201 protein-coding genes, 1 tRNA gene and 6 pseudogenes (2 of these 208 cut by a window edge) are annotated in these 230,686 nt (G+C 71.9%); 79 read left to right on the top strand and 129 right to left on the bottom strand.

What is annotated here, in order from left to right:
• On the top strand, window positions 1-637 hold the 3' portion of the coding sequence (gene sigB / locus CLT71_RS32655; RefSeq protein WP_101371985.1) for an RNA polymerase sigma factor SigB. Its footprint begins 314 nt before the window's first position; the window shows 637 of its 951 coding nt (coding positions 315-951); the start codon falls outside the window, past its left edge; the stop codon is at window positions 635-637.
• 74 nt (window positions 638-711) lie between these two features.
• On the opposite strand, the gene CLT71_RS32650 is transcribed toward sigB, so the two are convergent.
• On the bottom strand, window positions 712-2,340 hold the full coding sequence (locus CLT71_RS32650; protein ID WP_101370489.1) for an ABC-2 transporter permease: 1,629 nt from the start codon (window positions 2,338-2,340) through the stop codon (window positions 712-714).
• Entirely contained in the window at window positions 2,337-3,263 is a 927-nt protein-coding gene (locus tag CLT71_RS32645) for an ABC transporter ATP-binding protein (protein WP_101370488.1), read from the bottom strand. The genes CLT71_RS32650 and CLT71_RS32645 overlap by 4 nt, the downstream gene beginning before the upstream one ends.
• Before the next feature lie 179 nt (window positions 3,264-3,442).
• On the opposite strand from CLT71_RS32645, the gene CLT71_RS32640 reads away from it, so the two are divergent.
• Window positions 3,443-4,231, top strand: coding sequence for a TetR family transcriptional regulator (locus tag CLT71_RS32640; protein ID WP_101370487.1), 789 nt, complete (start codon window positions 3,443-3,445; stop codon window positions 4,229-4,231).
• Between the two features lie 104 nt (window positions 4,232-4,335).
• Here the strand turns inward: CLT71_RS32640 and CLT71_RS32635 are convergent, their stop codons facing one another.
• Window positions 4,336-5,517, bottom strand: a complete 1,182-nt coding sequence (locus tag CLT71_RS32635) for an acetoin utilization protein AcuC (protein WP_101371984.1) — start codon at window positions 5,515-5,517, stop codon at window positions 4,336-4,338.
• Between the two features lie 100 nt (window positions 5,518-5,617).
• Window positions 5,618-6,493: a sulfurtransferase gene (locus CLT71_RS32630; protein ID WP_486483578.1), complete on the bottom strand. Its 876-nt coding sequence runs from the start codon at window positions 6,491-6,493 to the stop codon at window positions 5,618-5,620.
• A gap of 97 nt (window positions 6,494-6,590) precedes the next feature.
• Between CLT71_RS32630 and CLT71_RS32625 the strand changes: the two genes are divergently transcribed.
• Window positions 6,591-7,277: an iron-dependent transcriptional repressor DtxR gene (locus CLT71_RS32625; protein ID WP_101370485.1), complete on the top strand. Its 687-nt coding sequence runs from the start codon at window positions 6,591-6,593 to the stop codon at window positions 7,275-7,277.
• Window positions 7,278-7,373: 96 nt separating this feature from the next.
• Here the strand turns inward: CLT71_RS32625 and CLT71_RS32620 are convergent, their stop codons facing one another.
• The 4 genes from CLT71_RS32620 to CLT71_RS32605 form a co-directional block, all read right to left on the bottom strand.
• Window positions 7,374-7,934, bottom strand: coding sequence for a hypothetical protein (locus CLT71_RS32620; protein WP_101370484.1), 561 nt, complete (start codon window positions 7,932-7,934; stop codon window positions 7,374-7,376).
• Between the two features lie 122 nt (window positions 7,935-8,056).
• The gene (locus CLT71_RS32615) at window positions 8,057-8,356 is read right to left on the bottom strand and encodes a DUF5522 domain-containing protein (protein WP_158242350.1); all 300 of its coding nucleotides are present in this window, start codon (window positions 8,354-8,356) and stop codon (window positions 8,057-8,059) included.
• A 98-nt stretch (window positions 8,357-8,454) separates the two neighbouring features.
• On the bottom strand, window positions 8,455-9,390 hold the full coding sequence (locus CLT71_RS32610; RefSeq protein WP_101370483.1) for a DUF2332 domain-containing protein: 936 nt from the start codon (window positions 9,388-9,390) through the stop codon (window positions 8,455-8,457).
• Window positions 9,391-9,533: 143 nt separating this feature from the next.
• Window positions 9,534-10,514, bottom strand: coding sequence for an HTH domain-containing protein (locus CLT71_RS32605; protein WP_101370482.1), 981 nt, complete (start codon window positions 10,512-10,514; stop codon window positions 9,534-9,536).
• A gap of 111 nt (window positions 10,515-10,625) precedes the next feature.
• Here CLT71_RS32605 and CLT71_RS32600 point away from each other — a divergent pair, with 111 nt between their 5' ends.
• Window positions 10,626-11,021 (top strand): RidA family protein, encoded by a 396-nt coding sequence (locus CLT71_RS32600; RefSeq protein WP_101370481.1) that lies wholly within the window; start codon window positions 10,626-10,628, stop codon window positions 11,019-11,021.
• A gap of 141 nt (window positions 11,022-11,162) precedes the next feature.
• Here CLT71_RS32600 and CLT71_RS32595 read toward each other — a convergent pair whose 3' ends face one another.
• The 3 genes from CLT71_RS32595 to CLT71_RS32585 form a co-directional block, all read right to left on the bottom strand.
• On the bottom strand, window positions 11,163-14,033 hold the full coding sequence (locus CLT71_RS32595; protein WP_101370480.1) for a vitamin B12-dependent ribonucleotide reductase: 2,871 nt from the start codon (window positions 14,031-14,033) through the stop codon (window positions 11,163-11,165).
• A 70-nt stretch (window positions 14,034-14,103) separates the two neighbouring features.
• The gene (gene nrdR / locus CLT71_RS32590; RefSeq protein WP_101370479.1) at window positions 14,104-14,616 is read right to left on the bottom strand and encodes a transcriptional regulator NrdR; all 513 of its coding nucleotides are present in this window, start codon (window positions 14,614-14,616) and stop codon (window positions 14,104-14,106) included.
• A gap of 283 nt (window positions 14,617-14,899) precedes the next feature.
• Window positions 14,900-15,226, bottom strand: coding sequence for a LysM peptidoglycan-binding domain-containing protein (locus tag CLT71_RS32585; protein WP_101370478.1), 327 nt, complete (start codon window positions 15,224-15,226; stop codon window positions 14,900-14,902).
• Window positions 15,227-15,470: 244 nt separating this feature from the next.
• Between CLT71_RS32585 and lexA the strand changes: the two genes are divergently transcribed.
• On the top strand, window positions 15,471-16,256 hold the full coding sequence (gene lexA / locus CLT71_RS32580) for a transcriptional repressor LexA (RefSeq protein WP_101370477.1): 786 nt from the start codon (window positions 15,471-15,473) through the stop codon (window positions 16,254-16,256).
• A gap of 134 nt (window positions 16,257-16,390) precedes the next feature.
• Here the strand turns inward: lexA and CLT71_RS32575 are convergent, their stop codons facing one another.
• Window positions 16,391-18,202: a hypothetical protein gene (locus tag CLT71_RS32575; protein ID WP_199187792.1), complete on the bottom strand. Its 1,812-nt coding sequence runs from the start codon at window positions 18,200-18,202 to the stop codon at window positions 16,391-16,393.
• Between the two features lie 81 nt (window positions 18,203-18,283).
• Window positions 18,284-19,735, bottom strand: a complete 1,452-nt coding sequence (hflX, locus tag CLT71_RS32570; RefSeq protein WP_101370476.1) for a GTPase HflX — start codon at window positions 19,733-19,735, stop codon at window positions 18,284-18,286.
• 837 nt (window positions 19,736-20,572) lie between these two features.
• On the opposite strand from hflX, the gene CLT71_RS32560 reads away from it, so the two are divergent.
• Complete coding sequence (locus CLT71_RS32560; protein WP_101370474.1) at window positions 20,573-22,054, top strand: NAD-dependent malic enzyme; 1,482 nt, start codon at window positions 20,573-20,575, stop codon at window positions 22,052-22,054.
• Window positions 22,055-22,129: 75 nt separating this feature from the next.
• On the opposite strand, the gene dapF is transcribed toward CLT71_RS32560, so the two are convergent.
• The 3 genes from dapF to CLT71_RS32545 form a co-directional block, all read right to left on the bottom strand.
• Window positions 22,130-22,975 carry a diaminopimelate epimerase gene (gene dapF, locus CLT71_RS32555; RefSeq protein WP_101371982.1) on the bottom strand — a complete coding sequence of 282 codons (846 nt, stop codon included), beginning with the start codon at window positions 22,973-22,975 and terminating at the stop codon, window positions 22,130-22,132.
• 157 nt (window positions 22,976-23,132) lie between these two features.
• Complete coding sequence (gene miaA, locus CLT71_RS32550) at window positions 23,133-24,080, bottom strand: tRNA (adenosine(37)-N6)-dimethylallyltransferase MiaA (protein ID WP_486483577.1); 948 nt, start codon at window positions 24,078-24,080, stop codon at window positions 23,133-23,135.
• Entirely contained in the window at window positions 24,077-24,781 is a 705-nt protein-coding gene (locus CLT71_RS32545; protein WP_101371980.1) for a class III extradiol dioxygenase subunit B-like domain-containing protein, read from the bottom strand. The genes miaA and CLT71_RS32545 overlap by 4 nt, the downstream gene beginning before the upstream one ends.
• 248 nt (window positions 24,782-25,029) lie before the next feature.
• Here CLT71_RS32545 and CLT71_RS32540 point away from each other — a divergent pair, with 248 nt between their 5' ends.
• A complete protein-coding gene (locus CLT71_RS32540; protein WP_101370473.1) occupies window positions 25,030-26,238 on the top strand; it encodes a DUF349 domain-containing protein in 1,209 nt (402 codons plus the stop codon).
• 128 nt (window positions 26,239-26,366) lie between these two features.
• Here the strand turns inward: CLT71_RS32540 and miaB are convergent, their stop codons facing one another.
• On the bottom strand, window positions 26,367-27,860 hold the full coding sequence (miaB, locus tag CLT71_RS32535) for a tRNA (N6-isopentenyl adenosine(37)-C2)-methylthiotransferase MiaB (protein WP_101370472.1): 1,494 nt from the start codon (window positions 27,858-27,860) through the stop codon (window positions 26,367-26,369).
• An 81-nt stretch (window positions 27,861-27,941) separates the two neighbouring features.
• On the opposite strand from miaB, the gene CLT71_RS32530 reads away from it, so the two are divergent.
• Window positions 27,942-28,199, top strand: a complete 258-nt coding sequence (locus CLT71_RS32530) for a DUF2277 family protein (RefSeq protein WP_101370471.1) — start codon at window positions 27,942-27,944, stop codon at window positions 28,197-28,199.
• A gap of 88 nt (window positions 28,200-28,287) precedes the next feature.
• On the opposite strand, the gene CLT71_RS32525 is transcribed toward CLT71_RS32530, so the two are convergent.
• The gene (locus CLT71_RS32525; RefSeq protein WP_101370470.1) at window positions 28,288-28,770 is read right to left on the bottom strand and encodes a hypothetical protein; all 483 of its coding nucleotides are present in this window, start codon (window positions 28,768-28,770) and stop codon (window positions 28,288-28,290) included.
• 311 nt (window positions 28,771-29,081) lie between these two features.
• Here CLT71_RS32525 and CLT71_RS32520 point away from each other — a divergent pair.
• The 5 genes from CLT71_RS32520 to CLT71_RS32500 all read left to right on the top strand — a co-directional run bounded on the left by CLT71_RS32520 (window position 29,082) and on the right by CLT71_RS32500 (window position 33,096).
• Window positions 29,082-29,177 (top strand) — tRNA-Sec (locus CLT71_RS32520).
• A gap of 282 nt (window positions 29,178-29,459) precedes the next feature.
• On the top strand, window positions 29,460-30,242 hold the full coding sequence (locus tag CLT71_RS32515; protein ID WP_199187791.1) for an amino acid ABC transporter ATP-binding protein: 783 nt from the start codon (window positions 29,460-29,462) through the stop codon (window positions 30,240-30,242).
• Window positions 30,243-30,303: 61 nt separating this feature from the next.
• The gene (locus tag CLT71_RS32510) at window positions 30,304-31,194 is read left to right on the top strand and encodes a glutamate ABC transporter substrate-binding protein (protein WP_101370469.1); all 891 of its coding nucleotides are present in this window, start codon (window positions 30,304-30,306) and stop codon (window positions 31,192-31,194) included.
• A 65-nt stretch (window positions 31,195-31,259) separates the two neighbouring features.
• A complete protein-coding gene (locus CLT71_RS32505) occupies window positions 31,260-31,970 on the top strand; it encodes an amino acid ABC transporter permease (RefSeq protein ID WP_101370468.1) in 711 nt (236 codons plus the stop codon).
• Between the two features lie 109 nt (window positions 31,971-32,079).
• Window positions 32,080-33,096, top strand: a complete 1,017-nt coding sequence (locus CLT71_RS32500; RefSeq protein WP_101370467.1) for an amino acid ABC transporter permease — start codon at window positions 32,080-32,082, stop codon at window positions 33,094-33,096.
• A gap of 204 nt (window positions 33,097-33,300) precedes the next feature.
• Here CLT71_RS32500 and rny read toward each other — a convergent pair whose 3' ends face one another.
• From rny to CLT71_RS32460, 10 genes and pseudogenes are all read right to left on the bottom strand, one after another.
• Window positions 33,301-35,076: a ribonuclease Y gene (gene rny, locus CLT71_RS32495; RefSeq protein WP_101370466.1), complete on the bottom strand. Its 1,776-nt coding sequence runs from the start codon at window positions 35,074-35,076 to the stop codon at window positions 33,301-33,303.
• An 815-nt stretch (window positions 35,077-35,891) separates the two neighbouring features.
• Complete coding sequence (locus CLT71_RS32490; RefSeq protein ID WP_101370465.1) at window positions 35,892-36,596, bottom strand: 3-keto-5-aminohexanoate cleavage protein; 705 nt, start codon at window positions 36,594-36,596, stop codon at window positions 35,892-35,894.
• Between the two features lie 9 nt (window positions 36,597-36,605).
• Window positions 36,606-37,346 (bottom strand): regulatory protein RecX, encoded by a 741-nt coding sequence (locus tag CLT71_RS32485; RefSeq protein WP_101370464.1) that lies wholly within the window; start codon window positions 37,344-37,346, stop codon window positions 36,606-36,608.
• 23 nt (window positions 37,347-37,369) lie between these two features.
• Window positions 37,370-37,873 carry a hypothetical protein gene (locus CLT71_RS38370; protein WP_369931429.1) on the bottom strand — a complete coding sequence of 168 codons (504 nt, stop codon included), beginning with the start codon at window positions 37,871-37,873 and terminating at the stop codon, window positions 37,370-37,372.
• A 171-nt stretch (window positions 37,874-38,044) separates the two neighbouring features.
• Window positions 38,045-38,617 (bottom strand): annotated as a pseudogene (locus CLT71_RS38365) (LAGLIDADG endonuclease); the annotation flags it as partial.
• 42 nt (window positions 38,618-38,659) lie between these two features.
• Window positions 38,660-39,511: pseudogene (recA, locus tag CLT71_RS38360) on the bottom strand (recombinase RecA); the annotation flags it as partial.
• 216 nt (window positions 39,512-39,727) lie between these two features.
• Complete coding sequence (locus tag CLT71_RS32475) at window positions 39,728-39,928, bottom strand: DUF3046 domain-containing protein (protein WP_101370463.1); 201 nt, start codon at window positions 39,926-39,928, stop codon at window positions 39,728-39,730.
• A 39-nt stretch (window positions 39,929-39,967) separates the two neighbouring features.
• A complete protein-coding gene (locus tag CLT71_RS32470) occupies window positions 39,968-41,281 on the bottom strand; it encodes an MFS transporter (protein ID WP_101370462.1) in 1,314 nt (437 codons plus the stop codon).
• 164 nt (window positions 41,282-41,445) lie between these two features.
• Entirely contained in the window at window positions 41,446-43,329 is a 1,884-nt protein-coding gene (locus CLT71_RS32465; RefSeq protein ID WP_101370461.1) for a sugar phosphate isomerase/epimerase and 4-hydroxyphenylpyruvate domain-containing protein, read from the bottom strand.
• Between the two features lie 52 nt (window positions 43,330-43,381).
• A complete protein-coding gene (locus tag CLT71_RS32460; protein ID WP_486483576.1) occupies window positions 43,382-44,119 on the bottom strand; it encodes a TetR/AcrR family transcriptional regulator in 738 nt (245 codons plus the stop codon).
• Window positions 44,120-44,261: 142 nt separating this feature from the next.
• On the opposite strand from CLT71_RS32460, the gene CLT71_RS32455 reads away from it, so the two are divergent.
• On the top strand, window positions 44,262-45,131 hold the full coding sequence (locus tag CLT71_RS32455; RefSeq protein WP_101370460.1) for a shikimate dehydrogenase: 870 nt from the start codon (window positions 44,262-44,264) through the stop codon (window positions 45,129-45,131).
• 98 nt (window positions 45,132-45,229) lie between these two features.
• Window positions 45,230-46,651, top strand: coding sequence for an Nramp family divalent metal transporter (locus CLT71_RS32450; RefSeq protein WP_101370459.1), 1,422 nt, complete (start codon window positions 45,230-45,232; stop codon window positions 46,649-46,651).
• A gap of 84 nt (window positions 46,652-46,735) precedes the next feature.
• On the opposite strand, the gene CLT71_RS32445 is transcribed toward CLT71_RS32450, so the two are convergent.
• Entirely contained in the window at window positions 46,736-47,434 is a 699-nt protein-coding gene (locus CLT71_RS32445; RefSeq protein WP_101370458.1) for a UdgX family uracil-DNA binding protein, read from the bottom strand.
• A 29-nt stretch (window positions 47,435-47,463) separates the two neighbouring features.
• Window positions 47,464-48,804, bottom strand: a complete 1,341-nt coding sequence (locus CLT71_RS32440; protein ID WP_101370457.1) for an aminotransferase class I/II-fold pyridoxal phosphate-dependent enzyme — start codon at window positions 48,802-48,804, stop codon at window positions 47,464-47,466.
• A gap of 39 nt (window positions 48,805-48,843) precedes the next feature.
• On the opposite strand from CLT71_RS32440, the gene CLT71_RS32435 reads away from it, so the two are divergent.
• Window positions 48,844-50,127, top strand: coding sequence for a bifunctional pyridoxamine 5'-phosphate oxidase family protein/GNAT family N-acetyltransferase (locus CLT71_RS32435; RefSeq protein WP_101370456.1), 1,284 nt, complete (start codon window positions 48,844-48,846; stop codon window positions 50,125-50,127).
• A complete protein-coding gene (gene leuE, locus CLT71_RS32430; RefSeq protein WP_101370455.1) occupies window positions 50,124-50,792 on the top strand; it encodes a leucine efflux protein LeuE in 669 nt (222 codons plus the stop codon). Before CLT71_RS32435 ends, leuE begins: the two co-directional genes overlap by 4 nt.
• A 55-nt stretch (window positions 50,793-50,847) precedes the next feature.
• Here the strand turns inward: leuE and CLT71_RS32425 are convergent, their stop codons facing one another.
• The 3 genes from CLT71_RS32425 to CLT71_RS32415 all read right to left on the bottom strand — a co-directional run bounded on the left by CLT71_RS32425 (window position 50,848) and on the right by CLT71_RS32415 (window position 54,511).
• Entirely contained in the window at window positions 50,848-51,873 is a 1,026-nt protein-coding gene (locus CLT71_RS32425) for a sporulation protein (protein ID WP_158242349.1), read from the bottom strand.
• 212 nt (window positions 51,874-52,085) lie between these two features.
• On the bottom strand, window positions 52,086-53,150 hold the full coding sequence (locus tag CLT71_RS32420; RefSeq protein ID WP_101370453.1) for a hemolysin family protein: 1,065 nt from the start codon (window positions 53,148-53,150) through the stop codon (window positions 52,086-52,088).
• Window positions 53,147-54,511 (bottom strand): hemolysin family protein, encoded by a 1,365-nt coding sequence (locus CLT71_RS32415; RefSeq protein WP_101370452.1) that lies wholly within the window; start codon window positions 54,509-54,511, stop codon window positions 53,147-53,149. The genes CLT71_RS32420 and CLT71_RS32415 overlap by 4 nt, the downstream gene beginning before the upstream one ends.
• 261 nt (window positions 54,512-54,772) lie before the next feature.
• On the opposite strand from CLT71_RS32415, the gene CLT71_RS32410 reads away from it, so the two are divergent.
• From CLT71_RS32410 to CLT71_RS32400, 3 genes are all read left to right on the top strand, one after another.
• Window positions 54,773-55,963 (top strand): D-arabinono-1,4-lactone oxidase, encoded by a 1,191-nt coding sequence (locus CLT71_RS32410; RefSeq protein WP_101370451.1) that lies wholly within the window; start codon window positions 54,773-54,775, stop codon window positions 55,961-55,963.
• Complete coding sequence (locus CLT71_RS32405) at window positions 55,963-56,343, top strand: sensory rhodopsin transducer (RefSeq protein WP_199187790.1); 381 nt, start codon at window positions 55,963-55,965, stop codon at window positions 56,341-56,343. Before CLT71_RS32410 ends, CLT71_RS32405 begins: the two co-directional genes overlap by 1 nt.
• A gap of 164 nt (window positions 56,344-56,507) precedes the next feature.
• Window positions 56,508-56,948, top strand: coding sequence for a VOC family protein (locus CLT71_RS32400; RefSeq protein ID WP_101370450.1), 441 nt, complete (start codon window positions 56,508-56,510; stop codon window positions 56,946-56,948).
• Window positions 56,949-56,965: 17 nt separating this feature from the next.
• On the opposite strand, the gene mnhG is transcribed toward CLT71_RS32400, so the two are convergent.
• The 7 genes and pseudogenes from mnhG to CLT71_RS32365 form a co-directional block, all read right to left on the bottom strand.
• On the bottom strand, window positions 56,966-57,319 hold the full coding sequence (gene mnhG, locus CLT71_RS32395) for a monovalent cation/H(+) antiporter subunit G (RefSeq protein WP_101370449.1): 354 nt from the start codon (window positions 57,317-57,319) through the stop codon (window positions 56,966-56,968).
• Window positions 57,316-57,576, bottom strand: a complete 261-nt coding sequence (locus CLT71_RS32390; RefSeq protein WP_101370448.1) for a monovalent cation/H+ antiporter complex subunit F — start codon at window positions 57,574-57,576, stop codon at window positions 57,316-57,318. The genes mnhG and CLT71_RS32390 overlap by 4 nt, the downstream gene beginning before the upstream one ends.
• Window positions 57,573-58,250: a Na+/H+ antiporter subunit E gene (locus CLT71_RS32385; RefSeq protein WP_486483575.1), complete on the bottom strand. Its 678-nt coding sequence runs from the start codon at window positions 58,248-58,250 to the stop codon at window positions 57,573-57,575. Before CLT71_RS32385 ends, CLT71_RS32390 begins: the two co-directional genes overlap by 4 nt.
• Window positions 58,247-59,755: a Na+/H+ antiporter subunit D gene (locus CLT71_RS32380; protein ID WP_101370447.1), complete on the bottom strand. Its 1,509-nt coding sequence runs from the start codon at window positions 59,753-59,755 to the stop codon at window positions 58,247-58,249. The genes CLT71_RS32385 and CLT71_RS32380 overlap by 4 nt, the downstream gene beginning before the upstream one ends.
• On the bottom strand, window positions 59,752-60,243 hold the full coding sequence (locus CLT71_RS32375; RefSeq protein WP_101370446.1) for a Na(+)/H(+) antiporter subunit C: 492 nt from the start codon (window positions 60,241-60,243) through the stop codon (window positions 59,752-59,754). The genes CLT71_RS32380 and CLT71_RS32375 overlap by 4 nt, the downstream gene beginning before the upstream one ends.
• Window positions 60,240-63,086 (bottom strand): Na+/H+ antiporter subunit A, encoded by a 2,847-nt coding sequence (locus CLT71_RS32370; protein WP_101370445.1) that lies wholly within the window; start codon window positions 63,084-63,086, stop codon window positions 60,240-60,242. Before CLT71_RS32370 ends, CLT71_RS32375 begins: the two co-directional genes overlap by 4 nt.
• Window positions 63,087-63,367: 281 nt before the next feature.
• Window positions 63,368-63,725 (bottom strand): annotated as a pseudogene (locus CLT71_RS32365) (hypothetical protein); the annotation flags it as partial.
• A 181-nt stretch (window positions 63,726-63,906) separates the two neighbouring features.
• Here CLT71_RS32365 and CLT71_RS32360 point away from each other — a divergent pair.
• Window positions 63,907-68,652 carry an ATP-dependent helicase gene (locus tag CLT71_RS32360; protein WP_486483742.1) on the top strand — a complete coding sequence of 1,582 codons (4,746 nt, stop codon included), beginning with the start codon at window positions 63,907-63,909 and terminating at the stop codon, window positions 68,650-68,652.
• Between the two features lie 123 nt (window positions 68,653-68,775).
• Window positions 68,776-69,711: a siderophore-interacting protein gene (locus tag CLT71_RS32355; RefSeq protein ID WP_101370443.1), complete on the top strand. Its 936-nt coding sequence runs from the start codon at window positions 68,776-68,778 to the stop codon at window positions 69,709-69,711.
• Between the two features lie 83 nt (window positions 69,712-69,794).
• Here the strand turns inward: CLT71_RS32355 and CLT71_RS32350 are convergent, their stop codons facing one another.
• Entirely contained in the window at window positions 69,795-70,733 is a 939-nt protein-coding gene (locus CLT71_RS32350) for an LLM class F420-dependent oxidoreductase (protein ID WP_101370442.1), read from the bottom strand.
• A 40-nt stretch (window positions 70,734-70,773) separates the two neighbouring features.
• Between CLT71_RS32350 and CLT71_RS32345 the strand changes: the two genes are divergently transcribed.
• On the top strand, window positions 70,774-71,286 hold the full coding sequence (locus tag CLT71_RS32345; protein WP_158242348.1) for a GNAT family N-acetyltransferase: 513 nt from the start codon (window positions 70,774-70,776) through the stop codon (window positions 71,284-71,286).
• Window positions 71,287-71,412: 126 nt separating this feature from the next.
• Here CLT71_RS32345 and CLT71_RS32340 read toward each other — a convergent pair whose 3' ends face one another.
• Both CLT71_RS32340 and CLT71_RS32335 read right to left on the bottom strand, forming a co-directional pair.
• The gene (locus CLT71_RS32340; protein WP_143743695.1) at window positions 71,413-73,653 is read right to left on the bottom strand and encodes an outer membrane protein assembly factor BamB family protein; all 2,241 of its coding nucleotides are present in this window, start codon (window positions 73,651-73,653) and stop codon (window positions 71,413-71,415) included.
• 281 nt (window positions 73,654-73,934) lie between these two features.
• Window positions 73,935-74,936: an Lrp/AsnC family transcriptional regulator gene (locus tag CLT71_RS32335; RefSeq protein ID WP_158242347.1), complete on the bottom strand. Its 1,002-nt coding sequence runs from the start codon at window positions 74,934-74,936 to the stop codon at window positions 73,935-73,937.
• Window positions 74,937-75,065: 129 nt separating this feature from the next.
• Here CLT71_RS32335 and CLT71_RS32330 point away from each other — a divergent pair, with 129 nt between their 5' ends.
• From CLT71_RS32330 to CLT71_RS32280, 11 genes are all read left to right on the top strand, one after another.
• The gene (locus CLT71_RS32330; RefSeq protein ID WP_101370438.1) at window positions 75,066-76,409 is read left to right on the top strand and encodes an alkaline phosphatase family protein; all 1,344 of its coding nucleotides are present in this window, start codon (window positions 75,066-75,068) and stop codon (window positions 76,407-76,409) included.
• A 61-nt stretch (window positions 76,410-76,470) separates the two neighbouring features.
• Window positions 76,471-77,841 carry an extracellular solute-binding protein gene (locus CLT71_RS32325; protein ID WP_101370437.1) on the top strand — a complete coding sequence of 457 codons (1,371 nt, stop codon included), beginning with the start codon at window positions 76,471-76,473 and terminating at the stop codon, window positions 77,839-77,841.
• Entirely contained in the window at window positions 77,838-78,794 is a 957-nt protein-coding gene (locus CLT71_RS32320; RefSeq protein ID WP_101370436.1) for a carbohydrate ABC transporter permease, read from the top strand. The genes CLT71_RS32325 and CLT71_RS32320 overlap by 4 nt, the downstream gene beginning before the upstream one ends.
• Window positions 78,795-78,849: 55 nt before the next feature.
• Window positions 78,850-79,710, top strand: a complete 861-nt coding sequence (locus tag CLT71_RS32315; protein ID WP_199187789.1) for a carbohydrate ABC transporter permease — start codon at window positions 78,850-78,852, stop codon at window positions 79,708-79,710.
• A 62-nt stretch (window positions 79,711-79,772) separates the two neighbouring features.
• Window positions 79,773-81,104, top strand: coding sequence for a Gfo/Idh/MocA family protein (locus tag CLT71_RS32310; RefSeq protein WP_199187788.1), 1,332 nt, complete (start codon window positions 79,773-79,775; stop codon window positions 81,102-81,104).
• Window positions 81,105-81,107: 3 nt separating this feature from the next.
• Entirely contained in the window at window positions 81,108-83,336 is a 2,229-nt protein-coding gene (locus CLT71_RS32305; RefSeq protein ID WP_101370433.1) for an alpha-N-acetylglucosaminidase, read from the top strand.
• Between the two features lie 46 nt (window positions 83,337-83,382).
• Window positions 83,383-84,159 carry an SAM-dependent chlorinase/fluorinase gene (locus tag CLT71_RS32300; RefSeq protein WP_101370432.1) on the top strand — a complete coding sequence of 259 codons (777 nt, stop codon included), beginning with the start codon at window positions 83,383-83,385 and terminating at the stop codon, window positions 84,157-84,159.
• 66 nt (window positions 84,160-84,225) lie between these two features.
• Window positions 84,226-84,471 carry a CPCC family cysteine-rich protein gene (locus tag CLT71_RS32295; protein ID WP_486483574.1) on the top strand — a complete coding sequence of 82 codons (246 nt, stop codon included), beginning with the start codon at window positions 84,226-84,228 and terminating at the stop codon, window positions 84,469-84,471.
• 78 nt (window positions 84,472-84,549) lie between these two features.
• Complete coding sequence (locus CLT71_RS32290) at window positions 84,550-85,161, top strand: Rossmann-fold NAD(P)-binding domain-containing protein (RefSeq protein ID WP_101370430.1); 612 nt, start codon at window positions 84,550-84,552, stop codon at window positions 85,159-85,161.
• A 68-nt stretch (window positions 85,162-85,229) separates the two neighbouring features.
• Window positions 85,230-86,057, top strand: a complete 828-nt coding sequence (locus tag CLT71_RS32285; protein WP_101370429.1) for a DNA-formamidopyrimidine glycosylase family protein — start codon at window positions 85,230-85,232, stop codon at window positions 86,055-86,057.
• A 258-nt stretch (window positions 86,058-86,315) separates the two neighbouring features.
• Window positions 86,316-89,966 carry a hypothetical protein gene (locus tag CLT71_RS32280; RefSeq protein WP_101370428.1) on the top strand — a complete coding sequence of 1,217 codons (3,651 nt, stop codon included), beginning with the start codon at window positions 86,316-86,318 and terminating at the stop codon, window positions 89,964-89,966.
• A 16-nt stretch (window positions 89,967-89,982) separates the two neighbouring features.
• Here CLT71_RS32280 and pspM read toward each other — a convergent pair whose 3' ends face one another.
• From pspM to CLT71_RS32230, 8 genes are all read right to left on the bottom strand, one after another.
• Window positions 89,983-90,762, bottom strand: a complete 780-nt coding sequence (gene pspM, locus CLT71_RS32275; RefSeq protein ID WP_101370427.1) for a phage shock envelope stress response protein PspM — start codon at window positions 90,760-90,762, stop codon at window positions 89,983-89,985.
• An 89-nt stretch (window positions 90,763-90,851) separates the two neighbouring features.
• Window positions 90,852-91,715 carry a PspA/IM30 family protein gene (locus CLT71_RS32270; RefSeq protein ID WP_101371975.1) on the bottom strand — a complete coding sequence of 288 codons (864 nt, stop codon included), beginning with the start codon at window positions 91,713-91,715 and terminating at the stop codon, window positions 90,852-90,854.
• A gap of 318 nt (window positions 91,716-92,033) precedes the next feature.
• A complete protein-coding gene (locus tag CLT71_RS38355) occupies window positions 92,034-92,759 on the bottom strand; it encodes a helix-turn-helix domain-containing protein (RefSeq protein ID WP_486483573.1) in 726 nt (241 codons plus the stop codon).
• A gap of 386 nt (window positions 92,760-93,145) precedes the next feature.
• Window positions 93,146-93,739, bottom strand: a complete 594-nt coding sequence (locus tag CLT71_RS32250) for a CinA family protein (protein ID WP_101370425.1) — start codon at window positions 93,737-93,739, stop codon at window positions 93,146-93,148.
• Window positions 93,740-93,823: 84 nt separating this feature from the next.
• Window positions 93,824-94,405, bottom strand: a complete 582-nt coding sequence (gene pgsA, locus CLT71_RS32245) for a CDP-diacylglycerol--glycerol-3-phosphate 3-phosphatidyltransferase (RefSeq protein WP_486483741.1) — start codon at window positions 94,403-94,405, stop codon at window positions 93,824-93,826.
• 178 nt (window positions 94,406-94,583) lie between these two features.
• Window positions 94,584-96,098 (bottom strand): 30S ribosomal protein S12 methylthiotransferase RimO, encoded by a 1,515-nt coding sequence (rimO, locus tag CLT71_RS32240; protein ID WP_101370424.1) that lies wholly within the window; start codon window positions 96,096-96,098, stop codon window positions 94,584-94,586.
• A gap of 86 nt (window positions 96,099-96,184) precedes the next feature.
• On the bottom strand, window positions 96,185-97,144 hold the full coding sequence (locus tag CLT71_RS32235) for a Rossmann-fold NAD(P)-binding domain-containing protein (RefSeq protein WP_101370423.1): 960 nt from the start codon (window positions 97,142-97,144) through the stop codon (window positions 96,185-96,187).
• Window positions 97,145-97,234: 90 nt separating this feature from the next.
• Window positions 97,235-99,706: an FtsK/SpoIIIE family DNA translocase gene (locus CLT71_RS32230; protein ID WP_101370422.1), complete on the bottom strand. Its 2,472-nt coding sequence runs from the start codon at window positions 99,704-99,706 to the stop codon at window positions 97,235-97,237.
• A gap of 239 nt (window positions 99,707-99,945) precedes the next feature.
• On the opposite strand from CLT71_RS32230, the gene CLT71_RS32225 reads away from it, so the two are divergent.
• Window positions 99,946-101,163 carry a hypothetical protein gene (locus CLT71_RS32225; protein ID WP_101370421.1) on the top strand — a complete coding sequence of 406 codons (1,218 nt, stop codon included), beginning with the start codon at window positions 99,946-99,948 and terminating at the stop codon, window positions 101,161-101,163.
• Here the strand turns inward: CLT71_RS32225 and CLT71_RS32220 are convergent.
• The 5 genes from CLT71_RS32220 to thyX all read right to left on the bottom strand — a co-directional run bounded on the left by CLT71_RS32220 (window position 101,134) and on the right by thyX (window position 107,012).
• Complete coding sequence (locus CLT71_RS32220) at window positions 101,134-101,559, bottom strand: DUF2784 domain-containing protein (RefSeq protein WP_101370420.1); 426 nt, start codon at window positions 101,557-101,559, stop codon at window positions 101,134-101,136. The two genes, CLT71_RS32225 and CLT71_RS32220, sit on opposite strands and share 30 nt — an antisense overlap.
• Window positions 101,560-101,690: 131 nt before the next feature.
• Entirely contained in the window at window positions 101,691-103,352 is a 1,662-nt protein-coding gene (locus tag CLT71_RS32215; RefSeq protein WP_101370419.1) for an alpha-lytic protease prodomain-containing protein, read from the bottom strand.
• Between the two features lie 196 nt (window positions 103,353-103,548).
• Window positions 103,549-105,237, bottom strand: coding sequence for a ribonuclease J (locus CLT71_RS32210; RefSeq protein ID WP_101370418.1), 1,689 nt, complete (start codon window positions 105,235-105,237; stop codon window positions 103,549-103,551).
• Window positions 105,238-105,301: 64 nt separating this feature from the next.
• Window positions 105,302-106,222, bottom strand: coding sequence for a 4-hydroxy-tetrahydrodipicolinate synthase (gene dapA, locus CLT71_RS32205; RefSeq protein WP_101370417.1), 921 nt, complete (start codon window positions 106,220-106,222; stop codon window positions 105,302-105,304).
• A 46-nt stretch (window positions 106,223-106,268) separates the two neighbouring features.
• Window positions 106,269-107,012, bottom strand: a complete 744-nt coding sequence (thyX, locus tag CLT71_RS32200; RefSeq protein WP_101371973.1) for an FAD-dependent thymidylate synthase — start codon at window positions 107,010-107,012, stop codon at window positions 106,269-106,271.
• A gap of 161 nt (window positions 107,013-107,173) precedes the next feature.
• Between thyX and CLT71_RS32195 the strand changes: the two genes are divergently transcribed.
• From CLT71_RS32195 to CLT71_RS32185, 3 genes are all read left to right on the top strand, one after another.
• The gene (locus CLT71_RS32195; protein ID WP_101370416.1) at window positions 107,174-107,674 is read left to right on the top strand and encodes a hypothetical protein; all 501 of its coding nucleotides are present in this window, start codon (window positions 107,174-107,176) and stop codon (window positions 107,672-107,674) included.
• Window positions 107,675-107,745: 71 nt separating this feature from the next.
• Window positions 107,746-108,543 carry a DUF4097 family beta strand repeat-containing protein gene (locus CLT71_RS32190; protein WP_101370415.1) on the top strand — a complete coding sequence of 266 codons (798 nt, stop codon included), beginning with the start codon at window positions 107,746-107,748 and terminating at the stop codon, window positions 108,541-108,543.
• 564 nt (window positions 108,544-109,107) lie between these two features.
• Window positions 109,108-110,160: a hypothetical protein gene (locus CLT71_RS32185; RefSeq protein ID WP_101370414.1), complete on the top strand. Its 1,053-nt coding sequence runs from the start codon at window positions 109,108-109,110 to the stop codon at window positions 110,158-110,160.
• 87 nt (window positions 110,161-110,247) lie between these two features.
• Here the strand turns inward: CLT71_RS32185 and CLT71_RS32180 are convergent, their stop codons facing one another.
• Entirely contained in the window at window positions 110,248-110,994 is a 747-nt protein-coding gene (locus tag CLT71_RS32180) for a glucose 1-dehydrogenase (RefSeq protein ID WP_101370413.1), read from the bottom strand.
• Between the two features lie 70 nt (window positions 110,995-111,064).
• Between CLT71_RS32180 and CLT71_RS32175 the strand changes: the two genes are divergently transcribed.
• The 3 genes from CLT71_RS32175 (at window position 111,065) to CLT71_RS32165 (ending at window position 116,041) form a co-directional block, all read left to right on the top strand.
• Window positions 111,065-111,964 (top strand): LysR family transcriptional regulator, encoded by a 900-nt coding sequence (locus CLT71_RS32175; protein WP_101370412.1) that lies wholly within the window; start codon window positions 111,065-111,067, stop codon window positions 111,962-111,964.
• A 189-nt stretch (window positions 111,965-112,153) separates the two neighbouring features.
• Window positions 112,154-115,528, top strand: coding sequence for a S8 family serine peptidase (locus CLT71_RS32170; protein ID WP_101370411.1), 3,375 nt, complete (start codon window positions 112,154-112,156; stop codon window positions 115,526-115,528).
• Between the two features lie 114 nt (window positions 115,529-115,642).
• Entirely contained in the window at window positions 115,643-116,041 is a 399-nt protein-coding gene (locus tag CLT71_RS32165; RefSeq protein WP_101371972.1) for a bleomycin resistance protein, read from the top strand.
• A 39-nt stretch (window positions 116,042-116,080) separates the two neighbouring features.
• Here the strand turns inward: CLT71_RS32165 and CLT71_RS32160 are convergent, their stop codons facing one another.
• Both CLT71_RS32160 and CLT71_RS32155 read right to left on the bottom strand, forming a co-directional pair.
• Entirely contained in the window at window positions 116,081-116,776 is a 696-nt protein-coding gene (locus CLT71_RS32160) for a DUF2752 domain-containing protein (protein WP_101370410.1), read from the bottom strand.
• Between the two features lie 84 nt (window positions 116,777-116,860).
• Window positions 116,861-118,090, bottom strand: a complete 1,230-nt coding sequence (locus CLT71_RS32155) for a DNA glycosylase AlkZ-like family protein (protein WP_101370409.1) — start codon at window positions 118,088-118,090, stop codon at window positions 116,861-116,863.
• 80 nt (window positions 118,091-118,170) lie between these two features.
• Between CLT71_RS32155 and CLT71_RS32150 the strand changes: the two genes are divergently transcribed.
• Entirely contained in the window at window positions 118,171-118,746 is a 576-nt protein-coding gene (locus CLT71_RS32150) for a GNAT family N-acetyltransferase (RefSeq protein ID WP_101370408.1), read from the top strand.
• Here CLT71_RS32150 and CLT71_RS32145 read toward each other — a convergent pair.
• A complete protein-coding gene (locus CLT71_RS32145) occupies window positions 118,654-119,925 on the bottom strand; it encodes a glycosyltransferase 87 family protein (protein ID WP_101370407.1) in 1,272 nt (423 codons plus the stop codon). The genes CLT71_RS32150 and CLT71_RS32145 overlap by 93 nt on opposite strands.
• Window positions 119,926-119,960: 35 nt before the next feature.
• Between CLT71_RS32145 and CLT71_RS32140 the strand changes: the two genes are divergently transcribed.
• Window positions 119,961-120,536, top strand: a complete 576-nt coding sequence (locus CLT71_RS32140) for a GNAT family N-acetyltransferase (protein WP_101370406.1) — start codon at window positions 119,961-119,963, stop codon at window positions 120,534-120,536.
• 172 nt (window positions 120,537-120,708) lie between these two features.
• Here CLT71_RS32140 and CLT71_RS32135 read toward each other — a convergent pair whose 3' ends face one another.
• The 11 genes from CLT71_RS32135 to truB form a co-directional block, all read right to left on the bottom strand.
• On the bottom strand, window positions 120,709-121,191 hold the full coding sequence (locus CLT71_RS32135) for an SRPBCC family protein (RefSeq protein WP_101370405.1): 483 nt from the start codon (window positions 121,189-121,191) through the stop codon (window positions 120,709-120,711).
• Window positions 121,188-121,511, bottom strand: coding sequence for a metalloregulator ArsR/SmtB family transcription factor (locus CLT71_RS32130; protein ID WP_199187787.1), 324 nt, complete (start codon window positions 121,509-121,511; stop codon window positions 121,188-121,190). The genes CLT71_RS32135 and CLT71_RS32130 overlap by 4 nt, the downstream gene beginning before the upstream one ends.
• Window positions 121,512-121,580: 69 nt before the next feature.
• Entirely contained in the window at window positions 121,581-122,372 is a 792-nt protein-coding gene (gene dapB / locus CLT71_RS32125; RefSeq protein ID WP_486483572.1) for a 4-hydroxy-tetrahydrodipicolinate reductase, read from the bottom strand.
• Between the two features lie 101 nt (window positions 122,373-122,473).
• Window positions 122,474-122,632, bottom strand: a complete 159-nt coding sequence (locus tag CLT71_RS37200) for a hypothetical protein (RefSeq protein WP_158242346.1) — start codon at window positions 122,630-122,632, stop codon at window positions 122,474-122,476.
• An 8-nt stretch (window positions 122,633-122,640) separates the two neighbouring features.
• Entirely contained in the window at window positions 122,641-123,219 is a 579-nt protein-coding gene (locus tag CLT71_RS32115) for a hypothetical protein (protein WP_143743694.1), read from the bottom strand.
• A gap of 91 nt (window positions 123,220-123,310) precedes the next feature.
• Window positions 123,311-124,894 (bottom strand): serine/threonine-protein kinase, encoded by a 1,584-nt coding sequence (locus CLT71_RS32110; RefSeq protein WP_199187786.1) that lies wholly within the window; start codon window positions 124,892-124,894, stop codon window positions 123,311-123,313.
• Window positions 124,895-125,034: 140 nt separating this feature from the next.
• The gene (locus CLT71_RS32105; RefSeq protein ID WP_101371970.1) at window positions 125,035-126,330 is read right to left on the bottom strand and encodes a M16 family metallopeptidase; all 1,296 of its coding nucleotides are present in this window, start codon (window positions 126,328-126,330) and stop codon (window positions 125,035-125,037) included.
• A 235-nt stretch (window positions 126,331-126,565) separates the two neighbouring features.
• Window positions 126,566-128,953, bottom strand: coding sequence for a polyribonucleotide nucleotidyltransferase (locus tag CLT71_RS32100; protein WP_101370400.1), 2,388 nt, complete (start codon window positions 128,951-128,953; stop codon window positions 126,566-126,568).
• A gap of 312 nt (window positions 128,954-129,265) precedes the next feature.
• Complete coding sequence (gene rpsO / locus CLT71_RS32095; protein WP_101370399.1) at window positions 129,266-129,535, bottom strand: 30S ribosomal protein S15; 270 nt, start codon at window positions 129,533-129,535, stop codon at window positions 129,266-129,268.
• A 260-nt stretch (window positions 129,536-129,795) separates the two neighbouring features.
• Window positions 129,796-130,740, bottom strand: coding sequence for a bifunctional riboflavin kinase/FAD synthetase (locus CLT71_RS32090; RefSeq protein WP_101370398.1), 945 nt, complete (start codon window positions 130,738-130,740; stop codon window positions 129,796-129,798).
• Window positions 130,741-130,776: 36 nt separating this feature from the next.
• Window positions 130,777-131,721, bottom strand: a complete 945-nt coding sequence (truB, locus tag CLT71_RS32085) for a tRNA pseudouridine(55) synthase TruB (RefSeq protein WP_486483571.1) — start codon at window positions 131,719-131,721, stop codon at window positions 130,777-130,779.
• A 152-nt stretch (window positions 131,722-131,873) separates the two neighbouring features.
• Between truB and CLT71_RS32080 the strand changes: the two genes are divergently transcribed.
• The 7 genes from CLT71_RS32080 (at window position 131,874) to CLT71_RS32050 (ending at window position 137,059) form a co-directional block, all read left to right on the top strand.
• Entirely contained in the window at window positions 131,874-132,455 is a 582-nt protein-coding gene (locus CLT71_RS32080) for a Uma2 family endonuclease (protein WP_101370396.1), read from the top strand.
• Window positions 132,456-132,648: 193 nt separating this feature from the next.
• Window positions 132,649-133,404 (top strand): SUMF1/EgtB/PvdO family nonheme iron enzyme, encoded by a 756-nt coding sequence (locus tag CLT71_RS32075; RefSeq protein WP_101370395.1) that lies wholly within the window; start codon window positions 132,649-132,651, stop codon window positions 133,402-133,404.
• Window positions 133,405-133,538: 134 nt separating this feature from the next.
• A complete protein-coding gene (locus CLT71_RS32070) occupies window positions 133,539-134,552 on the top strand; it encodes a DUF5954 family protein (RefSeq protein WP_101370394.1) in 1,014 nt (337 codons plus the stop codon).
• Between the two features lie 93 nt (window positions 134,553-134,645).
• Window positions 134,646-134,945 carry a YbaB/EbfC family nucleoid-associated protein gene (locus CLT71_RS38350; protein ID WP_486483570.1) on the top strand — a complete coding sequence of 100 codons (300 nt, stop codon included), beginning with the start codon at window positions 134,646-134,648 and terminating at the stop codon, window positions 134,943-134,945.
• Window positions 134,942-135,526 (top strand): hypothetical protein, encoded by a 585-nt coding sequence (locus CLT71_RS32060; protein ID WP_101370392.1) that lies wholly within the window; start codon window positions 134,942-134,944, stop codon window positions 135,524-135,526. The genes CLT71_RS38350 and CLT71_RS32060 overlap by 4 nt, the downstream gene beginning before the upstream one ends.
• A gap of 10 nt (window positions 135,527-135,536) precedes the next feature.
• Entirely contained in the window at window positions 135,537-135,788 is a 252-nt protein-coding gene (locus tag CLT71_RS32055; protein WP_101370391.1) for a hypothetical protein, read from the top strand.
• Window positions 135,785-137,059 (top strand): hypothetical protein, encoded by a 1,275-nt coding sequence (locus CLT71_RS32050; protein ID WP_101370390.1) that lies wholly within the window; start codon window positions 135,785-135,787, stop codon window positions 137,057-137,059. Before CLT71_RS32055 ends, CLT71_RS32050 begins: the two co-directional genes overlap by 4 nt.
• 20 nt (window positions 137,060-137,079) lie before the next feature.
• Here CLT71_RS32050 and CLT71_RS37195 read toward each other — a convergent pair whose 3' ends face one another.
• Window positions 137,080-137,235, bottom strand: a complete 156-nt coding sequence (locus CLT71_RS37195) for a hypothetical protein (protein ID WP_158242345.1) — start codon at window positions 137,233-137,235, stop codon at window positions 137,080-137,082.
• Window positions 137,236-137,567: 332 nt separating this feature from the next.
• A complete protein-coding gene (locus CLT71_RS32040; protein ID WP_101370389.1) occupies window positions 137,568-138,944 on the bottom strand; it encodes an MATE family efflux transporter in 1,377 nt (458 codons plus the stop codon).
• 272 nt (window positions 138,945-139,216) lie between these two features.
• On the opposite strand from CLT71_RS32040, the gene CLT71_RS32035 reads away from it, so the two are divergent.
• Complete coding sequence (locus tag CLT71_RS32035) at window positions 139,217-139,480, top strand: hypothetical protein (protein ID WP_101371969.1); 264 nt, start codon at window positions 139,217-139,219, stop codon at window positions 139,478-139,480.
• Window positions 139,481-139,486: 6 nt separating this feature from the next.
• Here the strand turns inward: CLT71_RS32035 and CLT71_RS32030 are convergent, their stop codons facing one another.
• The 5 genes from CLT71_RS32030 to CLT71_RS32010 form a co-directional block, all read right to left on the bottom strand.
• The gene (locus CLT71_RS32030) at window positions 139,487-140,950 is read right to left on the bottom strand and encodes an ABC transporter substrate-binding protein (RefSeq protein WP_101370388.1); all 1,464 of its coding nucleotides are present in this window, start codon (window positions 140,948-140,950) and stop codon (window positions 139,487-139,489) included.
• 8 nt (window positions 140,951-140,958) lie between these two features.
• A complete protein-coding gene (locus tag CLT71_RS32025; RefSeq protein WP_101370387.1) occupies window positions 140,959-142,110 on the bottom strand; it encodes a hypothetical protein in 1,152 nt (383 codons plus the stop codon).
• On the bottom strand, window positions 142,110-143,639 hold the full coding sequence (locus CLT71_RS32020; RefSeq protein WP_158242344.1) for a VWA domain-containing protein: 1,530 nt from the start codon (window positions 143,637-143,639) through the stop codon (window positions 142,110-142,112). The genes CLT71_RS32025 and CLT71_RS32020 overlap by 1 nt, the downstream gene beginning before the upstream one ends.
• A gap of 126 nt (window positions 143,640-143,765) precedes the next feature.
• Window positions 143,766-146,018: a tetratricopeptide repeat protein gene (locus tag CLT71_RS32015; protein ID WP_199187785.1), complete on the bottom strand. Its 2,253-nt coding sequence runs from the start codon at window positions 146,016-146,018 to the stop codon at window positions 143,766-143,768.
• 38 nt (window positions 146,019-146,056) lie between these two features.
• Window positions 146,057-147,877 carry a S1 family peptidase gene (locus CLT71_RS32010; RefSeq protein WP_101370384.1) on the bottom strand — a complete coding sequence of 607 codons (1,821 nt, stop codon included), beginning with the start codon at window positions 147,875-147,877 and terminating at the stop codon, window positions 146,057-146,059.
• A 257-nt stretch (window positions 147,878-148,134) separates the two neighbouring features.
• Here CLT71_RS32010 and CLT71_RS32005 point away from each other — a divergent pair, with 257 nt between their 5' ends.
• The gene (locus tag CLT71_RS32005) at window positions 148,135-149,160 is read left to right on the top strand and encodes a SecDF P1 head subdomain-containing protein (RefSeq protein ID WP_143743692.1); all 1,026 of its coding nucleotides are present in this window, start codon (window positions 148,135-148,137) and stop codon (window positions 149,158-149,160) included.
• Window positions 149,161-149,225: 65 nt separating this feature from the next.
• Here the strand turns inward: CLT71_RS32005 and CLT71_RS32000 are convergent, their stop codons facing one another.
• Window positions 149,226-149,480 (bottom strand): hypothetical protein, encoded by a 255-nt coding sequence (locus CLT71_RS32000; protein WP_101370382.1) that lies wholly within the window; start codon window positions 149,478-149,480, stop codon window positions 149,226-149,228.
• On the bottom strand, window positions 149,480-149,797 hold the full coding sequence (locus tag CLT71_RS31995; RefSeq protein ID WP_486483569.1) for a DivIVA domain-containing protein: 318 nt from the start codon (window positions 149,795-149,797) through the stop codon (window positions 149,480-149,482). The genes CLT71_RS32000 and CLT71_RS31995 overlap by 1 nt, the downstream gene beginning before the upstream one ends.
• 336 nt (window positions 149,798-150,133) lie before the next feature.
• Between CLT71_RS31995 and CLT71_RS31990 the strand changes: the two genes are divergently transcribed.
• Window positions 150,134-150,400 carry a winged helix-turn-helix domain-containing protein gene (locus tag CLT71_RS31990; protein WP_101370381.1) on the top strand — a complete coding sequence of 89 codons (267 nt, stop codon included), beginning with the start codon at window positions 150,134-150,136 and terminating at the stop codon, window positions 150,398-150,400.
• Window positions 150,401-150,576: 176 nt separating this feature from the next.
• On the opposite strand, the gene CLT71_RS31985 is transcribed toward CLT71_RS31990, so the two are convergent.
• The 14 genes from CLT71_RS31985 to rimP form a co-directional block, all read right to left on the bottom strand.
• Window positions 150,577-151,530, bottom strand: coding sequence for an MOSC N-terminal beta barrel domain-containing protein (locus CLT71_RS31985; RefSeq protein WP_101370380.1), 954 nt, complete (start codon window positions 151,528-151,530; stop codon window positions 150,577-150,579).
• Window positions 151,531-151,702: 172 nt separating this feature from the next.
• Window positions 151,703-153,118: an N-acetylmuramoyl-L-alanine amidase gene (locus tag CLT71_RS38345; protein ID WP_486483568.1), complete on the bottom strand. Its 1,416-nt coding sequence runs from the start codon at window positions 153,116-153,118 to the stop codon at window positions 151,703-151,705.
• A 175-nt stretch (window positions 153,119-153,293) separates the two neighbouring features.
• On the bottom strand, window positions 153,294-153,818 hold the full coding sequence (locus CLT71_RS31975; protein ID WP_101370379.1) for a hypothetical protein: 525 nt from the start codon (window positions 153,816-153,818) through the stop codon (window positions 153,294-153,296).
• Window positions 153,815-155,443, bottom strand: coding sequence for an alpha/beta hydrolase (locus CLT71_RS31970; protein WP_101370378.1), 1,629 nt, complete (start codon window positions 155,441-155,443; stop codon window positions 153,815-153,817). The genes CLT71_RS31975 and CLT71_RS31970 overlap by 4 nt, the downstream gene beginning before the upstream one ends.
• Before the next feature lie 85 nt (window positions 155,444-155,528).
• On the bottom strand, window positions 155,529-155,840 hold the full coding sequence (locus tag CLT71_RS31965) for a hypothetical protein (protein ID WP_143743691.1): 312 nt from the start codon (window positions 155,838-155,840) through the stop codon (window positions 155,529-155,531).
• A 986-nt stretch (window positions 155,841-156,826) separates the two neighbouring features.
• Entirely contained in the window at window positions 156,827-157,036 is a 210-nt protein-coding gene (locus CLT71_RS31960) for a DUF6186 family protein (RefSeq protein WP_101370376.1), read from the bottom strand.
• On the bottom strand, window positions 157,033-157,440 hold the full coding sequence (locus CLT71_RS31955) for a hypothetical protein (RefSeq protein WP_101370375.1): 408 nt from the start codon (window positions 157,438-157,440) through the stop codon (window positions 157,033-157,035). The genes CLT71_RS31960 and CLT71_RS31955 overlap by 4 nt, the downstream gene beginning before the upstream one ends.
• A gap of 71 nt (window positions 157,441-157,511) precedes the next feature.
• The gene (locus CLT71_RS31950; RefSeq protein ID WP_101371967.1) at window positions 157,512-158,573 is read right to left on the bottom strand and encodes a DHH family phosphoesterase; all 1,062 of its coding nucleotides are present in this window, start codon (window positions 158,571-158,573) and stop codon (window positions 157,512-157,514) included.
• Window positions 158,574-158,593: 20 nt separating this feature from the next.
• Window positions 158,594-159,094, bottom strand: coding sequence for a 30S ribosome-binding factor RbfA (rbfA, locus tag CLT71_RS31945; protein ID WP_101370374.1), 501 nt, complete (start codon window positions 159,092-159,094; stop codon window positions 158,594-158,596).
• A gap of 165 nt (window positions 159,095-159,259) precedes the next feature.
• Window positions 159,260-159,553, bottom strand: coding sequence for a DUF503 domain-containing protein (locus CLT71_RS31940; RefSeq protein ID WP_101370373.1), 294 nt, complete (start codon window positions 159,551-159,553; stop codon window positions 159,260-159,262).
• Between the two features lie 112 nt (window positions 159,554-159,665).
• Complete coding sequence (infB, locus tag CLT71_RS31935) at window positions 159,666-162,656, bottom strand: translation initiation factor IF-2 (RefSeq protein WP_101370372.1); 2,991 nt, start codon at window positions 162,654-162,656, stop codon at window positions 159,666-159,668.
• A 93-nt stretch (window positions 162,657-162,749) separates the two neighbouring features.
• Window positions 162,750-163,094, bottom strand: coding sequence for a YlxR family protein (locus CLT71_RS31930; RefSeq protein WP_101370371.1), 345 nt, complete (start codon window positions 163,092-163,094; stop codon window positions 162,750-162,752).
• 15 nt (window positions 163,095-163,109) lie between these two features.
• A complete protein-coding gene (gene nusA / locus CLT71_RS31925; RefSeq protein WP_101370370.1) occupies window positions 163,110-164,165 on the bottom strand; it encodes a transcription termination factor NusA in 1,056 nt (351 codons plus the stop codon).
• Window positions 164,162-164,854, bottom strand: coding sequence for a ribosome maturation factor RimP (rimP, locus tag CLT71_RS31920; RefSeq protein WP_101370369.1), 693 nt, complete (start codon window positions 164,852-164,854; stop codon window positions 164,162-164,164). The genes nusA and rimP overlap by 4 nt, the downstream gene beginning before the upstream one ends.
• A gap of 186 nt (window positions 164,855-165,040) precedes the next feature.
• Here rimP and CLT71_RS31915 point away from each other — a divergent pair, with 186 nt between their 5' ends.
• The 3 genes from CLT71_RS31915 to CLT71_RS31905 all read left to right on the top strand — a co-directional run bounded on the left by CLT71_RS31915 (window position 165,041) and on the right by CLT71_RS31905 (window position 166,638).
• On the top strand, window positions 165,041-165,553 hold the full coding sequence (locus CLT71_RS31915; RefSeq protein ID WP_486483567.1) for a hypothetical protein: 513 nt from the start codon (window positions 165,041-165,043) through the stop codon (window positions 165,551-165,553).
• A gap of 34 nt (window positions 165,554-165,587) precedes the next feature.
• The gene (locus CLT71_RS31910) at window positions 165,588-166,010 is read left to right on the top strand and encodes a ferritin-like domain-containing protein (protein WP_101370368.1); all 423 of its coding nucleotides are present in this window, start codon (window positions 165,588-165,590) and stop codon (window positions 166,008-166,010) included.
• 127 nt (window positions 166,011-166,137) lie between these two features.
• Window positions 166,138-166,638 carry a nitroreductase/quinone reductase family protein gene (locus CLT71_RS31905; protein WP_101370367.1) on the top strand — a complete coding sequence of 167 codons (501 nt, stop codon included), beginning with the start codon at window positions 166,138-166,140 and terminating at the stop codon, window positions 166,636-166,638.
• 20 nt (window positions 166,639-166,658) lie between these two features.
• Here CLT71_RS31905 and CLT71_RS31900 read toward each other — a convergent pair whose 3' ends face one another.
• The 7 genes from CLT71_RS31900 to CLT71_RS31870 form a co-directional block, all read right to left on the bottom strand.
• On the bottom strand, window positions 166,659-167,369 hold the full coding sequence (locus tag CLT71_RS31900) for a VIT1/CCC1 transporter family protein (RefSeq protein ID WP_101370366.1): 711 nt from the start codon (window positions 167,367-167,369) through the stop codon (window positions 166,659-166,661).
• Between the two features lie 13 nt (window positions 167,370-167,382).
• On the bottom strand, window positions 167,383-168,240 hold the full coding sequence (gene map / locus CLT71_RS31895) for a type I methionyl aminopeptidase (RefSeq protein WP_101370365.1): 858 nt from the start codon (window positions 168,238-168,240) through the stop codon (window positions 167,383-167,385).
• Between the two features lie 77 nt (window positions 168,241-168,317).
• The gene (locus CLT71_RS31890; protein WP_101370364.1) at window positions 168,318-169,091 is read right to left on the bottom strand and encodes a 3-oxoacyl-ACP reductase; all 774 of its coding nucleotides are present in this window, start codon (window positions 169,089-169,091) and stop codon (window positions 168,318-168,320) included.
• Window positions 169,092-169,194: 103 nt separating this feature from the next.
• Window positions 169,195-171,501 (bottom strand): excinuclease ABC subunit UvrA, encoded by a 2,307-nt coding sequence (locus CLT71_RS31885; RefSeq protein WP_101370363.1) that lies wholly within the window; start codon window positions 171,499-171,501, stop codon window positions 169,195-169,197.
• Window positions 171,502-171,600: 99 nt separating this feature from the next.
• A complete protein-coding gene (locus CLT71_RS31880) occupies window positions 171,601-173,007 on the bottom strand; it encodes an aldehyde dehydrogenase family protein (protein ID WP_486483566.1) in 1,407 nt (468 codons plus the stop codon).
• Window positions 172,988-174,358 (bottom strand): glutamine synthetase family protein, encoded by a 1,371-nt coding sequence (locus tag CLT71_RS31875; protein ID WP_199187784.1) that lies wholly within the window; start codon window positions 174,356-174,358, stop codon window positions 172,988-172,990. Before CLT71_RS31875 ends, CLT71_RS31880 begins: the two co-directional genes overlap by 20 nt.
• Window positions 174,355-175,974, bottom strand: a complete 1,620-nt coding sequence (locus tag CLT71_RS31870) for an amino acid permease (protein WP_101370362.1) — start codon at window positions 175,972-175,974, stop codon at window positions 174,355-174,357. The genes CLT71_RS31875 and CLT71_RS31870 overlap by 4 nt, the downstream gene beginning before the upstream one ends.
• Window positions 175,975-176,152: 178 nt before the next feature.
• Here CLT71_RS31870 and CLT71_RS31865 point away from each other — a divergent pair, with 178 nt between their 5' ends.
• From CLT71_RS31865 to CLT71_RS31850, 4 genes are all read left to right on the top strand, one after another.
• A complete protein-coding gene (locus CLT71_RS31865; RefSeq protein ID WP_101370361.1) occupies window positions 176,153-176,485 on the top strand; it encodes a metalloregulator ArsR/SmtB family transcription factor in 333 nt (110 codons plus the stop codon).
• Window positions 176,482-178,116, top strand: coding sequence for a SulP family inorganic anion transporter (locus CLT71_RS31860; protein WP_101370360.1), 1,635 nt, complete (start codon window positions 176,482-176,484; stop codon window positions 178,114-178,116). Before CLT71_RS31865 ends, CLT71_RS31860 begins: the two co-directional genes overlap by 4 nt.
• Window positions 178,117-178,303: 187 nt before the next feature.
• The gene (locus CLT71_RS31855) at window positions 178,304-179,062 is read left to right on the top strand and encodes a hypothetical protein (RefSeq protein ID WP_101370359.1); all 759 of its coding nucleotides are present in this window, start codon (window positions 178,304-178,306) and stop codon (window positions 179,060-179,062) included.
• Window positions 179,059-180,171: an XRE family transcriptional regulator gene (locus tag CLT71_RS31850; RefSeq protein WP_199187783.1), complete on the top strand. Its 1,113-nt coding sequence runs from the start codon at window positions 179,059-179,061 to the stop codon at window positions 180,169-180,171. Before CLT71_RS31855 ends, CLT71_RS31850 begins: the two co-directional genes overlap by 4 nt.
• A gap of 428 nt (window positions 180,172-180,599) precedes the next feature.
• On the opposite strand, the gene CLT71_RS31845 is transcribed toward CLT71_RS31850, so the two are convergent.
• From CLT71_RS31845 to CLT71_RS31835, 3 genes are all read right to left on the bottom strand, one after another.
• Entirely contained in the window at window positions 180,600-181,103 is a 504-nt protein-coding gene (locus tag CLT71_RS31845) for a DUF456 domain-containing protein (protein WP_101370358.1), read from the bottom strand.
• A gap of 156 nt (window positions 181,104-181,259) precedes the next feature.
• Complete coding sequence (locus CLT71_RS31840; RefSeq protein WP_101371962.1) at window positions 181,260-183,425, bottom strand: GGDEF domain-containing phosphodiesterase; 2,166 nt, start codon at window positions 183,423-183,425, stop codon at window positions 181,260-181,262.
• 2 nt (window positions 183,426-183,427) lie between these two features.
• Window positions 183,428-184,246, bottom strand: a complete 819-nt coding sequence (locus tag CLT71_RS31835) for an SAM-dependent methyltransferase (protein ID WP_101370357.1) — start codon at window positions 184,244-184,246, stop codon at window positions 183,428-183,430.
• Window positions 184,247-184,480: 234 nt separating this feature from the next.
• On the opposite strand from CLT71_RS31835, the gene CLT71_RS31830 reads away from it, so the two are divergent.
• The 3 genes from CLT71_RS31830 (at window position 184,481) to CLT71_RS31820 (ending at window position 187,839) form a co-directional block, all read left to right on the top strand.
• Window positions 184,481-185,221 (top strand): DUF998 domain-containing protein, encoded by a 741-nt coding sequence (locus tag CLT71_RS31830; RefSeq protein WP_101370356.1) that lies wholly within the window; start codon window positions 184,481-184,483, stop codon window positions 185,219-185,221.
• A gap of 222 nt (window positions 185,222-185,443) precedes the next feature.
• The gene (locus tag CLT71_RS31825; protein WP_101370355.1) at window positions 185,444-186,757 is read left to right on the top strand and encodes a dicarboxylate/amino acid:cation symporter; all 1,314 of its coding nucleotides are present in this window, start codon (window positions 185,444-185,446) and stop codon (window positions 186,755-186,757) included.
• Window positions 186,758-186,771: 14 nt separating this feature from the next.
• Window positions 186,772-187,839 (top strand): NADH:flavin oxidoreductase/NADH oxidase, encoded by a 1,068-nt coding sequence (locus tag CLT71_RS31820; RefSeq protein ID WP_101370354.1) that lies wholly within the window; start codon window positions 186,772-186,774, stop codon window positions 187,837-187,839.
• 48 nt (window positions 187,840-187,887) lie between these two features.
• Here the strand turns inward: CLT71_RS31820 and CLT71_RS31815 are convergent, their stop codons facing one another.
• The 5 genes and pseudogenes from CLT71_RS31815 to CLT71_RS31795 all read right to left on the bottom strand — a co-directional run bounded on the left by CLT71_RS31815 (window position 187,888) and on the right by CLT71_RS31795 (window position 193,132).
• A complete protein-coding gene (locus CLT71_RS31815; protein WP_101370353.1) occupies window positions 187,888-188,727 on the bottom strand; it encodes a GNAT family N-acetyltransferase in 840 nt (279 codons plus the stop codon).
• A gap of 84 nt (window positions 188,728-188,811) precedes the next feature.
• Window positions 188,812-189,788: pseudogene (locus CLT71_RS31810) on the bottom strand (LacI family DNA-binding transcriptional regulator).
• Between the two features lie 117 nt (window positions 189,789-189,905).
• Window positions 189,906-190,811 (bottom strand): carbohydrate ABC transporter permease, encoded by a 906-nt coding sequence (locus CLT71_RS31805; RefSeq protein WP_101370352.1) that lies wholly within the window; start codon window positions 190,809-190,811, stop codon window positions 189,906-189,908.
• A 1-nt stretch (window position 190,812) separates the two neighbouring features.
• Entirely contained in the window at window positions 190,813-191,742 is a 930-nt protein-coding gene (locus CLT71_RS31800; protein WP_101370351.1) for a carbohydrate ABC transporter permease, read from the bottom strand.
• A 91-nt stretch (window positions 191,743-191,833) separates the two neighbouring features.
• Window positions 191,834-193,132, bottom strand: a complete 1,299-nt coding sequence (locus CLT71_RS31795; RefSeq protein ID WP_101370350.1) for an extracellular solute-binding protein — start codon at window positions 193,130-193,132, stop codon at window positions 191,834-191,836.
• Window positions 193,133-193,314: 182 nt separating this feature from the next.
• Between CLT71_RS31795 and CLT71_RS31790 the strand changes: the two genes are divergently transcribed.
• From CLT71_RS31790 to CLT71_RS31755, 8 genes are all read left to right on the top strand, one after another.
• Window positions 193,315-195,387: a beta-galactosidase gene (locus CLT71_RS31790; RefSeq protein WP_101370349.1), complete on the top strand. Its 2,073-nt coding sequence runs from the start codon at window positions 193,315-193,317 to the stop codon at window positions 195,385-195,387.
• A gap of 139 nt (window positions 195,388-195,526) precedes the next feature.
• A complete protein-coding gene (locus tag CLT71_RS31785; protein WP_101370348.1) occupies window positions 195,527-196,117 on the top strand; it encodes a dihydrofolate reductase family protein in 591 nt (196 codons plus the stop codon).
• Window positions 196,118-196,325: 208 nt separating this feature from the next.
• Window positions 196,326-197,906, top strand: coding sequence for an arabinogalactan endo-1,4-beta-galactosidase (locus CLT71_RS31780; protein WP_101370347.1), 1,581 nt, complete (start codon window positions 196,326-196,328; stop codon window positions 197,904-197,906).
• Window positions 197,907-198,016: 110 nt separating this feature from the next.
• A complete protein-coding gene (locus tag CLT71_RS31775; protein ID WP_101370346.1) occupies window positions 198,017-199,603 on the top strand; it encodes an arabinogalactan endo-1,4-beta-galactosidase in 1,587 nt (528 codons plus the stop codon).
• 269 nt (window positions 199,604-199,872) lie between these two features.
• The gene (locus CLT71_RS31770; RefSeq protein WP_101370345.1) at window positions 199,873-200,475 is read left to right on the top strand and encodes a DUF4956 domain-containing protein; all 603 of its coding nucleotides are present in this window, start codon (window positions 199,873-199,875) and stop codon (window positions 200,473-200,475) included.
• Window positions 200,472-201,338: a polyphosphate polymerase domain-containing protein gene (locus CLT71_RS31765; protein WP_101370344.1), complete on the top strand. Its 867-nt coding sequence runs from the start codon at window positions 200,472-200,474 to the stop codon at window positions 201,336-201,338. The genes CLT71_RS31770 and CLT71_RS31765 overlap by 4 nt, the downstream gene beginning before the upstream one ends.
• Before the next feature lie 5 nt (window positions 201,339-201,343).
• Window positions 201,344-203,395, top strand: a complete 2,052-nt coding sequence (locus tag CLT71_RS31760) for a CotH kinase family protein (RefSeq protein ID WP_101370343.1) — start codon at window positions 201,344-201,346, stop codon at window positions 203,393-203,395.
• Between the two features lie 174 nt (window positions 203,396-203,569).
• Window positions 203,570-204,136, top strand: a complete 567-nt coding sequence (locus tag CLT71_RS31755) for a PadR family transcriptional regulator (protein WP_101370342.1) — start codon at window positions 203,570-203,572, stop codon at window positions 204,134-204,136.
• 79 nt (window positions 204,137-204,215) lie between these two features.
• On the opposite strand, the gene ispG is transcribed toward CLT71_RS31755, so the two are convergent.
• The 6 genes from ispG to CLT71_RS31725 are packed head-to-tail and all read right to left on the bottom strand — an operon-like array spanning window position 204,216 to window position 209,445.
• Window positions 204,216-205,388 (bottom strand): flavodoxin-dependent (E)-4-hydroxy-3-methylbut-2-enyl-diphosphate synthase, encoded by a 1,173-nt coding sequence (gene ispG, locus CLT71_RS31750; protein WP_101370341.1) that lies wholly within the window; start codon window positions 205,386-205,388, stop codon window positions 204,216-204,218.
• 7 nt (window positions 205,389-205,395) lie between these two features.
• Window positions 205,396-206,637, bottom strand: coding sequence for a site-2 protease family protein (locus CLT71_RS31745; protein ID WP_101370340.1), 1,242 nt, complete (start codon window positions 206,635-206,637; stop codon window positions 205,396-205,398).
• A complete protein-coding gene (gene dxr, locus CLT71_RS31740) occupies window positions 206,637-207,848 on the bottom strand; it encodes a 1-deoxy-D-xylulose-5-phosphate reductoisomerase (RefSeq protein WP_101370339.1) in 1,212 nt (403 codons plus the stop codon). Before dxr ends, CLT71_RS31745 begins: the two co-directional genes overlap by 1 nt.
• On the bottom strand, window positions 207,845-208,384 hold the full coding sequence (locus CLT71_RS31735) for a hypothetical protein (protein WP_101370338.1): 540 nt from the start codon (window positions 208,382-208,384) through the stop codon (window positions 207,845-207,847). Before CLT71_RS31735 ends, dxr begins: the two co-directional genes overlap by 4 nt.
• Window positions 208,385-208,435: 51 nt before the next feature.
• Entirely contained in the window at window positions 208,436-208,642 is a 207-nt protein-coding gene (locus tag CLT71_RS31730) for a DUF397 domain-containing protein (RefSeq protein WP_101370337.1), read from the bottom strand.
• On the bottom strand, window positions 208,633-209,445 hold the full coding sequence (locus CLT71_RS31725) for a helix-turn-helix domain-containing protein (protein WP_486483565.1): 813 nt from the start codon (window positions 209,443-209,445) through the stop codon (window positions 208,633-208,635). Before CLT71_RS31725 ends, CLT71_RS31730 begins: the two co-directional genes overlap by 10 nt.
• A gap of 225 nt (window positions 209,446-209,670) precedes the next feature.
• Here CLT71_RS31725 and CLT71_RS31720 point away from each other — a divergent pair, with 225 nt between their 5' ends.
• Window positions 209,671-210,186, top strand: coding sequence for a hypothetical protein (locus tag CLT71_RS31720; RefSeq protein WP_486483564.1), 516 nt, complete (start codon window positions 209,671-209,673; stop codon window positions 210,184-210,186).
• Window positions 210,187-210,263: 77 nt separating this feature from the next.
• Here the strand turns inward: CLT71_RS31720 and CLT71_RS31715 are convergent, their stop codons facing one another.
• Entirely contained in the window at window positions 210,264-210,806 is a 543-nt protein-coding gene (locus CLT71_RS31715; protein WP_101370335.1) for a GNAT family N-acetyltransferase, read from the bottom strand.
• 156 nt (window positions 210,807-210,962) lie between these two features.
• Here CLT71_RS31715 and CLT71_RS31710 point away from each other — a divergent pair, with 156 nt between their 5' ends.
• Entirely contained in the window at window positions 210,963-211,211 is a 249-nt protein-coding gene (locus CLT71_RS31710; RefSeq protein ID WP_101370334.1) for a zinc ribbon domain-containing protein, read from the top strand.
• A gap of 381 nt (window positions 211,212-211,592) precedes the next feature.
• Here the strand turns inward: CLT71_RS31710 and CLT71_RS31705 are convergent, their stop codons facing one another.
• The gene (locus CLT71_RS31705) at window positions 211,593-212,081 is read right to left on the bottom strand and encodes a hypothetical protein (RefSeq protein WP_143743690.1); all 489 of its coding nucleotides are present in this window, start codon (window positions 212,079-212,081) and stop codon (window positions 211,593-211,595) included.
• Between the two features lie 61 nt (window positions 212,082-212,142).
• Here CLT71_RS31705 and CLT71_RS31700 point away from each other — a divergent pair, with 61 nt between their 5' ends.
• On the top strand, window positions 212,143-212,481 hold the full coding sequence (locus CLT71_RS31700; protein WP_101370332.1) for an Imm51 family immunity protein: 339 nt from the start codon (window positions 212,143-212,145) through the stop codon (window positions 212,479-212,481).
• Window positions 212,482-212,658: 177 nt separating this feature from the next.
• Window positions 212,659-213,219, top strand: a complete 561-nt coding sequence (locus tag CLT71_RS31695; protein WP_158242342.1) for an alpha/beta fold hydrolase — start codon at window positions 212,659-212,661, stop codon at window positions 213,217-213,219.
• 47 nt (window positions 213,220-213,266) lie between these two features.
• Here the strand turns inward: CLT71_RS31695 and CLT71_RS31690 are convergent, their stop codons facing one another.
• Together CLT71_RS31690 and CLT71_RS31685 are read right to left on the bottom strand one after the other, a co-directional pair.
• Entirely contained in the window at window positions 213,267-213,860 is a 594-nt protein-coding gene (locus CLT71_RS31690; RefSeq protein WP_199187782.1) for a barstar family protein, read from the bottom strand.
• Window positions 213,861-213,949: 89 nt separating this feature from the next.
• Window positions 213,950-214,537, bottom strand: a complete 588-nt coding sequence (locus CLT71_RS31685; protein ID WP_486483563.1) for a GIY-YIG nuclease family protein — start codon at window positions 214,535-214,537, stop codon at window positions 213,950-213,952.
• A gap of 131 nt (window positions 214,538-214,668) precedes the next feature.
• Between CLT71_RS31685 and CLT71_RS31680 the strand changes: the two genes are divergently transcribed.
• Entirely contained in the window at window positions 214,669-215,250 is a 582-nt protein-coding gene (locus tag CLT71_RS31680) for a GNAT family N-acetyltransferase (RefSeq protein WP_486483562.1), read from the top strand.
• On the opposite strand, the gene CLT71_RS31675 is transcribed toward CLT71_RS31680, so the two are convergent.
• A complete protein-coding gene (locus CLT71_RS31675) occupies window positions 215,167-217,386 on the bottom strand; it encodes an MMPL family transporter (RefSeq protein WP_101370329.1) in 2,220 nt (739 codons plus the stop codon). The genes CLT71_RS31680 and CLT71_RS31675 overlap by 84 nt on opposite strands.
• A gap of 222 nt (window positions 217,387-217,608) precedes the next feature.
• On the opposite strand from CLT71_RS31675, the pseudogene CLT71_RS38340 reads away from it, so the two are divergent.
• Window positions 217,609-218,694, top strand: a pseudogene (locus tag CLT71_RS38340) (phytoene desaturase family protein); the annotation flags it as partial.
• Window positions 218,695-218,775: 81 nt separating this feature from the next.
• Window positions 218,776-219,282 (top strand): annotated as a pseudogene (locus CLT71_RS38335) (phytoene desaturase family protein); the annotation flags it as partial.
• A 55-nt stretch (window positions 219,283-219,337) separates the two neighbouring features.
• On the opposite strand, the gene CLT71_RS31665 reads toward CLT71_RS38335, so the two are convergent.
• Window positions 219,338-220,888 (bottom strand): Rieske 2Fe-2S domain-containing protein, encoded by a 1,551-nt coding sequence (locus CLT71_RS31665; RefSeq protein ID WP_101370327.1) that lies wholly within the window; start codon window positions 220,886-220,888, stop codon window positions 219,338-219,340.
• A 382-nt stretch (window positions 220,889-221,270) separates the two neighbouring features.
• Here CLT71_RS31665 and CLT71_RS31660 point away from each other — a divergent pair, with 382 nt between their 5' ends.
• Entirely contained in the window at window positions 221,271-221,495 is a 225-nt protein-coding gene (locus CLT71_RS31660) for a hypothetical protein (RefSeq protein ID WP_101370326.1), read from the top strand.
• 183 nt (window positions 221,496-221,678) lie between these two features.
• Here CLT71_RS31660 and CLT71_RS31655 read toward each other — a convergent pair whose 3' ends face one another.
• From CLT71_RS31655 to CLT71_RS38330, 8 genes are all read right to left on the bottom strand, one after another.
• Window positions 221,679-223,115, bottom strand: a complete 1,437-nt coding sequence (locus CLT71_RS31655) for a DivIVA domain-containing protein (RefSeq protein ID WP_101370325.1) — start codon at window positions 223,113-223,115, stop codon at window positions 221,679-221,681.
• A 103-nt stretch (window positions 223,116-223,218) separates the two neighbouring features.
• A complete protein-coding gene (rlmN, locus tag CLT71_RS31650) occupies window positions 223,219-224,352 on the bottom strand; it encodes a dual-specificity RNA methyltransferase RlmN (protein ID WP_101370324.1) in 1,134 nt (377 codons plus the stop codon).
• A 103-nt stretch (window positions 224,353-224,455) separates the two neighbouring features.
• Window positions 224,456-226,039, bottom strand: coding sequence for a phosphatidate cytidylyltransferase (locus CLT71_RS31645; protein WP_101370323.1), 1,584 nt, complete (start codon window positions 226,037-226,039; stop codon window positions 224,456-224,458).
• Entirely contained in the window at window positions 226,039-226,596 is a 558-nt protein-coding gene (gene frr / locus CLT71_RS31640; RefSeq protein ID WP_101370322.1) for a ribosome recycling factor, read from the bottom strand. The genes CLT71_RS31645 and frr overlap by 1 nt, the downstream gene beginning before the upstream one ends.
• A gap of 109 nt (window positions 226,597-226,705) precedes the next feature.
• Window positions 226,706-227,473: a UMP kinase gene (gene pyrH, locus CLT71_RS31635; RefSeq protein WP_101370321.1), complete on the bottom strand. Its 768-nt coding sequence runs from the start codon at window positions 227,471-227,473 to the stop codon at window positions 226,706-226,708.
• Window positions 227,474-227,644: 171 nt separating this feature from the next.
• Window positions 227,645-228,475, bottom strand: coding sequence for a translation elongation factor Ts (gene tsf / locus CLT71_RS31630; protein WP_101370320.1), 831 nt, complete (start codon window positions 228,473-228,475; stop codon window positions 227,645-227,647).
• Between the two features lie 131 nt (window positions 228,476-228,606).
• Window positions 228,607-229,458, bottom strand: a complete 852-nt coding sequence (gene rpsB / locus CLT71_RS31625; protein WP_101370319.1) for a 30S ribosomal protein S2 — start codon at window positions 229,456-229,458, stop codon at window positions 228,607-228,609.
• A gap of 497 nt (window positions 229,459-229,955) precedes the next feature.
• On the bottom strand, window positions 229,956-230,686 hold the 3' portion of the coding sequence (locus tag CLT71_RS38330; protein ID WP_486483561.1) for a hypothetical protein. Its footprint extends 640 nt past the window's final position; the window shows 731 of its 1,371 coding nt (coding positions 641-1,371); its start codon lies beyond the right edge, outside the window — the gene reads right to left on this strand; the stop codon is at window positions 229,956-229,958.

Here is a 230,686-nt window from a genome sequence, read left to right as displayed (position 1 = left end):
GGACCTGATCCAGGAGGGCAACCTCGGCCTGATCCGCGCCGTCGAGAAGTTCGACTACACAAAGGGCTACAAGTTCTCCACCTACGCCACCTGGTGGATCCGGCAGGCCATCACCCGGGCCATGGCCGACCAGGCCCGCACCATCCGCATCCCGGTGCACATGGTCGAGCAGGTCAACCGGATGGTCCGGACCCGCCGGGATCTGGCCACCCAGCTCGGCCGGGAGCCCACCGTCGCCGAGGTGGCCGCCGCGCTGGGCGTACCGGAGTTCCAGGTCATCGAACTCATCTCGTACGACCGGGAGCCGGTCAGCCTCGACCAGGCCGTCGGCGAGGATGGGGAGAGCGCCCTCGGTGACTTCGTCGCCGCCGTCGACCCGCGTGAGGAGCCCGGTGACGCCGTCTCGGCGGGACAGCTCCGCAACGAGGTCGAGATCGTCCTCGCCACCCTCTCGCACCGCGAGCAGGCCGTGATCCGGCTGCGCTTCGGCCTGGACGACGGGCGGCAGCGCACCCTCGACGAGGTGGGCCGGGAGTTCGGCCTCTCCCGGGAGCGGATCCGCCAGATCGAGAAGGTGACCCTGCTCAAGTTGCGCCACCCGTCCCGGGCCGACCGGCTGGAGGCGTACGCGAGCTGACGTCGTACCCGCGGAAGCCCCCACCACCGGTTCGGTGGCGGGGGCTTCGCGTCGTACTCAGTCGCCGGTCCGGCTCAGCCGATCGCCAGGTCCCGGCGGCGGAACGTGACCAGCCCGAGCCCGGCCAGCGCGACCGCGACCGCGAGCAGCACCACCAGAGGCGTGGCGCTCGGGTCGGCGGCCGGCACCGCCGGCAGGTGGGTGAAGGGCGACAGGTTCAACACCGGTTGCGGCAACTCCAGCAGCGCGCCGAGCTGCCCGAGCAGGACGCAGAGCAGGAAGGCCGTCCAGGACAACGCAACCGCGAGCCGGGGCAGCAGCCCGAAGAGCACCACCACCAGGCCGGCCAGGACCAGTGCCGCCGGCACCTGGACCAGTCCGGCGACGGTGAGCCGACCCACCTCGCCGGGCACGTCGCCGCTGACCAGTCCGTAGCCCAGCCCGGTGCTCGCACCGGCCAGCGCCAGCAGGACGACCGCGCCGAGGGCGGCCCAGAGCAGATGGCTGAGCAGCCAGCGGGGCCGGCTGACGGCGGTGGCGAGTACCCCCTCCAGGGTGCCGGCGGCCTCCTCGGCCCGCAGCCGCAGCACGGCCTGGACCACGAAGCCGGCCACCGCGAGTGCGAACATCGCCATCATGGTGCCGAGGAACGCGTCGACCAGCCGCTCGGTGCCGCCGAGTTGGGCGATCATCTCACTGGCCGCCTCGTTCTCGCCGACAAAACTGTCGACCTCCTCGCCGACCGAACCCATCGACAGCCCCATCACCACGATGCCGACGGCCCAGCCCAGCACCACACCGCGCTGCAACCGCCAGGCCAGGCCGCCGGGACTGAGCAGGCTCCGGGCCGCCACCGCCGGGCCCCGACGGACCGCCAGCAGCCCGGCGCCGAGGTCGCGGTGGGCGGTCAGCAGGAACGCCGTACCGACGGCGAGCAGCGCGAAGCCGACCATCAGGGCCAACACCGGCCAGCGGTTGCCGTCGAACGCCTGCACCTGGTTGGCCCAGCCGAGCGGGGAGAGCCAGGATGGCCAGGCACTCACCACCCGCATCCCGTCGGCGGAGACGGTCCCCCAGGCGTCTCCGGCGGCCCGGAGCAGGAAGGCGAACCCGACGACGGCCGCGGCCATACCGTTCGCGCCGCGCGCCGTACCGGAGATCTGGGCGGTCACCGCGGCGATCGCCGCGAACGAGACCCCGATCCCGGCGATCGCCGCGCCGAGCGCGAACGAGCCGGCCACCGGCAGGTCACCGGCCACCAGGACCAGGGCGAGCAGTACGCCGCTGAGCACGTTGGCCACCAGCGTGGTGAGCAGGGCCGCGGTGAGTGGGGCGTGCCGGCCGACCACCGCCGAGCCGAGCAGCTCCGCCCGGCCGGTCTCCTCGTTCTGCCGGGTGTGCCGGACCACCGCGAAGGTGCTGAGCAACGCGGCGAGCAGGGCGAGCATCGTGTACGACTCGGCGGTGACCACCGACCCGAGACTCGGTCCGGAGACCGGGCCGTTGAACGCCCGCGCGACCACACTGGCGGCGCTTGTGGTGGCGTAGCCGATCCGGTCGGCCTCGGTGCCGTAGATGCCGGCGACGCTCTGTGCGACCGCGGCGGCGACCCCGGGCAGGGCCACTACCCAGACCAGGAGTTTCACCCGGTCCCTCCGCACCGCGAGCCGGGTCAGCCGGGCGGTGCCGGTGAGCCCGGTCACCGGGCACCCGCCGGGACCCGACGCTTGGTGGCGGTGGTCTCGGACCCGTCGCCGTAGTGCCGCATGAACAGTTCCTCAAGGGTCGGTGGCGTACTGGTCAGGGCCCGTACGCCGAACCGGGCGAGGTGGGTGAGCACCGGGTCGAGGGTGCCGGCCTCGACCTCGAACCGGGTGGTCGAGCCGGAGGCGGTCACCGCGTGCACCCCGGCCAGCTCGGCGAGCCCTTCCACCGGGCGTTCCGTCTCGACCGTCATCGGGGTCCGGGTCAGGTGGCGCAGCTCGGCCAGGGTGCCGGACTCGACGGTACGGCCGGCCCGGATGATGCTGACCCGGTCGCAGAGCGCCTCCACCTCGGACATCACGTGGCTGGAGAGCAGCACGGTCCTGCCCGCGTCGCGCAGCTCGGTGACGTACTCCCGGAAGACCGCCTCCATCAGCGGGTCCAGCCCGGAGGTCGGCTCGTCGAGCACCAGCAGTTCCACGTCGGAGGCGAACGCGGCGACGATCGCCACCTTCTGCCGGTTGCCCTTGGAGTAGGTGCGGCACTTCTTTGTCGGGTCGAGGTCGAAGCGCTGCAAGAGCTCGTCCCGGCGTGCCCGGTCCAGCCCGCCGCGCAACGAGCCGAAGAGGTCGATCGCCTCCCCGCCGGAGAGATTCGGCCAGAGGTTGACGTCGCCTGGCACGTACGCCAGCCGGCGGTGCAGCGACACGGCATCCCGCCAGGGATCGCCGTCGAGCACGCGCACCTCGCCCGCGTCCTTGCGGAGCAGGCCGAGCAGGATCCGGATGGTGGTGGACTTGCCCGCCCCGTTCGGTCCGAGGAACCCGTGCACCTCGCCGGACCGGACCGTCAGGTCCAGTTCGTCCAGCGCGCGGGTGGCCCCGAAGGTCTTCACCAGGCCGGCCACCGAGATCGCGGTCATGACGCTCCCTTTTGCTAGTTGCCGATTCCACTCGCCAGTTGTCGATTCCGTGTCGTCCGAGAACCAGGACGACGGGTCGAGCCGGATCGTGACAGTGTCTCGACGCCAGTGTACTGACCGATGGTAGGACGACGGCCACAAATTCCTGATCATCGGTCAGGGGCCGGTACGCTGGGCGGATGGCTGAGCCACCCGCTCTCGACACCCGGAGCCGGATCCTGCGTACCGCCCTGGACCTGTTCGGCGCGCAGGGCTACCAGCGCACCTCGCTGCGACAGATCGCCGACCGGTCGGGGCTGACCAAGGCGGGCATCCTCTACCACTTCCCCAGCAAGGAGCACCTGCTGGTGGCGCTGGCCGAGCCGCTCGTCTCGGACCTGGAGGCGGCGCTGGACCGGGCCGCCCGGCTGCCCTGGCCGGCGGCCCGCTGGGCGGCGCTGGAGGGCTGGGTGGACACCCTGCTGCGGCACCGGCGTCCACTGGGGACGCTCTATCACGACATGACGCTGCTGGCCCGGGGCAGCACGTACGCCAGGATCATGCGGCTCGCCACCAAGGCGTACGGCCTGGTCGCCGGCCCGGACGCAACCCGGCTGGAGCGGATCCGGGCGATCCAGGCCACCGGGATGCTCGGCGATCCGATCGTCTTCTACGCCGACATGCCGGACGACGAGTTGCGGGCGGCGCTGCTCGACGGCGCGGTCCGGCTGCTCAGCGAGCCGCCGCCACCGGCAGCCGGTACGGACCGGGTCGGCGAGCGGCAGGCGGGCCCGGAGCGGGTCCGGCCGGGCCGTCGGCGGGGGGCGGGGCGTCCGCCCGGGCTCAGTGCCGAACAGGTGCGCACGGCCCGGGCGATGCACGGTGCCGGCCTGCACACGGTGGACCAGATCGCGGCGAGCCTCGGCGTCTCCCGGGCCACCCTCTACCGGCACCTGCGGGTCGCCGAGTCGAGTCGGCCAGAGCTATAACGAGACGGTTTCTGATACTAATTCGAGACGATTTTGCGACAGCCGGGGCGCTAACGGGTGGGCGGGGGCCCGAGTGTCGCGCCGCCGCCGGGACGAGTCGCCGATCAGAGAGACGGATCCTGCGGATCGAGGTTGTGCAGCGGAAAGACCGCCCTGCGGGTCGCCATGATCGCCCGGTCCACCGCGTCCGGCTCGCCGGTCGGCTGCCACGGCTCGTACGACGCGTCCGCCTCGTCGGTCATCCGCAACGGCACCTCCCGCTCCGGACGGCGGGCCTTGGCCAGCTCCCGCCAGGCCGGCGGGGTCAGCGCGGCCGGGTCGACCGGCTCCCCCGTGGCGATCGCGAGCAGGTGCGTCCAGGCCCGGGGCACCACCTCGACCAGCGCGTAGCCGCCGCCACCGGTGGCCACCCAGCGCCCCTCGCAGAGTTCGTCGGCGAGCGCCCGCAGCGCCAGATAGCTCGCCCGCTGCCCGTCCACACTCAGCCGCAGGTCGGCCAGCGGATCGAGCCGGTGGCTGTCGGCACCGCACTGGGTGAGCAGGATCTGCGGCCGGAACGCGCGCAGCAGCGCCGGAACGGTGGCGTGGAAGCCCCGCAGCCAGCCCGCGTCGCCGGTACCGGGCGGCAGCGGCAGGTTGACCGCGCTCCCCTCGGCCCCCGGAGCGCCGATCTCGTCGGAGAAGCCAGTACCGGGGAAGAGGGCCAGCGGCGTCTCGTGCAGGCTGATCGTCAGCACCCGGGGATCGCCGTAGAAGACCGCCTGCACCCCGTCGCCGTGGTGCACGTCCACGTCCACGTAGGCCACCCGCTCGGCGCCCAGGTCGAGCAGGCGCGCGATCGCCACCGCCGGGTCGTTGTAGACACAGAACCCGGCCGCCCGGCTGGGCATGGCGTGGTGCAGCCCACCGGCCACGTTCACCGCACGGCGGGCCTCGCCCCGCCAGACCGCCTCGGCCGCCGCCAGGCTCGCCCCCGACACCAGGGCACTCGACTCGTGCATCCCGTCGAAGATCGGGTTGTCCGGGGTACCGAGGCCGTACCCGGAGAAGAGCGGGTCGCTGGGCGCCGCCCGGACCGCGTCGAGGTAGTCCGGACGGTGCACCCGGGCCAGGGCCGCGTCGTCGGCCGGAGTGGGAGCCACCAGGCGTACGCCGGGGCGGTCCAGTACGCCGAGTTCCCGAGCCAGGGCCAGTGTCAGCTCCACCCGTACCGGATCGAGTGGATGGTCGCCCAGGTCGTACGTCAGCAGACTCTCGTCCCAGACCACCACGGTGTCGTCCGACATGTTGTTCATCGTCGCACGGCGGCAGGCGGCCGGCCGCGACCGCGTACCCGGAGCGCCGCGCGCCGTTCCGGCCGGTGGATCCAGGCTCAGCCGGGAAGGCTCAGCCGGGCAGCGGTGCGGGGTCACCCGGCTCGGGGCCGAGCGCGACCGGTCGCCGCGGGTCGGTGATCCAGTGGCTCCACGATCCGACGTAGAGGGCCGCCCCGGTGTGCCCGGCCCGGTGCAGCGCGAGCACCGCCTGCGCGGCGGTCACCCCGGAGCCGCAGTACGCCCCGACCGGCACCCCGGGCCGGACGCCCGCCTCGGCGAACCGGGCACGCAGCGCCTCGGCGGCCGGGAACCGGCCGTCCGGGCCGGCATACTCGGTGGCCGGCACGTTCACCGCGCCGGGAATGTGCCCGGCCACCGGGTCGATGGGCTCGGTCTCGCCCCGGTAGCGCACGGCCGCCCGGACGTCGACCAGCACCCCGTCCGCCGCCACCTCGGCGGCCGAACCGGCGTCCAGCACCGGCATCCCACCCGGGCGTACGGTGACGTCTCCCGGGGTCGGCGACGAGGGCTCGGTGGTCACCGGCAGCCCGGCACCGGCCCAGGCCGGGAAGCCGCCGTCGAGCAGGCGGACCTGCTCGTGTCCCGCCCAGCGCAGCGTCCACCAGGCGCGTGCCGCCGCCAACTGGTCGCCGCCGTCGTAGACCACCACCCGGCCTCCGGTGCGGACGCCGGCCGTGCGGAGCACCCGCTGCAACGCCGCCGGGTCGGGCAGCGGGTGCCGCCCGTTCGCGCCGGGCGGCCCGGACAGCTCGGTGTCCAGATCGACGAAGACCGCGCCCGGCAGGTGCCCGGCCAGGTAGTCCCGGCGACCCGGCGGCCCGGCAAGCCGCCAACGGACATCGAGGACGACCGGTGGCTCGGCGGACGCCAGTTCGGCGGCGAGCCCGGTCGGGTCGACGAGCAGGTCATCGGGTACGGCGGACACGGCGTCCAGTCAACACCATCCGGAACTGAACCGCCTGGCTCGGTGGCACTGAATATCGGTACCCCGAGGTACCATCGTCATCGGGAGGACCACTGACGTGAACGACCTAGTCGACACCACCGAGATGTATCTACGCACCATCCTCGAACTGGAAGAGGAGGGGGTGCCGCCGCTGCGTGCCCGGATCGCCGAGCGGCTACGCCAGAGTGGTCCGACCGTCAGCCAGACCGTGGCCCGGATGGAGCGCGACGGCCTGCTGACCGTCGAGGACGACCGGCACCTCCAGCTCACCGCGCTCGGCCGCACCCAGGCGATCTCGGTGATGCGCAAGCACCGGCTGGCCGAGCTCCTGCTCGTCAACGTGATCGGGATGCCCTACGAGGAGGCCCACGAGGAGGCCTGCCGCTGGGAGCACGTGATGAGCGACTCGGTGGAGAAGAAGGTCTACGAGCTGCTCGACCGCCCGACCCGGTCGCCGTACGGCAACCCGATCCCAGGGCTGGAGGCGTTCAGCCCCCACCCGGACGTACTGGTCGAAACGGTCACCGAGGGTGAGCGGAACCTCGCCTTCCCCGGCCTGAGCGGCCCTGTGGTGGTCCGACGGATCTGCGAGAGCGTCCAGAAGGACGGCGACGTACTGCGCCAACTGCACGCGGCCGGGGTCGACCCGGGCGCGATGGTGACGGTCGCGCAGGAGCGGGACGCTGTCACCATCGACCGCTCCGGCGACAAGGTGCGACTCCCCCGAGAGGTCGCCTCCCGGGTCTTCGTCGCCGCACACTGAGTCGTCGTCGCCACATACTGGGTCGCCGCACACCGACCGCCCCGGCCATAGGTCGCCACGACCGCTGGCCGGGGCCCGCACGCAGCTCGCCCGGCGTCAGAGGCTGCTGGTGTCGATCTTCTTCGCCAGGTTGATCAACTTGGGGGCCAGTGCGTCGGCCTGGGCCCGGTCCTCGCCGGTGGGGAAGGTGAAGCGGAGGCTGACCAGCCGGCCGTTGCCGGTGAGCCAGCCCACCTCGACGGCGCTGCCGGCGCCCTCCGCCGGGGCGGTCGTGGCCCGGTAGGCGGCCTTGCCCAGCCCCTTGACGCTCTTGCCGCCGCTCGGCACCACCTCGTCGGCGAAGATCGACGCGTCCGCCGTGGTCGGGGTCACCGAGAGCGCGAGTTCGGGGCGGGCCTCGGCCTCGCCGCGCAGCACGCAGGTGTCCGTCTTGCCGTGCCGGCTCGCCGCGGCGACCTCGAACCGGGCGCCGATGGCCTGCTCGACCGCCGGGTACTCCAGTAGCTGACAGGCACCGCCGGCCGCCGAGGCCGACTGCCGGACCACCTTCGGCGTCGGCCCGACCGCCTGCGGCCCGACCGCCTGCGGTGCGGCCTCCTCGGCACAGCCGGCAAGCAGCAGCAAACCGGCACCAATCAGGCAGAGTCGTCCGCGCACCTAGCACCTCCCAGCCGCCCGGCCCGAGCGCCGGGGAATCCGTCGGACACCGTACGGGGTCACACCCGCGCGGCGAAACCCCGCTCCACCCACCGGGTGACCGTGCAGCGCTACGCCCCAGCTCAGCCGGCCGGGTCGTCCAGATGCGGCGGCACCGGGTCGTCCAGGTACGGGCAGTGCCGGCAACCGCGCCCGCAACAGGTACCCCGCCGGGCCAGAAAACCGGCGGTGAGCACGAAGAGCCCGGTCGCCGGGTCGGGATAACCCGCCTCGTCGGCCGCCAGCGCGGCGGTGTGGGCGGCGAGGATCCGCTCCCGCTCCGGATGCGTCGGCGGAAGCCGGGACGGATGCGGCTGCTCCAGCGGTCGGGGTGCCAACGGCAGCCGCCGTCCCCCGCCCCGCTCGCCCGCACCGTCGTCCATCGCGCCGACCCTACGACAACCCGCAGACTCGACGACAACCCGTCGACCGCCACGGTCACCGGTCGACTCGCGACGTCGACCCGGCGCCGGAACGTCCGCTAACCGAACCAGACCATTGACTGGCCGTGTCCCCGGGTCCAGGCGAGCGGTCTGCCATCCAGCGCGAGGACGTTGTAGAACACGTCGCTCGGCGGCTCCGGCAACCCGTCGTAGGGCAGTACCTCCGGAGCCTCGTTCGCGATCCAGTGGCCGGGCAGCCCGCGTACCAGCTCGGTGAAGGCCTGCCGGCGCGGCGCCGGCACCTGATAGAGCACGGCGGTGTGGAAGACCACCAGGGTCGCCCCCGGCGGCGCCTGCGCGGCAAGCGCCGGCAGGTCCTCCAGCAGGTCCCCCCGGACCAGCAGCGGCGGCTCGGCGGCGACGACGGCCGCCGCGGCGCGCAGCCGGGCCCGCCGATGCGCATGCTCCGGCCAGATGGTGGCGTCCAGCCAGGCCACGTCCGCGGGATCGGTCACGTCAAGCGGGTTCAGGTCCAGGCCGGCCCGCCACACCACCTCGGGCAGCCGGGCCGGTGGCGTCACCCCGGTGAGCGCGCAGTCGAGCACCGGCTCGCCGTCGCCGAGCAGGTGGTCGCCGTAGCGGTAGGCGTAACGGTCCGGATAGAGGCAAAGCCCGGCCGAGGCGCCGACCTCCAGCAGCGCGAGCGGTTGCGGCAGCGCTGCGAGTACGGGCAGCAACAGGGCACACCGGCCCGCCTCGTTGGTCTGGGTGGCCCGGGTACGCAGCTGCGCCGCGATCGCCGGCCAGTTCGCCAGCGCGTACTCGCGGAACGCGGCCGGATCCTCGACCGGACCGCCGAGCAGCCGTACCACCCCGAACAGCAGATTCGGCTGCTGCTTGGCCGGCGGCAGCGTACCGATCAGGTGCAGCAACTCGTCGTCGGAGGATACGGCGAGGGCGAGTCGCTCGTACGCGGGCGAGACGCCCCGGGTCTCCCGGGTACCGAACTCCACGTACTGGGCGGCGATCGTCATCTGCCGATGATGCCAGCGGACCCGGTCGACGTACCGCCCCAACGCCGGTGCGTCGGCGTGGGGCTGCTCACCCTCCGGCAGCCGTGCGGGGTCGGGGCGGCTGGGCTCCGGCGTACTCCGGCCCGCGCTGGCGTCCGGGAGGCTCAGCTCTCGGACGAGGCTCCGTAGCGGGCGGCGATCGTGGCGGCCCGGTCCCGCAGGGCGGTGCGCAGCCACTGCGGGGCCAGCACCTCCGCGTTGGTGGCGAGCTGCCACAGTGTCCACTCGGCATGTTCCGCCTCGCTGAAGGTCACCTCCAGCCGCAGCCAACCGTCCGTTTCGGGTTCCTCGGCCCGCACGGCAACCGCGGTGCGTACCAGCTCCTCGCGCCGCGCCGTGGTCACCCGCACCCGCACGGTGACCGGGTCGCCGCCGGCCAGCAACCGCGCGCAGCGTTCCTGCCAGGCCCGGTCCAGATCGACCTGGCTCGGCCGCTGCGCCGGTTCGGGGAGTTCCTCGGCGGCCAGCACCCGGGACAGCCGGTAGGTACGGTCCGCACCGGACCTCGTGGCCAGCAGGTAGCCCCGGTCGCGCACGGTCACCATCCCGATCGGATCGACCGTGCGCCACCGTGCTTCCTGGTCCATGGCCGCGTAGTGGATGCGCAGCCTGTGTCCGGCCAGTACCGCGCGCCGAACCTCGGTCAGCACGCTGTCGCGTACCTCCTCGGTGACCAGCCGCTGGGACAGCAGGTCGGTCTCAGGGTCGATGAGCAGGCGCCGGGCGGCGCCGGCCGCCATCTCCCGATGGCTCTCCGGCAGAGCGTCGACCACCTTTCGCATGGCCGAGGCGAGCGCCGAGCCGAGGCCGAACGCCTGCTCGGCACGGCGCGACCCGACGATCAGCAAGGCGAGTGCCTCGTCGTGGGTCAGCCCCATCAGCTCGGTCTGGAAGCCAGGCAACAACGCGAAGCCGCCGTGCCGGCCACGTTCGGCGTAGACCGGAACGCCGGCCGCGGACAGCGCCTCGATGTCGCGCAACACCGTGCGGGTGGAGACCTCCAGCTCGCGGGCAAGGGTGGCTGCGGAGAGGCGACCGCGCTGGCGCAGCAGCAGCACCAGCGCGACCAACCGGTCAGCTCGCATGTGGCGATCATGTCAGGAATACATGACAAAGGATGTCGTGATTGGCTGACAGGCTCACCGGGTGGCTCGAATCCGCGTGCCACACTTTCGACGAATGGCGCTGATGTGGCAATGGAACGAACGGCAGTCAACCCGGTCAGCTGGTCGGTGGAGCTGGGATTCAACCAGGGAGAGGTCGTCTCCGGACACACCCGCACCCTGTACTGCTCTGGACAGACCGCGATGGACGGCGACGGCAAGCCCCAGCACGCCGGGGACATGGCCGGGCAGGTGGCGCTGAGCCTCGACAACCTGGTGGCCGTACTCGGCGAGGCCGGCATGTCGCTGGCGAACCTCGTCCGGCTCAACGTCTACACCACCGACGTCGACCTCCTTCTCCAGCACTACGGCGTGCTGGCGTCACGGTTGGGCGCCGCTGGGGTGGCCCCGCCCAGCACACTGCTCGGGGTGACACGGCTGGCGATCCCCGGTCAGCTGGTCGAACTCGAAGGAACCGCCGTAGCGTGAGGCCAGCTCGCCCGGCGGTCGCCGGTCCCCGTCCGGGTTGATGGGAAAGGGGAGCCGGCTCGCGCCGGCTCCCCTTCTGTCACAACGATTCCCGACCGACCCACGCACCAGATGTCGCGGGCGATCCGATCCGGCTCGGTACTAGCTGCAACCCGAGGTCGAACCGCAGCCCTCGCAGACATAGCAACTGCCGGCGGGGCGCATCTTGGTGCCGCAGGTGAAGCAGAGCGGGGCGTCCGCCGCCGTGCCGAGCACCGCCTCCAGCAGCTCGGTGGAGGAGCCGACCTTCGGCGCCGGCCGATCCGCCGCCACCTCGACCTGCTGCTCCGCCGCCGGCTCCGGCTTCACCGTCTCCACCGGTGCCGACGCGGCCATCGCGGCGAGATCCACCGCGCTCTCCGCCTCGGCCTCGGCCCGCAGCTGTGCGGCCCGCTCCTTGGCGGTGAAGATGCCCAGCTCGGCCCGGCGCTCGTAGGGCAGGAAGTCCAGTGCCAGCCGGCGGAAGATGTAGTCCATCACCGAGGCCGCCATCCGGATGTCCGGGTCGTCGGTCATCCCGGCCGGCTCGAACCGCATGTTGGTGAACTTGCTGACGTACGTCTCCAGCGGCACGCCGTACTGCAGGCCGATCGAGATGGCCACCGAGAAGGCGTCCATCACCCCGGCCAGCGTCGAGCCCTGCTTCGACATCTTGAGGAAGACCTCGCCGAGACCATCGTCCGGGTACGACGAGGCGGTGAGGTAGCCCTCGGCCCCGCCGACCGAGAACGAGACCGTCTCGGAGGGACGCTTCTTCGGCAGCCGCTTGCGCACCGGCCGGTACTCGACGACCTTCTCGACCGCCTTCTCCGCCGCCTTCTCGACCGCAGCCGGCTCGGCCGCCTTCTCCTTCTCCTTCTTGGCTGCGGAGAGCGGCTGGCCGACCTTGCAGTTGTCCCGGTAGATCGCCAGCGCCTTGAGGCCGAGCTTCCAGCCCTCGAAGTAGATCTCCTCGACCTCCTCGACGGTCGCCGACTCCGGCATGTTGACCGTCTTGGAGATCGCACCGGAGATGAAGGGCTGCACCGCGGCCATCATCCGGACGTGCCCCATCGGGGCGATCGAGCGCTGGCCCATCGCGCAGTCGAAGACGGCGTAGTGCTCCGGCTTCAACCCGGGCGCGTCCACCACGTGACCGTGCTCGGAGATGTGCTCGACGATCGCCTCGACCTGCTCCTCGGGGTAGCCGAGACTGCGCAGGGCGCGGGGTACGGTCTGGTTGACGATCTGCATCGAGCCGCCGCCGACCAGCTTCTTGAACTTCACCAGCGCGAGGTCCGGCTCGACCCCGGTGGTGTCGCAGTCCATCATCAGCCCGATGGTGCCGGTCGGGGCGAGCACCGACGCCTGCGCATTGCGCCAGCCGGACTTGTCACCGATCTTGTTGCCCTGGGTCCACTGCCTGGTGGCCTCGCGGACGATCTCACCCGCGACCGCGCCGGCCGGCTTGATCGCGTCGTTCGCGGCCGCGTGCTTGCGCATCACCCGCTTGTGCGGCTCGGCGTTGCGGGAGTAGCCCTCGTAGGGGCCGACCACCCCGGCGAGCTCGGCGGAGCGGCGGTAGGCGGTGCCGGTCATCAGCGAGGTGATCGCGGCAGCCACCGACCGGCCGCTCTCCGAGTCGTACGGGTGGCCGGTCGCCATCAGCAGCGCGCCGAGGTTGGCGTACCCGATGCCGAGCTGCCGGTACGCCCGGGTGGTCTCGCCGATCTTCTCGGTCGGGAAGTCGGCGAAGCAGATCGAGATGTCCATTGCGGTGATGACCAGCTCGACCGACCTGACGAACCTGGCCACCTCGAAGCCGCCGTCGGCGCGGAGGAACTTCATCAGGTTGAGCGAGGCCAGGTTGCACGAGGAGTTGTCCAGGTGCAGGTACTCCGAGCACGGGTTGCTGGCGGTGATCCGGCCGGTCTCCGGGCAGGTGTGCCAGTCGTTGATCGTGTCGTCGTACTGCAGGCCGGGGTCGGCGCACTCCCAGGCGGCCTGGGAGATGGTCCGGAACAGCCCCTTGGCGTCGATGGTCTCGATCACCGAACCGTCGAGCCGGCCGCGCAGGTCGAACTTGCCGCCGTCCTGGACCGCCCGCATGAACTCGTCGGAGACCCGGACCGAGTTGTTGGCGTTCTGGTACTGCACGCTGACGATGTCGGAGCCGCCCAGGTCCATGTCGAAGCCGGCGTCCCGCAGCGCGCGGATCTTGTGCTCCTCCCGCGCCTTGGTGAGGACGAACTCCTCGACGTCGGGGTGGTCCACGTCCAGGATGACCATCTTGGCCGCCCGCCGGGTCGCCCCGCCGGACTTGATGGTGCCGGCGCTGGCGTCGGCGCCCCGCATGAAGCTGACCGGACCGGAGGCGGTGCCGCCGCTGGAGAGCAGCTCCTTGGAGGAGCGGATCCGGGAGAGGTTGACCCCGGAGCCGGAGCCGCCCTTGAAGATCAGCCCCTCCTCCTTGTACCAGTCGAGGATCGAGTCCATCGAGTCGTCGACGGCGAGGATGAAGCACGCGCTCACCTGCTGCGGCGAGGCGGTGCCGACGTTGAACCAGACCGGGGAGTTGAAGCTGAACACCTGGTGCAGCAGCATCCAGGTCAGCTCGTGCTCGAAGACCTCGGCGTCGGCCGGGCTGGCGAAGTAGCCGTGCTGCTCCCCCGCCGCCCGGTACGTCTTCACCACCCGGTCGATGAGCTGCTTGAGCGACCACTCGCGCTCCGGGGTACCGACCGCGCCCCGGAAGTACTTCGTGGTGACGATGTTGGCCGCGTTGACACTCCATGAGTCCGGGAACTCGACGCCCCGCTGCTCGAAGTTGATCGAGCCGTCCCGCCAGTTCGTCATGACGACGTCCCGACGCTCCCAGGTCACCTCGTCGTACGGGTGCACCCCCTCGGTGGTCCAGACGCGCTCGACCTTCAGGCCGGCCGTCGCCGCCGCCCGGGTACGTGACCTACTTGCTGTCACACCTTCCCCCGACATCTCATCCGCCCCCTTACGCACGCACGACTCTTCCCGTCGTACGGCTTCGCTGATCTGTTACCAGAACGAACTAACTGGGCGGCCCGCCCGCCGGCTGGACCGCCTCGACGCCGTCCACTGCCGGACGACTCCGCGCCACCGCCGCCGCCCGCAACGTTTCGATTTCGCGCTCGAAGTCGTCAAGCGACTCGAACGACCGGTAGACGCTGGCGAAGCGCAGATAGGCCACCTCGTCCAGCTCGCGCAGCGGTCCCAGGATGGCCAGCCCCACGTCGTGACTGGGGATCTCGGCCGCACCCCTGGCCCGGACCGTCTCCTCGACCCGCTGCGCCAGCAGGGCGATCGCGTCGTCGTCGACCGGACGACCCTGGCACGCCTTCCGTACCCCACCGATGATCTTGGTGCGGCTGAACGGCTCGGTGACGCCGCTGCGCTTGACCACCGCGAGCACCGGTTCCTCGACCGTGGTGAACCGCTTGCCGCATTCCGGGCAGGCCCGCCGACGCCTGATCAACTGGCCGTCGTCGGCCTCCCGCGAGTCGACCACCCGGGAGTCGGCGTGCCGGCAGTACGGACACCGCATCGCCGACCTCCTTCGCACCGCCGGGACCACCGCGCCTGCGGCCCGCCGGAAAGGCGCCCGCCCGCAAGGCAGCCGGCACCGGCGGTCAGCCACCTTCCGGCGGCTCCCGCAGTGCCGTGCGTACCTGAGAGCTACGGGTAACGGAACCCCAACTTCTAGGCTACTTACACCCTTGTCACTACTACATCTAGGGGTCGACGGTATGTCGCCGAACAGCCGAGGTCAAGTTGAACAGGGCGTGGCGCGGCCCGCAAATCTTCCAACCGCGACACCGGCGCGGCGGTTACCGCTTCGCCGGGAGGATCAGGCGCTGACCGGCGTGCACCGTGTGGTCGTCGAGGTCGTTGAGCCGGCGGATCTCGTCGATCACCGCGAACGGGCGCTGGCTCGGCCGGTGCCGCTCGGCCACCGACCAGAGGGTGTCACCGGGGAGGACCACCGCCGTCTCCGGCGACCGGGACGGGTCGGCGGCCCGGGAGGCCGGCGAGAGGATCGCCGCCAACCCCGCCACGAGGAGCAGCAGGAGCAGCGTCACGACCAGCCGCCCCCGGCGGGTCAGCCGCAGCCGCCCACCGCCCCGGGAAGTCCTCGGGTATCCCGTCGCACCCATCGTGACCTCCAAGATCGAACAGGAGTTCGAACGAACGGACGTACGATGGTTTATCAGAACAGGCGTTCGATGTCGAGCCGACGGAGACGACACGCCGCAGGGAATGTCGTACAGATGTTTGAAACTATGTGATCTCACCTATACGGTTTTGAACACCGACTCCGGGACCGTGTGACACGCGGGACCGGGCCGGGCCACGACGCACCACGAGCCGCCAAGGCACCACCGCCACCAGGAGGACGACGTGTCGACCGACGACCGGACGAGCCGGCAGAAGCCCCAGAAGAGCGCCGCTACGGGCAGCCGGGCCGCCCGACGCACGGCCGGGCCGCGCACCCGCGAGGGTGCCCCCGCACTGCGCGCGGTCACTCCGGTGGTCAGCACCTTCCCCGACCTGGTCTCCGCGGACCTCACCGCCCGGCAGCGCCGCATCCTGGAGTTCATCCGGGACTGGGTGGAGCGCTACGGCTACCCGCCCAGCGTGCGGGAGATCGGCGAGGCGGTCGGCCTGGTCTCCCCGTCGAGCGTGGCCTACCAACTCAAGGAGCTGGAGCGGAAGGGCTTCCTCCGGCGCGACCCGAACCGCCCCCGTGCCGTCGACGTGCGTCCGCCGAGCGAGATGATCGACGACGAGACCGCCCGGGCCCAGCGGCCCACCCCGGCCTACGTGCCCCTGCTCGGTCAGATCGCCGCCGGTGGCCCGATCCTCGCCGAACAGGCCGTCGAGGACATCTTCCCGCTCCCCCGCGAACTGGTCGGCGAGGGCGAGGTCTTCATGCTCCAGGTCAAGGGCGACTCGATGCTCGACGCGGCGATCTGCGACGGCGACTGGGTGGTCGTTCGCCAGCAGCCGACCGCGAACTCGGGAGAGATCGTCGCCGCGATGCTGGACGGCGAGGCGACGGTCAAGACCTACCGCCGCCGGGACGGGCACGTCTGGTTGATGCCCGCCAACTCCGCCTTCGACCCGATCGCCGGTGACAGTGCCACCATCATGGGCCGGGTGGTGGCGGTACTCCGCCGGATCTGACCAGCGACGTCCCCCGCCCTGGCCCGCTTGACCCGGCGACGAGTCGTTAGCCCGGCGGGTGGATCAGCGGTGTTGGCCGGCGGTGAGTCAGCGGCGGTTGGCCGGATGGCGGGTCAGCGACAGTCGGAGCCGGGTCAGCGGTAGTCGTAGTCGTCGGGCTGGCCGCCGGAGCGCTGCCGGGGCTGGCCGGGCTGGGGACCTCGTGGACCAGCTCCACGGGGTCCGGCACCCTGGCCGGTCCGCGGCGCCGGCCCGCCACGCTGGTCACCCCACTGGTCGTCCGGGCCCGGCCGGCCGGCACGCCCGTTGCCGTTGCCGCCGGATGGCTGGCCGCCGTAGACGCCACCACCGGCCCGGGGGCGTCCGGCCGGAGCACCGCCGCCAGCCGGAGCACCGCCGTACACACCACCGCCGGGTGGGCGCCCGCCACCGCCCTGGGAGCGGCCTCCGCCACCGCCCTGGGGACGGCCACCGCCGCCTTGGGGACGTCCGCCACCACCGCCACCGCCCTGGGGGCGTCCGCCGCCACCGCCCTGGGGGCGGCCACCGTACACGCCGCCTCCGCCGCCGGCCGGCTTGGCGCCGTACACGCCGCCACCGGCCGGCTTTCCGCCGTACACGCCGCCGCCCGCCGCTCGGCCCCGGCCGGCCGGCTCGTAGTCGTCGGCCGGACGGTCGGAGCGGTAGCCGTCGTCGTACCCGCCGGAGCGGGCCGGGCCCCAGTTCGACCCGTCGTCGTAGTCCGGCCGCCGACCGCCGGAGCGGTCCCGGTCGCCGCCCGGCGTCCCCTCCCGGCCGGCCCTCGGATCGACGTCGTCACCGTCCGGCCCGACGGCGCCCAGTCCGTCGTCTTTGGGCCGGCGGCGGGCCCGCACGATCCCGAAGATGCCGAGCCCGACCAGCAGGGCGCCGAGCACACCCACGGCGGCGATGAGATAGGTGATGTCGTTGAGGGTGAGCGAGTCCGTCCAGGACTTCGCGGACTTCTTCGTGTCGGCCCCGGAGCCGTCGGTCGCTGCCGCCGCCACCTCCTTGGACGGGGTGTAGCTCAGCACCGTCACGTCCTGCTCCTGATCGAGCGAGGCGACGTCGGAGACGGTGAGGAAGCTCTTCCCGTCGGGGCTGTAGGCGATCGCCTCACCGAACGGGTCGGCCAGGGCCGTCACCCGAGGCTTTCCGGTGGTCAGGGTCTTGACCAGATCGTCGTCCTTCACGTCCCACTCGAAGGCGTCCGCGTAGGTGCGCAGGGCGACCCGGGTGCCGTCCGGTGACCGGGCCGCACCGGTGATCGTCACCCGCCCCGCCGCGCCGAACTGGTTGGCGGTAGAGGTCTTCGGCAGGCTGATCTCGCCGGCCTTCGCCAGCGGCACGCCCTCGTCGTTGTTCTTCTTCAGGGCCGCCGTCGGCCGGTAGATCTCCGCCTTGCCGGTCGACTTGGTGATGATCAACGGTACGTTGTCGGATCCGATCAACAGCGCCTCGGCGTCGTGCCGCTTGTTGCCGGGAAAGGTCAACCGGTGCAGCACCGGCTTCGAGGCGCCGGTGATCGGCATGCTCCAGAGCACGATGCTGGTCCGCCGCTCGGTGTCGTTGTCACCGGTGTCGCCGATCCAGACCGTTTTGCCGTCGGGAGAGAGCGCCAGGTCCTCCGGGTCGCGGGGGTTGCTCGCGAACTGGACGGCCTTCTTTACCTTGCACTTGGTGTCCAGCAGGAAGACCCGCTCCCGGCTGTCGTCGTCGCTTCCGTCGTTGACCATCACGTAGCCGGTGGAGGTAGCGATCATGCCGGAGAGTTCCGTCATCCGCTCGTCGGTGATGGTGCAGACCTTCTTGCCGGCAGCGGCGGAGGCCGCGACAGCTCCGAAACCGAGGCTGGCCCCCAGCAGGCCCAGGGTCAACCCGAGCACGCCAGAGGCAACCAGCACCATGGAGAGGACTCGCCGCATCCGCTCAGTGTCGCATGCTGATGCCGCCAACCGGGGAAGCGGCGTGATCAACGCTCCGTCACCGGTCAACGACGCGGTCGATCATGCCACTACCTCCCGGTACGGCGCCAACTCCGCGGCGAGCGCCTCGTCCACCCGTACGTGGAGTTTCGTCCCCTCCGGCAGGTGCGCCGTACCGAGCACCTCGCCCCGGCGGTGTATCCGGGCGACAAGATCACCACGGTCGTACGGGAGCACGGCGCGGACCTCGACCGCCGGCCGGGGCAACCGAGCCTCGATCGCGGCCCGGACGTCCTCGACCCCGCCACCCGTACGCGCCGAGACGAAGACCGCGTCCGGCCACTCCCGCTTCAGCCGCAGCAGGGTCTCCTCGTCTGCCGCGTCGGTCTTGTTGACCACCAGCAGCTCGGGGAGCTTGTCCGCGCCGACCTCGGCCAACACCTCGCGTACCGCCCGGACCTGCTCCTCGGGATCAGGGTGCGCTCCGTCGACGACGTGCACCACGAGGTCGGCGTCGGCCACCTCCTCCAGCGTGGAGCGGAACGCCTCGACGATCTGGTGCGGCAGGTGCCGGACGAACCCGACCGTGTCAGCCAGGGTGTAGACCCGACCGTCTGCCGCGTACGCCCGGCGGGTCGTCGGGTCCAGCGTGGCGAAGAGGGCGTCCTCGACCAGTACCCCGGCATTGGTCAGCCGGTTGAGCAGGCTGGACTTGCCCGCGTTGGTGTAGCCGGCGATCGCCACCGCCGGCACGTTGTTGCGGGCCCGACGGGCCCGCTTGGTGATCCGGGCGGTCCGCATGTTCTTGATCTCGCGGCGGAGCCGGGAGATCCGGATCCGGATCCGGCGACGGTCGGTCTCCAGCTTGGTCTCACCGGGACCACGCAGCCCCACGCCACCCCCGGCGCCGCCACCGCGACCGCTACCACCGGCCTGCCGGGAGAGGCTCTCACCCCAACCACGCAGCCGGGGCAGCAGGTATTCGAGCTGAGCCAGCTCGACCTGCGCCTTACCTTCCCGGCTCTTGGCGTGCTGGGCGAAGATGTCGAGGATCAGCGCGGTCCGGTCGACCACCTTGACCTTGGTGCGCTGCTCCAGGTTGCGCAGCTGTGACGGAGAGAGTTCACCGTCGCAGATCACCGTGTCGGCGCCGGAGGCCAACACGACCGAGCCGAGGTCGTCGACCTTGCCCCGACCGATATAGGTGGCCGGGTCGGGCCGGCTACGTCGCTGGATCAGGCCCTCGAGCACCTGTGAACCGGCCGTCTCGGCGAGCGCGGCAAGCTCCGCGAGGGAGTTCTCCGCGTCGGTGACCGTGCCGTCCGTCCAGACGCCGACCAGGACCACCCGCTCCAGCCGGAGCTGCCGGTATTCGACCTCGGTGACGTCGGCCAACTCGGTGGAGAGGCCGGCGACCCGGCGGAGCGCCTGGCGATCCTCCAGCTCCAGCTCGCCGGTGGTGACGTCGCCATCGATGACGATGGCGTCAAGGTCCTCGTCCGCCAGCCGAACGAAGCTTTCCTGGTCTCGCAAGCCGATCCTCCTGGTCTGGTTTCTTTACCGGCCCAGCCGGTCCCGGGTTGCGTTGTCCGCCCCCGGTTGGGACCGCCGACGCCTCCTGCGCCGGTCTGCGCGCTCTGCGAATGCTCGTCGCATTCGTTACGCTCTGCGCGCTGGTGGCAATCAATCGTGACACGTGCGCCGGTCGGACGCACCCGCTATATACCCGTCAGCCGGTGAGCTCACCGGTCGGGACACCCGCCGGACGTACGTACGCCTCACGGGTCGCGGGCCACGCGGCGGCCCGGTTCTCGGCCGGCAACGCGGTGGAGCACGGTGCCTGGCGGTCGGTGGCCCCTTCTCGGCCGGTGGCCCGTCTCGGGCTGGTGGCCCCGTCATCGGCGGTGCCGTCCGTTCCTCCGGACTCGACCACCCGGGCAGAGCGGTGAGCGGTCCCAGCCCGCGAGGGAGGCCGAACCCTCCAGCCTGCGACAGAAACCGGAACCCTCCAGCCGCGAAAGGGCGGACGGTTCACCGCCACCGGCATGGTCAACGTCCCCTGGTGACCGGAAATTCCCTCCGCGAGGTCGGCCGATGGCTGGAGGGCGGCGGTGGCCGGAGTGCGGCGGTGGCCGGAGGGCGGCGGTGGAGGGCGGCGCGTGCGGCGGATGAGGGCTGGCGGCGGTCGCGGACGTCAGCCGGTGACGTCGAACCGGGCAGGCTGGCGTCGGCGGCGTTGTCGAGCCAGCCTAGGGTGGTGCGGGTCGCCGGGCGGCGACCGGGGCCGGGCCCGGCCGACGGTAGGCCGGGGCCGGCAGGCGAGAATGCTGACGGCGGCAGCGAGGCCGCAGGAAGACGACGGAGGACCACGTGGCGATCACCCGACTGCCGAGTGCCGGATTCTCGATCACCATCCGGATCGGCGTAACGGCGGACGCCTCGGCCATCGGCCGGCTGACCACCTGTGTCGGTGAGGCCGGTGCCATCGTCACCGCACTCGACGTGGTCGACTCCGACCCCACCACGGTGGTCGTCGACCTGACCTGCGACACCGCCGACGCGACCCACGCCGACCAGGTGGTGCAGGCGCTGACCGCACTGGACGGGGTGGACGTCCGCAAGGTCTCCGACCGGACCTTCCTGCTGCACCTCGGTGGCAAGATCGAAGTCTCCCCGAAGGTGGCGCTGCGCAACCGGGACGAGCTCTCCCGGGCGTACACCCCAGGGGTGGCCCGGGTCTGCCTCGCCATCGCGGAGAATCCCGCCGACGCGCGGCGGCTGACCATCAAGCGCAACACGGTCGCGGTGGTGACGGACGGCTCCGCCGTACTCGGGCTCGGCAACATCGGTCCGGCGGCGGCACTGCCGGTGATGGAGGGCAAGGCCGCGCTCTTCAAGCGCTTCGGCGGGGTGGACGCCTGGCCGGTGGTACTGGACACCCAGGACCCGGACGAGATCGTCTCGATCGTCCGGGCGATCGCCCCGCAGTACGGGGGGATCAACCTGGAGGACATCGCCGCGCCCCGGTGCTTCGAGATCGAGAACCGGCTGCGTGAACTCCTCGACATCCCGGTCTTCCACGACGACCAGCACGGTACCGCGATCGTGGTGCTCGCCGCGCTCACAAACGCGCTACGGGTGGTCGGCAAGAAGCTCGCGGACGTCCGGGTGGTGGTTTCCGGCGCCGGTGCCGCCGGTACGGCGATCATGAAGCTGCTGCTCCGGCAGGGCGTCGGCGACATCATCGCGTACGACCGTCAGGGCCCGCTGCACCGCAACCTCGAAGGGTTGAACCCGGCCTGGCAGTGGCTGGCCGAGAACACGAACCGGGAGGCCTTCTCCGGTGACCTGAAGGCGGCCATGCACGGTGCCGACGTCTTCATCGGGGTGAGCGCCCCCAACCTGCTCACCGGGGACGACATCGCGATGATGGCCCCCGACTCGATCGTCTTCGCACTGGCCAACCCCGATCCGGAGGTGGACCCCCGGGAGGCGCGCAGGCACGCGGCGGTGGTCGCCACCGGCCGGTCCGACCAGCCCAACCAGATCAACAACGTGCTCGCCTTCCCGGGCGTCTTCCGGGGCATGCTCGACGCGCACGCCGAGGAGTTCACCGAGGAGATGGCGATCGCGGCCGCCCGGGCGATCGCCGACGTGGTGGGCACAGAAAAGATCAACCCTACGGTGATCGTGCCCAGCGTCTTCGACTCGCGGGTGGCACCGGCGGTAGCGGCCGCGGTCCGGGCCGCCGCCCAGCACCCCGCTCCCCCGCCGGCCGCAGATCCCGGGCCGGCCGACCTGCCCGAGATCGCCGCCGAGGCCGCCGCGCCGGCCAGCCCGCTGTCCAGCTGACCCGGCCGTCCACGATTCACGTCGACCGGGCCGCGTTCAGTTGGGCCGAGCCCGCAGGCGGGCGGGCGGAGAGGCTCAGCCGGCGAGAGCGGCCAGGTCCAGCTCGCCCTGTGCCACCAGCACCGCCGGGCCGGCAAGCCAGCAGCTCTCCTCGTCCAGGGTCACGGTCAGCCGGCCGCCGGGCACGTCCACCGCGACCGCTCCACTGGTACGCCCGGCGTCCCGCAACGCCACCGCCGCGACCGCGCAGGCGCCGGAGCCGCAGGAGAGCGTCTCCGCCGAACCACGCTCGTAGACCCGCATCCGCACATGCAGGTCGGCACCCTCCACCGACTCTCCGGGGGCGACGAACTCGACGTTCACGCCGGTCGGGAAGACCGCCGGGTCGAAGTCGGGTGAACGGGTGAGGTCGAGTCCGGCCAGCTCGATGCTTGTCGGCAGTACGCAGACCAGGTGCGGGTTGCCGCAGTCCACGGCGGTACCGGCCAAGGTCAGCCCGCCGAGCGCGGCTACGGCGCCTCCGGTGATCCGGGGCGGGCCGAGGTCGACAGCGATCTCCCCGGCGGTCACCTCGGCCCGGACCACTCCGGCGCGGGTGGCGATCGGCAGGCCGCCGTCGACCGGCTCGGCCAGCCCGTTGGAGATCAGGTACCGGGTGAAGACCCGAACCCCGTTGCCGCACATCTCGGCGAGGGAGCCGTCGGAGTTCCAGTAGTCCATGAACCACTCGGCGGTACCGGCGTGCCCGACCGCGTCCGGGTGCTTGGCCGACCGGACGACCCGCAGCACCCCGTCCGCGCCGATCCCCCGCCGACGGTCGCAGAGCGCCGCCACGATCGACGGGGTCAGGTCGAGCTGGCCATCTGGGTCGGGCAGGAGCACGAAGTCGTTACCGGTGCCGTGGCCTTTGGTGAACCGCACCCCTCCATCATCCCCGAGCGCCCGCCGGTCCCGCAGGGCACCCTCACCGGGATCCCGCACCATCCGCACCGGTACGCCCGGGAGCTTCGCTCGACCCGTCAACCACGAGCGGCTCCGTCGACCCGCCAACCACAACCGGCTTCTGGCGTCCCAGTAATCACAGCATCGGAGGCACAGCGGCGACCGGCGGCGGGCCGGCGTCAGCGATCAGGGCCAGGGCCGCCTCGGCCAGGTCGTTCCGGGCGCCGTCCAGCCAGTGGATCCGGGGATCGCGGCGGAACCAGGAGCGTTGCCGCCGGACGAACCGTCGGGTCGCCTGGATCGTGTCGGCCCGCGCCTCCGGCTCGGAGATCTCGCCGTCGAGCAGCCGAAGGACCTGCTGGTACCCGAGGGCACGGCTGGCGGTCCGGCCCTCCCGCAGGCCCCGCTCCGCCAGCGCCCGGGTCTCGGCGACCAGGCCGTCCGCCCACATCTTGTCCACCCGTACGGCGATCCGCTCGTCAAGCGACGCCGTCTCCCGGTCCACCCCGATCTGCACCGCGTCGTAGTAGGGCGTCGGTCGCGGCAGCGAGGCGGTGAACGGTGCTCCGGTCAGCTCGATCACCTCCAGTGCCCGTACGATCCGCCGTCCGTTGCTGGGCAGGATGTTCTCCGCGGCCACCGGGTCGGCTGCCCGGAGCCGGGCGTACAGCGGGGCCGGTCCCGACTCGGCGAGTTCCGCCTCCAGCCGGGCCCGGACCAGCGGATCCGTTCCGGGGAACTCGAATTCGTCGACCACCGCCCGGACATAGAGCCCCGAACCGCCGACCAGCAGCGGTACCCGCTCCCGGGCCAGGATGTCGTCGACCGCCGCCCGGGCCAGCAGCTGGTACGCCGCCACGCTCGCCGGTTCGGTCACGGCCCAGATGTCCAGCAGATGGTGCGGTACTCCGGCCCGCTCGGCCGGGGTCAGCTTGGCGGTCCCGACGTCCATCCCGCGATAGAGCTGCATCGAGTCGGCGTTGACGACCTCGCCACCGAGCGCTTCGGCGAGATCGATGCTCAGTCCCGACTTGCCGGTGGCGGTGGGGCCGACGACAGCGACGACCCGGGCTCGGGCGCTCACGCCGACGCTCCGTCCGACGCACCGGGTGTCCAGGTGGCCACGAAGTAGCCGACGCCGTAGGGCGCCGCGTAGTAGCCGAGGTCGCCCCGCCAGGCACCGCCACTCTGGCCCGCCGCCGCGGCGAGGACCTGCCAGGGTGCCCGTCCGGCGACCAGTAGCCGGCTCGACAGTTCGGGTTCCAGTCCGAGCAGGGTCGGGCCGTCGGCGTCGCGGAGCGCCGCGGCGACTTGGTCGTCGTAGGGGCGGGCCCGCGGGTCGTCGTACCCGGGGGAGCGCTCGCCCCGACACGCCGACCCGTCCCCCAGCACCAGCAGCGCGATCCGGTCAGCGGGTTCCTCGACCAGGTCGGCACCGATCCGCCGGCACTCGTCCACCGGGGCGTCGGTGGCCACGCTCTGCCCCCGGCGTGGTCCGGTCGCGCCTGCCTCGTCCAGCAGCCAGGCGCCGACCAGCAGACTGAGCGGCAGTTCCGCCCGGTCGGTAGCCGGGCCGCCCGGACCCAGCCGCAGCACCCGGTCCAGCCCGTACGGCCGGAGGCTGCCCGAGTCGCCCGGCCCGTACCGTCGGGTCTGCGCATCGCCTCCCACCAGTACGACGACGTCCGGCTGGCTCACCAGCAGCCGACGGACCGCGTCGAGGCAGGCGAGACGGAGATCGTCCAGCTCACCGGCGGCAGCGCCGGCCAGTTCGGGAACGATCATCGGGGGATGCGGGCAGACCGCGGCGGCGACCAGTGGCACGCCACCACCGTAGCGGGCAGCGGACCTTACACCCGTTGGCCAGACGATCCGGGTGCTGTCTAGGACACCGTATGGTCACGGTCGACGATAGGCGCTCGACGCGGACGGGGTTGGACCTGTGACAATGCCGGGAGAAACTTCGCTGCGCCGTGGCGGCGACCGCCGGGGACCCCCATCCCCGGCAGCGCCGGGAGAACGAGGATGGGCTCATGAGTGACTGGACTGCCTTTGGACGGGTGGATGCGGACGGCAACGTCTACGTCAAGACGGCCGAGGGTGAGCGGGTGGTCGGTTCCTGGCAGGCCGGTGCGCCGGAGGAAGGTCTGGCCCACTTCGCCCGCCGCTTCGCCGACCTGGTCACCGAGGTCGACCTGACCGAGGCCCGACTCAATTCGGGGGCGGCGGACCCATCGGGTTCGCTCGCCACGATCCGGCGGTTGCGGGCATCGCTCGCCGACGCGCACGTGGTCGGTGACCTCGACGCGCTCGCCGCCCGGCTGGACCGGCTGGCTACCCTCGCCGAGAGCAAGGCCGGCGAGGCGCGGGCGGCCCGGGAGAGCGCCCGGGCGGAGGCGGTGACCCGGAAGACGGCCCTGGTCGAGGAGGCCGAGAAGCTGGCCGCCGAGTCCACCGGGTGGAAGACCGCCGGTGACCGGCTCAAGGAGATCCTCGACGAGTGGAAGACCATCCGGGGCGTCGACAAGAAGACCGACGGCGAGCTGTGGAAGCGGTTCGCGGCCGCCCGGGACGGCTTCACCCGACGCCGTGGTGCGCACTTCGCCACCCTGGACGCCCAGCGCAAGCAGGCCCAGGCGGCCAAGGAGGAACTGGTGGTCGAGGCCGAGTCGCTTGCCGACTCGACGGACTGGGCGGCGACCGCCAACCGGCTGCGGGAGCTGATGGCACAGTGGAAGGCCGCGCCGCGCGCCTCCAAGGAGGCCGAGGAGCGGCTCTGGGAACGGTTCCGGGGCGCCCAGGACAGCTTCTTCTCCCGGCGTAGCGAGGTCTTCTCGGCTCGGGACGCGGAGCAGCGCGGCAACCTGGAGCGCAAGCAGGCGCTGCTCGCCGAGGCCGAGGCGCTCGACGTGGACGGCGATCCGCGCGGCGCGCAGGCGAAGCTGCGGGAGATCCAGGGGCAGTGGCACGAGGCGGGCCGGGTTCCCCGGGACGCGGCGGCCAATCTGGATCGCCGGCTGCGTGCGGTCGACGAGCGGGTCCGCCAGGCGATGGACTCGGCGTGGCGGCGGACCGAGCCGTCGGCCAACCCACTGCTCGCGCAGATGCGTGACCAGGTCGCCGAGGCCGAGCAGCGGCTGGCCCGGGCCCAGGCGGCCGGCGACGCGAAGCGGATCCGCGAGGCCGAGCAGGCTCTCGCCGCCAAGCGCCGCTTCCTCGAACTGGCCGAACAGGCGAGCTGATCGGGTCCTCGGGGCGGGCGCACCCGCCCCGGGGCCGCGACAGGCGGCCGCGCAGCGGTGTGGACCGGTCAGACACCGGCACCGATCCGGGCCGGTCTCCGTGCGGAGACCGGCCGGGTCAGGACACCTCAGCGGTCGCAGGCCGCCGCGGACGCGGGCAGCGGCGGCGGCACGCCGACGGTGGGCAGCCCGAGCGACACCCCGGGGGTACGCGGTGCGCGCCCCGCCTCGGCGGCGTCACCGGCCCGGGTACGTCGGTGCGCGAGCGGCTCCCCGTCGGCGTTCAGGTGATGCGGCGCGGCGTAGCTGACAGTGGTGTGCACGATGTCGCCCGGCCGGATACTTCCCTCGTGGGAGCCGGCGGCGAAGTGCACCAGCCGACCGTCCCGGGCCCGGCCGGATAGCCGTCCGGTGCGCTCGTCCTTGCGCCCCTCACCGACCGCGACCAGCACCTCGACCGGGGTACCGACGAGCTTCCGGTTCTCCGCCCAGGTGATCTCCTCCACCGTCGCGATCAGCCGCTCGTAGCGCTCCTGGACCACCTGCTTGGGCAGCTGGTCGGGCATGGTCGCGGCCGGGGTGCCGGGGCGCTTGGAGTACTGGAAGGTGAACGCGGAGGCGAACCTGGCCTCCCGGACCACCTCCAGGGTGCGGGCGAAGTCGGCCTCGGTCTCGCCGGGGAAGCCGACGATGATGTCGGTGGTGATCGCCGCGTCCGGCATCGCCGCCCGGACCTTTTCGATGATCCCGAGATAGCGGTCGGCCCGGTACGACCGGCGCATCGCCCGGAGCACGTCGTCGGAGCCGGACTGCAACGGCATGTGCAGCGAGTGGCAGACGTTCGGAGTCTCGGCCATCGCCGCGATCACGTCGTCGGTGAAGTCCTTCGGGTGCGGGCTGGTGAACCGGACCCGCTCCAGCCCGTCGATCTCACCGGTCGCCCGGAGCAGCTTGCCGAAGGCGAGCCGGTCACCGAACTCCACGCCGTACGAGTTGACGTTCTGGCCGAGCAGTGTGACCTCGAGCACACCCTCGGCGACCAGGGCGCGTACCTCGGCCAGGATGTCGCCGGGACGGCGGTCCTTCTCCCTGCCGCGAAGCGCCGGCACGATGCAGAAGGTGCAGGTGTTGTTGCAGCCGACCGAGATCGACACCCAGCCGGCGTACGTCGACTCGCGCCGGGTCGGCAACGTGGAGGGAAAGACCTCCAGCGACTCCAGGATCTCCACCTCGGCGGCGGCGTTGTGCCGGGCCCGCTCCAGCAGCACCGGCAGGGCGCCGATGTTGTGGGTGCCGAAGACCACGTCGACCCAGGGTGCGCGGCGGACGATCTCGCCCCGGTCCTTCTGGGCCAGGCAGCCGCCGACCGCGATCTGCATGTCGGGGCGCTTGTCCTTGACCGGGCGCAGGTGGCCGAGGTTGCCGTAGAGCCGGTTGTCGGCGTTCTCGCGTACCGCACAGGTGTTGAAGACCACCACGTCCGGGTCGTCGGAATCGGCCGCGCGCACGTAGCCGGCCTGCTCCAGCAGTCCGGAGATCCGCTCGGAGTCGTGCACGTTCATCTGGCAGCCGTAGGTGCGCACCTGGTAGGTGCGGGGGCTGCCGAGGGCTGCGGTAGTCATGACAGTGACAGAGTATCCGCAGGGCCGGGGGAGCCGATTCCCCCGGGACGTCCACTCCCCAGTCGACGGGAAGGTAGCGCCATGTGCCGGAGCATCAAGACCCTTCGCCAGCCGTACGCCGAGGTCGTCACCGAGACGGACATCGAGGCGGCGGCGCTGCAGTACGTCCGGAAGATCTCCGGGTTCCGCGCCCCGGCCGCGCACAACGCGGCGGCGTTCGACGCCGCGGTGGCCGCCGTGGCCGAGGCGACCCGGACCCTGCTCGACCAGCTCGTGGTGAAGGGGTCCAGCCAGCCGGCAAAGGGCGGCCAGCCGGCGCAAGGTCAGCCGGCAAGCTAGCGGCCACGCAAGCCAGCGGCCGGCAGGCTGGCGGGCCGGAGTCACCCCCGGGAAGGGGGACCCGGGCGCCAGGCCAGCGGGTCGGCGGTCAGGCGGCGGCGAGCGCCGGGATGACCGAGTCGGGGACCCAGCGGGAACGCTGACAGGGCGACCAGCCCCGGCAGCGCGGGCTCAGCATCGTGCAGAGTCGCTGCTCGGAAAGGATCTCGCCGTCCTCGGTGTCCCGCACGTCGTGGTGCACGGGGCGGATGGTGCCGTCGGCCGCGACCAGCAGGTGCCGTCCGGCGTCGAGGGTGTCGTCCGGCAGCAGGCAGGCGCGGCCGAGTCGGCGGGCGAAGGCCGCGACTGCGCTCACCTCCGGCAGCCCGACCGGCACCCCGTAGCAGTCGACGGAGGTGGGGAAATCCCCGGGACGGTGCCAGACGTCGGCCAGTAGGGCGCCAGAGGGTACCCGGGCCGGGTCGACCCCGCCGAGCGGCAGCACCGGTACGTCGAGCGCGTCGGCAAGCGCGAGGCGGATCTCCGAGGCGGTGACGCGCCCCTCCGTCCTCCAGTTCCACAGCTCGATCATTGCCGCCTCCTCGCCGTAATCGTTCGTGGCTGGATGCCGGGTCTCGGTCGGGCATCCCCCGTCGGGCCGGGCACCCCGGGTGCCTGGGTGTAACGGCCTCACCAACGATGGTGCCGGGCACACCGGGTCGAGAGCGGCTAAGTTACCGGTCTGTGACCATATCCGCCGAAATAGACGGCGCTTGACTACCTATTGTAGTCGGAGGATCCCCTCGCCCCGGCGCAGCTCGCCGGACACGCTCACCCAGCGTGGTCTGTTCGGGTCGGCGCGGTCGGGCACCGGACAGTTCGGGCACGGCTATAGTCCGACCTGGAGGCGGGCAGGCGCCTGGTGGTCCTCACGGTCTTCAAAACCGATGCGACCGAGCATCTCGGTCGGGCGGGTTCGATTCCCGTACGCCTCCGCCAACCTTCGGCTCCGCGCCGTCGCCCCGTACGCCTCGCCAACTTCGACCCCGTCCCGGGCCGCCTGCCTGGTTTCGTCGGGGCTGGACCGTCGGGACCGGGACGAAGAGCAGGACCCCAATACTCAGTGTTCACGGACTCTAGCGGACAGTCACGATCACGACTGCCGGTGTTATCGCCCCGTGATGAACTCGATTACATTCCAGCACGTCAGGTCCCCTAGAGTTGCGTAACCGATTCAGCCTGAATCCGGTGCGACAGATCATGGACGAGACAGGTGGGGGCATGACCGAGCGGAGCGACACGGGCGGAGTGGCCGGTGCGACGACCGACCGACCGCTCATCAGGCTTGACGGGGTCAACAAGTGGTTCGGCCCGCTGCACGTGTTGCAGGACGTCGACCTGTCGGTGGCCCGTGGCGAGGTCGTCGTGGTGATCGGCCCCTCCGGCTCGGGCAAGTCGACGCTCTGCCGGGCGATCAACCGGCTCGAGCCGATCAACTCCGGCACCATCACCTTCGACGGCCAACCACTGCCGGCCGAGGGCAAGGCCCTGGCCCGGCTGCGCAGCGAGGTCGGCATGGTCTTCCAGTCGTTCAACCTCTTCGCGCACAAGACGATCCTCGAGAACGTCACCCTCGGCCCGATCAAGGTCCGCAAGGAGAAGCCCGCCTCCGCCCGGGACCGGGCGATGAAGCTGCTGGAGCGGGTCGGCATCGCCAACCAGGCCGAGAAGTACCCGGCACAGCTCTCCGGCGGACAGCAACAACGGGCGGCGATCGCCCGCGCCCTGGCCATGCAGCCCAAGGCGATGCTTTTCGACGAGCCCACCAGCGCCCTCGACCCGGAGATGGTCGGCGAGGTGCTGGACGTGATGACCTCGCTGGCCCGTGACGGCATGACGATGGTGGTGGTGACCCACGAGATGGGTTTCGCCCGGCATGCCGCCAACCGGGTCATCTTCATGGCTGACGGTCAGCTCGTCGAGGACGCCGCACCGGACGAGTTCTTCGCGAACCCCCGTAGTGAGCGGGCGAAGGACTTCCTGTCCAAAATCCTCACCCATTAGGTATCCACAGTGGAGCGCGCCGCCCCCGGGTCTGGCCGCTCCGTCGAAGAAGGAGAGATCAATGCGCATCACGCGAGTGGCGGCGGTGGCCGCGGTCGCGGCACTGGCCTTCACCGTGGCCGCCTGCGGCGGTGACGATGGAGAGGGCACGGGGACCGGTGCTGGCAGCAAGACCTTCGAGGCCGGCACCACGATGGAGCGCCTGAACAAGGCGCAGAAGATCATTATCGGCACCAAGTTCGACCAGCCGGGCTTCGGGCTCAAGGGCCTGGACAACAAGCCGGCCGGTTTCGACGTCGAGATCGGCAAGATCATCGCCGGTGAGCTGGGCGTCCCCGAGGACAAGATCGAATACATCGAGGCGCCGTCCGCGGTCCGGGAAGAGGTCCTGGAGCAGGGCAAGGCCGACATCGTGGTGGCGACCTACACCATCAACGAGAAGCGCAAGGAGCGGATCGACTTCGCCGGTCCGTACTACGTCGCCGGGCAGCACATCATGGTCCGCGCCGACGACAGCTCCATCACCGGCCCGGACTCGTTCAAGGCCGGCGACAAGAAGGTCTGCTCGGTGCAGGGTTCGACCCCGGCCGACAACATCAAGAAGTACCTGGCCAACCCGGCCAGCCCCGGCGCCCAGCTGGTGGTCTTCGACGGCTACCAGAAGTGCGTCGACGCTCTGAACAACAAGCAGGTCGACGCGGTCACCACCGACAACGTCATCCTGCTCGGCTACGTGGCCAAGAGCGAGGGCAAGCTGAAGCTCGTCGGCGAGAAGTTCACCGAGGAGCCGTACGGGATCGGCGTCAAGAAGGGCGACAACGCCTTCCGCGAGTTCATCAACGCCACCCTGGAGAAGATCTACACCGACGGCCGGTACGCCAAGGCGTGGCAGGACACCGCTGGCAAGTTCGACTCGAACGTGCCGCAGGGTCCGGCGGTCAACCGGTACTGATAGCGCCGGCATCGACAGGCGCGGTTAGGTAGGAGCTGGAAGGTGACCATGAGAGAGGCGTGCCCGTGAGTGTGCTCGTCGACCACTTCGACGTCTTCGTTGGAGGGTTCTGGCTCACCTTCCAGCTCTGTATCCTCTCCGCGATCGGCGCACTGGTGCTGGGGACCCTGGTGGCGGTGCTACGGATCTCCCCGGTGCCGCCGCTGCGCTGGATCGGCACGGCGTACGTGACGGTGTTCCGGAACAGTCCGCTGACCATCGTGATGTTCTTCGCCGCCTTCGGATTGCCGGCGCTCGGCTCCAACGCCGACTTCCTGCGCATCCCGGGGCTGTCCAGCATCTTCTCCCGGCTCGGCATCGACCTGCCGTACTTCCGGTTCGCCGTCATCGCACTCGCGGTCTACACCGCCGCCTTCGTCTGCGAGGCGATCCGCAGCGGCATCAACGCCGTACCGCCGGGGCAGGCCGAGGCGGCCCGGGCGATCGGGCTCACCTTCGGGCAGAACCTGCGGTACGTCGTACTGCCGCAGGCCTGGAAGTCCGCGGTCGTGCCGCTCGGCTCGGTGATCATCGCCATGATCAAGAATTCCGCGCTCGCCGGCTTCTTCGGAGTCGTCGGCGACCTCTCCAACTCGGCACAGAACCTCACCACCGCACTCGGTGAGCCGATCATTCCGGTCTTCATCGGCGCCTCCGTCGGCTTCCTGGTGATGACTGTTCCGCTGGGCATCCTGCTCGACCGGATCGAGCGGCGCCGGGCGGTGGCGGCCCGGTGAACGTGTCGGAGAACAGCCCGGCGAACGTGTCGGAGAACAGCCCGGTGAACCTGTCGGAGAACGGGCCGGCGGGGGCCGGCACGGGCGCGGCGAACAGCGAGGGGGCGGCATGAGCCAGCAGCAGACGGTGCTCTACGACGCCCCCGGACCGCGGGCTCGCCGGGTCACCCTGATCGTGAGCCTGCTGGCGGCCGTCGGCATCGCCGTCTTCGGATACTTCCTCATCTACCGGCCCCTCGACGAAAAGGGCCAGTTCACGATGGAGAAGTGGGGTCCGCTGATCGACCCCGGCAACGAGGTGTTCCCGCTGGTCTGGGAGCGGCTGCGGGACGGCTTCACCGCCACCCTGATCGCGGCCGGGCTGGCCATCGTCAGCTCACTGATCTTCGGTACGGCGCTCGCCGTACTCCGGGTGCAGCTCAAGACGCTCAAGCAGCGGCGGTTCGTCGGGCTGCCCAGTCCGGTCGCCTGGACGCTGCGCGGGCTCGGCTGGGTACTCAACGCGATCACCCGGTTCTGCGTGGAGATCTTCCGCGGCCTGCCGGTCGTGATCACGATCTTCTTCGTCGCCAGCGCCCTACCCGACCTCGGCGTGGACCTCGGTGACATCCTCTGGTACCTGGTCATCGGTCTGACCATCTACAACGGCGTGGTGATCGCCGAGGTCCTGCGATCCGGGATGGAGGGCCTGCCCGGCGGTCAGCGGGAGGCGGCGCAGGCGGTCGGATTCAGCTCGTTCCAGACCACCCGGATGATCCTGCTGCCGCAGGCGTTCCGGATCATGCTGCCCGCCCTGATCAGCCAGCTCATCGTGGTCCTCAAGGACACCTCGCTCGGCTTCATCATCAGCTACGAGGAAGTGCTCCGGGTCAGCCGGATCATCATCGACAACCTGGACAACCCGATCCAGGTGTACGCGGTGGTCGGCGCCATCTACATCCTGATCAACTACCTGCTGTCGAAGCTCGCCGAGTACGTGCAGCGGCGGATGGGCCGGGCCCGCAAGACCCGTGGCCTGCCGACACAGGCCGCACCGCCGTCGATCATGCCGCAGGCCGGGCAGCCCGGCACCGCAGCGGCCGGGGTCGGCGTGGGTACGGACGCCGGAGCGGGCAACCCGAGATGAGTTCCGGTCACCCCGCGACCAGGTAGGTAGCGGCGGAACGAGCGGGCCAGCCAGGCGGTGACAACGAAACGCCGGTCACGACCTGAGGTCGTGACCGGCGTTTCCGCTGCGTAGTACGGGAGTGGTAGCTGCTTGGTCGGGCGGCTTCGGCAGGCGGCGCGCCCGGTCGTCTTCGCCCGGTTCCGTCCGTCCTTCAGGAAGCGGTCAGCGGGCGATCTCGGTTACCCGGGACTCGCGTACCACGGTCACCCGGATCTGCCCCGGATAGGTCAGCTCCTCCTCGATCTGCTTCGCCACGTCCCGGGCCAGCACCGCTGCGCCGATCTCGTCGACGTCGTCCGGCTTGACCATCACCCGGATCTCCCGGCCCGCCTGCATCGCGAAGACCTTCTCCACGCCCGACTTGCCTGCGGCGATCTCCTCGATCCGCTCCAGCCGCTTGACGTACGCCTCCAGGCTCTCCCGGCGGGCACCCGGCCGGCCGCCCGAGCAGGCGTCGGAGGCCTGGGTCAGTACCGCCTCGACGGTCTGCGGCTGCACCTCGTTGTGATGCGCCTCGATCGCGTGTACGACCTCCTCGGCCTCGCCGTACTTGCGAGCCAGGTCGGCGCCGATCAGCGCATGGCTCCCCTCCACCTCGTGGGTGAGCGCCTTGCCGATGTCGTGCAGGAACGCCGACCGCTTGATCAGTGGCACGTCGAGCCGCAGCTCGGCAGCCATGATCCCGGCGATGTGCGCGGTCTCGACCAGGTGCTTGAGCACGTTCTGCCCGTACGACGTCCGGTAGCGCAGCCGGCCGAGCAGGCTGACCATCTCCGGGTGGATCTCGGTGATGCCCACCTCGACCAGGGCGTCCTCGGCGGCCCGTTGACAGAGCCGCTCCACCTCGTGCTTGGCGGTCTCGAAGACCTCCTCGATGCGGTGCGGGTGAATCCGGCCGTCGAGCACCAGCTTCTCCAGGGTCAGCCGGCCGATCTCCCGGCGTACCGGGTCGAAGCAGGAGAGCAGCACCGCTTCCGGGGTGTCGTCGATGATCAGGTTGACTCCGGTGACCGACTCGAAGGCCCGGATGTTGCGACCCTCCCGGCCGATGATCCGGCCCTTCATCTCGTCGCCGGGCAGGTGCAGCACGCTGACCACGCTCTCCGCGGTCTGCTCGCTGGCCACCCGCTGGATCGCGTCGACAACGATGTGTCGGGCCCGCTGCTCGGCGGTGTTCCGGGCGTCCGCCTCGATGTCCCGGACCAGGATCGCCGCCTCGCGCTTCGCCTGGCCCTCGATCGCCTCCACCAGCTCGGTTCGGGCCGCGTCGGCGGTCAACCCGGCGATCCGCTCCAGTTCCCGCTTCTGCCGCTCCTCCGCCTCGGCCAGTGCGGCCTCCCGGGCCACCAGCGCCGCCTTCCGGGCCGCCAGTTCAGCGGTCGCGGCGGTCAGCTGGCGCTCCCGCTCGGCGAGCCGCTCCACCTCCTCGGTGTGCAGCCGCTCCCGCTCGTCCATCCGCTGCGCCCGCCGCTCCACCTCCGCCGCCTGCTCCCGGGTGGTGGAGGCGAGTAGCGAGATCTCCCGCTCGCCGCTGCGTCGGGCCGCCGCGCGTACCTGCTCGGCATCCGCCTCGGCCTGCCGGTGCGCCCGGTCCAGTACCGTGTCGGCCTCGGCCCGGGCGGCGTCCAGCACCCGCTGCGCCTCGGCGCGGGCGGCGCTCGCCTCGGCCTTCGCGGCGGCGGCGTCGGCCCGGGCCGCTGCGGCGGCCGACTTGGCCGTGTCGACGCTCGACGACGCCTCGTCGGCGGCGGTACGCAACGCCGCCAGCGACTGCTCCTGCCGGTCCTTCTCGGCGACGAAGGCAGGGTCGTCCGGCGGCGGCGTGGCGGCCGCCGTCCCGATCCGGCGCAGCGCCCGGGTGCCAAGGCTGATCGCGACGAGCACCAGCGCGGCCAGCCCGACGATGGCGGCCAGCAGCACCCATTCCAGGCCACTCATGCCGGCACTCCGCTGCGCTCCGTGCCGCCATGAGGCACAACCACCCTGAGCCGCCCAATTCGCTCGACCAGCTCGCTCAACCCCGGCACTCCGCTGCGCTCCGTGCCGCCATGAGGCACAACCACCCTGAGCCGCCCAATTCGCTCGACCAGCTCGCTCAACCCCGGCACTCCGCTGCGCTCCGTGCCGCCATGAGGCACAACCACCCTGAGCCGCCCAATTCGCTCGCTTGGCTCGCTCATGCCGGTGCTCCGGCGTGACTGGATCCGCTATCGATGCTGGCCCGCTCGGTCATGGCCGCCTCCCCTGTGCCGTCAAGCGCCGGAGGACCACGCCCGTGGGTGAGGCGTGTCCTACGGCTGTCACGACGCCCGACCTAGGCGGCTGGCCGAGGGTACGGCCACCGGGCAGTGCCCCCCGGGGACACCGCCGACGACCGGGTGCTGGTGCTGCGCGGTCACCCGACCGGCCCGTCGGGTGACCGAATAATCTGGCCGATGAGCTGGCCTGAAGTGATGCCGTACTGTTACGCGATCTATGTTGTGCGCTTAGCCTGCGATGGTCGGGAAAACTCGTCTAAGGCGAGGCTAGGTCGCGATGGGGCATTCGGTCAAGAAACTCATGATCCGGCCAGGTGCCTGACGTAGGGCGACGACACGCTCACGAGGCGCTGATCCCAGGGTGGGCATAAGGGGGCGAGTCCGGAATCCGACTCGACCTGCGACCACGACGAGACAGGTCCGGCAACCAATACGGAAGCGCTCCCATCCCGCATCGCGGGCACCCCGACCAACCAACCCGAATCCCTCGGCGGCTCAGCCGGCGCCCAGGGTCACCGCCGCCGCCACCAACTCCGGGTTGCCGGGCGCGGGAGAGCCGTCCGGCAGCGTCCGGATGTCCTCCAGACCCACCCGGGTGGCGAGTCCACGCCGGACCGCCTCGACGAGTACCGCCCAGCTTGCCGGACCTTCGCCGTGCAGTAGCACCTGTGGACTGTCGGCCGGGAGCGCGCCGAGCATCGCGGAGGCATCAGCCAGCGCGTCGGCCGGCTCCGGCCGCATGCACTCGATCAGGACCCGAAGGCATGGCACCCGCCATTGCCGGTACGCCGCCACCGCCTCGACCGTCCAGAGCCCGGCCTCGACCCCGACACCGCGCTCGTGCAGCGCCTCGGCCACCAGCTCGGCACCCGGTTCGTGCGCGTTGACCGAGGCGAAGTCCGGCAGCACCGTCCAGCCGCGTACCGCCGCCAGCCGGGCCGCCGGGTCGGACTCGATCCAGGCGCCGGTGCTGACCCCGACCGGCAGCCCCGGGCAGGCCCGGCGGATCGCGGTGACCGCCGCCGCGATGTCGGGGGCGGCCAGCGACTCCCGCCCGTGCCGGTCCCGGGGATGGACGTGCACCGCGACGGCACCGGCACGCCGGCACCGGTCCGCGTCGGCGGCCAGCTCGGCGGGATCGATCGGCACCGCAGGGTGCTCGTCACGGCTCACGCCGCCGTTGAGACATGCCTTCAGCACGAGACGACCCTAGAGAACGTCACGATCGGGTTCGGCGCCGGCTTCGGCCAGCGCGTCCGCGTCGATCTGGTCGGCGAACTCGGCCGTCTCGGCATCGCGCTCGGCCAGCGCGTCCTTGACCGCCCGGATCGCCACCCCGGGCGGATAGCCCTTACGGGCCAGCATCCCGACCAGCCGCCGGAAGACCGCCTCGGGAGAGCCGGTGGCGCTACGCAGTTTCCGGTCGACCAGTTGCCGGGCGGTTTCGGCCTCGGTCGCCTCGTCCAGCTCGCCGAGCGCCTCGGTCGCGATGTCGGCGTCCACGCCCCGCTGGCGCAACTCGTTGGCGAGCGCCCGACGGGCCAGTCCCCGACCCTGGTGACGACTGCTCACCCAGGCTCGGGCGAAGGCGGCGTCGTCGATGATGCCGACCTCGTCGTAACGGTCGAGGACCTGGTCGGCCACCTCCGCGGAGATGCCCCGCCGGGCCAGTGCGGTGGCCAGCTCGGCCCGGGTGCGCGGGCGTACGGCGAGTTGGCGCAGGCAGATCTCCCGGGCCTGCTCCGCCTCGTCACGGGGAGTACTGGGGGTCGGCGACCCGTCCGGATCCGCCTCGTCCGGTCCGGTCGCCGCTGCGGGCCACCTGCCGGACGGGGTGGCCGAGCCACCTGACCGCCCCCGGCGTGAGCGGCCGGTGCCACTGCCGCCCGTACGGGCCGACGGGGCGGCATCCCACCCCCGGCCCGTACGGGCACCACGTCGTCCTGCCACGTCGATGTGGATCCGGTCGACCGTCAGAAGTCCACCGGCGGAAGCTCCGGCCCGCCGGCCGCGTCCGTCCCGGCCGCCATCCCGACACCGAGCTTCTCCAGGATCTTCTTCTCGATCTCGGCGGCCACGTCCGGGTTCTCCCGGAGGAACTCCCGGGCCTTCTCCTTGCCCTGGCCGAGCTGGTCACCGTCGTAGGTGTACCAGGCACCGGACTTGCGGATGATCGACTGCTCGACGCCGACGTCGATCAGCGAGCCCTCCCGGGAGATGCCCTTGCCGTACATGATGTCGAACTCGGCCTGCTTGAACGGGGCCGCGACCTTGTTCTTCACCACCTTGACCCGGGTCCGGTTGCCGACCACGTCGGTGCCGTCCTTGAGGCTCTCGATCCGGCGCACGTCGAGCCGGACCGAGGCGTAGAACTTCAGCGCCCGGCCACCCGTGGTCGTCTCGGGGCTGTTGTGCACCATCACCCCGTCGACGAAGTAGTTGTGGTTGCCCTCGACCTCGATGTCGAACCGGTTCATCGAGCGGGTCTTCGGCTTGACCCGCACGTCGATGATCCGCGCCGGCACCGGCGTCATCTCCGCCGACACGAACTCCGGCCGGACGGCACACTGGCCGTGGAAGCGCGGCAGCAGCGTGGACTCCATCACCACGGGCACGTACGGCGCGACGATCTCCTGGAATCGTGCCGAGGCCGCGGTGGTGAACTGGATGAGCGGCATCTGCCGCGCACCCTGGGCGACCAGCTTCACATCCAGCCCGTACGCGTCCCGCAGGTGCTCGACCAGGCGTTCGCGCGTTCCCTCGGCCATCGCCTCGACACAGATCTCGATCCGACCCGAGCCACCCGCGCTGCGCTGCTGGAGCCCCTTGGAGCGCAGAGTGAAGCCCCCGTCGTCCATGTACCACACCGCGAGCGCCAGCGGCGTCAGCGCCTTGAGGTAATCCCAGCTCAGGTGCTTCTTACCGTCGCCGAGGTAGACCGCCCGACGCAACTCGTCCAGTTCCGGCAGCGGGGTGAAGTCCGCGAAGACGGCTCCTCGGGCGTCGGTGCGGCGCGAGTGCGGGATGTTGCCGAGCAGCGACACCTTCCAGTCGAGGTAGCCGGCCTGATCGGCGCCGTGGCCGAGCCGGAACCGCACTCCGGACCGGTCCCGCCGGTTGGCTGAGAGGTTGCCGTCGCCCATCAGAGAGCCGAGCACCACCTGCCACTGCTGCTCACCGAGCCGGCGCTGCTCGGCCAGCATCACCCGGTCACCGGCGATCAGCTCGCCGGCCTCGCGCCAGCCGCCAGGGGTCCGGACGAGGTGGTTGGCGGTAGCGGCGAACTGCGCCCGCCCGTTGCCGCCGGACTTGGCGACGGTGAACTGCAGGAACTCCTCGGCCGGGCCGTTGTTGAACCAGTTGACGATCCGCTTGGGCTCGACCCGGTCGGTCTCCGGGTCGTAGGAGAGCACCTCGACGTCCATCCGCTGGTTGACGATCTTGCCAATCTTCTCCTGCGTGCCGTCCGCGAGGGTGACCCTCGTCGAGTACGACATGCAGCCGAACATCACACCGATCTTTTCCCGGAGCTGGTTGATGAAGATCGCGGTGGTGCCGGTGTGGCTGAGCACACCGGTGATCTTCCGCAGCGCCTGGCTCATCAGCCGGGCCTGGAGGCCGACGTGGCTGTCGCCCATCTCGCCCTCGATCTCGGCGCGCGGCACCAGCGCGGCGACCGAGTCGATCACGATGATGTCGAGCGCGCCGGACCGGATCAGCATGTCGGCGATCTCCAGCGCCTGCTCACCGGTGTCGGGCTGGGAGACCAGCATCGCGTCGGTGTCCACGCCCAGCGCCTTCGCGTATTCCGGGTCGAGGGCGTGCTCCGCGTCGATGAACGCGGCGATGCCGCCGGCCTTCTGCGCGTTGGCCACCGCGTGCAGCGCGACTGTCGTCTTACCGCTGCTCTCCGGGCCGTAGATCTCGACGACCCGGCCGCGCGGCAGGCCCCCCACGCCGAGCGCCACGTCGAGCGCGATGGAACTGGTCGGAATCACGGCGGTCTGGATGACCGGCCGCTCCCCCAACCGCATCACCGAGCCCTTGCCGAACTGCTTGTCGATCTGAGCGAGAGCAAGGTCGAGTGCCTTCTCCCGGTCAGGTCCTGCCGCCATCGTCGCCACCCCTGCCTTCGCCGGCATCTTCGCTGAGCTTTTCGTCACGCGCACACGCTAGGCGCTCGGTCCGACAGAAAACAGCCGGCTGGCCGCGACCTGTGGATGTGCGCCCCGCTGTGGACAATAGCCGAACAGGTGTACGACTCGGCACACGACACGCCAAACTACCGTAAGTGCCCAATCGATCACTGTGAGACGCGCGTCGATCGACGGTCAGCGTAGCCGAGCCGGCACCCGGTCCGGGTACGCCGCGCAGACCGCCCGCCACACCACCACGGTCTCCTCGCCGGCCTCCAGCGCCTGCCGGATGGTCCGGCCCTCCAACTGCGGCAACACCTGGTCGGCGGCGATGCTGCCGGCGTACGCCGGACCGAACGTCTGCTCCAGCCGCGCCCAGAAGTCTGTCAGCCGCACCGAACCAATCCCCTTCCCCGACGGGCACCCGCCCGGCCCTCAGGCGCCGGTCCGCACCTTCGGCAGCGCCGTCCGCAACGCTAGCGCCAGCAGCGGCACCACGGCGACCGCCGCCAGCAGGTTGAGCACCGGATAGCCGGCGACCTGGATGACAAACCCGCTCAGCGCCCCGGCGAGCGCCCCGGCCAGCCCCATGGTCAGATCGGAGAGCCCCTGCACCGCCGGGCGCACCGATGCCGGCACCGACTCCGACAGCAGGGTCGAGCCGGCCACCATCGTGCCGGACCAGCCGAGCCCGAGCAGGGTGAGCCCGATCGAGATCCGGACGGTGTCGTGCCCGGCCGTCCCGGCGACCGCGCAGGCGGCGAGGAGCAGGCCGAGCCCGCCGAGGATCACCGCCCGCCGGCCGACCCGGTCGGTGAGCCAGCCGACCACCGGGGCGAGCGCGAACATCCCGGCGATGTGCAGGCTGAGTACCAGGCCGACCACCCGCAGCAGGTGGGCGTCGGAGTGCCACTCGCCGAGGCGTACCGGGGTCATCACCATCACCCCGACCATCACCAGGTGCCCCATCGCCACGGCGGAGATGCCGAGCCGGGCCGCCGGCAGGTCGCGGACCACCCGGAAGGCGCCGCGCAGGCCGTCGTCCCGTCGGGCCCCGGGGGTGCCGGCCACCGGCGCGGCTTCGGCTGCCGCGAGCCGACGCGCGGTCAGCAGCGGGTCGGGCCGGAGGAACACCAGGAGTACGCCGGCGGCCAGCAGGAACGCGAGCACGCTGAAGACGAACGGGCCGGCGAGCAGGGGTACCCCGGTCCAGGCCAGCGCCCGGTCGGCCGGCGCGGCGAGGTTCGGGGCGGTCACCGCACCGATGGTGGTGGCCCAGACGGCGATCGACAGGTGTCGACCCCGGTGGGCCGGCTCGGCCAGGTCGACGGCGGCGTACCGGGCCTGGAGCCCGGCGGTGGTCCCGCCGCCGAAGAGGAGCGCGCCGACGAAGAGCAGCGGTACCCAGCCGGTGACCGCCGCCAGGACGATCAGGACACCGCCCGCCGCGCCGACCAGGTACGCGGTGACCAGCCCCGGTCGCCGGCCACCGTTACGCATGATCCGGCTCACCGGTACGGCGAGCAGCGCGCCGCCGACCACCGAGGCGCTCTGCACGAGACCGGAGATCCCGGTACCGCCGAGCCGGGCGGCGAGCAGCACACCGACGGTCATCCCGATGGTCATCCCGGTGCCGCCGACGATCTGGGTGAGGCAGAGCAGCAACAGGGTGCGCCGCTGGACCCGGGCGACGTCGACCGGTGCCGGCCCGGGACCGCCCTCGACTCCTGTGGTGAGTTCCGCCGTCATGACAGCCGCTCCCGTCCCCGTTCGGACCCGCCGTCTCCGGCGGTGGCCGCGTCGCCCACCGAAAGGAACGGTGACCCAGGGCCATCCTTACCCGCGGATCGAAGCACGGCATCCGGGCCCGGTTCAACCCCGATTCGCCGACGGCGTAGCGGTTCCGGCCGGACTCACGGCCCGGCGAGTCGCTGGTGCCGGTGCGCCGCCATCCGGACCGGCGCGTTGGTGTCACCGAAGCCGTCGTAGCCAGCCCGACGTTGCAGCACCTCGAAGAAGATCCGGCCACCGTAGACCGGGGTGTAGAGGTGCAACAGCTCGCCGCCGCGCGGATCGCGGTCGTAGAGGATGCCGTACCGGCGGAGCCGCTGCGCGGTCTCCTCGGCGAGGCCGAACCGGGCGACCAGGTCCGCGTAGTAGTTGTCGGAGACCCGCAGCGTGGCGGCGCCGAGCCGGTCGAGGGCGGCGGCGGTGCCGAAGATGTCGTCGGTGCCGAAGGCCACGTGCTGCGGGTCGGCGACGGACGGCGCCCAGTCACCGCGGCGCAGCACGGCGACGCTCAGGGCCAGCCGGACCGCCCGCCCCCGGTCGGTGAAGCCCCGGGACCGGATCAGCCCGAACGGCGCGGCGTACTCCTCGGTGCCGAGCCGGTGCAGGCCGAGTACCGAGCGGTAGAAGAGGCCCGCCTCGTCGAAGTGGTCGAAGGGTTGGGCCAGCCCGAGGTGGTCGGTGCCGAGGAGTCCCGCCCCGGCCGTGACCTCGTTCCCGGTCGGCAGGAAGTCGGCCCGCCAGCCGTCGTCGGGCTCGGCGAAGAAGACCGAGGTTCCGTCCGGGGCGGCGATCGCCGCGAGTTCCGCCTCGCCCGGGCCACGGCGCCGGGGCAGGACCGGTGCGTGCAGTGCCCCGGCCCGGTCGACGCAGCGGTGTGGATCAGCGGTGCTCAGCGCGAACGCGCTGATCGCGGCGGTGCCGGATCCCTGCGGCCGGGTCACCGCGCTGTTCAGCACCACCCGGCAACCGCCCTGCTCCCAGAGCTGGACCGGCTTGGAGCGGTGCTGCCCGGTGTGTGTGAAGCCGAGTCCCCGGAGCACGTCCTGAAGGACCGGGCCGGACCGGCCGTCCACGGCGAACTCGGTGAAGGCGTGCCCGGTCAACTCGGGCGCCACCGGCAGCCGGCGCGGTCGCCGATCCGGCCGGCCGGTCGGGTGCAGGCCATCCTCCAGGTAGACCAGGGAGCGCATCGCGTCGACGGCGGTACGCGCCGGGTCGGACTGCCGGAAGACGTCGTTGAAGACCTCCAGGGAGAGCGGTCCGGCGTACCCGGCGGAGAGCACCAACCCGACGAAGCCGGCCAGGTCGAACGCGCCCTGCCCGGGGAAGAGCCGGTGGTGCCGGCTCCACCGCAGGACGTCCATCCGCAACTGCGGGGCGTCGGCGAGTTGCAGGAAGAAGATCTTCCCGGGGGCGATCCCGGCGATCCCCGCCGGGTCGACCTCCCGGGACAGCACGTGGAACGAGTCCAGGCAGAGGCCGAGCGCCGGGTGGTCGGTCCGGGCGACGATCCGCCAGGCGTGGTCCCAGGTGGAGACGTGCCGGCCCCAGGCCAGAGCCTCGTAGGCGATCCGGATGCCCCGGGCCGCCGCGCGGTCGGCCAGCAGTCCGAGCTGGTCGGCGGCGAGCGCGTCGTCGTCGACCGCCGCCGGCGTGACCGACGAGCAGACCAGCAGGGTGTCGACCTCGAGTTCGGCCATCACGTCGAACTTCCGCTCGGCCCGGTCCAGGTTGGCGCGCAACAGGTCGGCCGGGACCGCCTCGAAGTCCCGGAACGGCTGGTACAGCTCGACGGCGAGGCCGAGGTCGGCGCAGCGGGCGCGTATCTCGGCCGGCGACCACGCTGCGACCACGAGGTCGTTCTCGAAGAGTTCGATGCCGTCGAACCCGGCCGCCGCGGCGGCGACGAGCTTGTCCTCCAGGGTGCCGGAGAGGCAGACGGTCGCGATGGCCCGGCGCAGTGCGCCGGGCCGCGGATTCGGGATGGAGCGGTGACTGCTGGTCATGGCGCTTCCTTCCCCGCTCGGCGGTGAGCGGCGGCGTCCGGGGGACATCCGGTCAGCGGCGCCGGAGGTAGCCGATCACCATCTCGGCGAGCATCGTCCGGTAGTGCAGGCGATTGGTGGGATCCAGCAGGTCACGGTCGAAGAGCGCGGCGAAGGTGTGCCGGTTGGCGACCCGGAAGAAGCAGTAGGCGCTGATCATCATGTGTACGTCCAGGGCGTCCACGTCGGACCGGAACGTGCCGGCCCGCTGCCCCCGCTCCAGTACGCCGCGCAGCAGGTCGACGGCGGAGCTGTTCAGGTCGACCAGCCGGGCGACGTGGGTCATGTGTGCCGCCTGCTGGGCGTTCTCCACGCCGACGAGTTTTATGAAGGCCGGATGTGCTTCGTGATGGTCGAAGGTGACCTCGGCGAGGCGCCGGACCGCGGCCACCGGCTCCAGGTGGTCGACGTCGACGCTCCGCTCGGCGGCCCGGATCTCGCCGTACGCGCGTTCGAGGACGGCGAGATAGAGCTGCTCCTTGCCGCCGAAGTAGTAGTAGATCATCCGCTTGGTGGTGCGGGTCCGGGCCGCGATCTCGTCGACCCGGGCCCCGCTGTAGCCCCGGTTGGCGAACTCGTCGGTGGCGACCTCGATGATGTCGGCCCGGGTGCGTTCCGCATCCCGCCGCCGCTCCACCTCAGGTGGCGCCGGGCTCCGGTCGGATCGCGCCTGCACCTCAGGTGCGGGTCGGGCCGCGACCTCCGGTGCCGCTCCCAGGGTCATCGCCTCGTCCCTCCGAACCTCCGCCACGGGACCAGTCTGCCGTGCGTCCGGCATGCCCTTGACAGGCCCGGCGCCGAAGCGGATAACTAACGTACCAGTTCGTACATTAGTCGACGCGGCCCCCGGTTCGCACCCTCGGACCGGCCGCATCGCACCAGGACGGAGCACCATGCGCAGCTACCGGTACGGATTGATCGGAGCGGGCATCGGTGCCTCGCTGTCACCGGCGCTGCACGAGGTCGAGGGGCGTCAACAGGGCCTCGACCTGTCGTACTCGCTGCTCGACGTCGACCGGCCGGAAACCCCGACCGGGCTGCGCCGGCTGCTCGACGACGCCGAGGCGGCCGGATTCGCCGGGCTGAACATCACCCACCCGTTCAAACAACAGGTGATCGACCTGCTCGACGAACTCGCCCCACCGGCCGACGGCATCGGCGCGGTCAACACCGTCGTCTTCCGGAACGGGCGACGGATCGGCCACAACACCGACGCGTACGGCTTCACCGAGTCGTTCCGGCGGGAGTTGCCGGGCGCCGCCACCGGCCGGGTCGTGCAGCTCGGGGCCGGTGGTGCGGGCGCCGCCTGCGCGTACGCCCAACTCGAAGCCGGCGTCGGACACCTCACCGTGGTCGATCCCGATCCGGACCGGCGCGGTCTGCTCGCCGAGACCCTGAGCCTCCGGTTCGACGCCGAACGGATCGCGGTGGCCGGTCTGGACGACCTGCCGGCCGCCGTCGGCGCCGCCGACGGTCTCGTCAACACCAGCCCGGTCGGGATGCGGGCGCATCCCGGGGTACCGCTGCCGGTCGGGCTGCTCCATCCCGGCCTGTGGGTGCTGGACGTCATCTACATGCCGGTGGAGACCGAACTGCTCGCCGCCGCCCGGGCCGCCGGCCTGCCGGCGATCGGCGGGGCCGGCATGTGCGTCTTCCAGGCCGCCGCCGCGTTCGAACTGCTCACCGGCCGGACCCCGGACACCGGCCGGATGCTGCGCCACCTCGACCTGCTGCTCGCCGGGCGGCCCCGGCACCACGCCTGAACCGGTGCCGCGCGGTCACCCCGCGCGGCGCGTCCGCACCGACCGTCCCGTGCGGGCAGTCCTCCCCCAACACCCCCACACCACCCCCGGAGTATCCGATGAGCCGAGAGGCGACCACCCCCGGCACCACCGCACCCCCCGACGACCCGGTCACCCGTGAACTGCCCGAACCGATGCCACTGCGCCGGATGGTCGGCCCCGGCGTGGTGGCGGTCGGCATCGGGATGGCGGCCGGCGAACTCATCCTCTGGCCGTACCTCACCGCGCTCGGCGGCCTCGGCCTGCTCTGGCTGGCCATCGCCACCCTCGCCGTCCAGTTCGTCATCAACATGGAGATCGAGCGGTACACCCTGGCCACCGGCCAGACCGTGGTCGCCGGATTCTCCCGCTGGTGGAAGGGCTGGGGCATCCTGATCTGCCTCGCCGGAGCGTTCCAGTACGTCTGGCCGGGCTGGGCCACCAGCGGCTCCGTCGTCCTCACCTATCTGGTCGGGGGCGGGGACACGGTCTGGATCACCGTCGGCGTACTCGTCGCCATCGGCGTCCTGCTGTCGGTCTCCAGGGTGGTCTACCGGACGGTGGAACGCGTCGAGACGGTCAAGGTCGCGCTCACCCTCTTCTTCCTGGCCGTGGTGGTTGTCTTCGTGATCTCGCTGGGCACCTGGGGCGAGGGCGCCAAGGAGACGGTCGTCGGCTTCGGACAGGTACCGGCCGGGATCACCTTCACCCTGCTGCTCAGCGCGATCGGCGCGGCCGGGGCCGGCGGGGTGCACAACCTGGTGCTGAGCAACTGGATCCGGGACAAGCGGTACGGGATGGGTGCGCACGTACCCCGGCTCATCTCGCCGATAACCGGCCAGGAGGAGGCCGCCGGCTCGGACCGGTACGCCTTCCCACAGGACGAGGGAAGCCTGGCCCGCTGGGCGACCTGGTGGCGGCGCGCCAACCTGGAACACTTCTTCACCTTCGCGCTGGTCTGCTTCGTGACCATCACGATCATGTGCCTGCTCGCCTACCAGACCCTCTTCGGCCGGGACGACCTGACGAACGACCCGTCGTTCCTGCGGATCGAGGGCGAGGTGTTGGCCGCCGAGGTCGGCACCTGGCTCAAGCTGCTCTTCTTCGCGATCGCCGTCGTCTCACTCTGGGCCGCCGCGATGGGACTGCTCGACGTCATCGGCCGGGTCGCCAGCGACTTCCTCCGGCGCAACTACCTCGGCACCTCCGCCCGGTGGACCGAGTCCCGGCTCTACCTCGCGGTGGTCTGGGCCGAGATCCTGCTCGGCTCGGTCATCCTGCTCGCCGGCTTCAGCCAACCGCTCGGTCTGCTGATCGTCTCCACCTGTGCGGCCTCGGTGGTCACGCTGCTCTACTCGATCCTGCTGGTCCGCCTGAACACCCGGGACCTGCCGGCGGCCATCCGGATGCGCGGCTGGCGGCTCGGCGGCATGCTGCTGGCGATCGGCTTCTACGGCTTCTTCGCCATCGCGATGGTGGTCACCCAGCTCCAGCGGCTCTGACGCCGCCGGTGGTGCCGACCGTCGCCGGTCGGCACCACCGGGACCGATCGCCGGCCGCCCAGGCCACCGGCCAGGGTCACCGGGTCAGCCCAGCGCCCCGGCCACCACCAACAGGTCGGCGACCAGGCCGGCGTAGGCGGCGTCCCGGTCGTCGGCACGGAGCACCGCCGAGGGATGGATGGTGGCGACCAGCCGGGTCGGGGCGACGGTCTCCCGCTCACCGGTCGGCCCGACCGGTACCTTGGCGAAGTCCTGGGGGCGCTGCGCCGACTCGGGCCAGGGCAGGAGCACGCCCCGGGACTGGGTGACCCGGAACGAGGGGCCGAGCAGCGCCTTGGCCGCCGTCGCGCCGAGCACCACCACGACCTCGGGGTGCAGCCGGGCGAACTCGGCGACCAGCCAGGGCCGGCAGGCGACGATGTGCACCCGGTCCGGGGTCTTGTGCAGCCGGCGCTTGCCGCGCATCTCGAACCGGAAGTGCTTCACCGCGTTGGTGATGTAGAGCTGCGCCGGGTCGATGCCGGCCTCGTCCACGGCCCGCCGCAGCAGGTGCCCGGCCGGCCCGACGAACGGCAGTCCCTTCTGGTCCTCCATGTCACCGGGCTGCTCGCCGACGAAGACCACCCGGGCCCGCTCGTCGCCCCGGCCGAAGACCGTCTGGGTGGCGTCCCGGTACAGCTCGCAGCCCCGGCAACCGCCGGCGGCCTCGCGCAGCTCGGCCAGGCTGCCGGCGTCGGGCGGGATGAACTCCTGTGCTCCCGGTGCGGTCTCCGTCTCAGACATAGCGCATGTTCTACCCGGTGTCCCCGGGGTCACGCACTCAGGGTGCCCGGCGTGGCGGGAGCGGCGGCCCGGGCCAGGGCGTCGGCCAGCGGCGCGATGTCGGCCTCGGCGAGCGGGCTGACCGTGATCCGGATTCCCGGCCCGCTGGCCAACCGGAACAGCGAGCCGGGTGCCACCACGTAACCGGCGTCGCGGAGCACCGCGACCGCCCGGGTCTCGTCGGGTACCGGCAGCCAGACGTTGATCCCGGCACGGCCGTAGCCGGTCAGCCCGCGCTCGGCGAGTGCGGCGCGCAGCGCGGCGAGTCGCTCGGCGTAACTGGCCCGGGCCAGTGCGATCCGCTCGGCGACGGCCGGATCCTGCCACAGCGCCAGGGTGAGCCGTTGCAGCACCGTGGAGACCCAGCCGGAGCAGACCTGGAACCGGCCGGCCACCCGGGCCACGGTCGCCTCGTCCCCGGCGAGCACACCGAGCCGCAGGTCCGGCCCGTACGGCTTGCTCGTCGAGCGGACGAAGGCCCAGCTGCGGGTGGCGCCGGCCAGGGTGTGCAGCGGCTCGACGGCCAACTCGGCGGCGTGGTCGTCCTCGATCAGCAGTACCTCGGGGTGGTCGGCCAGCACCGCCCGCAGCGCCGCCGCCCGCTGCGCGGTGACCACCGCCCCGGTCGGGTTCTGTGCCCGGCTGGTCACCAGCACCGCCCGGGCTCCGGCGGCCAGCGCGGCCCGCAGCCCGGTCGGGGTGGGGCCGGCGTCGTCGATCGGCATCGGCACCGCCCGCATCCCGAGTGCGGCGACCAGGTCGCTGGTGTTGGCCCAGCCGGGGTCCTCGACCGCGATCGCGTCACCGGGGCTCAGGTTGCCGACCAGCAGCCGTTCGATGCCGTCGGAGGCGCCACCGGTGATCGTCACCGCGTCGGCCGGCACCCCGTCGGCGGCCAGTCGCTGCCGGGCCGCGGCGAGAAGTTCGGGGAGCACGCCGCCGTCCCGGTAGTTCACCACCCCGGTCGCGGTCTCGGCCAGCGCGGCCAGGTGCGGGCCGATCGGCGGGAGCAGGCGGGAATCGGGTTCGCCGGCCGAGAGGTCGAGCGCGCCGGGTGGGGTGGGCAGCCGCAGTGCGGCGCGGCGGCCGGCGACCGGTGGTTTCTCGCGGATCCGGGTGCCGTTGCGGCCGGCGGTCTCCACCACTCCGCGCTGCCGCAACCCCTGGTACGCCTTGGCGACCGTCGCCGGGCTGACCCCGAGCCGCTGGGCGAGGGCCCGGACCGCGGGCAGCGCGGCTCCGGCCGGCAGGTCCCCGGTGCGGACTCCCGTCTCCACACTGGCCGATATCTCGGCTGCCGTCGTACCGGTGATCTGATAATGTGCTGTCACAGTTAAGAGATTGTACTATCACAAAAGGGCGGACGCCAGATGGCTGACCAGACGCATCCGAACGGCGCGGCGGAGACCTACCGGCAGACCCACCGAACCATCGCCAGCCGCGACCGGTCGAGGATGAGCTACCAGCGCGACACCGCGCACGAGCTGCTCGACGAGGCGTACCACTGCCACCTCGGGTTCACTGTGGACGGTGAACCCCGGATCCTGCCCACCCTGCACGTCCGGCTCGGCGACACGCTCTATCTGCACGGCTCCACCGGCAGCCGACCACTGCTCGCCGCCCGGGGCGACTCCGGGCTGCCGGTCTGCGTCGCGGTGACCCAACTGGACGGTCTCGTCTACGGCCGCTCCCAGTTCCACCACAGCGCCAACTACCGCTCGCTCGTCGCGCACGGCACCGCCCACCTGGTCACCGACGAGACGGAGAAGCGCAGGGCACTCACCGCGCTGGTCGAGAAGGTCGGGGCGGGCCGCAGCGCCGACAGCCGACCGCCGAACCGCCGGGAGCTGGCCGAGACCGCCCTGCTGGCCCTGCCGCTGCGGGAGGTGTCGGTACGCGCCCGCACCGGCGGCGTACGCGACGAACCCGACGACCACCAGCTGCCGCACTGGGCCGGTGTGCTGCCGCTGCGTACCGTCGCCGGGCGGCCCGAGCCGGACGCCGGGGTGACCGCCCCGCTGCCGACGTACCTGCGCTTCGACCGCTCCCCCTGGCACACCCCGGCCCCGATGACCGGCGTGCACGTCCGGCTCGTCCCGCTGGCCGAGTCGCACGTCGACAGCCTCTTCGCGACGACCCGTGACCCGGAGGTCTGGACCCATCTCGGTGACCCGCAGCCGGCCGACCCGACAGAGCTGGCGGAGATCGTCCGGGTGGCGCTGGACGCGCAGTGGCGCGGTGTGCGGGTGCCGTGGGCGCAACTCGACGCCACCACCGGCGAGGTGATCGGGACCACCTCCTACTACGAGATCGACCCCGAACACCGCCGCGTCGCGATCGGGTACACCTGGCTGGGCCGGCGCTGGTGGCGTACCGGGGTGAACACCGAGGCGAAGCTGCTGCTGCTGACCCGGGCCTTCGACGAACTCGGCGCCGAGCGGGTGGTCTGGCACACCGACATCCGCAACGAGCGGTCGCAGCGCGCCATCGAGCGGCTCGGCGCGACCCGGGAGGCGGTGCTCCGGCGGCACCGGATCCGGCCGGACGGCTCGTGGCGGGACACCGTGCAGTACGCGATGCTCGCCGACGAGTGGCCGAAAGCACAGGTCAGGCTCCGGGAAAGCCTTCAGCGCGCCACCCCGGCGGGGCGATGATGACCGGCGTGCTGGGGATCACCGACATCTGGACCTACGTGCTGGGCACGGTCGCCATCATCCTGCTGCCCGGACCGAACTCGCTCTACGTGCTCACCACCGCCGCGAAGACCGGGGTACGCGCCGGCTACCGGGCCGCCGCCGGGGTCTTCGTCGGCGACGCGGTGCTGATGGCACTCTCCGCCGCCGGGGTGGCTTCGCTGCTCAAGGCGTACCCGCCGATCTTCCTGGTGATCAAGTACGCCGGCGCCGCCTACCTCGGCTACGTCGGGCTGATGATGCTGCTCGGGGCGTGGCGGCGCTGGCGTACCCGCAACGACCCGGCGGTGGCGCCGCTTGTCGACACCCGGCCGGCGGCGGCCGACCGCCCGTTCCGGCGGGCCGCCGTGATCAGCCTGCTCAACCCGAAGGCGATCCTCTTCTTCATCTCCTTCTTCATCCAGTTCGTCGACCCGGCGTACCCCTACCCGGCGCTCTCGTTCCTGCTGCTCGGCGCGATCGCCCAGGTCACCAGCGCGCTCTACCTGACCGTGCTGATCTTCACCGGCACCTTCCTCGCGGCACAGTTCCGCCGCCGCCGTCGGCTCGCTGCCGGGGTGACCACCGGGATCGGCGCGCTCTTCCTCGGCTTCGGCGTCAAGCTCGCCACCGCCACCACCGGCTGAGGTGTAAGGAAGGGCCCCCGCTACAACAGAAAACGATAAGAGGGGGCCCTTCCTTTCAGGTTCCGCTGCCGCCGCCCCCGCCGGCGGCTCCGCCGGAGCCGCCGCCGATGCCGCCCTCGCCACCGCCGATCGGTCGCAGTCCCCGGTCCGGATCGTGGCCGGCGGCCGGCGCGGCACCCCGGGGCTCCTCCCCCGCCGGATCGCTGTCCGCAGTGTTGGTGCCGGACGGGCCGGGGTGGGACCGGTCGGGGTCGGTCGGGCGGGGTGACGGCGACGGACCCCGGGCCGTACGCACCTGGTAGCCGGCGGCGGTCGCCGAGTGCCGCTGTACGGCGTACCGGAGCCAACTGTTTACCACCGTGATCCAGTCGAGTTCCGCCGCGCCCTGGTGCGCCACCCGGAACCGGCTGAAACTGAGGTGCCCGGCGCCGGCCAGCGCCACCCGGCGGTCCAGTGCGAAAAGCACCTCCACCCGGTACGCGTCGGTGAAGAACGAGACCTCCAGCTCGCTGAACGGACCGCCGTACAGCGGTGCCGCCCAGTACGCGATCTTCTGGTGGAACGGCAGCCGCTGGTCGATCCCGGGCAGCCGCTCGGCGAGCAGCCCGACCTGGCGCAGTTCGAAGCCCAGTTCGCCGAGGGCTGTGAGCACGCCGGCCTGGGCGGGGAGCGGGTGTACGTACACCGGGCGCAGGTCGCCCCGGTCGAGCAGTTCGCTGACCGCCACCTCGGTCCGCAACCCCATCCGCAGGTTGAGCAGGCAGTGGCCGCCGACCACCGTCACCGGCGTCTCCCAGGGCACCGGCACGCCGAAGTCGAGTACCCGGCGCTCTCCGCCGGCCAGCACGAACGCCCCGGCGGCGGGGACCCGGTGGAACTCCACCGGCTGGTACTCCACCTCCCCGCCGGCCGGCTCGACCCGGGTGACCAGGCCGAGCGTCACGCCGTCGACGGTCACCGGCGACCGGCCGGCGGTGAGGGTGACCCGGCCGGGCAGCGTCAGGCCAGGCCGGGTACTCGGATTGGCCAGCGTGGTCCGCACGGTCAGCCCCGCACCCGGCGGGAGTATCCCGAAGCCCACCGTCGCCCCCTCCCGTGCCCGCCCCGGCCGGGCCCGCACCCGCCGGGCACGCCTCCGACCCGACCGTGGCCGCCCGGCACGCCTCCGACCCGACCGTGGCCGCCCCGCCCCGAGCCGACCCCGCAGGGGGATCGGCCTCCGACCCGACCGGCAGCGGGATCGGCTGTCGGAGGGCGGGGGCGAGGGCGGGCGGGGCGGGACAGGGCGGACGGTCAGCGCATCCGGCGGCCCCGGGGGATCGGGTCGGTCTCGTCGTCGAACTCCCCGATTACCTCTTCCAGCAGGTCCTCCAGCGCCACGAACCCGACCGGCCGGCCGGCACCGGCACCGTTGCTGACCAGCGCCAACTGCGCCTGCTCGGCCCGCATCGCCGCCACCGCCTCGGTGACCGTCGCCGTCGCCTCCAGGGTGAACGGCGCCGTCATCAGCTCCCGGGCCGTCGCGGAGCGCCCGGCGGTGGTGGCCCGGACCGCCTCCCGGACGTGCACCAGCCCGGCAACCTCGCCCGGCGCGTCGAAGACGGCCAGCCGGGACCGGCCGCTGGACCGGCACACCTCCTCGATCCGCTCTGCGGAGTCGTCGGGGCGTACCGAGACGATCGTCTCGACCGGCTCCATCACCTGGGCGACGGTGGTGCCCTGGAGTTCGAGCATGCTGGTCAGCATCTCGTGCTGGTCGGCGGCGAGCAGGCCGTGCTCGCGGGACTGCTGCAACAGCATCCGCAGCTCCTCCGGCCCGTGCGCCACCGCCAACTGCTCCTCGGGGCGCACCTTGGCCAGCCGCAGCGTCACGTTGGCCAGCCCGTTCAGCGCGTAGAGCACCGGCCGGGCCACCCGGGCGAACGCCCGGAACGGCAGCGCGAGCAGCAGGGCCGACCGCTCCGGGTCGGTGATCGCCCACGACTTCGGGGCCATCTCGCCGACCACCAGGTGCAGGAAGGTGACCAGGGCGAGCGCGAAGACCAGCGCGATCACGTGACTGGCCGTGTCGGGCAGGCCGACCGCGTGCAGCAGCGGGCTGAGCACATGCTCGATCGCCGGTTCGGCGAGCGCGCCCAGCCCGAGGGTGCAGACGGTGATGCCGAACTGCGCACCGGCGAGCATCAGGGTCAGCTCGCGTACCCCGTCCAGCGCGGCCCGGGCGGCCCGGCCACCGGAGGCGGCGGCCTGCTCCAGCCGGTAGCGCTTCGCGGCCAGCAGGGCGAACTCGGCGGCCACGAAGAAGCCGTTCAACGCGAGCAGCAACAGGGAGATCAGCAACGCCCAGGTGGTACTCATGAGGCCCGCTCCGCTTTGCCCTGCGGCACCAGCACCCGGAGCCGGACCGAGTCGGCGACGTGCCGGTCGACCGCCAGCACCTCGACGTGGGCCCGGGGCAGCGTCGCCTCCTGGTCCGGCTCCCCCTCGGCGGAGAGCCTGATCTCCAGCCGGTCACCGACCTCGGGGATCCGGCCCAGCTCCCGCATCACCAGACCGGAGAGGGTGTCGTATTCGGGTGCCTCCGGCAGGGTGATCCCGGTGCTGTCGGCGACCTCGTCGATCCGCCAGCGGGCCGGCACCACCCAGGAGCCGTCGGCCTGCCGGACCGGGGCCCGCTCGGGCGGGTCGTCCTCGTCCCGGATCGGCCCGACGAGTTCCTCGGCGATGTCCTCCAGGGTGATCACCCCGGCGAAGCCGCCGTACTCGTCGACCACGCAGGCGAGCTGGCGGTGCCCGGCCCGGAGCCGGTCCAGCACCGTCGGCAGCGGCAGCGTCGCCGGCACCAGCAACGGGGGTACGGCGACCGCCTCGACCGGGGTGGTGGCCCGCTCCGCCGGCGGCACCCCGAGCACGTCGGCGATGCCGACCACCCCGACGACGTCGTCCACGCCCTCGGAGCCGCGTACCGGGAAGCGCGAGTGCCCGGTGTCGAGCAGCTCGACCAGCCGGCTGAGCGGTTCGTCGGGCCGTACGGTGTAGACGTCGACCCGGGGCACCATCGCCTCGGCGGCGGTGAGCTGCCGGAAGTCGAGTCCCCGGTCGAGCAGGGTGGACATCTCGGCGTCGAGGTGCCCCTCCTCGCGCGACTCGGCGATGATCTGTTCCAGGTCCTCCGGGGTCGCCCCGCTGGGCAGTTCCTCCACCGGTTCGATGCCGAGCCGGCGCAGCAGCCGGGTGGCGGCGGCGTCGAAGAGCCGGATCACCGGCCCGGCGACGGCCAGATAGATCAGCGTGGAGCGGCTCAGGATCCGGGCCAGCCACTCCGCCCGGACGATGGCGAGATTCTTCGGGGCGAGTTCCCCGAAGACCATCTGGATGACCGTGGCGATCACCAGGGAGAGCGCGACCGCGAGCGGCGTGCTGATCGCGGCCGAGACACCCGCCACGCCGAGCAGGTCGGCCAGGCCGTCGCCGAGGTACGGCTCGGCGACGTAACCAACGAGCAGGGCGGTGACGGTGATCCCGAGTTGGGCGCCGGAGAGCATGAAGGAGAGCCGACCGGTGACCGTGAGGGCGCGTTGCGCGGCGGCGTCGCCCTCCTCGGCGAGCTGGCGCAGTTTGCCCCGGTCCACGGCGACGTAACCGAATTCCTGAGCGACGAAATATCCCGTCGCCGCAGTGAGCAGAATGATCAGGAGGAGACCGATCGCGATCAGCACGGGGCGCTCAGCGCTCCCTGTCGTCGCGGCTGGTGCGAAAGATGCCGGGTCCGACCCGGCTGGCTACAGCTGCCCTCCTGGACAGATGAGTCGATCACTAGGCCATCCTACCGATGACCGCTTACCACTGCCGGGACAACCACCACCGCCCCGGCGGCCGTTTCCCGGACCGTCGACCGGGTAGAGACGCCTGTCCGATCCGTCCCGCCGGGTGCCGGACGTGCCGGTTGGCGCCGGGGCGGGCAGTCGAGGAGGGACGCGTTGGGACGGGAGTGGCGGAACTGGTCGGGGAGCCTCCGGTTCACCCCGCGCGAGTACGCCAGGCCCGGGGACGAGGACGCCGTACGGAGCCTCGTCGAGCGGGCCCGGCAGACCTCAACCACGCTCCGGCCGGTCGGCTCCGGTCACTCGTCCAGCCCGCTGGTGCGCACCGACGACGTACTCGTCAGCCTGGCCGGACTGCCCCGGACCGTGCGCCGGCACGACGACCCGCACCTGGCGACCGTCGGCGCCGGGGTGCCGCTGGGCGAGTTGGGCGAGACGCTCTACGAGGCGGGGCTCGCCATGGACAACCTCGGTGACGTCGACGTGCAGTCGATCGCCGGCGCCACCGCCACCGGTACGCACGGCACCGGCCTCGAATTCGGCAACCTCTGCACCCAGGTCGCCGGAGTCCGCATGGTGACCGGCACCGGCGAGGTACTGGAGATCTCCGCACGGCGCAACAGTGACCTGCTGCCGGCGGCGCGGCTCTCCCTCGGCGCGCTCGGCGTGGTGACCGCGCTGACGCTGCGGCTCACCCCCACCTACCAGCTGCGGCGGCGCAACTGGTGCTCGTCGATCGCCTGGACCCTCGACCACCTGCCGCAGTTGCAGCGGCAGAACCGGAACATGGACTTCTACTGGTATCCGCGCACCGACACCACCCAGATCCGCACCCTCAACCGGCGCGGCGAGGAGCCGGAACTCATTTCGGTCGGCGAACCCCGGGTCACCGAGTCCGGCCCGAGCCACCGGACCATCCCCCGGCACCGGGAGCTGCGTTTCGAGGAGATCGAGTACGCCATCCCGTCGGAGGCCTTCCACGCCTGCTTCACCGAGATCCGTCGCCGGATCCTGGACCGGCACCGTACCGGGGTGGCCTGGCGGGTCCTGGTGCGTACCGTCGCCGCGGACGACATCTGGCTCAGTCCCGCGTACGGCCGGGCCACCACCACGATCGCCTGCCTACAGAACAACTCCCTGCCGCACGACGAGTACTTCGCCGATGTGGAGGCGGTGTTCCGGCAGCATGACGGCCGCCCACACTGGGGCAAGAAACACTCGATGGCCGCACCGGAACTGCGCGCCGTCTATCCACAGTGGGACAGGTTCCAGGACGTGCGCCGCCGGCTCGACCCGGACGAGGTGTTCCTGGCCCCCGATCTCGCCCGGCTGCTGAGGGACGGCTGATGGTCGGCCTCGGCGGCCGGGTCTGGGTGGTACCCGGCGGCCGGATCCCGTTCCCCAGCAGCGGCGAGGAACCGGAGTTCACCAGCTTCGACCAGTTGGCGGTGCTGAACACCGGTGACGAGCCGGCCGACCTGGAGATCACCGTCTACTACGAGGACCGGGAGCCGGTCGGCCCGTACCCGGTGAGCGTCGGCGCCCGGCGGATCCGGCACGTACGCCTCAACGACCTGGTCGCCCCGGAGGCGATCGCGCTCGGCCGGCGGTTCGGCTGCGTCGTCCGCTCGCCGGTCCCGGTCGTGGTGCAGTTCCTGCGCCAGGACACCCGGCTGCCCGGCACCGTCGGGTTGACCGGCACGATGGCCTTCCCCGCCGACTCCTGAGGTGCCGGTGAATTCCGCGAACCTCCGGCTACGGAGTCGTCGAATCTCCGCCGGACGAAATCCTCGAATCTCCGGCGACGGAAGTGTCGAGAACCAGCCGGTGACTCCGTCCCAGGGGTCGATGCGGCCAGCGTGGCCGTACCCCGACCAGAAGGAGACCCGGCATGACGATCCAGCGGATGGACAACGTCCTCATCGTTGTCGACGACCTCGACGCTGTCATCGCGTTCTTCGTCGAACTCGGCATGGAGTTGGAGGGCAGGGGGCCGATCGAGGGACGGTGGGTGGAGCGTGTCATCGGCATCGACGGCGTGCGGCAGGACGTCGCGATGCTGCGCATCCCGGGCGGGCACGGCCGGGTCGAGCTGGCGAAGTTCCACGCGCCGAGAGCGATCACCGCCGAGCCGAAGGACGCTCCGGCGAACACGCTGGGAATCCGGCGGATCATGTTCGCCGTCGACGACATCGAGGACGTCGTCGCCCGGCTGCGTACCCACGGCGCCGAACTCGTCGGCGAACTGGCCCGGTACGAGCAGAGCTACCTGCTCTGCTACCTGCGCGGCCCCGAGGGCATCGTGGTCGGACTGGCCCAGGAACTCGGCTGAGGCCCCGGCGGGTCCACTCACTCGGCACGACCGGAGTCGCCACCGTACTCGGCGAGTTCGTCGACGTCGAGCGTCTCGCGGTGGACCCGCCCGGTCCGGTACGCGGCCCGGCCGATCATCTGCGCGGCGAGCGGTGCGGTGGTGAGCTGGAAGGCGGCGATCAGCACCAGGGTGGCCAGGTCGGCGCCGTTGCGCAGGCTCACCGCCAGCGACAGCAGGATCAGCAGTACCCCGAGCACCTGCGGCTTGGTCGCCGCGTGCATCCGGCTGAGCACGTCCGGAAAGCGGATCAGCCCGATCCCGGCGACCAGGCTCAGCAGCCCTCCGGCGACCAGGAAGATCCCGGCCAGTACGTCGAGTACCGCGTTCACGCCTCCTCCCCGGCCGCGAACCGCACCAGCGCCACCGAGCCGACGAAGCCCAGCAGGCTGAGTGCGACCAGGATCGGCAGCGTGGTGGCGTGCCTGTTGACGGCCGCCTCGGCACCGAGTGCCCCGATGATGATCGAGATCAGCACCTCGACGGCGACCACCCGGTCCAGCAGTGCCGGGCCGCGTACGACGCGGACCAGGGCCAGCCCCGCCGCGGCCGAGAGCAGTACGGCGACGACAACCACTGCGACGATCATGACGGTCCTCCCGGTTCGGCGTCTCCACTGGGCGACGAGACCAGCCGCAGCTCCGACGCGGAGCCGACGGCGCGGATGAGGCGGGCCTCCAGGGCCAGGATGCGTTGCCGGCTCCGGTCCAGGTCCTCGACACCGCGTACGTCAAGTACGTGCACGTAGAGGGTGCCGGTCTCCCGGTCGGCCTCCACGATCAACGTGCCCGGGACCAGCGACAGCACCTCGGCGGTCATCGCCAGGTTCAGGTCGGTACGCACCCGCAGCCGGATGGCGACTATCGCGTTCCGGGGCAGCCCGGGGCTCAGCGCGACCCAGCTGACGTGCACGCTGGCGACCACTAGCTCGACGACGAAGCGCCCGACGAACCAGATCAGCGCGATCGGCCGGATCCGGCCCCCGAAGGTGACCCGGGGCAGCGGCAGGAAGACCAGGATCACCACCGCCGCCAGTACGCCGCCGATCAGGTTCCCGATGGTGAACTCGCCCCAGAGCAGGCTCCAGACCACTACCAGCCAGCCGACCGTGATCAACTGGTCCCGCCAGCGTCGCCGGTCCGGAAGCCGGCGCCACAGCCTCCGCCAGCGGCGCCGCCCGGTGAATCGGCGCCGCAGCGCCGGCCAGCCCGGCACCGCCCGGCGGGACGGGACCGGGCCGGACGCCCGCGCGTCGCCGGTCACGGCGGGCCACCGGGGAACACCGCGCGGACGTAGGGCGCACGCTCCAGCAGATCGCCGGCGGCCTCGGCGCTGACCTGGAAGAGCGGGCCGGCGGCCACGGTCAGCCCCACCCCGAGCAGCACCAGTACGGTGGTGGCGCCCACCATCAGCCGGGGCAGCCGGGTCGGCTCGGTCTCGGGTTCGGCCAGCCGGGGCGCGCGCCAGAACGCCAGGCTCCACACCCTCGTCGTCGCGTACAGGGTGAGCAGGCTGGTCAGGGTGCCGGCGATCACCAGCATCCAGGGCAGCACCCCGCCGGCCGACACTCCGGCCTGGAAGAGCCCCAGCTTGCCGAGGAATCCCGAGAACGGCGGGATGCCGGAGAGGTTCAGCGCCGGCACCAGGAACAGTCCGCCGAGCAGCGGCGCGACCCTGGCCAGCCCGCCGATCCGGTCCAGGTTGGTGCTGCCGGCCCGCCGCTCGACGAGCCCGGCCGCCAGGAAGAGCGTGGTCTGCACGGTGATGTGGTGCACCACGTAGAAGATCGCGGCGGCCAGTCCGGGCCGCGAGGCGAGCGCCACCCCGAAGAGCAGGTATCCGATGTGGCTGACCAGGGTGAACGACAGCAGCCGCTTGATGTCGGACTGCACGACAGCGCCCAGGATGCCGACCAGCATGGTCAGCAGGGCGAGCACCAGCAGCACGCCGTCGACGCGGCCGTCGGGGAAGAGCAACGTCTCGGTCCGGATGATCGCGTAGATGCCGACCTTGGTGAGCAGGCCGGCGAAGACCGCGGTGACCGGGGCCGGTGCGGTCGGATAACTGTCCGGCAGCCAGGCCGCCAGTGGGAAGACCGCCGCCTTGATCGCGAAGGCGAGCAGCAGTACCCCGTGCAGCGCCAACCGCAGGTCGGCCGGCAGCCCGTCGAGCCGGCCCACCAACTGGGCGAGGTTCAGGGTGCCGGTGGAGGAGTACACCAGGCCGATCGCGGTGAGGAAGATCAGCGACGAGACCAGGCCGACCACCACGTAGGTGGTACCGGCCCGGATGCGTTCCTCGGTGCCGCCGAGGGTGAGCAGCACGTAGCTTGCCGACAGCAGGATCTCGAAGCCGACGAAGAGGCTGAACAGATCGCCGGCGAGGAAGGCGTTCGTCACCCCGGCCGTCATCACCAGGTAGGTGGGGTGGTAGATGGCCACCGGGCCGTGCTCGCCCGGATCCGCCCGGTCCTCGCCGATCGAGTAGAGCAGCACGCAGAGCGTCACCGCCGCCGACACCACGAGCATCAGCGCGGCCAACTGGTCGGCGACCAGGACGATGCCGATCGGGGCGGGCCAGCCGCCGATCGGCGCCACCAGCGCACCGTGCCGGTGGCTGTGCCAGAGCAGCAGGACCGCGACCGCCAGGGTGACCACCAGGGTGGTGACGCTGATCGCCCGCTGCGCGATCGGCCGCCGACCCAGCACCAGGGTCAGCGCGGCGCCGAGCAGCGGTACGACGACCGGCAGCGGTACCAGGTAGGTCATGTCCCGCCCCCGCCGTCGAGCCGGCGCGGTGGCGGCTCGGGGTCGACCTGCTCCGGATCGGTACCCGCGACCCCGCCGCCCCGCTGCCGCGGCCGCTCGCTGACGTTGTCGTCCGGGCCGGCGAGTTCGCCCCGCTCGGCAAGGCGCATGATCCGGCGGTCCTCCGGGTCGTCGCGTACCTCGTCGTGCCCGGTCAGCTGCCAACTCCGGTACGCCATCGCCAGCAGGAACGCGGTCAGCCCCAGGGTGATCACGATGGCGGTCAGCACCATCGCGTGGGCCAGCGGGTCACTCATCTGCGCCTCCGGCGTGACCCTCAGGATCGGTGCCCCGCCGGACCGGCCGCCGAGCAGGATCAGCAGGTTGGCGCCGTTGGTGAGCAGGATGGTGCCGATCAGCACCTGGCTGAGGCTGCGCTCCAGGAGCAGTACGACCCCGCTGCCGAAGAGCACCCCGACGACGAGCGCCAGCACCAGGTTCGGGGTCATCGTCGGCCGCCCGTACCGGCCGGGCCCGGCCCGCCCGCCGGCCGGTCGGTGCGCAGCCCGGTGCCCCGCTCGTCCTCCACCTCGATCTGCCGGTCCACCTCGGCGCCGAGGCTGCGCAGGATGTCCAGCACGAGGCCGACCACGACCAGATAGACGCCGATGTCGAAGAAGATCGAGGTGACCAGGTGCAGGTCGCCGATGAGCGGCAACTCCGGCTTCAGCAGCGTGCTGCGCAGCACCTCCCCGCCGGTGGACATGGCGAGCAGGCCCGTGCCGAGTGCCACGAAGAGGCCGACCCCGAGCACGACTCCGGCGTCGACCGGCGCCGCCTGGTCGAGTTCGTGCCGGCCACCGGCGAGGTAGCGGACCGCGAATGCCAGCCCGGCGACCAGGCCACCGGCGAAGCCGCCACCGGGGGCGTTGTGCCCGGAGAAGAGCAGGAAGAGCGAGAAGAGCACCACCGTGTGGAAGATCAGCCGAACGACCACCTCGAAGACGATGGAACGGCTCCGGGTCCGCAGCGTCGGCCCGGCCCGCAGCCAGATCCGCTCGGCACCGGACGGCGGCGCCAGGTCGTCCCGCCGGGGCCGGTCCGGACCGCGTCGCCACTGGAAGATCAGGCTCGCCACCCCGGTCGCCGCGACCACCAGTACCGAGATCTCGCCCACGGTGTCCCAGGCCCGGATGTCGACGAGGGTCACGTTGACGACGTTGCGGCCGTACCCGAAGGAGAGGGCCGGCCCGGGGAACTCTTCCGCGATCGGCGGCGCCCGCCGTGCCCCGGTCGCGGCCACCGCCATCGCGGTGACCACGACCCCGACCGCCACCCCGAGGGCGAGCCGGGTCCACCGGCTGCGCCGCAGCGGTCGCACCGAGAACCGGGGCGGCAGCCGGCGCAGCACCAGCACGAAGACCACGATGGTGACGGTCTCCGCCAGGAACTGGGCCAGCCCCAGGTCGGGCGCACCGTGCAGCACGTACAGCATCGCGGTGCAGTAGCCGGTGACACCGGCGAGGATCACCGCGGTGAGCCGGCGCCGGGCCCGGACGGTGAGCACCGCGGCGACCCCGAGCACCACCCCGACGACGGCCTGGACCGGGTTGTCCGGGAGGCCGATCCTGTCCGGCCACACGCGCACAAGCGCGCCGCCCAGCACCAGGACCAGGGCGATCAGGATGATCCCGAGGTACTGCGGCAGCGAACCCCGCTGCGTCGCACCGGTGAGCAGCACGGCGAACCTGTCGAAGCCCCGGCTCAGCACCTGGTAGGCGGTGTCCCCGTCGAACGGTGCCCGCAGCCGGGCCTGCACCGCGCCCACCCGGTCCCGCAACACGAAGACGAGCAGACCGGTGAACAGGACCAGGATCGACAGGCCCGTCACGAGCCCCGGCACCGGTACGAAGGTGAGCGGGTGCCCGATCGGCCCGAACAGCCGGGGGTAACCGGCGAGCATCCCGCCGACCGGCCCGGCCAGCAGCCCCAGTACCAGCCCGGCGACCGCGAGCAGTGCCGTCGGGGCGAGCAGGACGGTCTCGACCGGGCGGGTCGGGGTCGCCTCCGTGCCGGAGCGACCGAACGCCCCCCAGACGAACCGGGCACTGTAGGCCGTGGTCAGTACGGCGCCGAGGAACAGCGCCGAGAGCACCACCGGGTCACCGGTGAACGCCGTCAGGGCCGACTCCTTGGCGACGAACCCCATCAGCGGCGGTATCCCGGCCATCGAGGCGGCGCCGAGGACGGCGGTCGCGAAGACCAGCGGCATCCGCCGCCACAGCCCGGAGAGCACGGTCAGGTCCCGGGTTCCGGCCCGCCGGTCGACGATCCCGACCACCAGGAACAGGGTCGCCTTGAACAGGGCGTGCCCGAGCAGCATCGCGACGGCGGCGAGCGCGGCGTCCGGGGTGCCGGTACCGGCGAGCACCACCAGCAGCCCGAGCTGGCTGACCGTGCCGTACGCCAGCAGCAGTTTCAGGTCCACCTGACGCAGCGCGGCCCAGCCACCGGCCAGCATGGTGAGGATCCCGGTCACGTAGATCACCGGACGCCACGGGCCGACCTGGGCGTACGCGGGGGCGAGCAGCGCTACCAGGTAGACGCCGGCCTTCACCATCGCCGCCGCGTGCAGGTACGCGCTGACCGGGGTCGGTGCGGCCATCGCCGCCGGCAGCCAGAAGCTGGCCGGGAAGATCGCCGACTTGCTCAGCGCCCCGACCAGGATCAGCACCACCGCGATCCCGAGGTACCCGCCGGGCGGCGGCCGGGCGGCGATCTCGGACCACCGGTACGTGCCGGCGTGCTGGCCGAGCATGATGAAGCCGACGAGCATGACCAGGCCGCCGAGGGTGGTCACCAGCAGCGCCTGGTTCGCCGCCCGCCGGCTGGCCTGCTGCTCGGGGTGGTGCGCGATCAGCAGGTAGGAGAAGACGCTTGTCAGTTCCCAGCAGACGTAGAGCAGCAGCAGGTCGTCGGCGAGCACCACCCCGAGCATGGCTCCGGCGAAGCCGACGAAGACGGCGCCGAACCGGCCGAGCCCGGGCTCGTCGGCATCGAAGTAGCCGACGCAGTAGACAAGCACCAGCGCGCCGATCCCACCGACCAGCAGCACCAGCAACCAGGACAGGGTGGTGACCCGCAGCGCCAGGCCGAGCCCCAGTTCCGGCACCCAGGGGTACGCCTCGACGACGGCACCGCCGTCCCGGACGGCGTCGGCGTACCCGAGCGCCCAGCCGAACGCGCTGGCCGGGGCGAGCGCCAGTGCCAGGAAGGCCCGACGTCCCCACCGACGCACCAGCGCGGGTGCCAGCGCCGCAGCCACCAGGTGCAGCGCCAGCAGCATCAGCATGCGTACTCCAGGTGGTGTCGACACGGTCCGGCCGCGAGGACGCGGGCTCAGACAGATCACACGCCAGAGCCGGGCTGGACGTGCGAAATCGCCCGAAACCACCCGAGCGGGGCCGGCGGATCCGGTGAAAGATCCGGAGTCAGTCAGTCGACGGGTCGGAACCCGGACGAGTGGTGATCACGAACATGATCGCTGTCAGCCGACGGTGCACGGCGAGTCGGCGCTCTGCGCCGAAGCCGGATCGAGCAGGGCCGGCGCGGTGCCCCGGGCCCGGCGGGTGCGGGCGGCGGTCCCCTCCGGCACCTCCGGTGTGGAGGGTACGACCAGGTCGGCCCGCCCGAGCTGCCGAACCACCTGGTTGATCACCTGCTGGGCGGCGGCGAGGGATCGCCGGGGCAGCACCCGGCCGTGCGCCTGGCGGCGCAGCACCAGGGCGTGCACCGCGGCCCGGACCCGGGCCCGGTCCGCCGCGCTGGCGGTGGCGGTGGCCGCGACCAACTGGCGGAGGGAGTCGACGAGCCGCTCGGCCAGTTCGAGGTCGGCGCCGCGCAGGCCGGCCCGCGCCACGGTCAGGTAGGCGTCGACCCGGCGGGTCAACACATCCGTTGCGGCGGGGACGTCGCGCGGGTCGCCGGTCATCCGTACCCCCTTGGCGCCGAGCTTGGGTTTCGGAGAAGTTACTGTAGGTTGCACATCATTCGCAAGCAGTTAAGTGAGACTTAGCCCTCATCTCAGGCGAAAACAACGATCAACCGGTCATGCGGACAACCGTTCCGGTGAACCTGTCGGACCGACCGGGCACGATGGGTCGGTGAGCGATGTGCTGGCGAGGTTCGGCGCGGCGACCCGGGAGTGGTTCGACGCCGCGTTCGCCGCACCCACCGACGCGCAGGCCGGAGCGTGGCGGACGGTCGGCGCCGGCCAGAACGCCCTGGTGGTCGCCCCAACCGGCTCCGGCAAGACCCTGGCCGCGTTCCTCTGGTCGCTGGACCGGCTGACCCGGGAGCAGGCTCCGGCCGACCCCCGGCAGCGCTGCCGGGTGCTCTACGTCAGCCCGCTCAAGGCGCTCGCCGTCGACGTCGAACGCAACTTACGCACCCCGCTCACCGGCATCCGGCAGGCGGCGTCCCGGTTGGGGCTTCCGCCGCCCGAGATCACCGTCGGGATGCGCACCGGCGACACCCCGGCCGACGAGCGGCGGGCGTTCGCGCGTACCCCGCCGGACATCCTGATCACCACGCCGGAGTCGCTCTTCCTGCTGCTCACCTCCGCCGCCCGGGACTCGCTGCGCGGCGTGCAGACGGTGATCGTGGACGAGGTGCACGCGGTCGCCGGCACCAAGCGCGGCGCCCACCTGGCGCTCTCCCTGGAGCGGCTCGACGCCCTGCTGCCCGCTCCCGCACAGCGGATCGGGCTCTCCGCGACCGTACGCCCGATCGACGCCACCGCGCGGTTCCTCGGCGGCGCCCGGCCGGTGACCGTGGTGCAGCCGGAGACCGCGAAGACCATCGAGGTCAGCGTGCAGGTGCCGGTCGAGGACATGACCCGGCTGGACGAGCAGGAGGCGCCGGAGGACGAGTTCGGCACCCCGCGCCGGGCGTCGATCTGGCCGGCGGTCGAGGAACGCGTCTACGACCTGGTCCGGTCGCACCGGTCGACCATCGTCTTCACCAACTCGCGACGCGGTGCCGAGCGGCTCTGCGCCCGGCTCAACGAACTCGCCGCCGACGAGGCCGAGCTGGCCACCGGCGGCGACGGCGGCGGCACGACCGGCGGCGACCGGGGCGCGACCGGCGGCGACGCGACCCGTCGCGTCGGTGCGGAACCGCCGGCCCGGCCCGGGGCGCCGGCCCGGCTGCCGGCGGAGATCATGGCGCAGTCCGGGGCGGCCACCGGGGCGGCGACGGTGATCGCCCGGGCGCACCACGGCAGCGTCTCGCGGGAGGAGCGCCGGCACATCGAGGAGGCGCTCAAGTCCGGCCAGTTGCCGGCGGTGGTCGCCACCTCCAGCCTGGAGCTCGGCATCGACATGGGCGCCGTCGACCTGGTGGTGCAGATCGAGGCCCCGCCGAGCGTCGCCGCCGGCCTGCAACGGGTCGGTCGGGCCGGGCACCAGGTCGGCGCGGTCTCCCGGGGTGTGGTCTTCCCGAAACACCGGGGCGACCTGCTCTCCTGTGCCGTGGTGGCGGAGCGGATGACCGAGGGCGCCATCGAGGAGCTGCACTATCCGCGCAACCCGCTGGACGTGCTCGCCCAGCAGATCGTGGCGATGGTCGCACTTGACGAGTGGCGGGTCGCCGACCTGACCGCGCTGGTCCGGCGCGCCGCACCCTTCGCCGAGCTGCCCGACTCGGCCCTGCACGCCGTACTCGACATGCTCTCCGGGCGCTATCCGTCCACCGCCTTCGCCGAACTGCGTCCCCGGTTGGTCTGGGACCGCGCCGCCGACCTGCTCACCGGCCGTCCCGGCGCGCAGCGGCTGGCGGTGACCAGTGGCGGCACCATCCCCGACCGGGGGCTCTTCGGGGTCTTCCTGGCCGGTGCCGAACGAGCTGCAAGGGTGGGTGAGCTGGACGAGGAGATGGTCTACGAGTCCCGGGTCGGCGACGTCTTCCTGCTCGGCTCGTCGTCCTGGCGGATCGAGGACATCACCCCGGACCGGGTACTCGTCTCACCCGCACCCGGGCAGGCGGCCCGGATGCCGTTCTGGAAGGGCGACCAGCTCGGCCGCCCGGTGGAGCTGGGCCGGGCGCTCGGCAACCGGCTGCGCGGCCTGGTCCGGGCCGACGACGAGGGGGCCCGCGCCGCGCTGCGCTCCGGCGGGCTGGACGACTGGGCCGCCGGCAACCTGGTGGCATACCTGCGCGAGCAGCAGGCCGCCACCCGTTCGGTACCGGACGACCGGACGGTGCTGGTGGAGCGCTTCCGCGACGAGCTGGGCGACTGGCGGTTGGCGGTGCACTGCGTGCTCGGCGCCCGGGTCAACGGGCCGTGGGCGCTGGCCATCGCCCGCCGGCTCGCCGAGCGCTACGGGGTCGACGCCCAGGTGGTCCCCTCCGACGACGGCATCGTCGTCCGGCTGCCGGACACCGCCGACGATCCGCCCGGCGCCGAGCTTGTCGCCTTCGACCCCGACGAGATAGCCGCGCTGGTGGAGGAGTCGGTGGGCGGGTCCGCCCTGTTCGCCGCCCGGTTCCGGGAGTGCGCCGCCCGCGCCCTGCTGCTGCCCCGCCGCGACCCGCGCCGCCGTCAGCCGCTCTGGCAGCAGCGCCAGCGCGCCGCCCAACTGCTCGACGTCGCCCGGGAGTACGCCGACTTCCCGATCACCCTGGAGGCGGCGCGGGAGTGCCTCCAGGACGTCTTCGACCTGCCCGGCCTGGTGGCGCTGATGCGGGAGGTGGCCGCCCGCAAGGTACGCCTGGTCGAGGTGGAGACTCCCCGGCCGTCGCCGTTCGCCCGCTCGCTGCTCTTCGGCTATGTAGGCGCCTTCCTCTACGAGGGCGACGCCCCGCTGGCCGAGCGGCGGGCCGCCGCCCTGGCGCTCGACTCGGCCCTGCTCGGCGAGTTGCTCGGTCGGGTCGACCTGCGGGAGCTGCTCGACCCGACGGTGGTGGCCGAGACCGAGCGGCAGCTGCGCTGGCTGACCGAGCAGCGCCGCCCCCGGGACGCCGAGGACGCGGTCGAACTGCTCCGGCTGCTCGGTGACCTCTCCGACGACGAGTTGGCCGAGCGCGGGGTCGTTCCGGACTGGCTGACCGGGCTGGCGCAGACGCGGCGGATCCTCCGGGTCCGGGTCGCCGGGCAGGAGCGCTGGATCGGCGTCGAGGACGCCGGCCGCTACCGGGACGCGCTCGGGGTGGCACTGCCGGTCGGGGTGGCACAGGCGTACCTCGAACCGGTGGCCGACCCGCTCGGCGATCTCGTCGCCCGGTACGCCCGCACGCACGGACCCTTCGCCGCCGGCACCTGCGCGGCCCGGTTCGGCCTCGGGGTCTTCGTGGTGGAGCAGACGCTGCGCCGGCTCGGTGCCGACGGACGGGTCGTCTCCGGCGAGTTCTCCCCGACCGGTGCCGGGCCGGAGTGGTGCGACGCCGAGGTGTTGCGCCTGCTGCGCCGCCGATCCCTGGCCGCGCTGCGCCGGGAGATCGAGCCGGTGCCGGCCCGGACCCTGGCCACCTTCCTGCCGCGCTGGCAGCAGGTCGGCGCGGCGGCCCGGGGTGTCGAGGCGGTCGCCGCCGTGGTGGAACAGTTGCAGGGGGCCGCCGTGCCGGCGTCCGCGCTGGAGAGCCTGGTGCTGCCCGCCCGGGTCGCCGACTACTCCCCCGGCTATCTCGACGAACTCTGCGCCAGCGGCGAGGTGGTGTGGGCGGGTTCCGGCGCGATCGGCCGGGGCGACGGCTGGGTCACCCTGGCCTACGCCGACAGCGCCGCCCTGCTGTTGCCACCGCCGGACGAGGCGCTGGCGCTGACCCCGCTGCACGAGGCGGTGCTGAGCGCCCTCGGCGAGGGGCAGGCACTGTTCTTCCGATCGCTTGCCGAACGGGTCGCCACCGACGAGCGGGTCACCGGCTCCGGTGCCGGCCCGATCGACGACGCGGCGCTGATCGGGGTGGTGTGGGAGCTGGTCTGGGCCGGTTGGCTGACCAACGACACCCTCGCACCGCTGCGTGCCGTACTCGGCGGCGGGGGTGCGCACCGGCCGCGTACCGGTGCGCCCCGGACCCGCTACCGGCGGCCGGGTCGCCCCGCACTGCCGGCCCGGGGCGGGCCACCGACGGTCGCCGGGCGCTGGTCCCGGCTTCCCGAGCGGGACGTCGACCCGACCCGTCGGGCTGCCGCGCTCGCCGACGTACTGCTGGAGCGGCACGGGGTGGTGACCCGGGGAGCGGTGGTCGCCGAGGGCGTCTCCGGCGGCTTCGCCGCGGTCTATCCGGTGCTCTCCGCGCTGGAGGAGCGCGGAGCGGCCCGCCGTGGCTACTTCGTCGAGGGGCTCGGTGCGGCACAGTTCGCCGTACCCGGGGCGGTGGACCGGCTGCGGGCGCTCGCCGAGCCGGAGGAGTTGCGCCGTCGGGGCGGCGGTGCACGGGTGCTTGCCGCCACCGACCCGGCGAACCCGTACGGCGCCGCGCTGCCCTGGCCGGCCCGGGTGGTCGACTCCGGCGACGGCACTGTCGTACCCGACGCCGGCCCCGGCGGTGCGGCGACCGGCGGCTCGGCGCACGGCTCCGCCTCGCACGGTGGTTCGGGGCACGGCGGCTCGGGGCACGGTGGTTCGGCGACCGGGCATCGGGCCGGGCGTAAGGCGGGTGCGCTTGTGGTGCTTGTGGACGGCACGCTGGTGCTCTATGTCGAACGCGGCGGCCGGACCCTGCTCTCGTTCAGTGCCGACACCGGGGCGCTGGCCGCCGCCGCCCAGGCGCTCGCCTCGGCGGTCGGCTCCGGCGCGCTCGGCGCCCTGGCGGTGGAGCGCGCCGACGGCGCCTCGGTGCACGCCTCGCCGCTGCGCGACGCGCTCACCTCCGCCGGTTTCCGGGCCACACCGCGCGGGTTGCGGCTGCGCGGCTGATCGGGACGAGCGAGCGGGCGGACGTACCCACCCCCACTGACATTCTGAGCAGGTTAGGCTAACCTAACGGGACGTCGCTCGCCGTACGTACCTGTCGGCGTCGTGTACCGAGAGGTTGGCCGAATGACCGAGCTTTCCACCGCACCGTCGCTCGTCGCCCCGTGGCGGCTCTTCCCCGCCGAGGTCGTCCGGCTGCACCGGCTCAGCCCGTCCTTCCTCCGGGTGACCTTCACCGGCGACGACTTCGACACCTTCGCCGACCCGGGCTACGACCAGCGGATCAAACTCGTCTTCCCGGTACCGGTGCACGGCTTCCGCCACCTGCCGGAGGGCACCGACTGGTACCCGCGCTGGCGGGCCCTCCCCACCGAGCTGCGCAACCCGTTCCGCACCTACACCACCCGGGCCGTACGCCGGGAGGCCCGCGAGGTCGACGTGGACATCGTGTTGCACCCGGACGGCGGCGCGTACGGCGCACACGGTCCCGCGGCCCGCTGGGCGTTCGCCGCCGCTCCGGGCGACCAGATCATGATCATGGGGCCGGACCACGGCTACCTCGGTGACCACGGCGGCCGGGAGTTCCAGCCCGCACTGGCCTCCCGCACCCTGCTGCTGGTCGGAGACGAGACGGCGGTACCGGCGATCGCCGCGATCGTCGAACGACTGCCCGCACACAGCCGGGGCGAGGTACTGCTGGAGGTGCCGGAGCCGGCGGACGTACTCGACCTGCCGGCCCCGCCGCTGGTGGACGTGCACTGGCTGCCCCGCTCGGGTGCGGCGCACGGCAGCCTGCTGGTTCCGGCCGTCCGGGCCGCCGCCGAACGGCTGCTGCCGACGGACCGGCCGGCCGAGCGTGACGCTTCGGACGAGGCCGTCGACGACGAACTCTGGGAGGTACCCGTCGGCCTGTCGGGCGGCGGGCACTACGCCTGGCTGGCCGGCGAGTCCGGGGTGATCCGGACGCTGCGCCGGTACCTCGTCTCCGAGCGTGGTCTCGACCGCGAGTCGGTCGCCTTCATGGGCTACTGGCGGCTCGGCAGGGCGGACGACGCGGCCTGAGCACGGCCGCACCGCCGCACCGCCGCGCCCTGCGATCGCAGGAGTTCGAGCGGACCGGGCGCCGGATCCGCGCGCGCCCCGGCTCAGAGCCGGGGCGCCACCTCGGCGGCGATCAGGTCGAGGTGGTCCAGGTCGGCGATGTCGAGCACCTGGAGGAAGATCCGGCTGGCGCCGAGTTCGGCGTACCTCTGGATCTGCTCGACGACCTGCTCCGGGGTGCCGGCGACGCCGTACGAGGTCCGCATCTCCTCCGGATCGCGGCCGATCGCCTCGCCCCGGCGGCGTACCTCGGCGTCCGACCGCCCACAGAGCACGGAGAGCGCGGCGGAGAGCACCAGCGGGTCACGCCCGGACTCCGCCCGACCGGCCCGCTCGGCGGCCTCGGCCACCGCCGTGTAACTGCGGGCCACCTGGTCGGCCGGGCTGAACGGCACGTTGAACTCGTCGGCGAACCGGGCGGCCAGCATCGGGGTACGCCGCAGCCCCTTGCCACCGACGATCACCGGTACCGCCGGCGACTGCACCGGCTTCGGCAGCGCCGGTGAGTCAGCCAGCTGGTAGTACTTCCCCGAGTAGTCGAAGGTGTCGCCGACCGGGGTGGCCCACAGCCCGGTGACCACCTCCAGTTGTTCGGTGAGCCGGTCGAACCGCTCGGCGGGCGACGGGAACGGGATGCCGTACGCCTGGTGTTCCTCCTCGAACCAGCCGGTGCCGAGACCCAGCTCGACCCGGCCGCCGCTCATCTCGTCCACCTGCGCGACGCTGATCGCCAGCGGTCCCGGCAGCCGGAACGTCGCCGAGGTGACGAGCGTGCCGAGCCGGATCCGGGAGGTCTGCACCGCCAGGGCGGCCAGGGTCAGCCAGGCGTCGGTCGGTCCGGGCAGCCCGCTGCCGCCCATCGTCAGGTAGTGGTCGGAGCGGAAGAAGCCGTCGAACCCGCACTCCTCGGTGTGCCGGGCGATCCGGAGCAGATCCCGGTAGCTGGCACCCTGCTGCGGTTCGGTGAAGATACACAGGCGCATACAGTTACCTTGCCAGGCGCCTCGGGGGAGGGACGGACAGGTGTCGCAACTGCGGGTACGCCCCGCCGGGCCGGACGACCGGCCGGCGATCGACGCGCTGCACGACCGGGAGTGGGGCGGGCCGTACGTGATCGGCCACGACGTCCGCTACGACCTGCGCGAGCTGCCCGTCCTGGTCGCGGTCGACGGCGCGGGTGGAGTCTGCGGAGCCCTGGCCTGGCACCTGGACGGCACCGGGCTGGAGGTGGTCAGCATCGTGGCCGACAGGCCCGGCACCGGGATCGGCACCGCCCTGCTGGCCGGCGCGGCACAGACCGCCCGGGCAGAGGGTGCGGATCACCTCTGGCTGATCACCAGCAACGACAACCTGCGGGCGCTGCGCTTCTATCAGCGGCGCGGCCTGCGGATCGTCGCCGTCGATCCGGGCGCTGTCGACCGGGCCCGGCTGCGCAAGCCGAGCATCCCGACGATCGGCGCCGACGGCATCCCGCTGCACGACGAGCTGCGCCTCGAACTCCGGCTGGCGCCGGCCGGCGCCGGCACACCGGCCTGACGCCCGCCTCCGTCCGTCCGCCTCCGTCGCGGTCGCCTCGGGGTTCGGACGAGGCCGTCGACGACGAGGTGTGTGCGGTGCCGATCAAGCGGCGGGCACTGCGCCTGGCCGGCCGGCGAGTCCGCGTCAGCGCACGTCGACGCCGTGCAGCAGCCCGTCCTGGTCGCCGACCAGGAGCAGGTCACCGACGACGACCGGCGGGCTGTAGCAGTACCCGGTGGTGGTCAACTGCAGGCGGGTCCGGACCGACCCGGTGTCGAGGTCGAACGCGACGAGCAGGCCGGTGGTGGTCGGGGTCCACGCCACGGAGCGGTGGATCGCCGCGCCGGTGCTGACCGGACGCGCACCGAGTGCGGTGGTCCACCGGGCCACTCCGGTGTCCGGGTCGACCCGGGCCGCGGTACGCCCTCCGTCGTCGAACATCAGCACGTCGCCGTCGGCGAGCAGCAGCTTGGGGGCGTAGATGTAGGAGCCGTTGATCGACCAGCGCTGCTGCCCGGTGACGGGATCGAGGGCGAACGCCCCGGCCACGGTGGAGACCAGGACCAGCCCGTTCGGCAGTACCTCCAGGTTGTCCGCCCACGGGCCGTAGATGAGCCGGCTGTAGGCGGTGGCGCGCTCGGTGGTGGAGAACGACCACCGGACGGCGCCGGTGGCGGCGTCGTGGGCGTAGACGTTGCCGTCCCCGGCGCCGGCGTAGACCCGGATGCCGTCACTTGCCGCGCGCCCGGCGAACATGCCGGCACCGGGCACGCTCCACACCCGGGCGCCGGTGCGGGCGTCGATCGCCTGTCGGGTCTCGCCGGCGGCGAAGACGACCAGGGTACGACCGGCCACGCTGGTCACCAGCGGACTGCCCAGCACCGGGGCGCCGGCCCGGTAGGCGAACCTGCGCCGGCCGGTGAACGGGTCGAGGGCGTAGAGGTGCTGGTCGTCCGAGGGCACGTAGACGGTCCGGCCGTCGGGGGCGAACGCCGGACGGCCGTGCACCGGGCCGAGCATCGTCCGCCAGCTCTGGCGCAGTCCGTCGCGGTCGGGTCGGGCGCCGAGCACGGTGCCGTCGGTGGTGGTGGCGATCAGCAGTCCGTCCCGGGCGGCCAGGCCGGCCTGCACCGGTGCACCGAGCTGTTCGCGCCAGCGCAGCCGCCGCCGGGGGTCGGGGAGGGCGAACGTACGGGTCTGCTCGTACCAGGCACCGCCGGGGTCGGTGACCCGTACGGTCATCCGATGCTCGCCGGGCGGCAACGCGGCGATGTCCAGGCCGGCGCTGAACCGGCGGCCGGAGTCGTCGGCGGCGAGGTCCCGCCACTGGCCGGGGTCCTTGAGCCCGTACGTGTGCTGCGGATAGAGCTGTGCCTGCACGCTGGCCGCCCCGGCATGCCGCGAGAGGCGCACCGAGACCGCCAGAGTCGAGGCGGCCGGGGTGAGCGAGAGTGCCTGGGGCCGCTGCGCGAGGGCGGTCCGCGTGCCGTCGAGCGGGATCTCCAGCACCGGCCGGGTCTCGGCACTGCCGTCGGCTGCCCGCTGCACCGCCGTGATCCGCAGCGCCGAGCCGCCCCGTCCGGACGTACGCTCCACCCAGTAGTAGATCGGTGCCCCGCGGGTGTCGTCGACCGCGAACTGGGTCAACCCGTTGAACCGCTGGACCTGTTCGGCGTGCACGTGCCCGGCGAACACGGCCCGTACGTTGTAGCGGTCCAGGAGCCCCAGCAGCCGTTCCTGGTCGTTGACGAAGTAGTTGTCACCGCCGAACGGGAAGTGGCAGAGCAGCACGATCGGCACGCCGGCCGGTACCCGGGCAAGGTCCCGGGTCAGCCAGGCGATACCGGACTCGCCGAAACCGCCCGGCTCCTGGAGCAGGTGGCTGGGGTCCAGTGCCACGAAGTGCAGGCCGGCGTGGTCGAAGGAGTACCGGCTCGGCCCGAACAGCGCGCGGTAGCGCGCACCTGCGGTGCCGTCCCACCGCCAGTCGTGGTTGCCGGGAACGTGCCGGATCCGGGGGCGCAGGGCCGCCGGGATGGTGCTCAGATAGGTGTCGTACTCGGCCACCGAGCCGTGCTCGACGATGTCGCCGACGTGACAGACGATCGGCGGGTTCGCCGCGGCCATGTGCTGGTAGACCCAACTCACGATCCCGGTCCGCTCGGGGATGTCCACATCGATCTGGGTGTCGCCGAGGAGCGCGAAGCCGGACGGTGCGGAGCCGCCTGGCCGGGACGGGCCGGCGGCCGTCGGTGCGCCGAGGGCGGGCGAGCCGCCGACCGCAGCCCCGGCGGCCACCGCGGCTGCCGTACCCGCGCCAAGCCGGAGGATCCGGCGGCGGTCCAGCCGGAGGTGGTCATGGTCGCGGGCGGGCATCGATGACATGGTCCGTTCCTTCCGGCCGTCCTCCAAAGTGCCGGTGAGCCTGGCACGGGCCCGAGTTACCGATCAAGGTCTGCCGGGCGAACCGACGACGATCTCGTCGGAAACCGTCAAACATGGCCGGCGGGGTGTCGGCACCTTGCATCCGCGCCGGTCACCGGCTCGGCGGGCCGGGGTGCGGCGGTCCGTCAGGGCCGGGGCGCGGCAGTGCTTCAGGGCCGGGGTGCGGCGGTCCGTCAGGGCCGGGGCGCGGCAGTGCTTCAGGGCCGGGGTGCGGCAGTGCTTCAGGTTCCGGCCTGGCCGTGCTCGGGTTCCGGCGCGGGCAACACCATCCCGGCCCGCTTGACGGAACGGAGCGCGACCGCGACGTCGGCGTGCTGGAGGCCGGGGAGCTGGCCGATCGTCTCGGAAAGGAAGTCGTAGAGGCCGCTGTCGCTGGCCAGCGCGATCTCGCCGCAGAGGTTCCGGTCTCCGGTCGTCGCGGCGATCATGAGTACGGCGGGGTGCGCGGCGAGGAGTTCACCGGCCTGCCCGAGCTGGGTGGGATTCACGTTGAGCGAGACGAAGGCGTTCACCGGGAGCCCGACCACGGCGGGCTCGACAAGCGTCCGCATCCGGAGGAAGCCGGCGGACATCATCGCCTCGGCCCGCCGCCGTACCGTGACCGGGCTCGCGCCGCACCGCTCGGCCAACTGCTGCCAGCCCTGGCGGCCGTCCCGGGTCAGACCGGCGACGATCGCCTCGTCCAACGGGCTCAGCCGGGCCGGAGGTACGGTCGGCACCTGCTCGTTCCACTGGTCCATCCGCTGGTCGCGTAGCCGGTCGACCACGTCGGGAGGGAGCAGGCTCGGGCTCCAGCCGTGCGGTGTGGAGAACCTGCGGATCACCTGGTTGCTCCAGACCGCGAGGATGCCGTCCAAACCGGGCAGTTGGTCGAACATGAGCCTGCGCAGGTGCTCGTTCGAGGTGTAGGAGACCTCCGCCACGCACTCGACGCTGCCGGTGACCAGCTTGACCGATCCGCTCTCCGACCACCGGGCCAGGTGCTCGGCCGACCGGTTGGCGGTGCCCGGCCGGCAGCGCAGCCGGACGAAGAGCGATCGCGCCCGCCGGGTCGTCTCGCTGTCCATCACCCCGATCACCCGGACGGCCCCGCTGCGCATGAGTCGCGGCAGCCGGCGGGAGACGGTCGCCTCCGAGGTGAAGACCGCCTCGCCGATCTGCGCGTGGGTAGCCCGCGGATGCGCGAGCAGAGCGCCGATGATCCGTCGATCGAGTGCGTCCAACAAAGCCCCATACCCATCACTTTGACGCGATGCCATGCTGAAGTCTTGCATTCAGCCTCGAAAAGTTGACACTCTACCTCGCGGCTCCGCAGACTCGCGCTCACCTTCCAACGGGTGAGGAGACAGCGAATGGCGCTTCCCGTCAAGCGACGGTACGCGGTCCGGGCCACTGCGGCGGCGACGATCGCGCTGCTCGCGGCCGTCGCGGTGCCGGCGACCCCGACACCGGCATCCCCGTCCCCGTCCTCGTCGGCACCGCTGGCGCGCTCCGCGCAGCACGTTGTTTTGTTTGACTTCGATGGATTTGACCCACGTTTCATCCACGGCCGGTACGCCGGACTGGCGGAGTTGCCGAACCTTCGGGCGCTGATCGAGGAGGGCTCGTACGGCGTCGCCGACGGCTCCTTCTCGTCGTACTCGAACTCGTCACGGGCGACGACGGCCACCGGCACGTACCCGAGCACCCACCGCAACACCGGCTACTACTACAACGTGGAGACCGGTCGGACCGTCTCCCAGGAGCGTCACATCGAGCCCGGCGTCGAGACGATCGCCCAGTCGCTGCGGCGCCAGGACCGCACCGCCGCCTACCTCCAGTGGTACGTCGTGCAGAACTACGGCGCCACCTTCGGCGACCCCGCCGCCCTCTACACCCAGCCGGGCGGAAACTGCCAGACCCGCGCCGACCAGGCGATCGCGCTGCTGCGTGGAGAGCCGGTCGACTCCGGCGGCACGATTGTCGACCCGGTGCGGATCCCGGATCTGATCACGGTCTACTGCGACGACGTCGACGCGGCGCTGCACGCCGACGGGTTCTCCGCCGCCGGCCTGCCGGAAGCGCTGGCCCGGGTGGACGCCCAGATCGGGCGGGTCCGGGAAGCCGTCCGGGAGGCGGGCATCCTGGACGAGACGGCGTTCGTGCTGACCGCCGACCACGGCGCCCGGGACTGGACCGTCCCGCTGCTGCCCGAGGTCGTCGACCGGCTGACCGGGACAGGGCTGACTGTCGAGGTCATCCCCACTCCCGGCGGCGTACCGGACCCGGCGAGCGAGATCGTCGTCGCGGCGGCGCCGCGTACCGCCGACATCACCCTCCGGGGCCGGGCGGACACCCCGGCGCAGGCCCGGAACATCGCCCGGATCATCCGTGCCATTCCCGGCATCGCCGCCGTCTACGACGAGCGGGACCTGCGCCGGATGAGGGCCAGTGACAAGCTCGGTGACCTGGTCGTCGAGCCGATCGAGCCGTACCACCTCTCCACGCTCACCGACGGTGAGCCCCGCGCCTCGCACGGCGGCCTGGCCGAGGCGCGCGTGCCGCTGGTGCTCTCCGGTGCCGGGATCCGGGCCGGTGTCCCGCTGCACGGCGTCGGCCTGGTCGACGTGGCCGCCACCATCAGTGCCCTGCTCGGCGTGCGGCCGCCGACGACCTCCCAGGGGCAAGCCATCCGCCGAGCACTCGAACGGTACTGACCGGGCCGGGCTCTGCCGCCGACCCGGCTCCGATCCCAACGCAGATCTAGGAGATGACAACATGACCCAGCCGATCAGGCGCGGGTACGCGGCGGCGGTCGCCGCCGCGGTCGCGCTCACCCTGGTCGCCGGCTGCGGCGGCTCCGACGAGTCGGATGCGGGCGACGGCATCAAAGTCTGGACGCCGCAGACGACCCCGGAACGGGTCGCGGCGCAGCAGGAGGTGGCGGCCCGGTTCACCGAGAAGACCGGCATCGCCGTGCAGGTCGTACCGCTGGCCGAAGCCGACCAGGGGCAATCGCTGGTGACCGGTGCCGCCTCCGGCGACGTACCCGACGTGATCCTGCACAGCTCCGCCTCGACGTCCGCCTGGCGCAATCAGGGGCTGCTGGACACGAAGGCGGCGCAGCAGGTCGTCGACGACCTCGGTGCCGCCACCTTCAACCAGAACGCCCTGACCGCCTTCAGTCTCGACAACGAGGTCGGCGCCGTGCCGAGTGACGGCTGGGCGCACCTGCTCGTCTACCGCAAGGACCTCTTCCAGGCCGCCGGGGTCAAGGTGCCGACCAACCTGGCGGAGGTGGCGCAGGCCGCCACCACGATGAAGGGGACCGGGGTGACCGGGATCGCCCTCGGCACCCAGACGGGCACCGCCTCGGGCACCGAGGCGATCTACTCGATGTTCCAGAGTGCCGGCTGCGAACTGGTCAGCGACGGCAAGGTCACGATCGACTCGGCCGAGTGCACCCGGGCGGCCGAACTGTTCAAGGTGCTGCGGGACTCCAGCGTGCAGGGGGACTTCGACGTGACCAGCGCGCGGGCGGCGTACCTCGCCGGGCGCGCCTCGATGCTGCTCTTCTCGACCCACATCCTCGACGAGTTGGCGGGCCTGGACCCGGCGAACCCGGCGACCTGCCCGCAGTGCAAGGGCGACCCGGCGTTCCTCGCCAAGAACTCCGGCTTCATCACGGTGCTCGACCGCAACCACCCCGCCCAGTACGGTGCGACGCTCGGTTACGGCATCCCGGAGGGCGCACACACGTCCGAGGCGCAGCAGTACATCAAGTTCGTGCTGGAGGAGGGCTACGCCGACACCCTCGGCTCGGCCACCGAAGGGCGGATCCCGCTGCGTAACGGTACCGCCGCAGAACCGAACGCCTATCTCGACGCGTGGGGCAAGCTCGGAATCGGTCCGCAGCGCAAGCAGTCCGTCGCCGAGCTGTACGGCCCGGAGATGGTCACCGCGATCCGGGACGGTGTGAACGCCATCCGGCTGTGGGGAATGGGCACCAAGGACTCGCCGCTGGCCGGCGCGGTCACCGCGCAGGGCACCCTCGCGCAGTTCCTGGAGCGGCTCTACGGCGGCACGCCGCCGGCCGAGGTGACCAAGGCGATGGCCGAGGAGGTCAGGAAGGTCCAGTCCGAGCTGTGAAGACACCGACAGCCCGGACCTCCCGTTGGGAGCGGCTCAGCCGTTCCCAACGGGAGAACCTCAACGGCCAACTCCTGACCGGCCCGTCACTGCTGCTGGTCACCCTGGTCGTCCTGCTCCCGTTCGTCCTGGTCGTGGTCTTCGCCCTCTCGGACACGCGCCTGATCGACATCCCGAGGTTGTCGCCGTCCAGCATCGAATGGAGCCTCGACAACTTCCGGGACGCGGCACGCTCGGAGTCGTTCTGGGACGCGCTCTGGACCACGATCGCCTACGCCGGCCTGACCACCGTCGGATCGATCGGGGTCGGCCTGGCTCTCGCGCTCGCCCTGCGGCGCCCGTTCCGCGGGCGAGGGCTGGTCCGGGCGCTGCTGCTGATCCCGTACGTGCTGCCGGTCATCGCGGCGGCGACGATCTGGCGCACCATGCTCAACCCGCAGTACGGCATCGTCAACGCGGTGGGCCAGGAGTACCTCGGCTGGCAGAACCCGATCGGCTTCCTCAGCACCACGTCGGCAGACCTGGCCGGGATACCGGTGCCGGTGTCGCTGCTCGTCGTCATCTGTTTCGAGATCTGGAAGTCCTTCCCGCTCGCCTTCCTGTTCATCACCGCCCGGCTGCAGAGCGTGCCCGGCGAGATCGAGGAGGCCGGGGCGCTGGACGGTGCCTCCGGCGGGCAGAGCCTGCGTCACCTCGTCCTCCCCCAGTTGCGGGGGGTCATCCTGCTCCTGCTGTTGCTGCGCTTCATCTGGTCGTTCCAGAACTTCAACGACATCTACCTGCTGACCGAGGGTGCCGGCGGCACCCAGGTCATGGCGATCAAGGTCTACACGGAGCTGGTCACCAGGGCCGACATCGGCAGCGCTGCGGCGTACGGGCTGTTGATGTCGCTGATCCTGAGCGTGCTGCTCGCCGGCTACGTGCTGCTGTCCCGACGCAGGGAGCCGATGTGAACGGCAGCGGCCCGTCGGGGCCCCGCGGCACGGCCACGAACCGAGGAGGCTCCCGGTGAGTTCACCGATGCGGCCGTCACGTCCGGCCACCGTCCTGCGGTGGACCCTCATCGCGGTCGCCGTCGCCTGCAGCGTCGGACCGGTGCTCTACGGGGTACTGCTGTCGCTGCGCCCGTACTCGACCGCCCTGCTGGACCCGCTCGACGTCGTTCCCGGGCTGACCGAGATAGACCTGTCCAGTTACGTCACGGCGATGAAGGACGAGTCCGCCGGCGGATTCGGGCTCGGCCGGTTCGCGCTCAACTCGCTGCTGGTCGCCGTCGCCACCGTCGTCGTGTCGATCGTCGCGTGCATCTTCGGGGCGTACGCGGTCGCCCGGCTCCGGTACCGGGGTCGCCGCGTCACCAGCGCGATCATCCTCGGTGTCTATCTGTTCCCGGGCATCGTGCTCGCGGTCCCGAAGTTCGTCATCCTGAGCCGGCTCGGGTTGACCGGGTCACTGGTCGGACTGCTGATCGTCTACGTCGCCGCCACCGTCCCGGTCGCGCTGTACATGATGCGCAACTACTTCCTCGCCCTGCCGGAGAGCGTCGAGGAGGCGGCCCTGCTCGACGGCTGCTCGCTGCCGACGATGCTGCGGAAGGTGGTGTTGCCGATCGCCCTACCCGGCGTCGTGGCGACGGCAATCTACGTCTTCATGATCGCCTGGAACGAGTACTTCTACGCACTGCTCTTCCTCGTCCAGGACCGTCCGCTGTGGACGGCACCACTCGGGCTGTCCCAGCTCACCGACTTCCAGGTGCCGGTGACCGTGCTGCTGGCCGGCTCCATCGCGGTGACCGTACCGGTCATCGTGATCTTCTTCCTCGCCCAGCGCTACATCGTCACCGGCCTCACCTCGGGAGCGGACCGGTGAGCCCGGAAAGCATGCCGGTGACTTCGGAAAGGAACCCGGTGACCTCGGAAAGGATGATCGACGTGGCAGGCCCGGTGCCGTCGGGAACACGTCCGTTACGACTGCTGGTGCTCGGCGCGGGAGGGCGGGGCGCGCACGCGTACGCCCGGTGGTGCCTGGAGCACCCGACCGAGGCCCGGGTCGTCGCGGTCGCCGACCCCGACCTGGAGCGCCGCGACCGGTTGGGCGACGCGCACGCCGTCCCGCACTCCCGACGGTTCACCGACTGGCGGCAGGCGCTCTCGGTGCCCGGACCGTGGGACGGGGTCATCGTCGCGACACCGGACCGCGACCACGTGGAACCCACGCTCCGCGCCCTCGAGCTGGGCCGGCACGTCCTGCTGGAGAAGCCGATCGCACCGACGCCGGAAGAGGTGCACCGGCTCACGGTCGCGGCCCGGCACAGCAGCGGCACGGTCACCGTCGCCCATGTGCTCCGCTACACCCCGTTCTTCCGTACCCTCCGCCGCCTGCTCGACGAGGGGCGCATCGGCCAGCTACAGGGCATCTCGCACATCGAGAACATCGCCTACTGGCACTTCGCGCACAGCTACGTACGCGGCAACTGGCACCGCGCCGACCAGTCCAGCCCGATGCTGCTGGCGAAGGCGTGCCACGACATCGACATCCTCCGGTGGCTGGTCGGCGCACCGTGCGTGGCGGTCTCGTCGTTCGGCGAACGCCGGCACTTCCGGGCCGAGCACGCACCGACGGGGTCGACGGAACGCTGCATCGACGGCTGCGCCGCCGCCGACACCTGCCCGTACAACGCGGAAAGGCTCTACGTCGACCAGCTCGCCACCGTCGACGGACCACCGGTGACTGTCATCACGAACGACACCAGCGTCGCCGGCCGGCGCCACGCGCTACGGACCACCGACTACGGGCGGTGCGTCTACCGGATGGACAACGACGTCGTCGACCACCAGACGTCGACGCTGCTGTTCGGCAACGGCGTCACGGCGTCGCTGGTCGTCTCCGCGTTCACCGCCCAGAACACCCGCACCCTGGTGCTGATGGGCAGCCACGGGCAGATCACCGCCGACATGCGCTCCGGCCGGATCGAGGTCGCCCCGTTCCTGGAGACGCCGCCCCAGGTGGACGGGCGACGGGCCAACCCGACGCTGGAGGTCGGCACCGCGCAGGGGGTCGCCGAGGAGGTCACCGAGGCCTTCACCGGGCACGGCGGCGGAGACTCCGGGCTGATGAGCGACTTCGTGCGGCGGGTCCGGCGTCGGCTGGACGGCGACGACGTAGCGGACGCCCCGAGTTCGCTCGCGGAGAGCCTGGAGAGCCACCTCATCGCCTTCGCCGCCGAACGGTCCCGGTGCAACCGCACAGTGGAGGAGCTGTAGGCGATGCAGGATCTTCTGCGGGACCTGGTGGCACGGGTCGCCGGCAGCGCCGACGGGGTACGGGTGGAACGGGTGCCGGCCGCCGCCGACGGCACGACGGTCGCCGGGTACGAGTGCCGGGACGGCGTACTCACGCTGCGCGGTTCGGATCCGGTCGCCGCTGCCGCCGCCTTCGGGCAGTACCTGAAGGCGTACGCCGGCCGCCAGGTGACCTGGGACAGCCCGAGCCTCGATCCGCCCCTGGCCAGCTGGCCGGCGGCCCCGTCGACCCGGCTGGCCACCCCGTTCCCGGTCCGCTACCACCTCAACTCCGTCACCTACGGATACTCGACTGCGTACTGGGACTGGGACCGCTGGGAGCGGGAGATCGACTGGATGGCGTTGCACGGCGTCACCCATCCGCTCATGCAGGTCGGGCACGAGGCGGTACTGGCGGAGCTGTACCGGCGGGCCGGGCTCGACCGGGCCCGGATCGACGAGTGGATCGGCAGCGCCGCGCACTTCCCGTGGACCTGGATGGGAAACACCAACTCGTTCGGCGGGCCGCTGCCGGCGACCTGGATCGATCGGCACGTCGAGTTGGCGCGCCGGATCCTCGACCGCCAGCGGGCGCTGGGGATGACGCCGGTGCTGCCGATGTTCGGTGGGCACGTGCCGCCGGAACTCGCCGACGCGTCAGCCGGTGAACTCGAATGGCAGGGCTGGCGCACCCCGTTCCTCGGGCCGGACAGCGCGTCGTTCGGGCGGCTCGCCGCCGAGTTCCTCGGCATCCAACGCGAACTGTTCGGCACCGACCACCACTACGCCGTCGACCCGTTCATCGAGTCCGTGCCGCCGAGTGGGGAGCCCGGCTATCTGGCGTCGGTGGGTCGGGCGGTCTACCGGACGATGGTGCGGCGCGATCCCGAGGCGGTCTGGGTACTGGCCGGCTGGCCCTTCCACTACCAGCGCGAGTTCTGGACGCCGGAACGGGTACGCGCGTTCCTCTCCGACGTACCGACCGAGCGGCTGCTCCTGCTCGACCTCTGGGGCGAGTACGCGCCGATGTGGCGCCGCGACGGCATGTACGGGCGGCGCTGGGTCTGGTGCGCGATCCACAACTTCGGCGGCCGTTTCGCGCTCTTCGGTGACCTCGTCGGGCTGGCCCGGGACGTCGAAGAGCTGCGGCGACACCGGCCGTCCGGGCTGGCCGGCATCGGGCTGGCTCCGGAGGCGATCGAGAACAACACAGTCTTCTACGAGTTGGCCACCGATCTCACCTGGGGGGTACCGCCGGTTGCCGGGTGGGTCGACTCGTTCGCCCGGCAGCGATACGCGAGCACGCACGACGACGTCGTACAGGCGTGGCAGATCCTGGCCGACACGCTGTACGGGCCGGGGCGTACCCGCTCGATCCCGTCTCCGGTCATCGCCCGCCCCTGGTCGGCCGGTACCCCGTTCGCGGCGCAGCGCCTCGCCGGCGAGTTCGTGCCGCAGGACGCCGGACCGCCACAGCCGTCGGCAGGCGTCGACGCCGGACCAGCACAGCCACCGGCGGACGGCGACCCGTCGGTGCTGCGGCCGTCGGCGAACATCGACGCTGAGAACGATCCGGCAGTGCTCGGCGACCTGCCCCGGATCGCCTCCGCCGCGCGGCTGCTGCTGCGGCGGGCGGCCGAGGTGACCGTGCGGGATCCGCTGGAACGCGACGTCGCCGAGCTGGTCGGCCACGTGCTGGCGCAGGGCGCCCGGGTGCACATCCGCGGCATCGTGGCGGCCTTCGCCGAGCGGGATCCGGCGGCGATCCTGGCGCATCTCGCCCGGTTCCGCAGCGACCTGCTCGACCTCGACGAACTCGCCGGCACCCGGGCGGAGTCCCGGGTCGGGGGGTGGATCGCCGCCGCCCGTGCCTGGGGCGGGTCGCCGGCCGAGGCCGACGTGCTGGAGCGGGACGCCCGCAGCCTCGTCTCGGTCTGGGGACACCAGTCGAGCGGGCTGCACGACTACTCCGGACGCCACTGGTCCGGTCTCGTCCGGGACTACTACCTGCCCCGCTGGGAGTTGTGGGGCGGCTGGCTGGCCGACGCGGCGCGGGCCGGGCGGGAGCCGGACGTCGACGTTCTGCGGGCCCGCGTCGTCGCGCACGAGGAGTCCTGGCGGAACTCGGTGGGTGGCTACTCCGCCGAGCCCGCCGGAAACACCCTCGACGTCGCGGCACGGATCCTCGACCGGCTCGGCTGTCCAGCTCCGTGACCCGGATCCCGAACACGGGTCCGTGACCGGACTACCCTTGGCGGCTGTGCCCGGTTACGCATGGCTCAGCCTGACCACCGACTACGGCCTCTCCGACGGGTTCGTGGCGGCCTGTCACGGGGTGGTCGCCCGGATCGCGCCGGCCGTCCGGGTGATCGACGTCAGCCATCTGGTCCCGGCCGGCGACGTCGGTCGCGGTGCCGCCGTACTGGCCCAGACCGTGGGACACCTTCCGCCGGCGGTGCACGTGGCGGTGGTCGATCCGGGCGTCGGGACCGCGCGGCGTGGCGTGGCGCTGGGTACCCCCGGCGGCCTGCTGGTCGGGCCGGACAACGGGCTGCTCCCCCGGGCCGCGACGGTGCTCGGCGGCATCACCGAGGCGGTGGAGCTGACCAGCCCGCAGTGGTTTCCCGAGCCGTCCCGCACCTTCCACGGCCGGGACGTCTTCGCCCCGGCCGCCGCCCGGTTCGCGCTCGGCGCACCGCTGACCGACGCCGGGCCCAGCATCGACCCGGCTACCCTGGTGCGGCTGGCCGAACCGGTGCTGGTCGAGGGCGACGGCTGGCTGGAGGCGGAGGTGCTTACCGTCGACCACTTCGGCAACGTCCAGCTCGCCGCACCCGGCTCCGCACTGCGCCGCCTCGGTCCGGTGGTCCGGATCGGCGCGCGGCGGGCGGCCCGGGGCGGTACGTTCGGCGACGCCCCGGCCGGTGAACTCGTCGTCTTCGCGGACTCGGCCGGTCAACTGGCGGTCGCGGTCAACGGCGGTCGTGCCGACGACCTCCTCGGCGTCGCCCCGGGTGACGTGCTGCGGTTGGAGTGACGGGCAGGTCGCAGTGCCAAACCGTCTACTGTGCCCACGCCGGGCTGCTGTGAAATGCTTACCCGTGTGGGGAAACACACGATCGATGTCGCCGCCTGCCCATGCTGCGCGCACCGGACCGGCGGCGGCACCTGCCCGGTCTGCTTCTGGACCGACGACGGTTCCACCGACCAGAATGCCGGCATCGCCCGGGGCGGCCCCAACGGTGACCTGAGCCTGTCCGACGCCCGGCTCAACTACGCCATCTACGGCGCGAGCCACCCGCGTTACCAGGATGCGGTACGCCAGCCCCGCCCGGAGGAGTTGCCCTGACCCAGGATGGGCGGCGGTAGACGGGTCCCACCACGTCCGACCCGCCGTCCATCCGACGGGCAACCGTCGGTCACCGGTGTGACACCAACGCCGTCCATCCTGGCCGCCCTCGCGAAGGCGGCCGTACCTCGGGTGATCTTCAACACCGGCGGCGGCGTGCCGCCGGCCGAACCGGTCGGGATGCCGTTCCTCGACGCCAGGATCCGGCTGGCCAATCACCTGCCGAGCACGGTGCCGGTGGTCTCGATCGTCGGGCCGGCCAGCACCTATCTGGAGAATCTCGTCGCCGTCTGGTCACGAACCCTGGTGCACGGCAGGGGCGAGGTGCGCTACCCGCTACCGGCGGGGCTACCGAATCCGTGGCTGGCCGCCGACGATCTCGGCACGGTCGTCGCCGACCTCGTCGTGGCGGCCACCCCACCGGGCGCCCGGATCGTGGCCGGCCCGGCGGGCCTGACCGGCCCGGAGGTCGCCGCCGAGATCGGGGCCGCGACCGGCCGCCGGGTCCGCTGGCACAGCATCAAGCCCCGGGAGTACGCCGAGATGCTCGCGCCACACGTGGGGCGGGCGGCTGCGGAGGGGGTCGCGGCGGCGTACCTCGATCCGGCGCCGGCACCGGATCCGGCCCTCGTCGTTCGCGGCTCCACCACCGTCCGGGCCTGGGCGAAACGGCAGGACTGGGCGCTCTGATCCGGTTCGTCGACCGCGGCGTCGCCGATCACGGCGACGCCGCGGCACGGCTGGAGGAGGATGGACGGGTGCCCGAAGGCGACACCGTGTGGAACACCGCCCGTGCGCTGCACCGTGCCCTGGCCGGTGACCGGCTGACCGCCAGCGACTTCCGGGTGCCCCGGCTCGCCACCACCGACCTGACCGGCGCGACGGTGCTGGAGTCCGCCGCCCGGGGCAAGCACCTGCTGCTGCGCCTGCGTACCCCGGACGAGGCGCCGCTCACCCTCCACTCCCACCTGCGGATGGACGGCGCCTGGCGGACGTACGCCCCGGGGGAGCGCTGGGCGGCCCGTCCCGCGCACACCATCCGGGTGGTGCTGCGTACCGCCACGGCGGTGGCGGTCGGCTATCACCTGCACGACATCGCCCTGATCCGCACCGCCGAGGAGGCGACGCTGGTCGGGCACCTCGGGCCCGATCTGCTCGGCCCGGACTGGGACCCGGCCGAGGCGGTACGCCGGCTCGCCGCCCAGCCGGGCCGGAGCATCGCCGAGGCCCTGCTCGACCAGACGAATCTGGCCGGGATCGGCAACCTCTACAAGTCCGAGCTGCTCTTCCTGCGCGGGGTGTCGCCGTGGACGCCGGTCCGGGAGGTACCGGACCTGCCCGGCCTGGTGGCCCTGGCACACCGGCTGCTGATGGCGAACCGGGGACGGTGGACGCAGAGCACGACCGGCTCGCTGCACCGGGGCCGGACGAGTTACGTCTACGGTCGCCGGGCCGAGCCGTGCCGCCGGTGCGGCTCGACGATCCGCAAGCGGGAGCAGGACGACCGGGTCACCTACTGGTGCCCGGCCTGCCAGCCCGAGCCGGGCCACCGTCCCGGCACCGGCCCCGGACGTCCCACCCGCTGAACCGCACCCCGCGCGGATGTGCGTTGGGTCCAGGCAGCACCCACCGTCACTCCTGGGCCCGGCGGTACCGGATGTGCCAATCCGAAGTCGAGACACTTTCACCAGCCTGGCGAGCGTATCCAACACTGGCGGTACGCGGTTGACTGCTTACGGATCGTCAGCAGCTCGCCGGGCGGGTCAGCGCGGACCGGCCACGGATCGTCGGGCACTGACGGGCGGAGCGGTCCTGAGCTGATCTTCCCGGAAAGGGGTGCGGTCATGTTCAAGAGGTTCGCGGCAAGCCGGGCGGCCCGGGCGGAACAGGCCAGGCGACAGGATGAGCGAAGCGGAGCGACCGGCACCGGCCGGGTGGCGGGTACGGTGGTGCCGGCCGCCCGGACCAGCACCGACCCGCTGCCGGCGGCCACCCCGGACCCGACCGCCGCGCCCGACTACTTCGGCTTCGTGCCCAACTTCGCCTACAGTCCGCTGCCGGTCTGCGACCCCACCGGGCGGGTGATCCCAGGCACCGGGATCCGCAAGTTCGTCACCGCGCTGCCCCGGACCGGCGACACACCAAACGAGTTGGGCAACCTGATCCCGGTGGCGGTGCCGGACACCACCACCTACCCGGGCTGCGACTACTACGAGATCGGGGTGCAGGAGTTCCACCAGCGGCTGCATCCCGACCTGCCGCCGACCCGGCTGCGCGGGTACCGGCAGCTCAACAACGGTACCGACGCCACCGGGCACAACACGGTCAGCCCGCCGCTGCGGCCGTACCACCTCGGGCCGATGATCCTGGCCCAGCGGGACCGTCCGGTGCGGGTCAAGTACGTCAACCGGCTGCCGGTCGGCGAGGCGGGCGCACTGTTCCTGCCGGTGGACCCGACCCTGCCCGGTGCCGGTACGGGCCCGCTCGGCGGCACCGAGCACTACCCGCAGAACCGCTGCGCCGTCCACCTGCACGGCGGGCGTACCCCGTGGATCAGCAACGGCGGTCCGGCCCAGTGGACGACCCCGGCCGGCGAGCCGACCCCGTACCCGTGCGGCGCCGGCCACGCCAGCGTGCCGGACATGCCCGCCCCCGGTGCCGGGGCGAGCACCGCCTACTACCCCAACCAGCAGAGCGGCCGGCTGCTCTGGTTCCACGACCAGGCGGAGGGGATCGCCCGACTCACCGTCTATTCCGGACAACTCGGCCTCTACCGGCTCGACGACCCGGTGCAGCGGCAACTTGTCGACGACGGCGTACTGCCGGCCGAGGAGATCGTGCTGGTGCTCCAGGACAAGACCTTCGTACCCGACGAGCCGCAGCTCGCCGCCCAGGACCCGACCTGGGACGTGGCCCGCTGGGGCGGCACCGGCAGCCTCTGGTTTCCGCACGTCTACATGCCGAACCAGAACCCCTACAACGAGTCCGGGACGAACCCGATGGGGCGGTGGGACTACGGGCCCTGGTTCTGGCCGCCGTTCACCGGCATCACCCATCCGGCGGCGCCGAACCCGTACTACGACCCGGTCGCCCGGCCGTGGGAGCCGCCGGTCCAGCCGGGCACCCCGGTACCGTCGGCGGTGCCGGACGCCTTCGGCGACACCCCGCTGGTCAACGGTGCCGCCTATCCCTACCTGCGGCTGCGCCCGGCCGCGTACCGGTTCCGGATCCTCAACGCCTGCAACGACCGCAGCCTCAACCTCCAGCTCTACTACGCGGCCTCGGACGGGCCGATGTGGCATCCGGACGGCACCCTGGCCGACGGCGACGCCGGCGAGGTGCCGATGGTGGCGGCCCGGCCGAACCCGGACTTCCCGCCGGCCTGGCCGACCGACGGCCGCTGCGGCGGGGTGCCGGACCCGAACGCCGCCGGGCCGGACTGGATCCAGGTCGGCTCCGAGGGCGGGCTGCTGCCGGCGGTGGCGGTGCTGCCGAACCAGCCGATCGACTACCAGTACAACCGGCGGGACGTGACGGTGCTCAACGTGACCGGACACGCCCTGCTGCTCGCCCCCGGGGAGCGCGCCGACGTGGTCGTCGACTTCTCCTCCGTGCCGGCGGGGTCGAACCTGATCCTCTACAACGACGCTCCGGCCCCGATGCCGGGCTTCGACCCCCGCAACGACCAGTACACCGGCGCCCCGGACCGGACCTCGTCGGGCGGCCCGCCGACCACCCGCCCCGGTTACGGCCCGAACACCCGGACCCTGATGCAGATCCAGGTGGCCGGCACCCCGGCTCCGCCGTTCGACACCGAGCGGCTCCGGGGCGCGCTTCCCCGGGCGTACGGGCAGAGCCAGCCGCCGCCGATCGTGCCGCAGCAGGCGTACGACGCCGCGTTCGGCACCGCCACGCCCCGGAACACGTACGCCCCGATCGAGGACACCTCGATCACCTTCGTCCCGTACGGCGGTGACTCGCCGGTGACCCTGCCGTTGCACAGCAAGGCGATAGTGGCCGAGTTCGACCCCGAGTACGGCCGGCTGAGCTACCTGCTCGGTACCGAGCTGCCGAAGACGTCCTCGCTGATCCAGACCACCATCCCGCTGACCCGGGTCGACCCGCCGACCGAGGTGCTGCTCCCCTCCGACCCGGCCGCCCCGGTCGGCTCCCCCGGCGACAACACCCAGCTCTGGAAGATCACCCACAACGGGATGGACACCCAGTCCATCCACTTCCACCACGTCAACGTCCAGCTCGTCAACCGGGTCGGCCGGGACGGGGCGATCAAGCCGCCCGAGCCGAACGAGGTCGGCTGGAAGGAAACCCTCCGGATGAACCCGTTCGAGGCGACGGTCGTGGCGCTCCGGCCGACGCTGCCCGAGCCGCTGCCGTTCACCGTCCCGGACAGCGTCCGGCTGCACGACCCGACCCGACCGGCCGGCACCTCCGACGGGTACACCCAGGTCGACCCGGGGACCGGTGAGCCGGCGGCGGTCACCAACCGGCCGCACAACTTCGGTTGGGAGTACGTCTGGCACTGTCAACTGCTCGGCCACGCCGACGCCCAGATGGCCCGGCCGATGGTGTTGCGGTTCGCGCCGGCCGCGCCGACCGGACTCGCCGCGAAGCCGGAACCCGGCTCGGCGACCGTGCTCCCGGCGATCGTCCTGGCCTGGACGGACAACTCCCGGGGCACGGGTACGCCGGGACCGAGGGCGACCCGCTGCCTGGTGGAGCGGGCCACCGACGCCGGCTTCACCCGGGACCCGCGCGACTTCCCCGTGCCGGCCGGCGACAACCGGTACGTCGACTCGACCGTCACCCCCGGACTCACCTACTACTACCGGGTCCGGGCCGAGAACAGCGTCGCCCACTCGGCGTACTCGAACATCACCAGCGCGCTGGTGCAGTTGCGGGCACCGACCGGGCTGGTCGGCACGGTGCCGAGCGGGCCGCCGTTGCGGGTCAACCGGGGCTGGGTGAACCGCTCCTTCGCCACCTCGGTGGAGCTGCAACGGGCCACCAACCCGACCTTCACCAGCGGGCTCGTCACCTCCACCGTCCCGGTCACCGCGAGCTGCGCGGACCCAAGGGTCGCCCCGGACACCACCTACTACTACCGGGTGCGCACCTGCTATCTGGGCGCCTCCTCGCCGTGGTCGAACGTCTCGACCGTGGTCACCCCGGCGGTGCCGGCGACGCCTACCGAACTGGTGGCGAGGCTCGACGGCGTACCCGGGCGGGACGGTGTCAGGGTGGTGCTGACCTGGACGGTGCCGCTGACCAGCGTGGTCGGCGGCTTCACGCTGCACCGGGCGGTCGACGCCGGCTTCACCACCGGGGTGGCGACGTTACGTGTCCCGGGTGGCGCCCGCTCGTTCACCGACACCGGGCTGGCCCGCGACACCGTCTACCACTACCGCGTCCAGGCCGGTAACGCCGCCGGCATCTCGGCGGCCAGTGCCGCGGTCTCGATCCGTACCCCGGCCTGACCTGTCCGGCCCGGCGCTAGGACATCGCCTGCGTCGGGCCGGTACGGGAGCGCAGGTCCGCCAGGCCACCGGCCACGCCCCGGAGCAGGTCGGTCGCCTCGGTGAGCCGGGTCACCGAGGAGTTGTCGGGGTATTCGTGCCCCTCCTCGGCCACGAAGCCCGCCGCCGCCGCGACCAGCCGCTCGTACGCGCCGACCCCGTCGTCGAGCTGCGCCGCCAGGTGCCGCCGCGCGGCATCGAGTTCCGGCCGGGTGTCGGGGGGCGCGACCCCCACCGCCCGGTCCACACTGGCCACCCGCTCGGCCAGGTCCCGGAGAGACTGCTCCGCCACCGCCGCCTCCAGCACGGCCGGACCGGCGGGCCCGGTGAGCCGACCGGCGAGCCCGGCCATCGTGGTGGCGGCCCGATCCAGCCGGGCCCACGGCTGCGCCGCCAGGGAGCCGCGCAGGGCGATCCGGGCGCGCTGCCGGCGTACCTCGGTGAGGGCCTGACGCCCGGCGGGAAGCCGCTCGACCGCGGCGACCAGCCGGGCGCGGACCTGTTCGCCGTTCACCGGCTCGGGGGGTGGCGGCACCGGCTGCGCGGCCAGCTCACGCAGGTCCGCCCAGCGCCACACCGCGAGCATCACCGAACCGCCGGCCGCCGCCGCCCAGGCCGCGTCCGGCAGCCCCAGCCCCTGGTAGGGGGTGAGGACCGCCGCCGCGCCGCCGAGGCCGCCGGCCAGCACGCTCCACCGCCGCACCGACCGGCGCAGGCTCCGCAGCCGGCGCAGGTGACGGGTTCGCAGATCCGCCATCTCGACCTCACTCCCCCCGCCGGTCCGACCGGCAGCTCCGCTCCCCTATGGTCGCCGGCCGGAGCCGGCGTTGCTCCGCGTTCGCCGGATCAGCCAGCGGCGCTGCCGCCGCCGGCCTGCTTGTCCCGGCCCAGGCTCGCCCGGATCTCGTCCAGCCGGGCCACCCCGGCCGGGTCGGCGGCCGGAGCCGCCGGCTCGACCGCCGGATTGGCGGCACCGCCGGCCAACTGCTCGCCGGCCATGCTGGACCTGATCTGTTCCAGCCGGGACGCGCCGGCCAGGTCGAGGGTGGACTTCTGGATCTCCAGCATCCGGCCCTCGACGGAGTTGCCGGCCAGCTCGGCCCGGCCCATCGCGTTGGCGTAGCGCCGCTCGATCCGGTCCCGCACCTCGTCCAGCGACGGGGTGTTGCCCGGTGCGGCGAGCGCGGACATCGACTCCAGCGACTTGGCCACGCTCTCCTGCATCTTGGCCTGCTCGAGCTGGCTGAGCAGCTTGGCCCGCTCGGCGAGCTTCTGCTGGAGGATCATCGAGTTGTTCTCGACCGCCCGACGCGCCTGGGCGGCGGCACCGATCGCCTGGTCGTGCAGGCTCTTGAGATCCTCGGTCGACTGCTCGGCGGCGACCAGCTGGGTGGCGATGGTCTGCGCGCTCTGCTCGTATTTCGTCGCCTCGGTCTCGTCAGCGGCGGCCCTGGCCCGGTCGGCGAGCACCAGTGCCTGGCGGGCCATCCCCTGCAACCGCTCGACCTCGGACATCTGCCGGGACAGCCGCATCTCGAGCTGACGCTGGTTGCCGATCACCGCCGCGGCCTGCTGGACGAGCGCCTGGTGCTGGCGCTGCGCCTCCTCGATAGCCTGCTGGATCTGCACCTTGGGATCGGCATGCTCATCGATCTTCGCGCCGAACAGCGCCATCATGTAGCGCCAGCCCTTGACGAACGGGTTCGCCATCTCCCGGTATCCCCTCAGTGTCATCAGTCCGGTGGCCGTGCCGCCGGCCCAGGAAAGGCGCCCGCGCGACAGGATCTCCATCGTCCCAGGATCGCGCCACCCCGGCGTACGACCTCAGGGGGATATCCACCGGATATGCCGCCAGGGGCCCACCGTAACGCGGTAAGCCCCCGACGAGCCACACTTCATCGGCGCTGGGCTCCTGACGGCCGGGTCAGCCGGAGCCACGGAAGCGTGGCCGGCTCGACCGCCGCCGGAGCAGACGCGACCCGGGGCACCGGCGGTGGCGAGCCGGCAGGACGCGGAACCGCTGTGGAATCAGCCGACGCAGACGACGTCCCGCTCCGAATCGGTGGTCGGGCGGATCCGGCGGGTGGTCCGCAGGGTCGCCTTGAGGGGCGATTCCTGCCGTACCGTCACCGAAACGGCCCCGTCGGTCGTGATCTGCCGTACCGGCTCGGTACCGAGCTGGTGCACGCCACCCTCGGTGAGGGTACGCAGCGCCCGGTCGGCCAGTGCCGGCCCGACCAGGGACGCCTCGACCAGCGCCGACTGTGCGGCGGGCTCGGTACGGGCCGGCTCGGCCGCAGCGGCCTGCCGGGCCGGCTCGGCGGTGCCTGACTGGTGTACCGGCTCGGCGCTGACCGGCTGGCGGGCCGGCTCGGCCGCACCGGGCTGTCCAACCGGGTTCTGGTACGTCGTCGCGGCCCGGCCGGCCTCCTCGGCCGGTCCACCGGTCTCCCGGCGCCCCGCCCCGTTCCGCCCGGAGACCGGGCTCTCCTGGACCGGCACCAGCACGCCGGGCAGCCCCTCGGCCACCTCGACGGTGTCGCTGACGTCGCGGAGCAGTTCGGAGAGGCGGGCGCCGAGCGCGTCGCAGATGGCGGCGAGCAGTTCGCTCGACGCTTCCTTCTGACCGCGCTCGATCTCGGAGAGATAGCCCAGGCTGACGTTGGCGGCGGAGGAGACCTCGCGCAGGGTTCGGTGCTGCCCCTGCCGACGGGCCCGTAGGGCGTCACCGATCACCCGGCGTAGCAGGACCATCGCACCTCCAGTGTCGCGGGCTCAGACCCTCCCGGACGTCGGACCGGCGCCGTCATCCCCACCTCGCCGCGATGCGGCGACACCTGCCTCGCCGTGTCTCGGCGGCGTCGATCCGGCCGCGATGCGGCACGGATCCGGCCGCGAGGTGGCGGTTGACCGCGACGTCGACTGTCCGAGCCTTCCCGCAACCGTACCCGGTACGGCCGCCGACGACATCCCGCCCCGCCAGTCCGATCTTCCCGTCGCCGGCCGCCACCGAGCCGTCCACGGGGGCGGTGCCCGGGTAGCCGGGGGGATCGTTGCTGGTGGCGGCCGGTCCCGCCCCGATCACCCGTCGACCGGCGAGCTGCCCGTGCTGCGCCGTCGGGTTCACGGATGGCGGAAAGTCAGGACGTGCGGTCGGTCGTCGTACCGTCCTCGGCGGTCGTGCCGTCCCCGGCCTTTTCGGTCGAACCGTCCTCGGCGTTTTTGGTCGAACCGTCCTCGGCCTCGGCGTGCAGGCGCTCGGCGAGCAGGTGCAGGGCACCACTCACGGCGGCGATCCGGATCCGCAGCCGGTTGCCGTCGAGGTCGAGTCGGCGTACGTCGGTGCCGGTCGGTCCGGCCGCCGCCACGTAGACGAGGCCGACCGGCTTGCCGTCCTGCGGCTCGGGGCCGGCGACACCGGTGGTGGCGAGGCACCAGTCCGCCTCGCAACGCTCCCGGCCGCCCTCGGCCAGCGCCACCGCCACGTCCGGGTCGACCGGGCCGCGCTCGTCAAGCAGTTTGGCCGGTACGCCCACCAGCGACGACTTCAACTCGGTCGCGTACGCCACCAGGCCGCCCCGGAACACGCCGCTGACCCCGGCGATGTCGACGATCGTCGCGGCCAGCAGGCCACCGGTGAGCGACTCCACCACGGCCAGGGTGGCGCCCCGGTCGACGAGCGCGTGCACGACCGCCGCGGCCCCGTTGTCCGCCGCCCGCGCGGGGTCGTCCATCCGATCCTCCTCCGGTCTGGCGGCGAGGCGCTCCGGGTCGCCCGCCGATCTGTGCCCGCCCTGCCCGTGGGCGCGGGCGACGATTCAGGGTGCCGGGCGGCGCAGCCGCAGTGCCCGGACCACGTAGTCGAGCCCGGTCACCACTGTCACCACCACGGCGACGCCGAGGATCCACGGCCCGACCCAGGCCACGCTCTCCGGCACCGGCCAGAGGTACCAGACGATGGCCAGGATCTGGACGGCGGTCTTGACCTTGCCTCCCCGGCTGGCCGCGATGACGCCGTACCTGATCACCCAGAAGCGCATCAGCGTGATGCCGAACTCCCGGACCAGGATGAGCAGGGTGATCCACCAGGGAATTCGGTCATACCACGACAATAGGACCAAGGCGGTGCCGGTCAACGCCTTGTCGGCGATCGGGTCGGCCACCTTGCCGAACGAGGTCACCAGCGCCCAGCGCCGGGCGATCCAGCCGTCGACGAGATCCGTCGCCGAGGCGACCGCGAAGGTCAGGCAGGCCGCCACCCGCCAGCCGGAGTGCACCATCGCGGAGCTGACCACCAGAGCGACGAAGACGGGTACCAGGGCCAGCCGGAGCGCGGTGAGGCCGTTCGCCGCGTTGACCACCGGTACCGGACCGACCCGGCCGGCGCGCGCCGGCTCCACGGTCGCCGCCCGGCCCGGCTCGGCGTTCGCGCCCACCCCGGATCCGACCGCGCCGGCCGGCACCGGGGCACCCGTCGCGGCCGGTACCGAATCCGCCGCCTCGGTCACGAGGGCGTCCCGCCGCCGAGATCGGCGCAGCGCTGGTAGGCCCCCGGCGTGCCCGTCGTCGCCACCCCGGTCACCCCGCCCCACGTGGCGCCGCCGACACCATCTCCTCCGGTACGGCCACCAGGTCCACACCCTCGGTCCCGGTGACCCTGGCCCGGACCAGGTCGCCCGGGCGTAACGCGGCCAGGTCGACCTCGCCGCCGACCGGGGCGACCAGGGTGGTCGAGCCGTCCACCTCCGGCGCCTGGTGGGCCGCCCGGCCCTCCACCACGCCGTCGTCCACCGAGTCGACGAGCACCTCGACGACCGAGCCGAGCCGCTCCTCGGCACGCTGCGAGCAGAGTTCGTCGGCGAGCGCCGAGAGCCTGTCGTACCGCCGCTTCACAGTTGCCGCCGAGACCTTGCCCGACAGGCCGGCGGCCTCGGTGCCGTCCTCGTCGCTGTAGTCGAAGACGCCTATCGCGTCCAACCGGGCGGCGGTGAGGAAGCGCTCCAGCTCCGCCACGTCCGCCCGGGTCTCGCCGGGGAAGCCGACGATCACGTTGCTCCGGGCGCCGGCCTCGGGGGCGAACTGGCGCACCGAGTCGAGCAGTTCGAGGAACCGGTCGGTCGAGCCGAACCGGCGCATCCGGCGCAACACCGCCTCGCTGGAGTGCTGGAACGAGAGGTCGAAGTAGGGCGCCACCCCCGGGGTGGTGGCGATCACCTCGACCAGCCCGGGACGGGTCTCCGCCGGCTGGAGATAGCTGGCCCGGACCCGGACGATGCCGTCGACGGCGGCGAGCTGCGGCAGCAGCTTCTCCAGCAGCCGGGGATCGCCGAGATCCTTGCCGTACGAGGTGGAGTTCTCGCTGACCAGCACCAGTTCGCGTACGCCCGAGCGGGCCAGCCACTCCGCCTCGGCGAGCAGCTCGTCAGGGGTACGCGAGACGAAGGCACCCCGGAAGGTGGGGATGGCGCAGAAGGCGCAGCGCCGGTCGCAGCCGCTGGCCAGCTTCAGCGAGGCGACCGGGCCGGAGTCGAGCCGGTGCCGCAGCACCTGGCGCAGGTGCGCCGGGGTGTGCGCGTCGGTCACCAGGGTGCCACCGGCCGGGCGGGCGGTGCTTCCGCCGTGCCCGGGGAGCACGACCGTGCCGCCCTGCCGGGCCACCGGGGTCAGTGGCAGCAGCTCGCGGCGGTCCCGGGGAGTGTGCGCGGGCAACTGCTTGCCGGCCAGCACGTCGTCGAGCCGGTCCGAGATGTCGGGATAGTCGTCGAAGCTGAGCACCGCGCCGGCCTCGGGCATGCCGTCGGCGAGTTCCCGCCCGTACCGCTCGGCCATGCAGCCGGCCGCCACGACCTTGGCCCCGGTGTCGGCGGCGGCCAGCAGCGTCTGGATCGAGTCCTGCTTGGCCTTCTCCACGAAGCCGCAGGTGTTGACCAGCACCACGTCGGCGCCCTCGCCGTCGGTGGTCACCTGCCAGCCGTCGGCGTGCAGCCGGGCGGCCAACTCCTCCGAGTCGACCTCGTTACGGGCACAGCCGAGGGTGAGCAGCGCGACCCGACGGCCGGCGGTAGAGGAGGAAGAGGAAGCGGCAGACACCATCCGAGCCTACCGGGAGGGCCGCACCGCCCCGGCACGGCGGCTGCCCGGCGCCGGACGCGTCACCCCGGCGCGGTCGCCCCGACCCGTCACCCCGGCGCGTCCCCCCGGCCTGGCGGCGTCGGGCCGGCCGGCTCGACCTCCGGCCGGGTCAGCCGGTCGAGCAGGAACGCCTCGCTGCCGGCCAGCCCGACCGAGCAGAAGACCGTCACCTGGTCCGACGAGGTCCGGCCGGGCTGCTCGCCGGCCAGCACCGCACCCAGCGCCCGGAACCGCCCGGCGTACGCACCGACGGTGCCGAGCATCGGCGGGTCGTACGCCCCGGCCTGGTCCAGCGAGTCGGTGACCAGCAGATCCGCCCGGTCCAGCAGGTCGGTGCCGAACTCCGAGCGGCCCACCTGCTTGTGGCCGACGGTGTTGAGGTGACTGCCGGGGCTCAGGTCGGCGACCGAGATCACCGGAGTCGGGCTGGTGGTGGCGAGCACCACCACGTCGCGATCGCGTACCGCCTCCGGGGCGGTCTCCACCGCCCTCGCCGGGATGCCGAGTTCGGCCCGGACCCGGGCGGCGAACTTCTCCCGCCCGGCCGGGGTACGGCAGAAGACGCTCACCTCGCGCAGCCGTCGTACCGCCGCGACGGCCCAGACCTGCGCCCACGCCTGGCCACCCGCACCGACCACCCCGAGCGTGGCCGCGTCCGGCCGGGCCAGCACCTGCACCGCCACCCCGCCGACCGCCCCGGTACGCCGGGAGCCGATCTCCGAACCGACCGCGACCGCCCGGACCCGCCCGGTCGCCGCCTCGTGCAGGGCCACCACCTGCTCGCCCTCGGCCCGCCCGAACGTGTCGTAGGAGCGGAAGCCGTACCACTCGTCGACGAGCTGTCCGGCGGTGAGGACCAGCCGACCGCCGGCCAGCGGTGCGGCCACCCGGGGCGGGGCGACGAGCCGGCCCCGGTACGCCGCCAGCAGCGCGTCCCGGATCGCCCGTACCGCCGTCGCGGCGTCCAGCCGGGCCGCCACCTCGGCGTCGGTGATGAAGTGGGTCATCAACCGATTCTGATACGTCAACCGTGGTTCAGGTCAACCGCCGGTGCCCGGCGGGTGGCCCGGAGCGGGAGCCGGCGTGTCCGCGCCCCGTCACTCGTCCGGCCGCAGCGCCGCCAGCGCCTCCTCCAGCTCGTCCGGCTTGACCAGCACGTCCCGGGCCTTGGAGCCCTCGGACGGCCCGACAATCCCCCGGGTCTCCATCAGGTCCATCAGCCGGCCCGCCTTGGCGAAGCCGACCCGCAGCTTGCGCTGGAGCATCGAGGTCGAGCCGAACTGCGAGGTGACCACCAGCTCGATCGCCTGCACCAGCAGGTCGAGGTCGTCGCCGATGTCCTCGTCGACCTTCTTCTTGGTGTCCTGCGCCGGGGTGAGCACGTCGGGGCGGAACTCCGGCTCCCGCTGGTCCTTGCAGAACTTGACGATGTCGTTGATCTCGTTTTCGGTGACCCAGGCGCCCTGGATGCGTACCGGCTTGGAGGCGCCCATCGGCAGGAAGAGACCGTCGCCCCGGCCGATCAGCTTCTCCGCGCCCGGCTGGTCGAGGATGACCCGGGAGTCGGCCAGCGACGAGGTGGCGAAGGCGAGCCGGGACGGCACGTTCGCCTTGATCAGACCGGTCACCACGTCGACCGAGGGGCGCTGGGTGGCCAGTACCAGGTGGATGCCGGCGGCCCGGGCGAGCTGGGTGATCCGGACCACCGAGTCCTCCACGTCCCGTGGCGCCACCATCATCAGGTCGGCCAACTCGTCGACGATCACCAGCAGGTACGGGTACGGCCGGATCTCCCGCTCGCTGCCCGGCGGCGGCTTGATCTGGCCGGCGCGTACCTTGCGGTTGTAGTCGTCGATGTGGCGTACCCCGGCGGCGGCCAGGTCGTCGTAGCGCATGTCCATCTCGCGGACCACCCAGTCCAGCGAGTCCGCCGCCTTCTTCGGGTTGGTCACGATCGGGGTGACCAGGTGCGGGATCCCCTCGTAGTTCGTCATCTCGACCCGCTTCGGGTCGATCAGCAGCAGCCGCACCTCGTCCGGGGTGGCCCGGGTCAGGATGGAGACGAGCAGGCTGTTCAGGCAGCTCGACTTGCCGGCACCGGTCGCACCGGCGATGAGGATGTGCGGCATCTTGGCGAGGTTGGCCACCACGAAGCCGCCCTCGATGTCCTTGCCGAGCGCCACGAGCATCGGGTGGTGGTCACTCGCCGCCGCCCGGGACCGGAGCACGTCGCCGAGCGCCACGTCCTCCCGGTCACTGTTCGGGATCTCCACCCCGACCGCGCTCTTGCCCGGGATCGGGCTGAGGATCCGCACGTCCGGGGACTTGACCGCGTACGCGATGTTGCGGGAGAGCTGGGTGATCCGCTCGACCTTCACGCCGTGCCCGAGTTCGACCTCGTACCGGGTGACGGTCGGGCCCCTGGTGAAGCCGGTCACCGCCGCGTCCACGTCGAACTGGTCGAAGACGCCGGTCAGCGCGGCGATCACCTCGTCGTTGGCCCGGCTGCGGGTCTTCGGCGCACCGCCGGGGCGCAGCAGGTTGGCCGGTGGCAGCGTGTAGTCGCCGGCCAGCCCGGTGATCGCCAACTGCTCGGCCCGGGTCGGTGCCGGTGAGTGCTCCGGCGGCTCCGGCGTCTTCCGGGCGGCCGGTACCTTGCCCTTCGCCTTGCGCGGCAGCGGCACGTCCTCGTGCACCGGGGTGTCGATCTCGTAGCCGGGCTCGTCCTCGTCACCCGGCTGCGGCAGCGGCGACGGGCGGCGGCGCGGCCGTCGACCCTCGGTGCCGCGCGCCGGGGCGGACCCGGACTCCTCCTCGGACTCCGGCCGGCCCAGCACCGCGCCGGCCAGCAGCCCGAGCCGCTCCGGCACCTTGTTGATCGGTGTCGCCGTCACCACGAGCAGGCCGAAGAGGAGCAACAGCACCAGCAGCGGTACGGCGACCCACCCGCTGACCGCGCTCTCCAGCGGACCGCCGACCCCGGCCCCGATCAGGCCACCGGCGTAGTCCCGCTCCCTGTTGTCCGCCGGCTGCTGTCCGATGTGCAGCAGCGCGGCTGTGCCGACGATCAGCGCGGTCCAGCCGACCAGCCCCCGGCCCCGGTGCTCCGGCTCGGTCGGCGTCCGCATCAGCCGGACCGACCCGATCAGCAGCAGGATCGGCAGCACGATCGAGATCGCGCCGAAGAAGAGCCGGATGGTGTCGGCGAGTCGACCGCCCAGCGGCCCGGCCGAGGAGAACCAGACCGCCACGGCGCTGAGGATCGCCAGGCCGAGCAGGAGCAGGCCGGCACCGTCGCGGCGATGTTCCGGATCGAGGTCGCGGGCGGTCGCCGCCTGCCTGCCGGCCGCCCGCATGGCCCAGCCGACGCCGTGCGCCAGCCCCATCCAGGTCGCGCCGATCGCCCGGCCTACGTACACCGCCGGACTGGTCCGGGCGGGCCGGCGTGCCGCCGCCGCCCGGCCCCGGGCCGGCTGCCGCGTCCGGCTGTTGCCCGCGCGACTACCGCCGGAACGGGTCGTCGACCCACTCCGGCGCCGGTTCGCCTGAGAGGAGGCACGGCCCGCCATAAGTTCACACGTTAGCCGCGCGCGCTGAGGATTCCCCGCTTTTGCGCGTCGTGTCTGACCAGCTACCGCTCGACTTCGGCATCTCGACGACCGGCGGATGTGCGCCGCCGTAGCGGAGCTGCGACGCTGAGTAAACTGACCGGCGGCCGTCGCGGATCGCGTGGCAGCCGTTCCGGATCCATGGAAAGCGAGACCCCGCCGATGAACGCGCACTCGCCCCGCCCCCGCCCGGCGACCGCGTGACCCGCGACGAACTGCTCGCCGCGCTGGCCGACGCCAGGGACCGGCCGGACGACATCGCCAAGGTCGCGGAACTGGACCGGATCGTCGCGTACGCCGACGCGGGTCGGGACGAACGGCTCGGCTTCGCGGCCCGGTTCGCCCTGATCGAGGCGTACCAGCGGATCGAACCGTGGCGGATGCTCTCGCCGGTGCTGTGGTGTCTCGACCTCGTCGACCGGGCGCCCCGGACGGTCGACGCCGCCGACAGCGCACGACTGCCCGACCACCACCGGCGGGCGGTGGCCGCGTTCTGCGGCACCTCCCGGGCCGGGCTGGCCCGGGTCGGGTCCGCCCTCGACGAGTTGGAACGCCGGCTCGGGGCGGCCGGGCGGAGCCGGCGGCCGGCGTACGCGCTGCGCTGCCGGATCGCCGACCACCTCGGAGCCGAGTCGACCGCCCGACGCTGGCTGGCCCGGTGGCGGGCGACGCCCTCCGACGAGTGGAGCGGCTGTGCCGCCTGCGAGCCGGCCGACCAGGCGAGGCTGCTCGTCGGCTGGGGACGGTGGACCGAGGCGGTCGAACTGGTCGAGCCGGTACTCGCCGGCACGCTGCACTGCCCCGACCAGCCGGAGCGGGCCCTCGGCACCATCCAGTTGGCGTACCTGCGACTCGGGCGGTACGCCGAGGCCGCCGAGGCACACGTACGCGCCTACCGGCGGCACCGGTGGGAGCGGGCCGGGTTTCCGTTCCTCGCCGACCACCTGCGGTTCTGTGCGCTGGCCGGTCACCCCGAGCGCGGCCTGGAGATCCTCGCCCGGCACCTGCCCGGGCTGGACCGCCCCTACGACGAGGCGTCGGCGCTGGAGTTCGCCACCGCCGGTGCGCTGCTCTGCCGGCTGGCCGCCCCGGCCGGCTTCGCACGCCACCCGATCCACCGCCCCGGGTACGCCGGGCGGCACGCCGCCGAGCTGACCGTCGCCGCGCTCGGCGCCGAACTCACCGCCACCGCCGAGGACCTGGCGGGCCGGTTCGACGCCCGCAACGGCACGAGCCACCAGTCCGGCCGGCTCGCCTCCTGGCTGGCCGAACGCCCGCTGCCCGGCCAGCTGCCCCTACCGCCGGAGCCGCCGGCCGAGCCGGAGCAGACGACCGACCCCGGGCCGGAGCCGCCGGTCAGCTCGCCGTACCCGTCGACGCGGCCCTGGTCAGCGGAGCCGCCTTCGCGGCCGCGCTGAACGCACCGCCCCGACCCGTCCGCCGCCGGACAGGCCGAGCCGCTCGGACAGGCCGAGCCGGTGGAAGAGGCCGAGCCAGGAGGCCAGGACCAGCACCGCGACAAGTGCCTGGGCGAGCAGGGCGTACCGCTCGGGATAGAAGACACCCTCGATGTAGCGGTCGATGAAGCCGCGCCCGACGTCTGTTTCACCGGCCTGGCGCCGGGCCCAGTGTTCGAGGTAGGTCAGCGGGCAGACCAGTTGGGCGGCGATCACCAGCACGCCCCACGCGGCGGCACCGAAATGCAACCAGACCGTTTTCGGCCAGCGCCAGGCCAGGAACCCGCCGAGCACCAGGTAGGCCAGGAAGCCGAAGTGCAAGGTCAGGACGAAAACGATCAACAACTGATAACCCATTGCCGCCTCCCGGGCAAAGGCTACCCAACCGGGCGGCCGGCGGACCGGGTACGGATACTCAGCCCGCCGGCCGGCGCTCTCGACTCGGCGGAGCGCCCGGCTGTCTCAGCCCGGATCGGCTGTTTCGTCCCTCATCGCACCGAAAAGCCGAGGGTGTAGTCGCCGGAGCCACGCCGGGACTCCACCCGGTAGCGGTAGAAGCCGGCGCTGCCGCTGTAGGAGATCTGTTCGTCAGCGGTAGGCCCGGCGGAGACGGCGACGGTACGCCAGCCGCCCCGGCTCCACTTCTGGAGTACCAGGTCGAAGTTGGCCCTGGCGGGCCCGTCCAGGCAGCCGACCTGCCGACCGTGCCCGGCCCGGAAGTAGCGGCCGGCGGGCTGCACCTGGCGACGCCCGGCCCCGAGGGTGGCGGACTTGCGCACCTTGTGCCCGGCGCACTCCGCCGGCGGCGGGCTCGGCGGCTCGGTCGCGGCAGGCGGTTCCGTCGCGGCGGGCGGCGGCTCGGTCGCGGCCGGGGGTTCGGTGGCTGCCGGCGGTTCGGTGGCGGCCGGCGGTTCCGTGGCGGCCGGCGGGTCGGCCGGGGCGTTCGCGGTGGTGACCAGGGTGAGCTGGTTCACCTGCAGGATCTCGGCAAGCGGCTGGAAGAAGGTGATGCCGCCCACGGTGCAGTCGCCGGAACCTCCCGAGGTGACCCCCTGGGCCTGGTCGCCGGACATCCAGGAGCCGCCGGAGTCCCCCGGCTCGGCGCAGACGTTCGTCCGGGTCAGCCCGGTGACCGTGCCCTCCGGGTAGACGACTGTGGCGTTGCGCGCCTCGACGACCCCACAGCGGGCGCCGGTGGTGGCACCGAACCGGCAGATCGAGCTGCCCACCGGCGCCTCCGCACCGCCGGCCACCGCGATCGTGCCGCCGTCGAAGTCGTTCACCACCGGTTGCGGGACCCAGTCGTCGTTCGTCTCCACCACGCCCCAGTCGTCGCCCGGGAACGAGGAGGCCGACACGACGCCCTGGACAACCCCGTCCGGACTGCTGGTGGTGGCGCCCACCGCTCCACAGTGCCCGGCGGTGACGAACCCGCCGACGACGGAGAAGCCGATCGAACAGGCCGCCCGGTCGTCGATCAGGTACCTGTCACCGCCGCGTACGTCGATCAGCGGCACCGGCGCCTCCGCCGAGGCGACCACCTCGACAGCGCCCGCCGGGGCGCCACTGCCCTGGACGAACCGCCGCACGGCGGCCTCGGTACCGGGCTGGGCACGCACCACCACCCGGTTGTTCGACACGTCGACGTACCAGCCGGCGACGTCCGGGGTGGCCTGGTCGGCGATCCGGTCCAGACCTGCCTTGACCGTGTCGAGTTGCCGGGCGTTCCGGGTGACCAGTTTCGGTTCGGCTCCGGCGGCACGGACCCGGGCGGCAGCCGCCTCGTCGGTCACCGCCACCATCAGCCGGTCGCCGTCGGCGGCGAGCCAGGTGCCGGCGTACCCGGTGCCGAGTTCGGTACGCAGCCGCTGCGTCGTACCCCGGGCCCACCGCTCCCGGTCCAGCCGGGCGCGCGCCTGCGCCTCGGTCAGCGACAGGTCCCGGCGCAGCGCGTCGACGATCTGGCGGGACGGCCCGGCGGGGGCGGGTTCCGATCGCGGCGGGTCCTCACCGGCCAGCGCCGGCCAGGTCACCGCCGCCAGCCCGGCGACGGTGGCCACCGTCACGCCGATCGCGATTCCCCGCCGCTGTGCCGTACTCCGCCGACTGACCGTGCCTCGCCGGCTCCGCGTCGCGCGTCCGCGATCCATCGATCGCCTCCTTCACCATCGGGCAGCCCGCGAGAAGGTACGGCCGGCGATCGGCCGGCGATGAACGGATCGGTGATGGGCAATCTCACAGCGGTTCACCTGAACCACCAACGCCCCGGATACGTAGAAGGAAGGGCCCCTTCTTATCGCTTTTCGTTGTAGAGGGGGCCCTTCCTAACACCTGAAGGCGGAGTGGTCAGACCTCGACCACGGTCGGGACGATCATCGGGCGGCGCCGGTACGCGTCGTTCACCCAGCGGCCGACGGTACGCCGGACGATCTGCTGCAACTGGTGTGGATCGGTGATCCCCTCGGTGGCCGCCCGACCGAGCGCCTCGGTGATCAACGGAATGACCGGGTTGAACGCGTCCGGGTCGTCCGAGAAGCCTTTGGCGGAGACGGTGGGACCGCCGACCACCTTGCCGGTGACCGAGTCGACCACCACGGTCGCCGAGATGAAGCCACCGTCGCCGAGGATCCGCCGCTCGGTGAGGAGCGACTCGCCGACGTCACCGACAGCGAGACCGTCGACGTAGACGTACCGGCTTCTGAGGTGACCGACGACCCGGGCGTGCCCCTCGACCAGGTCCACGACGTCGCCATCCTCGCAGAGCACCACCCGGTCGGTGGCGACTCCGGACTCGATGCCGAGCCGGGCGTGCGCGCGCAGGTGCCGCCACTCGCCGTGTACCGGCATCAGGTTGCTCGGCCGGACCACGTTGAGCAGGTAGAGGAGTTCACCGGCGGGGGCGTGTCCGGAGACGTGCACCTTCGCCACGTCCTTGTGGATCACGGTGGCGCCGGCCCGGCTGAGCTGGTTGATCACCCGGTAGACCGAGGTCTCGTTCCCCGGCACCAGCGAACTGGCCAGCACCACCGTGTCACCAGGGGCGACAGTGATGTGCCGGTGGTCGCCGGTGGCCATCCGGCCCAGCGCGCTCATCGGCTCGCCCTGCGAACCGGTGGACATCAGCACGATCTGGTCCGGCGGCAGCGCGGCCGCCTCGTCCAGCCCGACGACCAGGCCGGGTTCGATCCGCAGCAACCCGAGGTCGCGGGCGATGCCCATGTTGCGGACCATGGACCGGCCGATGAAGGCGACCTTCCGGCCGTGCTCGGCGGCGGAGTCCAGCACCTGCTGCACCCGGTGCACGTGCGAGGCGAACGAGGCCACGATGATCCGGCCGCGCGCCTTGGCGAAGATCGAGTCGAGTACCGGACCGATCTCCCGCTCCGAGCTGACGAAGCCGGGGATCTCGGCGTTCGTCGAGTCGGAGAGGAGCAGGTCGACGCCTTCCGCGCCGAGCCGGGCGAAGCCGGCCAGGTCGGTGATCCGGCCGTCCAGCGGAAGCTGGTCCATCTTGAAGTCACCGGTGTGCAGCACCAGCCCGGCCGGGGTCCGGATCGCCACCGCGAGCGCGTCCGGGATCGAGTGGTTGACCGCGAAGAACTCGCACTCGAACGGGCCGAGCCGCTCCCGGCCGCCCTCCCGCACCGTCAAGGTGTACGGCTCGATCCGCCGCTCGGCCAGCTTCGCCTCGACCAGGGCCAGGGTGAACTGCGAACCGACAAGCGGGATGTCCGGCTTGTGGGCGAGCAGGTACGGCACGGCGCCGATGTGGTCCTCGTGCCCGTGCGTCAGCACGATCGCCTGTACGTCGGCGAGCCGGTCCAGGATCGGCGCGAAGTCCGGCAGGATCAGGTCGACACCGGGCTGCTCGACGTCGGGGAAGAGCACCCCGCAGTCGACGATCAGCAGCTTGCCGTCGTACTCGAAGACGGTCATGTTCCGTCCGATGGCGCCGAGGCCGCCCAACGGCATGATCCGCAACCCGCCCTCGGGCAGCGGCGGCGGCAGTTCCAGCTCAATCCCCGGCTGGCTCATGCCCGCACTCCGCATCTCCGCCCGTCGCTCCGAACCCGTTTCCCACAGGTGTTCTCGACTCCCGTCATGGCAGTTCCAGCCCGGCGGCGGCGCAGTCCGCCCGCAACTGGGCCGTCTCGTCGGATGTGGCCTCGACCAGCGGTGGGCGTACCGGCCCGGCGGGCAGTCCCTGCGCGGCCAGGCCCGCCTTGACCAGGATGGCGCCCTGGGTACGGAAGATCCCGGTGAACAGGGGCAGCAGCCGCCGGTGCAGGGCCAGCGCCTCGGCGGCGGCACCCCGGTCGTACGCCTCGATCATCTGCTTGGCGAGCGCCCCGGTCAGGTGGGTCGAGGTGCCGACCAGGCCGACCGCGCCGATCGCCAGGGCGGGCAGCGTCAACGCGTCCTCGCCCGAGTAGTAGGCCAGCTCGGTGCGGCCGATCACCGTCGAGCTGGCGATCAGGTCGCCCTTGGCGTCCTTCACCGCGACGATCCGCTCGTGCTCGGCGAGCCGCAGCAGGGTCTCGGTCGCGATCGCCACCCCGCTGCGGTGCGGGATGTCGTAGAGCATCACCGGCAGTGCGGTGGCGTCGGCCACCTCGGTGAAGTGCCGGACCAGCCCGGCCTGCGGCGGTTTGTTGTAGTAGGGGGTCACCACCAGCAGCCCGTGTGCGCCGGCCTTCTCGGCGGCGCCGGCCAGCTCGACGGTGTGCCGGGTGTCGTTGGTGCCGACCCCGGCGACGATCCGGGCCCGGTCGCCCACCGTCTCGACCACCGTGCGGACCAACCGCTCCTTCTCCGCGTCCGTGGTGGTCGGCGACTCGCCGGTGGTCCCGTTCACGACAAGCGCGTCGTTGCCCTGCTCGTCCACCAGATAGGCCGCGAGCCGGGCCGCGCCGTCGAGGTCCAGCGAACCGTCAGCGGTGAACGGCGTCACCATCGCGGTGAGCAGGCGCCCGAACGGCCGGGGTGCCGCCCGTTCGGCGTTGGCAGGGTGGTGGGTCATGCGAACAACCTATCGGAATGCCGCCGCCCGGTCGGCGGGGAAGGGTTCAGGACAGCTGGGCGTACGGGCTGCTGGCGATCTCGGTACCGTCCGGCAGCGCACTGATGGTGAAGTCGCCGAAGACGTTCGGCGCGACGCGCTGGAGCTGCCGCAGGCACTCGACCGCCAACTCACGGATCTCGACGTCGGCGCCCTCGGTGGCCCGCATCGCCACGAAGTGCCGCCAGGCCCGGTAGTTGCCGGTCACCACGATCCGGGTCTCGGTGGCGTTCGGCAGGATCGCCCGCGCCGCCTGCCGGGCCTGCTTGCGACGCAGGGTCGGGTTCTCGACGTCGGCGAAGCGCCGCTCCAACCCCTCCAGCAGGTCGTTGTAGGCCCGCAGACTCGCCTCGCTCGCCTCCACGAACCGCTTGTGCAGCTCGGCGTCCTCGGCGATCACCGAGGGCTCCACCATCGCGGCTTCGCGCTCCGGCACGTACCGCTGGGAGAGCTGGGAGTAGGAGAAGTGCCGGTGCCGTACCAGCTCGTGGGTGAACGAGCGGGACACGCCGGTGAAGTAGAAGGTCACGGTCCCGTGTTCGAGCACGGAGAGGTGCTGGCTCTCCAGGATGTGCGCCAGGTAGCCGGCGTTGGTCGCGGTGGCCGGGTTGGGCTTGCGCCACGACTGGTAGCAGGCCCGGCCGGCGAACTCGGCGAGCGCCTGGCCGCCCTCCGCGTCGGTCGACCACGGCACGTCCTCCGGTGGCTCGAAATGCGTCCACGCGATGACTTTGACCTGGGGGACCACCATCTCCGGCATTCCTCGGACTCTAGTCGCCCCCGGCGTCGTCCTGACGACCCCCCGCCCGGACAGAAGTCGCCGGGGCGGGGGCGTCGGTGACGGCACATCTTGCAATCAGTGACGCCATACTGCCGGTTGTGTGTGACGTCAGATGATGTCATAGTGTCGTCATGGATCTGGCTCCCTATCTGGCCGCGCTCCGCCGCGACCTCACCACCGCTGCCGCGCCCGGCGGCCCGGAGATCAGCCGGGCGGCCGAACTGCTCGCCGGCTCGCTCGACGTCTCCGCCCGGCTCTGCCTGCTGGAGGTGCTGGTCGACGCGACCGCCGAGATCACCACCAAGCTCGACGGACCAACGGTCGAGGTGCGGCTGCGCGCCCGGGAGGCGGATCTGGTGGTGCACCGGGAGGCACCGCGACAGCCGGCAACCCTCCCGCCCGGCTCACCGCCCCCGCCGGCCGAACCAGCCGGTGACGTCACCCGGATCACCCTGCGGCTGCCGGAGGGCCTCAAGGACGCCGTGGAGCGGGCCGCCGGCGCCGAGGGGATCTCGGTGAACGCCTGGCTGGTGCGGGCGGTCACCGCCGCCGTGCCGGGAGCCGCCCCGCCGCCGACCGGCCGCACCGGCCGGGGATCCAGCCGCCGGGTCACCGGCTGGGCGCAGGCCTGACCACCCCGACGGTGCCCACCGACGGGTACCCGGCCCCGATCAGCCACCCGAGACCCACCCCTGGAGGAGCCATGCCCGAGTTTCCCCGTACCGCACCTGTCACGGTCGTCGTCGACCTGCCGTCCGGCGCGTTCGAGATGGTCGCCGAGGAGCGCGACTCGGCAGTCGTCGAGGTGCACCCGTACGACGGCAGCGCCGAGTCCCGCGAGCAGGCCGAACGTACCCAGGTCGGGCTGGACGGCGACGTGCTCTCGGTGGTCGTACCGGACCGGGCCGGTGGGCTGTTCCGGCTGCGCAGCGGCAGCGTACGCGTGCAGGTCCGGGTCCCGCTGGACAGTTCCGGCCGGATCAAGGTCGCCTCCGCCGACGTCCGCTGCCGGGGCCGCTACGCGAAACTGACCGTCGGCTCGGCCTCCGGCGACGTCGAGATCGAGCACGTCACCGGCGACGCCGACGTCGACACGGCGAGTGGTGACGTCGAGGTGTCCCGGGTGGACGGCCGGCTGGAGGTCAAGGGAGCCTCCGGTGCCCTCGTCGCCCGGCACGTCGGCGGGCCGCTGCGGGCCCGACTCGCCTCCGGAGACGTCGACATCGCCGAGGCCGGCGACGCCGTCGAGATCAAAACCGCCTCCGGTGCCGTACGCCTCGGAGCGACCCGGCGCGGCCGGGTGCGGATCGGTACCGCCTCGGGTGACGTGGGTGTCGGGGTACGTCCCGGCACCGGGGTCTGGCTCGACCTCAACACCGTCTCCGGCACCACCCGCAACCGGCTGGACCCGGGCACCGCACCCACCACCCCGGGCGGCCCCGACCTGAGCCTCGAGGTCCGGACGGTGAGCGGCGACATCGAGGTACGCCGGGCGGCCTGACCGACCTGCCGCACCACCTCCGCCGCACCACCTCCGCCCCGGCGGCCGACTCACCGGTCGCCGGGCCGGAACGCATCGGGTCGGAACACATCGGGACGCGGCGCGCCGGCTCGGGGCGCGTCAGGGCGTGGCGCGCCGGCTCGGCGGCGGTGCCGGGGCAGTGGCCGGCCGGCCCGCCCACCCCGGGTCGGACCGCTCGGCCAGGGCGGGTGGCCGGCTCGCGAACGGCGTCGGCGGATCCAGGCCCGGGCGGTCGCGGTCAGCAGGACGGTACCGAGGACCAACAACCCGGTCCTGCACAGTCGGGCGCGATGAGGCATTCTGTCATCGACCTTCCACGATCAGCGATCTTCCTGATGGTGGTCCTCCGCACCGATCCGGGCTTGCCGACCGGCCGGTACGGAGGACCACGGCTCGCCCGCCAGCCGGGAGGGCCGGCGAGGAACCGCAGGTACTCTCGCCGGCTCGTCGACTGTCGGAAAAGAGCACCGCCGCCCTACCCCCCGTGTTCCCGACAGGCTGCATCGCTGTGGCGGGAACGCCCATTCGGCAAGGACGACAGACATGCCCCCCGGACCCCCCGGCATCGACGACGGCACGATCCGCGCGCGCTGCGCCAGTCCCGAGGCGGCGGCGTACACCCTCTACGTCCGGCGCCTGCTCGACCGGCCGGAGCTGACCGGCGGGCAGGCGGAGGTCCTGCGTACCGCCGCTGCCCGTGGCCTGCTGCCGGCCCGGTTCAACCGGCAGACGCTCTCCGAGCACCTCTCCGGGCGGTACCGGCACGGGCCACCGTGGACCACCACCGACATGATCATCCGGTGCCTGCCGGAAAACGCACCCCGGGACCGCATCCGGGCCGAGGCCGCCACCCTGCACCGGGCCGCCATCCGACAGGCCGCCGTCCGACAGGCCGTCCAGACGCCGGGTCCGGGTCGGAGCGGTTCCGACAACCGGGGTCCGGACAGCCGCACCGGTCAGGACAACTCCGCCGGCCGTCACCCGCTGCGCGACCAGCCGGGCGGGTGGACGGTACGCCGACCGAACGCCGCGGGAGGCGTCCGACCCGGCACGCCGCAGCGCGGGCGTACCCCGAACAGCGCACCGATCGCCGACGCCCGGCCGGACGCCAACCAGCCCCGCGGCCAGTACGAGCGCGGTGCCGGCCGGGGCTGGCCCGGGTACGACATCACCGTCGACATCGCGGACCTGCGGGCCGACTGCGCCCGGCTGACGGTACAGGTGCTACTGCTGGGGGAGCACGGCACCGACCCGGAGCGCATCGCCGAGCTGTCGGCGGCGCTGCAACGGCGGCAGGACAGCCCGCTCGGGCAACTCTCCCGGCACATCGATCCGGGCGCGGCACTGGCGCACCGGGCGCTGGCCGGCTACCTCTGTGCGTACGCCGAACTCGGCCGCAGCACGGTCACCGAGTTGGCCGTCCGGACCGGGCGGAACGCGGCCGTCGTGGCCGAGATCCTCGCCGCCCGGCGGATGCCCACCGAGGCCGAGTTGCGCGACCTCGGTGCCGTGCTCGGCGTGGACCCAGTGGTCCTCTGGCAGCTCGCCGCCCAGGCGAGGGCCCTCCGGACCGGGGTGCCGGAGAGCCGCCAGTAGCGGCGACGCCAGCGATCACGATCGGGAGGCGACGCCAGCCCTCGCCGACGCCGATCACGCCCCGGTGCCGCGCTCGACCGCCGGTCGTCAGGCCGTGAGTCCACCGTCGAGGGCGATGGTCACGCCGTTCAGATAGTCGGCGCCGGGCCCGGCCAGGAAGAGCGTCGCCGCCGCCACGTCGGCCGCGGTGCCGAGCCGGCGGGCTGGAATCGTCGGCAGGACGTGCGCCTCGACGTCCACCGCCGCCTGCACCGGGAACGACATCGGCCCGTCCGCCACGATGCCCGGGTTGACGCCGTTGACCCGGAGGCCCTGCGGCCCGTACTCGATCGCCCAGGTGCGGGTCAGGTTGTCCAGGGCCGCCTTCGAGGAGTTGTAGATCGAGGAACCGGCCCAGCTCCTCGTCGTACCGATGGAACTGATGTTGACGATCCGGCCGCCGCCTTCGCTCAGCAGGTGCGGCAGCGCGGCCTTTGTCAGGAAGTACGTCGCCTTGTAGTTGAGCCCGACCACCTGGTCGAACTCCTCCTCGGTGCTCTCGTGGGTCAGGCCAGCCGTGTACGCCGCGGCGTTGTTCACCAGGATGTCCAACCTGCCGAACCGGTCGACTGTGGACCGGAGCACCTCGCCGTGGCTCTCCAGCCGGGTCAGGTCGGCCGGTACGAAGAGTCCGTCCTCCAGTTCCGCCGCCACCGCCGTACCCAGTTCGGTGCGGCGGCCGACAACCGCCACGGCGGCACCCGCCCCGGCGAGTACCCGGGCGATGGCCGCGCCGATCCCGCCGGTGCCGCCGGTCACCAACGCCACCCTGCCGCTCAGTTCGCGATCACTCATGCCTCGACGCTAGGAGCGGCCCTTCATCGCGGTCAAAGACTGAGTTCGCATGAGTTGATAACGTCAGCGCATGAACTTCGAGCTGCGCCAGCTGGCGGCGTTCGTCGCGGTCGCCGAGGAGCTGCACTTCGGCCGGGCCGCCGCCCGGTTGCACATCGCGCAGCCAGCGCTCTCCCAGCAGATCCTCCGGCTGGAGGCCGCACTCGGGGCGGACCTGCTGGTCCGGCAGCGCCGCCGGACGGCGCTCAGCGAGGCCGGTCGACTCTTTCTGGTCGAGGCCCGCCGGACCCTGGACCAGGCCCGGGTGGCACAGACGGTGGCCGAACGCGCCCAGCGCGGCGAGTTGGGCCGGCTGCGGATCGGCTACACCCCCACCGCCTCGTCCCAGCCGTTCCTCCAGATCCTCGGCGGTTTCCAGCGGGGGGTTCCCGAGGTCGACCTCAGCCTCGCGGAGTTGCCGATCGGCTCGATCGCCGATCCGCTGCGCGAGGACGTCGTCGACGTCGCCTTCGTGGTGACCCTCGGCGAGTTCGACTGCGCCTGGCTGGGTGACGACATCGCACTCCGGCAGCTCTCCCGGGAGCCGTTCCTGGCGGCGGTTCCGGCCGACCACCGGCTGGCCGGCAAGCCGGAGATCGACCTCGTCGACCTGGCGACGGAATCCTTCGCCTTCCTGGCCCGCGACCTCTGTCCACGTTGGTACGACATGGTGCTGGAGGTCTGCCGGCAGGGCGGCTTCACTCCCCGGGTGGTGCACGAGGCCGGTGGCGTCGGCACCCAGTTGACCCTGGTGGCCGCCGGCGTCGGTGTCGCCCTGGTGCAGGAGTCCGCCCGGCTCCTGCGTGGCGACGGGATCGCCTACCTGCCGATCCGCCAGTCGGTGCCGCAGGTCAGTTCCGGAGTCGCCTGGCGGGCCGACGATCCGTCCCCGACGCTGCGCCGGTTCCGTACCGCGCTCACCGCCGGCTGATCGACGCTCCACCCGACGGTTCCGGCGACACGCTCCGCTCGGCGTGCCCCGCTCGGCACACCCCGCTCGGCACGCCCTGCTCGGCGCCGCATCTCAATCTATGGACGTCTATGTTGCCGCCTCTCCGCCGATGTGCTTCGGTCGGTGTACAGGAGTGCCGGTATGACCGGTATCCAGGGGAGGCACACCATGAATCCAGTTAAAAGGCTTACGTACGGAGTAACGGGTCTCGCCCTGCTGCTCGCGTTCGCCGTACCGGGACCGTCGGCGGAAACGGCCGCGATGGCGGGACCGCCGGGCCTCGCCGGATACGCCGTACCTGCCGAAGCGTCCACCCCGCCCGGTGCCCCCGGACCCGACCCGGCGGCCGGTACCGGTGCCCGGACGGTCAGCCTGGTCACCGGGGACAGGGTCACCGTCACCACCGACCTCAGGGCCAGCGTGGAGCCGGGACCCGGCCGGGTCGGCATCGAGTTCCTGACCCGCAGGGTCGCCGACCGGCTGCACGTGATCCCGACCGACGCCCTCGCCCTGCTCCGCAGCGGCCGGCTGGACGAACGGCTCTTCGACGTCACCGCCCTGCTGGAGTTCGGCTACGACCGTCGCGGAGACCTCCCGCTGCTGGTGACGTACACCGGTGCCGACGCCCGGGTGCAGGGAGGGCGCGCGCTGGTCGGGGCCGGCGCGCGACTGGTCCGCGACCTGCCCCCGGTCGCCGGGCAGGCCGTCGCGGTGGACCGGGTCGGGCTGGCCCGCTTCTGGACCGACCTGACCGGGACGGACCCGGACCGGCGCGGCATCGCCGCGACAGTGCGTACCGTCTGGCTCGACGGCCAGCGCCGGCCCGCCCTCGCCGAGAGCGTCCCCCAGGTCGGCGCGCCGGTCGCCTGGGCCGCCGGCTTCGACGGCACCGGGGTCACCGTCGGGGTGCTGGACACCGGGATCGACGAGACCCACCCCGACCTCGCCGGACAGGTGGTCGGAGCGCGCAACTTCACCGACGGCGCCGAGGACGACCGGGACATCGCCGGACACGGCACACACGTCGCCTCCACGGTGGCCGGTACCGGTGCGGCCCGATTCAAGGGCGTCGCTCCCGGTGCCCGGCTGCTGGACGGCAAGGTCTGCGCGACCAACGGCTGCCCCGAGTCGGCGATCATCGCCGGGATGCAGTGGGCGGCCGAGTCGGGCGCCCGGGTGGTCAACATGAGCCTGACCGGCGTGGACAGTCCGGTGGTGGACCCGATCGAGCAGGCCCTCGGGGAGTTGACCGAGGAGCACGACACGCTCTTCGTCGTCGCGGCCGGCAACATCCCGGGCACCAGTACCATCGGCTCGCCGGCCACCGCCGACGCGGCGTTGGCGGTCGGCGCGGTGAGCAAGTCCGACGACCTGGCCGGCTTCTCCAGCCAGGGACCCCGGCTCGGCGACGGCGCCATCAAGCCCGACCTGACCGCGCCCGGCCTGGACATCGTTGCCGCCCGCAGCGGCGACTCCGGGGTGGACATCCCGGTGGGCAGTGGGATCAGCATGTCCGGCACATCGATGGCCACCCCGCACGTCGCCGGGGCCGCCGCGATCCTGGCGCAGCGCCAGCCGGACCTGCCGGCGGCCACCCTGAAGGCCGCGCTGATGGCCACCGCCCGACCCCACCCCGAACTCAGCGTCTTCGCCCAGGGCGCCGGGCGGCTGGACATCGCCCGGGCACTCGACCAGCGGATCACCGCCGACCCGCCGAGCCTGAGCTTCGGCCGGCAGTCCTGGCCGCACGACGACGACACCCCGGTCCGGCGTACGGTCAGCTACCACAACGCCGGCAGCGCGGCGGTGACCCTGCAACTCGGGGTACGGGCCGCCGCACCCGACGGGACCGCCGTGCCGACCGGGATGTTCTCGGTGACCCCGACCAGCGTCACCGTGCCGGCCGGTGGCACCGCCGAGGCGACCGTCACCGCCGACACGGCCGGCAGCGGCGGCCCGCTGGGGCAGCTCACCGGTCACCTCACCGCGACCGTGGCCGGTGGCGGGAGCGTACCCACCCCGTTGGCGGTCGACCGCGAGGTGGAGAGCTACGACGTCAAGGTCTCGCACCTCGGCCAGGCCGGCGAGCCGACCACCGGCTACCTGACCATGCTGGCCGGGCTGGACAGCGCGCACGCGATCTCGATGCCGGTCACCGAGGACGGCACGGCCACCCTCCGGGTGCCGAAGGGGCGCTACTCGGCGCTCACCGCGATCACCAGCCCGCTCGACGGCGTCTACCTGACCAGCGTCGTCGCCCAACCCGAGCTGGACGTCAGCGGCGACCGGTCGGTCGTCCTCGACGCCCGGCTCGGTCGGCCGCTCTCGGTCACCGTGCCGAACAGTGGGGCCCGGCAGGTCTTCGCCGAACTGGCCACCAGCGTGCTGGCCGCCGGCCGCACCGTCGAGGTCGGCACCCTCGGCAGCACCTTCGAGCGGCTGCGCAGCGGCCGGGTCGGGCCGGACCGGGCGGTCGACGGCTTCGTCTCCCGGACCACCGCCACCTTCGCCCCGGCGGACGCGGCGGACCACTCGTACGCGTACCTGCTCTGCTGGCTCAGCGAGGGGCGGATGGGCAGCGGCTTCACCCGAGCGGTGACCGCCGCCGACCTGGCGACCGTCCGGGCCGACCACGGTCACGAGTCCACCGGCAGCAGTGGCCGGAAACTCGCCTGGGCGGTGCTGCCGGAGTCGGTGATGGGCGGGTTCGCGCACGCGATGACGTTCCCGCTGCCGTCGACCCGGACCGAGTACTACAACACCGACGGCCGGACCCAGTGGTTCCGGTCGGTCGACGAGACGACCGGCTCCGGGACGGAACAGGCGTACCTGACCAGCCTGGTGGCGCCACCGGTGGCGTACCGGGCCGGGCAGTCGTACCAGGAGCAGTGGAGTCGCGGGGTCTTCGGGCCGACGGTGGCGGCACCGCCGTACGAGCACCAGTGGGTGACCCGGCGCGGCGACACCCTCACCGTGCAGGCCCCGCTCTACGGCGACGGCGTCGGCCGGGCCGGCTTCTCGTCGATCGCCACCGGCCGGATCACGCTGGAACGCGACGGGAAGGTACTGGCCGGATTCGACGGCGTGCACGGGACGATCGAGCTGCCACCGGAGACCGGCGACTACCGGCTGACGATGACTGCGGAACGGGGCGGGCCGGCGACGCTCTCCACCCGGGTCAGCGTCACCTGGACCTTCCGCTCCGGACACGTCGACGGGGAGTCGCCGGCCCGGTTGCCGATCTCCACGGTGCGCTTCTCGCCCCGGGTCGACAACGACAACAGCACGCCTGCCGGGCAGACCGGCACCATCCCGGTGACCGTGACGGCGCAGCCCGAGTCGGGAGCCGGTGCCAACGAGAGCCTGACCGTGGAGGTGTCGTACGACGACGGGGTCAGCTGGGCTCCGGCGGAGGTGACAGCGGGACAGGCGGTACTGCGGCACCCGGCCGAGCCGGGGTACGTCTCGCTGCGGGCCAGCGCCACCGACACCGCCGGGAACACGGTGACCCAGACGGTGATCCGGGCGTACAAGATCGGCTGATGGATGTGGTTAGCGGTGATGTCGGCCCGGCGAGGTACGGTCCCGAACGTCACAGCCGGCAGGCACGCACGTCACAGCCGGCAGGCAGGCAGCGTTGACGAGGTGGAGGAGCGGATGGCCGAGGAAGTCACGTTCGACCGGATCGCCCCGGTGGTGCCGGTACGCGACCTGGACTCCGCGCTGGACCGCTACCGACGGCTGGGCTTCGCCGTCCGGGCGTACGACGGCGGCGAGCGGTACGGCTTCGTCGAGCGCGGTACGGTCTCGCTGCACCTCACGGAGTGGGCCGAGTACGACCCCGCCCGGACGGCGTCGGCGGTCTACCTCTACGTCTCCGACGCCGACGCGTTGCGGGCGAGCTGGGCCCAGTCGGGGGTCGAGGGGCGGCTGGGCGAGGTGCGGGAGACCCCCTACGGCCTGCGCGAGTTCGCCTTCGTCGACCCGGACGGCACACTGCACCGGGTCGGCTCCCCGAGCCGCGCCCAGTCCCAGGGCCAGGCCCCTCAGCCGTAGCCGCCGAAGCCAAGGCTGCCGAAGCCGTAGCCGGCCGAATCAGACATAGAAGATGTCGAACGGTGCCCAGGGCAGGTTGCGCAGCACCGAGAAGACTCCCCAGGCGGCGAGGAAGATGCCGATCGTCTTCGGGGTGATCTCCAACTGTGGCAGTCGCCAGCCGAAGATCTGTCGCCCGGCCCAGGCGACGTAGAGGTAGAGCAGGAACGGCAGGGCGAAGACGAAGAGCAGGTGGTGCCGGGCCGCCGCCGGCAGGTCGCCGTGCAGGACGTACCAGAGCGCGCGGGTGCCGCCGCAGCCCGGGCAGTCCAGCCCGGTGGTGAGCTTGAGGATGCAGGAGGGTGCCGCGTCGGGGGCGCTGCGGGTCGGGTCGGCGATGAGGGTGTAGCCGACCGCTCCCGCGATGCAGCCGAGCGCCGCCACCGGGGCGAGCCAGCGGGGCGCCCACGCCTGGAAACGGTTCACCCACCGGGTGAGCCGGTCGGGCTCGGGATACTGGTAGGGCGGTACCGGATAGCCGGGATAGCCCGGATAGGACCCTGCCGCTTCGGCCGGCCAGCCGGTGGCACCCGCCGGAGGCGAGGCGTCGGCACCCAGCACTCCGGTGGCACCAGCCGGAGGCGAGGCGTCGGCACCCAGCACTGTCGAGCCGGTGGCGGCAGGCGCCGAGGCCGAGGTGGCGTCGCCCGGCGCCGGGTCGGGCCCGCCGGACCGGTTCTCGTCAACGCTCGTCATCCCGCCCTCACCCGTCCGACTCGACTCTCCGGCAACCGTCCGACAAACTGCCCCGCCCTCCCTGGCGCTGCCGGGCGGCCCGTCTCACCGTACCGCGAGCATGCCGGCGAGGGCGGCGCGCAACGGCCCGGCGAGGTCTCCCCCGGCGGGGGCCGCCACCGAGGTGAGGCCGAGCCAGCCGGCCAGCCGGTGCAGCTCGGCGGCGAGCGCCCCGGCGGTCTCCACCGGGTCGGTGCCGGGCTCAGCCCAGGCCGCCGGCACCAGCAGCATGCCGGTCTTGCGGTCGGCCTTCAGATCGACCCGGGCGACGAACCGGTCGCCGAGCAGGAACGGCAGCACGTAGTAGCCGTGCACCCGCTGCGGCGCGGGGACGTAGATCTCGATCCGGTAGCTGAACCCGAATAGCCGTTCGGTGCGGGACCGTTCCCAGATCAGCGGGTCGAAGGGGCTGACCAGGGTGCTGGCCCGGATCCACCGGGGCAGCCGGGCGTCCCGGTGCAGATAGGCGGGCAGTCGCCAGCCCTGCACGGTGACCGGCCGCAACTCGCCCGCCTCGACCAGCTCGGCGAGGGCGGTGCGGGCGCCCGCGACCGGCAGCCGGAAATAGTCCCGCAGCTCCGGCTCGGCCGCCACCCCGAGCGCCCGGGCGGCGATCCCGACCAGCCTGCGGTGCGCCTCGGCCGGCTCCGGGGTCGGCGCGGCCAGCACCTCCGCCGGCAGCACCCGTTCGGGTACGTCGTAGACCCGGGCGAAGGAGCTGTTCCGGGAGGCGGCGGTCAGCTCGCCGGCCCAGAACAGGTACTCGCAGGCCCGCTTGACGGCCGACCAGTTCCAGCCCCAGTTGCCGGTCTCCCGGGGCGCGTCGTGCTCGATCTCGGCGGCCGTCATCGGGCCACCGGCCCGCACCTCGTCGAGGACCCGGGCGACCAGTGCCGGCTGCTCGACGGCGATCCGGCGCATCCCGCCCCAGGCGTCGGTGTGCGCGGCGGCCATCCGCCAGCGCAGCGCCGGTTGCAGGTCGACCCGGACCAGCGAGGCCTCGTGCCCCCAGTATTCGAAGAGGTCCCGGGGACGCCGGTAGGCGGACCGGTCGAGCAGCTCGACCGGATAGGGCCCGAGGCGGCTGTAGAGCGGCAGGTAGTGCGCCCGTTGCAGGACGTTCACCGAGTCCATCTGGAGCAGCCCGAGCCGGTCGAGGACCCTGCGCAGGTGGCGACGGGCCGGCACGGCAGCGGGCGCCGGATCGGCGAAGCCCTGGGCGGCCAACGCGATCCGCCGGGCCTGGGACACTGACAACGATTCGGGTACGGCCATCGCCCCGGACCTTAGCCGACCGGTCCGACACGACACGTCGGGCCTGGACCTGACCAGCAAAACGGGATAAAACAGTCCTGATGCTAGTCGTCAGTCCCGAGTGCCCCGACGATGCCCTGGCCATCGCCGAGGTGCACGTCAGCGGCTGGCAGGCGGGTTACGCCGAGATCATGCCGGCCGAGGTGCTGGCCCGACTGAACGTCGCCGCCTGGGCGCAGCGCCGCCGCGACCTCGGCACCGCCGAACCCGACCACCCGTTCCGGACCCTGGTCGCCCGGGCCGACGACGAGACGGTGCTCGGCTTCACCACCATCGGGCCGTACCGGACGGACCAGGATCCGGAGCGCCTCGATCACCGGTACGCCGAGATTCTCGGCCTCTACGTCCGGCCCGGGCACTGGGGCGCCGGAATCGGCCGGCGGCTCCTGGCCGCCGCCGTCGCCGAGTTGAGCGCACTCGGCTGGACCGAACTGCGGCTCTGGGTACTCGCCGACAACCGGCGGGCCCGCCGGTTCTACGAACGGGCCGGGTTAGTCGCGGATGGTGAGCGGTCGACCTACGAACTACAACGGTCGGGGGGACGGTCGCCGCTTGGGCTGGCCGAGCTCCGTTACGCCGCCCGACTCGGCGAGCTGGCTGGGACCCCGGATCGGTAGCGCGAAGAGCAGCGCGACACTGATCCAGACATAGAAGTTGCTACCCAGGAAGCCGAGCAGGCCGTCGAAGCGGCGTTCCCAGATCCAGACCAGCCGACTGATCAGCACCAGGTACGCGAAGACCGCGAACCGCAGCAGCCAACGCCGCCGCCCGCTGCCGGCCGGGGCGGCGTACGCGTTGTCGACAAGCAGGATCAGCGCCGGGATCAACCAGACCAGGTGGTGCACCCAGGTGACCGGACTGACCAGGCTCTGCACCACGCCGGTCAGGGCCAGCCCGGTCGCCTCGTCCCCCACCGCCGCCGCGCTGCGGGACCGCCAGATCCAGACCCCCACCGTCGCCGCGACAAGCACCAACCAGAGCAGCGTGTTCGGATGGTCCGGGTCGAGCCGGGCGACCACGCCCTGCCACGACTGGTTGGAGATGAACGACAGCGACCCGACCCGGTCGGTGTCCCAGAGCGCCGTGGTCCAGAACTCCCGGGACGCGTCCGGGGCCACCCCGGCGGCGAAGAGGGTGACCGCCGCCGCCGTGCCGCTGGCCACCAGTGCCGCCCGCCAGCGCCCGGTGACCAGCAGATAGACGATGAAGATGCCAGGGGTCAGCTTGATCGCGGTGGCCAGCCCGATCCCCACCCCGGCGAACCGGCGGTAGCGCTGCGGCAGCCGGCGCCCGAACGGGGTCACCGGGGCGACCAGCCAGAGCAGGTCGGCGCCGACCAGGAAGAGCATCAGCATGTTGACCTGGCCGAAGTTGACCGTCTCGCGCATCGGCTCGAAGGCCGCCGCCAGGCAGAGCGCCACGGCCAGGGTGAACCACCGGGTCCACCCCGTCCGGCGGGCGATCGGGTCGACGAGCCACCAGATCAGCAACGCGCTGGCCAGCACGGTCAGGGTGACGCTGATCACCATCGCCGCCGGCCAGCTCAGGTACGCCAGCGGCAGCATCGTCAGGGCCGCGAACGGCGGATAGGTGAAGCCGTACTTGCTGTCCGGCTTGAGCCAGTCGTAGATCTCGCCGTCGGCGCGTACCCAGTGGTGCAGCGCCCCGTAGTAGACCCGCAGATCGAAGAAACCGTGCCGGGCCGCCGCCACCGAGAGGAATCCGGCGACCAGCACCGCCAGCGCGATCACGAACAGCACCTGGTACCGGGTACGCCAACCGGCACCCTGCGCCATTACCGCCCCCCTTGCCCTGCGTAGGCTTGCCACTCATGGCTCTCGGGTACGTCCGCCCGGCGCGTCCGTCAGACGCCGGCGAGATCGCACGCATCCAACTCGCGACCTGGCGGGTCGCCTACCGGAGGATGCTGCCCAAGCACGTGCTCGACAACCTGGACGAGGAGTGGCTCGGTCGCCGGTGGAGTGCGGCGGTCGAGGCACCACCCTCCGAACGGCACCGCGTCCTGGTCGCCGTCGAGCAGGCCGAACAATCGTATCTGGTCGGATTTGCCGCATCCGGCCCCCCCGACGAGCAGGCGCTCGCCCCGGAGGAACCGGCCGAGGCGCTCGGTACCGGTGTCGTCGCGGTGACCGACCTGCTGGTCGAGCCGAGGTGGGGCCGGCGCGGGCACGGCAGCCGGCTGCTCGCCGCCAGCGTCGACCTGTGGCGTGGCGACGGCTTCGACACGGCGGTGGCCTGGGCCTTCGAGGGCGACGCCGCGACCCGGAAGTTCCTCGGCACCGCCGGCTGGGAGCCGGACGGGGCGGCGCGGGCGCTGGACGTCGACGACCTGCTCGTCCCGCAGCTCCGGCTGCACGTCTCGCTCGCCGCCGAGCCGACCGACTGAAGCCGGCCCGAACCGCCCCGTCGCCCGGTAGCGGCCCTGTTGCCGCACCATGCCGGTCGTCCGGCGGCCCGACAGCGGTGTGGGTGCTCCCCGGGCCGCCGGACGGGTGGCGATGGTGCCGGTCAGACCTCCGTGCTGGTAGGCCTCCGTGCCGGTCAGACGTGCGCGCCGGTCAGGCCTCCGTGCCGAACAGGCCGGAGTAGCGGTTCAGGTAGAGCGGCCATCCCCCGTCGCCTGCGACGCCGTCTCGGACGGCTTCCCAGCCGGGGCCGTGCCGGTCGAGGTGGCGGTGCTCCAGTTCCACCCGCGTGCGCTGCGGGGTCTCGGCGATGAACCGGACCTCGACCTCGCTGGTGTTGTCGGGCTCGGTCTCGACCCGCCACTGCGGGCTGATGTCCCAACTGAACACCACCCGGACCGGTGGGTCGTAGACGAGCACCCGCGCCCAGCGGCACTCGGTGCCGTCGACACCGCGATCGTAGATGTGTCCGCCGACCTTCGGCTCGAACACGGTCTCGGCGATCGCCACTCCGAGCAGGTTGTGCTCCCTCGGTTTGAAGTCTCCGAAGCGCTCGGTGAACACGGTGAACGACCGCTCCAGCGACGCGTTCACGACGACCTGCCGGCGTACCACCACCTCGGGCCCCTGGGTCATGAGTTCTCCTCGGTCGGTTGTTCGACGATGTCCTGGTAGCCCTCCAGTGCGCGGTTCCAGAACGTGTCCAATTGATCCCGCAGCGCGGCGACGCCCGCGGGGTTGAGCCGGTAGACCCGGCGGGTGCCGGCCGTGCGGTCGGTCACCAGTCCGGCGTCCTTGAGCACCTTCAGGTGCTGCGACACGGCGGGCCGGCTGATCGGCAGCTCCTGGGCGAGTTCGCCGACCGCCCTCGGCCGCTCCGCCAGGCAGGCGACGATGGCGCGTCGGGTGGGATCGCCCAACGCGTCCCAGCCGTCAGCGGTTTGGTAAGTAGCCACGAACGGTAAGCTAGCACTTACCGTTAACCGGATCAAGGCTCCCCGGCAACCCGGAGTCCCGACCGGAGATCAGTCCAGCAGCGCGTCGATGCCGACGGTAAGCCCCGGGCGGTGCGGCATCGCCCGCACGGCCAGCAGCACGCCGGGCATGAACGACGCCCGGTCGTACGAGTCGTGCCGGATCGTCAGCGTCTCGCCAGCGGTACCGAACAGCACCTCCTGGTGCGCGACCAGCCCGGTGGCCCGGACCGCGTGCACGCGTACCCCGTCGACGTCGGCACCGCGCGCGCCCGGCAGCTCGTCTTTGGTGGCGTCCGGCACGGCGCCGAGACCCGCCTCGGCCCGGGCCTGTGCGATCAGCCGCGCGGTGTGCGTGGCGGTGCCGCTGGGCGCGTCGAGCTTCTTCGGATGGTGCTGCTCGATGATCTCCACCGACTCGAAGTAGCGGGCCGCCCGCGCCGCGAACTGCATCATCAGCACCGCGCCGATGCCGAAGTTCGGCGCGATCAGCACGCCCACCCCGGGCCTGTCGGCCAACCAGCCACGCACCTGGTCGAGCCGCTGCCCGGTGAAGCCGCTGGTGCCGACGACGGCGTGGATGCCCTGCTCGACGCACCACCGCAGGTTGTCCATCACCACGCCGGGGTTGGTGAAGTCGACCACCACCTCGGCACCCGCGTCGGAGGCGGTGGAGAGCCTGTCGTCCTCGTCGACCGTCGCCACCAGTTCGAGGCCGTCGGCGGCCTCCACCGCCCGGCACACCTCCAGGCCCATCCGGCCGCGGGCGCCGAGTACGCCGACCCGCAGCGGCCCGGTCGACGCGTTCTTCCCTGGTTCACGCTCGTCGCTCACGGGCCACAACCTATCCCAACGCGGGCAACCGCAGGTGGCCACCGCCAGACCACCCGGTCGGCCGGCGACCCGCCCCAGCCCGATCCGGCATCCCCGTCAGATCTCCGGCGTCAGGCATCCCCCGCCGCGCCGGGCGGACCTCCGGCCCGGCCCAGGAAACGCAGACCTCGACGCAGATAGGTACGCGGGTTGGTGTCGAGGTGGCGGGCCCAATCGGGCGCGGTCTCGCCGCGCAGCCAGGCGTACCGGGCGAGCGCGTAGCCGTACATCGGCTCGGTCAGGTATCCCAGCCGGCCGCCGACCAACCGGTGTGCCGCCCGGCGAACTCCAGAGCGGCGTTGGCGGTGAAAATCCCGAACCCGAGATAGACCGTGAGCAGGTCGGTGAGGGGTTCCTGATCCCGCCGCTGCGGATCGACCCGCCCCTCGCCGAGCAGCCGTTCGTGGGCCAGCTCGTGTGCGACCGTGGCGACCAGGGCCAACGGCCGGCTACCGAGCGACTCCTCCAGCGAGACGACCGCCCTGCCCGCCACCACCCGATAATGCCCGGCCGCCCCGGACCAGCTGGCATACCCGCCAACCAGTTCCGGCAACTCCCGCCCACCCGCCCGATCGGCATGCAGCTCAACCCGGATCCGGTCGGGGTCCATGGAGAGGTGGTCGCAGAGCCGGTGCACGACCTGGAGCATGTCCTCCTCGGAACCGGAGTATCCGCCCGGAAAGAAGTCGTCGGTGGGAAGCACCACCGGCGAGCGCAGCCAGGAGTCGCCGAACTCGCGGACGAACCACGCCAGGTTCTCCTCGATCCACCGCTGCTCTTCCGGCACGACCGGGCAGCGAGGCGTGAACCAACCCATCGAGCCACCTCCCTACCGGCATGGTAGAGAGACCATGCTCAGCGGGGCGCTCCGCACAGGTGCGATCCCGACCTCCTGCGCGGATCCCGGGTCAGAGTGCGCCGCGGTCGACCAGGCTGAAGGTCGAGCTCGGGGTGGCGTCGCCGACCTGCTCGACGATCATCGTCTTGCGGGAGGTGCTCCACTGCACGAAGCCGTGTGTGTCGTTGTAGATGTAGTAGGTCGGCCGGTTCTTTTCGTCCTTGGCGCCGGTGCGATCGAGCGAGAAGATCGTCGCCTGCGTCGGCTGGCACGCGGCGGCGACAAGTACCGACGGCCCCTCCAACAAGATCTTCACCCCGAGGCAGGTCTCCTGGTCGTCGGCGCGACCGTCGCTCCGCAGCGACCTGATCAGATAGTCCACCCCCATCGGCACCAGGACGAACTGCGACTTCGCCCCGGTGCCGTCGGACGCCTCGACCTGGAAGTCGTGCAGGTCAAGCGCCAGATCGCGGTCGATCTCCGCGATGTGGATCAGCGTGCGCCGGGTCCCCTGGAGGATCGCGGTGTCCGGGTCCGAGGCCACCGGGGTGGTCGTCCGGGCGTTCGTCGGGCTCGGGCCGGTCGGCGCGGACGGCGCCGGAGAACCGCCGGCCTGCTGGCCGCTGGGGCCGAGCGCGTTGAGCGTGGCGACTCCCGCACCGAGCAGCACGACGAGGGTCACGACGGCGGCCCCGACGGCCAGGAGACGGCTCCGGCGCCTGTTCTCGGGCTGGGGCGCGCCCTGCGCCGCCACGGGACCACCGGTCGCCACCTGGCCACTGTCCCGGGCGGTCAGCGCCGCCGGGGTGATCACGGCGGTGGTTCCGGCCGGCGGGGTGTTGCCGTCGAGCAGCGCGTCGAGCAGCGCACGCGCCGTGGGGCGCTCGTCGGGATCCTTGACCAGGGCCCGCTCCACGAGCTCACGGAGCCGCCCGGTCAGTCCGGAGAGGTCGGGCGGCTGGGTCAGGATGCGCATCGCGGTGCCCGGCGCGGAGTCGGCGGCGAACGGCGTACGCCCGGTTGCCGCGTACGCCATCACCACGCCCCAGGCGAAGATGTCGGCAGCCGAGGTCACCTGCCGACCGTTGCCCGGCTCGAAGCGCTCCGGTGCCATGTAGCCGACAGTGCCGACGATCTGGTCGGTACGGGTGTGCTGGCTCGTCGCGTCGAAGGCGCGGGCGATACCGAAGTCGATCACCTTGATGCCGCCCATCGCGAACAACACGTTGGCCGGCTTGAGATCGCGGTGGATCACCCCGGCTCCGTGGATGGCGGTGAGCGCGGTGGCGATGCCGACGGCCACCCCGTGCAGCGCGGACGGGGACAGTGGCCCCTGCTCCCGGACGACGGTGGCGAGGCTGGGGCCGTCGACGTACTCGACGACGAGGTAGGGCGGATCGTGGTCCGGGTCGGCGTCGAGCACCTCGGCGGTGGAGAACGGCGGCACCTGGCGCGCTCGGTTGACCTCGCTGCGGAACCGGCCACGGAACTCGGCGTCGTACGACAACTCGGGCCGGACCATCTTGATGGCCACCTTGCGCCCGTCCTGGTCCCGTCCGAGATAGACGGTGCCCATGCCGCCCTCGCCCAGGCGCCCCAGCAGCTCGTACCTGCCGAGCCGGGTCCGCTCCCCCGGCAGCAGCGGCATGCTCATGTCGGTCTCTTCCCCCTCGCCGCGACCCCGCCTACGGTCGTCAGACCCTAGCCGGACGACGTCGGCGAGACGAACCCGAGGCTCGTTCGATATCAGCCGGCCCGCGGCACTCGTCGCCGAACGCCCGCACCCCGGGATTCCTACCGCAGCTCGATGGAGAAGTCGTCGGCGTTGAACGGCCCCACCACGGCCAGCGACATCGGTCGGGCCAGCAGGTCGGCCGCGAGCGCGTTCACCTCGTCCACTGTGACCGCGTCGACCCGGGCCAGCAGCTCGTCGACCGGCAGCAGGTCGCCGAAGAGCAGCTCGCCCTTTGCCAGCCGGCTCATCCGGGACCCGGTGTCCTCCAGGTTGAGCACGTAGGAGCCCTTCGCCATGCCCTTCCCCCGGGCCAGCTCGGCCTCGGTCACCCCGTGCGCGGCGACCTCGGCCAACTCGGCCCGGACCAGCTCCAGCACCTCGTCGACCTTGCCCGGTGCACAGCCGGCGTAGACGGCGAAGAGGCCGGTGTCGGCGTACTGGCTGGAGTAGGAGTAGACCGAGTAGGCCAGGCCACGCCGTTCGCGGATCTCCTGGAAGAGCCGGCTGGACATGCCGCCGCCCAGCACGTTGTTGAGTACCCCGAGCGCGAACCGCCGGTCGTCGAGCCGGCCGATGCCGGGACAGCCGAGTACCACGTGCGCCTGCTCGGTCTCCTTGTGCTCGACGACGCTGCCCGGCCGGCTGGTGCGTACCCGGGTCCCGGCCGGGCGCAGCGGTGCCGGCTCCGCCGGCTCACCGTCGAGTACCGTGCCGTCCAGCGCCTGCCGGACCCGCCTGACCACCTCGGCGTGTTCGAGGTTGCCGGCGGCGGCGATCACGATCGACGGCGCGGTGTAGCGACGGCGGTAGAAGCTCTGGATCTGCCGGCGCGACATCGGGGAGATGGTCTCCTCGGTGCCGGAGATCAGCCGGCCCAGCGGATGGTCGCCGTAGATCGCCCTGGCCAGCAGGTCGTGCACCTCGTCGCCGGGCTCGTCGTCGTGCATGGCGATCTCTTCGAGGATCACCCCGCGCTCGGTCTCCACGTCGGCGGCGGCCAGCACCGAGTCGGCGATCAGGTCGCACATCACGTCGATGGCCAGCGGCAGGTCCTGGTCGAGCACCCGGGCGTAGTAGCAGGTGTACTCCTTGGTGGTGAACGCGTTCGTCTCGCCGCCCACCGCCTCGATCGCCGCCGAGATGTCCAGCGCGCTGCGCTTGCGGGTGCCCTTGAAGAGCAGGTGTTCCAGGAAGTGCGAGACCCCGGACTGGGTCGCCGTCTCGTCCCGGGAGCCGACCGCCACCCAGATGCCGAACGAGACGCTGCGCATCGTCGGGATCGCCTCGGTGAGCACCCGCAGCCCGCTGGGCAGCACGGTACGGCGTACGGTGCCGCCGAGCGGGTCGCTGTCCATCACCCGGGTCACCGCCCTGGCCGCCGCAGCGGCGCCACCACCGATGCCATCGGCGCCCGACACTCGTTTCGCCCGACTCAAGGGACCTGGCTCCTACCTGTAGGCCGACCGAACGGCAGACGTCGCAGCGGACTGTGCGGCACGCGTACCCCGGATGGGTGCGATGGTGCCACACGCGCCGCGCCGGCCTCTGCCACCCGGTCAGGTGCGGCGGAGGCCAGCGCGGCGCGATCGATCAGCTGTGCCGGTTGCGCCGGCGGCGCGGCTCGCCGCCACCGCCCTCGCCGCCACCTTCGCCACCCTCGCGGTCGCCCCGGCTCGGGCCACGGTCGCCCCGGTCCCGGTCGCCGCGGTCGCGCGGGCCACGGTCGCCCCGGTCCCGGCCGGCCGGACGCTCGCCACCGGCCGGCTCGGCCGGCGCCTCCTCGCCCTCGGGCCGCACCTTGTCCAGGTAGATCTTGCCCCGGGCGTCGATGTCGGCGATGGACACCTCGACCTTGTCGCCGACGTTGAGGAAGTCCTCGACCCGCTCGACCCGCTTGCCGTCGCCCACCTTGGAGATGTGCAGCAGGCCGTCCCGGCCGGGCAGCAGCGAGACGAACGCCCCGAACGCGGCGGTCTTGACCACCGTGCCGAGGAACTTGTCGCCGATCTTCGGCAGCGTCGGGTTCGCGATCGCGTTGATCCGCTCGACCGCGGCCTCGGCCGACGGGCCGTTCGTCGCGCCGACGTAGATGGTGCCGTCGTCCTCGATCGAGATCTCGGCGCCGGTCTCGTCCTGGATGGCGTTGATGGTCTGGCCCTTCGGCCCGATCACCATGCCGATCTTGTCGACCGGGATCTTCACAGTGGTCACCCGGGGCGCGTAGTCCGACATCGTGGCCGGACCCTCGATCGCCTCCTGCATCACGCCGAGGATGACCTGCCGCGCCTCGTACGCCTGCTGCAGCGCCGCCGCCAGCACGTCGGACGGGATGCCGTCGAGCTTGGTGTCGAGCTGGAGGGCGGTGACGAACTCCCTGGTGCCGGCGACCTTGAAGTCCATGTCGCCGAAGGCGTCCTCGGCACCGAGGATGTCGGTAAGCGTCACGTACTGCGTCTTGCCGTCGACCTCGTCGGAGATCAGGCCCATCGCGATGCCGGCGACCGGCGCCTTCAGCGGCACACCGGCGCTGAGCAGGGCCAGCGTGGAGGCGCAGACCGAACCCATCGAGGTGGAGCCGTTCGAGCCGAGCGCCTCGGAAACCTGGCGGATCGCGTACGGGAACTCCTCGCGGCTGGGCAGCACCGGGATCAGTGCCCGCTCGGCCAGCGCGCCGTGCCCGATCTCGCGCCGCTTCGGCGCACCGACCCGGCCGGTCTCACCGGTCGAGTACGGCGGGAAGTTGTAGTTGTGCATGTAGCGCTTGTGCTTCTCCGGGGAGAGGGTGTCCAGCGCCTGCTCCATCCGGAGCATGTTCAGGGTGGTGACGCCGAGGATCTGCGTCTCGCCACGCTCGAAGAGCGCCGAGCCGTGCACCCGGGGCAGCACCGCGATCTCGGCGGTCAGCGGTCGGATGTCGCGCGGCCCGCGACCGTCCATCCGGACCTGCTCGCGGAGCACCCGGGCGCGTACCTCGGACTTGTTCAGCGAGCGGAACGCCGCGCTGAGTTCCTTTTCCCGGCCCTCGAAGTCACCGGCGAGCTGCTCGACGACCCGCTCCTTGATCCGGTCCAGGGCCTCTTCGCGGTCCGCCTTGCCGGCGATCTTCAGCGCCTCGGAGACCTCGGCACGCGCCGCCCCGGCGACCGCCTCGTAGACGTCGTCGGTGTAGTCGAGGAAGACCGGGAACTCGGCAACCGGCTTGGCCGCCACCTCGGCGATCTCGCTCTGCGCCCGGCACAGCTCCCGGATGGCCGGCTTGGCGGCCTCCAGGCCACTCGCCACGACCTCCTCGGTCGGTGCCGGAGCGCCACCGGCGACAAGCGCCACGGTGTGCTCGGTCGCCTCCGCCTCGACCATCATGATCGCGACGTCGCCGTCCGGCAGCGCGCGACCGGCGACCACCATGTCGAAGGTGGCCCGGGCCAGCTCCTCGATGGTCGGGAAGGCGACCCACTGGCCGTCGACGTGCGCCATCCGGGTCGCCCCGACCGGGCCGGAGAACGGCAGGCCGGAGAGCTGGGTGGAGAGCGACGCGGCGTTGATCGCCACCACGTCGTACGGGTGCTGCGGGTCGAGCGCGAGCACGGTCTCGACGACCTGCACCTCGTTGCGCAGGCCCTTGACGAAGGAGGGGCGCAGCGGCCGGTCGATCAGCCGGCAGGTGAGGATGGCGTCCTCGCTGGGCCGACCCTCACGCCGGAAGAACGAGCCGGGGATCCGGCCCGCCGCGTACATCCGCTCCTCGACGTCGACGGTGAGCGGGAAGAAGTCGAACTGCTCCTTGGGCTGCTTGCTCGCGGTGGTCGCAGAGAGGACCACGGTCTCGCCGAGCTGGGCGAGGACGGAACCGGCGGCCTGCCGGGCGAGCCGCCCGGTGGAGAAGGTGATCTCACGGGTGCCGAAGGACCCGTTGTCGATCACGGCGGTGCGGTGCTGGGTACCCAGCGTGCTGCTGTTGGGGTTGGACGTTTCGGTCATAGTGCGGTAGCACTCCTTCGATCGGGGGCCCGCGACTGCCCTCCGTGCCGGTATCCCACCGGTACGAGACCGTGGCCAGAGGAGCTGCTCAGACAACCGGTCTTCGATCGAAGCGCCCGGGGCGCCGGATGTGCCGGCCGGCCCGGGGGCCACTACCGAGGACCGGTGCGTCGACCGGCTCCCCAACGGGTGGTCGCGCTGGCCCCTGGTTACGGGTGTGGCGAGATGGGCGGGTGGAGCGGCTGCCCGGCGATGCCGTCGGCGACCTGGTGTCGCCGGATTGCCGCCGGGGCGGCCGCTCCCCCGCTCAGCTCAGCGCCGCAGACCGAGTCGCTCGATGAGCGACCGGTAGCGGCTGATGTCCTTCTTCTGCATGTAGTTGAGCAGCCGTCGACGGCGACCCACCAGCAGCAGCAGACCACGACGGCTGTGGTGGTCGTGCTTGTGCACCTTGAGGTGCTCGGTGAGGTCGGCGATCCGCTTGGTCAGCACCGCCACCTGCACCTCGGGCGAACCGGTGTCGCCCTCGGCGGTCGCGTACTCCTGGCGGATCTTGGCCTTGCTTTCCTGGTCGAGCGCCATGTCTCCCTGTTCCTGAATTGTCGTGTCCGCCCTCGCCCGGTCGGTGGACCGGGTCGGGGCGACCTCGCACCCGCGGCGTCGTGCAGGCACGCGAGGCCACGCCGGTAACCCGACGTCCCCGTCAGGCTACCAGCCTGCACCGGTACGGCCGAGTCAAGGGCACGCCCGAGCTGGTCGGATCGTTCCGCTTGGGCGGGTTTTGGCTGCCCAGCACGGGTCTGATCGCGCCCGGAGTGCCGCAACCGACGGTGGAGTGGTTGTCAGCTGAGCAGCCGGCGGGTCTGCTCGACGTCGGCCTCGATCTGCGCGACAAGCGGCTCGATGCCGTCGTAGCTGCGCGTCTCCCGCAGGTACGCCACGAAGTCCAGGGCGAGCCGCTCCCCGTAGAGATCACCCGAGAAGTCCAGCACGTACGCCTCGACCCGACGCTCCCGGCCGGAGAACGTCGGGTTCGTACCGATCGACACGGCGGCGGGAAGCCGCTCGTCGCCCTGACCGGCCCGACCGCCCCGGCGGATCAGCCAGGCCGCGTAGATCCCGTCCGCCGGCACCGCCGCGTAGCGGTGGCAGAGCAGGTTGGCGGTCGGAAAGCCGATCTCCCGCCCCCGCTGGTCGCCCCGGACCACCACACCCTCCAGCCGGTGCGGCCGGCCCAGGGCCGCCGCCGCCGCGCTCACGTCACCGGCGGCGACACAGGCCCGGATGTAGGTGGACGAGAAGACCGTGTCGGCGTCGGCGACCAGCGGCGCCCCCTCCACCCCGAAACCGAAGGTGCGCCCGAGCCGCTCCAGCAGCGCCACGTCACCGGCCGCCCGGTGGCCGAACCGGAAGTTCTCCCCCACCACCACGAGCGCGGCGTGCAACTGCTCGACCAGTACGTCGTGCACGAACGCCTCCGGCGAGAGCCGGGAGAAGTCGGGGGTGAACGGCACCACGCAGAGTACGTCCACCCCGAGCGCCTCGATCAACTCCGCCTTGCGGGCCGGCTCGGTCAGTACCGCCGGATGCGAACCGGCCCGGACCACCTCGGCCGGGTGCGGGTCGAAGGTGACCACCACCGACTGCACGCCCATGTCCCGGGCGCGTTTCACCGCGTGCCCGATGATCGCCTGGTGCCCCTGGTGTATCCCGTCGAAGACCCCGATGGTGACCACCGACCGACCCCAGCCGACCGGCGCCCCGTGGTACCCCCGCCACCGCTGCATCCCTGATCCCTTCACCTTCCCGGCCCGACCACTCGCTCAGGCCGGGGCGAGCACGATCTCCGCCCGGGCCCGGCCGTCCCGGTCGCTGACGATAGCGATCAGGCCACCCGCCGGATCGAAGACCGCGTACGGCCCGGTGATGCCGGCCGGGTCGAGCGGACCACCGTGCGAGAGCACCTTCGCCTCGTCGGAGCTGGCCTGGCGCTGCGGGAAGAACCGCCGGGCCGCCGCCTCGACGCTCAGGTTCACCACGTCCGGGGCGCGTTCCTCCAGCTCGGGCAGGGTTGCCGCCTCGGCCAGCGTGAAGCCACCCACGGCGGTACGCCGCAGTGCGGTGAGGTGCCCGCCGACCCCGAGCGCGGCGCCGAGGTCCCGGGCGAGTGCCCGGATGTACGTCCCGGACGAGCAGTCCACCGCCACGTCCACGTCGAGCACGGCCAGTCCCTCGTCGCCGACGACCGTCCCCGCCCCGACAGCGCTCGCCGGCAGGTCGAGTCGGCGGATGGCCAGCAGATCGAGTCGGGAGACGGTTACCCGGCGCGCGGCGAGGGCGACGGTCTCGCCGTCGCGTACCCGCTTGTAGGCCCGCTGCCCGTCGATCTTGATCGCGCTGACCGCGCTCGGTACCTGGTCGATCTCACCGGTCAGCGCGGCGAGCCCGGCGCGGACGGCGTCGTCGGTGACCTGCCCGGCCGGGGTGGCCGCGACCACCTCGCCCTCGGCGTCGTCGGTCACCGTCGACTGGCCGAGCCGGATCGTCGCGGTGTAGCTCTTGCCGGCCCCGATCACGTACGTCAGCAGCCGGGTCGCCCTGCCGACCCCGATCACCAGCACTCCGGTGGCCATCGGGTCCAGCGTGCCGCCGTGCCCGACCCGGCGCGTCCGGGCCAGCCGGCGGATCCGGGCAACCACGTCGTGCGAGGTCATACCGCCGGGCTTGTCCACCACGATCAGACCGTCGGCGCCTGCGGAAGCATTCACGGGCAACCAGCCTGCCAGATACCGCCACCGCCAGCCGCTCCGCCCACGCCGGTCCGGCCCCGGCCAGGGGCTGCCGCGCGCAGCACCACGCCGGAAAGGCACTCTTCGTTATGCTGAGCGTCACGGGCACGTCGACCGCAGGGGGTGAGGCGATGAGTGCCGAGCCGGTGTACGAACGGTTCCGCCCGCCGCCCGGTGGCTTCACCGCCGATGATCTCGACCGGATTCCCGGCCTCCCCCCGCACACCGAGCTCATCGACGGGAGCCTCGTCTTCGTGAGCCCGCAGAAGCTCTTCCACATGAAGGTGCTCCGGCTGCTGGAGCAGTCGCTGGCCCTCGCCGCGCCCGCGGACCGGTTCCGGGTCCGGCGGGAGATGTCGGTGGTGCTCGGCCCGCAGCAGCGCCCCGAGCCGGACCTGATCGTGGTGCACGCCGACGCCGATGTCGACAACGACCAGACCTGGTATCCGGCGGACGCGGTGGTGCTCGCGGTGGAAGTGGTCTCGCCCGACTCCGTGCTGCGCGACCGGGAACGCAAGCCGCAGATCTATGCCCAGGCCGGCATCCCGCACTTCTGGCGGGTCGAGGAGACCTCCGGGCAACCCACAGTCTACGTCCACGCCCTGGGTGCGTCGTCCCGCGCCTACCGGCCGACCGGTATCTTCCACGGCCGGCTGAAGCTCTCCGAGCCCTTCGATCTGGACATCGACCTCACCGGAATCGACCGGCTCTGACGTCCGGCAGTTCCGGCGGGGTTGACCTGCCCGGCGGGTCACCCGCACGGGACCAGGCCCACGGCGCCGATCGCGGCGGGCAGGGGCCGCGATGACGAGCGGACGGGGCAGGTCAACCCGTACACCGGCACCGACTCGCGTCGCCCGACCACCCCGACGTGGCTCGATCGCGGCTGCCGTAGCGTTCGACGCCATGTGGAGCGAGGAGATCGTGGCCGGGCGCCCGGCATGGCGGCACATCCCGTCCGGGGTGGTGTTCCGGAAGGTTCCCGGCGGTACCTTCCGGATGGGCCTGTCCGACGCGGAACTGGACGCGGTACGCGCCATCGAGCGCGCCGGCGAGGTCGAGGACACCGTCGAGCCGTTCCTCGCCACTGCCGGCGATGCCCAGCCGGTGCGCGAGGTGCGGGTCGAGCCTTTCCTGATCGCCCGGCATCCGCTGACGGTGGCCCAGGTCCGGCACTGGCTTCCCGACTACGAGGACGAGTACGCCGAGACCGACACCGCCACCGCCCGGCTCGAAGACGACCTGGACGAGCTGCTCGGCCTGCTGCCGTTCGCGCTGCCCAGCGAGGCCCAGTGGGAGTACGCCGCCCGAGCCGGCACCACCACGCTGACCTTCCGTGGCGACGGGAAGCCGGACGAGGACCAACTGCTCGACGACTTCGCTGACGAGGAGCGGACGGCAGCGTCGGAGAACGCGTTCGGGCTGGCCGCGATGGGGTCGGCGGGCGAACTCTGCGCCGACGTGTGGGTCCCCGGATATGCGGACGCCCCCTCCGACGCCCGGCCCCGGACCGGCGACGGCCCTCGAACCGTACGCGGCGGCGCCGCCGACATCTCTCCCTGGCAGGGCTGCGACGAGTGGCTGCTGCTGCTCTCCGCCGCCAGGGAGGAGCACGCCCAGTTCACCGCGGTACGCCCGGTCGCGTCCCTGCCGCCCGCCTGAGCCGGCATCGGACCGCAGCGATCCCGGCTTTGTCAAGCTTTTGTGGAGCGTTGTGGGGAAGACGCTGAGATTTGTGGACGAACTGTGGCGGTGGCGGGGCTGTGGTTCCGCCTCCGAGGCAACACAATGTGCACATGACCAATCACGACAGGTCAGTGCCTGATCACCTGCTGATCAAAATTGAGCAGCGGGACGACCCCGTCTCGATGATCTCGGAGGACGACGCCCGACGTCGTTCGCTCGCCTACCCGAAGACCATGTGGGGTGCCCCGATCTTCGGCCTCGCCGAGGAACTGGATGCCGGCCGGTGGCGGATCATCCGGCTCGATGCTGAGGAGCCGCAGTACGCCCGGGACAGCCTCGCCCACCACCTCCGCAAGCGGCACAACGAGACACCGGACACCCCCGAGTACGCGACCGAGCGGGCCGAGTGCGAGACCGCGTACGAACTGCTCGACTGGGAACCCGTCAACGACCTCACAGTCAACGGCCGCCGGTACCGGATCATCCGCGCCCAACCGTTCATCCGGATGGGGCCGGACGGCCCGGAGCCGCCCCGACCCACCGACCCCGACCTGTACCCGCCCGGGCAGGCGGAAAATGCTCCATCCCAGATGGACGGGTTCCTCATCGACCCGACCGCCGGCACCGGACTCACCGACGGCATCGTCCGGATCGAGATGACCTCCGCCTTCCACCGCGCGGAGACAGTCCCCAACGAGGTCCGCGCCGACTCCTACCGGGCACTGGACACCCACCCCAACGTGGTGCTGCTCCCGGTCGGTTTCACCATCGGCGGGTACGTCGACGGCAGTTGGCGACCCAGATCGTTCGACGCCTACCCGACCCCACAGGCTGCCCGGGACGCCGTTTCCTTCTCCATCGTGCGGCCCCGGATGGCCGAGAGCACCACGATCGAGGAGTTCAGAGCGGCGTACGACCGCGCCAAGGCGGCGCACGCACCGCCGACGACCGACGACTTCGAGTTGAACGGCGTGCAGTGCCGGGTCACCCGGGTCGAAACCTTCGTCCGGGTCGGCCCCGACGGCCCGGAAGGGCCACGCCCCTCCGACCACGACTCCCAACCACCACCGGCCCGACACGTCGCCGACCTCCGCGCCCAGGGCCTGATGCCCGACCCCGACTGAGCCACCCGCCCCCACGACCTGGTCGCCCACCCCTATCCTGAAGGGCGCTCAGCGTAATCAAAGCGGTGAGTTGCGTAGTCGAACCACCAGCCGATGCGGTCCATCGGCCCGCCGCGAACGGCTGTCAACCGGAGACGGGTACACATGGGATCCATTGCCGACACCTACGGTGCCATGCGCGCGGTCGGACGGTCACCGGACCGGTCCGTGACGTTGACCTTGACCGGCCGGGGTCAGATCGAGGTCGAGCTTGACCCGGATGTGCGGTTCACCCACAGCGAGGCCCAACTCGCCCGTCAGATCGCCGGCGCGGCCCGGATCGCGATCGCCGCGTTCCAGCAGGAGCAGGCCCGCGCCATCGCTCAAGCCGTCGAGGAAGCGGAGGCGGCGTGACGAGCGCCCGCCGCAGCCTGTCGTACCCCCTGCTGACCCTGCTGCTCGCCGCCCTCTCGCTTCCCGGCTGCTCGCTCGGACCACCCGACCCGAAGCCGGTCCCGCACGACAAACCACTGCCGACCTGCGACGCTCTCGTACCGGTGCTGACCTCCCTCGGCATGAGCAGGCTCGACCCCCAGCCGTCGCCGTCGAGCGACGTGACGCCGGCACAGCGCGTCTGTTCGTTCGAGCCGTCCGAGCGGGCCGCCCCGCCGGCCATCCTCAGCACCACGGTGAGTGTGGCTCTGCCGCGTGTCGACCCCGACGAGGGCGTGACGGTGAAACGGTGGGGGGAGATGTGGGTCGACAAACCCTGCGAGGGCCTCAAACGTCCCGCTTCCTCGATAGCCCAGGGCACGTTCTGCTACACGGCCGTCAGCGCGGACAGCGGATCCGCCGACCTGGTGGGCCTCCCTGACGACATCGGGATCGAGGTGCGCGTGCAATGGTGGGATCCCGAGGCCGACCAGACCACGCTACGCGCGGACGCCGAGCAGAAGGCCGAGGCTCTGGCCACACACCTGATCGCGCTGCTGTGAGGACTTCGTCATGGAAACCCAGTACGACCGCTTCCGCACCGAACTCGACGGCAGTCCGGTACACGGGCGCTCCCCGTTGGGATACGTCGAGGCACGCCGCAACGCCAAGGGCGAGATCAGCGTGTCGATCGAGCCTGGCGCCTTCCAGGAACTGACCCACCGGCAACTCACCGACGAGGTGCACGGTGCCTTGGCCACCGCGCTCGCCGACTACGCCCGGACCTCGGAACGACTCTTTCAGCGATGGGGCGGCAACCTGTGAGCACAATCAACGTCGAGACCGCCGCCCTGGTCCGGCATGCCAGTGGACGCTACGGCGACGCGATGGCCTGTGAGGCCATCGGGCGCTACGTCCGGCACGTCGGTGCGATCCCCGACCTCGCCTGGGGCCCGATGGAGTGGGTTCAGAAGTGGAGGACCGAGTGGGACGAAGCCTGCAATGACCGTGTCCGAGAGGCCACTCTCGCCAGTGAACGGTTCGATGACGTCGGCCAAACCCTGTATCGGGTGGCTGCCAACTACGCTGATGCTGACATCAGGGTCGCTGCGGACCTCTCTGCTCTGACTGGTGGGCCGCTCATGCCCTTCGTCGAGGCACTGGGCAACCCACCCGGTGCCGTTGCCCGTCCCGGTGAGGACCTGAAGTTTCCCGATCGCCACGCCAGCGTCTCCATTCCGACCATCCCCGATGACACCCCGGTCAACCATGACCTGAACATCCTGCGGCGGGACGGCTCGATCAACGAGCGGGACCTCTACCCGACAGGAACCGACCTCTCGAAGACGCCAGAGACCCTACGACGGGCCGAACTCACGACCGAGGGCCGCCGCAAACTCTGGGAGTTCATCACCGAGTGGTACAGCGAGCTAAAAACCGCTGAGAAGATCGTCTGGCAGTGGGGCCTCGCCCCGGCCGAATCCAGCACGGGCTTCATCGACCAGGCCAGCGCCGCCTGGCCCGGCATCATCGCCAACCGCGCCAACCTCCTGCGACTCGGGGCGAACGCCTACCGGACCCTACGGGAAAACATGGCCAACCAGGTCAAGGACCTTCAGCAGTACTGGGCCTCACCCGGTGCGGCCAGCGCCTACGTGATCTACGCCAGTAGTTTGGGCCGGCACCACGAGGCGCTCGCCGACAATCTTCAGTGGCTCGGCGACGAGGGTGTCAAAGCGTCCAAGACGCTCGATGATCTGCAGCTGGAGTTCGCCAACCTGGGATTCGCTCACATCGCCACCATCTCCGCCCAGCTCCGGACTTACAACGAGGTGGCGGGCAGTCTCAGCAAAGACGTCGGCGCTTCCCTCAACGGCCTGGCCAATGCAGTTAACGCGTTGACCAAGTCGCTCATCACCAGTTGGGAGGCGGCGGCCGCGAAAGCGGCGGCCACTGTGTCGATAACCGAGAAGGTGATCAACCGATCGCCCGAGTTCAACAACCACAACCACGCACTCGCGCTGCCACCCTCCAGTCCGTCGAACGAGTGGCGGGGGGACGGCTGGAAGCCCGGCACCCGCATCCCGAGGCCGTGAATCGCCGCTGACCAGCCGTGCTATTCGGTGTCCTCGTCGGCGATGCCGACCAGACCGTCGGTCAGGGTCACCCCGACATCGGCGGCGAAGGCGCGCAGCCGCTCGGCCAGCACCTCCGTCCGGTCGTCCACGAAGAGCTTTCCGCCCTGGCCGCCCTCCCGCAGCTGTCGCCCCACTGGGGCAGGGTGCCGGTCGCCATCTCGTAGAGCGTCACCGCGGCGGCGAACCGCTCGGCGGCGGCGTCGTAGCGAAGCCGGCGCGGCGGCCCGAGGAACGGGTCCAGGTAGGTGACGGTGCCGGCGGAGACCTGGTCGGTCGGGGTCGCCGACAGCGAGAAGTCGAAGACGCACAGGTGTTGCTGCTTGTCCGAGGGGCGCGCCCGGGCCGCCAGGCACCGTCACTCCCCCGACTCAGGGTCCCACTCGTCCTGGCAGGCTACCTGCACCTGTCACTTATGACGGTTCTCGGTCAGTGGGCATGTTTCGGCAGGAGCCGCCGGTGGCCGTACTCACCGGGTGGCGCCGAGTACGGCCCAGCGGCCGGAGCGCATCCGGAGCAGCAGTCCGACCAGTCGGGCCACGATGAAGAGGGTGAGCCCGGCCCAGATGCCGCCGAGGCCGAGATCGAGGGCGAAGGTGAGCCAGATCGCCGGCAGGAAGACGCCGAAGCCGCTCACCACGGTCAGGTTGCGCAGGAACCGGACATCACCGGCGCCGATCAGCACCCCGTCGAGGGCGAAGACGACGCCGGCCAGCGGCTGCATCCCGACGAACCACGGCCAGGCGATCATGGCCTGCTCGCGTACCTGGGGGTCGTCGCTGAACCAGGTGGGCACGACCCCGGCACCCGCACCGATGACGACCGCGAAGGCAATGCCGCAGATGCCGCCGTAGATCGCGATCCGCCGGCCCAGCAGCCGGGCGCTTGCCGCGTCGCCGGCCCCGAGCGCCGCCCCGACCAGTGCCTGGGCCGCGATGGCCAGTGCGTCGAGCAGCAGCGCGGTGAAGAACCAGAGTTGCAGGGCGATCTGGTGCGCGCCGACGGCGGCCACCCCGAACCGGGCCGCCACGGTGGTCGCGGAGAGGAAGCTGGCCTGGAAGGCGGCGCCCCGGATCAGCAGGTCCCGGCTGAGCACGAGTTGCCGGCTGATCACCCGAGGCCGGGGCGCCAGCGGCACCCGCTCGGCGACCAGCGCGGCGGCGAAGAGCAGTCCGGAGAGGGTCTGCGCGACCACGTTCGCGATCGCCGAGCCGGCCAGGCCGAGGCCGGCCGGATAGACCAGCAACGGGCAGAGCAGCGCGGAGAGCAGGTTCGGTCCGAGCACGAACCAGAGCGGTCGCCGGGTGTCCTGCACGCCGCGCATCCAGCCGTTGCCGGCCGCCGCGAGCAGCAGGCCGGGAGCGCCGAGCACCGCGATCCGCAGCCAGAGTGCCGCGCCGTCGGCCACCTCGGGGGATCCGGGTCCCGCGACGGTACGCGCCAGCGGGCCGGCCGCGAACTGCATGGCGACCGCCAGCAGCACTCCGGCGGCGAGGGCGAGCCAGGACGACTGGACTCCCTCGGCCACGGCGGCGGCCCGGTCGCCGTACCCGAAGCGGCGGGCCGCCCGCCCGGTGGTGCCGTACGCGGTGACCGTGCCGATCCAGACGACCATGGTCATCACCGGGCCACCGACGGCGAGCGCGGCCAGCGGCACCGAGCCGAGGTGCCCCAGCACGGCGGTGTCGACGAGTACGTAGAGCGGCTCGGCGGCCAGCACCACCAGGGCGGGCAGGGCCAGTCCGAAGATCCGCCGCGCGGAGGCGTCGACCGCTCTCGACGCCGGTGCGGCGGCTTCGGTCGGTGCTGGGTCGACGTCCGGGGTCGGGACGCTGGGCTGGCTCATCGGGAACGATGCTGACACGACACCTGTAAGGAACGCAAGGCGCAAGAGAGCTTACCGATCGGCGCTGCGGGGAGTCTCACCCGCGCACTGTCGAGCTGCCCCGGCTGTGCGTCCACCACTCGGACCCAGAAGCGCTGCCACTCCCGATGGTGCGATGACCCCGGCGGGGCTGCGCCACCTACCCCTCTCGGATAGTGTTCGATCGACCACGCAACTGTGACGGCGTCCACCCTGTGCTGGTGGAGCACCGCCGGCAACCGGGGAGGACCGCGATGGCCAGCATCGAGGAAGTCAAAGCCGCGCTTGCTCAGGCTGCTGACCAGGGCAACAGCACCCTCAACCAGATCAGGTCGGCCATCGAGAACACCGAGCAGGTCCTCACCCGGCTCCGGGCGGTCGCCGCCGGCACGGGTCACCCGAAGATCGCCGAGGCCATCACCCGCGCCGAGCAGACGAAGCAGCGCCTCACCGAGGCCGCGACCATGATCCAGGGCAGCGCCGTCGCGGCTCGCGAGTACGCAAGCGTCCTCGGCTGAACCGGGCTACTCCGGGTCGCTGCACGCGCCCGGCAGCCACTCGTCCCCAGCGGTGTCGGCTCGCACCTGTTCAAGCTGACTCAGGAGCGGATCGAGCCGCTTCGGGTCGTGCAGGTACTCCAGTACCGCATGCTGGAAGGCGTTCGCCATCTCCGCCGGCATCACGTCGGAGGCGTCGAGACACAGTGGACTCGGGCTCGCCGTCAGTGTCTCCGCGATTCTCCTGGTCACCTCTGGCCGCCTGTCGACGCCGCCCGGCACTCCCCCGTCGCCCGGCGCGTCCCGGCCGCCTGGCGCGTCCCCGTCGCCGGGCCGGACGTCCCGGTTGACCGAGAAGAAGCTCCCGGCGCTGCTCTGCTGCCAGATCCGCTGGGCCTCGTCGGTGGCCAGGAACTCGATGAGGCGGCGGGCGCCCGGCTTGTCGCTGAACAGCCCGGCGAAGTCGGCCGACGCCATCGAGCCGTCCCGTCGTCCGCCACCACCGGGACCGGTGCCACCGGGGCCGGCATTGTCGGAACCGGTGCCGCCGGGGCCGGTGCCGTCGAAGGTCGGGAAGGGAAAATAGTCTGCGCCGAGGACGTCCGCCGACCGGATGGCGCCGCTCGGCTCGTCTGCGAGATAGCCGGCCCGCATGCCGATCACGAACGACGCCTGGTGTTCGAAGAGACAGCCGGGCTGGCTGGTGAACATCGGCCTGCCGGCGTCGGTGAACTCGGTCAGCAGGGCGGCGGCGCTACCTCCCCGTACCATCCCCGGCGCGCCGACCAGGTCGCCCCAGGCCTTCCAGGCCGCCCGTACCTCCGGTGCGGTCCAGCCCAGCCGGCCGGCCGACCAGGCGTCGTAGGCGGCCGTCCCGGAGCGGTGCAGCAGGATGTCCTCTATCCAGTCCGTACCCGGCCACCCGGAGCCGGGGGTGGCGCTCATCCCCAGACACCACGGGGTCCTGCCCGCCGTCGCCAGCGACCGGCTCGTCTCGACCAGCGCCTCCCAGCTTCGCGGTGCTCCCGCCGCGCCGAACGGCTCCCGCTCCGGCACGTACCAGACGAGGCTCTTCAGGTCGGCCTTGATCGGCAGCACGTCCAGCCCGTCGCCCTCGTTGAGTTGGGCCAGCCGACGCCACTGCGCGCCCATCGACGAGCTGGGATCGCTGTCCAGCGGTCGGAGTACGCCCCGGCGCAGGTAGGCTGCCATCTCGCTCAGGGTTGGCAGTACCGCGACGTCCGGTGCGGTGCCCTTCTGCACCTCGGCGAGGAGGATCTGCCGTACGGCCCGGGTGCCCCGGTAGTCGACCTCGACGTCGTACCGCTTCTCGAAGGCGTCCAGCACCTCCCGGAAGCTCGCCTCCTCGGCACCGGTCCAGGAGGCGAGCACGTCCACCGTCTCCGCGTCGGACTGACCCAGGCAGCCGCCGAGGCCCAATCCGACGGCCAGCACGGGCAGCAGGGTCAGCTGGGCGAGCTTGCGTCGCATGGGAAGTCTCATTTCGACCGGTACCGGTATTCCTCGATGCGCGGCCGCAGCCCCAGCCAGACCAGCAGCGCGATCGGCGAGGCCAGGAGCAGCACGACGAACGCGCCGGACGTCGCCCCGGTGGCCGAGGCCGCCTGCTCGTCGACCTCCGCCGCGTGGCGCAGCACGTCACGGTCGGCCACCGGCACCGGCGACGGGGGCGGGGACGGGGAGGCGGCCGGGGCTCCGGCACCCGAGCCGGTCCGGAACACGTCGCTGCTCACCTCGCAGCCGTCCTGCCGCCGGCAGAAGTCCGCGACGAGTTCGTCGAGCGCGACGACGCCCTGGCGGTCGGCACTGGTGGACTGTTCCCCCGACAGCCGGCGGACCTCCGACAGTTCCGCGTGGGCGCCGGCCAGCTCCTCGTTCGCGACCAGCACGAACGACGTACCGGCGGCGAGCCCGACGAGCAGCAGGGTGCTGGCGGCGAGGCCCCAGTTGACCGCCCGGCGGAACCGTCGGCGCAGAAAGAGTTGCGCGCCGACGAGCAGGAGGAACAGCAGCAGCACCGGCACCGCCCAGACCAGCGTCACCCCGGGATGGAGCCATCCGGACGAGAGCCGCGCCTGAAGCGTCGCGCTCTCCGCCGCCACCATCGCGTCGATCTGGGCGAGGATTCCACCGTCGGAGTGCAGCAGCCGGGAGGCGTACCAGGCGTAGGCGGTGGCGAGACCGTCCGGCCCGCTCTGCCGGTAGTGCGCGTGCGCCTGCCCCATCAGGCTGATGTACGTGACCAGCAGCCCTTCCACGACCTGAATCTGCCGGCTGCTGCTGTTGCCCGACCCGATGTCCTCGGCAGCCTGCGCCAGGCTCTGGCTGGCGGCGGCGATCTGGTTCTGGTATTCCTCGCCGGGTCCGACCAGTACGGCCTGCCGGCTCTGGAAGCTGGTGATCGCCGCCGTGTCGGCCCGGACCAGGGCGGTACGCACCGCCGCCAGCTCCATCACCGAGGGCAGGCTCCGGGTGCGTACCGTCTCGGCGGTGCGATGGGCACCCCAGATCACGGCGAGCGAGCTGGCCAGCACCAGTACCGTGGCACCGAGCAGGCAGCCGAGCAGGCGCAGCAGCGTACGCCGGGTGGTGCTCGGCCGCACCACGTCACCCGCCGCCGGTTCCGCCATCAGGCCCCCTCGCCAACCGCGGCCGCCTCGCCGAACGGGCGGCGGCAGGCTTCGCACCCCGCCGCACCGGCCGGTGAGATCCGCCCGCAGGGACAGACCTGGGCGGGGGCGTCCGGCGACGGTTCAGCCAACGCCGGGGCCGGGGCCACGGGCGTGCGTCGGGGCTGGGGAACGTCCCACGGCGACTCCGCGCCGCCGACCATCACCGAGCTGACCGCGGCCCGCAGCAGCGCGCTGCGGGTCCATCTCTCCTTGAGCCGTACCGGCCGGTCGGGGTCGCCGGTGACCTCCACCAGCCCGGCCAGCCGGTGCAGGACCTCGGCGTTGCCGAGCCGCTCCGCCAGCGCGACGGCGATCCCGAGCTGTGCCTCGGCGGTGCTGCGGTCCCCCGCCTCCAGGGCGTTGCAGCCGGCTGCGACGGCATCGCCCAACTCCTCCTGCCCGAGATGCCGGGCGAGCAACGGCTCGATCCGGGTCGGCGCGACCGGGTCGTCGGTCCAGCAGAGCACGATCGGCCGTGGGGCGGCGCACCGCTCACCCGCCATCAGCAGGTCCACCCGGGCAGCCCGGACCTCCTCCTCAAGCGGCGGGCGGTCACCGTTCGACCCGTAGCCGATCGACAGGTCCACCAGGAAGTCGCGGCTCTCGTCGCCGGTCCAGGAGCCGGTGTAGAACTCGGTGGTCCGGTTGTCGAGCGTCGTCGCGTGCTCGGTCAGGTCGGCCAGGATCGGCGTCTCCTGGCGTACCGACCGGACCCGTACGCCGGGGGCGGTGGTGAGCCGGATTCGCAGGTCGGGCACCTGCTTGCCCATTGCTTTGTCCATAATCGACTCGAAGTCGGCGGCGAGTTCGTCGACGTTGCCGATCGCCTCGGCGCTGCCGCGCAGCACGGAGGTGATCCGCAACAACTGACGGTGGTCCCAGTCGTCGCCGATGCCCCGGGCGTCGCAGACGAAGTTGCCCGCGCAACCGGTCAGTACCTCTTCCAGTTGTTCGGGTGTCTCGTGCTCGTTGCGGCCGTCGGTCAGCAGGATCACGTGCCGTACCAGATCGGGGTGCGGTCCCAGCAGTTGGTCCGCGAGCCGCAGCCAGCGGCCCATCGCGGTGCCGCCGCTGGCGTAGAGGTGTCCGGTGGCCCGCTTCGCCTCAGCCCGGGTGCTGTCGCTGGCCACCGCCGTGGTCGCCCGTTCGGGATAGACCATCCGGGCGGTGTCGGTGCCGGCGACGATGGCGAAGCTGCTGCCGTCCCGGATGGCGTCGATCGCGGCCCGGGTGGCCTGTTTCGCCGCCGCAATCTTGGCCTGCGGGTAGCTCATCGAGCTGGAACAGTCGACAAGCACCACCACACCGGCCGAGGTCGGCGCCGGCATCACCGCCTGGGCCGGGGACCGGGCGGTCACCCTGAGCACGACAGACATCCCGGTGTCCGAGGTCGACCGGTACGGGTTCTGCACGATCTCCAGCTCGAAGGCGTGTGGCGGGCCGCTTCCGCCCGGTCCTGGTGTCACCCCGGCATCTCCCATCCCCATCGAGTCCTCACCACCTCTCATCCGACCCCGCCCCCGGCCCCGCCCCCGAAAACGGGCCGCCGGGCTGTCGGGCTGTCGCGGCCGCCGGACTGCTGGGGCCGTCGGGCTGTCGCGGCCGTCGGGCCGTCACCACGGGGTCCTCGGCCGTACCGCGTTGGCGAGGTCGACCAGCGCGCCGTGGTCGTCGAGCGTCCGGGCCTGTGCGGCGAGCACCCGCATCGACCGCTCCAGCCGCCGCCGGAGGTCGTCCTCGGTCGGCTCCGGCCCGAGCACCTCACCACCGTCACCGAACCCGCCCCCGTCGCCGTCACCGTCACCGAACCCGTTCCCGTCTCGGGCGCCGGTGAGCGTGCCGGCGACCGAACCCGTGTGGAACAGGCCGAGCGCCGCCGCCTGGACCAGCGCCGTCAGCCGGTCCCTGGCCTCACCTGTCGGGTTGCCGCCGTCGAGGCGCAGCGCGGGCAGTCGGCGTACCGCCTCGGCGACGTCGGCCCGGGTCGGGCCGCCGGCCGGCAGCCGGCCGCAGAGGATACGGACCGCCGCGACCCGGGCCCGCTCGTAGTGCAGGGTCTCCCTCGGCACCTCGTCCAGGATCCGCACCGCCCCGGCCCGGTCGCCGTCGCGCAGCCGCAGCCGGGCCAGCCCGAACGCGGCACTGCCCTCGCTCCGGTCACGTCGCCAGATCGCCCGGTAGCAGCGACCCGCCCAGTCGTACTCGCCGAGGTGCTCGGCGCAGAAGCCGAGGGCGAGCTTCGGGGCGATCTCGCCGGGGCAGTCGGCGTAGACGGCGTTGAACTCGGTCTCGGCCGCCGGCACGTCCGCGCGGGCCAGCCCGAGCAGGCCCCGGTGCCAACGGATCCGCCAGTCGTGCTCGGCCCGAGGGCCGAGGTCGGAGACCGCCGCGTCCAGGGCACCGTCCGCGCTGCCCGGATCATCCGCCTCCAGGTACGCCCGGCAGAGCGCGAGCCGGACCTCGACCGAGCGCAGCCCGGAGTTGGCGAGCTTCTCGATCAGTCCGCGCGGGTCCGCCGCCCCGGCGGTGGCGAGCAGGTCCACCGCCTCGTCGTCCGGGTCCACGATCGGCAGCGGCAGCCCGGCGGCCGCCCAGGAAGGCGAGGGCGGCGTGACGTCGAGTGTGTCAGTCGCGCCCCTGATCCAGAGGTCCAGTCCGGGTACGGCGCCGAGCCCGCCGTCCAGCAGTACCGGGGTCGGGGCGAAGACCGTCGAGCGCACCGGGTGGGGCCGGCCGGTCCGCAGCGCCAGCACCTCCCGGAGTACCCCCTTGAGCTGCCCAGACATCTCGGCGGCGGTGGCGAACCGGCGGTCGTGCCCGGCGACGGCCCGGTTGACCAGGCGGACGAACGACTCCACCCCGAAGGCGATCCCGTCGGCGCCGGCCGGGGCAGCCCGGCACCCCTCGTCGCTGACCTCGAAGAGCACCTGGAGGGTACGGCCGACGGTGTGGATGTCCGACCGGACGGTCAGTCCGTGCCGGCCGATCTCGTCCGGCGGTACCTGGAAGAAGTCGGTACCGACCCTCGGGCTCTTGTCGTCGTCGAGCCGGCGTACGCCGCCGATGTCGATCACCTTGATCCGGTCGGCGCAGCGGATCACGTTCGCCGGCTTCATGTCGCAGTAGAGCAGACCCCGGCCGTGCAGGTACTCCATCGCCGCGAGGATCTCGTGCCCGTACGCGAGCACGTGCTCGATCGGCAACGGCCCGGTGCGCCGGGCGGCGGCCTCCTGCACGTCCTGCAACGACTGCCCGTTGAGGTACTCCATCACGATGTAGCCCGCCTGCTCCCCGGTGCGCGGGTCGCGGTGGGTGACCGAGTTGAAGATGCGGACGATGTTGGGGTGGTCGAGGGTGGTCAGGAAGCGGCGTTCGGCGACGGCGAGCCGGAGCGCCGCCGCGTCGTTGCTGATCAGTCCCTTGAGGACGACAGGGTTGCCGTCCAGGTGGGTGTCCCGGGCCAGGTAGACCCAGCCGAGTCCACCCCTGGCGAGGCAGCCGTCGACCTCGTACTGGTCGGCCACCAGGTCACCGCGACGCAGCTCCGGCACGAACGAGTACGGGCTTTGGCAGTGGCCGCAGAATCCCTTCGGCAGTGCGGGCTGGCCACGGAAGCTCCGGCCGACCTGCGCACCGCAGTTGCCGCAGAACCGGCTCGACTCGGGGACCTCGGTGTCGCCGCGCAGCCGGCTGACCGGGTCGGCGGGCTCCAGTTCCGGCATCGGCACGAGGCCGCCGACCAGCCAGGACGAGCCGCTGGAGGCCGTCGAGCCGGGGACGACGGCCGACGGCTCGCCGGACGACTCTCCGGACGGGCTCGGCAACGGCCGGCGGTCGCAGGTGTCGCAGAATCTGGTCTCGTCCACCGTCCCGGTGCAGCCCGGGCGGTTGCACCTGCTCGTCATCACGCCGCCCCCGGACTATCGTCCCGACCACCGGTCGATCCCGCATCGTCCGGCCCCGCCACACGACGGTCGTCCACCTTCGCCGCAGGACGGTCGCCCGCCTTCGCCGCAGAACGGTCGCCCGCCTTCGCCGCAGGACGGTCGTCCATTCTCGCGGAGCGGCGCCGGATCGCCACGCCGTACCTGTCGACCAGCACGGTGCAGGCCGCCAGGTCGGACGGGCCGCGCCAGAGCGCCTCGTGCGCCTCGCGATAGAGCGCGGTCAGCTCCGGATCCTCCCGCAGCGGTGCCGGCACAGCCGCCCGGTACCCGTCGATCCGGTCCCGCAACCGGTCGCGTTCGTCGAGGAGTGCCCCCAGTTCCCGGCCGGCCCGCCTGGCGGCGTCGAGGGCCCGATCCGCCTTCCGCCGGCACGACTCGATGGTCGGCAGCAGCGGCGTGTCACCGGGTTGCGCAGCGGCCGCCCGCAGCGCGGCCAGCCGCAGCCGTAACCCCGGTTCGTGCGACGGCGGGGCGGGCACCGGCTTGATCCGGGCGGCGACGTACGCGTACCGCTCCCGGGCGGCCTGCTCGGCGGCCCGTACCTCGGCGATCCGGGCGGCCAGCAGTTCGAGCGCGGCGTAGTCGAGGCTCGGCGCCCGGTCGTCGTGGAAGGCGAGCAGCAGTCGTAGGTCGCGGCCGGCGACCTGGTCGGCGATCGGTCGTACCACCTCGGCGACCAGCGCTTCCGGGTCGATGGCCCGGTCCACGCCGTCGAGGACCAGGTTCATCGGCGGCGGCTCGCCGGCCATGCTGTCGGCCAGCGACTTCTCCGGGTCGGCGCCGACGCTCATCCAGTTGACGATCCGGCTGGCCACCTCCGCCACCGTGCGGCCGGACACGTCGAGTGCCAGGTCGATCCGGCCCGACACGTCGAGCGCCGGATCGACCCGACCCGGCGGGGATTCTCCTGGTGCGGCCGGCGCCGGCCCGCCCTGTCCGGTGCCGGCGGGCCGGAACTCGCGGCTGGTCCGCAGCACGACTTCGCGCAGGGCGGCGTGTGCGGCCGAGCCCGGGGCGGTGACGATGATCCGGGAATCCGGCGGGGCACCGGGGGCGAGGAAGTCGGTGAGCTGCCGGACCACCGACTCGTCGGTGGCCACCGGTCCGATCGGCGTGGCGAAACTCGCGTCGACCGCCGAGTCGCCGCTGACCCAGTCGCGCACCAGGGGCAGGTATCTGATGATCGTCTCGACCGGAATCATCCAGGAGAGCGCCGAACCCCGGCCGGCGAGATAGCTGACCACGATTCCCAGCACGTGCTCGGTCTCCTCGTCGAAGACCGCCGTACCGCTGAACCCGGGCTCCACGGCGGGACCGGTCGGCTCGGAGTCGAGTTGGATCCACTCGCCGCCCGGCCCACCGTCCCCGGCGAGCCGGGCCCTGGCCCAGACGCCGGTCGGGACCGTCGACGGGAACCCGAACATCCGTACCGCGCGACGCGCCCCGGACGGCAGCCGGCGCAGCACCGGACCGGTCGCGTACGGCAACGGCTCGGCGAGCCCGAGCAGGGCCAGGTCGGCCCGCTGGTCGTCCTGTGGCGGTTTCCAGCAGCCGTCGACCACCCGGCCCAGGGCCACCGGTCCGGCGGTACGGCGTCCGACCAGCTCCACCTGGAACTCCTGCTCCGGCCGCCCTCCCTCCACACTGGGGTTCTGCGGCAGCAGGATGTGCGCACAGGTGAGCACGTGCCGGTCACCGAGGACGATGCCGGCGCCACGGATCGCGGCGCGATCGTCCCGGATGCACGCCCGCCACTGTGCGCTGCCTGATTGCGACACACGGCAACGTTATTCGCACGTGTCGTGACAATGCCACCCGTAACAAGGTCGGAAATCGGATCGCCGGCGTTCCCGGCGCCGTCATCGATGGACCCGACAATGTCCCTGACGTGTCTAATGTGTACCCCATGGATCATGGCCACCCCCCATCGACGCCGGCTGTGGGGCACTCCCCTACCGGACAGCCCTCCAGCACTCCGCCCGGGCCGGTCTCCGGCAGCCGCAGAAAACCTGGCTGGCGGTTGGTCGCGGGCGGGGTGGCTCTGGCCGTACTCTGCTGCGCCGGGGCGGTGGTGCTGACCTTCGTGGTCCGCGATCGGTTCCTCAGTGGCCCACCCGGCAGCACGACGATCACCGTGGAGGCGGTGGGACCGGGCGAGACGGCCCCTGGCAAGGCAGCGATCGAACGTACCCGGCAGATGCTCGCCGACCGGGCCGAAGCCGTCGGGTTGGCCGAGCCGTCGGTGCGGCTCTCCGGGGACCGCAGGATCGTGATACGGGTAGCCGGAACCGATCATGAAACGGACCTTCGCGCGCTGGTGGCCGTCGGCGACCTCCAATTCCGCCGGGTGCTCGCCACGACACCGGAATCCGGTGACGGAGCCACCGGCGCCCCGGCGACAGCGGCTCCGTCGAACGGACCGCTGCCCAGCCGGGATCAGGTGATAACCAAGCTCGGCCCCGCGTACCAGGTCGCCCAGTCGCTGACTCCGGACCGCGCCACCCTGGCCCAGCTCGCCCCGGAGACTCGGGAAGCACTTCTCCCGTTCACCACGCTCTCGCCCGCCGAGCTGGCCGTACTGCCGGCGGACGTGCTGGCCGTCGTCCCGCAGTTGACCTGCGCACAACTACTGGCGCGTCCGGCCGAGGTGGGTCGGGACCCGAACGAGCGGTCCGTCACCTGCGACCAGAGCAAGCCGTCGTACAAATATCTGCTCGACGCCGCCGCACTCTCGTCTGCGGACATCGGGGATGCAAAGGCGACAATGAGCGAACAGGCCGGCGGTTGGCTGGTCACGCTCAGCTTCAGCGCAGCCGGGCAGCAGCGGTTCACCGAACTGACCCGGGCGGCGTCCAGCGCTCCGGACGGCGCCAACCAGGTGGCCATAGTCGTGGACAACGTGGTGCTCTCCGCGCCGACGGTCACGACCGTGGTCACCGGCGACGCCCAGATCTCCGGAAGTCTCACCCGGTCCGCAGCGGAGGCCCTGGTCGGCCAACTCCGCTCCGGCGCGCTTCCCCTCGCGCTGCGGATCGTCAGCCTGACCAGCAGCCCGGACTGAGCTCGCCAGGACACCGGCATGGCGGTCGAGCAGCGGTGACCCGGCGTCAGGGGCCGGCTGTCCTGTCACCTGTCCAGCTCCACACTCGCGCACGGCGTCTCGTGTTCGGCGCGCAGTGCGCAGCGCCTGCCGGCGGCCAGCAGCCGGTCGCAGAAGAGTCGGGACTGCACGGTCTGGTCGTCCTCGACCGAGACGGTCGCCTCGGCCTGGTCGACCTGCGGCAGCCGGCCCAGAGTCCGGGCCAGCATCCGGGCCACCTGCCGGGCCGTGTCCGGGTCCGGCGCGATGAAGGGCACGTGTACGACGTAGCGGTCAACCATCAGCGGTCCGCCAACTCTGGTGCCGTCGTCGCCTGTCGGGACTGCCAGCGGCGCAACGCGTCCTTGATCCGGGCGTTCTGCTCCCGCAGGGTCGCGAGTTCGTTGTAGGCCCGGGCCAGGTCACCGGCGACCTGGCTGAGGAAGGCTTCCACCTCGACCGGGTCGACTCCCTGTCGTCTGAAGCCGACCGGGGTGAACCGGCGCAGCCTGACCTGCGAGGGCAGCAGCGGGCGACAGGTCGCCGACCGGTACACCTGGCCGAGTCGCCGGGGCGGCCTCCGATCCCGTCTGAACAGCCGCCGAAAAAGAACCCGCACGACACACCACCAACCTCTCCTAAACAGGTCAGGACTCTTCCGCAGCAGGTCAGGACGTGGATGGGTGGCGCCGGCCCGGATCCCCGGTTGCTGTCGGACCGGCGCCACCCCGCCCCGCCGACGCAGCCGGAGGCGCCGTACGACAGCAGGGCGTGACTCGGGGCCGGGGCGGACAACACGCAGGCCGACCACCCCGACCGGGAGGTGAACGCCCCGCGTGCCATGCAAGGAGCGCTCAGGAACCGAACATAGGCGCGATAGGCGCCTATGTCAACGAAAGCTTGTCGGGATCTCGCTCTTCGTGATCAAATCGGGGTGCCATGCAAGGAGTGCCCCATGCCGACACAGCCGGACTACGTTCGGATCTCAAACGCCTACGCGTCAGCGATCGTTGAGGGAAAGCTGAAGCCTGGAGACAAGCTGCCCTCGATCGCCGAGATGACGAAGCGCTACGGCGTCGGCGCGACGACCATCAAAATGGTGCTCGTACGCCTTGAGGCCCGCCGGCTCGTCCGCCGCCATCAGGGCAAGGGGACGTTCGTCGAGCCGCGCGAAAAGTGGCTACTTCCCGAGGACGAAGACGAGCCGATCATCGAAATCTAGCCTCCGCCATCGTCGCCGCATTCTCCAGGCGAGGACGGTGGTCCGCGACGGTTCGGAGAGACAGTCGTCCGCACGGACACTGTCGAGCTGCCTCGTTAGTGAGACCGGGGCGAGGCGCAGCAATGTCCTGATTGTCGTGCCCCGCCTCTGCACCCAGCTCGACAGTGTGTGGGAGGTTATCCCTCGGCCGACGGCGTCGGTCGCGAACCAAGCGGAACCAGGTCCGCGCCAGAGACCACGCCAGCCGCTGGTGTAGCGGTCTGCTCGATTCGGTCGGGCCGGGGCGGCAGCTGCCACTGGTCGACGGCCACCTCGTCGCCGACCGCGAGCGCGCCCGGCGCCAACACGACGTACTTGACTCCGAACGCGATCGTGCCGGCGATCCGGCGGTAGCCGGCGAGGGTACGCAGCGGCTCCGGGCCGGTCCGCTGCCCGGTGCGCTGCTCGACGATGGTGACCGCGCAGCGGGCGGCGAGCTTGGCGTACGCCAGTGCGACGCCACCCACCGAGACCCGCCGGACCAGGTCCTCGGTGTGCGGGACGTCCCAGCCGTCGACCACGATGTTCGGCCGGAACCTGCTCATCGGCACCGGTGTGGCGCCTCGGCCGAGCAGCCGTTCGTTGAGCAGGTCCAACGTGGACTGGGACAGCAGGTGCACGGCGCAACTGTCGGCGTACCCGGAGGTACCCGGAATCTCGCCGTCGCTGACCCGGTCGTGCTCGGGCGGTACCCGGACCAGCCGGCTCGGCGCGCCGAGCACCTCCGACAGCCAGCCTGCGGCCGCCTCACCCTGGTCGATGCCCTGGAAGCGGGCGCCGAAGAGCACCACGTCGCGGCGGGCCGAGTCGAGGTCCACCGCCAGATCCACCGGATCGGTGCCGGGTGCACGCAGCGTCAGCCGGGTACCGTCGGCGGTGATTGTCGGGCGGATCAGCGCCAGCCGGGGGTCCCGGCGCTGGCTGCGGAAGACGCCCCCCGGGCCGACGACCATGAAGCTGCGGTCGTGGGCGAGGCCGGCCGGGGTGACCTGGCTGCGGGCCACCGACGTCCCGGCGCAACCCTTGATCGGGTACGTGATCAGTTCTCGGACGACGCCGTGCGGGGCGCGGGACGTGACAGGGTCGGACATCGACGGCTCCTCCTCGCGGAGGCGCCCTTGTCCCGATGGGATGTGGGGGCCGAGCGTGGCGGACACCGGTCCGTCGCAGCGCCTCTCGACCCAACCTCGACAGTCTGCGCAGCGTCACCGCCCGCCGTCAAGGCCCCGCCCGGCCCACGGCCGGACGGGGCGCGCGCGACGTTCAGCAGCGGGGTACGCCGGAGATGAACCCGCTGTGCCCGGTGTTGACGAACGTGTCGGAGACCCAGCGACCGGTGCCGATCCGGTTCCAGACGCTGCTCGTACCGTAGTAGCCGGTCACAGTCGTGCCGTTCGTCTGGCAGTAGACGGTGACGGCACTGCCGCTGGCCAGTGAGCCGGCAACGGCGTACCCGGTGCCGGGACCGGAACGGACGTTGAGCGAGCCGCTGGACGTGATCACCGTCCCAGGAGCGGTCCCGGTCACCCCGTTGACCAGTTGCATGTAGTAGGTCCAGTTCCAGTTGACGCCCGGGTCGGTGTGCGTGGCGCCCGGCACCTCGGAGTGCGCGATGATGTGCGAGCGGTCCCTCGGGATGCCGTACTTGCTGGTCAGGTTGCGGGTCAACGCCGCCGACGCCCGGTACATGCTGTCGGTGAACCAGCTCGGGTTGTCGACGTACCCCTCGTGCTCGATGCCGATCGACTGGGTGTTGTAGGTCCAGTTGCCAGCGTGCCAGCCGATGTCCTTCTCCCGGACTGACTGGGTGACCGCGCCGTCCGAGGACCGGAACGTGTAGTGGGCGCTGACCTTCGAGGCCGGGTTCTGGTACCAGCTGATCGAGCCGGCGTAGGAGCCCTGGGTCATGTGGATGACGACGTAGTTGATCCGGTACTGGGTGGGCCGGTTGGCCACCGTGTAGTTGCCGGAGTACGCCGGCACCCAGGCGGCCGGCCCGTAGTCGGTGCTCATCGTGCCGACGTCACCGTTGGCCGGGTCGGTCGAGCCGAGCGCCGGTACCCGGGCCAGCGGGCCGCGTCGCGGTGCCACCGAACGGCCGGCGACGGCGACCCCGGCGGATGAGCTGAGGCCGGTGGCGAGCAGGTCGTAGACGGTGTCGCCGTAGAGCCGGGCGACACGCGGGTCGGTGGCACCGCCGTACCGGACCACCGGGGCGTACCAGGAGGCGAGGTCGGCGCGTTGGGTCGCGGTCAGGCCGGCGTCGTCGGCGTACGACCGCAGCACCGCCGCCGCGCCTGCGACGTTGGCGGCGGAGTCGGTACGCAGTACGGCACCGTCGATCCCGGTGAGCCGGGCTGCCTCGTCCAGGGTGCGTACCGTCGGATTGCTGGTCAGGTGCATGACGCCGTAACCGCCGGAGGCGCTCGGCGCTCCGGCGTGCCCGTCGAGGCGGGTCTCGGACTGGCCGAGGGCGACGAGCAGGTCCCGGGGGACGTCGTAGCGGGCCGATGCGGCGGCGAAGGCGGCGGCGAGCGGGCTGGGCTGCGGGATGGCGCTTGTCGTGGGGGCGGTGTCGGGGGCGGCGTGTGCGGGCTGGCCGGTCAGACCGACGGCAATGCCGAGGCTGGCGGCACCGAGTAGGCGGACGAGGCGGTCTCGACGGGTCCGAGCAGTCACGGTCACTCCTTTCCAGAGCGCGCGAGATGTCCCGGGGCGGGGATTGGTGGCCGTACGGTAACCGCCAAAGGTCATCTATGTCGAGACCTTGCAAGTTAACAGCGCCGAGTGAAGGAAACTTTTACCGTGAGCCCAGACCGGTGCACGGCACCGGGTTGCGCCGGTCGCTACCTGGTCACTGCGGGTCGGGCGTGCCGTGTTCCCAGACGCACGGCGAACTGCCGGTCAGGTAGATGTCGATCGAACCCGCGCCCCTGTTGTAGACGGTGATGCTGACCCGGTAGCCCTCCGCCCGCTCCTCGACGGTCAGCTTCGGATCGCTGTGGTCCCGCAGGTCGTTGACGATCCGGTAGTCACGCTGCTGCCAGTAGTCGGCCAGCTTCGGCATCGCCTGGTCGGTGGGCCAGTCAGCCGGAAACTTCACCTCGTACTGCTGCTCGACGAAGATCCGGCCGGCCGGCCCGCCGTCGGTGGGGTCGTCGCACGGCAGGGTGCCGCTGGGGCCGAACGGCTTCAGCTCGGCACCGGGCGGAAGTTGCGCGTACGTCTCCCGCAGCAACTCCTCCACCCGCTGGGCGGCCTGTACGGCGGTGACGGTGGGCTGCAATTCCTCGTCCTCTCCACATGCTCCGGTCATCAGGCCGGCGACCAGTACCACCGCCGCGAGCGCCAGGTTGCGACGCCGGCGCAGGCCCGTCATCTGACCTTCTCCGTCTGCCCGGTCGCGATGTACGCGATGTTACGCCGGGCCTCGTTGCCGTCGTCCCAGTACGCCGAGTGGGTGCCGCCCTCGTCGTCCGGGTTGCCGGGGCTGCTGCGGAACACCTGGCCGCCGAAGTCTTCCCGGGTCGGATCGTTGCCGTGCGCGATGTCCCAGTCCGGTACCCGCCTGATGATGTCGTGCTCGGCCCGACTGGCCCACACCTCGCTCGGGTGCACACCCTTCAGATCCGACGCCGAGTTGGTGTCCACGCCCGGGGAGCCGACGAAGACGACCGCGTCGGCGTTGATCCCGGCCCCGGTGGCGGCGTGCCCGATCACCGTCGAGCCGTAGCTGTGCCCGAGTACGACGTTGCGGGACGGTTCGCCGTCGTGGGTGGCCCGCAGGCCGTTCTGGAACTGGTTGAGTTCCGGGGCGCCCTTCTCGGCGGAGCCGTCGAACGGCGCGTTCCAGGCGATCGAGTCCGGCGCGTCGTAGCCGAGCCAGAGCAGCGAAACCGTCTCCTGACTCGGGTCGGCCTCCTTGGCATCCAGGGCCATCCGGTCGGCCCGGTCCAGGTCACCGCCCACCTTGGACAGCTCGGCACCGGTGCCGGGAACGTAGGTCAGGACGTTGTCGGCGGCGTCCGGGTTGCCGACCGAGACGATCGCCCGGCCGTCGTCCGCGGAGGAGAGCCCGATCAGGTACGCCCGCGGCTTGGCCGGATCCTCCAGCCGGTCGTCGATCTTGTTGAGCCCGCGCAGGTTGCCGTCGATCCGCTCCCGCTCCTCCTTGATCTTCTGAAGCTCGGCGTACGCGGCCCCGGCCGGGTTACCGGCGTCGGGGTAGAGTTCGGCGCCCCGCCCCTGCTCGACCATGGCCCGGATGTGCGCCTCCCGGGCATCCAGGTCGGCCCGGCGCTGGGTGAGCCCGTCCAGTTCGCGGTCGAGCACGATCCGGTTGGCGATGTCCCGGCTCGCCACCGGTACCCCGTCGAGGGAGCCGATCAGCTCCGGATATTCCGACATGACGTACCGGCGCTGCGCCGGGGAGAGCGAGTCCCACCACTTCTTCACATCGACGGGGTTGGTGCCCTTGGCCGGCACGCTGGTCCGGTCCACCTTGGCCGACGGTGTGCCGGAGGCGGTGGCGGTGTTCTCCGCGATCGCCTTCGCGGTCCGGGCGTCCAGCTCGGCAGCCTCCCTGACCAGGGCATCCCGCTGCCAGACCAGGCTGGACATGGACCGCGCGGTCCACTCGTTGGAGTGCGCGGGGTCCACCGTCATCGACCCGTCCGGGTGGATGGTGACGTGCGCGGCCCGGCCCTGCTCGACCAACTCCTCGGCCCGTGCGCGCAGTTCCGCCACGTCGGTACCGTGCTGGGCGAGGGCCTGGGCGATCAGCAGTATCGGCGGGAAGGCGGAGTCGAGTTCCTTGCGCAGCCCGTCGCAGTGCGTACCCGCCGCCTGCGACGCCGCACCGGACTCCCAGACGTCCGGCAGCCGACGCGTCGACAACGCCAACGCGTCCGCCCGCTCGTCGGTCGACCTGCCGAGCCGGTCCCAGCCGGCCGCGGCCTTCCGCCACGCCTCCGGGTCGGCCTTCAGCACCATCTCGAACGTCATCCCCGGCACGGCATCTCCTCGCCGCACCCCGCCGAAGCCGCGCGCCGGTCGGTTCGCTGGTTGAGGACCTCCGTCGAACGCCCGCTCATTCCGCCTGCGGCCCGCCGTGCCGCTGCCCCGCGCGCTGGTCGGAGCCCTGGTAGTTGTTGGCGGCGTCGATCAACGACTGCCCGGCCGTCTCGATCCGGCCGCCGAGGCCGTTGAGGTAGTTTTCCCAGCCGTCCGAGGCCCTGGTCGTCGCGTCGAGCGTGGCCCATCCGTTGACCCCGGGCCCACCCGTCGGCACGAGCTGCCCCTCAACCGCCGTGATGTTGCGTTTGAGTTCGTTACCGTGGCCGACGATCTCGCCGCCCAACGTCCGCAATCCAGGCACGTTCACCCGTACCGGCTGCGTCATCACGCCTCCCCGTCGCACCTAGGGGGCTACCACCCGGCCGTCCGGGCCCCGTTTGGGGAAGCAATATACCAACGTCGAGCCGCTGGTCCGTCGTGCCGACCGTCCACTGCCGACCCGTCGGCACTGCCCCGGGGGAAGATCCACCGCCGCCACGAACGGGGTGGGTCACTGATGTGTACCGACGCCGATTTGCGGATCAGCTCTTGTCGACGGTCCGCGCCAGCGGCGCCCGACATGCGACCGCACCGGCTGTCCGGGACGGATCGGGGCCGTCCGGCAGACCGGTGCGGGCGGAACGTTCCGGCTCGTCGGCCGGCACGGGACGGGCGGCGTACGCGGGGCAGGCGGAGTCGACGGACGATCGGAGACGGTGCGATCGGGAACGGTGCCATCGGAGATGGTCCGATCGGAGACGGCGCCGACGCTTCCGGCCGGCGGCCGGGCTCTGCCCGCTCACGCAGCTTTGCGCTGGGTCACTGGCGGGTGTCCATCGACGTCTGGAGCGCGCGGCGTGCCTGCTCCCGGGAGTCGTCGGTGTTCTCCGGCTTGGGCTTGGTCGGCTTGCTGGCCATGACGTGGCTCCTTCCAGGGCGGGTGGCACCGCAGGGCGCGGTTCCACCGCGACAGGGGGTCCTGCTGATCGGCCGGGACGGCGGGGTCCGGGATCTTCCGGACGAGGCGGCCGGGACGGCGTGACGCCCGGGTCGGTTGACCCTGGGAGGCAGGCGTTCTCGGGGGGTTGCCACACCCGGTCACGGGTGGGACGGGTGCGACCACAACCCTAGGTATCGTTCAGTTCCATTACCCAAGCTATCGTTCAGTTCCATATCCTGCGCAGCATTCCCGTCATTCGGGACACACGAACCGTCAGGTATCAACAGTTACCCAGGCCGGCGCGACCGCACCAGCGTTCGAAGGCTCGGGGATCGGGACTCAGGGCTCGGGGATCGGGACTCAGGGCTCAGGGCTCAGGGCTCGAAGGCTGGTCAGCGGGCGAAGAAGTGCCAGCCCATCCACCACCAGAAGCCGAACAGGGCGATCCGGCCGACCGGCACCGGGCCGACCTCGTAGCGCATCACGTAGGCGCAGACGTCGCCGAAGGTGGGGATCCGGGACCCCTCCCGGCGGGCGGCCCACTCGACCACCACGAAGAGCAGCAGCGCGACGGTGAACCCGGCGATCGCGACGTACCTCATCGACGCACCAACCCCCAGAACGCGGAGAGCCACGCGAAGTAGGCGACCGAGCGGACCAGCGAGTCGTCCAGCAGCGGGTCGGCAATCTTGGAGAAGGTCGGGAAGTCGTCCCGGGAGCCGAGCATGAAGGTGCTGGCCTCGAAGACCCCGAAGACGAGTACGGGCAGCAGCCACCAGGACGCACCGGACCGCAACCGGTGCGGTACGGGTCGCCGGGGCACCCGGTTGGATAGCCCGAGCCAGACCAACGCGCCGCCGGTGCCGATGGCGTAGATGTTCGCCTGCGTGGAGAACGACGGGAACTGCCCGCCGATCAGGGACAGAACGGTGAGGCTCGGAACCGTGACGACCGGTCTGTCCCAAGCCCGGGGCACATACGCAGAGAGCTCCGGCTGCTGTTCCATGAACCGATTGTCCCCGGGTCACCGTCCAGCGGAAAGCGTGACGCCCGCCCCGTTGCCCCCGATCTTGCGGCTCACGCCTGATCTCGTGGCTCGACCGGCGAGTGCCCGCCCTCGGCCGTACCCCGGGCCAGTTCGGCCCGGATCGCGTCGACCACCTCGGGCGCCGAGCCGTAGCCGGTGAACCCGGCCGCGAGCCGGTGCCCGCCACCGCCCAGGGTCACCGCCACCCGGCTCACGTCGGTGGCGCCCTTGCTGCGCATGGAGACCGCCCACTCCCCCTCGGCGACCTGCTTGAGCACGCAGCTCACGTCCGCCTCGGCGGTGCAGCGCACCGAGTCGATAAGCGGCTCCAGAGTGTACGGGCGCTGCCCGTGCCGCTCCAGGTCGTCCAGGGTCGCGTACGTCCAGACCATCCCCAGCCCGCCGGCGGCCAACGGCTCCAACTGGGTACGCCCCAGCACGTCACCGTAGAGCCGGACCGCGCCGAACGGCCGGGTGTCGAAGATCCGCCGGGAGATCTCCCCGGGGCGGATGCCGGTGGCCAGCAGCCGGGCGGCCATCTCGTGTACCGCCGGGGTGGTCATGTCGAACCGGAACGAGCCGGTGTCGGTGGCCAGCGCGATGTAGAGGCACTCGGCGATCCCCGCGTCCAGCGGCACACCGAGCCGGACCAGCAACTGCTCCACCACCACCGAGGTGGCGGCGGCGTCCGGGTCGACCAGGTGGATCCCGCCGAACCTGGTGTTCGAGGCGTGGTGGTCCAGCACGACGGCGGTCTCGGCCCGGTCCAGCCGGTCGGCGAGGTCACCGAGCCGGGAAACCGCGGCGACGTCGAAGCAGATCACCAGGTCCGGGTCCGGGTCGGCGGCGGTCGCCGGGACCAGCAGGTCCTGGCCGGGCATCGCCTGGAGCGGCTCCGGCACCTCCGGGCGCCCGGGGAAGGTGGCCTGGATCTGCCGTACGCCGAGCCGGCGCAGCCCGAGCCCGAAGCCGAGCATGCTGCCCAGCGCGTCCCCGTCGGGGTTGACGTGGCAGATCAGCAGGATCCGCCCGTCGGCGGAGAGCCGGGTGATGGCGGAGACCGCCGCCGCCCACTCCGCGTCGGTCGGCCCTCCGGCGGGCGGCTGGGACACGTCGGTGAGCAGTGCCCCGCTCACCGCCGGTCTCCGCCGTCCCCGGCCGGCGGCCGGTCCTCGTCCTGAGCGTCGTCGTCGGAGTCGAGCTCGTCGTCATCGTCGGAGTCGAGCTTGTACGGCTGCGGCTCACCCGCGTACTCGGCCTGGGCGGCCAGCCGCTGCACCTCCGCGTCGGCGGTACGCGCCGCCGCCAGCAGTTCGTCGATCTGCTTCACCTGATCCTGTACGTCGTCGAGGACGAAGGTCAGGCTCGGCGAGTGACGCAGCCCGAGGGCCTTGCCGACGGTGCTCCGCAGCAGTCCCTTGGCGCTCTCCAGCGCGGCGGCGGTGGCCGCCTGGTCGGAGGCGTCGCCGAGCACCGTGTAGAAGACCGTGGCGTCCCGCAGGTCAGGGGTGATCCGGGCGTCGGTAATGGTGATCATGCCGAGTCGGGGGTCCTTGATCTGGGTGCGCACCACCGATGCCACCAGTTCCCGTACCCGCTCCGCATGCCGACGCACCTTGGCCTGGTCCGTCATCTCCGCACACCTCCACGCCCATCTGCGCTTCCGGGCCGGACCGGCGGCGCTGGGCGCCGCGGCCGGACCGGCCGACCTGGGAAACACTACTCGCGCATCCTGCGGCCTCGCCGCCGCCGTCGCCATTGGCCGTACCGGCTGATTACCCCATGGTGGGCGGCCGATTCAGTCATCCGCTCCGTGCAACCGACGCCGTACGGAGAGCAACTCGACCTCCGGCCGGCCGGCGACCAGACGCTCGCAGGCGTCCAGCACCGTACCGACGTGTTCGGGTTCGGAGGCGACGAGCGCGACCGCGATCTGGGCGCGGCCGTGCAGGTCCAGCGCGCCCACCTCGGCGGCCGAGACCTCGAACTTACGCAGTGCGGCGACGATGGGGCGGACGTAGGACCGCTTTGCCTTCAGGGAGCGCGAGTCTCCGGGCAGCAGCAGGTCGAACAGGGCGGTTCCGGTATACACGGCGGGAAGGGTACGCCATCGCACCCGCGCCGTTCACCGCCTTTCCCGGGCGTCCCCGGACAGGCCGGTGGCCGGAACCCCACAGAGCTCCGGCCACCGGCATCGAACTCGCTCAGGCGCGCGGCTTCTCGCGCATCTCGAACGTCTCGATGATGTCCCCGACCTGGACGTTGTTGAAGTTGCTCAACGTCAGACCGCACTCGAAGCCCTCGCGGACCTCGGTGGCGTCGTCCTTGAACCGCTTGAGCGAGCTGATCGTGACGTTGTCGGCCACGACCGTCCCGTCACGCAGCAGCCGCGCCTTGGCGTTGCGGCGGATGACACCGGACCGGACGATACAACCGGCGATGTTGCCGATCTTGGACGAGCGGAAGACGTCGCGGATTTCCGCGCTGCCCAGCTCGACCTCTTCGTACTCCGGCTTGAGCAGGCCCTTGAGCGCGGCGTCGATCTCCTCGATGGCCTGGTAGATGACGGTGTAGTACCGGATCTCCACGCCCTCGCGGTCGGCGATCTCCCGGACCTTGTTCGAGGCCCGGACGTTGAAGCCGATGATCGTGACCGCCTCGGACGAGGCGCTGGCCAGCATGACGTCGCTCTCCGTGATGGCACCGACGCCCCGGTGGATGATCCGCAGTTGGACCTCCGCCGGAATGTCGAGCTTGAAGAGCGCGTCCTCCAGCGCTTCCACCGAGCCGGAGCCGTCGCCCTTGAGCACCAGGTTGAGCGAGGTCTTCTCGCCCTCCTTGAGCTGCTCCATGATCGTTTCGAGGCTCGGCCGCCGGTGGGAGTTGGCGAAGCTCGCCGCCCGCCGCCGCGCCTGCCGCTGCTCCGCGATCTGCCGGACCGTACGGTCGTCCTCGGCCGCCAGGAAGGTGTCACCCGCTCCCGGCACCGCGGTCAGACCGAGCACCATGACCGGACGCGCGGGACCGGCCTCGGTGACCGGCTTGCCGTTCTCGTCCAGCATGGCCCGGACCCGGCCGTGCGCCCCACCGGCGACGATCGAGTCGCCGGCCCGCAGGGTGCCCTTCTGCACCAGCACCGTGGCCACCGCACCGCGTCCCTTGTCCAGGTGCGCCTCGATCGCCACACCCTGGGCCGGCCCGTCGATCGGAGCGGTCAGCTCCAGCGACGCGTCGGCGGTGAGCAGGACCGCCTCGAGGAGGTCCTCGATGCCGATGCCCGGCTTGGCCGCAACGTTGACGAACATGGTGTCGCCGCCGTACTCCTCGGCGACCAGGCCGTATTCGGTCAACTGCTGCCGGACCTTGTCCGGGTTGGCCTCGGGCTTGTCGATCTTGTTGACCGCCACCACGATCGGCACGTCCGCCGCCTTGGCGTGGTTGAGCGCCTCGATCGTCTGCGGCATGACGCCGTCGTCGGCGGCGACCACCAGCACCACGATGTCGGTGACCTGGGCACCACGGGCACGCATGGCGGTGAACGCCTCGTGACCCGGGGTGTCGATGACGGTCAGCGCCCGGTCCACACCATCGTGCGGCACGTGCACCTGGTAGGCGCCGATGTGCTGGGTGATGCCACCGGCCTCGCCCTCGACCACGTTCGCCTTGCGGATCGCGTCGAGCAGCTTGGTCTTACCGTGGTCGACGTGACCCATCACGGTCACCACCGGCGGGCGGCTGACCAGCCGCTCGGTGGCGACCTCGGCGTCGAGGTCGATGTTGAACTGGGCGAGCAGCTCGCGGTCCTCGTCCTCCGGGCTGACGATCGAGACCTCGAAGCCGAGGTGCTCGCCGAGCAGCAGGAGCGTGTCGTCGGAGACGGACTGGGTCGCGGTGACCATCTCGCCCAGGTTGAACATCTCCTGGACCAGCGAACCGGGGTTCGCGTTGATCTTGTCCGCGAAGTCCGACAGCGACGCACCGCGAGGCAGCCGGATGACCTGGCCCTGGCCGCGCGGGGCGCCCGAGCTCATGGTCGGCGCCGACAGGTTGTCGAACTCCTGTCTGCGCTGCTTCTTCGACTTGCGACCACGGGTCGGCTTGCCGCCCGGACGCCCGAAGGCACCCGCTGCACCGCCGCCACGGCCGCGACCGCCGCCGCCAGGGCGACCGGCACCACCGGCCGGCGCACCGCCACCGGGGCCGCCGCGGTAGCCGCCACCGGCACCGCCGCCACCACCGGGGCCGCCGCGGTAGCCGCCACCGGCACCGCCGCCACCGCCACCGGGACCGCCGCGGAAGCCGCCGCCGCCACCGCCACCGGGGCCGCCGCGGAAGCCGCCACCGCCGCCACCGGGACGACCGGCACCGCCACCGCCACCGCCACCGGGACGGCCGGGGCCACCACCGGGACGACCTGGCCGCTGCGTCGGCATGGACGCCGGGCTCGGCCGGGGCGGCATCGAGGCCGGACTCGGCCTCGGCGGCATGTTGGCCGGGTTGGGCCGCGGTCCACCCGCGGCAGCCGGACGCTGACCGCCCGGAGTGATGCCGAACGGGTTGTTACCGCCGCTGCGCGCCGGCGGACGGCCACCGGGCCGGCCGGGGCCGGGCGTCGGGGCACCGGGCGGCCCGGGACGGGCACCCGACGGGGCACCCGGACGCGGCGGTGCGGCATTCGGACCCGGCTTCGGCCGGTTCGTCGGGCCGCCGTCGGCCGGCGGTTCCCGCCGAACGGTGTCGTTGCGCTGCTGCCGAGCCGCCTGGGCGGCCTTGACGGTCGCCTCCTGCTCGGCCTTGAGGGCTGCCGCACGCGCCTCGGCGGCGGCCAGCTCGATGTCGTGCGCGCTCGCCGGCTTGGCGACCGGAGCCGCCGGCTGCGGCGGACCGGGCACCGGACCCTTCGGCTTCGCCTGCGGCGTCGGCCGACGCGGCGGTCCGGGCTTCGCGGCGATCCTGGGTTCGCCCGGACCCGGCGCCGGAGCCGCCTTGGGGGCCGGCGGTGGCGTCGGGGCGGCGGGTGCCGCCGGTTCCGGGGACGCGACGAAGGCGCCGCGCAGCCGACGGGCCACCGGGGCCTCGACGGTGCTCGACGCTGATTTGACGAACTCGCCCATTTCCTTCAACTTGGCGAGAACGGTCTTGCTTTCGACCCCGAGCTCCTTAGCCAGCTCGTGTACGCGGGCCTTGCCTGCCACTGCACTCCTCACTCCGAGGTCGTGCGGGCAGCACCCGCAGCGACCTCACTCGTGCACTTGAAGCCTGGTCATTTCTGGGACTTCATCGTGTGCTCATGTCGGTCGTCCTACCTTGCTCGGGTTCCGTAGCGTCGATCCCGCCCGGCCGGATGGCCGGTCATGGTCGTCAACGCCCTGGACGTGCTCGGCCAACTCACTCGCGTCAGGTACGCCAGCGATTCGCAGCGCCCGCCCGAAGGCGCGACGCCGCACTGCCAGCGTCAAGCAGGCCGGATCGGGATGCAGATGTGCTCCCCTACCCGGCAGCTTACGGGTCGGATCGGGTCGGAGGCTGTGACCAGTCTCATTGCCGACCGCGACAATCCGCAGCAGCTGGCCGGCCGGCGCTCGTTGCCGACAGCCCACACAGGTGCGCTCCGGCTCCGCGCGTCGTACCACTGGGAAAGTCTACCCCTACCCGGCCGAGATCGCTCCGTCCGCCTCGGCTGCGTGATCAGTACCGCCCTGCCGACCGGCGGACGCCTGGGTCGGCATCTGCTCGGTATCAGGTCGGATGTCGATCCGCCAACCGGTCAACCGGGCCGCAAGTCGGGCATTCTGCCCCTCCCGGCCGATCGCCAGGGACAGTTGGAAGTCCGGCACGGTCACCCGGGCCGTCCGGGTCGCCGCGTCGACCACCTCGACCCGGAGCGCCTTGGCCGGCGAGAGGGCGTTGCCGACGAACTGGGCCGGATCCTCCGACCAGTCGATGATGTCGATCTTCTCGCCGTGCAGCTCGCTCATCACCGCCCGGACCCGCTGACCCATCGGGCCGATGCAGGCGCCCTTGGCGTTCACGCCCGGCACGGTGGAGCGGACCGCGATCTTGGTGCGGTGGCCGGCCTCCCGGGCGATCGCGGCGATCTCCACCGTGCCGTCGGCAATCTCCGGCACCTCCAGGGCGAAGAGCTTCTTCACCAGGCCCGGGTGCGACCGGGAGAGGGTGATCTGCGGACCACGGAAACCCTTGACCACGTGTACGACGACGCAGCGGATCCGCTGGCCGTGCTCGTACAGCTCGCCGGGGACCTGCTCGGCCTGGGGCAGTACCGCCTCGACCTTGCCGAGGTCGACCGAGACGATGCCCTTCTCGCTGCGCGCCTCGTGCGCCTGCACCACCCCCGTGACCAGGTCGCCGTCCCGGCCGGCGTACTCACCGAAGTGCACCTCGTCGGTGGCCTCCCGGAGCCGTTGCAGGATGACCTGCTTGGCTGTCATCGCGGCGATCCGACCGAAGTCGTGCGGGGTGTCGTCGAACTCCCGGATCACCGTGCCCTCGGCGTCCTGCTCCTGGGCGTAGACCAGGGCGGCACCGGTCTTGCGGTCGATCTCGACCCGGGCGTGCGCCTGGGCCCCCTCGGTGTGCCGGTACGCCGTCAGCAACGCGGTCTCGATCGCCGCGAGAATCGTGTCGAACGGGATCTCCCGCTCGCGCTCCAGGGCGCGCAACGCCGCGAGGTCGATGTTCACCTCTCCTCGCCCTCCACATCTTCGTCGTCGCCGTTGTCGACGTCGTCATAGTCATCATCGCCGGCACCGGTCAGATCGTCGTCGGCGATCTCGTCCAGCCGGCTGAACTCCACCTGCACCCGCCCCGGCCCGAGGTCGGGGTACGCCCAGCCGAGCGGTCCGGCGTCGGTCTCCAGCACCACCCGCTCGTCGTCGGCGGCGACCACCCGGGCGGTCAACTGCCGGTCCGCGGGTGCCGGCGGCCGCTGCTCGGCAGCGTCGCCCTGCTCGGGGCGCTCACCCGGGCCACGCACGGTCACCTTCACCAGCCGGCCCACGTTGCGCCGCCAGTGCCGGGGCTGGGTCAGCGGACGGTCCACCCCTGGCGAGCTCACCTCAAGCTGGTATTCACCGGCGACCAGGTCGCCACCGGTCTCCTCCGCCTGGTCGAGTGCCTTGGAGAGGAGGCGGGAGACGTCCGCCACGGCGTCGAGGCTGACCCCGCCGTCGCCGTCCACGATCACCCGGACCACGTACCGCCGGCCGGCCCGGGACACCGAGAGGTCCTCCAGGTCGTAGCCGGCGGTGGTCACCACGGGCTCGATCACGGCACGGAGCCGGAGCCGACGCGCGGACGGGTCCTCGCGGGGACGGTCCGGAGCCCGGTGGCCCGACCTGGGCCGACCGGCGTTCCGGCCACGCTGCGTCATCTCCGCCCCTCTCTGGTGATCGCCGGCTCCGCCCGGCGGCCATACCGGCGCGCCACCGGACGAAGCGTCCGGCGGCTGCGCAGAGCGTAACGCGCTGGCCGCCCGAGAGCCCGATCGGCGCACCGACGACCGGCCGTGGTGACCGTGCCGGCCCCGCCGGCCGCACCGATGGTGTTGACTTGCCGGGTGCGGACCGGCAACACGAACCAGACGATCGGCGCGGCGGGGCGGTCCCGGCGCGAGATGATCCGGGCGGTCGGCCTGGCGGCACTGGTCGGTGCCGCCGGCCCGCTCACCGGCTGCGGCCTCTTCGGCGGCGAACCCGACCCGCCGCCCGAGCCGGACCCGCTGGCCCCGTTGATCAGCGGCGCCCTCGACCTCGCGGCCCGTCACGAGGCCGCGATAGCCGCCTTTCCGGAGCTGTCCGACCGGCTCCGGCCGGTCGCCGAGGCGCACCGGGCGCACGCCGCCGAACTGTCCCGGGTGACCGGCACCGCGCTGCCCACCGCCACCGCCACCGCCCCGCCCCCGGGCGCCGGGGCCGGCGTGCTGTCGGAGACCCTGGGGCAACTGCGGGAGGCCGAGCAGCAGGGCCGGGAGGCCGCCGCCAAGGCCTGCGCCGAGGCGCCCGCCAACCGCGCCGCGCTCGTCGGTTCGATCGCCGCGGCCCGGGCGACCCATCTGGAGGTACTGCGGTGAGCGGGCGCGACGGTGCGTCGGAAGGGGCGGCGTGATGTCCGAGGCACTGGCGGCGGCCCTGGCCGCCGAGCACGCGGCGATCTACGCGTACGGGCTGATCGGGGTACGGCTCTCCGGTGGCGCCGCCGAGCAGGCCCGCTCCGCCGAGGCGGCACACCGGGGCCGGCGGGACGGGTTGGTGCTGCTGCTCACCGAGCGGGGCGGTCCGGTGCCGACTGCCGAGCCGGCGTACGCGCTGCCGTTCGCGGTCACCGACGAGGCGGGCGCGCTGCGGCTGGCGGTCGAGGTCGAGGAGCGGACCGCGGCGGTGTGGCGGGCCGCGCTGCCGGCGACCGAGGGCGCCGAGCGGACCCGGGCGCTGGACGGGCTCACCGACGCGTCGGTCCGGGCCACCCGGTGGCGCCGGGCGGCCGGCGTCAGCCCGGCCACCGTGCCGTTCCCGGGCCGCCAGGCCTGACCGCCGCCGCCAGCCCGGACCCGACCACGCAGGCCCGGCGCGGATCCGCAGGCCCTGATCTGCGGGCCCGGCCCGGATCTGCGGGTGTCGGCGGGCGGCGGCGACGGCCAGCCGGCACACTGTACCGATGTCCGCTCTGGAAAGACCGGTCTCCGCCTTCGGCCGGGCCGTACGCCGGCTCGGTCACGCGCGCTGGTTCGCCGCCTGCACACCGCTGCTGGTCCCGGCCGACCGGCTGGTCGCCAAGCTGACCCGGGGTCGGGTGGTGGCACTCGGGCTGGTGCCGTCACTGCTGATCACCACCACCGGGCGGCGGTCCGGACGGCCACGCAGCAACCCGCTGCTCTACGTGCGGGACGGCGACGCGTTCGTGGTGACCGGCTCGAACTGGGGTCGCCCCGAGCAGCCCGCCTGGGCGCTCAACCTGCTCGCCGACCCGACCGCCACGGTCACCGTCGACGGCACCCGGATACCGGTCCGGGCCAGGCTGGCGCAGGGCGCCGAACGGGAGCGGCTCTGGGCGCTGCTGGTCGCCGAGTGGCCGGCGTACCGGACCTACGTACGCCGGGCCGGGGGCCGCAACATCCGCGTCTTCCGACTCGAACCCGGCCCACACCCCGGGGAGTAGCCCGGCCGGGGAGGCGGCCGTCAGCTCACGCCGACGCCGATCAGCCGGCCGACCAGGTACGTCGCGGCGGTGGCGGCCGCGCCGAGCAGCAGTTGCCGGCCGCCGCTCACCCACCACCTGCGCTTGGTGAACCGGGCGACCACCGCACCGGCGACGAAGAGGCCGAGACCGCCCACCCCGAGCGCCAGCCAGAGGCTGGTGAAGCCGAGCAGATAAGTGATCAACGGCACCACCGCGCCGGCCGAGAAGCAGAGGAACGACGAGAAGGCGGCGGTCCACGGGCTGGGCCGCTCGTCGGCGTCGACGCCCAACTCCTCCTGGACGTGCACCCGGAGCGCCTCCTCCGGGTTGTGCCGGAGCACCTCGGCGACCTGCTCGGCGAGATCCCGGGGCAGCCCTCGCTGCACCCACGCCTCGGCCAGTTCCCGGGCCTCGCCGGCCGGGTTGCGCTCCAGCTCGCGGCGTTCCTTGGCGACCTCGGCGGCCACCTGCTCGTTCTGCGACTGCACGCTCGTGTATTCGCCGAGCCCCATCGAGATCGCCCCGGCGACCAGCCCGGCGAAGCCGGTAAGCACGATGTTGCGCGGCGCGACGCCGCCCCCGCCGACGCCGGCGATCAGCGCGATGTTGGTGACCAGGCCGTCCATCGCGCCGAAGACCGCGGGGCGCAGCCAGCCGCCGGAGACGTCGGCGTGGTGGTGCTCGCTGATCGGGGTGGAGGCGTCCGTCACGGGTGCCCGTCCGTCACGGCAGGGTGAGGATCTCGTGGCCGTCCTCGGTGACCACGATGGTGTGCTCGAACTGCGCCGTCCAGCGCCGGTCCTTGGTCACCACGGTCCAGCCGTCGTCCCACACGTCGTACTCGTGGGTGCCGAGGGTGATCATCGGCTCGATCGTGAACGTCATCCCCGGCTCCATCACGTCAGTCGGCCGGGGGCTGTCGTAGTGCGGCACGTAGAGCCCGCTGTGGAACGCCTCCGCGATGCCGTGCCCGGTGAAGTCCCGGACCACCCCGTACCCGAACCGCTTGGCGTACGACTCGATCACCCGGCCGATCACGTTGATCTGCCGGCCCGGTGCGACCGCCCGGATGCCCCGCATCATCGCCTCGTGGGTCCGCTCGACCAGCAGCCGGACCGGCTCGGCCACCTCGCCGACGCAGAACGTGGCGTCGGTGTCCCCGTGCACCCCGTCGAGGTACGCCGTCACGTCGACGTTGATGATGTCGCCGTCCATCAGCACCGTGGAGTCCGGGATGCCGTGGCAGATCACCTCGTTGAGGCTGGTGCAGCACGACTTGGGGAAGCCCTTGTAGCCGAGGGTGGAGGGATAGGCGCCGTGGTCGATCAGGAACTCGTGCACCACCCGGTCGATCTCGTCGGTGGTGACGCCGGGCTTGCAGTGTTCGCCGGCGAGCTGGGTGGCCTGGGCGGCGAGCCGGCCGGCGACCCGCATCTTCTCGATCGTCTCGGCGGACTGCACGTGTGAACCGCGCCACTCCTTCGGCCGCTTCTTGCCGACGTACTCGGGGCGGACGATGTGGGACGGCACCTGGCGCCACGGAGAGAGCGTGCCGGGGGTCAACGGCGCACGGACGGTCATGACTTCCACCCTAACGTCGCCGCCCTCGGGCGCTCACGCTTCGGTGACCCGGACGACAGCCGCCGCGCGGCCGACGCTCACAGCGGGGTCACATAGGCACCGGTGATCCCCCCGTCGACGACGAACTGGGCGGCGGTCATGAACGAGGCGTCGTCGCTGGCCAGGAAGGCGACCGCCGCGGCGATCTCCTCCGGTTCGCCGAACCGCCCCATCGGCACGTGTACCAGCCGCCGGGCGGCCCGCTCCGGGTCCTTGGCGAAGAGTTCCCGCAGCAGCGGGGTGCCGATCGGCCCGGGGCAGAGCGCGTTGACCCGGATCCCCTGCCGGGCGAACTGCACGCCGAGTTCCCGGGTCAGCGCCAGCACGCCGCCCTTGCTGGCGGTGTAGGCGATCTGCGAGGTGGCCGCCCCCATCAGCGCGACGAAGGAGGCGGTGTTGACGATCGAGCCCCGGCCCTGGCGGAGCATGTGTGGCAGCACGTACTTGCAGCAGAGGTAGACGCTCGTGGTGTTGACCCGGATCACCCGCTCCCAGGCGTCCAGGCCGGTTTCCAGGATCGAGTCGTCGTCCGGTGGCGAGATGCCGGCGTTGTTGAAGGCGATGTCGATCCGGCCGTGCCGGGCCGCGACCTGGTCGAAGAGATCGCGTACCTGTGCCTCGTCGGCCACGTCGCAGGCCACGAACTCGCCGCCCACCTCGTCGGCGGCGGCCCGTCCGGCCTCTGCCGCGATGTCGACGCAGACCACGTACGCGCCCTCGGCGGTGAGCCGGCGCACGGTGGCCAGCCCGATCCCGCTGCCGGCACCGGTCACCACCGCCACCCGCCCGGCCAGTCGATCACTTCTCACCATCGCGGTTCCCTTTCCGTCACCGATCCGTCCCCGGCATCCTCGCGGAAGCGGCGACCGACGGTCGAGTGCCGCCGGACGCGATGGCGCCCTGGCCTGGCGCCGGCTATCCCCGGGCCGTACCCGAGCGGTGGGCCTCGGCGTCACGGACGCCACCGCGGTGACGGCGAAGGTGTTCCGCCGTCTCGGTCGAGCCGGTGGCGATCATCGCCTCCGGCGTTCCTTCGAAGACGAGTCGTCCTCCGTCACGTCCCGCCCCCGGGCCGATGTCGATGATCCAGTCGGCCCGGGAGATGACATCGAGGTTGTGTTCGACAACGATGACGGTGTTGCCCGCGTCGACGAGGCGTTGCAGGTTGTCGACGAGGGTGTCCACGTCGCGCAGGTGCAGACCGGTGGTGGGTTCGTCGAGGACGTAGCGGTTCGACCTCGACCCGCCACGGAGTTCGGTGGCGATCTTGAGTCTCTGGTTCTCGCCGCCGGAGAGCGTGGGCAGGGCCTGACCGAGGCGCAGGTAGCCCAGGCCGACGTCGATCATCCCGGCCAGTGCCTCGGCAATCTGCGGGTCGTCGAAGATGCCGACCGCTTCCGCGGCGGTCAGATCCTCGGCGTCCGCGATGGTGAGCCCGTGTACCGAGTACGCGAGCGCCTCCGCGGAGTACCGCCGCCCCTGACAGGTCTCGCACACGACGGTCTGGTCGTCCATGAACGCCAGGTCCGTCCGGATCGTGCCGGCACCCTTGCACTCCGGACACCCGCCCGTGGAGTTGGCGCTGAACAGCGCGGCGGGTACTCCGTTGGCGCGCGCGTAGATGGCGCGCAGCCGCGGTCCGATGCCGCTGTAGGTGATCAGAGTGGAGCGGCCGGTCGCGGAGACCGGTCGCTGGTCGATGCTTGTCGCCGAGTACCGCTCGGTGAACTCGGCCATGAGGCTCGACTTGCCGGAGCCGGCGACGCCGGTGACGGCGGTGAGCACCCCCACCGGGATGCCGACGGTCACGTTCCGGAGGTTGTTCCGGTCGGCGTTGGAGACCAGCAGGTGGCCGCGCGCCGGCCTGCGACGGGATCCGCTGGTGGGAGCCGTGCGGAGGGCTCGCCCGGTGGGGGTGTCGGCGGACAGGAGCCCGACGAATCCGCCCTGGAAGACGAGTTCACCGCCGCGGTCGCCCGTCTCGGGACCGATCTCGACGATGGTGTCCGCTTCGCGCATCACGTCGGGGTCGTGCTCGACGACGAGCACCGTGTTGCCGTTGTCCCGAAGCTGCCGCAGCAGGGCGATCATGTTGCGGACGTCTCGCGGGTGGAGCCCCACGGTCGGTTCGTCGAAGACGTAGAGCACTTCGGTGAGGCTGCTGTTGAGATGCCGGACCGTCTTGAGACGCTGTGACTCCCCGCCGGACAGGGTCGTGGTCCGGCGGTCGAGCGACAGGTAGCCGAGGCCGATCCCGTCCAGCGCGGAGAGCCTGGCGTGCATCCCTTCGACCACCGGGCGCACCCGGGGGTCGTCGATGGTGGCGACGAACGCGACGAGGTCACGGATCTCCATCCGGCCGAGCTGGGCGATGCTGTGCCCGGCGACCCGGACGGACCTCGCCTGCTCGTTGAGGCGTTCCCCTGCGCATTTCGGGCAGACCTCCGAACGGGTGAACCGGTCGATGATCGACTGCTTGCGGTCGGAGATGGCGTCGGAGGTGTGCAGGTAGATGCGCTCGAAGCGCTCCACCACACCCTCGTACGCCTTCGCCGGCGCGCCACCGAGCCGCGCCGCGACCGTACCGCCGTAGAGCAGTGCCTGACGCTGCTCCGCCGTCCACGCCTTCAACGGGGCGTCCGGGTCGGGCAGGCCGAGGTCGGCGTACTGCCGGTACCAGTACTGCCCCTCCCCGTACCCGGGCAGCAGGATCGCCCCGTCCTGGAGCGACCGGTCGAGGTCGAGCATCCGGTCGACGTCGCTGACGACGACCTCCCCGATGCCGTCGCAGCCCGGGCACATGCCCTTCGGATCGTTGAACGAGAACCGGTTCGACTCGCCGATCTGTGGCTGGCCGACGCGGGAGAACAGCAACCGCAGGTAGGTCCAGGTGTCGGTGCTGGTACCCACGGTGGATCGGGCGTTCCCGCCGAGCCGGCGCTGATCGATGACGACGACCGGGGACAGTCCGTGGATGGAGTCGACCTCGGGGCGGGAGTAGCGCGGTAGCCGGTTGCGCACGAACGGCGGGTACGTCTCGTTCCACTGGAATCCCGCCTCGGCGGCGATGGTGTCGAACACCAGTGACGACTTTCCCGATCCGGAGAGCCCGACGACGACGGTCAAGGCGTTCCTGGGGATGTCGATGTCGATGCCCCGGAGGTTGTTGGTCCTGGCGCCCCTGATCCGAATCGCCTTCTCCCGCGTCCGCGTCGTCTCCATGACCACGAGGTTATGCCCAGTTGTGGCCGGATCCTGGCCGCGGGCCAGCTCCGACCGTTGCCCCTTTCGCCGATCACCGGTGCGGAAGGCCGGCCGCGCCTATTCCTCGGTGGCGAGGAAGACGTTCTTGACGTCGGTGAACGCGTGCGGGGCGTCCGGGCCCAGCTCCCGGCCCAGGCCGGAGCGCTTCATCCCGCCGAAGGGCGTCCAGTAGCGCACCGACGAGTGTGAGTTGACGCTGAGGTTGCCGGACTCGACGCCCCGGGCCACCCGGATCGCCCGGCCCAGGTCCCGGGTCCAGATCGAGCCGGAGAGGCCGTACTCGGTGTCGTTGGCCAGCGCCACCGCCTCGGCCTCGTCGTCGAAGGGCAGCACCGAGACGACCGGCCCGAAGATCTCCTCCCGCCAGTGCCGCTCGGCCGGCGAGCGGGCCAGCAGGACTGTCGGGGCGTACCAGAAGCCGGGGCCCTCGGGGCAGCCGCCGGTGAAGGCGACCTCGGCACCGTCGACAATGGACGAGACGGATCGCCGTTGCCCGGCCGAGATGAGCGGGCCCATCTCCGCCGTCTCCAGCGCCGGATCCTCGACCCGGAACGCCTTGACCGCCGGCTCCAACAGCTCCAGGAAGCGGTCGTACACCGAACTCTGCACCAGGATCCGGGACCGCGCGCAGCAGTCCTGGCCGGCGTTGTCGAAAACCGCGTAGGGCGCGGTGGCCGCCGCCCGCGCCAGGTCCGCGTCGGCGAAGACCAGGTTGGCGCTCTTGCCGCCGAGTTCCAGGGTCAGCCGCTTCACCTGGGCCGCACAGCCGGCCATGATCCGGGTACCCACCTCGGTCGAGCCGGTGAAGCAGATCTTGCGAACCGCCGGATGCGTCACGAACGCCTCGCCCACCACGCTCCCCCGGCCCGGCAGCACGGTGAGCACGTCCGGTGGCAGCCCGGCGTCGAGCGCCAGTTCGCCGAGGCGGAGCGCGGTGAGCGGGGTCAGCTCGGCCGGCTTGAGCAGCACCGTGTTGCCGGCGGCGAGTGCCGGGGCGAACCCCCAGGCGGCGATCGGCATCGGGAAGTTCCACGGCACGATCACCCCGACCACGCCGAGCGGCTCGTGGAAGGTGACGTCCAGCCCGCCCGGTACCGGGATCTGCGCCCCGGTCAGCCGCTCCGGCGCCCCGGCGTAGTAGTCGAGCACGTCCCGGACGTTGCCGGCCTCCCAGCGGGCGTTGCCGATGGTGTGCCCCGCGTTGCGCACCTCCAGTTCGGCCAGTTCCTCGACGTGTGCGTCGACGACCGTGGCGAACCGGCGCAGCAGCCGGGCCCGGTCTCCCGGTGACACCTGCCGCCACGAATCGAACGCCCTGGCCGCGCGGTCGATCGCCGCCGCCGTCCCGGCCGCGCTCGTCCGCGGTACCGTGGCCACCACCAGCCCGGTCGCCGGGTTGACCACCTCGGTGACGTCGGAGTCCCCGGCGGCGGCACCGGTGCGGTCAGAGTCGTTCGAAGCCACGTCGCAACTCCCAGTCGGTCACCGCCGCGTCGAAGGCGGCCAGCTCCACCCGCGCCTGGTTGGCGTAGTGCGCCACCACCTCGGCCCCGAACGCCTCGGTGGCCAGCGGCGAGGCCGTCCAGCGGTCGAGGGCGTCCCGCAGGGTACGCGGCACCCGGGGCGCGGACTCGTCGGCGTACGCGTTGCCGGCGAACTCGGGCTCCAGCTCCAGCTCCGCCTCGATCCCGTGTACCGCACCGGCCACCAGTGCCGCGATCGCCAGGTACGGGTTGACGTCCGCCCCGGGCAGCCGGTTCTCCACCCGCATCCCCTGGCCGTGCCCGACCAGTCGAAGCGCGCAGGTGCGGTTGTCGGTACCCCAGCGCAGTGCGGTCGGGGCGAACGAGCCGGGCTGGTAGCGCTTGTACGAGTTCACGTTCGGCGCCATCAGCAGGCTGAGGTCCGGAATCGTCGCCAGCAGCCCGGCCAGTACCCGGGTGCCGATCGGTGACAGCCGGGCCGGGCCGTCGCCGAGCATCGCCGACCGCCCGTCGACACCGCGCAGCGAGAAGTGGATGTGGCAGGAGTTGCCCTCCCGCTCGTTCGGCTTGGCCATGAAGGTGATCGACATGCCCTCCTGGGCGGCGATCTCCTTCGCCCCGTTCTTGTAGACGACGTGGTTGTCGGCGCAGGTCAACGCATCGGCGTACCGGAAGGCGATCTCGTGCTGGCCGAGGTTGCACTCGCCCTTGGCGCTCTCCGGGGTCAGCCCGGCGCCGGCCATCTCGGTGCGGATCCGCCGCAGCAGCGGTTCGACCCGGGCGGTGCCGAGCAGCGAGTAGTCCACGTTGTAGAGGTTCGCCGGGGTCAGCTCTCGGTAGCCCCGGCGCCAGGCGTCCTCGTAGGAGTCGCGGTAGAGCACGAACTCCAGCTCGGTCCCGGCGTACGCGGTCAGCCCGTGCGCGGCGAGCCGGTCGAGCTGGCGGCGCAGGATCTGCCGGGGCGAGGCGGCCACCTCCCCCCGGCCGTCCGGCCAACGCAGGTCGGCCAGCAGCATCGCGCTGCCGGGCTGCCAGGGAACCCGGTGCAGGGTACTCAGATCGGGGACCATCGCGATGTCGCCGTAGCCGCGATCCCAGCTCGACATCTCGTACCCGTCGACGGTGTTCATCTCCACGTCCACCGCGAGCAGGTAGTCGCAGCCCTCGCTGCCGTGCCGAAGCACCTCGGCGAGGAAGTACGGCGCGTGGAACCGCTTCCCTTGAAGCCGCCCCTGCATGTCGACCAGGGCGAGGACCACGGTGTCGATGTCTCCACTGTCGACAGCCACCCGGAGCGCCTCCAGGCTCAGCGACGGAACCCGGGCCCTCATGCGCCGTCCCCGTCCGCCGCGACCGCCCGGTCCGGAGCGGGTGTGCCGGGGGCCGGGGCGTCCGGTACCGGGTCGGGGACGTCCGGGTCGGGTTGGGCGACGGTCGGCACCAGGTTCTGCCGGGGGCCGGTGAACCAGTGCCGGGCGCCGAGCAGCCACCAGAGCCCGGCCGCGCCGAGCACCACCGCGACCGCCACGATCGTGTAGTTGAAGGTCGTCGCGGTGATCGGCGCGGTGGTCGGGAGCACGAAGAGTACGCAGATCACCGCGACCCAGCCGATCGCCAGCCAGCCGACCAGCGGGCTCCACCGGCCGAGGTGCCACGGGCCGGGGCGGAAGTCCGGGCTGCGGCGGCGCAGGAAGACCGGCCCGACGTAGGCGATGTAGAGGCCGATCACCGCGATCGAGGTGGCCGCCAGGTAGGCGGTGGTGTTCCACAGCGACGGCAGTACCAGCAGGGTCGAGCAGGCGACGCAGAGCCAGATCGAGTTGGTCGGGGTGCCGGTGCGCGGGTTGACCCGGCGCCAGATCGCCGAGCCGGGCAGCGCGCCGTCCCGGCTGAACGCGTACGCCATCCGGGAGTTGGCGGTGACCGAGGCCATCCCGCAGAAGAACTGCGCCACCACGCAGATGAAGAGCAGGAAGGTGCCTGTGGTGTGGCCGGTGGCGTCGATGAAGATCTGGGCCGGCGGAAGCCCGAGTTCGGTCTGCCGCTGGGCGTCGTAGTCCCGGATCGACCAGGTGATCGCGACCAGCAGGAAGAAACCGGCGACCACCGAGACGACCACCGACATCACGATGCCCCGGGGAGCCGCCCGGGCCGCGTCGTGGGTCTCCTCGGCCACGTGCGCGCTTGCGTCGTACCCGGTGTACGTGTACTGCGCCATCAGCAGCCCGATCAGTACGGCGTAGACGGCCGCGCCGGAGAAGTCGAAGCCGGTGGCGTTGCGTACCTCGAAGAAGACCTCGGAGATCGGCTTGTGCTGGTCGGGCACGACCGCGAGTACCCCGACGATCACCGCCACCCCGACCAGGTGCCACCAGGCGCTCACGTCGGAGAGCAGCCGGACCAGGTTGACCCCGAAGGTGTTCAGCAGGCCGTGCGCGATGATGATCACCAGGAAGACCACGAAGGTGCGTTCCGGGGTGACCTCGACGTCGAAGGTGAGGCTGAGGAACGCCGAGGTGGTGATCGCCGCCCCGAAGTCGATGGCGGCGGTGACCGCCACCTCGCCTAGGAAGTTGAACCAGCCGATGAACCAGGCCCAGGCCGCCTTGTTCCGTTTGGCCAGCGCCGCCGCCCACCAGTAGAGCGCCCCGGCCGTCGGGTAGACCGAGCAGATCTCCGCCATCGCGAGCGCGACAAGGGTCACCATGCCGCCGACGAAGAGCCAGCCGAGGGTGATCGCGAGCGGACCGCCGGAGTTCATCGCGATGCCGTACGAGGTGATCGCGCCGGCCAGGATCGAGATGATCGAGAACGAGACGGCGAAGTTGGAGAAGCCGGAGAGCTTCCGGCGCAGTTCCTGCTGGTACCCGAGTTCGGCGAGGCGCTGCTCGTCGAGGTCGACCCCGGGGTCCACCGGCGTACGCGGCGGCGGGACAGCTGTGCTCATCGGCGTCTCCTTGGTCCGGCTCCGGGGATGGGACGCAGAGTGTGACCGGCATCACGCCTCTGTCCGAGATCGTCCGCCTACCGAAGATCCACGTCAACCGATGCCGGCCGAGTGACCCGGATCACGATCTCACCGGGGGCGTCGACTAGGCGATTTGAAGAAGTCTTCAATTGCTCATATGCAGGTTCCGCTGTACCAGGCAAAGGCAGAGTTCTTCCGGATGCTCGGGCACCCGATCCGGATCCGGGTACTCGAACTCCTCGGCGACGGCCCCCGGCCGGTACGCGAACTGCTCGCCGAGACCCAGGTCGAGGCCTCCAACCTCTCCCAGCAGCTCGCGGTGCTGCGCCGGGCCGGGATCGTGGTCTCCACCCGGGAGGGCGCCACGGTCGTCTACGCCCTAGCCGGCCCGGACGTGGCGGACCTGATGCGAGCCGCCCGGCGCATCCTCACCGAGATGTTGCAGGGCCAGGCCGAACTGCTGGCGTCCCTGACGGTGGAACCCGAGTGAGCGCCACCGACGGTGAAAACCGGTCGAGCGGTGACGGCGCGGGCCGGAGGATTCTCCTCGGCCTGCTGCCCGGCCGGGCCGACCTGGCCGCCGTACGCCGGAATCCCCGCGCCGACCTGCTGGCCGGACTCACCGTCGCGGTGGTCGCGCTCCCCCTGGCGCTCGGTTTCGGTGTCGCCTCCGGACTCGGCGCCGCGGCCGGACTGGCGACCGCGATCGTGGCCGGCTCGCTCGCCGCCGTCTTCGGCGGCTCCAACCTCCAGGTCTCCGGGCCGACCGGGGCGATGACTGTCGTACTCGTGCCGATCGTCGCGCAGTACGGGCCCGGCGGGGTACTCACCGTCGGGCTGCTCGCCGGCCTGATCCTGGTCAGCCTCGCCGTCGCCCGGGCCGGGCGCTACGCGCGGTTCGTGCCCGCCCCGGTGGTGGAGGGCTTCACCGCCGGCATCGCGGTGATCATCTTTCTCCAGCAGGTTCCGTCCGCACTCGGCGTGCCGGCACACGGCGAACAGGTCCTGACCGTCGCGGTGCGCGCGGTGGCGGCGTTCGCCGCGCAGCCGCACTGGCCGTCGGTGTACTTCTCGGCCGGCGTCGCGGCCCTGGTCCTGCTCGTGCTGAGGTGGCGACCCCAGGTGCCGGCCGCCCTGCTCGCGGTCGGGGCGGCAACCGTCTGCGCCCGGGTGTGGGACGTCGACGTCGCGCGGATCGGCGCGCTGCCGGCGACACTGCCCCAGCCGTCGCTGGCATTCCTCCGGCTCGACGCCATCGGCGCGCTGCTCACCTCGGCGGTCGCCGTCGCGGCGCTGGCCGCCCTGGAATCGCTGCTCTCCGCCACCGTCGCCGACGGGATGCGCCGCGGCGAGCGGCACCACCCCGACCGGGAACTCTTCGGGCAGGGCATCGCCAACATCGTCACGCCGCTCTTCGGCGGGGTACCGGCCACCGCGGCGATCGCCCGCACCGCCGTCAACGTACGGGCCGGAGCGGTGTCCCGGCTCGCCGCGCTGTCACACGCGCTCGTACTCGCGGTGATCATGCTCGCGGCCGCCCCGCTGGTCGCCGGCATCCCGATCGCGGCGCTCGCCGGGGTACTGCTGGCGACCGCCGTCCGGATGGTGCACCTGGGTACGTTGCGGTCGCTGGCCCGAGCCGGCCGCTCCGACGCGCTCGTCCTGGCGCTCACCGCCGGTGCCACGGTGCTGCTGGACCTGGTGGCCGCAGTACTCCTCGGCCTGATCGTCGCCGGAGGACTGGCCCTGCGCAAGGTCGCCGGCTCGATGCGGGTCGACCGGGTACCGCACGACGAGCACCTGCCGCACTTCGCCGTGTACCGGCCGAGCGGACCGCTCTTCTTTGCCGCCGCGCACCACCTGCGTCAGGCGCTCGCCCGGATCGACGGGGTCGACGTGGTGCTGTTGCGCCTCTCCCGGGTCACCGCCATCGACGCCTCCGGCGCGCTGGCGCTGCGCGAGGCGGTCGAGGACCTGCACGACCGGAACATCACGGTGCACCTCTCCGGAATCCGGCCCGAGCATCGGCGGGCGCTGGCCGCGCTGGGTGTACTGGCCCTGCTGCGGGAACGGGTGCACGCCGACGCCCCGACCGCGATCGCCGCCGTCAAGTCCGGCTGACCCGCCACCGCCGGACACGAGCCGCCACCGCCGACACGATCCCCGGCACCGCCGACACGAGCCGGCACCGCCGGACACGACCCGGCCTCGCCGGCACGGCTTGGCGATCGGTCGGTCCGGCGCCGCCGTGGCGTGTCGGCACTTGATTTCGGCAATATCATCCGGGGTTTCGGCTAGGTTTTCCCGCATGAGCTTGCTGGGTGACGCGGTGGCGGTGCTGGACGAGCGGGGCGTGCTGGACCGGCTGGGTCGACTGATCCAGCAGGTCTACCGGCGCGCCGCCGACCGGCACGAGCCGGAACTCGGCGACGACGCGATGAGCTTCGGCACCACCGTCTGGCGCAACCTGACGAACCTCGGCAAGGCCGAGTTCGAGGGGCTGGACGGCATCCGGGTCCGGCTGGAGGACAACTCGCTGGAGGTCATCTGCGCCGGCTACGTCGTCCGGCTCTACTCGTTGCAGGGCGGGATCGAGTCGATCCGCTGGGAGGGCAGCGAGGCCCGGCTCGGCGGTGCCGTGGAGAACAGCCGCGACGGGCAGCTCGCCTTCGACGACGAGGGGCAGTTCCCCGAGGTCTTCGCCGGGGTGGTGCCGCCGAAACGGCACATCCGGATCGCGCACACCGGGGACATCGTCACCGGCGAGGCGGTCGCCTACATCGGGCTGCCCCGGGACAACCGGGACAGCGGATCTCCCTGGTTCGAGGTACGCCTCTGGTTCGGTGAGCCGGCCATCACCGGGGCGCCGCTGCCGGTGGTGGCCGGGGCGGTGCCGCAGCCCCGCACCGACGAGCTGCCGATCCCCGAACTGGACCTGCTCGCCCTCCAGCCCGCCGACCCGGGCAGCGGCTTCGGCGCCGCCGGGTCCCGGTCGTCCGGCACCGCCGCCGAGTCCCGGTCCTCTGCCGCCCGGTTGTTCGGCCGTCCGGCCGAGCGGTCCGCGTGACGGGCCGGCCCCGACCGCCGGTACCCGCCGCCGCAGCCGCCGCCGCGTTCGCACCACACGCCCTCGCCCTGGCCCGCCGGTGGCGACGGATGCGCAAGAACGAGCTGGCCCGGCAGGTCGGAGTCACCGCGGCGGCGGTCAGCCAGTACGAGCTGGGCCAGGCCCGCCCGTCGGCGGCGACCCTGGCCCGGCTGGCCCTGGCACTCTCCATGCCCGTCGAGTTCTTCGCCGCCGGCTTCGGCGTGCCGGTCACCTCCGGACAGGCGCACTTCCGCAGCCTGCGCATCACCAGCCAGGCCGAACGCGACCAGGCGGAGGCGTTCGGCGAACTCGCCTGGCGGGTGGTGGAGGCGGTCGAGCAACAGCTCCGGCTGCCCCGGCTCCGGTTGCCGCACCTGGAGCTGGCCGAGCCGACCGGCCCGGACGACGTACGCGCCGCCGCCGTGACCGCCCGGGAGGCGTTCGGTCTCGGGGCCGCCCCGCTGCCGCACATGGTCCGGCTGCTGGAGTCGGCCGGGGTGATCGTGCTTGCCCTGCCGGACGTCTCCGAACGGGTCGACGCCTTCTCGCACTGGTACGGCCAGCGCCCGTTCGTGTTCCTCAACCCGGAGAAGGACGACCACGCCCGGTCCCGGATGGATGCCGCACACGAGCTGGGGCACCTGCTGATGCACCACGACGCCGAGCCGGGCAGCCAACTCCTGGAACGCCAGGCGACCGCCTTCGCCTCGGAGTTCCTGGCCCCGAGCAGCGTACTGCGCTCCGAACTACCGCCCCGGCTCGACTTCGACCGGCTGCACGAGCTGAAGCGCCGCTGGGGGATCAGCCTGAAGGCGCTGGTCTACCGGGGCCACGACCTCGGCATCTACCGGGAGCACACCTACCGGCGCGGAATGGCGCTGCTCGCCCAGTGGGGCTTTCCGGAGCCGGGCGACCTCGGCCCCCGCGAGCAGCCGTCACTGCTCGGCAAGGCCGTCGAACTCCTCGCCGGGCAGCAGGTCACCGTCGACCGGCTGGCGGCCCGGGCCGGACTGCCGCCGGGGCTCACCCGAGCCGTGCTGGACGCCGGCACCGAGCACGTCCCCGAGCTGGAGATCGCCGTGCCCTGAGCCGCTCGGATCCGTCCCGCCGTCGGCTCCGGAGGCCGGTAATTGCGTTGCCCACCTGGCCTTTCGACCGCATGATCTAAGGCGTGACTCAGGAGCAGCACACCGCACGCCGCCGTCGTCGGCGTACCGGGTCCCTGGCCTGACCGGACGGCATCGCGCGCGATCTCGGCGCGCCGGTCCGGCAACCGCCGGACCCGAGGGGGCCCCGCCCGGGGCCCGACGCCGGGTTCTCGGACAACCCGGCCTCCCGCGGCGGCGCGGGGCGCGGTCACCTCTCTCATCGGGTACGACGCAGGTCGTGCCAGCGCCCGCCCCGCGCCGCCGCACCACACCCTCCGGCCGACCGGCCGGAACTACCCCGCCCTGTCCCGCCATGCTGCGCTGAGCACGAGGCCGCCACGCTCAGGTGCGCGCGAAGCGCGGCACGCTCAGGTGAGGACGAGGCCGACCAGCCAGACGCCGGTGATGCCGAGCGCCGCCGCCAACTCGACCAGCAGGGCGAGCCCGACCGCCGAGAGCGCGTGCCGGGTGGACGGCCACGCCTGCTTCGCGTCCCCGAGCCGGGCCAGTTCGGCGAGCCAGAGCCCGAGTACGAAGCCGAGCACCAGCCCGACCACCGGCACCACGAAGAACCCGACCAGCCCGAGTACGCCACCGGCCAGCAGCGACATCGTCGGCACCCCGCTGCGCTTGAGGTTCCGCCCCGGCCAGAGGTACTTGACCGCGGTGCCGAGTACGGCGATCACGGTGGCGAGGCCGAGCACCACCCAGCGGCCGAACCCCTCGCCGTCGCCGAAGAACGACCAGACCGCCACGCCCAGCCAGCACAGGATCAGCCCGGGGATGATCGGCACGATCACCCCGCAGACGCCGATCAGGATCGTCACGCCACACAGGAGGGTCACCACTGACTCGGTGTCGGTCATGTCCACGCCTCCCAGGGTGCCCTACCGGTCCAATCCACACCGCATCCGCCACCCCGGACAACGGCCGGTACCCCGGACACCGGCCGGTACCCTGCGGATGCCCGACGGTACCCTGCGGACGCCCGACGGCATCACCTGCGGCGTCGGTCGGCATCTTCGGGGTCAGACCGCGTCCTCCCGGCGCCGGGCGGCACGGGCGGTCAACCGCGCGGTGATCTCGTCCTCCGGGGCCGGCGCGGCGAAGTAGCGGCCCTGGGCGGCGTCGCAGCCCAGCGCCCGGAGCTGGTCCGCCTGGCCGAGCGTCTCCACCGCCTCGGCGGTGACGGTCAACCCGAGGGCGTGCGCCAGCCGCACCAGCGCGTCGACTATCCGCCCGTCCACCAGGCCCTGCCGGTCGCTGGACCGGATCCCCTCGACGAACGGGCCGGCGAGCTTCAGGTTGTGGATCGGCAGCCGGCGCAGGTACGCCAGGTTGGAGTAGCCGGTGCCGAAGTCGTCGATCGCCAGCCGTACCCCGAGGGCGGCCAGCCGGCGCAGTGCGGGCAGCGGCTCGCCCGCGGTGGCCATCACCGCACTCTCGGTCAGTTCGAGTTGCAGCAGCTCGGCCGGGAGTCCCGTCTGGCGCAGCACCTCCGAGACCGTGCCGACGATCTCCGGGTCACGGGCCTGCCGGGCGGCCAGGTTCACGCTCACCACCAGCCGGGCGTCGGTGAACTCGCGGTGCCACCGGCTGGCCGCCTCGCAGGCCTGGGTCAGCACCCAGCGACCGAGTTCGACGATCAGTCCGCTCTCCTCGGCCAGGCCGATGAACTCGTCCGGGCCGAGCAGCCCCAGCTCCGGATGCCGCCACCTGATCAGCGCCTCCACCGCGCAGATCGTCTCGTCGGCCAGGGTCACGATCGGCTGGTAGTCGACGGTGAACTCGCCCCGGGCAAGCCCCGCCGACATGCCGGCGATCAGGGCCGACCGGGTCTGCTCCCGGGCCCGCCGCGCCGGGTCGTAGCTCACCCACCGGTTCCGGCCCTCGGCCTTGGCCCAGTAGAGGGTGACGTCCGCCGCCTTCATCAGCTCGGCGACCGATGTGGTGGCGAGCGGACCGGAGACCACGCCGATGCTTGCCGACACCGACAGCCGGTGCTCGCCGAGCTGGACCGGCTCGGCGACCGCCGCCAGCGCGAGGTCGGCCACCGCCTTGACCGCCCGGCAGCCGGCGTTGTGGTCGATCAGGATCACGAACTCGTCGCCACCCATCCGGGCGACCAGGTGCCCCTGATCGGCGACGCAGTCGGCGAGCCGCCGGGCGACGGTGACCAGCAGGTTGTCCCCGAGGTCGTGCCCGAGGCTGTCGTTGATCGCCTTGAAGCCGTCGAGGTCGAGGAAGCAGATCCCGACCCGGTCGTCCGGCCCGCCGGCGGCGAAGACCTTGCCGAGCCGCTCGAAGAAGAGGGTACGGTTCGGCAGCCCGGTCAGCGGGTCGTGCGACGCCTGGTAGCGCAGCCGCTGCTGGAGCTGGTGCCGTTCGGTGATGTCCTGCACCATCGCCACTGTGAACCGGGGCCGCCCGTCGTCGTGCCGGATCAGCGAGACCGCGAGATCGGTCCAGACCGAGCTGCCGTCCTTGCGGTAGTAGCGCTTCTCGATCCGTACCGCGTCCTGCTTGCCCTCGATCAGTTCCTGGTACAGCTCCCACATCCCGGCCGCGTCCTCGGGGTGGAAGAGCGCGGCCACGTTGATCTCACGCAACTCGGCCACGGAATAGCCGAGCAGTTCGGCGAAGGCCCGGTTGACGTCGATGATCTGCCCGTCGAGGTCGGCGATGCCGATCCCGATCGCGGCGTCGACGAAAACCGCCCGGAACCGCGCCTCGCTGTCCCGCAGCGCCTGCCCGGTCCTGTCCCGGGCCTCCAGCACGGCCTGGGCGATCCGCTGCTGCTCACCAAGGGTCCGTCGGCGCAGCGCGGCGGCGAACCCCGCCGACAGGGCACCCTGGAGGGCGGCGACCCGGGGCGCCACCGTCGCCTCGGGCAGGCCGGGCAGCACGACGGCCCGGAACTGCTCGCCGAGGGCGCGTACCGACCAGTCCAGCACGCCGGGCTCGATGAGGTGGGCGTCGACCAGGGCCTGGCCGACGTCGTACCCCGGCTGGGTGCTGAACGGTTCGGCGAGTACCGCCTCGGCGAGTCGTACGCTCTGCGCCAGCAGCAGCCCCTCGTTCTCCGGGGCACTCCGCGCGACGAAGCCGCACCGGGCCGCCTCCCGCGCCCAGCGTTGCGCGTACAGCCGCGCACCGGCGGCGTCGTATCCCGGGGCGGCGACGGGGGCGGACACCACTAACCCACGCCGTTGTCGTGCCGGCCCACGCCGCCGAACGCGCCGAGCCGCTCCGGATGCTCCCCCGGATCGGTCGGTTCGTCGGGTCGCCACAGCGGCATGTGCACCACGCCCGGTTCGACGATGGTGAAGTCGCCGAAGAAGGCGGTGATCTCGGCCCGGGAGCGGAGCGTGATCTCGGTCGACGTCCGGGCGGAGAGCCGCTGCGCGTCGAGCATCTCCCTGGGCTGGTCCTCGTGGGTGGAGTGCGACAGCAGCAGGTAGCTGCCGGGGACCGTGGCGGCACGCAGCGTCGCCAGGATCTCCTGTGGACGGTCGGAGTCCGGGATGAAGTGCACCACCCCGGCCAGCAGTACGGCGACGGGGCGGCTCAGGTCGATCACGCCGAGCTTCTCGGCCTCGGTCAGGATCCGCTCCGGCTCCCGCAGGTCGGCGTGGATCACTCCGGTGTACTCGTTGCCGGCCAGGATGGACCGACTGTGCGCCACCGCCACCGGGTCGATGTCGACGTAGCAGATCCGGGCGGTCGGGTTCAGCGCCTGGGCGACCTCGTGCACGTTGCCGACGGTGGGGATGCCCGAACCGATGTCGAGGAACTGGTCGATGCCCTCGCCGACAAGCATCCGTACGCCCCGGCGCAGGAACGCCCGGCCGGCCCGCATCGTCTCGGCCAGGTTCGGTGTCATCCCGGCGATCTGCTCGGCGAGTTGCCGGTCGATCTCGAAGTTGTGCGCGCCGCCGAGGAAGTAGTCGTAGACCCGGGCGGCGCTGGGCCTGGTCAGATCGATGTCCGCGGGTAGCCCGTCCGGAAGTCGCATGTCCGCCTCAGCTTCGTCACTCCGGCCCGTGCAGGGGCTGGTCGGCCACGACCTGCGGCCGGCGGGAAGCGCCGACGAACCCGGCGGGGTCGTGGTGATCGACCCACACTTTAGGGCCTGTGCAGCGGATCTTCTACCGGCCGTATGGCGCCGGGATAGGTTTGCCCGCATGGCGCAGGCAGCGGTCGTCCGGAAGATTGGCATCGATGGCCTGGTCGTCGGAGCGGTCGGCGGGTGCCCGCACCGGATCGGCGGCCCGGCCCGACCCCGGCCCGTCCGGTGGTGACCCGCCCGGAGGTGGCCGACCCCGAGGTCACCCGCCCGGTGACCACGGGTACCGGCGCCACCACGGTCCGACACCCCGCCGTCGCGTACGCCGCTGCGGCCAGCGTGCTGTTCGGTACGGTCGCGGTCGCCCTCGCCGTACTCGCCGGCCCCGCCCCGGAACTCGCCGGGTACGTCAGCGAGGCCGGCGCCTCGGGCAGTACCACCGTCTGGGCGTACCGGATCGGCCTGCTGGCCACCGCCGCCGGGCAGGTACTCCTCGGTGCGGCCCTGCCCGCCGTGTCACGGCTGGCGACCGGGCTGCTGTTGGCGAGCGCTGCCGCCACGCTGCTCTCCGCCGGGGTGAGCTGCCGGTCTACCTGCCCGCTGCCGCCCTTCGAACGGGTGACCCTGGCCGACGTGGTGCACGGCGGCGCCAGCATCGCGGCGGTGGCCGGCACGGTCTTCGCGATGCTGGCGGTGGCCGCGACGACCGACGCGGCCCGGCCGCTGCGCTGGATCTCGACGGTCGCCGCCGTGTTCGCGCTGCCGCTGTCGGCCGTCGCCGGCCTCACCATGCTGCTGGTCGGCCGCAGCGTCCTGATGGGCGCGGTCGAGCGGCTCCTCCTGCTCGACCTGGCCGCCTGGGCGATCGCCACCGCCCTCACCCTCGGGCTGTCCCGGGCGCCCGCCGGGTCGAGCCGGCTGTAAGGCGCCTCACGACGGTCCGTCCTTTCATTACCGGCGGAGTCGTCGTATCGTCTGCTGACGATGACCAATGTCTGGTTCCTCACCGTGCGCCTGTATGTCGATCTCCGACTACAGGCCAGCGGCTGCTGTCGCGACTGACCCCTGCTCCGTCGACCGCAGACCGCCGATCCGGCATGCGCCACCGAACCGCCCGCCGGATCCCAGACACCTGGGACTTCTCCTATGACATCGGTTCTTCGCAAAATTCCCTTCTCGGCACAGATTCTCGCCGGCCTGGTCCTCGGCGTCGCCCTGGGTTACCTGGCCCGGGCCGCCGACCTCTCCTGGCTCGGCACCACCCTCGACCAGATCGGCAGCATCTTCGTCCAACTGCTGCGGCTCGCCGTACCGCCGCTGGTCTTCACCGCCCTGGTGGTAAGCGTGGTCAGCCTGCGCGGGGTGGCCAACGCCGCCCGGCTGGCGCTGAAGACCCTGCTCTGGTTCGGCATCACCGCGCTGATCGCGGTCGGCGTCGGCATCGGGCTCGGCCTGCTCGTCAACCCCGGCCGGGGCGTCACCCTGGACGTCGCCGGGGCCAAGGCGCCGGAGCGGACCGGCTCGTGGACCGACTTCCTCACCGGCATCATCCCGGAGAACCCGGTCGGCGCCTTCGTCGAGAACAACGTGCTCCAGATCGTCTTCCTGGCCGTGGTCGCCGGGATCGCGTCGCTGCTGGTCGGCGCCGCCGCCGAGCCGTTCGTCAACTTCAACCGGGCGCTGCTGGCGATCACCCAGAAGGCGCTCTGGTGGCTGATCCGGCTCGCCCCGATCGGCACGCTGGGCCTGATCGGCCACGCCGTCGAGGCGTACGGGTGGGACCTGCTGGCGCCGCTGGCCAAGTTCACCACCGCGGTCTACGTCGGCTGCGCGATCGTGCTGCTGGTGGTCTACCCGCTGGTGCTGATCGTCGCCGGCAGGCTGAACCCGCTGCGGTTCTACGCCGGCACCTGGCCCGCGATCGAGCTGGCCTTCGTCTCCCGCTCGTCGGTCGGCACCATGCCGGTGACCCAGCGCTCGGTGGAGCAGATCGGCGTTCCCCGCGAGTACGCCTCGTTCGCGGTGCCGTTCGGCGCGACCACCAAGATGGACGGCTGCGCCGCGATCTATCCGGCGCTCGCCGCGATCTTCGTGGCCCAGGTCTTCGGAGTCGCCCTGAGCCCGCTGGACTACCTGCTGATCGCCTTCGTCTCGGTGGTCGGCTCGGCCGCCACGGCCGGGCTGACCGGCGCGCTGGTGATGCTCACCCTGACCCTGAGCACGCTGGGCCTGCCGCTGGCCGGAGCGGGTCTGCTGCTCGCCATCGACCCGATCCTCGACATGATCCGGACCGCCACGAACGTCGCCGGGCAGGCGCTGGTGCCGACCGTGGTCGCCGCCCGGGAGGGCGTACTGGACCGGGCCGCGTACGACTCCGCCGGCCGGCGCGAGATCCTGGACGAGGAGCCGCCGGCCGAACAGCCGGCCCGGGACCGGGATCCGGCACCACAACCGGCCTGACCGAAGGGGAGCGGATGAGCGTGCTGTTCAGCCCGTTGACGCTGCGCGACGTGACGCTGCCCAACCGGATCGCGATGGCCCCGATGTGCCAGTACTCGGCCGGTCCGGACGGGCTGCCCACCGACTGGCACCGGGTCCACCTCGGCTCCCGGGCGGTGGGCGGGGTCGGGCTGGTGATCAGCGAGGCGACCGCGGTGGTACCCGAGGGCCGGATCAGTCCCCGGGACACCGGCCTCTGGTCGGCCGCGCACGTCGACGCCTGGCGGCCGGTCACCGCGTTCGTCGCCGCCGCCGGTGCGGTGCCGGCGGTGCAGCTCGCGCACGCCGGCCGCAAGGCGTCGACGTACTGGCCCTGGTCGAAGCTCACCGGTGGGGTGCCGGACGAGGAGGGCGGTTGGACTCCGGTCGGCCCGGGCACCGAGCCGTTCGTGCCGGCGTACCGGACTCCGGCCGCCCTGGACCGGTCCGGCATCGACCGGGTGGTGGAGGCGTTCGGGCGGGCCGCCGAGCGGGCGCTGGACGCCGGTTTCCGGGCGGTCGAGATCCACGCCGCGCACGGCTACCTGCTGCACGAGTTCCTCTCCCCGCTGGTCAACACCCGCACCGACGGCTACGGCGGTGACCTGGCCGGGCGCAGCAGGTTCGTCCTGGAGGTGACCCGTACGGTCCGGGCGGCGGTCGGCGAGGACGTACCTGTGCTGGTCCGGATCTCGGCCACCGAGTGGGTGCCGGGCGGCTGGGCGCCGGCCGACAGCGTGCTGCTGGCCAAGCTGCTCGCCGAGGCCGGCGCCGACCTGGTGGACTGCTCCTCCGGCGGCAACCTGCCCGACGTCGAGGTCCCGCTCGGCCCCGGCTACCAGGTGCCGCTCGCCGCCCAGGTGCGCCGGGACGCCGGGGTGCGGACCGGCGCGGTCGGGCTGATCAGCGAGCCGGAGCAGGCCGAGGCGATCGTCGCGGCCGGCGACGCCGACCTGGTGCTGCTCGGCCGGGAACTGCTGCGCGACCCGTACTGGCCGCGCCGGGCGGCGGACCGGCTCGGCGCCGCCGTGCACGCCCCGGAGCAGTACCTCCGGGCCTGGTGAGCCGGGCGGGCGCGTCGGTGAGCGAGCCGATGCTCCGGGCGACGCCGGTCAGAAGAGCACTGTGGCGAAGGTGCCTACCGAACGGAACCCGCAGCGCTCGTAGACCCGGCGGGCCGGGGCGTTGTAGTCGTTGACGTAGAGGCTCACCGTGGGCGCCACCCGGGCCAGGGCGTCCCGGACCACCGCCGCCATGGCGGCCACACCGATCCCCCGCCCCCGCCAGGCCGGGTCGACCCAGACCCCCTGGATCTGCGCGGTGCGCCGGGTGACGACCGCCAGCTCGGCTTTGAAGATCACCTGGCCGTCGACGATCCGGGCGTACGCCCGGCGGGCCCGGACCAGTTCGGCCACCCGCTGCCGGTACGCCCGCCCGCCGTCCTCGGCCAGCGGCGACACCCCCACCTCCTCGGTGTACATCGCCACCGCCGCCGGAAAGAGCGCGTCGACCTCACCCGCGCGTACCGGATGCACGTCCGGGTCGGGCGCCACCTGCGGCGCCGTCCCGGTCGCCAGCAGCGGCTGGTTCGGGCGTACGTCCCGGGCCGGTCCCCACCGGCCGGAGAGCCGCTCCCAGAGCCCGAGCACCCCGTCGGCCCGCCCGACGATCGACGAGCAGGTGCGCTCCTCGGCACCGAGCGCCTCGGCGAAGGCGGCGATCGCCGGCCGGCCGGCACAGACCGGGGTGACCTGGCCGCCGAGCCAGCAGAGCGACTCCAACCCGTCCCGGTTGCCGTAGCCGAGCACCCGACCGTCAGCCCGCCACCAGGACAGGCCGTTCGCGGCGATCCGCTCGGCCACCTGCGCGGCGGCGTACGGGTCGAGGTCGAGGATCCGCTCCACCGCGCCGCGTTCGGCCTCCCCGAGCTGGCGTACCGGCACCATCAGCACGCCTACCAGCGTGCCAGATCATCGGCCGGGGAGCGGGCCGGATCACCGCGCCGCCCCCGGGCGGGTCCCGGGATCGGCGACCCGCTACGCCGACTCCCGGACCACCAGCTCGGTGGGGAGGATGACCGCCGCGTGCGAGTCGCCGGCCAGGTGCCCGAGGAGCAGCCGGACCATCTCGGCGCTGATCCGCTCCCACGGCTGCCGGATGGTGGTCAACCGCGGCACGGAGGTGGTGGCGACCTTCGAGTCGTCGAAGCCGCCGACCGCCACGTCGTCGGGGATCCGCTTGCCGGCCCGGCGCAGCGCGGCCATCGCACCGCTGGCCATCAGGTCCGAGCTGACGAAGACGGCGTCCAGCTCCGGCACCTGGCGGAGCAGCTGTTCCATCGCCGCCTCGCCACCGTCGGAGGTGTAGTCGCCGGTCACCACCAGCCGGGGATCGACCTCGCCGAGCACGTCGTGGTAGCCGGCGAGCCGGTCCACCCCGCCGGAGGTGTCCAGCGGACCGGTGATGGTGCCGATGGTGCGGTGCCCCGGGAGCGCAGATAGCTGACCATCTGCCGGGCGCCGCCCCGGTCGTCGGCGGCGACGTAGCTGACGTCGCGGTCCCGGCCGAGCGGGCGGCCGACGGCGACGAAGGGCAGCCCCCGGGAGTCGAGTTCGTCAAGCAGCGGGCTGCCGGCGTGGGTGGAGATCACCAGCGCGCCGTCCACGTGCCCGGCGGTGACGTACCGGCCGACCCGCTTGCGGTCCTCCTGGGTACCGGCGATGGTCAGCAGCAGCGTGATGTCGTGCTCGGCCAGCTCCTGGGTGCAGCCCCGGAGCAGGATGTTGAAGTTCGGGTCCTCGAAGAGCCGGTCCTGCGGCTCGGAGAGGATGAACGCCACCGAGTCCGAGCGCTGGGTGACCAGGCTCCGGGCGTGCTGGTTGAGGACGTACCCGGTCTTGCGGATCGCCCGCCGCACGGCCTCCAGCGCCGGGCCGCTCACGTTGTGCCCGCCGTTGAGCACCCGGGAGACGGTGCCCCGGGAGACGCCGGCCACCGCCGCCACGTCGTCCATGGTCGGGCGGGGCCTCGTCCGGTGGGTACGGCTACGGCTGCGGTCGGGCGCGGTCACGCTGTCATTGTCCCCGGGTCGGCGGCCTGGGGCGGCACCGGTGCTTGTGACACACCTCGCCTACGCCTTGACCGAGCCGGAGATCAGGTCCACCCGCCAGTACCGCTGGAGGGAGAGGAAGAGGGCCACCAGCGGGATGATCGACAGCAGCGACCCGATGATCACCAGCCGGTACAGCGCGGGTTCGGTCGAGCCCCGGTTGAGCAGCGTGTAGAGCCCGAGCGTGACCGGGAACCGGTCGTCGTCGGCGAGCATGATGAACGGCAGCAGGAAGTTGTTCCAGATGGCCACGAACTGGAACAGGAAGACGGTGATCAGTCCGGGCACCATCATCGGGATCGCCACCCGGCGGAAGATCCCGAACTCGCTGGCGCCGTCCACCCGGGCCGCCTCGATCACCGAGTCCGGCACGGCCGAGGCGGCGTAGATCCGGGCCAGATAGATGCCGTACGGGCTGACGATGCTGGGCAGCAGCACCGACCAGTACGTGTCGGTGAGCCCGACCTTCGCCAGCAGCAGGTACTGCGGGACGGCCAGGATGATCCCCGGCACCAGCACCCCGGCGAGCAGTACGTTGAACACCACCGACCGGCCGGCGAACTGGTATTTGGCCAGGGTGTAGCCGCTCAGCCCGGAGACCAGCGCGGAGAGCGCGGCACCCACCCCGGCGTAGAAGGCGGTGTTGAGCATCCACCGCCAGAAGATCCCGTCCGCGTACGTCGACAGGTCGATCAGGTTGTCCAGCATCGAGGTGCTCGGGGCGAAGGTGAAGCTGGTGAAGAGCGTCGACCCGCTCTTGGTCGACGCCACCAGCACCCAGAGCACCGGCAGCAGGCAGTAGACCGCCCCGATCAGCAGTACGGCGGTGGGCACCAGTTGCGCCCAGCGGGGCCCGTCGGCGGGTCCGCTCCCGGGGTTGGCCGGTGCCCGGCCCGGGGTGAGGGTGTCGGCGGTTCTGGTGGCCATCTCAGCGCTCCTGTCCGAATGCCCGGTTCTGCACCAGCCGCAGGAAGCCGAAGGAGAGCACCAGGGTGACGGCGGCGATCAGCACCGAGGTGGCCGCGGCGGCGTACGGGTCGTCGGTGGCGAAGGCGTCCCGGTAGACCTTCATCAGCGGGGTCCAGGCCGACGAGATCGAGTTGGTGAGTGGCCGGAGCGCCATCGGTTCGACGAAGACCTGGAGCGTGGCGATCATGCTGAACACCGTGGTCATCACGAGCGCGGGTACCAGCAACGGGATCTTGATCCGCAGCGCGATCTGCACCTCGGAACAGCCGTCGAGCCGGGCCGACTCGTACAGCTCCAGCGGGATCGCCCGCAGCGCGGTGTACAGCACGATCATGTTGAACCCGACGCCGCCCCAGAGCGCGATGTTCACCACCGCGAAGAAGACGGAGTTCCGGCCGAGCAGGTCCGGTTCGGGCAGCCCGATCCGGGCCAGCAGGTCGTTGACCGGGCTGGTCGCCGGCAGGTAGAGGAAGCCCCAGAGCAGGCTGGCGATGATCCCGGGCACCGCGTACGGGAGGAAGATGGCGGTACGGGCGAACCGGCCGTAGCGGACCCGGGGCCGGTCCAGCAGCAGGGCCAGCAGCAGGGCCAGGCCGAGCATGGTCGGCACCAGCAGTGCGCCGTAGCCGAGCACCCGCAACCCGCCCGACCAGAGTTCCGGGTCGCCGATCGCGTCGCGGTAGTTCTCCAGCCCGGCGAAAACCTCTTTCCGGGCGCCCCGGCCCAGCCCGAGCCCGCTCACCTGCACCTTGCGCAGGCTCAGGTATCCCGCGTAGCCGATCGGCAGGATGACGAAGAGGACGAAGAGGATCACCGCCGGGGCGAGGAAGGCGTACGGGGCTGCCGTACGCCTTCCCCGGCGGCCGACCCGGGTGGTGGCCGTGGACATCGACGCTCCGTTCAGGTCGGCCGGTCGTGGTCATCTCGGCCGGTCGTGGTCATCGCACCGCACCGGCCACTGGCGAGCCGGTGCCCACCGGTCAGCCGGCGACGGTGAAACCGTTCTTGCGCATGTCGGCCACCGTCGCCGCCTGCATCGCCTCGACGGCGGTGCGCAACGGTGCCCGGGAGGTGATCGCCTTGGCGAACTCGTCCTGGTAGGCCTGGTAGGCGACGTTCACGTTCGGTCCCCAGGTGACCCCGGCGGCGGTTTCGGCGATCTGCTTGGCCAGCGGATAGAAGTCCGCCTGCCCGGCGAAGAAGTCCGGCGGCTGGGCCAGGGCGGGGCCGGTCTGGGCGTCCCGGGCCGCCGGATAGACCGCGCACTCCCGGACCAGCATGGTGGTGGCGGCCGGGTCGGTGTTCAGCCAGCTGGCGAACTTGACCGCCGCCGCCTTGTGCTTCGACGCGGCGGTGACCCCGGTGGAGGAGCCACCCCAGTTGCCGGTCCTGTTCTCACCCGTGCTCCACTGTGGAAGTGGGGCCATCGCCCACTTGCCCTTGGTGTCCGGGGCGTTGCCGCTCAGCACGCCGGGCCCCCAGACGGCTCCCGGCCAGGCCAGCAGGCTGCCGTCGTTGAGGGACTTGTTCCACTCCGGCGTGTACATCGGCTTGCCGTCGACGACACCCTCGGCGACCAGCCCGCCCCAGTAGTCCGCGACCTTCTTCGTCGCCGCGTCGTTGACGGTGACCCGCCAGGACTCGCCGTCGATCCCCCACCAGGACGCTCCGGCCTGCTGTGCGAGGCCGGCGAACCATCCGGGATCGGTGGCGGAGAAGGTGGTCAGGTGGTGCTTGCTGCTCTTGCTCCGCAGCGTCCGGGCGGCCTGGGCGAACTCCTCCCAGGTCTTCGGCACGGTCAGGCCGAACTGCCGGAACAGGTCGGTGCGGTAGTAGAGCATCATCGGCGCGGCGTCCTGCGGGATCGCGTAGACGGCGTCGGTGCCGAGGGTGACCTGCTGCCAGGTGCCCTCGGCGAACTTGTCCTTGAGCGGCTTGGCCTGCTCGGCGATGTCGGCGAGGACGTCGTTGCTGACCAGCGTCGGCAGGGCCTGGTATTCCACCTGGGCCAGGTCCGGCGGGTTGCCCGCCTTCGCCGCGGTGAGCAGCTTGGTGATGATGTCCCCGCCGCCGGCCTGCCGGCTCAGCGTGACTTTGATCTCCGGGTTGTCGGCGTTCCACCGGTCCACCAGCGCCTCGATCTTGGGGGCCCAGGACCAGAAGGAGAGCTCGACCGGCCCGCTGGCCTCCGGTTCGTCGTCCGAGTTCGAGGTGCAGGCGGCGAGGAGACTGGCGCCGAGCAGCAACGCCAGGACCTTCGCGCCGAGCGAACGGGTCATCTCAACCTCACAGTTTTCGCTGTGTCATCTGCTGTTGATCGGACAGAAACAACTGGGAGCGCTCACAGTCTTGGACCCACGATCGATCATGTCAAGGGACTCTTAAGTGCTTGTTCTCCTTGTGGAGGCGTGTGCAATCATGCGCACTACCGTTGGGAGCGCGCACAGTTCGGAGATCCCGTATGAGTCAGACCCCGCATCTGGTGGCAGCCGCGACGAACGCAGAGGCCGGGCCGCTGCCCCGGCTCGGCCGGCTGGCGTACGGCGGCGACTACAACCCCGAGCAGTGGCCCGAGCACGTCTGGGCCGAGGACATCGAGTTGATGCGGGTCGCGGGGGTGAACCTGGTGAGCGTCGGGATCTTCTCCTGGGCCCTGCTGGAACCCGCCGAGGGAGAGTTCGACTTCGGCTGGCTCGACCGGCTGCTCGACCGGCTGCACGACGGCGGGATATCCGTCGACCTGGCCACCCCGACCGCTGTACCCCCGGCCTGGTTCCGCCGGCGTCATCCGGAGGCCCGGCTGGTCGACCGGCACGGCGTACCGCTGGGCGGCGGGGCCCGGCAGTCCTTCTGCCCCAGCTCACCCGCGTACGCCGAGGCCAGCGCGCGGATCACCGAGGCGCTGGCCCGCCGCTACGGCGACCACCCGGCGCTGGTGCTGTGGCACTCGCACAACGAGTACGGCGGGGTCAACGCGCTCTGCTACTGCGCCACCTCGGCCGAGGCGTTCCGGGACTGGCTGCGTGAGCGCCACGGCGGCGACCTGGACCGGCTCAACGCGGCCTGGGGCACCACCTTCTGGGGCCAGCGGTACGGTGACTGGGCCGAGATCGAACCGCCGCTCGCCGCACCGACCGCGGTCAACCCGGCCCAGCAGCTCGACTTCCTGCGCTTCTCCGCCGACGCGCACCTGGGCAACTTCCGCCGGGAGCGGGACATCCTGCACCGGCTCTGCCCCGGCGTGCCGGTGACCACCAACTTCATGCTGGCCAACTGCAAGACCATCGACTACTGGCGCTGGGCCGACGAGGTGGACGTGGTCGCCAACGACCACTACCTGCGGGCCGAGGAGCCGGACAACCACATCGAACTGGCGATGTGCGCCGACCTGACCCGAGCGGTGGCCCGGGGCCGGCCCTGGCTGCTGATGGAACACTCCACCTCGGCGGTGAACTGGCAGCCGCGCAACATCGCCAAGCGCCCCGGCGAGCTGCGCCGCAACAGCCTGACCCACCTGGCCCGGGGTGCCGAGTCGGTGCTCTTCTTCCAGTGGCGGGCCGCCCGGTTCGGTGCGGAGAAGTTCCACTCCGCGATGCTGCCGCACGGCGGGACCGAGACCCGGATCTGGCGCGAGGTGGTGGCGCTCGGCGCCGAGCTGCCCGCCCTCGAACCGCTGCGCGGCACCCGGGTGGTGGCCGACGTGGCGGTGCTCTGGGACTGGGAGTCCTGGTGGGCCGTGGAACTGGACTGGCGGCCCTCGGTCGACCTGAACTACCGGGAGCGGATGGCGGCGTACTACGAACGGCTCTGGCGGGACCGGCTCACCGTCGACTTCGCCCATCCGGAACGGCCGCTCGACGACTACCGGCTGGTCGTGGTGCCGAGCCTCTACCTGACCACCCCGGCCGCCGCCGAGAACCTGCGCCGGTACGTCGCCGGGGGCGGGACGGTGCTGGTCTCGTACTTCTCCGGGATCGTGGACGCCGACGACGCCGTACACCCGGGGGGCCATCCGGGGGCGCTGCGGGACCTGCTCGGCCTGACCGTGGAGGAGTTCCTGCCGCTGCGCTCCGGCGAGACGGTGCGACTCGGTCCGGCCGGTGCGGACGGCTCGCAGACCTGTGCCGCCCCGCTGACCGGGGACGTCTGGGCCGAGGCGGTGGTGCCGCACGGGGCGGATCCGGTGCTGTGCTATCTGGACGGTCCGGCCGCCGGTGGCCCCGCCGTCACCCGGCACGCTCTCGGCGCCGGCCACGCCTGGTACGTCTCCACCCGGCTGGACGCGGCCGGGCTCGCCCCGGTGCTCCGGGCGGCGTACCGGGACGCCGGCCTGGTCCCGCCGGACGGGGTGCCGGACGGCGTCGAACTGGTCCGGCGGGCGGGTGCGGACGGCAGCCGGTTCCTGATCGCGGTCAACCACGCCGACCGGGACGCGGAACTGCCGGCCACCGGCACCGACCTGCTCGACGGAACCGTCCACGACGGCGTGCTCCGGGTGCCGGCCGGCGGCGTAAGGGTGCTGCGCACCAGCTGACCAGGGAAGGACCAGCCGACCGCGGAAGCAGCGGCCGGCCGGGGAAGTCGGCGCCGACGCGGTGTCGATTTTCGGCTGCCCGTTCGTGTAACCGGTGACGGGCCGGCGAGGGGCCGGCCGTGGACGCGAGGAGAGCACGATGGGCAAGCTGGTGGTGGTGGCGAACGTGACCCTGGACGGGGTCATGCAGGCGCCGGGCGGGGCCGACGAGGACACCAGGGGAGGCTTCACGCACGGCGGCTGGGCCACCGGGTACGCCGATCAGGTCATGGCGGAGACGATGGGCCGGGGCATGAGCGCCGACGGTCCGATGCTGTTCGGTCGGCGTACCTTCGAGCAGTTCGCCAGCTTCTGGCCGAAGCAGACCGACGGCAACCCGTACACCGAGGTACTCAACCGCAAGCACAAGTACGTCGTCTCGCGCAGCCTGACCGAACCCCTGTCCTGGCAGAACTCTTCTCTGCTCAAGGGTGAGGTGACCGAGTCGGTGGCCGCGCTCAAGCAGGAGGTCGAGGCGGACATCGTCGTGCTCGGCAGTGGACAGCTGGTGCGGTCGCTGGCCGGCGCGGGCCTGGTCGACGCGTACACGCTGTCGATCCACCCGCTCACCCTCGGCACCGGGGCGAGGTTGTTCACCGAGGGCGAGACGGGGTACGCCACGCTGGAGCTGGTCGAGTCGGTGCCGACCACGACCGGGGTGATCATCGCGACCTACCGCCCGAGCAGCTGAGCCGGCCGCCGGAGCACCCTCTTGACATCGTTCGACACGGATGGTTCTGTGAGCGCTCACAGCATCAATCGCTCACCAGATGCCCGAGTCGAGCGTAATCGCAGCTAGCATCGGTCCAATTCGACCTGTGAGCGCTCCCAGATCTGGCCTCGGTGAGCGTGCCCTGGCGTAGCCGTCCGGGCACCTGGGTCGAGCCGAGGAGTTGTCGATGCAGCAGAGAAGAGTCGCCTCCGGCGCCGTCGCGCTGGCCGTCGCCATTGTCGCCCAGCCGACGCCGGTGGCCGCCGACGCCACGACTGTGATGCCGGCGGCCACCGTGCACAACGCCGGCTTCGAGACGGCCGGCCCGGACGGCTCACCCGTCGGCTGGTCCGAGCGCGGGCAGCGGTCCGCCAGTTACGTCGAGCCGGGCGGCCGGTCCGGCGGGAACCGGCTCACCCACTCGGCCGACCGGCCGTACCGGGTGGCGACCGTCCAGCGACTCACCGGGCTGCGCCCCGGCGATCACACGCTGCGGGTGTCGGTACGCGCCAGCGGCGGCCAGCGCGAGGCGTACGTGGCGCTGCGCGGCTGCGGCGGCCCGAGCCGGCGGGTCGAACTGCCCCGCACCGGCGACCAGTGGTGGGTCGAGGTCTCCCTCACCACCAGGGTCAGCTCCGGGCACTGCACCGTCGAGTTGGTCTCGGACGGCGACGCCGGGGACTGGGCGCACTTCGACGACCTCACGCTCCACCCGGCCACCCGGCCGGCCGGCGCCCCCGCGCTGCGGATCGCCGGAGCCGACGTCTCGCACCTGACCAAGAACGAGCACCACGGCGCGGTCTACCGCGACCGCACCGGACGGCCCGGCGACGCGCTGCGGATCCTCGCCGACAACGGCGTCAACTACGCCCGGGTGAAGGTCTGGGTGGACCCGGCCGACGGCTTCAGCGACAAGGCGGACGTGCTGGCCAAGGCACGCCGGGCCAAGGCGCTCGGCATGGGCCTGCTGGTCGACTTCCACTACTCCGACACCTGGGCCGACCCCGGCAAGCAGTTCAAGCCGGCCGCCTGGGCCGATCTCCCCTTCGACCAGCTCCGGCAGGCGCTCTACGACCACACCTACGACGTAATCTCAAGCCTCCGCCGGCAGGGCACCCCGGCCGACATGGTGCAGGTCGGCAACGAGATCAACGGCGGGATGCTCTGGCCGGACGGGCGTTGGGACAACTGGGACGGGCTGGCCGCGCTGCTCACCGCCGCCAGCACCGCGGTCACCGACGCCTCGCCGCGCAGCAGGGTCGCGCTGCACCTGGCCGAGGGCGGCAACAACGGCGGCCACCGGTGGTGGTTCGACAACGCGGTCAGCCGGGGCGTGCCGTTCGACCTCATCGCCGTCTCGCACTACACGTACTGGCACGGCCCGCTCGGCTCGCTCCAGGCCAACCTGCTCGACCTGACCGACCGGTACGGCAAGCCGGTCATGGTGGTGGAGACCGGGTACGGCTTCACACTCGCCGAGAACGACCACGAGGCCAACATCTTCAACGCCTCGCTGCAACAGATCGCCGGCTATCCGGCCACCCCGTCGGGTCAGGCCGAGGCGATCCGCGACATGGTCACCACCGTCTCCGCCGTACCCGGTGCGCTCGGGATCTTCTACTGGGAACCGACCTGGACCGCGGTCGACGGGGCCGGTTGGGATCCGGCCGACCCGACCTCCGGGGACGGCTGGGAGAACCAGGCGCTCTTCGACTACTCCGGACGGGCCCTGCCCGGACTGCGGGTCCTCGGCGGCGCCGCCCGATAGCTCCAGGTCGCCGCCGGCGTACCGCCAGGCGGTGACGGCGGTCGACCTGGCTGGCTGGCGTACCAGCGCGGGTACGCCGGCCACCCATCCCCTCGACGGAAGGAACCCCCATGAGCGGTCCGTCCCATCCGCTCCGTACGGCCGCCGCCGCTCTCGGCGCCGTACTGCTCGCCGCCGGCCTGGTCGCCGGCCCCGCCCCGTCCCCCGTCCGCGCCGCCGCCACCGTCACCAACCCGGGCTTCGAGTCCTCCGGAGCCACCCAGAACCCACCGGGCTGGTCCGAGTCGTCGAGCTCGGGACAGCAGAGTGCCAGCTACACCGAGGCGGGAGGACGGTCCGGCAACTATCGCCTGTCGCACTGGGCCTCCGGCGCCTACCGGGTCGAGACCCACCAGCAGCTCACCGGGCTGACCGCCGGGGCGTACACGTTGCGGGCCTGGGTCCGCTCCGGCGGCGGCCAGGTCGCCGCCTACCTGGCGCTGCGCGGCTGCGGTGGCGCCGAACAGCGGGCCGGCATCCCGACCACCTCGAACTGGACGCAGGTGTCGGTGACCGCCCAGGTGACCGCCGGGCAGTGCACGGTCGCGGTGGTCTCCGACGCCCGGGCCGGAAACTGGATCAACGTCGACGACGTCGAGTTCACCGGCGGCGGCAGCAATCCGGGCGGGAACGTCCAGATCCGCGGTGTCGACATCTCCACCCTGCTCAAGAGCCAGGACCGGGGCGGTGTCTACCGGGACTCCACCGGCACCCAGCGGGACCCGTTGCAACTGCTCACCGCGAACGGGGTCAACTACGCCCGGCTGAAGGTCTGGGTCAACCCGGCCGACGGCTACAACAACAAGGCCCGGGTGCTCACCATGGCCAGCCGGATCAAGGCGCAGGGGATGCGGCTGCTCGTCGACTTCCACTACTCGGACAGTTGGGCCGACCCGGGCAAGCAGAACAAACCCGCCGCCTGGAGCGGCTACACCTTCAACCAGCTCCGGGACGCGGTCTACAACCACACCTACGACGTGCTCAACGCGCTCAAGGCACAGGGTACGACGGCCGACATGGTGCAGGTCGGCAACGAGATCAACGACGGCATGCTCTGGCCGGACGGGCGGAGCAACAACTGGGCGAACCTGGCCGCCCTGCTCACCGCCGGCAGCAACGCGGTGAAGTCGGTGAACGGCTCGACCCAGGTGATGCTGCACCTCGCCGAGGGCGGCAACAACTCACAGCACCGATGGTGGTTCGACCAGGCCACCTCCCGGGGCGTGCCGTTCGACGTGATCGGGGTGTCGCACTACCTCTACTGGCACGGCTCGCTGGGCAGTCTCCAGGCCAACCTGAACGACCTCGCCTCCCGGTACGGCCGGCCGGTGGTGGTCGCCGAGACCGCGTACGGCTTCACCCTGAACGCCGACGACAGCGAGCCGAACATCTTCAACTCCTCGTTGCAGTCCGCAGGTGGCTATCCGGCCACCCCACAGGGTCAGGCCGACGCGCTGCGCGCGGTCTTCAACGTCGTCCGGTCGGTGCCGAACGGTCGCGGCCTGGGCGTCTTCTACTGGGAGCCCACCTGGACGGCGGTGCCCGGCAACGGCTGGGACCCGACCAACCCGTCCTCGGGTAACGGCTGGGAGAACCAGGCGCTCTTCGACTACGCCGACCGGGCGCTGCCGGGCCTGGCGGTCTTCGGCTCGGTGTGACGCCGGGCTGAACCACTCGACGTGGCAGGCCGTCCGGCGTGACACGCCGGCCCGCTGCGCCAAACCCACGGCGGCCCCGGCCCGGACCATCCGGGCCGGGGCCGCCGCCGGCTGTCCGGCAACACCGCCCTAAGATTGACAGGCGCAAATAAAACCTGTTACAAGCTGTTAGCGACAGGTATGACTCAGGATCGATGTCCTTCAATGTAATCTGGTGGTCGGCGTCCGTTTACCCACCGGCCACCGGATGTAACCAGGAGGACAGGTCCATGCCCCAACTCGCCCTCTTTGCGGCGGACATCGTCGCAGTGACCCTGCTCGTGTTCGGGCTCTACTTTCCCCGCCACCGGCGTCGAGACCTCGTCGCCGCGTACCTCGGCGTCAACATCGGGGTGATGGCGGTGGCGAGTTCGCTCGGCACCAGCAGCGCCGGCACCGGCCTGGGTCTCGGTCTCGCACTCTTCGGGGTGCTCTCCATCATCCGGCTCCGCTCCACCGAACTCGACCAGCACGAGGTGGCGTACTACTTCTCGGCGCTGGCGCTTGGCATCCTCTCCGCCCTCGGCGGCGGCCCGGCGTGGCAGGTACCCGCCATGATGGGCCTGATCCTGGTGGTGATGTTCGTCGGCGACCACCCCCGGCTGTTCCGCAGCTACCAGCGGCAGAGCATGTTCCTCGACTCGGCCATCACCGACCACGTCGCGCTGGTCGCCTATCTCGAACAGAAGCTCGGCGCCCGGGTGCACTCGGCCAGTGTCCAGCGCCTCGACCTGGTCAACGACACCACGCTGGTGGACGTGCGCTACTCGCACCCGTCGGTGCACACGGCGGTCCGCAACGTCACGGTCTCCACCGGTGGGGTGCCCCGATGACCAGCACCGCCATCGACCGCATCCTCCCCGGGCACCTGGAACCGATCGGGCTGGACGAACTCACCGAACGCGCCGCCCTGCAGACCCGGGTGGACCGCAAATACGTGCTGCCACTGCACGAGGCGCGGGCCGTCGTCGCCATGGTCGGTCCGGACACCCTGGCCCTGGAGATCGACGGACGCCGCTCATTCGAGTACCGGTCGGTCTACTTCGACACTCCGGAACTGACCAGCTACCTGCTGACCGCCCAGCGTCGGCGTCGCCGGTTCAAGGTACGCACCCGGACCTATCTCGACTCGGCGGAGTGCTGGCTGGAGGTGAAGACACAGGGTCCCCGGGGCAACACCGTGAAGGACCGGCTGCCCTACCGGGCGGACCACGAGACGAGCCTCTCCCCCGGGCGGCAGTTCGTCGACGACGTACTCGCGCGGGAATCGATCGAGGTCGGTGACCGGGCCTTCGCCCCCGTACTCGTCACCAGGTACCGGCGCAGCACCCTCTTCCTGGCCGCGACGGTGAGCCGGGTGACCATCGACACCGAGCTGACCTGGGAGGGCGACGACGGGCCGCTCCGGTTGCCGGGACTGGCGGTGGTCGAGACCAAGACCGGTTCGACCGCCTCCTGCGTGGATCGCCTGCTCTGGGCACGGGGGCACCGGCCGACCCGGATCTCCAAGTACGCCACCGGGCTGGCCGCGCTCCGGCCGGACCTGCCGTCCGCACCCTGGCGCCGCACCCTGCGCCGGCACTTCACCTGTATCGGGGCCACCGACGGCCACCGGTCCCACCTCGACGTCGACCGGTCCGGCCTCCGCCTCGTGGCGAGCGCGGTCCGCCCCGCGAACAGCTCTGGAACGGAGTAGGGAACATGCGCACACTCGGCTACTACCTGGCGGGGATCCTGGTCGCCGCGGCGATCGGCCCGGCGGCAGCACCCGCCCCCGAGCGGAACGGCAACTCCGACCGTCCGGTGTCGGTCGCCCACGGAACGGCAGACGGCGGCAGCGGCGCGGCGGCGCAGGCCCAGGCGGACCCGACCGGCGACATCACCTTCTCGGTGCCGAGCGGCACCTTCCAGGGCGAGGTATCGGTCACGCTGGGCAGCACGGTGAGCGGGGCGGAGGTCCGGTACACCACCGACGGCCAGCCGCCGAGCGCCAGTTCACCGGTCTTCTCCGGCACCCCGCTGCGGTTCACCCGTACCACGCAGGTGCGGGCCCAGGCGTACCAGAACGGCACCCCGACCGGTGAGCCCGGCACCGCCATGTACGTCGCCCGCGCGGTGAACACCAACCACGACCTGCCGGTACTGCTGCTCGACGCGTACGGGCGGGGCGCACCGGGGCGGGACTACATCGACACCGCCGTCATGCAGTTCTCCCCGGTGAACGGGTCGACCTCGCTCTCCGCCGCACCCAGCCTGGTCAGCCGGGGCGGCTTCCACCTGCGTGGACAGTCCAGTGCGATGTTCCCGAAGACGCCGTACCGGCTGGAGTTGCGGGACAACGCCGACGACGATGTCGACCTGCCGCTGCTGGGCATGCCGGCCGACTCCGACTGGGTACTGCGCGGCCCGTACAGCGACAAGGCGCTGATCCGGGACGCCTTCATGCACGGTCTCGGCCAGGACATGGGCCTGTACGCCCCGCGCTACGCCTTCGCCGAGGTGTACGTGAACACCGACGCGAACCCGGTCGCCGCGAACGACTACCTCGGGGTCTACCTCATCGTGGAGACGATCAAGAACTCGAAGAACCGGCTCGACCTGAAGCAGCTCGACGAGGACGACATCACGCTGCCGAAGCTGACCGGCGGATACATCTTCAAGTTCGAGTGGATGGCCGCGGAGGAGCCGACCCTGCCGTGCCAGGGTGCGGACGCGACCTGCTGGCACTACCTGGAGGTGGTCGACCCCGACCCGCTGCAACCCGCGCAGGCGGACTGGCTGCGCCAGCACATCCAACAGTTCCACGACCTGTTGCGCAGTCCAGGATTCGCCGACCCGGTGACCGGCTATTCGTCCTTCATCGACGTCGACTCCTTCGTCGACCAGCTCATCATCAACGAGTTCGGTCGGGGGATGGACGCCTACCTGCGCAGCGCGTACTTCCACAAGGACCGGGACAGCAAGATCGTCGCCGGCCCGCTCTGGGACTTCGACCTGACCTTCGGGGTGGGCGGCTTCTTCCAGAACGACCAGATCGCCGGCTGGCAGCACCAGCAGACCCGTAGCCCGAGCGCGAACGACTGGTTCCAGCGACTGCTCCAGGATCCGGCCTTCGTCGACCGGGTCCGGACCCGCTGGCAGCAACTCCGCCAGGGGCTGCTCTCCAACGCCCAGCTCCAGGCCCGGATCGACCGGTTGACCGCCCCGCTGACCGCCGCCGCGCAGCGGAACTTCCAGCGCTGGCCGAACCTCAGCACCCGGATGGTCGGCCCGTTCTACACCCCGACCGCGCCGACCTGGCAGGGGCAGGTGCAGTTCATGCGGGACTGGATGTTCCAGCGGGCGACGTGGCTGGACACCACCGGCGGCTGGGGCTCCGGCGGGACCAACCCGACCACTCCGCCCACCACCAGGCCGCCGACCCCGCCGGCCACCACCCCGCCGGCCTCCGGTCGGACGTGTACGGCGACCTACAGCGTCGTCGGCCAGTGGACCGGCGGCTTCCAGGGGAGCGTACGGGTCACCGCCGGTTCGGCCGCGATCACCGGTTGGCGGGTCAACTGGACGTACGCCAACGGGCAGACGGTCAGCCAGTTCTGGGAGGCGAACGTGACCAGCAGCGGTGCGGCGGTGACCGCGACGAACGTCGCACACAACGGGGCGCTCGGTGCCGGGGCGAGCACCACATTCGGGTTCCTCGGCACCTGGAACGGCAGCAACAGCCTGCCCACACCCACCTGTACGGCGTCCTGACCACTCACACCGTCCTGTAAGCGCACGCCTCTGCCGGCGTCGGCCTCCTTCCTGGCCGGCGCCGGCAGTGTGTTCCGGGGTCACCGGTGGAACACCAACCGACGAAGACGTGTTGTCGTCGATAGTTTCCCGATATATCGTCGAACTATCAACGACAGTCTGAAGGAGGCCCAGATGGGTTTTCACCGAGGGTTCCACGGCATGCACGAGGCCCGGATGCGCGGCTTCGGCTTCCCGCCCGGCGGCCACGGTCACGGTTACGGCCGGGGCGGCGGTCGCGGACGCGGCGGTGGCCGGGGACGACGCCCGAACGTCCGCGCTGCCGTACTCGCCCTGCTGACCGAGCGGCCGATGCACGGCTACGAGATGATCCAGGAGCTGGACTCGCGCACCGGCGGCGCCTGGCGGCCGAGCCCGGGATCGATCTACCCGACCCTGCAACTGCTGGAGGACGAGGGCCTGATCGCCGGCAGCACCGAGTCGGGCGGCGGCCGGCGCCGCTTCGGGCTCACCGACGCCGGGCAGGAGGAGGCCGCCCAGGCGGCCGCGCAGCCGCCGTGGGCCGAGTTCGCCCAGGACACCATCAACAGTTGGCACGACATCCGGGAAGCCGGCTTCCAGGCGATGAACGCGCTGCGCCAGGTGATGACGACCGGCACCGACGACCAGCGCGAGCGGGCCGCCCAAGTGCTCGACGAGACCCGGCGCAAGCTCTACGCCATCCTCGCCGAGTCGGAGTAGCCCGAGGTACGCCGGCACGCGCCTGTCCCGGGCGCGTGCCGTCACACCCCGGTGGGGGTTTCCTCGCGGGGCGGCGGGGTCAGTGCACCGTCACGATGGGCTTGGCGACGAGGTCGCGCAGTTCCTCGGGGAGTTCGGCGCCCATCTCGTCGGCGAGCCGGACGGCCTCCTCGATCAGGGTCTCCACGATCTGGCCCTCGGGCACGGTCTTGATGACCTGGCCCTTGACGAAGATCTGCCCCTTGCCGTTGCCGGAGGCCACCCCGAGATCCGCTTCCCGCGCCTCGCCGGGACCGTTCACCACGCAGCCCATCACCGCCACCCGCAGCGGCACCGGCAGCCCTTCCAGACCGGCGGTGACCTCCTCGGCCAGCTTGTAGACGTCGACCTGGGCCCGACCGCAGGACGGACACGAGACGATCTCCAGGCCGCGCTCGCGCAGCCCGAGCGACTCCAGGATCGCCGCGCCGACCTTGATCTCCTCGACCGGCGGCGCGGAGAGCGAGACCCGGATGGTGTCGCCGATCCCCTCCGCGAGCAGCGCCCCGAAGGCCACGGCGGACTTGACGGTGCCCTGGAACGCCGGGCCCGCCTCGGTCACCCCGAGGTGCAGCGGATAGTCGCACTGCTCGGCGAGCTGACGGTACGCCCGGATCATCACCACCGGGTCGTTGTGCTTGACCGAGATCTTGATGTCCCGGAAGCCGTGCTCCTCGAAGAGCGAGCACTCCCAGAGTGCCGACTCGACAAGCGCCTCGGCGGTGGCCTTGCCGTACTTGGCCAGCAGGCGCTTGTCCAGCGAGCCCGCGTTGACCCCGATCCGGATCGGTACCCCGGCCGCCGAGGCCGCCGCCGCGATCTCCTTGACCTTGTCGTCGAACTGCCGGATGTTGCCCGGGTTGACCCGGACCGCCGCGCAGCCGGCGTCGATCGCCGCGAAAACGTACTTCGGCTGGAAGTGGATGTCGGCGATCACCGGGATCTGCGACTTCTTCGCGATCGCCGGCAGCGCCTCCACGTCGTCCTGGGACGGCACCGCCACCCGGACGATCTGGCAGCCGGAGGCGGTCAGCTCGGCGATCTGCTGGAGCGTCGAGTTGACGTCGGAGGTCAGCGTGGTGGTCATCGACTGCACCGAGACCGGCGCTCCGCCGCCCACCAGTACCGAACCGACCTTGATCTGCCGGCTGGCCCGCCGGGTCGCCAGCGGTGGCGGCGGTACGGCGGGCATGCCGAGGCTGACGGCGGTCACTCTGTTTTCACCTCTGGATCAGGGTTATCGGATTGACCACGTCGGCGGTGATGGTGAGCAGCGTGAAAGCGCCGCCGATCAGGATCAAAGCGTACGTTACGGGCATCAGCTTGAAGTAGTCGACCCGCCCCGGATCGGGCTTGCCGAGTCGGGCGAAGACCCAGGACCGGGCCCGTTCGAACCAGGCGATGGCGATGTGCCCACCGTCCATCGGCAGCAGCGGGAGCAGGTTGAAGACGCCGATGAAGAAGTTCAGCGAGATGAAGAGGAGGACGAAGACCTCCCAGAGGCCGTGCTGCACCGCCTCGCCACCGAGCCGGCTCGCCCCGACCACGCTGATCGGGGTGTCGATGTCCCGCTCCTCGCCGGTGATCGACGCCCAGAGGGCCGGAACCTTCTGCGGAATCCGTTGGAGCGCCTTGACGGTGTTGACCGCCATCTCGCCGGTGAAGTCGGCGGTGGCGCCGAAGGCACCGATCGGGCTGTAGGTGATCGTCGGCGGGGTGCCGAGCCCGACGCCGAGGGCCGCGACCGGACCGGCCGGCCCGTCCGCCTGGTCCTGCGGCGGGCGCTGCACCTCGGCCAGGTTGACCTGGGCCTTCTGGGTCGCGCCGTCCCGCAGGTAGGTCACCTCCACCGGGCCGGGCTTGGTCGCCCGCACCGCGTCCAGCATCTGACCCCAGTTGGCCACCGGGATCGTGCCGATGCCGGTGATCACGTCACCGTCGCGCAGGCTGGCCTGGCCCGCCGGGCTCGCCGGGTCGCCCGCCTGGCAGGCCCGGGCCGCGTTCTCCTGGACCACGCAGGGTGCGATCTCGATCCGGGCCGGCTCGTTGCGGATCTCGGCGGTGGTGGTCGGATAGTCGGGGTTGGGCAGCCCCATGAAGATGGCGGCGAACCAGAGGGTGACGATGGCGAGGGTGAAGTGCGCCACCGAGCCGGCGGCCATCACCGCGGTCCGCTTCCAGAGCGGGTACCGCCACATCACCCGGGGCTCGTCCGCCGGGTCGACGTCGTCGTCCTGCGGGGTCATGCCGACGATCTTGCAGAAGCCGCCCAGCGGGATCGCCTTGATGCCGTACTCGGTCTCACCGCGCCGGAAGGACCAGATGGTGGGGCCGAAGCCGACGAAGTAGCGGGTGACCTTCATCCCGAACCGCTTGGCCACGAGCATGTGCCCGGCCTCGTGCAGGCTCACCGAGATCAGGATCCCCAGGGCGAACGCCACCACCCCGAGCAGATACAGCATCAGGCTCCTTCCACCGCTTCCGCGATGATCTCCTGGGCGTGCGCCCGCGCCCAGGACTCGGCGGCGAGCACCTCCTCGACGTTACCCGGTTCGGCGAAATCCGGGGCCGCCTCCAACACCCGTTCCAGCGTGTCGACGATGCCGAGGAACGGCAGCCGGCCGGCGAGGAAGGCGGCGACACACTCCTCGTTCGCCGCGTTGTAGATCGCCGGACGGCAGCGGCCGGCCACACCGGCCTGCTTGGCCAGGCGTACCGCCGGGAACGCCGCCTCGTCCAGCGGCTCGAAGCGCCAGCTCTGGGCCGCCGTCCAGTCGACGGCGGGCGTGGCCCCGGCGACCCGGTCCGGCCAGCCGAGGGCGAGGGCGATCGGCAGCCGCATGTCCGGCGGGCTGACCTGGGCCAGCGTCGAGCCGTCGACGAACTCGACCATCGAGTGGATCATCGACTGTGGGTGCACCACCACGTCGATCTGGTCGTACGGCACGCCGAACAGCTCGTGGGTCTCGATCACCTCCAGCGCCTTGTTCACCAGATTGGCGCAGTTGATCGTGACCACCGGCCCCATGTTCCAGGTCGGGTGTGCGAGCGCCTGCTCGGGGGTGACGGCCGTCAGCTCCTCCCGCCGCTGCCCCCGGAACGGGCCGCCGCTGGCGGTGAGGATCAGCCGGCGTACCTCGGCCCGGGTGCCGCCGCGCAGACACTGGGCCAGCGCCGAGTGCTCGGAGTCGACCGGCACGATCTGGTCCGGTCGCTGGAGGGCGGCCCGGACCACCGGTCCCCCGGCCACCAGCGACTCCTTGTTCGCCAGCGCGAGGGTACGCCCGGCGCGCAGTGCCGCCAGGGTGGGCGGCAGCCCCAGCGAACCGACGACGCCGTTGAGCACGATGTCGCAGGGCCACTCGGCCAGCTCGGTCATCGCGGCCGGCCCGGCGACGATCTTGGGAAGCTTGAAGTCGCCGCTCGCCCAGCCGCGCTTGCCGGCCTCGGCGTAGAAGGCGAGTTGCAGGTCCTGCGCGGCGGACGCCTTGGCGACACCCACCGCCTCGACACCGAGCTCCAGGGCCTGGGCGGCGAGTTGGGCGACGTTGCCGCCACCGGCGCCGAGCGCGACCACCCGGAACCGGTCCGGGTTGCGCCGGACGATGTCGATCGCCTGGGTACCGATCGAGCCGGTCGAACCGAGCAGGACGATCTCGCGGGGAGAACTCACCCGACCATTCTCCCTGACCGGTTCTGGGCGTCCGCTGGGAGCCTTGCCCGGTCACCCGGGAGCAGGCCCCGGTCGATCAGGAAGCGGGTCAGCTCGTCGGCCTGCCCGTCGGTCAGGCCGGCCCGGGGGATGTCCCAGCACGCCAGGCCACCGGGCTGCCAGAGCACGAAGCCGAAGGGGTAACTCCCGGCCCGCGCGACCAGGCCCCAACTCAGCGCCGTCCGCGCCTGCGTCGACTGCCAGGCCAACTCGTCGTCGGTCAACCGGTAGGTCCGGTCCGCGTACCAGGTCGCGGGTAGCCGGGCCACCACCTGCCGGGCCATGATGAACGGCTTGATCACCCAGCAGATCCCCAGGCCGAGGAGGAGAGCGCTGCCGAAGGCAGCCCCGATCCGGTCGGGCTGGTAGGTCAGCGCGCCGGCCGAGACCAACGCCAACCCCGCCAGGCCGGTGAAGATCCGGTTGCGCAGCATGGTGACGGCGAAGAGTTGCCGGGCGTACGTCCCGTCCCGGGTTGGGGTGAACTCGATGTGCACGGCGAGACCCTACTCAGACCCGCCGCCGCACCGCAGCCCGCTCCGGCTTGCTCAGCTCTCCCGGAGGGTACGCATCTCCCGGAGGATACCCACGAAGGAACGCCAGGCCGACGGGGTGAAGGCGAGAAGCGGACCGGCCGGATCCTTGCTGTCCCGCACCCCGACCACGCCCGGCAGGTTCCCCGCCACCTCCACGCAGTTGCCGCCGTGACCGTTGCTGCGGCTGCTCTTGCGCCAGAGGGCACCGCTCAATTCCATGACTCCGCCACTTCCCGGATCATCTCGATCGACTGCTGATGGGACAGCGCCTCGGCCCGGACCGAGTCCCAGAGCTGCTGGACGGTCTTGACGTCCCCGACCCGCTCGACGAACCGTCCGTCGAGCTGGTCGTCGAGGTAGGCGACGTCGTCGCCGCCGGGATAGGTCACGATCACGAAGGGGCCGTTCAGGCCAGCGTACGCGCCGACGCTGGTCGGGACGACCTGGACCCGTACCCGAGGCTGCTCGGTGCAGAGCCTGCCGATGTGCCGCAGCTGGTCACGCATCACCTCGGCGCCGCCGACCGGCTGGTGCAGCACCCGCTCGTCCATCACGGCGGTGAACATCGGCGGGTCGGGCCGGGTCAGGATCTCCTGCCGGGCCAGCCGCGTCGCCACCTGCTCCTCCACCTGCTCGGCGGTGAGCAGCCCGCCGCTGGCCAGCAGCGCCCGGGCGTACGCCTCGATCTGCAACAGACCCGGCACCACCGACAGTTCGAAGCAGCGGATGTCGGTGGCCTCCTGTTCGGCGACCACCCAGTGCCGGAACCACGGCATCACCGGCCCCGGGCCGAGCACCGCCTGGATGCGTTCCAGCAGGCCACCGGTGTCGAGAACGTCGTCAGAACGCTTGGCGAACTCGCGGGTCGGGCGGCGCTGGCACAGCTCGATCTTCGCCACCAGTGCCGAGGAGAAGTTGATCCGCTGTGCCAGGCCGTCCTGGGAGAGCCCAGCCAGGCCACGGAAGCGGCGTAACTCTCCGGCGAACAGACCGAGTGTGGTGGGTGTGCCGGCTTCAGCCACGGACAGGCTCCTTACCTGCGGATTGGGCATCCCGGACAACGGGCCGGGTGCTCGGGTCGACACTTCCGAGAGTAGTCATCCGATCACCAGACTGGAACCCGGGAAACGCGCCCGACGGCAGACCGGGATCCCCCACCCGGTGGGCGCCCCGCCCAGGGGACCGGCTCGCAACTCGTCCTTGCCCGAGCCGGTCCCCTGGTTCCAGCCCTGAGGAGGTGGATTCCGATGTGGTCGGTGTTCCGGCGCCAACCCGAACCCGTGCGGTACGCCCCGGTGCACCAGCGGAACTGGCGCCGCCTCTGGTGGCGGCACTGCCGCTGTGGGGACCGGTGGCCGTGCCCGGACCGGCTCAACCCGCCGCCGCTGGTGCCGCCGTACCCCTCGGTGCCTCGGATCGACTCGAACCTGCCGCCCCAGCATCCCCGGGAACGCCCGACGAACCGGGGACAGTTCACGGTTTCGAACGTGAACCCGGCGACCCGCCCGCCATCACCCCGGCCGCACCTGCCGCTCCGCCCATTGTGGATCTGTCGGAGCTGCGGCCAGCCCTGGCCCTGCGCGGTGGCCCGGCTGACGCTGCTGGCCGACTACCGCGAGGACCGGGTCGGGCTGCACGTGTACCTCGGTGCCGCGCTCTTCGCCGCCACCGCCGACCTGTACCGGCTCAACCCGCACCCCGGCCCCGATCCGGCAGCCCTCTTCGCCCGGTTCCTCGGCTGGGCCCGGCCACGCCGAACCTGACCGGTCCGGAACCAGTCCGGGACCGGTCCGGGTACCGGCGGGCTGGAAGCGGTCACGGACCGGCGGGCCGGAACCGGTCAGGGCCGGCTGAGCCGGAAGGTCTCCAACTCCTCGCCGCCGTACCAGTCGGTGCGCCGGCCGATCGAGGCCATGCCGAGCCGCCGGGCGACCGCCATCGACGCCTCGTTGCCGGGAGCCACCACGGCGTAGATCTCCGGTACGCCAGCGGCGAAGCCGCGCTCGAGCGCGCCCCGGGCCGCCTCGGTGGCGTAGCCGTGCCCCCAGGAGTCGGGGTGCAGGTGCCAGCCGACCTCGATGTCGTCGGTCAGCTTCGTCTCGTCGCGTCCGGGCAGCGGCTTCAACATCACCGTGCCGACCACCAGGCCGTCCTCCCGGCGCTGCACGGCCCAGATGCCGTACCCCGGGTCGAACTCGGCGTTTCGGGTGTGCCAGCGGCGTACCGTCCCGGCGGCGTCGGCCGGCTCGCGGAGCGGAAACGTGGGCGCACCGAGGAACCGCACCACCTCCGGCCGGGAGTACGTGTCGAACACACGGGCGAGGTCGTCCGGCTCCAGCGTCCAGTCGCGGATCACCAGCCGCTCGGTCTCGTAGATCGTCACGCGGCCGGATGCTAGTCCCCGGGTACCCGGCCGACCAGCCATTTTCGGCCGCGCCGAATCGCCCCACGGCTGGCCCGGCTGCGATCGGGGTATCACCGTGGAAGTCCGGCGGCGAACCCACACCGGACGCGATCCAGACGAGCGGAGGGGTAGCGCATGTTTCTGATCTTCGGTCTGCGTACCAAGTCGGAGCGGCTGGGACTGGTGCCGATGGCCTGCCGGGTCTGCGGGCAGTCCGGCAGCATGCTTGTGGTACGCGAGATCACCCGGTTCAGCCTCTTCTTCGTACCGCTGTTCCGGGTTCGGACCAAGCACGTGCTCTACTGCACCAACCCGCTCTGCGGCGCGCGCACCGGAATCGGATCGGACGAGGCACGCCGGCTGCTCGCCGCGGCGCCGCACTGACCGGCTGTCCGCCGGCCCCGGTCGCCGGAGTTCACGGTCGACGGCAGTCGAGGATGCGCGGACTGTGTCGCTGTGCGCTCAGTTTTCGGTTACGGGACGGAGGATCGGATTGATTTCCAGCAGTGCGTCGCGAATTTGAGCGGCTCCCTCACGCAGCAGTGGATCGGCACCCTCGATCATCGCGTCGCACATCCGCACGGCCGCGTCCCGGTCACCGGCGGGTGACGAAAGAGCAGGCCATCGCAGCGATCGCCGAACGCTTTCCGGAGATGGCACCAAGACAGGTCACTAATGCTCTCGCCCATGGCCTGTTCTTGTCCAGGTGAGCAGGAGTGTGGTGGGACCGCTCAGAGAGCACTGGTCACAGTCTGGGCTGGCTGATCAGAGGTAGTCGAAGTAGCGGTCCCACCAACTGTTGACGCGGGCGGCGAGCTTGTCCTTGCTCCAGGTGCCGTCGTAACGCTGCCAGAGGGGTTCTTCGGGGATGAGGGTGTAGCCCAGGTCCTCAAGTGCCCGACGGATCCGGGTGTCGTCGTCCGGGTGGAGCAGTTGGCCCGCTTCCTTGTCGGTCCACACGCCAGGATTGTCGATGGCCAGGACGGCCAGGTCGCCGAAGTTGCTGATGACGATGACGAGAGGCCGGAGGGTGCCGGTGGCTGCGGCGGGGACGTCGATGCGGCCGTGGAAACTAGCGTCCTCCACCATCCGGTCGACCTCGCATTGGCAGCCGAAGTCGCGGTCGAATCGCTGTGCCAGCTGGTTGAACCTTGCCCTGGCCTGGCGGTGCTGGTAGTTCGCCGGCACCTCGAGACAATCAGGGTCGTCAAGGGAGCGCAACAGAGACCACAGCGGGGTGTCGTCGGCAGGCACTTCAGCATTGTGCCCGGTTCGGTGCCTTGTGGGCGTGGCATCGGCCTGCCACCATCCGCTGATGGATCCGATCGAGGTGGCCGAAGTCGCGCCCGGCGAACATCGCCTGTATCTGGTGGCCGGGACCACCGACGTGGACGACGTGATCTCCGAACTCGGCCACGAGCCCAACGGGGTCTTTTGGGAGGGGATCGTAGAGCTGCTTGTCGCGACCGAGGCACCCGCCCTTGACGGGCGCTTCTCATCCGATTCGGAGGCTGGCGCGTTCCTCGCCCACAGCAGCGACCGCACCGCGCTCGACGAACTGGCCGTCCGGCTGCGTGCCGTTGCAAGCGACGGGGGTCGCATGCGGCAACTCGTGGAGGTCGCCAAGGCTCGCGGCTTCGAGTTCGACGACTGATTCCCTATCGGGGACCGGTTGTGGAGAGCCGTGTTGCCGGACGGTCCGTGACCGTGTCGCGGAGGGACCAGCACGGTCCAGCCGTTCAACGGGCTGGACATGGCGCTCCGGCCGTCAGCTCCACCACGGCCGTTGGCACTGCACGGATCCGAAGTATCGTCGGCTACCCTCCCGAGCATGACGCGCTATCTGGTCGTACCCGGTCGGGGAGTGCCGCTGCCCGACCACTGGTCGCGCAGTTTGGTCAGGGACAACCCGGAGTACGAGTGGGCGCCCGAACCGCCCGGACCACCGTACGTCGCCGCCGAGCGGGTCGCCGCGCTGCACGCTGCGATAAGCGCCCGCAGCGAGCCGGTGATCCTTGTGGCGCACAGCGCGGGATGTCTGACCGTTGCCGTCTGGGCCAGCCAGCACGTCGGTCCCGTCCGTGCCGCCCTGCTGGTCACGCCACCGTACCTGGATCCGGACTGGACTCCCGGCCCTCAGGAAGCCGTCGATGTCATCATCGACCATGTGCCACGCGAGCCACTGCCCTTCCGCTCGATCCTGGTCGCCAGCCACAACGACCCACACGCCACGTTCGCGCAGTTCGAGGCGTACGCGCGCGACTGGGGCTCGGAACTGTTCGACGCAGGCGCGGTCGGGCACCTGGACTCCAAAACCGGGTTCGGCGCGTGGCCCGACGGCCAGCGACTGGCCCGATCATTGAGCCAGCCCTTACCGCAGGAACAACGCTGACGCCACTGCGAGCGTGGCATGCAGGTGATCACGGCTGGGGCGTTTGATCATGGCTGGGGCGTTGTCGTCGGGAACGGCGTCACTGTGTCAGCACCCGGCCAGTCGGTGCCGGTGAGGGTCGCGGTCAAGCGCCCGTCGGTGAGAGCTACGCCGACATCCTTACCAGTCGCCGCCGGCTCGGCGAAGGCAACGGGTGTCGTCTCCGCGAGGAGAAGGACGAAGTGCGGAGCGAACGGCGTCCAGGGCTCTTGCGGGCAGCCGTCGGCGTCGAGTTGAAGGTTCGCGTGCCACGCCGCCTGGCAGAGCACCGAGACGAAGACACCCAGGAAGTCCGCGCCAACCAGTTCGTCGGCGTTGTCGATCAGCACCGCCAGGTCCCTCGTGGCGGCTCCGTGACCGTGCCAGTCGCGCAGGCAGTCCACGAGCGCATCCCAGTTGTGGCCGAAGTAGTCGGGGAACGACAGCTCACGAGCGAAGGTGGCGAACAGCGACGCCGGCTCTCGTAGCTCCCGGGCGTCCAGCCGCACCACGCTCCCGCCCTGCTTCCGCAGCCTGGCCACCTCGGCGCTCACCCACGGGTCGTCCGCGGCTGTGACGACGACCCATGGCGACCGGTGCTCGGTGAGGGTGGGAGCGCTCATGGTCATGACCGTAGACAACGGCGAGCCGAGCCGCTGAGTCACTCATCGACGTGGGTGCGTATCGGTACCTGCCCGCGCCGGGCAATCGGTCACGGCGCCCGCATCGGCTCGGCCGGGTGGCTGCTGGTGTTGTAGGCGTTCTTCGCGGCGACCACGGCCGGCTGGACGTGTTCGGGGTCGACGCCGTGCACGTTCAGTGGTGGGTGCAGGCGCCGGACGAGTTCGGCCTCGATGGTCGCCGGCTCCGCGTCCTCGGCCCAGGTGAGGCGCAGGTGCGTGTACATCCACGCCGTCAGCCGTGCCTCGTCCTCGGGGACCAGGACAACGCGGTCGGTCCAGGTCGTCCGGTAGCCCTCGGCCACGAGGAGCCCGGCCAGTGTGCGGCGCAGCGTCGAGCTGCCCGAGCGCCGGAGATGGTTGCGCAGGATCCGGCCCCGCAGACTGGTCGCCCGACCGAGGTAGAGCAGTCGTAGCGACGGGACGTCCCCGTTCGGCGGCCCGGGGAGGTCGGGAAGGATCGAAGGCGCGGCCCACCAGGCGTAGACACCGCTGCCACGGCTGAGTCGCTTGACGGCGACGTCGAGTCCGACTGGCGTGCCGAACAGCAGGCGCAGGGCCTCGGTGGCGCGGGCCTCATCGGTAGGGACGTCGTCGCGGCGCATTTCGGGAGTGTTCACCGGGACGATGCTAGGCGTCCCGTCCGGGGTACGGGCCGTGACTGGTGGGCGCCCGGTCGACAGCAGATGCAGACGTCGACTTCCATCGAAGTGTCGGCCCCCACTGGTAGGTTCGCCCTGCTGATCGATGCTTGGACCAGATCTTGGGGACGCCTGTGGCTGAGGTGGCGCTGCGACCTGTCGATGACTCCGACCTTGACGCGTTGTTCGAACAGATGCGTGATCCCGAGTCGCTCCGGATGGCAGCCTTCACCGCCAAGGATCCCGACGATCGCACCGCTTTCGATGCCCACATGGCGAAGGTCAGGACCTCACCCGAGGCCACCAACCGCGTCATCACGCTCGATGGACGGCTGGTCGGTAGTATCGCCAGCTTCGTGATCGACGGCGACACCGAGGTCACCTACTGGATCGACAGATCGTTCTGGGGGCAGGGCATCGCTTCCCGGGCGCTGGCCCTCCTCCTGGAGTCCGTCCATGTCCGGCCCTTGTTCGCTCGCGCAGCGAGTGACAACGCGGGTTCGCTGAAGGTGCTGCAGAGGGCAGGGTTTGTGATCACCGGCACGGAGACCTCCTTCGCCAACGGCCGGAACGCGGAGATCGAGGAAACGATCCTGCGCCTCGATGAATCAGGCTTTGCCAGGTCCGGTCGGGGCCGTCTCGGTGGAGGCCGATGCGTCCGTCACAGCCGCCGGTGCGAGGTCGGCGGCTGACTCGCGGATGCCGTACCGGCGGTAGACCCGGGCCAGCGGACCCGGTGCCCACCAGTTCCACCGGCCCAACAGCCGCATCGTTGCCGGTACCAGCAGCGCCCGCACCAGCGTCGCGTCGACCACGATCGCCACGATCATCCCGATCCCGATCAGCTTGACGAAGACCACGCCACCGGTGGCGAAACCGGCGACCACCACGATCAGCAGCAGCGCGGCGGCGGTGATGATCCGGCCGGTGTGCTGGAGTCCGGCGGCCACCGAGGCGGTGTTGTCACCTGTCGCGTCCCACTCCTCGCGTACCCGAGAAAGCAGGAAGACCTCGTAGTCGGTGGCGAGTCCGAAGAGGACCGCCAGCATCAGGATCGGGTTGCTCGGCTCGATGAAGCCGGTCGGGGTGAAGTCGAGCCAGTCGGCGAGGTGACCGTCCTGGAAGATCCAGACCACCACGCCGAACGACGCGCCGATCGAGACCAGGTTCATCAGCACCGCCTTGATCGGCAGCAGCACCGACCCGAAGGCGAGGAAGAGCAGCACCAGGGTTGCCGAGGCCATGATCAGGGCCATCAACGGCAGCCGCGAGGTGAGGCTCTCCAGCAGGTCCACGTCGAAGGCGGGCCGCCCGCCCACGAGTACCTCCGCGCCGGGGGGTGCCGGCATGTCCCGGACCAGTCGTACCACCCGCTCCGCCACCGGGCCGGTCGGCTCCCCGGGATAGGTAAGCGAGAGCAGCGTCGTCTCGCCCCGGTTCGCGGTCACCTGCACCCCGGTCACCCCGGAAATCCGGGTCAGGTCGTCGGCGAAACGCTGGGTGTCGGCGGCGGAGGCACCGGAGACGAATACCTCGATCGGGCCGACGCTGCCACCCGGGAAGTCCGACTCGATCCGCTCGGCCACCACCCGGGGCACCGCCTCGGCCGGCAGTATCCGCTCGTCGAAGCCACCCGCCTCCATCCGCAGCGACGGGACGGCGAGAATCCCGAGGACCGCGACGACACCCAGCAGGTAGAGCACCGGTCGGCGCATCACGCTGCGGGCCAGCCGGGCCCAGGCGTCGGAGCCGCCGATGCCCGCCCCGCCGGCCGGATCCGCCCCGCCCCGCCGACGACGCCACGGCAGGCGTACGGCCAGCGAGTTGATCCGCGGTCCGAGTACCGCGAGCAGGGCGGGCAGCACGGTCAACGCGGCGAGCATGGCGACCAGGACGGCGGCGATCCCGCCCAGTCCCATCGAACGGAGGAACGACTGCGGGAAGATCAGCAGGCTGGCCAGCGCGGTCGCGATGGTGAGCCCGGAGACCATCACCGTCCGGCCGGCGGTACTCATGGTGCGCCGGATCGCGTCGGGGGTCGACCGGCCGGCGGCGAGTTCCTCCCGGAACCGGCTGACGATGAAGAGCGCGTAGTCGACGGCCATGCCGAGGCCGATCAACGTGATGATGTTGATGGCGAAGACGGAGACCTCGGTGACCATGCCGAGCAGCCGTACGGCCACGAAGCCGCCGAGGATGGCGAGACCGCCGACCAGCAGTGGCGTCGCGGCGGCGACCAGTCCACGGAAGATCAGGATGAGCAGCACCAGCAGGACCGGCAGGGAGAGCGTCTCCGCGCGGGTGATGTCCCGCTTGGTCTGCTCGTTCGCCTCGGCGAGGAAGGCCACCGTGCCGCCGGGCTCCGTGGTCACACCGGGCGCGTCCAGGGCCGGCCGCAGTTTCTGGTACGCCTCGGCCTGCTCGTCCGGGTCGGTCGCCCGTAACCGCACCGCCGCGTACGTGGCGTGCCGGTCGGTGGAGAGCAGGGCCGGGGACTGCGAGTCGTACCAGCTCGTCACGCCGGCCACCTCGGGATGTTGGCGGAGCCGGTCGAGGGTGGCGGTGACCGGGTCCCGGAACGCCGGCTGGTCGGCGGTGCTGGTCGGGCTGGAGTAGAGGACGAGCAGGTCCGCGCCCTGGTTGCCGAGTTCGGCGCTGATCCGCTCCGCGGTGCGGACCGACTCGCTGCCCGGATCCTCGAAGCCACCGCCGGTCAGCGAGCCGAACACCCCGGTCCCCCAGGTCGCCCCCACCGCGGCCAACACCAGGCCGGCGGCGAGCACCACCCACCGGAGTCGGACGACCGCCCTACCCCACCACCCGAACATCGCCCGCTCCCCCGTCCACCGCTGAAATTCCGGCAGTAGCAACGTTCCTTCGGGAACATCGTTCACCATTCCCACTGCCGGACTTCCCCGGCCTGGCCTGCCCCACACCGACACCAGCACCGTCACCCACACCGGCACCGGCACCGGCGCAGGCACAGGCACAGGCAGCGGCAGGGGCAAAGCCCGCACCGGGGGCGGCCCGACCCAACTAGGCTTCCCGAGATGACCGCCGAGCTACCCACCCGGGCCGACGTCGTGATCGTCGGCGCCGGCCACAACGGCCTGGTATCCGCGATCCTGCTGGCCCGGGCCGGCCTGGACGTGCTGGTGCTGGAGGCCGCCGACACGATCGGCGGAGCCGCCCGCACCGAGCACCCGTTCCCGAAGGTCCCCGAGCTGCGGCACTCCACCGGCTCGTACCTGCTCGGCCTGATGCCGCCGGAGCTGATCCGGCTGCTCGACGTGAAGCTGCCGGTGCTGCGCCGCGACCCGCACTACTTCCTGCCCACCCCGGGCGGCCCCGGCTCGCCGTACCTGCTGTTCGGGGCCGACCGGGAGGCAACCCGGCAGCAGATGGAACGGTTTTTCTCCCGCGCCGACGTGGCGGCCGACGACGCGATGCAGGCCGAACTCGCCGCGCTCCGCGACGACCTGGCGCCGGCCTGGCTGGCCGAGCCGCTGCCGGTGCCGGAGACCGCCGACCGCTACATCCGGCCCGCGCTGCGCCAGGTCTTCGTCGACCTGGTAACCGGCTCGGTCGCCGACTACCTCGCCCGGTTCGACTTCCGCTCCGAACTGCTGGTTTCGATGTACGCGGTCACCGACGGCCTCTCCGGACTGAACGCCGGACCGGACGACCCGGGTACCGGCTACAACTTCCTGGCCCACAACATGTGCCGGCTCCCCGGGGCGGGGGGCACCTGGATGATCGTGGCCGGTGGGATGGGGACCGTCAGCGGTACCTTCGCCGACGCCGCCCGGGCCGCCGGGGCGAAACTGTGCACCGGTACGCCGGTCGCCGCGATCACCCTGGACGGCGGGGCGGCCAGCGGGGTCGTACTCGAAGACGGGCGGAGCGTCGCCACCGGGGTGGTCCTCGGCGCCGGTGACCCGTACCGGCTGATGGAGCTGGTGCCCGACGGCGCGCTGCCGGCCGCGCTCACCGAGCGGATGGCTGCGGTCCGGCGCACCGGCACCACCCTCAAGGTCAACCTGGCGCTTGCCGGGCTGCCGGACTTCTCCTGCCTGCCCGAGGGGTCGCCGAGCCCGTTCGGCGCCACCATCCACCTGCTGCCCGGCTCGGCATCACTGCTGTCCGGCGCGGCCGGCGCAACGGCCTCGGCGGGCTCGGTCGGCTCAATGGGCTCGGCGGGCTCGGCGGGCTCGGCCGGGGATTCGCCGATGGCGGCGCTGCGCGGCATGTGGGCGGACGTCCAGGCCGGCCGGCTGCCGGACGAGCCGACAATCGAGTGGTACCTGCACACCACCGTCGACCCGTCGTTGCAGGACAGCGCCGGGCACCACTCGTCGGCACTCTTCGTGCAGTCCGTCCCGTACGCCCCGACGGACGGCAGCTGGGACGAACTGCTGCCCGGGTACGTGAACCGGCTGCTGGAGATCTGCGACAGGTACGCCCCCGGCACCAGCGAACTCGTCGCCGACGCGGTGCCGCTGACCCCGCCCGGCATCGAGACGCACTTCGGGATCACCGGCGGGCACATCCACCACGTCGACAACACCGTCTCGTTCACCGACCGGATGCCGTACGCGACAGGCGTCGACGGGCTCTATGCAGGCAGTGCCGGATGCCACCCCGCCGGCAGTGTCATCGGCGCCGCCGGCCACAACGCGGCCCGACGTATCCTCACCGACCTCGGCCGGCTCGGCCCGGCGTAACGGCCCCCACCCGACGCCGCCCGTGGCGAGACGATCGAGGCGACCGGCTCAGTCGTCAGTCGTCGACCCGGTGTGCCCGGATCGAGTGCCCGACGCTGGTCAGGCAGCGCCCGCTGTCCAGGTCGAACCGCCAGCCGTGCAACTGGCAGGTGAGCTGGCCGTCCTCGACGATGCCGAACCGGGTCAGGTCCGCCTTCAGGTGCGGGCAGCGCCGCTGCACCACCCAGTCGCCGAGGGTGATGTCCTCGGCGTCGGTGGCCCGCTCGTGCTCGTCGTACCAGCCCTCGGCGTACTGGAGGCGCTCCTCGGAGAGGCACTTGAAGAAGGCGTAGACGAACTCGTTGTACTGGCCGATCCGGGCCGCCGAGAACCGGCAGGAGAGGAAGAGGGAGTTGACCCAGTCCACCTCCTCGATGTGCAGCAGGTGCTCGACCAGCGCCCGCTCGGTACGGAACCGGTAGCGCACCTTCTCGTCCGCGTACGGCCGGACCTCCTTGCCCGGGAAGTCCACCAGAATCGACTCGACGCTCTCGCCGTCGTAGCCGACCAGGTCGAACCGGACCGGCCCGCCGACACCCTTGGCGAGATAGATCGACTCGTCAAGCAGCGGCTCGATCCGACGCTTCATCTCGGCCAGTACGTCGATCTCCGGGTGCCGCCAGGACGCCTTCGCCGCTTCGATCACCGGCCGCGCCCGCTGCTGGTACTCCCGCAGGTGCTCCTCCTTGCGCGCGAAGAACTCCCGCACGTCCGGCACCGGCTGGGTGGTGTGCACGGTCTCCGGGCCGATCTCGGAGACGGTGCCGGGGAGCAGGATCACCCCGTTGTCGTAGCCGAGCCCGTTGTAGTGGTCGAGGAAGACCTGCTGGTCGGGGAAGATGTTCCCCTCGTCGCCGTGGATGTCGTTGAACTGCCACAGCTCGTCGTCGAGGAAACAGGGCGGGCCGGCGATCGGGAAGACCCAGGACGCCTTGAGGTCGTCGATGTAGCGGATGGTCCGGTCCATCTGCCGGTCCCGCTTCTGCTTGCCGAACGCCGTCTTCGCCGCGCTGGGCAGCTCGTAGACCATCGGGTACCAGATCGCGCCGGAGAACTGGAGCAGGTGCGCGTGCACGTGTCCCAGCTCGGCGAAGACGCCGAGGTCGGTGGGACGGGCGTCGTTCTGGTTCAGCAGCCGTACGCCGTCGTACTCCACCCAGAGCGAGGAGTCGCCGATCGGGCCGTCGGTGGGACTGGTCAGCGCCTGGATCATCACCTTGAGTCCGCCGTCCAGCTCGACGACCTCGTCACTCTTCGTACGCAGGAAGCTGGTGAAGCCGAGTTCCCGCAGCTCGTCCTCCAGCTCGGAGGTGGGGTATTCCGGCAGCAGCACCGTCGCCTTCTTCGAGATGAAGCGCTTCAGGTGCGCCGCGTCGAAGTGGTCCCGGTGCAGGTGCGAGACGTAGAGGTAGTCGACGTCGCCGAGGGTCTCCCAGTCGAGCTGTGAATTGTCCGGAAAAGGAAACCATGAGGCGAAATAGGCCGGGTTGACCCATGGGTCGCACAGGATGCTGCCCGCACCGGTGTCGATCCGCATGCTCGCGTGTCCCGTACCGGTCAAACGCACCGCACAGTCCCCCTCCACATAGCCAATCCCGTCCCTCGCCACAGGCGATCAGAGGCGTACCCCCAAACGCTACCGGAGGCCCCGTACCGGCCGACCCGCGACGCCGGGTTGTGCCACCCGATCGCACCCGATCCCGCCCGCTGGCAGTACCGGAGCGCCAGCGACCCGCCCCGGCAGATGCCGCGACCCCGGCGGAACCCAGCCGGAGCGCGCCTCGGACAACCCGGCCCGGCCACAGCCCGGCCCGGGGTAAATGACGTTGTACCCGCACCCGGGCTGCTGCTCGCGGCCAGGGCTGCGGTGGAAGGTCCAGCCCGTGCGCCGTACGCCGGGCGGCACATGCCAGACTTACCAGCATCCGATCGTGAGGAAGGACCGGAAAGTGGCTGGAAGCGAGCCGGTGACGTCACCCGACCAACGCAAGCCCGGGCACCGCAGGGCGGGCCGGATCGGCGCGATCCTCTCCGCCGCCGCGCTGGTACTGATGATGTTCAACAACAACGAGGTCAGCGGCACGGCGAAGCTCTGGCTCGGTTCGATCGCCGCCGCGCTGGTCCTCGCCGTCGTCGGCGACGCGATCCTGCGCCGCAACGGCCTGCGTTCCTGACCTCATCTCCACCGGCGTTTCCCCGCTGGTGGTACGCCGTCGGGCGGCCTCCTGACACACTCCGGCCGCCCGACGTACTCCTGGCTCCCGGCGTGCTCCGGCAACTCTCCCGGCGTGCTCTGGCAACTCTCCCGGCCTCCTACGGCAACGGACCGGGTTCGCCGCTACCGGCCGCCTCCTCGGTTACCGGCCGAGCAGCAGGTCCTTGACCTCCTTGAGCGCGGCGTCGACCTCAGCCTCGAAGTAGCCCCCGGGGACCAGTCCGAACCGGGTGGTGTCGAGGTCGGAGGGGTTGACCGGCATCGGCCCCCGCCCCGCCATGCTGCCGAGGATGCCCTCGAACAACCGGTCGACCTGGTCCGGGTCATAGCCGCTGCCGAACCGGCGGACCTGGAACGAGCGCCGAATGTGGTCGATCCTGGCCATGTCGCTACCGGGCGGACCCATCAACGGCGGCCCGCCGAGCCCTGGGCCGCCGGCCGGTGGGCCTCCCATCGGCGGCCCGCCGGCCGGGTTGGGCATCGGCGGCAGGGCGTCGCCCATACCGCGTCCGGGGCCGCGAAGGTCGCGGTCCGGCATCCGGATCTCGGCCGTCATGTCCGCCCGGGCCGGCCGGCCCGCCTCGAACCCGTCGAAGCGCTCGTTCGCGCCGAATCCTCCAGGCGGACCACCGGGACTGCCCGCACCGCCGGGGGTACGCGGCGGAAGCGCTGCCCCCGGGCCGCGCTGCGGGTCGAAGCCGCCCCGCTGGGGCTCGAACCCGCCCCGTTGCGGCTCGGGCGGGCCGCCCCGCTCCGGGTCGAACCCGCCGCGCTGTGGCGGTTCCATCCCACCCCGCTGCGGGTCCACTCCACCGCGCTGCGGATCGAACCCGCCCCGCTGCGGGGGGTCGAAACCACCGCGCTGCGGCTCGAAGCCTCCGCGCTGCGGGGGGTCGAAGCCACCCCGCTGCGACTCGAACCCGCCGCGCTGGGGCTCGAAGCCGCCCCGCTGCGGGTCCATTCCGCCGCGCTGGGGGTCGAAGCCGCCCCGCTGTCCGCCGAACCCGCCGCCGAAGGTGCCGGTCGGCTCGTCGTACTGCCCGTAGGGGTCGTTGGATGGACCAGCCTGGGCCGGCATCGGCCGCGGCGGAAGCTGGCTGGGCGGAAGACCTCGGTCGTCCCGCATCGGCGGTCCCACCCGGTCTGGCGGGCCGAGCCGGTCCGGCGGCCCCATCCGGTCCGGCGGCCCCATCCGGTCCGGCGGCCCCATCCGGTCCGGCGGCCCCATCCGGTCCGGCGGCCCCATGCGGTCGGGCGGTCCCATGCGGTCCGGGGGGCCCATCCGGTCCGGTGCACCCCGGTCGGCGAGCCTCGGGTCCCCGCCGCGACCGCCGCCGCGTTCCTCCAGCTCGGCGATCTGCCGCTCCACCCGGTCGAGATGCAGGTCCACCTGCCACTCGTCGTACCCGCCGAAGCGCACCCGGAAGACGACATCGTGGACTTCCTGGGAGGCGACGGGCGCGCCCAGCGGCTCACCGGCGAGCGTGGCCTCGACACGATCCAGGAACGTGTCCACCTCATCGACCTTGTAGCCCCGCCGGAGCGCCTTGCGCCGGAAACGCTGACCCTGACTCGCCACTATGTCTCCTGGTTCGCTCGCTCGCTTCGCTCGCTCACGCCGCCGCCGGCGTCACACGCGTCGGCGCCGCAAGCGGCACTACTAAGCCTGTCGACCCGGTCGCTCACCGCGTCACCGCCGCGGCAGCCAGTTGGCCACACGCACCGTCGATTTCGCGCCCCCGGGTGTCCCGAACGGTCGTCGAGACACCGGCCGCGCGCAGCCGCCGGACGAACTCCCGCTCTACCGGCTTCGGGCTCGCGTCCCAGCGGCTCCCCGGAGTCGGGTTGAGCGGGATCAGGTTCACGTGGGTCAGTCGACCGGCCAGCAGCCGACCAAGGAGGTCGGCACGCCACGGCTGATCGTTCACATCTCGAATCATCGCGTATTCAATGGACACGCGACGCCCCGTACGCTCCGCGTAGTGCCACGCGGCCTCCAGCACCTCGGCAACCTTCCACCGCTGGTTGACCGGAACCAGTTCGTCGCGCAGCTCATCATCGGGCGCATGCAGCGACAACGCAAGAGTTACCGACAGTCCCTCGTCGGCCAGCCGGCGCATCGCCGGGACCAGGCCGACCGTGGAGACGGTGACGTGCCGCTGCGACAGGCCGAGCCCTTCCGGGGCCGGAGCGGTCAGCCGTCGGACGGCGGAGACGACCCGCGAGTAGTTGGCCAGCGGTTCGCCCATGCCCATGAAGACCACGTGGGACAGCCGGGACGGGGACCCGGTGAGCACACCGGAAGCGGCGACCCCGGCGAGGTAGACGGCCTGGTCGACGATCTCGGCGGTGGAGAGGTTCCGGGTCAGCCCGGCCTGGCCGGTGGCGCAGAACGGGCAGGCCATGCCGCAGCCAGCCTGGCTGGAGATGCAGACGGTCACCCGATCCGAGTAACCCATCAACACGCTCTCCACCAGCGATCCGTCGTGTAGCCGCCACAACGCCTTGCGGGTGGCGCCGTCGTCGGTGGCGACCTCGCGTACCGGAGTGAGCAGGCTCGGCAGCAGCTCGGCCGCGATCCGCTCCCGGGCGGCGGCCGGCAGGTCGGTCATCCGCGCCGGGTCCCTGACGAGCCGCCCGAAGTAGTGCGTGGAGACCTGCCGGGCCCGGAACGCGGGCTCACCCAGCTCGGCGACGGCCGCCTGTCGCGCGGGCAGGTCGAGGTCGGCGAGGTGTCGGGGCGGCATCGCCGCACGACGCGACGGTGAGCCGGGCGAATCGTCCGGCGTGATCTGGATCAAGGGCAGGCTCGTCATGGCCTGTCCAGTCTCCCACGTCGGCGCGACAACGCACCTGGCCGGAGGTGGCGGGGCCCTGACCAGGCAGGCGACTCGCGGTTCTGCGGGCTCATCTCGCCTCTCAGCCGGCCGGGGCGAAGATCGCCAGCAGCAGGTAGGCGGTCGGCACCGCGAAGAGGATCGAATCCAGCCGGTCCATCAGCCCGCCGTGCCCCGGCAGCAGATTGCTCATGTCCTTGACCTTGAGGTCCCTCTTGATCATGGATTCGGCGAGGTCACCGAGGACGGCCGCGATCGAGACCGCCACCCCGAAGAGGGCGCCCCACCACAGTTCCACGTCGAGCAGGTACGCCAGCAGCAGCGAACTGCCGACGGCGGCTGCCAGCACCGAGCCGGCGAAACCCTCCCAGGACTTCTTCGGGCTCACCGACGGGGCCATCGGATGCTTGCCGAAGGCCACCCCGGCGGCGTACCCGCCGGTGTCGGAGAGGACCACCGCGGCCAGGGTGGCCAGCACCCGCAGGTCACCGTCGACAGGCTCGGCGGCGAGCAGTGCCGCGAAGCCGCCGAGAAACGGCACGTAGACCGCGATCAGGGTGGCGGCCGTCATGTCCCGCTGGTAGCCGGCCGGCCCGTCCCCGAGCCGCCAGACCATGGTGGCCAGCACCGTCACCAGCAGCCCCAGGCTGAGCGCGTCCGGCCCGGCCCACCAGGCCAGACCCACCATCAGGAGTCCGCCGGCGATCAGCGGCACGAGCGGCGGGCGCATCCCGGCTGGGCGTACCGCCCGGGTCATCTCCCAGATGCCGACGCTGACCGCCAGGGCGACCACGAGCAGGAACGCCGGCCGGAAGAGGAAGAGCGGCACGACGATCGCCGCACCGAGCCCGAGCCCGACGCCGATCGCGGCCGGCAGGTTCCGGCCGGCCCGGGACTGCCCGGCCGGCTTGCCGGAGCGGGTCGCCCGACGCCGGCCACGGCCGGGCCGGGCCGGCGGCGCCGCATCGCGACCCGGCTCCGATTGCAACTGCGGTTCCGGCTCCGACTGCGATTCCGCCTGCGGTTGCGGTTGCGGATCGACGAGCGGCCAGCCGACCGGGTTGGTCGGGGCGTCCGCCGCCGGCTCGGCACCGGCCCCGACGGCTCGGCCGCCGAGGTGGTCGGTCCGATCGAGGTACGCCGCCGCGTCCTGCTCGGAACCCGTCGGCCCGTCGGCCGGCTCGGGAGCACGCCACTGTCCCGCCGGATCTGGTACGCCACCGCCCGGCTGACCGTTACGCTGCGCGGTCGCCCTGTCCGGCCCCCGATCGGCGCCGGAGTAGCCGCCGACCGCGCCCGGATCCGGATAGCCGTTCGGTGCGCCGCCCGGGTAGGTGTCGGCCGGCGGCCGGTACGCGTCAGCCTCGGACCGGTACGTGTCGGTCGGAGGCCGGTGCGCGTCGGCCGGAGACGGGTACGCCGCCGCGGTGGCCGGATAGGCGTCCGAGGTGACCGGATACGAGTCCGTCGGGGCCGAATAGGCGTCGGGCGCGGCACCGCCGTGCCGCGCCCGAGCCCAGGCGTCGTCGTCGCCGGCGGGCCGCTGTCGGCCCGAGGGACCGTCCTGGTACCCCGGGCCACGGGACCACTCCGGGCCGGATGGTTGTTCCGGCCGCTGCCGGCCACGTGGCTCCGCGGTACCGCCGTAGGGGTCGACGTGGGACATCAGACCTCGAGCAACTCGGTTTCCTTGTGTTTCACCAGCTCGTCGACGTGGGAGACGTACCTGTGGGTCAGGTCGTCGAGTTCCTTCTCGGCCCGCCGGCCATCGTCCTCGCCCGCCTCGCCGTCCTTGACGATGCGGTCGAGTTCCTCCTTGCCGCGACGACGGATGTTCCGGATCGCCACCTTGGCTTCCTCGCCCTTGTGCCGGGCCACCTTGATCATGTCCCGGCGCCGCTCCTCGGTCATCTGCGGCAGCACGATGCGAAGCTGGGTGCCCTCGTTGTTGGGGTTCACGCCGAGGTCGGAGTCGCGGATCGCCTTCTCCATGGCGTGCAACTGCGACGCGTCGTACGGCTTGATGATCGCCATCCGCGGCTCGGGCACCCCGACGGAGGCCATCTGGGTCAGCGGGGTCGGACTGCCGTAGTAGTCAATTATGATCTTGGAGAACATCGCCGGAGTGGCCCGCCCGGTACGGATGGCGCCAAACTCCTCCTTGGCGTGCTCGACCGCGCGCTCCATCTTCTCCTCGGCCTCGAGGAGGGTGTCGTCGATCACCTGCTCCTTCGCCTCCCTCTGCTGCTACTGCTCCCGAAATACTCCACCCGGCCCCACCCGTCGGCCCGGGACCCTGCCCGACTCACGTCGTGATCGATGTGCCGATCGGTCACGTCGTGATCAGTGTGCCGATCGGCTCGCCGGCGACCGCCCGGATGATCGTGTCGTCGCCCTCGGCGCCGAACACCAGCATCGGCAGGCCATTCTCCTCACAGAGGCTGAACGCGGCGGCGTCGGCGACCCGGAGGCCGCGACGCAGCACCTCGGAGAAGGTGATCTTGTCGAGTTTGCTGGCGTCGGGGTCGGTACGCGGATCGGCGGTGTAGACCCCGTCCACCCCGTTCTTGCTCATCAGCACCACGTCGGCGCGGATCTCCAGGGCCCGCTGCGCGGCGACGGTGTCGGTGGAGAAGTACGGCATGCCGGCGCCCGCACCGAAGATCACGACGCGGCCCTTCTCCAGGTGCCGGATGGCCCGCAGCGGGATGTAGGGCTCGGCCACCTGGGCCATCGTGATCGCGCTCTGCACCCGGGTCTCGATCCCCTCCTTCTCCAGGAAGTCCTGGAGGGCGAGGCAGTTCATCACGGTGCCGAGCATCCCCATGTAGTCGGCCCGGGCCCGGTCCATGCCGCGCTTCTGCAACTCGGCACCGCGGAAGAAGTTCCCGCCGCCCACCACGACCGAGACCTGCACGCCCCGGCGTACCACGGTTGCGATCTGCCGGGCGATGGCCTGGACGACGTCCGGATCGACGCCGATCGCCCCACCGCCGAAGACCTCGCCGGAGAGCTTGAGCACCACCCGGCGGGCCCGCCCGGGCGGTGGTGCTGTCGGATCGTCCGCCGCCAGGGTCCGGTCATTCACAACCTGCGTCATCCGACCCGCCTTTCCCGCGCCGGTTCGCCGGCGCCCAGTTCAGCCAACCTGCCGCTGCTGACCCTACGTGACGAGGAGGCCGCGGTGTCCGTCACGTACACCTGCGGCCTCCCGTCCGTGTCGACTGCGCCGAGGGCCTGGGTCGCGGCGATCCGGGCCCGTGGCGACGGCTCAGGCCTGGCCGACCTCGAACCGGACGAACCGGGTCACCTCGATGCCCGCCTCGGCCAGCACCTGCTTGACCGACTTCTTGTTGTCGGCGACCGAGGCCTGCTCGATCAGGACGTAGTCCTTGAAGAACGCGTTGACCCGACCCTCGATGATCTTCGGCAGGGCGGCCTCCGGCTTGCCCTCCTCGCGGGCGGTCTGCTCGGCGATGCGCCGCTCGGAGGCGACGGTCTCGGCCGGCACCTCGTCCCGGGTCAGGTACTTCGGACGCATCGCGGCGATCTGCATGGCGACCGCGCGCGCGTCGGCGTCGCCCGCCTCGTCGGCCTTGCCGGTGTACTCCACCAGCACGCCGACCTGCGGCGGCAGGTCCTGCGCCTTGCGGTGCAGGTAGACCGCGGCGGTCCCGTCCACCGCGGCGAAGCGGTTGAGCACCAGCTTCTCGCCGATCTTGGCGGACTGCTCCTGTACGGCGTCGGCGACGGTCCGGCCGTCCGGCAGCGTGCTGCCGAGCAGCGCCTCGGCGTCGGCGACTCCGGCCTGCGCACCGTGCTCCACCAGGAGCTGCGCGAAGGCGATGAAGTCGCTGTTCTTGGCGACGAAGTCCGTCTCGCAGTTGAGTTCGAGCAGGGCCTTGCCGGAGTGCGCCACCAGGCCGTTGGCGGCCGTCCGGCCGGCCCGCTTGCCGACGTCCTTGACGCCCTTGACGCGCAGGACCTCGACAGCCTTGTCGAAGTCGCCCTCGGCCTCGGTGAGGGCCTTCTTGCAGTCCATCATGCCGGCGCCGGTGAGGTCCCGGAGCTTCTTGACGTCCGCGGCGGTGAAGTTGGACATGACTCTCTCTTCGGTGTGTAACGCGGCTGATTCGTGGTCTTCTGCGGACTACCCCGTCGGGGTCCGCCGTGCCTCGTACCGGATCGGGCCCGCCGGCTGCGACGACCAGCCGGCGGTACCCGACACAGCGGTCACTCGGCGGCGACGCCCGCCGGCTCGCCGGCCTTCTGCTCCGCCTCGCCGGCCGCCTTCTTCTCGGTGTCCTCGATCAGCTCGCGCTCCCACTCGGCGAGCGGCTCGTCGGCGCCGACCACACCCGGCTCGGGCTTCTCGTCGGTGCCACGGCGCTTGCCGGAACGGGCGATCAGACCGTCACCGACGGCCGCCGCGATGACCCTGGTCAGCAGCTCGGCGGAGCGGATCGCGTCGTCGTTACCCGGGATCGGGAAGTCGACCTCGTCCGGGTCGCAGTTGGTGTCGAGCACGGCGATCACCGGGATGCCCAGCTTGCGGGCCTCGTCGACGGCGATGTGCTCCTTCTTGGTGTCGACCACCCAGATCGCGGCCGGAACCTTCTGCATGTCCCGCAGGCCACCGAGGGTACGGGTCAGCTTGACCTTCTCGCGGGAGAGCTGCAGGGTCTCCTTCTTGGTGTAGCCCTGCGCGGTGCCCGACAGGTCGCCGAGGGCCTCCAGCTCCTTCATCCGCTGGAGCCGCTTGTAGACCGTCTGGAAGTTGGTCAGCATGCCGCCCAGCCAGCGGTGGTTCACGTAGGGCTGGCCGACCCGGGTCGCCTGCTCGGCGATCGCCTCCTGGGCCTGCTTCTTGGTACCCACGAAGAGGATGCTGCCGCCCTCGGCAACGGTCCCGCGCACGAATTCGTAGGCCTTCTCGATGTAGTCGAGGGTCTGGCGCAGGTCGATGATGTAGATACCGTTGCGCTCGGTGAAGATGAAGCGCTTCATCTTCGGGTTCCAGCGCCGGGTCTGGTGCCCGAAGTGGACACCGCTCTCCAGCAGCTGGCGCATGGTCACTACGGCCATGGTGGGGTACTCCTCAGTTGTCCCTGGTTGTCACGCCGGGCCGGCGGCCTGGCGTCCTGGCGCCTGATCGCCGGCCATGACGGACCCGACGAGAATCGGGACCAGGGGGCCGTCGCTCCACGGACGGACCGTGAAGAGGGCACGCGAGGTCGACCGCGCGGGGCGGTCGCCAATCGCCAAGTGTACGCCCCGCCGCGCCCAGCAACACACAAACCCCCACCACCGCCGCCGATCGGCAAATCGGGTCAGCCCGACCGCGCCGACACCCTGCGGCGCACAGCAGGTGCCGCCGCCGACGGGCTGCCCGTTCTCCACTGCTGCGACCCGTTGCGGCACCGGCGTCCCGTTGGCCCACCGACGCCTGATTGCAAGCCCGGTGCGCCCTGTCGCGCCTCGCCCGCCCTGTCGCCCTGTCGCCCGCCCTGTCGCCCTGTCGCCCTGTCGCCCTGTCGCCCGACGGTGCGCCCTCTCGCCCGCTCGGTGTGCCCTGTCAGCGGTCAGCCAGCGGCGAGGGCCGCCGCGACGAAGAGCACGAGACCGATGGTCAGATAGCCGGTCGGTGGGCGTAGCCAGGCCCGGGCCGGGTCGGCCAGCGCGACGGCGCTGGTGGCGAGGCCGTACAGCCCGGTGGCGAAGATCGGCAACCCGAGTACCAGGAACGTCCCGGAGAGCACCGCCGACGGCAGGACCGGATCGCCGAGCGCACCGTCGAGAAGCAGGCGTACGGCCGGCACCTCGAAGATCACCGCGAGTACCGCCAGGATCACGGCCAGGGCGGGCCGCCGGGTCCGGTACACGCCGTCGCCGGCCGGCAGGCCGAGTCCTCCGGGCAATCCCGCCGGACCCGACGCCGGCAGCCCCGACGCGAGCAGCCCCGGCGCTCCAGGCGTGGTCAGCCGCTGCGTCGCCGTCCGGTCGAACGGCTCACCCGGCTGGCTCGACGGACCAGCAGCGCCCGGTACGCCACCCGGGCCGCGCGGATCGATCTGTGGCACCAGGTTGGTCGGCTGGTCCAGTACCCCAGTCTGGTCGGCGCCGTGTCCCGGCCGCCCGGCCTCACCATCCTGCCCATGCTGCCCCGGCTGCCCGGGCTCGCCGCCACGCCCCGCCTCACCGCCGCGCTCGCTTTCAGCGCCACGCCCGATCTCGCCGCCACGGCCGGCTTCACCGCCACGCCCGGTCTCACTGCCACGGGCCGGTTGGACGATCGGGTACCCGGACAGCGGCG

The sequence above is a fragment of the Plantactinospora sp. CNZ320 genome, from assembly GCF_002846275.1.
Note: the sequence above shows the minus strand (reverse complement) of the source record. Positions and strands in the feature narration are given on the sequence as shown.

Coding starts and splice junctions, on each gene's coding strand:
- CLT71_RS32645 (WP_101370488.1), bottom strand. CDS start 3,263: ATGACCGCGATCTCGGTGGCCGGCCTGGTGAAGACCTTCGGGGCCACC.
- CLT71_RS32640 (WP_101370487.1), top strand. CDS start 3,443: ATGGCTGAGCCACCCGCTCTCGACACCCGGAGCCGGATCCTGCGTACC.
- CLT71_RS32635 (WP_101371984.1), bottom strand. CDS start 5,517: ATGTCGGACGACACCGTGGTGGTCTGGGACGAGAGTCTGCTGACGTAC.
- CLT71_RS32615 (WP_158242350.1), bottom strand. CDS start 8,356: ATGGACGACGGTGCGGGCGAGCGGGGCGGGGGACGGCGGCTGCCGTTG.
- CLT71_RS32610 (WP_101370483.1), bottom strand. CDS start 9,390: ATGACGATCGCCGCCCAGTACGTGGAGTTCGGTACCCGGGAGACCCGG.
- CLT71_RS32605 (WP_101370482.1), bottom strand. CDS start 10,514: ATGCGAGCTGACCGGTTGGTCGCGCTGGTGCTGCTGCTGCGCCAGCGC.
- CLT71_RS32600 (WP_101370481.1), top strand. CDS start 10,626: ATGGAACGAACGGCAGTCAACCCGGTCAGCTGGTCGGTGGAGCTGGGA.
- CLT71_RS32595 (WP_101370480.1), bottom strand. CDS start 14,033: ATGTCGGGGGAAGGTGTGACAGCAAGTAGGTCACGTACCCGGGCGGCG.
- nrdR (WP_101370479.1), bottom strand. CDS start 14,616: ATGCGGTGTCCGTACTGCCGGCACGCCGACTCCCGGGTGGTCGACTCG.
- CLT71_RS32585 (WP_101370478.1), bottom strand. CDS start 15,226: ATGGGTGCGACGGGATACCCGAGGACTTCCCGGGGCGGTGGGCGGCTG.
- CLT71_RS32575 (WP_199187792.1), bottom strand. CDS start 18,202: ATGCGGCGAGTCCTCTCCATGGTGCTGGTTGCCTCTGGCGTGCTCGGG.
- CLT71_RS32545 (WP_101371980.1), bottom strand. CDS start 24,781: ATGATCGTTCCCGAACTGGCCGGCGCTGCCGCCGGTGAGCTGGACGAT.
- CLT71_RS32540 (WP_101370473.1), top strand. CDS start 25,030: ATGAGTGACTGGACTGCCTTTGGACGGGTGGATGCGGACGGCAACGTC.
- miaB (WP_101370472.1), bottom strand. CDS start 27,860: ATGACTACCGCAGCCCTCGGCAGCCCCCGCACCTACCAGGTGCGCACC.
- CLT71_RS32530 (WP_101370471.1), top strand. CDS start 27,942: ATGTGCCGGAGCATCAAGACCCTTCGCCAGCCGTACGCCGAGGTCGTC.
- CLT71_RS32525 (WP_101370470.1), bottom strand. CDS start 28,770: ATGATCGAGCTGTGGAACTGGAGGACGGAGGGGCGCGTCACCGCCTCG.
- CLT71_RS32515 (WP_199187791.1), top strand. CDS start 29,460: ATGACCGAGCGGAGCGACACGGGCGGAGTGGCCGGTGCGACGACCGAC.
- CLT71_RS32510 (WP_101370469.1), top strand. CDS start 30,304: ATGCGCATCACGCGAGTGGCGGCGGTGGCCGCGGTCGCGGCACTGGCC.
- CLT71_RS32500 (WP_101370467.1), top strand. CDS start 32,080: ATGAGCCAGCAGCAGACGGTGCTCTACGACGCCCCCGGACCGCGGGCT.
- rny (WP_101370466.1), bottom strand. CDS start 35,076: ATGAGTGGCCTGGAATGGGTGCTGCTGGCCGCCATCGTCGGGCTGGCC.
- CLT71_RS38370 (WP_369931429.1), bottom strand. CDS start 37,873: ATGAACCGGTTCGACATCGAGGTCGAGGGCAACCACAACTACTTCGTC.
- CLT71_RS32470 (WP_101370462.1), bottom strand. CDS start 41,281: ATGACGGCGGAACTCACCACAGGAGTCGAGGGCGGTCCCGGGCCGGCA.
- CLT71_RS32465 (WP_101370461.1), bottom strand. CDS start 43,329: ATGACCAGCAGTCACCGCTCCATCCCGAATCCGCGGCCCGGCGCACTG.
- CLT71_RS32455 (WP_101370460.1), top strand. CDS start 44,262: ATGCGCAGCTACCGGTACGGATTGATCGGAGCGGGCATCGGTGCCTCG.
- CLT71_RS32450 (WP_101370459.1), top strand. CDS start 45,230: ATGAGCCGAGAGGCGACCACCCCCGGCACCACCGCACCCCCCGACGAC.
- CLT71_RS32445 (WP_101370458.1), bottom strand. CDS start 47,434: ATGTCTGAGACGGAGACCGCACCGGGAGCACAGGAGTTCATCCCGCCC.
- CLT71_RS32435 (WP_101370456.1), top strand. CDS start 48,844: ATGGCTGACCAGACGCATCCGAACGGCGCGGCGGAGACCTACCGGCAG.
- leuE (WP_101370455.1), top strand. CDS start 50,124: ATGATGACCGGCGTGCTGGGGATCACCGACATCTGGACCTACGTGCTG.
- CLT71_RS32420 (WP_101370453.1), bottom strand. CDS start 53,150: ATGAGTACCACCTGGGCGTTGCTGATCTCCCTGTTGCTGCTCGCGTTG.
- CLT71_RS32405 (WP_199187790.1), top strand. CDS start 55,963: ATGGTCGGCCTCGGCGGCCGGGTCTGGGTGGTACCCGGCGGCCGGATC.
- CLT71_RS32400 (WP_101370450.1), top strand. CDS start 56,508: ATGACGATCCAGCGGATGGACAACGTCCTCATCGTTGTCGACGACCTC.
- CLT71_RS32390 (WP_101370448.1), bottom strand. CDS start 57,576: ATGATCGTCGCAGTGGTTGTCGTCGCCGTACTGCTCTCGGCCGCGGCG.
- CLT71_RS32380 (WP_101370447.1), bottom strand. CDS start 59,755: ATGACCTACCTGGTACCGCTGCCGGTCGTCGTACCGCTGCTCGGCGCC.
- CLT71_RS32375 (WP_101370446.1), bottom strand. CDS start 60,243: ATGACCCCGAACCTGGTGCTGGCGCTCGTCGTCGGGGTGCTCTTCGGC.
- CLT71_RS32370 (WP_101370445.1), bottom strand. CDS start 63,086: ATGCTGATGCTGCTGGCGCTGCACCTGGTGGCTGCGGCGCTGGCACCC.
- CLT71_RS32355 (WP_101370443.1), top strand. CDS start 68,776: ATGACCGAGCTTTCCACCGCACCGTCGCTCGTCGCCCCGTGGCGGCTC.
- CLT71_RS32350 (WP_101370442.1), bottom strand. CDS start 70,733: ATGCGCCTGTGTATCTTCACCGAACCGCAGCAGGGTGCCAGCTACCGG.
- CLT71_RS32340 (WP_143743695.1), bottom strand. CDS start 73,653: ATGTCATCGATGCCCGCCCGCGACCATGACCACCTCCGGCTGGACCGC.
- CLT71_RS32330 (WP_101370438.1), top strand. CDS start 75,066: ATGGCGCTTCCCGTCAAGCGACGGTACGCGGTCCGGGCCACTGCGGCG.
- CLT71_RS32325 (WP_101370437.1), top strand. CDS start 76,471: ATGACCCAGCCGATCAGGCGCGGGTACGCGGCGGCGGTCGCCGCCGCG.
- CLT71_RS32305 (WP_101370433.1), top strand. CDS start 81,108: ATGCAGGATCTTCTGCGGGACCTGGTGGCACGGGTCGCCGGCAGCGCC.
- CLT71_RS32280 (WP_101370428.1), top strand. CDS start 86,316: ATGTTCAAGAGGTTCGCGGCAAGCCGGGCGGCCCGGGCGGAACAGGCC.
- pspM (WP_101370427.1), bottom strand. CDS start 90,762: ATGGCGGATCTGCGAACCCGTCACCTGCGCCGGCTGCGGAGCCTGCGC.
- CLT71_RS32270 (WP_101371975.1), bottom strand. CDS start 91,715: ATGGCGAACCCGTTCGTCAAGGGCTGGCGCTACATGATGGCGCTGTTC.
- CLT71_RS38355 (WP_486483573.1), bottom strand. CDS start 92,759: ATGGTCCTGCTACGCCGGGTGATCGGTGACGCCCTACGGGCCCGTCGG.
- CLT71_RS32250 (WP_101370425.1), bottom strand. CDS start 93,739: ATGGACGACCCCGCGCGGGCGGCGGACAACGGGGCCGCGGCGGTCGTG.
- rimO (WP_101370424.1), bottom strand. CDS start 96,098: ATGGTGTCTGCCGCTTCCTCTTCCTCCTCTACCGCCGGCCGTCGGGTC.
- CLT71_RS32235 (WP_101370423.1), bottom strand. CDS start 97,144: ATGACCCACTTCATCACCGACGCCGAGGTGGCGGCCCGGCTGGACGCC.
- CLT71_RS32230 (WP_101370422.1), bottom strand. CDS start 99,706: ATGGCGGGCCGTGCCTCCTCTCAGGCGAACCGGCGCCGGAGTGGGTCG.
- CLT71_RS32220 (WP_101370420.1), bottom strand. CDS start 101,559: ATGGGTTATCAGTTGTTGATCGTTTTCGTCCTGACCTTGCACTTCGGC.
- CLT71_RS32215 (WP_101370419.1), bottom strand. CDS start 103,352: ATGGATCGCGGACGCGCGACGCGGAGCCGGCGAGGCACGGTCAGTCGG.
- CLT71_RS32210 (WP_101370418.1), bottom strand. CDS start 105,237: ATGAGCCAGCCGGGGATTGAGCTGGAACTGCCGCCGCCGCTGCCCGAG.
- dapA (WP_101370417.1), bottom strand. CDS start 106,222: ATGACCCACCACCCTGCCAACGCCGAACGGGCGGCACCCCGGCCGTTC.
- thyX (WP_101371973.1), bottom strand. CDS start 107,012: ATGGTGGTCCCCCAGGTCAAAGTCATCGCGTGGACGCATTTCGAGCCA.
- CLT71_RS32195 (WP_101370416.1), top strand. CDS start 107,174: ATGGATCTGGCTCCCTATCTGGCCGCGCTCCGCCGCGACCTCACCACC.
- CLT71_RS32190 (WP_101370415.1), top strand. CDS start 107,746: ATGCCCGAGTTTCCCCGTACCGCACCTGTCACGGTCGTCGTCGACCTG.
- CLT71_RS32185 (WP_101370414.1), top strand. CDS start 109,108: ATGCCCCCCGGACCCCCCGGCATCGACGACGGCACGATCCGCGCGCGC.
- CLT71_RS32180 (WP_101370413.1), bottom strand. CDS start 110,994: ATGAGTGATCGCGAACTGAGCGGCAGGGTGGCGTTGGTGACCGGCGGC.
- CLT71_RS32175 (WP_101370412.1), top strand. CDS start 111,065: ATGAACTTCGAGCTGCGCCAGCTGGCGGCGTTCGTCGCGGTCGCCGAG.
- CLT71_RS32170 (WP_101370411.1), top strand. CDS start 112,154: ATGAATCCAGTTAAAAGGCTTACGTACGGAGTAACGGGTCTCGCCCTG.
- CLT71_RS32165 (WP_101371972.1), top strand. CDS start 115,643: ATGGCCGAGGAAGTCACGTTCGACCGGATCGCCCCGGTGGTGCCGGTA.
- CLT71_RS32160 (WP_101370410.1), bottom strand. CDS start 116,776: ATGACGAGCGTTGACGAGAACCGGTCCGGCGGGCCCGACCCGGCGCCG.
- CLT71_RS32155 (WP_101370409.1), bottom strand. CDS start 118,090: ATGGCCGTACCCGAATCGTTGTCAGTGTCCCAGGCCCGGCGGATCGCG.
- CLT71_RS32150 (WP_101370408.1), top strand. CDS start 118,171: ATGCTAGTCGTCAGTCCCGAGTGCCCCGACGATGCCCTGGCCATCGCC.
- CLT71_RS32145 (WP_101370407.1), bottom strand. CDS start 119,925: ATGGCGCAGGGTGCCGGTTGGCGTACCCGGTACCAGGTGCTGTTCGTG.
- CLT71_RS32140 (WP_101370406.1), top strand. CDS start 119,961: ATGGCTCTCGGGTACGTCCGCCCGGCGCGTCCGTCAGACGCCGGCGAG.
- CLT71_RS32135 (WP_101370405.1), bottom strand. CDS start 121,191: ATGACCCAGGGGCCCGAGGTGGTGGTACGCCGGCAGGTCGTCGTGAAC.
- CLT71_RS37200 (WP_158242346.1), bottom strand. CDS start 122,632: ATGTACGGCTACGCGCTCGCCCGGTACGCCTGGCTGCGCGGCGAGACC.
- CLT71_RS32115 (WP_143743694.1), bottom strand. CDS start 123,219: ATGGGTTGGTTCACGCCTCGCTGCCCGGTCGTGCCGGAAGAGCAGCGG.
- CLT71_RS32110 (WP_199187786.1), bottom strand. CDS start 124,894: ATGAGCATGCCGCTGCTGCCGGGGGAGCGGACCCGGCTCGGCAGGTAC.
- CLT71_RS32105 (WP_101371970.1), bottom strand. CDS start 126,330: ATGGACAGCGACCCGCTCGGCGGCACCGTACGCCGTACCGTGCTGCCC.
- CLT71_RS32100 (WP_101370400.1), bottom strand. CDS start 128,953: ATGACCGAAACGTCCAACCCCAACAGCAGCACGCTGGGTACCCAGCAC.
- rpsO (WP_101370399.1), bottom strand. CDS start 129,535: ATGGCGCTCGACCAGGAAAGCAAGGCCAAGATCCGCCAGGAGTACGCG.
- CLT71_RS32090 (WP_101370398.1), bottom strand. CDS start 130,740: ATGCAGCGGTGGCGGGGGTACCACGGGGCGCCGGTCGGCTGGGGTCGG.
- CLT71_RS32080 (WP_101370396.1), top strand. CDS start 131,874: ATGAGTGCCGAGCCGGTGTACGAACGGTTCCGCCCGCCGCCCGGTGGC.
- CLT71_RS32075 (WP_101370395.1), top strand. CDS start 132,649: ATGTGGAGCGAGGAGATCGTGGCCGGGCGCCCGGCATGGCGGCACATC.
- CLT71_RS32070 (WP_101370394.1), top strand. CDS start 133,539: ATGACCAATCACGACAGGTCAGTGCCTGATCACCTGCTGATCAAAATT.
- CLT71_RS38350 (WP_486483570.1), top strand. CDS start 134,646: ATGCGGTCCATCGGCCCGCCGCGAACGGCTGTCAACCGGAGACGGGTA.
- CLT71_RS32055 (WP_101370391.1), top strand. CDS start 135,537: ATGGAAACCCAGTACGACCGCTTCCGCACCGAACTCGACGGCAGTCCG.
- CLT71_RS32040 (WP_101370389.1), bottom strand. CDS start 138,944: ATGAGCCAGCCCAGCGTCCCGACCCCGGACGTCGACCCAGCACCGACC.
- CLT71_RS32035 (WP_101371969.1), top strand. CDS start 139,217: ATGGCCAGCATCGAGGAAGTCAAAGCCGCGCTTGCTCAGGCTGCTGAC.
- CLT71_RS32030 (WP_101370388.1), bottom strand. CDS start 140,950: ATGCGACGCAAGCTCGCCCAGCTGACCCTGCTGCCCGTGCTGGCCGTC.
- CLT71_RS32025 (WP_101370387.1), bottom strand. CDS start 142,110: ATGGCGGAACCGGCGGCGGGTGACGTGGTGCGGCCGAGCACCACCCGG.
- CLT71_RS32020 (WP_158242344.1), bottom strand. CDS start 143,639: ATGGGGATGGGAGATGCCGGGGTGACACCAGGACCGGGCGGAAGCGGC.
- CLT71_RS32000 (WP_101370382.1), bottom strand. CDS start 149,480: ATGGTTGACCGCTACGTCGTACACGTGCCCTTCATCGCGCCGGACCCG.
- CLT71_RS31990 (WP_101370381.1), top strand. CDS start 150,134: ATGCCGACACAGCCGGACTACGTTCGGATCTCAAACGCCTACGCGTCA.
- CLT71_RS31985 (WP_101370380.1), bottom strand. CDS start 151,530: ATGTCCGACCCTGTCACGTCCCGCGCCCCGCACGGCGTCGTCCGAGAA.
- CLT71_RS31975 (WP_101370379.1), bottom strand. CDS start 153,818: ATGACGGGCCTGCGCCGGCGTCGCAACCTGGCGCTCGCGGCGGTGGTA.
- CLT71_RS31970 (WP_101370378.1), bottom strand. CDS start 155,443: ATGACGTTCGAGATGGTGCTGAAGGCCGACCCGGAGGCGTGGCGGAAG.
- CLT71_RS31965 (WP_143743691.1), bottom strand. CDS start 155,840: ATGACGCAGCCGGTACGGGTGAACGTGCCTGGATTGCGGACGTTGGGC.
- CLT71_RS31960 (WP_101370376.1), bottom strand. CDS start 157,036: ATGAGGTACGTCGCGATCGCCGGGTTCACCGTCGCGCTGCTGCTCTTC.
- CLT71_RS31955 (WP_101370375.1), bottom strand. CDS start 157,440: ATGGAACAGCAGCCGGAGCTCTCTGCGTATGTGCCCCGGGCTTGGGAC.
- rbfA (WP_101370374.1), bottom strand. CDS start 159,094: ATGACGGACCAGGCCAAGGTGCGTCGGCATGCGGAGCGGGTACGGGAA.
- rimP (WP_101370369.1), bottom strand. CDS start 164,854: ATGACGCAGCGTGGCCGGAACGCCGGTCGGCCCAGGTCGGGCCACCGG.
- CLT71_RS31910 (WP_101370368.1), top strand. CDS start 165,588: ATGTCCGAGGCACTGGCGGCGGCCCTGGCCGCCGAGCACGCGGCGATC.
- CLT71_RS31905 (WP_101370367.1), top strand. CDS start 166,138: ATGTCCGCTCTGGAAAGACCGGTCTCCGCCTTCGGCCGGGCCGTACGC.
- map (WP_101370365.1), bottom strand. CDS start 168,240: ATGACCGTCCGTGCGCCGTTGACCCCCGGCACGCTCTCTCCGTGGCGC.
- CLT71_RS31890 (WP_101370364.1), bottom strand. CDS start 169,091: ATGGTGAGAAGTGATCGACTGGCCGGGCGGGTGGCGGTGGTGACCGGT.
- CLT71_RS31885 (WP_101370363.1), bottom strand. CDS start 171,501: ATGGAGACGACGCGGACGCGGGAGAAGGCGATTCGGATCAGGGGCGCC.
- CLT71_RS31875 (WP_199187784.1), bottom strand. CDS start 174,358: ATGAGGGCCCGGGTTCCGTCGCTGAGCCTGGAGGCGCTCCGGGTGGCT.
- CLT71_RS31870 (WP_101370362.1), bottom strand. CDS start 175,974: ATGAGCACAGCTGTCCCGCCGCCGCGTACGCCGGTGGACCCCGGGGTC.
- CLT71_RS31865 (WP_101370361.1), top strand. CDS start 176,153: ATGCAGGTTCCGCTGTACCAGGCAAAGGCAGAGTTCTTCCGGATGCTC.
- CLT71_RS31855 (WP_101370359.1), top strand. CDS start 178,304: ATGAGCTTGCTGGGTGACGCGGTGGCGGTGCTGGACGAGCGGGGCGTG.
- CLT71_RS31835 (WP_101370357.1), bottom strand. CDS start 184,246: ATGCGACTTCCGGACGGGCTACCCGCGGACATCGATCTGACCAGGCCC.
- CLT71_RS31825 (WP_101370355.1), top strand. CDS start 185,444: ATGACATCGGTTCTTCGCAAAATTCCCTTCTCGGCACAGATTCTCGCC.
- CLT71_RS31820 (WP_101370354.1), top strand. CDS start 186,772: ATGAGCGTGCTGTTCAGCCCGTTGACGCTGCGCGACGTGACGCTGCCC.
- CLT71_RS31805 (WP_101370352.1), bottom strand. CDS start 190,811: ATGGCCACCAGAACCGCCGACACCCTCACCCCGGGCCGGGCACCGGCC.
- CLT71_RS31800 (WP_101370351.1), bottom strand. CDS start 191,742: ATGTCCACGGCCACCACCCGGGTCGGCCGCCGGGGAAGGCGTACGGCA.
- CLT71_RS31795 (WP_101370350.1), bottom strand. CDS start 193,132: ATGACCCGTTCGCTCGGCGCGAAGGTCCTGGCGTTGCTGCTCGGCGCC.
- CLT71_RS31790 (WP_101370349.1), top strand. CDS start 193,315: ATGAGTCAGACCCCGCATCTGGTGGCAGCCGCGACGAACGCAGAGGCC.
- CLT71_RS31785 (WP_101370348.1), top strand. CDS start 195,527: ATGGGCAAGCTGGTGGTGGTGGCGAACGTGACCCTGGACGGGGTCATG.
- CLT71_RS31780 (WP_101370347.1), top strand. CDS start 196,326: ATGCAGCAGAGAAGAGTCGCCTCCGGCGCCGTCGCGCTGGCCGTCGCC.
- CLT71_RS31775 (WP_101370346.1), top strand. CDS start 198,017: ATGAGCGGTCCGTCCCATCCGCTCCGTACGGCCGCCGCCGCTCTCGGC.
- CLT71_RS31770 (WP_101370345.1), top strand. CDS start 199,873: ATGCCCCAACTCGCCCTCTTTGCGGCGGACATCGTCGCAGTGACCCTG.
- CLT71_RS31765 (WP_101370344.1), top strand. CDS start 200,472: ATGACCAGCACCGCCATCGACCGCATCCTCCCCGGGCACCTGGAACCG.
- CLT71_RS31760 (WP_101370343.1), top strand. CDS start 201,344: ATGCGCACACTCGGCTACTACCTGGCGGGGATCCTGGTCGCCGCGGCG.
- CLT71_RS31755 (WP_101370342.1), top strand. CDS start 203,570: ATGGGTTTTCACCGAGGGTTCCACGGCATGCACGAGGCCCGGATGCGC.
- CLT71_RS31745 (WP_101370340.1), bottom strand. CDS start 206,637: ATGCTGTATCTGCTCGGGGTGGTGGCGTTCGCCCTGGGGATCCTGATC.
- CLT71_RS31730 (WP_101370337.1), bottom strand. CDS start 208,642: ATGGAATTGAGCGGTGCCCTCTGGCGCAAGAGCAGCCGCAGCAACGGT.
- CLT71_RS31720 (WP_486483564.1), top strand. CDS start 209,671: ATGTGGTCGGTGTTCCGGCGCCAACCCGAACCCGTGCGGTACGCCCCG.
- CLT71_RS31710 (WP_101370334.1), top strand. CDS start 210,963: ATGTTTCTGATCTTCGGTCTGCGTACCAAGTCGGAGCGGCTGGGACTG.
- CLT71_RS31700 (WP_101370332.1), top strand. CDS start 212,143: ATGGATCCGATCGAGGTGGCCGAAGTCGCGCCCGGCGAACATCGCCTG.
- CLT71_RS31695 (WP_158242342.1), top strand. CDS start 212,659: ATGACGCGCTATCTGGTCGTACCCGGTCGGGGAGTGCCGCTGCCCGAC.
- CLT71_RS31690 (WP_199187782.1), bottom strand. CDS start 213,860: ATGAGCGCTCCCACCCTCACCGAGCACCGGTCGCCATGGGTCGTCGTC.
- CLT71_RS31675 (WP_101370329.1), bottom strand. CDS start 217,386: ATGTTCGGGTGGTGGGGTAGGGCGGTCGTCCGACTCCGGTGGGTGGTG.
- rlmN (WP_101370324.1), bottom strand. CDS start 224,352: ATGACGAGCCTGCCCTTGATCCAGATCACGCCGGACGATTCGCCCGGC.
- CLT71_RS31645 (WP_101370323.1), bottom strand. CDS start 226,039: ATGTCCCACGTCGACCCCTACGGCGGTACCGCGGAGCCACGTGGCCGG.
- pyrH (WP_101370321.1), bottom strand. CDS start 227,473: ATGACGCAGGTTGTGAATGACCGGACCCTGGCGGCGGACGATCCGACA.
- tsf (WP_101370320.1), bottom strand. CDS start 228,475: ATGTCCAACTTCACCGCCGCGGACGTCAAGAAGCTCCGGGACCTCACC.
- rpsB (WP_101370319.1), bottom strand. CDS start 229,458: ATGGCCGTAGTGACCATGCGCCAGCTGCTGGAGAGCGGTGTCCACTTC.